This is a genomic window from Limnohabitans radicicola, assembly GCF_014837235.1.
Lineage (GTDB): Bacteria > Pseudomonadota > Gammaproteobacteria > Burkholderiales > Burkholderiaceae_C > Limnohabitans_A > Limnohabitans_A radicicola.
The window spans coordinates 620,735-851,420 of sequence record NZ_JACYFT010000001.1; the positions used below are offsets into that span (position 1 = coordinate 620,735).

At 60.4% G+C, this 230,686-nt stretch carries 203 protein-coding genes and 1 riboswitch (1 of these 204 only partly in view); of the genes, 97 read left to right on the forward strand and 106 right to left on the reverse strand.

The window, feature by feature from the left end; all coding sequences use genetic code 11:
- Positions 1-14 precede the first annotated feature (14 nt).
- From htpX to IC609_RS03190, 10 genes are all read right to left on the reverse strand, one after another.
- Positions 15-884 (reverse strand): protease HtpX, encoded by an 870-nt coding sequence (htpX, locus tag IC609_RS03145; RefSeq protein WP_191817986.1) that lies wholly within the window; start codon positions 882-884, stop codon positions 15-17.
- Positions 885-953: 69 nt separating this feature from the next.
- Complete coding sequence (locus tag IC609_RS03150) at positions 954-1,730, reverse strand: DUF3025 domain-containing protein (RefSeq protein ID WP_191818893.1); 777 nt, start codon at positions 1,728-1,730, stop codon at positions 954-956.
- A 47-nt stretch (positions 1,731-1,777) separates the two neighbouring features.
- Complete coding sequence (pyrC, locus tag IC609_RS03155; RefSeq protein WP_191817987.1) at positions 1,778-2,815, reverse strand: dihydroorotase; 1,038 nt, start codon at positions 2,813-2,815, stop codon at positions 1,778-1,780.
- 59 nt (positions 2,816-2,874) lie between these two features.
- Positions 2,875-3,813, reverse strand: a complete 939-nt coding sequence (locus IC609_RS03160; protein ID WP_191817988.1) for a M14 family metallopeptidase — start codon at positions 3,811-3,813, stop codon at positions 2,875-2,877.
- A gap of 10 nt (positions 3,814-3,823) precedes the next feature.
- Positions 3,824-4,561: an amino acid ABC transporter ATP-binding protein gene (locus IC609_RS03165; RefSeq protein ID WP_191817989.1), complete on the reverse strand. Its 738-nt coding sequence runs from the start codon at positions 4,559-4,561 to the stop codon at positions 3,824-3,826.
- 28 nt (positions 4,562-4,589) lie between these two features.
- A complete protein-coding gene (locus IC609_RS03170; RefSeq protein ID WP_191817990.1) occupies positions 4,590-5,258 on the reverse strand; it encodes an amino acid ABC transporter permease in 669 nt (222 codons plus the stop codon).
- 1 nt (position 5,259) lies between these two features.
- Positions 5,260-5,979: an amino acid ABC transporter permease gene (locus IC609_RS03175; RefSeq protein WP_191817991.1), complete on the reverse strand. Its 720-nt coding sequence runs from the start codon at positions 5,977-5,979 to the stop codon at positions 5,260-5,262.
- 93 nt (positions 5,980-6,072) lie between these two features.
- Complete coding sequence (locus tag IC609_RS03180; protein WP_191817992.1) at positions 6,073-6,963, reverse strand: transporter substrate-binding domain-containing protein; 891 nt, start codon at positions 6,961-6,963, stop codon at positions 6,073-6,075.
- A gap of 202 nt (positions 6,964-7,165) precedes the next feature.
- Entirely contained in the window at positions 7,166-8,101 is a 936-nt protein-coding gene (locus tag IC609_RS03185; protein WP_191817993.1) for a LysR family transcriptional regulator, read from the reverse strand.
- 7 nt (positions 8,102-8,108) lie between these two features.
- Entirely contained in the window at positions 8,109-9,917 is a 1,809-nt protein-coding gene (locus tag IC609_RS03190; RefSeq protein ID WP_191817994.1) for an ABCB family ABC transporter ATP-binding protein/permease, read from the reverse strand.
- Positions 9,918-9,956: 39 nt separating this feature from the next.
- Here IC609_RS03190 and IC609_RS03195 point away from each other — a divergent pair, with 39 nt between their 5' ends.
- Entirely contained in the window at positions 9,957-10,361 is a 405-nt protein-coding gene (locus IC609_RS03195; RefSeq protein ID WP_191817995.1) for an acyl-CoA thioesterase, read from the forward strand.
- Here IC609_RS03195 and IC609_RS03200 read toward each other — a convergent pair whose 3' ends face one another.
- From IC609_RS03200 to IC609_RS03240, 9 genes are all read right to left on the reverse strand, one after another.
- Positions 10,362-10,844, reverse strand: a complete 483-nt coding sequence (locus tag IC609_RS03200; RefSeq protein WP_191817996.1) for a thioesterase family protein — start codon at positions 10,842-10,844, stop codon at positions 10,362-10,364. It lies immediately after the preceding gene.
- A 40-nt stretch (positions 10,845-10,884) separates the two neighbouring features.
- Entirely contained in the window at positions 10,885-11,649 is a 765-nt protein-coding gene (locus tag IC609_RS03205) for an enoyl-CoA hydratase (protein ID WP_191817997.1), read from the reverse strand.
- 20 nt (positions 11,650-11,669) lie between these two features.
- Entirely contained in the window at positions 11,670-12,113 is a 444-nt protein-coding gene (locus IC609_RS03210) for a DUF2147 domain-containing protein (RefSeq protein WP_191817998.1), read from the reverse strand.
- 23 nt (positions 12,114-12,136) lie between these two features.
- Entirely contained in the window at positions 12,137-13,948 is a 1,812-nt protein-coding gene (locus IC609_RS03215) for an acyl-CoA dehydrogenase C-terminal domain-containing protein (RefSeq protein WP_191817999.1), read from the reverse strand.
- Between the two features lie 39 nt (positions 13,949-13,987).
- Complete coding sequence (locus IC609_RS03220; RefSeq protein WP_225224052.1) at positions 13,988-14,602, reverse strand: TetR/AcrR family transcriptional regulator; 615 nt, start codon at positions 14,600-14,602, stop codon at positions 13,988-13,990.
- A 217-nt stretch (positions 14,603-14,819) separates the two neighbouring features.
- Positions 14,820-15,683, reverse strand: coding sequence for a fumarylacetoacetate hydrolase family protein (locus IC609_RS03225; protein ID WP_191818001.1), 864 nt, complete (start codon positions 15,681-15,683; stop codon positions 14,820-14,822).
- A 23-nt stretch (positions 15,684-15,706) separates the two neighbouring features.
- On the reverse strand, positions 15,707-16,465 hold the full coding sequence (locus IC609_RS03230; RefSeq protein WP_191818002.1) for an SDR family NAD(P)-dependent oxidoreductase: 759 nt from the start codon (positions 16,463-16,465) through the stop codon (positions 15,707-15,709).
- Positions 16,466-16,482: 17 nt separating this feature from the next.
- Positions 16,483-17,232, reverse strand: coding sequence for an SDR family oxidoreductase (locus tag IC609_RS03235; RefSeq protein ID WP_191818003.1), 750 nt, complete (start codon positions 17,230-17,232; stop codon positions 16,483-16,485).
- Positions 17,229-18,344 (reverse strand): mandelate racemase/muconate lactonizing enzyme family protein, encoded by a 1,116-nt coding sequence (locus IC609_RS03240; RefSeq protein ID WP_191818004.1) that lies wholly within the window; start codon positions 18,342-18,344, stop codon positions 17,229-17,231. The genes IC609_RS03235 and IC609_RS03240 overlap by 4 nt, the downstream gene beginning before the upstream one ends.
- A 160-nt stretch (positions 18,345-18,504) precedes the next feature.
- Between IC609_RS03240 and IC609_RS03245 the strand changes: the two genes are divergently transcribed.
- The 8 genes from IC609_RS03245 to manD all read left to right on the forward strand — a co-directional run bounded on the left by IC609_RS03245 (position 18,505) and on the right by manD (position 27,618).
- Positions 18,505-19,227 carry a FadR/GntR family transcriptional regulator gene (locus tag IC609_RS03245; RefSeq protein ID WP_191818005.1) on the forward strand — a complete coding sequence of 241 codons (723 nt, stop codon included), beginning with the start codon at positions 18,505-18,507 and terminating at the stop codon, positions 19,225-19,227.
- 64 nt (positions 19,228-19,291) lie between these two features.
- Positions 19,292-20,281, forward strand: a complete 990-nt coding sequence (locus IC609_RS03250) for a sialic acid TRAP transporter substrate-binding protein SiaP (protein WP_191818006.1) — start codon at positions 19,292-19,294, stop codon at positions 20,279-20,281.
- Positions 20,282-20,359: 78 nt separating this feature from the next.
- Positions 20,360-20,935, forward strand: coding sequence for a TRAP transporter small permease (locus tag IC609_RS03255; protein ID WP_191818007.1), 576 nt, complete (start codon positions 20,360-20,362; stop codon positions 20,933-20,935).
- Between the two features lie 22 nt (positions 20,936-20,957).
- Entirely contained in the window at positions 20,958-22,352 is a 1,395-nt protein-coding gene (locus IC609_RS03260) for a TRAP transporter large permease (protein WP_191818008.1), read from the forward strand.
- Between the two features lie 9 nt (positions 22,353-22,361).
- Entirely contained in the window at positions 22,362-23,888 is a 1,527-nt protein-coding gene (locus IC609_RS03265) for a UxaA family hydrolase (protein WP_191818009.1), read from the forward strand.
- 10 nt (positions 23,889-23,898) lie between these two features.
- Positions 23,899-24,951: a malate/lactate/ureidoglycolate dehydrogenase gene (locus tag IC609_RS03270; protein ID WP_191818010.1), complete on the forward strand. Its 1,053-nt coding sequence runs from the start codon at positions 23,899-23,901 to the stop codon at positions 24,949-24,951.
- 25 nt (positions 24,952-24,976) lie between these two features.
- Positions 24,977-26,389, forward strand: coding sequence for a mannitol dehydrogenase family protein (locus IC609_RS03275; protein WP_225223969.1), 1,413 nt, complete (start codon positions 24,977-24,979; stop codon positions 26,387-26,389).
- A gap of 17 nt (positions 26,390-26,406) precedes the next feature.
- Positions 26,407-27,618 (forward strand): D-mannonate dehydratase ManD, encoded by a 1,212-nt coding sequence (gene manD, locus IC609_RS03280; protein ID WP_191818011.1) that lies wholly within the window; start codon positions 26,407-26,409, stop codon positions 27,616-27,618.
- Between the two features lie 286 nt (positions 27,619-27,904).
- Here manD and IC609_RS03285 read toward each other — a convergent pair whose 3' ends face one another.
- Entirely contained in the window at positions 27,905-28,870 is a 966-nt protein-coding gene (locus IC609_RS03285) for a Bug family tripartite tricarboxylate transporter substrate binding protein (protein WP_225223970.1), read from the reverse strand.
- Between the two features lie 203 nt (positions 28,871-29,073).
- Between IC609_RS03285 and IC609_RS03290 the strand changes: the two genes are divergently transcribed.
- Positions 29,074-30,333, forward strand: a complete 1,260-nt coding sequence (locus IC609_RS03290) for a D-alanyl-D-alanine carboxypeptidase family protein (protein WP_191818013.1) — start codon at positions 29,074-29,076, stop codon at positions 30,331-30,333.
- A gap of 39 nt (positions 30,334-30,372) precedes the next feature.
- Here IC609_RS03290 and slmA read toward each other — a convergent pair whose 3' ends face one another.
- The 4 genes from slmA to rfbB are packed head-to-tail and all read right to left on the reverse strand — an operon-like array spanning position 30,373 to position 33,925.
- Positions 30,373-30,999: a nucleoid occlusion factor SlmA gene (slmA, locus tag IC609_RS03295; protein ID WP_191818014.1), complete on the reverse strand. Its 627-nt coding sequence runs from the start codon at positions 30,997-30,999 to the stop codon at positions 30,373-30,375.
- A 30-nt stretch (positions 31,000-31,029) separates the two neighbouring features.
- A complete protein-coding gene (argB, locus tag IC609_RS03300) occupies positions 31,030-31,920 on the reverse strand; it encodes an acetylglutamate kinase (protein ID WP_191818015.1) in 891 nt (296 codons plus the stop codon).
- Positions 31,921-31,967: 47 nt separating this feature from the next.
- On the reverse strand, positions 31,968-32,858 hold the full coding sequence (gene rfbD / locus IC609_RS03305; protein ID WP_191818016.1) for a dTDP-4-dehydrorhamnose reductase: 891 nt from the start codon (positions 32,856-32,858) through the stop codon (positions 31,968-31,970).
- The gene (rfbB, locus tag IC609_RS03310) at positions 32,855-33,925 is read right to left on the reverse strand and encodes a dTDP-glucose 4,6-dehydratase (protein ID WP_191818017.1); all 1,071 of its coding nucleotides are present in this window, start codon (positions 33,923-33,925) and stop codon (positions 32,855-32,857) included. The genes rfbD and rfbB overlap by 4 nt, the downstream gene beginning before the upstream one ends.
- A gap of 111 nt (positions 33,926-34,036) precedes the next feature.
- On the opposite strand from rfbB, the gene IC609_RS03315 reads away from it, so the two are divergent.
- Together IC609_RS03315 and IC609_RS03320 are read left to right on the forward strand one after the other, a co-directional pair.
- On the forward strand, positions 34,037-34,540 hold the full coding sequence (locus IC609_RS03315) for a phasin family protein (protein ID WP_191818018.1): 504 nt from the start codon (positions 34,037-34,039) through the stop codon (positions 34,538-34,540).
- Between the two features lie 25 nt (positions 34,541-34,565).
- Positions 34,566-35,234, forward strand: a complete 669-nt coding sequence (locus IC609_RS03320; RefSeq protein WP_191818019.1) for a TetR/AcrR family transcriptional regulator — start codon at positions 34,566-34,568, stop codon at positions 35,232-35,234.
- Between the two features lie 21 nt (positions 35,235-35,255).
- Here the strand turns inward: IC609_RS03320 and IC609_RS03325 are convergent, their stop codons facing one another.
- Positions 35,256-36,020, reverse strand: a complete 765-nt coding sequence (locus IC609_RS03325) for a type III pantothenate kinase (protein WP_191818020.1) — start codon at positions 36,018-36,020, stop codon at positions 35,256-35,258.
- Positions 36,021-36,041: 21 nt separating this feature from the next.
- On the opposite strand from IC609_RS03325, the gene IC609_RS03330 reads away from it, so the two are divergent.
- Positions 36,042-37,217: a C45 family autoproteolytic acyltransferase/hydolase gene (locus tag IC609_RS03330; protein ID WP_191818021.1), complete on the forward strand. Its 1,176-nt coding sequence runs from the start codon at positions 36,042-36,044 to the stop codon at positions 37,215-37,217.
- Between the two features lie 18 nt (positions 37,218-37,235).
- On the opposite strand, the gene IC609_RS03335 is transcribed toward IC609_RS03330, so the two are convergent.
- Genes IC609_RS03335 through IC609_RS03360 form a run of 6 tightly spaced genes read right to left on the reverse strand, consistent with a single transcriptional unit; the run spans position 37,236 to position 45,268 of the window.
- Entirely contained in the window at positions 37,236-38,651 is a 1,416-nt protein-coding gene (locus IC609_RS03335) for an amidase (RefSeq protein WP_191818022.1), read from the reverse strand.
- A 44-nt stretch (positions 38,652-38,695) separates the two neighbouring features.
- Positions 38,696-40,195 carry a M81 family metallopeptidase gene (locus tag IC609_RS03340; protein WP_191818023.1) on the reverse strand — a complete coding sequence of 500 codons (1,500 nt, stop codon included), beginning with the start codon at positions 40,193-40,195 and terminating at the stop codon, positions 38,696-38,698.
- A 16-nt stretch (positions 40,196-40,211) separates the two neighbouring features.
- A complete protein-coding gene (locus IC609_RS03345) occupies positions 40,212-41,831 on the reverse strand; it encodes a dipeptide ABC transporter ATP-binding protein (protein ID WP_191818024.1) in 1,620 nt (539 codons plus the stop codon).
- Positions 41,828-42,709, reverse strand: a complete 882-nt coding sequence (locus tag IC609_RS03350) for an ABC transporter permease (protein WP_191818025.1) — start codon at positions 42,707-42,709, stop codon at positions 41,828-41,830. Before IC609_RS03350 ends, IC609_RS03345 begins: the two co-directional genes overlap by 4 nt.
- On the reverse strand, positions 42,709-43,662 hold the full coding sequence (locus tag IC609_RS03355) for an ABC transporter permease (protein ID WP_191818026.1): 954 nt from the start codon (positions 43,660-43,662) through the stop codon (positions 42,709-42,711). The genes IC609_RS03350 and IC609_RS03355 overlap by 1 nt, the downstream gene beginning before the upstream one ends.
- Positions 43,663-43,693: 31 nt before the next feature.
- Positions 43,694-45,268: an ABC transporter substrate-binding protein gene (locus tag IC609_RS03360; protein ID WP_191818027.1), complete on the reverse strand. Its 1,575-nt coding sequence runs from the start codon at positions 45,266-45,268 to the stop codon at positions 43,694-43,696.
- 60 nt (positions 45,269-45,328) lie between these two features.
- Here IC609_RS03360 and IC609_RS03365 point away from each other — a divergent pair, with 60 nt between their 5' ends.
- Positions 45,329-46,774 carry an amidase gene (locus IC609_RS03365; protein ID WP_191818028.1) on the forward strand — a complete coding sequence of 482 codons (1,446 nt, stop codon included), beginning with the start codon at positions 45,329-45,331 and terminating at the stop codon, positions 46,772-46,774.
- Positions 46,775-46,804: 30 nt separating this feature from the next.
- On the opposite strand, the gene IC609_RS03370 is transcribed toward IC609_RS03365, so the two are convergent.
- Complete coding sequence (locus IC609_RS03370) at positions 46,805-47,239, reverse strand: rhodanese-like domain-containing protein (protein WP_191818029.1); 435 nt, start codon at positions 47,237-47,239, stop codon at positions 46,805-46,807.
- Positions 47,240-47,390: 151 nt separating this feature from the next.
- Here IC609_RS03370 and icmF point away from each other — a divergent pair, with 151 nt between their 5' ends.
- The 4 genes from icmF to gshB all read left to right on the forward strand — a co-directional run bounded on the left by icmF (position 47,391) and on the right by gshB (position 54,234).
- On the forward strand, positions 47,391-50,681 hold the full coding sequence (gene icmF / locus IC609_RS03375) for a fused isobutyryl-CoA mutase/GTPase IcmF (protein WP_191818030.1): 3,291 nt from the start codon (positions 47,391-47,393) through the stop codon (positions 50,679-50,681).
- A gap of 113 nt (positions 50,682-50,794) precedes the next feature.
- Positions 50,795-52,291: an AMP nucleosidase gene (locus IC609_RS03380; protein WP_191818031.1), complete on the forward strand. Its 1,497-nt coding sequence runs from the start codon at positions 50,795-50,797 to the stop codon at positions 52,289-52,291.
- 2 nt (positions 52,292-52,293) lie between these two features.
- Positions 52,294-53,193: a diacylglycerol/lipid kinase family protein gene (locus tag IC609_RS03385; protein WP_191818032.1), complete on the forward strand. Its 900-nt coding sequence runs from the start codon at positions 52,294-52,296 to the stop codon at positions 53,191-53,193.
- A gap of 84 nt (positions 53,194-53,277) precedes the next feature.
- Complete coding sequence (gene gshB / locus IC609_RS03390; protein ID WP_191818033.1) at positions 53,278-54,234, forward strand: glutathione synthase; 957 nt, start codon at positions 53,278-53,280, stop codon at positions 54,232-54,234.
- A 23-nt stretch (positions 54,235-54,257) separates the two neighbouring features.
- Here gshB and IC609_RS03395 read toward each other — a convergent pair whose 3' ends face one another.
- From IC609_RS03395 to IC609_RS03425, 7 genes are all read right to left on the reverse strand, one after another.
- The gene (locus tag IC609_RS03395; protein ID WP_333473629.1) at positions 54,258-56,204 is read right to left on the reverse strand and encodes a HAMP domain-containing methyl-accepting chemotaxis protein; all 1,947 of its coding nucleotides are present in this window, start codon (positions 56,202-56,204) and stop codon (positions 54,258-54,260) included.
- Between the two features lie 14 nt (positions 56,205-56,218).
- Entirely contained in the window at positions 56,219-57,634 is a 1,416-nt protein-coding gene (locus IC609_RS03400; RefSeq protein WP_191818035.1) for a carbohydrate porin, read from the reverse strand.
- A 164-nt stretch (positions 57,635-57,798) separates the two neighbouring features.
- The gene (locus IC609_RS03405) at positions 57,799-58,566 is read right to left on the reverse strand and encodes a class II glutamine amidotransferase (protein WP_191818036.1); all 768 of its coding nucleotides are present in this window, start codon (positions 58,564-58,566) and stop codon (positions 57,799-57,801) included.
- A gap of 4 nt (positions 58,567-58,570) precedes the next feature.
- Positions 58,571-60,064 (reverse strand): DHA2 family efflux MFS transporter permease subunit, encoded by a 1,494-nt coding sequence (locus tag IC609_RS03410; protein WP_191818037.1) that lies wholly within the window; start codon positions 60,062-60,064, stop codon positions 58,571-58,573.
- Positions 60,065-60,103: 39 nt separating this feature from the next.
- Positions 60,104-61,141 carry a D-cysteate sulfo-lyase gene (cuyA, locus tag IC609_RS03415; protein ID WP_191818038.1) on the reverse strand — a complete coding sequence of 346 codons (1,038 nt, stop codon included), beginning with the start codon at positions 61,139-61,141 and terminating at the stop codon, positions 60,104-60,106.
- A gap of 133 nt (positions 61,142-61,274) precedes the next feature.
- Positions 61,275-63,035, reverse strand: coding sequence for an ABC transporter transmembrane domain-containing protein (locus tag IC609_RS03420; protein WP_191818039.1), 1,761 nt, complete (start codon positions 63,033-63,035; stop codon positions 61,275-61,277).
- 109 nt (positions 63,036-63,144) lie between these two features.
- Positions 63,145-65,376, reverse strand: a complete 2,232-nt coding sequence (locus tag IC609_RS03425) for a malate synthase G (protein WP_191818040.1) — start codon at positions 65,374-65,376, stop codon at positions 63,145-63,147.
- A 179-nt stretch (positions 65,377-65,555) separates the two neighbouring features.
- Here IC609_RS03425 and IC609_RS03430 point away from each other — a divergent pair, with 179 nt between their 5' ends.
- The 11 genes from IC609_RS03430 to IC609_RS03480 all read left to right on the forward strand — a co-directional run bounded on the left by IC609_RS03430 (position 65,556) and on the right by IC609_RS03480 (position 76,112).
- Positions 65,556-66,503, forward strand: coding sequence for a hydroxymethylglutaryl-CoA lyase (locus IC609_RS03430; RefSeq protein ID WP_191818041.1), 948 nt, complete (start codon positions 65,556-65,558; stop codon positions 66,501-66,503).
- A 124-nt stretch (positions 66,504-66,627) separates the two neighbouring features.
- Positions 66,628-67,554 carry a LysR family transcriptional regulator gene (locus IC609_RS03435; RefSeq protein WP_191818042.1) on the forward strand — a complete coding sequence of 309 codons (927 nt, stop codon included), beginning with the start codon at positions 66,628-66,630 and terminating at the stop codon, positions 67,552-67,554.
- 48 nt (positions 67,555-67,602) lie between these two features.
- Complete coding sequence (gene argS, locus IC609_RS03440) at positions 67,603-69,276, forward strand: arginine--tRNA ligase (RefSeq protein WP_191818043.1); 1,674 nt, start codon at positions 67,603-67,605, stop codon at positions 69,274-69,276.
- A gap of 8 nt (positions 69,277-69,284) precedes the next feature.
- Positions 69,285-69,893 carry an SPOR domain-containing protein gene (locus tag IC609_RS03445; protein WP_191818044.1) on the forward strand — a complete coding sequence of 203 codons (609 nt, stop codon included), beginning with the start codon at positions 69,285-69,287 and terminating at the stop codon, positions 69,891-69,893.
- A gap of 24 nt (positions 69,894-69,917) precedes the next feature.
- Positions 69,918-70,559, forward strand: coding sequence for a thiol:disulfide interchange protein DsbA/DsbL (locus IC609_RS03450; RefSeq protein WP_191818045.1), 642 nt, complete (start codon positions 69,918-69,920; stop codon positions 70,557-70,559).
- A 133-nt stretch (positions 70,560-70,692) separates the two neighbouring features.
- A complete protein-coding gene (lptA, locus tag IC609_RS03455) occupies positions 70,693-71,292 on the forward strand; it encodes a lipopolysaccharide transport periplasmic protein LptA (RefSeq protein ID WP_191818046.1) in 600 nt (199 codons plus the stop codon).
- On the forward strand, positions 71,289-72,047 hold the full coding sequence (gene lptB, locus IC609_RS03460) for an LPS export ABC transporter ATP-binding protein (RefSeq protein WP_191818047.1): 759 nt from the start codon (positions 71,289-71,291) through the stop codon (positions 72,045-72,047). The genes lptA and lptB overlap by 4 nt, the downstream gene beginning before the upstream one ends.
- 46 nt (positions 72,048-72,093) lie before the next feature.
- Positions 72,094-73,632, forward strand: a complete 1,539-nt coding sequence (locus tag IC609_RS03465; RefSeq protein ID WP_191818048.1) for an RNA polymerase factor sigma-54 — start codon at positions 72,094-72,096, stop codon at positions 73,630-73,632.
- A 13-nt stretch (positions 73,633-73,645) separates the two neighbouring features.
- Positions 73,646-74,920: a THUMP domain-containing class I SAM-dependent RNA methyltransferase gene (locus tag IC609_RS03470; RefSeq protein WP_191818049.1), complete on the forward strand. Its 1,275-nt coding sequence runs from the start codon at positions 73,646-73,648 to the stop codon at positions 74,918-74,920.
- Positions 74,917-75,351 carry a PIN domain-containing protein gene (locus tag IC609_RS03475; RefSeq protein WP_191818050.1) on the forward strand — a complete coding sequence of 145 codons (435 nt, stop codon included), beginning with the start codon at positions 74,917-74,919 and terminating at the stop codon, positions 75,349-75,351. Before IC609_RS03470 ends, IC609_RS03475 begins: the two co-directional genes overlap by 4 nt.
- Positions 75,348-76,112: a UPF0149 family protein gene (locus IC609_RS03480; RefSeq protein WP_191818051.1), complete on the forward strand. Its 765-nt coding sequence runs from the start codon at positions 75,348-75,350 to the stop codon at positions 76,110-76,112. The genes IC609_RS03475 and IC609_RS03480 overlap by 4 nt, the downstream gene beginning before the upstream one ends.
- Here IC609_RS03480 and IC609_RS03485 read toward each other — a convergent pair whose 3' ends face one another.
- The 6 genes from IC609_RS03485 to IC609_RS03510 all read right to left on the reverse strand — a co-directional run bounded on the left by IC609_RS03485 (position 76,113) and on the right by IC609_RS03510 (position 82,865).
- Positions 76,113-77,078 (reverse strand): alpha/beta fold hydrolase, encoded by a 966-nt coding sequence (locus tag IC609_RS03485; protein WP_191818052.1) that lies wholly within the window; start codon positions 77,076-77,078, stop codon positions 76,113-76,115.
- 3 nt (positions 77,079-77,081) lie between these two features.
- Entirely contained in the window at positions 77,082-78,086 is a 1,005-nt protein-coding gene (locus IC609_RS03490; protein ID WP_191818053.1) for a Bug family tripartite tricarboxylate transporter substrate binding protein, read from the reverse strand.
- A gap of 78 nt (positions 78,087-78,164) precedes the next feature.
- On the reverse strand, positions 78,165-79,721 hold the full coding sequence (locus IC609_RS03495; protein ID WP_191818054.1) for a class I adenylate-forming enzyme family protein: 1,557 nt from the start codon (positions 79,719-79,721) through the stop codon (positions 78,165-78,167).
- A complete protein-coding gene (locus IC609_RS03500) occupies positions 79,721-80,953 on the reverse strand; it encodes an acyl-CoA dehydrogenase family protein (RefSeq protein ID WP_408611010.1) in 1,233 nt (410 codons plus the stop codon). The genes IC609_RS03495 and IC609_RS03500 overlap by 1 nt, the downstream gene beginning before the upstream one ends.
- Before the next feature lie 32 nt (positions 80,954-80,985).
- A complete protein-coding gene (locus IC609_RS03505; RefSeq protein ID WP_191818056.1) occupies positions 80,986-81,783 on the reverse strand; it encodes an alpha/beta fold hydrolase in 798 nt (265 codons plus the stop codon).
- Complete coding sequence (locus IC609_RS03510) at positions 81,780-82,865, reverse strand: M29 family metallopeptidase (protein WP_191818057.1); 1,086 nt, start codon at positions 82,863-82,865, stop codon at positions 81,780-81,782. Before IC609_RS03510 ends, IC609_RS03505 begins: the two co-directional genes overlap by 4 nt.
- A gap of 98 nt (positions 82,866-82,963) precedes the next feature.
- Between IC609_RS03510 and IC609_RS03515 the strand changes: the two genes are divergently transcribed.
- Both IC609_RS03515 and IC609_RS03520 read left to right on the forward strand, forming a co-directional pair.
- Positions 82,964-83,524: a flavin reductase family protein gene (locus IC609_RS03515; RefSeq protein WP_191818058.1), complete on the forward strand. Its 561-nt coding sequence runs from the start codon at positions 82,964-82,966 to the stop codon at positions 83,522-83,524.
- Positions 83,521-83,979, forward strand: a complete 459-nt coding sequence (locus IC609_RS03520; RefSeq protein ID WP_191818059.1) for a MarR family winged helix-turn-helix transcriptional regulator — start codon at positions 83,521-83,523, stop codon at positions 83,977-83,979. The genes IC609_RS03515 and IC609_RS03520 overlap by 4 nt, the downstream gene beginning before the upstream one ends.
- Here IC609_RS03520 and IC609_RS03525 read toward each other — a convergent pair.
- Complete coding sequence (locus IC609_RS03525) at positions 83,972-84,967, reverse strand: AraC family transcriptional regulator (RefSeq protein ID WP_191818060.1); 996 nt, start codon at positions 84,965-84,967, stop codon at positions 83,972-83,974. The genes IC609_RS03520 and IC609_RS03525 overlap by 8 nt on opposite strands.
- Before the next feature lie 277 nt (positions 84,968-85,244).
- Here IC609_RS03525 and IC609_RS03530 point away from each other — a divergent pair, with 277 nt between their 5' ends.
- The 7 genes from IC609_RS03530 to IC609_RS03560 all read left to right on the forward strand — a co-directional run bounded on the left by IC609_RS03530 (position 85,245) and on the right by IC609_RS03560 (position 92,626).
- Positions 85,245-86,060 (forward strand): bile acid:sodium symporter family protein, encoded by an 816-nt coding sequence (locus tag IC609_RS03530; protein WP_232844232.1) that lies wholly within the window; start codon positions 85,245-85,247, stop codon positions 86,058-86,060.
- A gap of 176 nt (positions 86,061-86,236) precedes the next feature.
- Positions 86,237-87,085: a TauD/TfdA dioxygenase family protein gene (locus tag IC609_RS03535; protein ID WP_191818062.1), complete on the forward strand. Its 849-nt coding sequence runs from the start codon at positions 86,237-86,239 to the stop codon at positions 87,083-87,085.
- A gap of 10 nt (positions 87,086-87,095) precedes the next feature.
- The gene (locus IC609_RS03540) at positions 87,096-88,541 is read left to right on the forward strand and encodes an alpha/beta fold hydrolase (RefSeq protein WP_191818063.1); all 1,446 of its coding nucleotides are present in this window, start codon (positions 87,096-87,098) and stop codon (positions 88,539-88,541) included.
- A gap of 72 nt (positions 88,542-88,613) precedes the next feature.
- Complete coding sequence (locus IC609_RS03545; RefSeq protein WP_191818064.1) at positions 88,614-89,603, forward strand: Bug family tripartite tricarboxylate transporter substrate binding protein; 990 nt, start codon at positions 88,614-88,616, stop codon at positions 89,601-89,603.
- A gap of 89 nt (positions 89,604-89,692) precedes the next feature.
- A complete protein-coding gene (locus tag IC609_RS03550; RefSeq protein WP_191818065.1) occupies positions 89,693-90,709 on the forward strand; it encodes a YeiH family protein in 1,017 nt (338 codons plus the stop codon).
- A gap of 29 nt (positions 90,710-90,738) precedes the next feature.
- A complete protein-coding gene (locus IC609_RS03555; protein WP_191818066.1) occupies positions 90,739-91,800 on the forward strand; it encodes a BKACE family enzyme in 1,062 nt (353 codons plus the stop codon).
- The gene (locus IC609_RS03560; protein ID WP_191818067.1) at positions 91,793-92,626 is read left to right on the forward strand and encodes an SDR family NAD(P)-dependent oxidoreductase; all 834 of its coding nucleotides are present in this window, start codon (positions 91,793-91,795) and stop codon (positions 92,624-92,626) included. Before IC609_RS03555 ends, IC609_RS03560 begins: the two co-directional genes overlap by 8 nt.
- 57 nt (positions 92,627-92,683) lie before the next feature.
- Here IC609_RS03560 and IC609_RS03565 read toward each other — a convergent pair whose 3' ends face one another.
- The 8 genes from IC609_RS03565 to IC609_RS03600 all read right to left on the reverse strand — a co-directional run bounded on the left by IC609_RS03565 (position 92,684) and on the right by IC609_RS03600 (position 101,013).
- The gene (locus IC609_RS03565) at positions 92,684-93,079 is read right to left on the reverse strand and encodes a RidA family protein (RefSeq protein WP_191818068.1); all 396 of its coding nucleotides are present in this window, start codon (positions 93,077-93,079) and stop codon (positions 92,684-92,686) included.
- Between the two features lie 10 nt (positions 93,080-93,089).
- Complete coding sequence (locus IC609_RS03570) at positions 93,090-94,760, reverse strand: AMP-binding protein (protein ID WP_408610992.1); 1,671 nt, start codon at positions 94,758-94,760, stop codon at positions 93,090-93,092.
- A 1-nt stretch (position 94,761) separates the two neighbouring features.
- On the reverse strand, positions 94,762-95,946 hold the full coding sequence (locus IC609_RS03575; RefSeq protein ID WP_191818069.1) for an acyl-CoA dehydrogenase family protein: 1,185 nt from the start codon (positions 95,944-95,946) through the stop codon (positions 94,762-94,764).
- Between the two features lie 3 nt (positions 95,947-95,949).
- Entirely contained in the window at positions 95,950-96,810 is an 861-nt protein-coding gene (locus IC609_RS03580) for an enoyl-CoA hydratase family protein (RefSeq protein ID WP_191818070.1), read from the reverse strand.
- Positions 96,807-97,316 carry a MarR family winged helix-turn-helix transcriptional regulator gene (locus IC609_RS03585; protein WP_225223971.1) on the reverse strand — a complete coding sequence of 170 codons (510 nt, stop codon included), beginning with the start codon at positions 97,314-97,316 and terminating at the stop codon, positions 96,807-96,809. Before IC609_RS03585 ends, IC609_RS03580 begins: the two co-directional genes overlap by 4 nt.
- Positions 97,313-98,113, reverse strand: a complete 801-nt coding sequence (locus IC609_RS03590; RefSeq protein ID WP_191818071.1) for an SDR family NAD(P)-dependent oxidoreductase — start codon at positions 98,111-98,113, stop codon at positions 97,313-97,315. The genes IC609_RS03585 and IC609_RS03590 overlap by 4 nt, the downstream gene beginning before the upstream one ends.
- Before the next feature lies 1 nt (position 98,114).
- Positions 98,115-100,448 carry a bifunctional salicylyl-CoA 5-hydroxylase/oxidoreductase gene (locus tag IC609_RS03595; protein ID WP_191818072.1) on the reverse strand — a complete coding sequence of 778 codons (2,334 nt, stop codon included), beginning with the start codon at positions 100,446-100,448 and terminating at the stop codon, positions 98,115-98,117.
- Positions 100,449-100,554: 106 nt separating this feature from the next.
- Positions 100,555-101,013: an SET domain-containing protein gene (locus tag IC609_RS03600; RefSeq protein ID WP_225223972.1), complete on the reverse strand. Its 459-nt coding sequence runs from the start codon at positions 101,011-101,013 to the stop codon at positions 100,555-100,557.
- Positions 101,014-101,153: 140 nt separating this feature from the next.
- Between IC609_RS03600 and IC609_RS03605 the strand changes: the two genes are divergently transcribed.
- Entirely contained in the window at positions 101,154-102,632 is a 1,479-nt protein-coding gene (locus IC609_RS03605; protein WP_191818073.1) for an amidase, read from the forward strand.
- Between the two features lie 66 nt (positions 102,633-102,698).
- Here IC609_RS03605 and IC609_RS03610 read toward each other — a convergent pair whose 3' ends face one another.
- Positions 102,699-103,031: a YciI family protein gene (locus IC609_RS03610; protein ID WP_191818074.1), complete on the reverse strand. Its 333-nt coding sequence runs from the start codon at positions 103,029-103,031 to the stop codon at positions 102,699-102,701.
- 40 nt (positions 103,032-103,071) lie between these two features.
- On the reverse strand, positions 103,072-104,934 hold the full coding sequence (glmS, locus tag IC609_RS03615) for a glutamine--fructose-6-phosphate transaminase (isomerizing) (RefSeq protein ID WP_191818075.1): 1,863 nt from the start codon (positions 104,932-104,934) through the stop codon (positions 103,072-103,074).
- A 138-nt stretch (positions 104,935-105,072) separates the two neighbouring features.
- Here glmS and IC609_RS03620 point away from each other — a divergent pair, with 138 nt between their 5' ends.
- From IC609_RS03620 to IC609_RS03630, 3 genes are all read left to right on the forward strand, one after another.
- Positions 105,073-105,558 carry an Lrp/AsnC family transcriptional regulator gene (locus IC609_RS03620; protein ID WP_191818076.1) on the forward strand — a complete coding sequence of 162 codons (486 nt, stop codon included), beginning with the start codon at positions 105,073-105,075 and terminating at the stop codon, positions 105,556-105,558.
- A 67-nt stretch (positions 105,559-105,625) separates the two neighbouring features.
- Positions 105,626-106,762: a formate-dependent phosphoribosylglycinamide formyltransferase gene (purT, locus tag IC609_RS03625; protein ID WP_191818077.1), complete on the forward strand. Its 1,137-nt coding sequence runs from the start codon at positions 105,626-105,628 to the stop codon at positions 106,760-106,762.
- 23 nt (positions 106,763-106,785) lie between these two features.
- Positions 106,786-107,598 (forward strand): SDR family oxidoreductase, encoded by an 813-nt coding sequence (locus tag IC609_RS03630; RefSeq protein ID WP_191818078.1) that lies wholly within the window; start codon positions 106,786-106,788, stop codon positions 107,596-107,598.
- A 12-nt stretch (positions 107,599-107,610) separates the two neighbouring features.
- Here IC609_RS03630 and glmU read toward each other — a convergent pair whose 3' ends face one another.
- Complete coding sequence (gene glmU / locus IC609_RS03635; protein ID WP_225223973.1) at positions 107,611-109,020, reverse strand: bifunctional UDP-N-acetylglucosamine diphosphorylase/glucosamine-1-phosphate N-acetyltransferase GlmU; 1,410 nt, start codon at positions 109,018-109,020, stop codon at positions 107,611-107,613.
- A gap of 168 nt (positions 109,021-109,188) precedes the next feature.
- Here glmU and IC609_RS03640 point away from each other — a divergent pair, with 168 nt between their 5' ends.
- Positions 109,189-109,674, forward strand: coding sequence for a hypothetical protein (locus IC609_RS03640; protein ID WP_191818079.1), 486 nt, complete (start codon positions 109,189-109,191; stop codon positions 109,672-109,674).
- Positions 109,674-110,522, forward strand: coding sequence for a DUF6279 family lipoprotein (locus IC609_RS03645; RefSeq protein ID WP_225223974.1), 849 nt, complete (start codon positions 109,674-109,676; stop codon positions 110,520-110,522). The genes IC609_RS03640 and IC609_RS03645 overlap by 1 nt, the downstream gene beginning before the upstream one ends.
- Before the next feature lie 61 nt (positions 110,523-110,583).
- On the opposite strand, the gene IC609_RS03650 is transcribed toward IC609_RS03645, so the two are convergent.
- From IC609_RS03650 to IC609_RS03660, 3 genes are all read right to left on the reverse strand, one after another.
- Complete coding sequence (locus IC609_RS03650) at positions 110,584-111,579, reverse strand: MBL fold metallo-hydrolase (protein WP_191818081.1); 996 nt, start codon at positions 111,577-111,579, stop codon at positions 110,584-110,586.
- Positions 111,580-111,659: 80 nt separating this feature from the next.
- A complete protein-coding gene (locus IC609_RS03655) occupies positions 111,660-112,280 on the reverse strand; it encodes a TetR/AcrR family transcriptional regulator (RefSeq protein WP_191818082.1) in 621 nt (206 codons plus the stop codon).
- Between the two features lie 9 nt (positions 112,281-112,289).
- Positions 112,290-112,874, reverse strand: a complete 585-nt coding sequence (locus IC609_RS03660) for a 5-formyltetrahydrofolate cyclo-ligase (protein WP_191818083.1) — start codon at positions 112,872-112,874, stop codon at positions 112,290-112,292.
- An 8-nt stretch (positions 112,875-112,882) separates the two neighbouring features.
- Here IC609_RS03660 and IC609_RS03665 point away from each other — a divergent pair, with 8 nt between their 5' ends.
- Positions 112,883-114,871 (forward strand): lytic transglycosylase domain-containing protein, encoded by a 1,989-nt coding sequence (locus IC609_RS03665; RefSeq protein ID WP_191818084.1) that lies wholly within the window; start codon positions 112,883-112,885, stop codon positions 114,869-114,871.
- Here the strand turns inward: IC609_RS03665 and IC609_RS03670 are convergent, their stop codons facing one another.
- The 4 genes from IC609_RS03670 to IC609_RS03685 form a co-directional block, all read right to left on the reverse strand.
- Positions 114,872-115,165 (reverse strand): polyhydroxyalkanoic acid system family protein, encoded by a 294-nt coding sequence (locus IC609_RS03670; RefSeq protein WP_191818085.1) that lies wholly within the window; start codon positions 115,163-115,165, stop codon positions 114,872-114,874.
- Entirely contained in the window at positions 115,158-117,218 is a 2,061-nt protein-coding gene (locus IC609_RS03675) for a molybdopterin-containing oxidoreductase family protein (RefSeq protein ID WP_191818086.1), read from the reverse strand. Before IC609_RS03675 ends, IC609_RS03670 begins: the two co-directional genes overlap by 8 nt.
- A gap of 123 nt (positions 117,219-117,341) precedes the next feature.
- Complete coding sequence (locus tag IC609_RS03680) at positions 117,342-118,340, reverse strand: CapA family protein (protein ID WP_191818087.1); 999 nt, start codon at positions 118,338-118,340, stop codon at positions 117,342-117,344.
- Positions 118,337-118,756: a hypothetical protein gene (locus tag IC609_RS03685; RefSeq protein WP_225223975.1), complete on the reverse strand. Its 420-nt coding sequence runs from the start codon at positions 118,754-118,756 to the stop codon at positions 118,337-118,339. Before IC609_RS03685 ends, IC609_RS03680 begins: the two co-directional genes overlap by 4 nt.
- A gap of 108 nt (positions 118,757-118,864) precedes the next feature.
- Between IC609_RS03685 and IC609_RS03690 the strand changes: the two genes are divergently transcribed.
- From IC609_RS03690 to IC609_RS03710, 5 genes are all read left to right on the forward strand, one after another.
- Positions 118,865-120,076 carry a M20 aminoacylase family protein gene (locus IC609_RS03690; RefSeq protein ID WP_191818088.1) on the forward strand — a complete coding sequence of 404 codons (1,212 nt, stop codon included), beginning with the start codon at positions 118,865-118,867 and terminating at the stop codon, positions 120,074-120,076.
- Between the two features lie 11 nt (positions 120,077-120,087).
- Positions 120,088-121,173, forward strand: a complete 1,086-nt coding sequence (locus IC609_RS03695) for a M14 family metallopeptidase (RefSeq protein WP_191818089.1) — start codon at positions 120,088-120,090, stop codon at positions 121,171-121,173.
- Positions 121,174-122,133: a complex I NDUFA9 subunit family protein gene (locus tag IC609_RS03700; RefSeq protein ID WP_191818090.1), complete on the forward strand. Its 960-nt coding sequence runs from the start codon at positions 121,174-121,176 to the stop codon at positions 122,131-122,133.
- Positions 122,134-122,202: 69 nt separating this feature from the next.
- Positions 122,203-122,886, forward strand: coding sequence for a glutathione S-transferase family protein (locus IC609_RS03705; RefSeq protein ID WP_191818091.1), 684 nt, complete (start codon positions 122,203-122,205; stop codon positions 122,884-122,886).
- A 14-nt stretch (positions 122,887-122,900) separates the two neighbouring features.
- Positions 122,901-124,151, forward strand: a complete 1,251-nt coding sequence (locus IC609_RS03710; RefSeq protein WP_191818092.1) for a multifunctional CCA addition/repair protein — start codon at positions 122,901-122,903, stop codon at positions 124,149-124,151.
- A 4-nt stretch (positions 124,152-124,155) separates the two neighbouring features.
- Here IC609_RS03710 and trxC read toward each other — a convergent pair whose 3' ends face one another.
- The 5 genes from trxC to IC609_RS03735 form a co-directional block, all read right to left on the reverse strand.
- Positions 124,156-124,602: a thioredoxin TrxC gene (gene trxC / locus IC609_RS03715; protein ID WP_191818093.1), complete on the reverse strand. Its 447-nt coding sequence runs from the start codon at positions 124,600-124,602 to the stop codon at positions 124,156-124,158.
- A gap of 89 nt (positions 124,603-124,691) precedes the next feature.
- Positions 124,692-124,946 carry a translation initiation factor IF-1 gene (gene infA / locus IC609_RS03720; RefSeq protein WP_191818094.1) on the reverse strand — a complete coding sequence of 85 codons (255 nt, stop codon included), beginning with the start codon at positions 124,944-124,946 and terminating at the stop codon, positions 124,692-124,694.
- Positions 124,947-124,961: 15 nt separating this feature from the next.
- Positions 124,962-125,177 carry a hypothetical protein gene (locus tag IC609_RS03725; RefSeq protein ID WP_225223976.1) on the reverse strand — a complete coding sequence of 72 codons (216 nt, stop codon included), beginning with the start codon at positions 125,175-125,177 and terminating at the stop codon, positions 124,962-124,964.
- A gap of 400 nt (positions 125,178-125,577) precedes the next feature.
- The gene (locus IC609_RS03730; protein WP_191818095.1) at positions 125,578-125,772 is read right to left on the reverse strand and encodes a DUF2905 domain-containing protein; all 195 of its coding nucleotides are present in this window, start codon (positions 125,770-125,772) and stop codon (positions 125,578-125,580) included.
- A gap of 11 nt (positions 125,773-125,783) precedes the next feature.
- The gene (locus IC609_RS03735) at positions 125,784-126,884 is read right to left on the reverse strand and encodes a class I SAM-dependent methyltransferase (RefSeq protein ID WP_333473631.1); all 1,101 of its coding nucleotides are present in this window, start codon (positions 126,882-126,884) and stop codon (positions 125,784-125,786) included.
- 103 nt (positions 126,885-126,987) lie between these two features.
- Between IC609_RS03735 and IC609_RS03740 the strand changes: the two genes are divergently transcribed.
- The 6 genes from IC609_RS03740 to IC609_RS03765 are packed head-to-tail and all read left to right on the forward strand — an operon-like array spanning position 126,988 to position 130,731.
- The gene (locus IC609_RS03740; RefSeq protein WP_191818097.1) at positions 126,988-127,761 is read left to right on the forward strand and encodes an SDR family oxidoreductase; all 774 of its coding nucleotides are present in this window, start codon (positions 126,988-126,990) and stop codon (positions 127,759-127,761) included.
- On the forward strand, positions 127,758-128,153 hold the full coding sequence (locus IC609_RS03745; protein ID WP_191818098.1) for a dihydroneopterin aldolase: 396 nt from the start codon (positions 127,758-127,760) through the stop codon (positions 128,151-128,153). Before IC609_RS03740 ends, IC609_RS03745 begins: the two co-directional genes overlap by 4 nt.
- Positions 128,150-128,521: a dihydroneopterin aldolase gene (locus IC609_RS03750; protein ID WP_191818099.1), complete on the forward strand. Its 372-nt coding sequence runs from the start codon at positions 128,150-128,152 to the stop codon at positions 128,519-128,521. Before IC609_RS03745 ends, IC609_RS03750 begins: the two co-directional genes overlap by 4 nt.
- Before the next feature lie 5 nt (positions 128,522-128,526).
- Positions 128,527-129,459: a tRNA 2-thiocytidine(32) synthetase TtcA gene (ttcA, locus tag IC609_RS03755; RefSeq protein WP_191818100.1), complete on the forward strand. Its 933-nt coding sequence runs from the start codon at positions 128,527-128,529 to the stop codon at positions 129,457-129,459.
- 17 nt (positions 129,460-129,476) lie between these two features.
- A complete protein-coding gene (locus IC609_RS03760) occupies positions 129,477-130,082 on the forward strand; it encodes a DUF4136 domain-containing protein (protein WP_191818101.1) in 606 nt (201 codons plus the stop codon).
- A 4-nt stretch (positions 130,083-130,086) separates the two neighbouring features.
- Positions 130,087-130,731 carry a histidine phosphatase family protein gene (locus IC609_RS03765; protein WP_191818102.1) on the forward strand — a complete coding sequence of 215 codons (645 nt, stop codon included), beginning with the start codon at positions 130,087-130,089 and terminating at the stop codon, positions 130,729-130,731.
- Positions 130,732-130,783: 52 nt separating this feature from the next.
- Here the strand turns inward: IC609_RS03765 and ruvB are convergent, their stop codons facing one another.
- Positions 130,784-131,845 (reverse strand): Holliday junction branch migration DNA helicase RuvB, encoded by a 1,062-nt coding sequence (gene ruvB / locus IC609_RS03770; protein ID WP_191818103.1) that lies wholly within the window; start codon positions 131,843-131,845, stop codon positions 130,784-130,786.
- A 14-nt stretch (positions 131,846-131,859) separates the two neighbouring features.
- Entirely contained in the window at positions 131,860-132,435 is a 576-nt protein-coding gene (gene ruvA, locus IC609_RS03775) for a Holliday junction branch migration protein RuvA (RefSeq protein ID WP_191818104.1), read from the reverse strand.
- A gap of 94 nt (positions 132,436-132,529) precedes the next feature.
- Between ruvA and IC609_RS03780 the strand changes: the two genes are divergently transcribed.
- Both IC609_RS03780 and ybeY read left to right on the forward strand, forming a co-directional pair.
- Entirely contained in the window at positions 132,530-133,486 is a 957-nt protein-coding gene (locus IC609_RS03780) for a PhoH family protein (protein WP_191818105.1), read from the forward strand.
- A gap of 2 nt (positions 133,487-133,488) precedes the next feature.
- Positions 133,489-133,944 (forward strand): rRNA maturation RNase YbeY, encoded by a 456-nt coding sequence (gene ybeY, locus IC609_RS03785; RefSeq protein WP_191818106.1) that lies wholly within the window; start codon positions 133,489-133,491, stop codon positions 133,942-133,944.
- Position 133,945: 1 nt separating this feature from the next.
- Here ybeY and dbpA read toward each other — a convergent pair whose 3' ends face one another.
- From dbpA to tyrS, 4 genes are read right to left on the reverse strand one after another with little or no spacing between them, the layout of a single operon-like run.
- Complete coding sequence (gene dbpA / locus IC609_RS03790; RefSeq protein WP_191818107.1) at positions 133,946-135,331, reverse strand: ATP-dependent RNA helicase DbpA; 1,386 nt, start codon at positions 135,329-135,331, stop codon at positions 133,946-133,948.
- A gap of 24 nt (positions 135,332-135,355) precedes the next feature.
- Positions 135,356-135,799 (reverse strand): D-aminoacyl-tRNA deacylase, encoded by a 444-nt coding sequence (dtd, locus tag IC609_RS03795; protein WP_191818108.1) that lies wholly within the window; start codon positions 135,797-135,799, stop codon positions 135,356-135,358.
- Entirely contained in the window at positions 135,796-136,722 is a 927-nt protein-coding gene (locus IC609_RS03800; RefSeq protein WP_191818109.1) for a cation diffusion facilitator family transporter, read from the reverse strand. Before IC609_RS03800 ends, dtd begins: the two co-directional genes overlap by 4 nt.
- A gap of 43 nt (positions 136,723-136,765) precedes the next feature.
- Positions 136,766-137,998: a tyrosine--tRNA ligase gene (gene tyrS / locus IC609_RS03805; RefSeq protein ID WP_191818110.1), complete on the reverse strand. Its 1,233-nt coding sequence runs from the start codon at positions 137,996-137,998 to the stop codon at positions 136,766-136,768.
- 140 nt (positions 137,999-138,138) lie between these two features.
- Here tyrS and IC609_RS03810 point away from each other — a divergent pair, with 140 nt between their 5' ends.
- Both IC609_RS03810 and IC609_RS03815 read left to right on the forward strand, forming a co-directional pair.
- The gene (locus tag IC609_RS03810) at positions 138,139-139,602 is read left to right on the forward strand and encodes a M23 family metallopeptidase (protein WP_191818111.1); all 1,464 of its coding nucleotides are present in this window, start codon (positions 138,139-138,141) and stop codon (positions 139,600-139,602) included.
- 60 nt (positions 139,603-139,662) lie between these two features.
- Positions 139,663-140,799 (forward strand): anhydro-N-acetylmuramic acid kinase, encoded by a 1,137-nt coding sequence (locus IC609_RS03815; protein WP_191818112.1) that lies wholly within the window; start codon positions 139,663-139,665, stop codon positions 140,797-140,799.
- Between the two features lie 39 nt (positions 140,800-140,838).
- Here IC609_RS03815 and erpA read toward each other — a convergent pair whose 3' ends face one another.
- The 3 genes from erpA to rplM all read right to left on the reverse strand — a co-directional run bounded on the left by erpA (position 140,839) and on the right by rplM (position 142,192).
- Positions 140,839-141,204 carry an iron-sulfur cluster insertion protein ErpA gene (gene erpA, locus IC609_RS03820; protein WP_191818113.1) on the reverse strand — a complete coding sequence of 122 codons (366 nt, stop codon included), beginning with the start codon at positions 141,202-141,204 and terminating at the stop codon, positions 140,839-140,841.
- A 152-nt stretch (positions 141,205-141,356) separates the two neighbouring features.
- Positions 141,357-141,749, reverse strand: a complete 393-nt coding sequence (gene rpsI / locus IC609_RS03825; RefSeq protein WP_191818114.1) for a 30S ribosomal protein S9 — start codon at positions 141,747-141,749, stop codon at positions 141,357-141,359.
- Between the two features lie 11 nt (positions 141,750-141,760).
- Positions 141,761-142,192 carry a 50S ribosomal protein L13 gene (gene rplM, locus IC609_RS03830; protein WP_191818115.1) on the reverse strand — a complete coding sequence of 144 codons (432 nt, stop codon included), beginning with the start codon at positions 142,190-142,192 and terminating at the stop codon, positions 141,761-141,763.
- Positions 142,193-142,388: 196 nt separating this feature from the next.
- Between rplM and IC609_RS03835 the strand changes: the two genes are divergently transcribed.
- The 6 genes from IC609_RS03835 (at position 142,389) to paaE (ending at position 147,153) form a co-directional block, all read left to right on the forward strand.
- A complete protein-coding gene (locus IC609_RS03835) occupies positions 142,389-143,279 on the forward strand; it encodes a 23S rRNA (adenine(2030)-N(6))-methyltransferase RlmJ (protein WP_191818116.1) in 891 nt (296 codons plus the stop codon).
- A 128-nt stretch (positions 143,280-143,407) separates the two neighbouring features.
- A complete protein-coding gene (gene paaA, locus IC609_RS03840; RefSeq protein WP_191818117.1) occupies positions 143,408-144,436 on the forward strand; it encodes a 1,2-phenylacetyl-CoA epoxidase subunit PaaA in 1,029 nt (342 codons plus the stop codon).
- The gene (paaB, locus tag IC609_RS03845) at positions 144,433-144,729 is read left to right on the forward strand and encodes a 1,2-phenylacetyl-CoA epoxidase subunit PaaB (protein ID WP_191818118.1); all 297 of its coding nucleotides are present in this window, start codon (positions 144,433-144,435) and stop codon (positions 144,727-144,729) included. The genes paaA and paaB overlap by 4 nt, the downstream gene beginning before the upstream one ends.
- Positions 144,730-144,737: 8 nt before the next feature.
- Entirely contained in the window at positions 144,738-145,520 is a 783-nt protein-coding gene (gene paaC, locus IC609_RS03850) for a 1,2-phenylacetyl-CoA epoxidase subunit PaaC (protein WP_191818119.1), read from the forward strand.
- A gap of 6 nt (positions 145,521-145,526) precedes the next feature.
- A complete protein-coding gene (gene paaD, locus IC609_RS03855; RefSeq protein WP_191818120.1) occupies positions 145,527-146,048 on the forward strand; it encodes a 1,2-phenylacetyl-CoA epoxidase subunit PaaD in 522 nt (173 codons plus the stop codon).
- Between the two features lie 13 nt (positions 146,049-146,061).
- Complete coding sequence (gene paaE, locus IC609_RS03860) at positions 146,062-147,153, forward strand: 1,2-phenylacetyl-CoA epoxidase subunit PaaE (protein ID WP_191818121.1); 1,092 nt, start codon at positions 146,062-146,064, stop codon at positions 147,151-147,153.
- 119 nt (positions 147,154-147,272) lie between these two features.
- On the opposite strand, the gene IC609_RS03865 is transcribed toward paaE, so the two are convergent.
- The 6 genes from IC609_RS03865 to IC609_RS03890 all read right to left on the reverse strand — a co-directional run bounded on the left by IC609_RS03865 (position 147,273) and on the right by IC609_RS03890 (position 152,009).
- Positions 147,273-147,872, reverse strand: coding sequence for an OmpW/AlkL family protein (locus tag IC609_RS03865; protein WP_191818122.1), 600 nt, complete (start codon positions 147,870-147,872; stop codon positions 147,273-147,275).
- A 170-nt stretch (positions 147,873-148,042) separates the two neighbouring features.
- Complete coding sequence (gene metF / locus IC609_RS03870) at positions 148,043-148,864, reverse strand: methylenetetrahydrofolate reductase [NAD(P)H] (RefSeq protein WP_191818123.1); 822 nt, start codon at positions 148,862-148,864, stop codon at positions 148,043-148,045.
- An 11-nt stretch (positions 148,865-148,875) separates the two neighbouring features.
- Positions 148,876-149,643 carry a TlyA family RNA methyltransferase gene (locus tag IC609_RS03875; protein ID WP_191818124.1) on the reverse strand — a complete coding sequence of 256 codons (768 nt, stop codon included), beginning with the start codon at positions 149,641-149,643 and terminating at the stop codon, positions 148,876-148,878.
- An 87-nt stretch (positions 149,644-149,730) separates the two neighbouring features.
- Positions 149,731-151,164, reverse strand: coding sequence for an adenosylhomocysteinase (gene ahcY / locus IC609_RS03880; protein WP_191818125.1), 1,434 nt, complete (start codon positions 151,162-151,164; stop codon positions 149,731-149,733).
- Positions 151,165-151,245: 81 nt separating this feature from the next.
- Positions 151,246-151,337, reverse strand: a riboswitch (S-adenosyl-L-homocysteine riboswitch).
- Between the two features lie 31 nt (positions 151,338-151,368).
- Entirely contained in the window at positions 151,369-151,713 is a 345-nt protein-coding gene (locus IC609_RS03885; RefSeq protein ID WP_191818126.1) for a HepT-like ribonuclease domain-containing protein, read from the reverse strand.
- Entirely contained in the window at positions 151,710-152,009 is a 300-nt protein-coding gene (locus tag IC609_RS03890) for a nucleotidyltransferase family protein (RefSeq protein WP_191818127.1), read from the reverse strand. Before IC609_RS03890 ends, IC609_RS03885 begins: the two co-directional genes overlap by 4 nt.
- A 179-nt stretch (positions 152,010-152,188) precedes the next feature.
- On the opposite strand from IC609_RS03890, the gene IC609_RS03895 reads away from it, so the two are divergent.
- From IC609_RS03895 to IC609_RS03920, 6 genes are all read left to right on the forward strand, one after another.
- Positions 152,189-153,817, forward strand: a complete 1,629-nt coding sequence (locus tag IC609_RS03895) for a peptide chain release factor 3 (protein WP_191818128.1) — start codon at positions 152,189-152,191, stop codon at positions 153,815-153,817.
- Positions 153,818-153,822: 5 nt separating this feature from the next.
- Entirely contained in the window at positions 153,823-154,611 is a 789-nt protein-coding gene (locus tag IC609_RS03900) for an HAD family hydrolase (RefSeq protein WP_191818129.1), read from the forward strand.
- Positions 154,612-154,686: 75 nt separating this feature from the next.
- Positions 154,687-155,646: a glycosyltransferase family 2 protein gene (locus tag IC609_RS03905; protein WP_191818130.1), complete on the forward strand. Its 960-nt coding sequence runs from the start codon at positions 154,687-154,689 to the stop codon at positions 155,644-155,646.
- A complete protein-coding gene (locus tag IC609_RS03910; RefSeq protein ID WP_191818131.1) occupies positions 155,646-155,984 on the forward strand; it encodes an EamA family transporter in 339 nt (112 codons plus the stop codon). The genes IC609_RS03905 and IC609_RS03910 overlap by 1 nt, the downstream gene beginning before the upstream one ends.
- A gap of 21 nt (positions 155,985-156,005) precedes the next feature.
- On the forward strand, positions 156,006-157,862 hold the full coding sequence (locus tag IC609_RS03915) for a hypothetical protein (protein WP_191818132.1): 1,857 nt from the start codon (positions 156,006-156,008) through the stop codon (positions 157,860-157,862).
- Between the two features lie 55 nt (positions 157,863-157,917).
- On the forward strand, positions 157,918-158,313 hold the full coding sequence (locus IC609_RS03920; RefSeq protein WP_191818133.1) for a hypothetical protein: 396 nt from the start codon (positions 157,918-157,920) through the stop codon (positions 158,311-158,313).
- 54 nt (positions 158,314-158,367) lie between these two features.
- Here the strand turns inward: IC609_RS03920 and IC609_RS03925 are convergent, their stop codons facing one another.
- The 6 genes from IC609_RS03925 to IC609_RS03950 form a co-directional block, all read right to left on the reverse strand.
- Positions 158,368-159,705, reverse strand: a complete 1,338-nt coding sequence (locus tag IC609_RS03925; RefSeq protein WP_191818134.1) for a TolC family outer membrane protein — start codon at positions 159,703-159,705, stop codon at positions 158,368-158,370.
- Positions 159,705-161,069 carry an HlyD family type I secretion periplasmic adaptor subunit gene (locus IC609_RS03930; RefSeq protein WP_225223977.1) on the reverse strand — a complete coding sequence of 455 codons (1,365 nt, stop codon included), beginning with the start codon at positions 161,067-161,069 and terminating at the stop codon, positions 159,705-159,707. The genes IC609_RS03925 and IC609_RS03930 overlap by 1 nt, the downstream gene beginning before the upstream one ends.
- A gap of 56 nt (positions 161,070-161,125) precedes the next feature.
- On the reverse strand, positions 161,126-162,850 hold the full coding sequence (locus IC609_RS03935; protein WP_333473632.1) for a type I secretion system permease/ATPase: 1,725 nt from the start codon (positions 162,848-162,850) through the stop codon (positions 161,126-161,128).
- 9 nt (positions 162,851-162,859) lie between these two features.
- Complete coding sequence (locus IC609_RS03940) at positions 162,860-164,587, reverse strand: type I secretion system permease/ATPase (protein ID WP_191818136.1); 1,728 nt, start codon at positions 164,585-164,587, stop codon at positions 162,860-162,862.
- Positions 164,584-165,219 carry a hypothetical protein gene (locus IC609_RS03945; protein WP_191818137.1) on the reverse strand — a complete coding sequence of 212 codons (636 nt, stop codon included), beginning with the start codon at positions 165,217-165,219 and terminating at the stop codon, positions 164,584-164,586. The genes IC609_RS03940 and IC609_RS03945 overlap by 4 nt, the downstream gene beginning before the upstream one ends.
- Before the next feature lie 72 nt (positions 165,220-165,291).
- Positions 165,292-167,250: a calcium-binding protein gene (locus IC609_RS03950; RefSeq protein ID WP_191818138.1), complete on the reverse strand. Its 1,959-nt coding sequence runs from the start codon at positions 167,248-167,250 to the stop codon at positions 165,292-165,294.
- Positions 167,251-167,455: 205 nt separating this feature from the next.
- Here IC609_RS03950 and IC609_RS03955 point away from each other — a divergent pair, with 205 nt between their 5' ends.
- Positions 167,456-170,047, forward strand: coding sequence for a hypothetical protein (locus tag IC609_RS03955; protein WP_191818139.1), 2,592 nt, complete (start codon positions 167,456-167,458; stop codon positions 170,045-170,047).
- Between the two features lie 12 nt (positions 170,048-170,059).
- On the opposite strand, the gene IC609_RS03960 is transcribed toward IC609_RS03955, so the two are convergent.
- A complete protein-coding gene (locus IC609_RS03960; RefSeq protein ID WP_191818140.1) occupies positions 170,060-172,954 on the reverse strand; it encodes an FG-GAP-like repeat-containing protein in 2,895 nt (964 codons plus the stop codon).
- Positions 172,955-173,033: 79 nt separating this feature from the next.
- Positions 173,034-174,848 (reverse strand): M10 family metallopeptidase, encoded by a 1,815-nt coding sequence (locus IC609_RS16205; RefSeq protein ID WP_191818141.1) that lies wholly within the window; start codon positions 174,846-174,848, stop codon positions 173,034-173,036.
- 152 nt (positions 174,849-175,000) lie between these two features.
- Between IC609_RS16205 and IC609_RS03970 the strand changes: the two genes are divergently transcribed.
- The 10 genes from IC609_RS03970 to IC609_RS04015 all read left to right on the forward strand — a co-directional run bounded on the left by IC609_RS03970 (position 175,001) and on the right by IC609_RS04015 (position 187,303).
- The gene (locus tag IC609_RS03970; protein WP_191818142.1) at positions 175,001-175,390 is read left to right on the forward strand and encodes a hypothetical protein; all 390 of its coding nucleotides are present in this window, start codon (positions 175,001-175,003) and stop codon (positions 175,388-175,390) included.
- The gene (locus tag IC609_RS03975) at positions 175,381-177,522 is read left to right on the forward strand and encodes a PKD domain-containing protein (RefSeq protein WP_191818143.1); all 2,142 of its coding nucleotides are present in this window, start codon (positions 175,381-175,383) and stop codon (positions 177,520-177,522) included. Before IC609_RS03970 ends, IC609_RS03975 begins: the two co-directional genes overlap by 10 nt.
- A gap of 189 nt (positions 177,523-177,711) precedes the next feature.
- Positions 177,712-178,839 carry a hypothetical protein gene (locus IC609_RS03980; protein ID WP_191818144.1) on the forward strand — a complete coding sequence of 376 codons (1,128 nt, stop codon included), beginning with the start codon at positions 177,712-177,714 and terminating at the stop codon, positions 178,837-178,839.
- Positions 178,840-178,862: 23 nt separating this feature from the next.
- Positions 178,863-180,497, forward strand: coding sequence for a DUF1800 domain-containing protein (locus IC609_RS03985; protein WP_191818145.1), 1,635 nt, complete (start codon positions 178,863-178,865; stop codon positions 180,495-180,497).
- Positions 180,494-181,861: a DUF1501 domain-containing protein gene (locus tag IC609_RS03990; RefSeq protein ID WP_191818146.1), complete on the forward strand. Its 1,368-nt coding sequence runs from the start codon at positions 180,494-180,496 to the stop codon at positions 181,859-181,861. The genes IC609_RS03985 and IC609_RS03990 overlap by 4 nt, the downstream gene beginning before the upstream one ends.
- The gene (locus IC609_RS03995; RefSeq protein ID WP_191818147.1) at positions 181,858-184,476 is read left to right on the forward strand and encodes an Ig-like domain-containing protein; all 2,619 of its coding nucleotides are present in this window, start codon (positions 181,858-181,860) and stop codon (positions 184,474-184,476) included. Before IC609_RS03990 ends, IC609_RS03995 begins: the two co-directional genes overlap by 4 nt.
- 35 nt (positions 184,477-184,511) lie before the next feature.
- Positions 184,512-185,048, forward strand: a complete 537-nt coding sequence (locus IC609_RS04000; protein ID WP_191818902.1) for a TlpA disulfide reductase family protein — start codon at positions 184,512-184,514, stop codon at positions 185,046-185,048.
- A gap of 128 nt (positions 185,049-185,176) precedes the next feature.
- Positions 185,177-185,290, forward strand: a complete 114-nt coding sequence (locus tag IC609_RS04005; protein ID WP_232844233.1) for a DUF4266 domain-containing protein — start codon at positions 185,177-185,179, stop codon at positions 185,288-185,290.
- Positions 185,281-186,408, forward strand: a complete 1,128-nt coding sequence (locus IC609_RS04010) for a DUF3570 domain-containing protein (protein ID WP_191818148.1) — start codon at positions 185,281-185,283, stop codon at positions 186,406-186,408. Before IC609_RS04005 ends, IC609_RS04010 begins: the two co-directional genes overlap by 10 nt.
- Before the next feature lie 7 nt (positions 186,409-186,415).
- Positions 186,416-187,303, forward strand: coding sequence for an FAD:protein FMN transferase (locus IC609_RS04015; protein WP_191818149.1), 888 nt, complete (start codon positions 186,416-186,418; stop codon positions 187,301-187,303).
- Between the two features lie 15 nt (positions 187,304-187,318).
- Here the strand turns inward: IC609_RS04015 and IC609_RS04020 are convergent, their stop codons facing one another.
- The gene (locus IC609_RS04020; protein WP_191818150.1) at positions 187,319-188,473 is read right to left on the reverse strand and encodes a site-specific integrase; all 1,155 of its coding nucleotides are present in this window, start codon (positions 188,471-188,473) and stop codon (positions 187,319-187,321) included.
- 347 nt (positions 188,474-188,820) lie between these two features.
- On the opposite strand from IC609_RS04020, the gene IC609_RS04025 reads away from it, so the two are divergent.
- The 5 genes from IC609_RS04025 to IC609_RS04045 all read left to right on the forward strand — a co-directional run bounded on the left by IC609_RS04025 (position 188,821) and on the right by IC609_RS04045 (position 198,248).
- On the forward strand, positions 188,821-191,571 hold the full coding sequence (locus IC609_RS04025) for a beta strand repeat-containing protein (RefSeq protein ID WP_191818151.1): 2,751 nt from the start codon (positions 188,821-188,823) through the stop codon (positions 191,569-191,571).
- A gap of 131 nt (positions 191,572-191,702) precedes the next feature.
- Positions 191,703-193,238, forward strand: a complete 1,536-nt coding sequence (locus IC609_RS04030) for a class I SAM-dependent methyltransferase (protein ID WP_191818152.1) — start codon at positions 191,703-191,705, stop codon at positions 193,236-193,238.
- Between the two features lie 66 nt (positions 193,239-193,304).
- Positions 193,305-194,021 carry a tetratricopeptide repeat protein gene (locus IC609_RS04035; RefSeq protein ID WP_191818153.1) on the forward strand — a complete coding sequence of 239 codons (717 nt, stop codon included), beginning with the start codon at positions 193,305-193,307 and terminating at the stop codon, positions 194,019-194,021.
- 257 nt (positions 194,022-194,278) lie between these two features.
- Positions 194,279-196,264: a hypothetical protein gene (locus IC609_RS04040; protein WP_191818154.1), complete on the forward strand. Its 1,986-nt coding sequence runs from the start codon at positions 194,279-194,281 to the stop codon at positions 196,262-196,264.
- 22 nt (positions 196,265-196,286) lie between these two features.
- A complete protein-coding gene (locus tag IC609_RS04045; RefSeq protein WP_225223979.1) occupies positions 196,287-198,248 on the forward strand; it encodes a Calx-beta domain-containing protein in 1,962 nt (653 codons plus the stop codon).
- A gap of 16 nt (positions 198,249-198,264) precedes the next feature.
- Here the strand turns inward: IC609_RS04045 and IC609_RS04050 are convergent, their stop codons facing one another.
- The 8 genes from IC609_RS04050 to IC609_RS16210 all read right to left on the reverse strand — a co-directional run bounded on the left by IC609_RS04050 (position 198,265) and on the right by IC609_RS16210 (position 215,416).
- The gene (locus IC609_RS04050) at positions 198,265-203,973 is read right to left on the reverse strand and encodes a beta strand repeat-containing protein (protein WP_191818156.1); all 5,709 of its coding nucleotides are present in this window, start codon (positions 203,971-203,973) and stop codon (positions 198,265-198,267) included.
- A 104-nt stretch (positions 203,974-204,077) separates the two neighbouring features.
- Positions 204,078-204,281: a hypothetical protein gene (locus IC609_RS04055; RefSeq protein WP_191818157.1), complete on the reverse strand. Its 204-nt coding sequence runs from the start codon at positions 204,279-204,281 to the stop codon at positions 204,078-204,080.
- Positions 204,278-205,075, reverse strand: coding sequence for a peptidylprolyl isomerase (locus IC609_RS04060; protein WP_225223980.1), 798 nt, complete (start codon positions 205,073-205,075; stop codon positions 204,278-204,280). Before IC609_RS04060 ends, IC609_RS04055 begins: the two co-directional genes overlap by 4 nt.
- 115 nt (positions 205,076-205,190) lie before the next feature.
- Positions 205,191-206,726: a class I SAM-dependent methyltransferase gene (locus IC609_RS04065; RefSeq protein WP_191818158.1), complete on the reverse strand. Its 1,536-nt coding sequence runs from the start codon at positions 206,724-206,726 to the stop codon at positions 205,191-205,193.
- A 136-nt stretch (positions 206,727-206,862) separates the two neighbouring features.
- On the reverse strand, positions 206,863-210,555 hold the full coding sequence (locus IC609_RS04070; protein ID WP_191818159.1) for a beta strand repeat-containing protein: 3,693 nt from the start codon (positions 210,553-210,555) through the stop codon (positions 206,863-206,865).
- Between the two features lie 106 nt (positions 210,556-210,661).
- Positions 210,662-211,975, reverse strand: coding sequence for a tetratricopeptide repeat protein (locus IC609_RS04075; protein ID WP_191818160.1), 1,314 nt, complete (start codon positions 211,973-211,975; stop codon positions 210,662-210,664).
- Positions 211,976-212,018: 43 nt separating this feature from the next.
- Positions 212,019-213,959 (reverse strand): CHASE2 domain-containing protein, encoded by a 1,941-nt coding sequence (locus IC609_RS04080; RefSeq protein WP_191818161.1) that lies wholly within the window; start codon positions 213,957-213,959, stop codon positions 212,019-212,021.
- Positions 213,947-215,416 carry a FecR family protein gene (locus IC609_RS16210; RefSeq protein WP_269902665.1) on the reverse strand — a complete coding sequence of 490 codons (1,470 nt, stop codon included), beginning with the start codon at positions 215,414-215,416 and terminating at the stop codon, positions 213,947-213,949. Before IC609_RS16210 ends, IC609_RS04080 begins: the two co-directional genes overlap by 13 nt.
- 75 nt (positions 215,417-215,491) lie before the next feature.
- Between IC609_RS16210 and IC609_RS04090 the strand changes: the two genes are divergently transcribed.
- Together IC609_RS04090 and IC609_RS04095 are read left to right on the forward strand one after the other, a co-directional pair.
- Positions 215,492-216,169, forward strand: coding sequence for a Crp/Fnr family transcriptional regulator (locus tag IC609_RS04090; protein WP_191818162.1), 678 nt, complete (start codon positions 215,492-215,494; stop codon positions 216,167-216,169).
- The gene (locus IC609_RS04095) at positions 216,169-217,257 is read left to right on the forward strand and encodes an acyltransferase family protein (protein WP_191818163.1); all 1,089 of its coding nucleotides are present in this window, start codon (positions 216,169-216,171) and stop codon (positions 217,255-217,257) included. Before IC609_RS04090 ends, IC609_RS04095 begins: the two co-directional genes overlap by 1 nt.
- Positions 217,258-217,263: 6 nt before the next feature.
- Here IC609_RS04095 and IC609_RS04100 read toward each other — a convergent pair whose 3' ends face one another.
- Together IC609_RS04100 and IC609_RS04105 are read right to left on the reverse strand one after the other, a co-directional pair.
- Positions 217,264-218,268: a GNAT family N-acetyltransferase gene (locus IC609_RS04100; protein ID WP_333473633.1), complete on the reverse strand. Its 1,005-nt coding sequence runs from the start codon at positions 218,266-218,268 to the stop codon at positions 217,264-217,266.
- Positions 218,223-220,379, reverse strand: a complete 2,157-nt coding sequence (locus tag IC609_RS04105) for a PIG-L family deacetylase (protein ID WP_191818165.1) — start codon at positions 220,377-220,379, stop codon at positions 218,223-218,225. The genes IC609_RS04100 and IC609_RS04105 overlap by 46 nt, the downstream gene beginning before the upstream one ends.
- Positions 220,380-220,513: 134 nt before the next feature.
- On the opposite strand from IC609_RS04105, the gene IC609_RS04110 reads away from it, so the two are divergent.
- The 7 genes from IC609_RS04110 (at position 220,514) to IC609_RS04140 (ending at position 226,916) form a co-directional block, all read left to right on the forward strand.
- Positions 220,514-221,296: an ABC transporter permease gene (locus tag IC609_RS04110; protein ID WP_191818166.1), complete on the forward strand. Its 783-nt coding sequence runs from the start codon at positions 220,514-220,516 to the stop codon at positions 221,294-221,296.
- Complete coding sequence (locus IC609_RS04115) at positions 221,286-222,581, forward strand: ABC transporter ATP-binding protein (protein WP_191818167.1); 1,296 nt, start codon at positions 221,286-221,288, stop codon at positions 222,579-222,581. Before IC609_RS04110 ends, IC609_RS04115 begins: the two co-directional genes overlap by 11 nt.
- Complete coding sequence (locus tag IC609_RS04120) at positions 222,578-223,318, forward strand: class I SAM-dependent methyltransferase (protein ID WP_191818168.1); 741 nt, start codon at positions 222,578-222,580, stop codon at positions 223,316-223,318. Before IC609_RS04115 ends, IC609_RS04120 begins: the two co-directional genes overlap by 4 nt.
- A gap of 75 nt (positions 223,319-223,393) precedes the next feature.
- Positions 223,394-223,801, forward strand: a complete 408-nt coding sequence (locus IC609_RS04125; protein ID WP_191818169.1) for an SxtJ family membrane protein — start codon at positions 223,394-223,396, stop codon at positions 223,799-223,801.
- Between the two features lie 9 nt (positions 223,802-223,810).
- Positions 223,811-223,960 (forward strand): DUF5989 family protein, encoded by a 150-nt coding sequence (locus IC609_RS04130; protein WP_191818170.1) that lies wholly within the window; start codon positions 223,811-223,813, stop codon positions 223,958-223,960.
- Between the two features lie 12 nt (positions 223,961-223,972).
- Positions 223,973-225,811: a carbamoyltransferase family protein gene (locus IC609_RS04135; protein WP_191818171.1), complete on the forward strand. Its 1,839-nt coding sequence runs from the start codon at positions 223,973-223,975 to the stop codon at positions 225,809-225,811.
- Positions 225,798-226,916 (forward strand): SGNH/GDSL hydrolase family protein, encoded by a 1,119-nt coding sequence (locus IC609_RS04140; protein WP_191818172.1) that lies wholly within the window; start codon positions 225,798-225,800, stop codon positions 226,914-226,916. The genes IC609_RS04135 and IC609_RS04140 overlap by 14 nt, the downstream gene beginning before the upstream one ends.
- A gap of 14 nt (positions 226,917-226,930) precedes the next feature.
- Here IC609_RS04140 and IC609_RS04145 read toward each other — a convergent pair whose 3' ends face one another.
- The 3 genes in view from IC609_RS04145 to IC609_RS04155 are tightly spaced (at most 2 nt apart) and all read right to left on the reverse strand, a layout consistent with a single transcriptional unit that may run on beyond the window.
- Positions 226,931-228,097, reverse strand: coding sequence for a glycosyltransferase family protein (locus IC609_RS04145; RefSeq protein WP_191818173.1), 1,167 nt, complete (start codon positions 228,095-228,097; stop codon positions 226,931-226,933).
- Positions 228,097-229,203 (reverse strand): non-hydrolyzing UDP-N-acetylglucosamine 2-epimerase, encoded by a 1,107-nt coding sequence (wecB, locus tag IC609_RS04150; RefSeq protein ID WP_191818174.1) that lies wholly within the window; start codon positions 229,201-229,203, stop codon positions 228,097-228,099. Before wecB ends, IC609_RS04145 begins: the two co-directional genes overlap by 1 nt.
- Positions 229,204-229,205: 2 nt before the next feature.
- Positions 229,206-230,686: the 3' portion of a glycosyltransferase gene (locus IC609_RS04155; RefSeq protein ID WP_191818175.1), read on the reverse strand. 628 nt of this gene lie beyond the right edge of the window; 1,481 of the gene's 2,109 nt are visible here — the last part of the coding sequence; the start codon falls outside the window, past its right edge; its stop codon occupies positions 229,206-229,208.

A 230,686-nucleotide genomic window follows, 5' to 3' on the forward strand; every position in this document is an offset into this window, starting at 1 on the left:
GGATGCCAAAGGCATCAGCTGTTTTGCAAAGCCGCGATGCGCTCTTCGATCGGCGGGTGGGTGCTGAACAGCTGGCCAATGCCTCCGGCGATGCCCATGGCTGCCACACTCTTGGGTAACTCGGCGGTGTGCAAGCCCCCCAGGCGGGCCAGCGCATTGATCATGGGCTGCTTGCGCCCCATGAGCTGGGCCGCACCCGCATCGGCGCGGAACTCGCGCTGGCGGCTGAACCAGGCCACGATGATGGCGGCGGCAAAACCGAGCACGATGTCCAGCACGATGGTGGTCACCATGTAGCCGATGCCAGGACCGCTGTTTTCTTCGTCATTGCGGCGCAGAAAGCTGTCGACGGCATAGCCAATCACCCGTGAGAGGAACACCACAAAGGTGTTCATCACACCCTGAATCAAGGTCATGGTGACCATGTCGCCGTTGGCAATGTGCGCCACCTCATGGCCGATCACGGCCTCGACTTCTTCGCGCGTCATGTTGTAGAGCAAGCCAGTGGACACCGCCACCAGGGCCGAGTCACGGAACGCGCCGGTGGCAAAGGCATTGGGGTCACCTTCAAAAATACCGACTTCGGGCATACCGATGCCGGCCTTGTCGGCGAACTTGCGCACGGTGTCCACGATCCAGGCTTCGTCGGCGTTCTGGGGCTGCTCGATCACACGCACGCCCGAAGACCACTTGGCCATGGGCTTGCTGATGAGCAAGGAAATGATGGCACCGCCAAAACCCATGACCAGGGCATAGCCCAGGAGTGCGCCCAGGTTCAGGCCATTGGCGGTCAGGTAGCGGTTGACACCCAGCAAGCTGGCCACAATGCCCAGCACCACCACCACCGCGATGTTGGTCAAGACAAACAGAAAAATGCGTTTCATGAGGTTTTCACTTTCAGTCCGGAACACGCGGACACGTGGATTCGAATGGTAGGGGCTCGGAGGCCAAAATCAAGCGGCAGAGCCGATTTCCGGATTGGCGTACGGTTTTTGGGTTCGGGCCCGTATGCGCCAGGGCCGGAAGACCTCGACATCGTCGTAAAAACCGGGCACCGCATTGTCAGGCCACCAACCCGGCACACCCAGCACAGGCAAGGGGCTGAACGGCTTGGTTGCCAACTTGTCGGCCGTGAGGTCCTGCGCCAACCAGGCATCGATGCCATGCTCAGGCACATCCTGCGGCACGCGCCACAGGTGCACCGTGATCGACTTGTAGGGCTGCACCAGCTTTTCCAGGGCCGCATGGCCAAAAACCCACAGGCGGGTGTGCGGCCACTCGTGGCGCAAGCCGACCAGCGCGTCATGCCAGCGGTGTTCGGTCAAGGCCGACCACAAGGCCTCAGAAGGTTGGATCAGCAGCGCGTTTTCATCGAACACCGTGGCCGCATCGCGCACCGGCCCGCGCACCTGGCCCACGCCCTGGCGGGCGATCTCGGCCGCCTGAAGGCGGTTGAGCTGTCGCTTGGCCAAGGGGAAATGCATCCAGCACAAGGCGTTGAAGAAATCGTGCAACCCTTCGCGGGTCGGTACCTGGCCTTGGGCAAAGATGAAATCTTCGTACGCCTGGCCTTCGGGCAAATCGGCTTGCGGCACAAAGCCCACCGGGGCCAAGGCGGCCTCGGTCAGGGCCTGCGGCTGTGGGCAACCGGCCACCACACGCCGCGCGACGGGTTCGCCCACGGCGCGCCAGTCGGCCAGCCAGGGGGCCGCCCAGTCGATGTCGGCCACGCCCAGGGCGGACGCGGCTTCGCACCGGTGCCCGGGGCGGTTGGGGCTCAGGCCGGGATCAGACGCCACGGCAAGCTCTCGCCCGAGCGCAGGGGCTTGAGTTCGGCCTCGCCAAAGGCAAAGGACTCCGCTGGTGTCCAGCTTTCGCGGCGCAGCGTGATGGTGCCGTTGTTGCGCGGCAAACCGTAAAAGTCCGCACCATTGAAGCTCGCAAAGGCTTCGAGCCGGTCCAGCGCCCCGGCCTGGTCAAAGGCCTCGGCATACATCTCGATGGCCGCGTGCGCGGTGTAGCAACCGGCGCAACCGGTGGCGTGTTCCTTGAGGTGCGCCGGGTGCGGCGCGCTGTCGGTGCCCAGGAAGAAACGGGCGTTGCCGCTGGTGGCCGCCTCCACCAGCGCCACGCGGTGCGTCTCGCGCTTGAGCACGGGCAGGCAGTAGTAGTGCGGGCGGATGCCGCCGGTGAAGATGGCGTTGCGGTTGTAGAGCAGGTGGTGCGCGGTGATGGTGGCGCCCAGGTTGGCGTCACCTGCGGCCACGTACTGGGCAGCTTCTTTCGTGGTGATGTGCTCCATCACGATCTTGAGGCCCGGAAAATCCCGGCGCAGCGGGATCAGTTGCTGCTCGATGAAGACCGCCTCGCGATCGAACAGGTCAATGTCACTCGACGTGACTTCGCCATGCACCAGCAGCAGCACGCCTTCTCTTTGCATGGCTTCGAGCACAGGGTAGATTTTGCGCAGATCGGTCACGCCCGCATCGCTGTTGGTGGTGGCACCCGCCGGGTAGAGCTTGCAGGCCACCACACCCACTGCCTTGGCACGGGCAATTTCTGCCGGAGCCAGATTGTCGGTGAGGTAGAGCGTCATCAACGGCTCAAACGCCATGCCTTGGGGCACGGCGGCCTGGATGCGGGCCTTGTAGGCCAGCGCCTGCACCGCCGTCGTGACCGGCGGCTTGAGGTTGGGCATGATGATGGCGCGGGCAAACTGCACGGCCGTGTGCGGCACAACCACATTCAGGGCGGCGCCATCGCGCACATGCAGGTGCCAGTCGTCAGGGCGTGTGAGGGTGATTTCTTGGGTCATGGGGCGTATTGTCTCAAACGTCCGCTGTCCCCTGCCTCAGCCCGCCAAGAGCGGGGCCATCAACCGGCCAGAGGGCGGGTCAGGTAAACCCCTTCGCGCCCCACCACGGGCTCGCGCGTGGGCATGAACAGCGTGCAGTCGTCACAGGGCGCATGGATCAGCTGGTCACCGTCCATGGCAATCAACTCGCCCTGGGCAAAGGTTTCAAAGCCAATCACCGGCCGGGTGAAGCGGAAATCCGCATGGGCCACCACATGGGTTCGGAGCAACTCGAAGCGGCGTGGCGCTGCGACTGCGCGCGCAGGCCGTTCGATGAGTCCCCAATGGCCCAGAAAGTCCAAGGTGACAGTCAGGGCCAGATCGGCCGAGCTTTGCTTGAAATGCTGTCCACATTCGGCCACCAGTGCCGCCCCTGCGGTGCTGTCGGCCCGCCCATGGCGGCCATGCTGGATGACCGGCGTGCCCGAACCCAAGCCCTGCGGCATCACCAGATGCACCGCCGGAGCGGCCAAGGCACTGGCCACACGGGCATTGCGGGCAAAGTCGGGATAGACCCAGAAAGGCTCCACATCCTGGCTGGTCGAATGGATGTCCAGAATGTGGTCGGCGTCGGCCACCACCCCGCGCATGGCCCGCGCACGGCGCAACTCGACACTGTCCTGGTCGCCATCGAGCCATTCTTCAGACCAGATGCGGTTGAAGTTGTGCGTGATCTGGCGGCTTTCGAAGGGCCTGGCCGGGTCAAACGTCTCGTAGGCCGCCACATTGGCAAAGCTCACAGTGAGGGTGCCACGTGCCGGACGCACGCCCGTGTCCAGCAGGTGGCAGGCCGCGACCATGCCGCAGAACTCGTTGCCATGCGTCAGGGCATTGACCAGCACATGCGGTCCGGGCACACCGGACTCGAAACGGTGCACGTAATCCACGCCCACATTGCCCTGCCGGTAGGCAGACAAGTCGCGGGGCATGACTTCAATGGCAGGCAGCGTCGGGTGCATGGCGCGCGCCTCAGTGCTGCAGGATCTTGTTCAGGAAATCCTTGGTGCGGGGCTGGCGGTTTTCAGGGTGGTTGAAGAACTCGTCCTTGGAACAGTCTTCGAGGATGCGGCCACCCACGTCGATGAAGATCACGCGGTTGGCCACCTTGCGGGCAAAGCCCATCTCGTGTGTGACGACCATCATGGTCATGCCCTCGTTGGCCAATTGCACCATCACGTCCAGCACCTCGCCCACCATCTCGGGGTCGAGCGCCGAGGTCGGCTCGTCGAACAGCATCACGATCGGGTCCATCGACAGGGCGCGGGCAATCGCCACGCGCTGCTGCTGGCCGCCCGAGAGTTGACCGGGAAACTTGTCCTTGTGTGCCAAAAGACCCACGCGGTCGAGCATCTTGAGACCCCGCTCGCGGGCTTCGTCTTCGGTGCGGCCCAACACCTTGACCTGGGCAATCGTCAGGTTCTCGGTCACCGACAGGTGCGGAAAGAGCTCAAAACTCTGGAACACCATGCCCACGCGTGATCGCAATTGGGGCAGGTCGGTGTTCGGGTCCATCAGCGACACACCGTCCACATGGATGCTGCCTTGCTGCACCGGCTCCAGACCATTGACGGTTTTGATGAGGGTGGACTTGCCCGAGCCCGATGGGCCGCACACGACCACCACATCGCCCTTGTTGATGCTCACCGAGCAGTCATTGAGCACCTGCACCGGGCCATACCACTTGGACACGTTCTTGATTTCAATCATTTTCTTTTCCCCAAATTCAGCACGTGCATCAGCGCACGATGGCGATCCTGGCCTGCAGGCGTTTGACGCTCCAGGACAGTGCAAAACAGATCACGAAATAAACCGCTGCGGCCATGATGTAGGCCTCTTCCGGGCGGCCATAAATCTTGCCCGCATTGGTGAAGCCCTTGAGCAGGTCATAGGCACCAATGGCATACACCAGCGAGGTGTCCTGGAACAGGATGATGGTCTGCGTGAGCAGCACGGGCAGCATGTTGCGAAACGCCTGCGGCAGGATCACCAGACGCATGTTCTGGCCATAGGTCATGCCCAGGGCCTGCCCGGCAAACACCTGACCACGCGGAATCGACTGGATGCCGGCGCGCATGATCTCACTGAAATAGGCCGCTTCGAAAGCCACAAAGGTGATGATGGCCGACCACTCGGCCCCGATCGGGCGACCGATCAGGAAAGGCATGAGCAGGTAGAACCACAGGATCACCATGACCAGCGGAACCGAACGCATGCCGTTGACATAGAAGGTGGCCGGTGCTGCCAGCCACCGAGAGCCCGACAGGCGCATGAGCGCCAGCAAGGTACCAAAGAACACGCCGCCGATGGTGGCTGTGATGGTCAGCTGCACACTGAAGATGAAACCGCTGAGCACAAACTTGCGCAGCATCTCCAGATCAAAAAAGGACAGGTCGAGTCCGAACATCTCAGTGCCCTCCCGTTCCGCCAGACACAATGAAGCCGGGCACACGCATCTTTTTCTCGATCAGCGCAAACACGCGGTTCACCGCAAACGCAGACAAAGCGTACAAGCCCGTGACAGCCAGGTACACCTCGATGCCGCGCGAGGTTTCTTCCTGCACCTGCATGGCGTACATGGTCAGCTCGGCAATCGACACGGCAAACGCCACCGAAGAGTTCTTCAAGAGGTTCATCGACTCGCTGGTCAGCGGCGGCAAGATGATGCGAAACGCCATCGGCAAGATCACATAGCGGTAGGACTGTGCGGTGGTGAAGCCCATGGCCATGGCCGCATAGCGCTGGCCTTTGGGCAAGGCCTGGATGCCCGCACGCACTTGCTCGGCAATGCGCGCCGAAGTGAAAAAGCCCAGCGCAAACACCACCAGCACAAAGCCGGGCACTTGCTGAAAGGCCGGGAACATCTTGGGCACCACGAAGTACCACAGGAAGATTTGCACCAAGAGCGGGATGTTGCGAAACAGCTCCACCCAGGCGTTGGCCAGCGCCGTCACCACGGGGCGCCCGGGCAAGGTGCGCAAGGTACCCACCACCGCACCCACGGCCATCGCCACCAGCCAGGAGCTGCCCGCCACGGCCAGCGTCCAGCGCCAGGCTTCGAGCATCCACTCCAGGTACGTGCGGCCACTGCCGTCATCTTGCAGAAAAACCTGCCAATCCCATGTCATTTTTCAAACTCCCATCCACAGGCAAGCGAATTGCCCAAAAAGAAACCCCGCCCAAGTCATCTCCGGCGGGGTTTGCTCAGCGCTCAAGAAGCATCACTTCTTGGCGTATTCCTCTGCAGGCTTGTCGTTCAGGTTGGCCCAGGCCGCTTTGGTCGCGTCGCTGGCAGGCAGGCCCACACGGGTGTTCTTGGGTGGGATGGGCTGCACGAACCACTTGTCGTATGTCTTGGCCATGTCACCACTCTTGACCATGTCACGCACGGTGTCGTCGGCCAGTTTCTTGAACGCAGGGTCGTCCTTGCGGATCATGATGGCGATGGGCTCGACGTTGAGCACTTCACCCACGATCTTGAAGTCGGCAGGGTTCTTGGCGGTGGCGATATTGCCCGCCAGGATCTGGCCGTCCATCACGAAAGCGTCTGCACGGCCGGATTCGAGCAGCAGGAAGCTGTCGGCGTGGTCCTTGCCAAAGACTTCCTTGAAGTCGATGCCGTTGGCACGTTCGTGCTTGCGCAGCAACTGCACAGAAGTGGTGCCTGTGGTAGTGGCCACATTGCGGTCTTTCAGTTGTGCGATCGAGGTGATGCCCGAATTGGCCTTGACGGCGATGCGCACTTCTTCCACATAGGTGGTCACCACAAAAGCCACGTCTTTCTGGCGAGCGGTGTTGTTGGTGGTCGAGCCGCATTCGATGTCCACAGTGCCGTTTTGCACCAAAGGAATGCGGTTTTGCGAGGTCACCGACTGGAACTTCACGTCCAGCTTCTTGCCCACGGCTTTTTCAACGTTGGCGATGATGCGCTGGCAGATTTCATAGTGGAACCCGGCGTACTTGCCGTCACCCAGCGTGTAGGACAGAGCGCCCGAAGAATCACGCACACCCATGGTGATCGCACCAGCGCTTTTGACTTTGTCCAGCGTGTCCGCCTGCACAGCGCCCATGGACAAGGCCATCACGGCCAGAGCGAGCAAATGTTTTTTCATATCCATCTCCAAAAAAAGTCCGCCATGGGCGGGTTCACATCATTGAACTGCAGATTCTGATGCACCAGAATGGCTCAGCGCCTTCCAATGCCCACAACAACAGCAGAAAACATGCCTGTTTTCGACATCATTGACTATAGTCAGTGGCGGGTCGTGCCAGCATCAGGGTGTACCCGAAGAATCATGCGAAAAATGCATGTGCTTATTCACCCGCAGTCCGCACAGGCTGCAGGTAGTGCCACAAATCCTGCACGATCCGCTTGTGCACCTGCCGGTGGCCTGATTTGGCCCGGTAGGCACGCACCTCCATGTTCAGCTCCAGGGACAGGGACGGGTCCACCGTGGCGGGCACCAACTGCCCCGACTGCAGCTCTTTCTTGACCGCGCTGCTGGGCAAAAACGCGATGCCGTGCCCCTCGACCGCCATGACCTTCAAGCCTTCGGCCATGTCTGTTTCATAAACCCGGTCCAGGTGGATTGGCGTGCGGGCCTGCTTGAGGATCCAGTCCGTCACCGCCCCCAGATAAGCGCCAGGGGCGTAGCCCAGGTACGGCAATGCCCGTTGCACATGGCCAGGCAGCGTGTAGCTCGGCGTGCCATCGGGGCTGGGTTTGACATAAGGCGCGATCACCTCATGCCCCAAGACGACCATGTCGTAACGCTCGGTGTCCAATTGCAGAGGCTGCGAGGGGTGGTGGTATGCGATCAGCACATCACAGCCGCCCTCCACCAGGCGCATGGCCGCATCGTGCACGTTCAAGGCCTTGAGGCGGCTCTTGATCGGGCCAAAGCCTTCGCGCAAGCCCGCGATCCAGGAAGGGAAAAAAGTGAAGGCCAAGGTGTGCGGCACGGCAAACTCGATGAAGTCCTGCCCCGCCGTGTCGTGCCCGCGCAGCATGGCCCGGGTGTTTTGCAGCGACTGCAGCAACTCCAGCGCCTGCCCGTAAAGGGTTTCGCCCGCCGGGGTCAAGGTGGTCGGGTAGGAGCTGCGGTCCACCAGATCGGCCCCCGCCCAGGCCTCCAGCGACTGGATGCGCCTGGAGAAGGCCGGCTGCGTCACATGGCGCAGCTGCGCCGAGCGGCTGAAACTGCGGGTTTCGGCCAGACTCACGAAGTCTTCAAGCCATTTGGTTTCCATGGACCGATTATGAAGTCTCGCCGCTTTGCTGCAGCGCCCACATCTGCGCATACCGCCCTTGGCTGGCCAGCAACTGCGCGTGCGTGCCCCGCTCCAAAATCTGACCGGCCTCCATGACCAGGATCTCGTGGGCATCGACCACGGTGGACAGGCGGTGGGCGATCACCAGCGTGGTCTTGTTTTGCGCCACACTCGCCAGCTCAGCCTGAATGGCGCGCTCGTTGGCCGAGTCCAGCGCCGAGGTGGCTTCGTCAAACACCAGGATCGGCGGGTCTTTGAGCAAAGTGCGGGCGATCGCCACACGTTGCTTCTCGCCTCCTGACAATTTGAGGCCCCGCTCGCCCACCGACGTCTGGTAGCCCTGGGGTGTGGAGGCGATGAAGTCATGGATGCGTGCGGCGCGGGCAGCCTCTTCGATCTCAGCCTGACTCGCACCCGGGCGGCCGTAGGCGATGTTGTAAGCCACCGTGTCGTTGAACAACACCGTGTCCTGCGGCACGATGCCCAGGGCGCGGCGCACACTGGCCTGGGTCACAGCCCGGATGTCTTGGCCCGCCATGCGGATGGCGCCTTGCTGCACGTCATAAAAACGGAACATCAGGCGCGCCAGGGTGGACTTGCCCGAGCCCGATGGGCCGACCACGGCCACCGTCTTACCGGCCGGAATCTCGAAGCTGATGTCCTTCAGGATCGGGCGATTGGCCTCGTAAGCGAATGACACATGGTCAAACACCACCGAAGGTGCCCCCTGCAAGGCCAGCGGCTGCGCACCCGGCGTATCGGCCACTTCGCGCTCGCGGTCCATCAGCACGAACATCTTGTCCAGATCGGTCAGGCTTTGCTTGATTTCGCGGTACAGCACGCCCAGAAAGTTCAGCGGGATGTACAACTGGATCATGAAGGCGTTGATCATGACCAGATCGCCCAGCGTCATGCGGCCATCGACCACCCCCTGGGTAGCGCGCCAGAGCATGGCGACCAGCGCCGTGGCGATGATGAGCTGCTGTCCGGTGTTGAGCAGGCTGAGCGAGGTTTGCGCTTTCAGGCGCGAGCGGCGCAGGCGTTCCAGGCTCTCGTCGTAGCGCCGGGCCTCGAACACTTCGTTGCCGAAATACTTGACGGTCTCGTAGTTAAGGAGCGAGTCCACCGCCTTGGTGTGCGCCGCTGAATCGAATTCGTTGGCCTCGCGGCGAAAGCGGGTACGCCACTCGGTGATGCGCACGGTGAAAAAGATGTAGATGCCCAGCGCGGCGATGGTGATCCAGGCGAACATCGCATCGAACTTGACGCCCAGAATGGACAGCACCAGCCCCACCTCGACCAGCGTGGGCACGATGGAGTACAGCGAATAGGAAATCAGCGACTCGATGCCGCGCACGCCGCGCTCGATGTCGCGCGTCATGCCCCCCGTCTGGCGCGCCAAATGGAACCTCAGGCTGAGCGCGTGCAGGTGCTCAAAGGTTTGCAGCGCAATGGCGCGAGCCGCACCTTGCGTGGCCTTGGCGAACACCAGCTCGCGCAGCTCGGTGAAGGCCGATGTGGACAGGCGCAACGCGCCATAGGTCAGCAGCAAGCCTACCGGCACCACCAAGGCCACCCGACCATCCCCGGGCTGCAGGTTCATGGTGTCCACCAGTTGCTTGAGCAACAGCGGCACACTCACGTTGGCCAGTTTCGCCCCCACCATGAACAGCAAGGCGAAAACCACCCGCCATTTGTATTGCCAAAGGTAAGGGAAAAGACGTGACAGCGTGTGCCAGTCGCCACTGCGGGCGCTGGCGCTGGGTTGGGAGGAGGTTTCGCCATGGTGGCGCATGAGGGACAATCCTGTGAAAACTACTGCCCGATTGTGCCCATGTCCGAAACCATCCGCCCCAGCGTTGATTTACCCACCGACCAGGATCTGGTCCTGAAAGTCATCCCCATGCCCGCCGACTGCAACGCCAATGGCGACATTTTTGGTGGCTGGGTCATGGCCCAGGTGGACTTGGCCGGGTCTGTCTTGCCCGCGCGGCAGGTGCGCGGACGCATGGCCACCGTGGCCGTGAACGAGTTCATTTTCAAGCAACCCGTACGGGTCGGCGACATCCTTTCGTTCTTTGCCAAGATCGTCAAAGTCGGCCGCACCTCGATCACCGTGAAGGTCGAAGTGTTTGCCGAGCGCTTTCGCTCGCAAGGGGATTACATCAAGGTGACCGAGGCCTCGCTGACCTATGTGGCCATCGACGAGAACGGCAAACCCCGGCCGATCGCAGCCTGATCAGGAGACGATGTAGGCGGCAGCGCCCGCCGACATCAGTGTGCCGTCCGGGCCACGGAACTCCATGCGGGACGTGCCCACTCGGGAGCCCACGCGCAGCGCCTCGGCGTGGATGGTGAAAAACTCGCCAATGCCGGGACGCAAGTAGTCGATACGCAAATCGATGGTGCCCAGCTTGGCAAAGCGCTCCAAGCGCTTGGCCGGAGGCTCGTCCATGTGTTTGGCCGCCAGCGCCGCCATCACGGCCGCACTGCCGATGGCGTCGAGCGCCGCACTGATCACACCGCCGTGGATGCGGTTGTAGGCAAAGTGCCCCACCAGCTCGGGGCGCATGTCGATGCGGGCCTCGATGCCCTCGGGCGTGACTTTGACCAGCTTCAGACCGATCGTCTGGTTGAAAACGATTTTCTCTTCGTAGATCTGCCGAAAGCCCTCAATGTATTCGGGCTCAAGGACAACGGGGGTATGGGGGCGGTGGGGCATGCTGGGGATTCTATTGAAGGATCAGCAATGCCCCGCCAGCTCACAGTTTGGAAAAGTCGGGTTTGCGTTTTTCCATGAATGCCCCGAAAGCCTCTTTGGCGGCGGGCTCACGCAGCATGCGGCCAAAGCTCTGACCTTCTTCGTCCATCTTTTGCAACACGGCTTGCTGGTCGCCACCTTTCATCAAACGCTTGGTCTCGATCAGCGAGGACAGCGGTTTGGCCGCGAGTTTGCGCGCCTGCGCCTGCGCCACCGCATTGACTTCGGTGGGCGGCACCACGCGGTTGACCAGCCCCACCTCTTGCGCGGCCTCGGCAAAGAAAGGCTCGCCCAGCAACAGGGCTTCGGCGGCCCGGTGGTAGCCGAACATGCGCGGCGCCAGCAGGCTCGATGCGGCCTCGGGGCACAGGCCCAGGTTGACAAAGGGCATGGAAAACGCCGCGTTGTCACCGGCGTACACCAGGTCGCAATGGAACAGCATGGTGGTGCCGATGCCCACAGCAGGCCCGGCCACCGCGGCCAGCAGCGGTTTTTCGAAACCCGCAATGCCCCGCAGGAAACGGAACACGGGCGACTCTTTCGTGGACGGCGGCTTGTTCAGGAAGTCGCCGATGTCGTTGCCGGCACTGAAAATGGTTTCATGCCCCTGGAACACCACCACGCGCACACTGGCGTCGGCGCTGGCCTGGGCCACCGCATCGGCCATGGCCGCGTACATGTCGGAGGTGATGGAGTTTTTCTTGTCCAGGCGGTTGAAGGTGATGGTCATCACCCCGGCGTCGATGTGGGTCAGGATGTCGGACATGGTTTTCCTTGTTGAAATGGTTACTGAACCCGAATCCAGGTCTGTGTGCGCCCCAGGAGCGGCGCGCCGATGTAGCCCCGGACTTCCAGCTTCTTGCCGCCCTCGATGGGGGTCAGGCGCAGGCTGTAGTTCTTGCCGTTCTCGGGATCGAGGATTTTCCCACCTTCCCACACGGTCTTGCCGTCACTTTGTTGACCGCCCCGAATGATCTCCAGGCCGATCTTGGGCTTGCCCTTGCGGTCATCGGTACACAGATTGCAGTTGGGCTCTGCGCTGGGCGTGCTCAGCAAGGAACGCTCCACCACACCCGACAGCACCCCCGAAGCGTTCAGGCTGATGCGAATTTCCGCTTTCGGCTGGTTCGTTTCATCGTCAATCGTGCGCCACAAACCCAAAGGGCTCATCTGCGCGTGCGCGGCGAAAGTCAAACAGCCCGCCAGCGCCAGCCATGCTTTTTTGCTCATCTTGTCTCCTGGGGTCAAAGTCATCACGCCAGTGCGGCGTCGGTGTCCATCAGCACTTCACTGCCGGCACGGATGCGGCGCATCAGGCTGGCGGTTTCGGGCATGAGGCGGGTGAAGTAAAAACGTGCCGTCTGCAGCTTGGCCTGGTAGAACGGATCGGGGCGTTGGGCTTCTTCTTCGGCCTCGGCCAGTTTTTTCAGGGCGATCTGCGCCGAGCGGGCCCAGAAGTAGCCCAGCACCAGGTGCCCCACCACACGCAGGTAATCCACAGCTGCAGCGCCCACTTCGTCGGCATTGCTCATGGCCTTCATGCCCACCTCGCCCGTGAGTTGGGTCAGCTTTTGGCCCAGGTCGGCCAAGGGCTTGATGAACTCGCCCATGGCTTCGTTGGCCATCTCGGCCTTGACCAGTTGTTCGATCTGTTTGCCGAATTTTTGCAGCGACGCGCCCTGGTTGCCCAACACCTTGCGGCCCAGCAAGTCGAGTGACTGGATGGTGTTGGTGCCTTCATAAATCATGTTGATGCGGGCATCCCGCACGAACTGCTCCATGCCCCACTCCTTGATGTAGCCGTGGCCGCCAAACACCTGCTGGCAGGCCGAGGTGGCCTCCCAGGCGTTGTCGGTGGTGAAGGCTTTGACGATGGGGGTGAGCAAAGCCACCAGCTCGGCCGCTTCGGCACGCACCGCTTCGTCGGGATGGTTCACTTCCTTGTCGAGCAGCAGGGCACAGTAGCAAGCGAGAGCCCGACCGCCTTCGGCATAGGCCTTGGCCGTCATCAGCATGCGGCGCACATCAGGGTGCACGATGATCGGGTCGGCCGGTTTGCCAGGCGCCTTCACGCCGGTGAGCGAGCGCATTTGAACGCGGTCCTTGGCATAAGCGAGCGCATTCTGGTAAGCCACTTCGGTCAGGCCCAGCGACTGGTTGCCCACGCCCAGACGGGCGGCGTTCATCATCACGAACATCGCCGCCAGCCCCTTGTTGGGTTGCCCCACCATCGTGCCCACGGCTTCGTCGAGCACCATCTGGCAAGTGGCGTTGCCGTGGATGCCCATCTTGTGCTCCAGGCCACCGCAATAAATGCCGTTGCGCTCGCCGATGCTGCCGTCGGCGGCCACCTTGAACTTGGGCACCAGAAAGAGGCTGATGCCCTTGCTGCCGGGCGGCGCATCGGGCAAACGGGCCAGCACCAGGTGCACGATGTTGGCAGCCATGTCATGCTCGCCCGCGCTGATGAAAATCTTTTGACCGCTCAGGCGGTAGGTGCCGTCGGCCTGCGGCTCGGCCTTGGTGCGCAAGAGGCCCAGATCGGTGCCGCAGTGCGGCTCGGTCAGGCACATGGTACCCGTCCACTCCCCGCTGGTCAGCTTGGGCAGGTAGAGGGCTTTTTGCTCGGGCGTGCCATGCGCGTGCAGAGCCTCATAAGCGCCGTGCGACAGACCGGGGTACATGGTCCAGGCCTGGTTGGACGAGTTGAGCATCTCGTAAAAACACTGGTTCACCACAAAGGGCAGGCCCTGACCACCGAACGCGGGATCGCAGCTGAGCGATGGCCAGCCGCCGGCCACGTACTGCGCGTAAGCGGCCTTGAAACCATCGGGGGCCTTGACCTCGTGCGTGTCACGGTTGAGTGTGCAGCCCTGGGTATCGCCAGAAATGTTCAGCGGAAAGACCACCTCGGCAGCGAACTTGCCCCCTTCTTCGAGCACCGCATTGATGGTGTCGGCATCGGTCTCGGCGTGTGGAGGCAAGGCTTTGAATTCGTCGGTGACGTTGAGCAGCTCGTGCAAGACAAACTGCATGTCACGCAAAGGTGGGTTGTAGACGGGCATGGTTGCTCCTTGAGTCTGAAGAAAGGATTGAAAAAGAAATCAGCGTTTGCGGGGCGGAAGGTCCAGCGTTGAACGGTAGCGCTCCAGAATGCGGACAAAGCCTTGGCGCGCACGGTCTGCTGCGCCAGGCACCTTGAGGAAACGTGCTTCGTAGTGCAACGCGAGAATCAGGCCATGGACTTCGAAGGCCACCTGCAAGGGGTCGACTTCGCGCGTGAGGTGTCCCTCCTCCTGCGCCTGCTCTACGGCGCGACGAACAGCCGCCTGCCAACTGGTCACCGAAGACGCCAGGGCATCGCGCACGGGTCCGGTACGGTCATCGAACTCCACCGCGCCACTGATGTAGATGCAGCCCGAATCGATCTCGTTGGAAGTCTGCACCATCCAGTTGTCAAACATCGCCTGCAGGCGCGGCACGCCCCGCGCGTGTTGCATCGCGGGGTAAAACACTTCCGACTCGAAGCGGTCGTGGTATTCACGGATCACCGAGATCTGCAATTCTTCGCGCGAACCGAAGTGGGCAAAGACGCCCGACTTGCTCATGCCCGTGACTTCGGCCAGCGCACCGATGGACAAACCTTCAAGCCCGATCTGCGAAGCCAGACCCAGCGCGGCATCGATGATGGCGGCTTTGGTCTGCTGGCCCTTGAGCATGACGCGCTTGCCAGAGTCGGCGCTGTCCGAGGTGCGTTTGGGCAGTGGGGTGATTTTTCGGAGGTTCATGGGGCAAAAATAGAACGGTCGTGCTATTTTGCACGAATTCCGATCTTGCGCACCATGACCTTGCCAGTTTGAGGGTAAATCCCGAGCCCTACCCTGGGCCATCGGCCGCCAGCCAGCCCCTGAGGCGCTGGCGGCATGGGATGCACGGTCAGGCCTTGAAGGCGACCACTTTCTGGGTTTGTGTGCCCAGGCCATCGATGCCCAGGTGCATCACGTCGCCGCGCTTGAGGTAGACCGGCGCGGGCTTGCCGTCCTTCTTCACCCCCATGCCCACACCGGGAGGCGTGCCCGTCGTGATGATGTCACCGGGCTCGAGCGTCATGAACTGGCTCACGTAGCTGACCAGCTTGGCCACGCCAAAAATCATGGTCTTGGTGTTGCCGGTTTGGTAGCGCACGCCGTTCACATCCAGCCACATGCCCAGGGCTTGCGGGTTGGGCACTTCGTCGCGGGTGACCAGCCAGGGGCCAACGGGCCCGAAGGTATCGCAGCCCTTGCCCTTGTCCCAGGTGCCACCCAGCTCCAGTTGGTATTCGCGCTCACTCACATCATTGACCAGGCAATAGCCGGCCACATGGCTGATCGCGTCTTTTTGCGAGACGTAGCGTGCACGGGTGCCGATCACGATGCCCAATTCCACTTCCCAGTCGGTCTTCTTGGAGCCTTTGGGCAGCATGACATCGTCGTCCGCGCCTTGGATGCAGGAAATCGCCTTGGTGAAAACGATGGGCTCTTTGGGGATCGGCATGCCCGACTCGGCCGCATGGTCGGCGTAGTTCAGACCGATGGCGATGAACTTGCTGGTCGACGAAATGGGGGTTCCAAAACGTTTTTTGCCGCGCACCAAAGGCAGTTTGTCAGTCTTGACCTTGGCCAACTTGGCCAGCGCCTTGTCGTTCAACAGGTCGGGTGTGATGTCCTTGACCACAGCACTCAGGTCACGCAAGCGGCCATCGGTGTCGATCAGACCTGGTTTTTCTTTGCCGGGTTGGCCATAGCGAACGAGTTTCATAAAACCTCTCAGTGTGAAAAAAATCAATACGTGGAACGGCCTCCGGACAGGTCAAAGACCGCGCCGGTGGAGAAGGAACATTCTTCGGTGCTCAGCCAGGTCACCATGGCGGCGACTTCTTCAGGCTCGCCAAAGCGGTCCATCGGAATTTTGGACAACATGAACTGGATGTGCTCAGGCGTCATTTGATCAAAAATCGCCGTCTTCACAGCCGCCGGGGTGACACAGTTCACGCGCACACCTGTGCCGGCCAGCTCTTTGCCCAGCGATTTGGTGAGCCCAATCACCGCCGCCTTGCTTGCACTGTAGGCGCTGGCGTTCGGATTACCGTCTTTACCCGCTACCGAAGCGATGTTGACGATGCGGCCGTAGTTGCGCGCTTTCATGTGCGCACTGAGCTCGCGGCAGCAATGGAACAGGCCATGCACATTCACATCGAAAACCTGCTTCCAGGCCTCCACCGGGTAGTCCCAGACCTGGGTGTTCGGGCCCGTGATGCCTGCGCTGTTGACCAGCACATCAACCTCCGCCAGAGCAATGGTGTGTGCTGTGGCCCGCACCACCGACGCGTGATCGGTCACATCGAGCGGCACCGTGTGAACCACGGCTCCGGGCTGCGCGGCTCTCAGCTGCTCAGCAGCAGCGTCCAGACCCGCCGCATCACGGTCCCAGACGGTGACGCGTGCACCAGAAGCCAGCATGCGCTGAGCAATGGCAAAACCCAGACCGGTGGCACCACCGGTGATGACCGCATGGCGGCCTTTCATGTCGAGCAAGTTCATGTGTTCTTTCCGGGCCGTCAAATGGTCATGCCACCATCGACCATGTAGGCGTTGCCCGTGGCGAAGATGGACTCGTCCGATGCAAGGAAGGTGACGATGGGCGCGATCTCCGAGGCCTGCGCCAGCCGACCCATGGGCTGGCGGTTGATGAAGTCCTTGCGCGCCTGCACCGGGTCGGCATAGCTGTTGATGCGGTCCTGCAGCGAAGGCGTGTCCACGGTGCCGGGGCAAATCGCGTTGCAGCGGATGCCTTGACGCACAAAGTCGGCCGCCACGCTCTTGGTCAGCCCAATCACAGCCGCCTTGCTGGTGCCATAGATGAAACGGTTGGGCAAGCCTTTGACGCTGGAGCAGACGCTGGCCATGTTGATGATGCTGCCGCCGCGCCCGTCTGTCTCGAATTGCGCCACCATTTTGGGAATGACCGCCTGGATCATCCAGAACTGCGAGCGCACGTTCAGGTTGAAAGCGAAGTCCCATTCTTCGTCTTTGGCCTCCACGATGGAGCCGTTGTGCACAAAGCCTGCGCAGTTGAAGACCACATCAATGCGGTCCATGCGGGCCACCTGCGCAGCGATCGCGTTTTTGTCGAGCACGTTCAGCACCGCAGTGTGCACATTGGCCACACCCTGATACGACTGGAGCAAGTCGGCGTTCACATCGGTGGCATAAACGGTCGCGCCTTCAGCGGCCATGGCCAGCGCCGCGGCCTGACCGATGCCTTGACCAGCGGCAGTGACCAGTGCGGTTTTTCCTTTGAGTCTCATGGGGCTTGGATCTCCAGATGGGTGATTTGTCTATGCGTGATGGCAGCCCAGTCCCAGGCAATGCCCAAACCGGGCGTTTCTGGCGGATGGGCATAGCCCCCCTCCACTTTCATGCGTGAGGTGGTGATGTCGTCCAGCTGCGGGATGTACTCGACCCAGGTGGCGTTGGGTACGGCCGCGCACAGACTCACATGCAGCTCCATCAAAAAGTGCGGGCACACCGCCACGTCAAATGTTTCGGCCAGATGCGCCGTCTTGATCCAGGGCGTGATGCCACCGATGCGCGCTACATCGGGTTGCACAATGGAGCAGGCACCTTGCTCCAAGTACTCTCGGAACTGCATGGGGTGGTACATCGACTCACCCACCGCCACGGGGATGGTGGTGTGCTCGCGCAGCTGGCGGTGCCCAGACACATCTTCTACGGGCAAGGGCTCTTCGATCCAGGCCAGGCCCAGGCCATCGAATGCCCGGGCCCGTCGCACAGCTTCGGCCCGGTTGAAGCCCTGGTTGGCATCGGTCATCAGTTCAAAACCCGGGCCCACCGCCTCACGCACAGCAGCAAGGCGAGCCACATCTTCGCTCACATGCGGGCGACCGATTTTGATCTTGGCACCTTTGAAGCCATGCGCCTGGGCTTCCAGGGTCTGGTCCACCAAGGCCTCGGGCGACAAATGCAGCCAGCCGCCTTCGGTGGTGTACAGCGGTACCCGCGCTTGTGCGCCGCCCAGCAACTTCCACAAGGGCAGCCCCTGGCTTTGCGCCCGCCAATCCCACAAAGCGGTGTCCACACAGGCCAGCGCCAAGCTGGTCATGGCACCGACAGCGGTGGCGTGGGTGTGGAAAAACAGGTCCTTCCAGATGGCCTCCACCCTGACCGGGTCGCGCCCGATCAAGCGCGATGCCAGGTGGTCCTTGAGCAAGGCGATGACCGAAGACCCGCCCGTGCCAATGGTGTAGGCATAACCCGTGGCCTCGATGCCGTCGCTGCAGTGCAGCGTGAGCAAAAGGGTTTCCTGCGTTACGAAAGACTGGATGGCGTCGGTGCGCAAGACCTTGGGCGGCAAATTCACCTGCCGCAGGCTGATGCGCTCGATGGTGACGGTGGACATGGCGTGCGGATCTTGGCAAACATGAGGACACCCATGTGGGCGGCAGGCATGCGGGTTTGTGCGGGGGAGAAATGGCTTGACCGGCCAATTCTTAACGTGTGATGATTGTGCAACTGGTCTGACCAATTGTCCAATTCACGTTATCCCTGATTCGCGTCGCATGCCCATCCCAACCGCCGAGCCCCAGCGCCTGTACCGCCAGATTGCCGAGCAACTGCGGCAGCTGATGGCGTCTGGCGAGTTCGCGGTGGGGTCACGACTGCCCGCCGAGCGGGACCTGGCTGTGCAACTCGGTGTGAGCCGCCCCTCGGTGCGCGAGGCCCTGATCGCGCTCGAAGTCGAAGGCATGATCGAAGTGCGCACAGGTTCGGGCATTTATGTGCAAAGCGCCAAAGCACTCAAGCCCGCTCTCCCCAAAAAGGTGGGCGATACCCCTGCCGAATGGGGCCCACTCGAAGTGATGAGCGCACGCATCCTGGTCGAGTCAGAAGTCGCTGCACTGGCGGCACAAAACGCCCAAAAAAAAGACCTTCAGGCCATCCGCACTGCACTGCAAAAAATGAAGCAGGAAGCGGCCCGGGACGAGGTGCCGCGCCAGGGGGATGAAGCGTTTCACGAAGCGATTGCACAGGCCTGCGGCAACAGCGTTTTGCTCGACACCGTGCAACGCTTTTGGGAAGCCCGCAACGGACCCCTGTTTGCGCGCCTGGGCGACTACTTTGAACACCCCGCGTCCTGGCAAGCGGCGATTACCGAACACCAGGCGGTGCTGGATGCCATCGAGGTCAGCAACGCCAACGCTGCCCGCAAAGCCATGCAAAAGCACCTGAAGCAGGCCCACAAAAGATACAGCGCGAGCTGGCGCCGCGCTCCCGCCCGTTAGCTGCTGGCTACGGGGTATGCAGTTTTTCTGCGTCAGCCATTTTCAAAACCACAAGGAGACAACGATGAGCAAACGATTCACCCTGAAAACCCTGGCCGCACTGGGCGCTGTTGCGATCGGCTCGATGCTGATCAGCACCGGCGCACAGGCTCAGCAAAAACTCAAATGGGCCCACGTGTACGAGACGTCCGAGCCCTACCACATCGACTCGGTCTGGGCCGCTGAAGAAATCAAAAAACGCAGCAACGGCAAGTTCGACATCCAGGTCTTCCCCGCCTCCACCCTGGGCAAGGAAACCGACATCAACCAGGGCCTGACCCTGGGCACGGTGGACATGATCATCAGCGGCACATCGTTTGCTGCCCGCACCTACCCACGCTTTGGCATCGCTTACTACCCCTTCATCTTCCGTGACGCCGACCACCTGATCGCCTATTCCAAGAGCCCCATCTTCCAGGAGATGGTGAACGACTACCGCGCCAAAACCGGCATCCAGGTCACCGCATACACCTACTACGGCGCACGCCACACCACCGCACAAAAGCCCTTCACCACCTGCGAAGGCATGAAAGGCCTGAAGATCCGCGTGCCCGATGTGCCCGCCTACACCGCCACCCCCAAGTCCTGCGGCGCCAATCCCACTCCCATCGCTTTTGCCGAGGTGTACCTGGCCTTGCAAAACGGCACCGTGGATGCACAAGAGAACCCTTTGACCACCATCGAAGCCAAAAAGTTCTACGAGGTGCAAAAAGCCATCATGCTCACCGGCCACATCGTGGACGGCCTGACGACCCAGATTGCACCGCACCTGTGGAACAAACTGAGCGACGCCGAGAAGAAGATGTTCACCGAAGTGACGCAGGAAGCGGCCAACCGCTCGACCGCCAAGATCAAGAAGCGTGAAGCCGAACTGGTCGACGAGTTCAAGAAGAAAGGCCTGCAGATCGTGCAGGTGGACCGCAAGACCTTCCAGGATGCCGTGCTGAAAAACGCCCCTCTGGAATCGATGGGTTACACCAAGGCCGACTACGACAAGATCCAGGCCGCTAAATAAGCCTGTGCCACCCTGCCAGTCAGGCGCATGCCTGACTGGCCCTTTTGCCTGATTTCTTCCTGAATCCAAGGATTCCCCATGAGCGACCTTCCCGATCTGGATGCCATGCCCAAAGTCATGGGCGACGATGGCCAGTTCCATGCCACCGACGACGAAGTCGACCTGTCGGGCACCCCCGTCGAAGCCTGGGTGGCACTGGGTTTTTTCTGGCTGCTGGGTGCCACGGTCTTTTACCAGTTCATCACGCGTTACGTGATGAACAACTCGGCCTCATGGACCGAAGAAATTGCCCGCTACATGCTGATCGCCACCGTATTCACTGGCGCGACGATCGGTGTGGCCAAGAACAACCACATCCAGGTGGACTTCTTTTACCGCTTCATGCCCACCTGGCTGTCCCGCTTCATGGGCACACTGGTCGATGTTTTGCGGCTGGCCTTTTTTGCTGCCGCCACCGTATTGACGGGCCAGATGATGGACAAGCTGGGCAGCTACAAGATGACCATCATCGACTTGCCCATGAACCTGGTCTACGGCGTGGTCATGGCCGGTTTCGCGGCCATGACACTGCGCGCCATTTGGGTGGCCCGCGTGCACTGGCAACGAGGCTACACCGTGCTCGAACGACCCGAGTCTGAAATGACCGACCGTTGAATCGCCCTTAGAAAGTTATCCCATGTTGAAGATTCTTTTTCTCTTTCTGATGAGCGGCGGCATTCCGGTGGCCATTGCCATGGCGGGCGCGTCCTTGCTGTATTTGTTTTTCGTCGAAAGCTCGCCGCCTTTTGTGGTCATCCACCGCATGGTCTCGGGCATCGACAGCTTTCCACTGCTGGCCGTGCCGTTTTTCATCTTGGCCGGCAACCTGATGAACAACGCGGGCATCACCAACCGCATCTACAACTACGCGCTGGCCCTGGTGGGCTGGCTCAAGGGTGGTTTGGGCCACGTCAATGTGGTCGGCTCGGTCGTTTTTGCCGGCATGAGTGGCACCGCCATTGCCGACGCAGCAGGCCTGGGCACCATCGAGATCAAGGCCATGAAAGACCACGGTTACAGCACCGAATTTGCCGTCGGTGTGACGGCGGCTTCGGCCACGCTCGGGCCCATCATCCCGCCCAGCTTGCCTTTTGTGATCTACGGCATGATGGCCAATGTGTCCGTGGGTGCGCTGTTCCTCGCGGGTATCCTGCCCGGCGTGCTCATGGCCATTTTGATGATGCTCACAGTGGCCTTCTTCGCCCACAAGAATGGCTGGGGCGCCGATGTGAAATTCGACTGGGCCAAAGTCATCAAGGCTCTGGTCGAAACCGCTGTGGTCATCGGCTGGCCCCTGTCCATCTGGTGGTTGGTCACCCAAATGAACACACCGCCGCAGATCACGGTCTTTGCAGCCTTGTTCGCCCTGTTCGTCGCTGACAAACTGTTCAACTTCCAGGCTGTGCTGCCCATCATGACGCCTGTGCTGCTGATCGGCGGCATGACCACGGGCGTGTTCACCCCGACCGAAGGTGCGATTGCCGCCTGCGTCTGGGCCATTGCGCTGGGTTTCTTCTGGTACCGCACACTCAACTTCAAGATGTTCGTGAAGATCTGCTTGGACACGGTGGAGACCACGGCCACTGTGCTGTTCATCGTGGCAGCGGCCAGCATTTTTGGCTGGATGCTCACCGCCACCGGCGTGACCTCGGCCATCAGCGAATGGGTTTTGGGTTTCACCCAAACACCCTGGATGTTCTTGTTGCTGGCCAACTTGCTGATGCTGTTTGTCGGCTGCTTCCTCGAACCCACAGCGGCCATCACCATCCTCGTGCCGATCCTGGTGCCGATTTGCCAGAAGCTGGGCATTGACCTGGTGCACTTCGGCCTGGTCATGGTGCTCAACCTGATGATCGGCTTGCTGCACCCGCCCATGGGCATGGTGCTGTTTGTGCTGGCCCGTGTGGCCCGCCTGAGTGTGGAGGCCACCACCCGCGCCATCTTGCCTTGGTTGTTCCCTTTGCTGGGTAGCCTGGCCATCATCACCTACTTTCCCAGCTTGGTGCTGTGGTTGCCCAAGCAGTTTTATTGAGGCCTTGCCATGAGTTCTTTCATTCGCTTGCACCCTGCCGATGACGTGGTCATCGCCCGCGCTCAACTCATGAGCGGCAGCAGCGTCGACGCCATTCCCGTACGCGGCCTGATTCCGCCCGGTCACAAGATCGCCACCCGCGCCATCGCGGCTGGTGAGCCCGTGCGCCGCTACAACCAGATCATTGGCTTTGCTTCACAGGCCATTGCGCCGGGTGAGCATGTGCACACGCACAACCTGAACATGGGCGCTGAAAAAGGCAACTTCGAGCGCGACTACGCCATTGGCCAAGACGTCAAGCCCGAACCAGCACGCAAGCAAGCGACTTTCATGGGCTACAAACGCAGCGATGGCCGCGTGGCCACACGCAACTACATCGGCGTGCTCTCCAGCGTGAACTGCTCGGCCACCGCTGCACGCGCCATTGCCGACCATTTTTCCAAACGCAACAACCCCGCGGCACTCGCCAACTTCCCGAATGTGGACGGCGTGGTGGCTTTGACCCACGGCACGGGTTGCGGCATGGACACCGAAGGGCTGGGCATCCAGTTGCTGGAGCGCACACTGGCCGGTTACGCCACCCACGCCAACTTCTGGGGTGTGGTGGTGGTGGGTCTGGGCTGCGAGGCGAACCAACTGGGCACCTGGCTGGCGCACAGCAGCCTGCGCGAAGGCGACACGCTCAAGGTCTTCAACATCCAGGACACGGGTGGCACACGCCTCACGGTCGAAAAAGGCATTGCCTTGATCGAAGAGATGCTGCCCCGTGCCAACGCCATCGCCCGTGAGCCTTGCAGTGCCGAACACATCACCGTCGGTTTGCAGTGTGGTGGCTCGGATGGTTATTCGGGCATCAGCGCCAACCCGGCTTTGGGCGCGGCGGTGGACCTGCTGGTGCAGCACGGTGGCACCGCCATCCTGAGCGAAACGCCCGAGATTTATGGGGCCGAGCATTTGCTCACGCGCCGCGCCGTCAAGCCCGAGGTGGCGCACAAACTGATCGAGCGCATCCGCTGGTGGGAAAACTACACCGCGATCAACGGCGGCGAGATGAACAACAACCCCTCGCCCGGCAACAAGGCGGGTGGCCTGACCACCATCCTGGAAAAATCATTGGGTGCGGTGGCCAAAGGCGGCACCAGCAACCTGCAAGCGGTGTACGAATACGCCGAACCGGTCACCGCCAAAGGCTTTGTCTACATGGATACGCCCGGCTACGACCCTGTGAGCGCCACGGGCCAGGTGGCCGGTGGTGCCAACCTGATCTGCTTCACCACCGGTCGCGGCAGCGCCTACGGCTGTGCGCCATCGCCCAGCCTCAAGTTGTCGACCAACACCGCGCTTTGGAAAAAGCAGGAAGAAGACATGGACCTCAACTGCGGCGAGATCGTGGACGGCGGCGTGAGCATCGCCGAGATGGGGCAGCGCATTTTCGAAATGATCCTGGCTGCGGCCTCGGGCGAACCCACCAAGAGCGAGCGCCACGGCTACGGCCAAAACGAATTCGTGCCGTGGCAAGTCGGCGCGGTCATGTGAGGAAAGCGGCATGAGCCACACCATTTCTGCCCAGGACCTGCGCATCAAAGTCGCCCGCATCATTGAACAAGCGGGCAGCGCCCCAGCGGAGGCCGCACAGGTGGCCGACAACCTGGTCATGGCCAACCTGAGCGGGCACGACTCGCATGGCGTGGGCATGGTGCCGCGCTATGTGGACGCGGTGCTCGAAGGGGGGCTGTCACCCAACACCGGCGTGAAGGTCCTGCTCGACACCGGCCCCTTGCTCAACCTGGATGGCCAGCGCGGTTACGGCCAGATCACGGGCGTGCAGGCCATGCAGATGGGCATCGAGCGCGCCAAGCAACACGGTGTGTGCACGGTGGCGCTCAGCCGCTCGCACCACCTGGGCCGCATCGGCCACTTTGCCGAAATGGCCGTGGCACAGGGTCTGGTGTCGGTGCATTTTGTGAATGTGCTCTCGCGCCCCGTGGTCGCGCCTTTTGGCGGTGGCGACGGTCGCTTTGGCACCAACCCTTGCTGCATCGGCGTGCCCATGGGCGACAGATCCCCGTTTGTGCTGGACTTTGCCACCAGCCGCGTGGCCCAAGGCAAGATGCGCGTGGCCCACAACAAAGGCGAGCAAGTGCCGCCCGGCTACCTGATCGACGAACACGGCCACCCCACCACCGACCCCGGCGTGGTGGTGGTGCCGCAGTCCAACGGGCTGTTCGGTGCACTCATGACCTTTGGCGACCACAAGGGCTTTGGCATGGCCATGGCCTGCGAACTGCTGGGCGGCGCGCTCACCGGCAGCGGCACCTGGCATCGCGAGGCCGACCAGCAACGGGCTGTGTTGAACGGCATGCTGACGATGCTGATCGACCCGGTGCGTCTGGGCACACAAACGATGTTCGAACAAGAAGCCCTGGCCTTTGCCGACTGGCTGCGCCAAAGCCCCGATGCCCCGGGCAGCGAAGGCGTGCGCATCGCGGGTGAGCCCGAACGCACTGCGCGTGCCCAGCGGCAAGAAAGCGGCATCTGGATCGACGACGCCACCTGGGCCGAGATCGAGGCGTCTGAACACAAACTCTTACAGCGCTGAGCGCCTCGCGCCCGACGTATTCTCCATGCGCACCATGCACCTGACTGCCGCCTCACTGGGCACTTTGCCATCCTCCATCCAGACACCAAGGTACGACCGCACAGCCCACGCCCCCGGTGTGGTGCATCTGGGTCTGGGGGCTTTTCATCGGGCCCATCAGGCCATGGTGTTTGACCAGCTTTTGGCCACAGGCGACACGCGCTGGGGCATCCACGGTGTGGGCATGACGCGGCCCGATCTGGTGAACCAGCTGCGCGCGCAAGACGGGCTGTACGCGGTGCGCGTGGCCGACGGGCAAGGCGTGAGGTGGCAAGTGCCCGGTGCGCTTTGGCGCATGAGCGTGGCCACCACCGAACGCGAAGCGGTGGTGCAGGCCATGGCCGCGACCAACACCCGCTGGGTCACCCTCACCGTGACCGAAAAGGGCTACACCCCAGCCCTCGCTCAGCTGCTGCTGGACGGCTTGCGCCTGCGCCAACAAACAGGCCTGCCCGGCATCACCGTGGCCTCGTGTGACAACCTGCAAGGCAATGGACACAAGTTGTTGGCTTTGGTCAAAGCCGCTGCCACCGCGCAAGACACCGAGCTGCTGCGCTGGCTGGATGTGCAATGCGCTTTCCCGTGCAGCATGGTCGACCGCATCGTGCCCGCTGCCACACCCGAAGTGAGGGCCGCCGCGCAAGAGGCATTGGGCATGCAGGACCACTGCGCCCTGAGCACCGAAGGCTTTTGGGAATGGGTGATCGAAGACCGTTTTGCCGATCCGAAAGATGCCGCCCTGCTGCAAAGCGCGGGAGTGCGCGTGACGAACGATGTGCACAGCTACGAAGAAGCCAAGCTGCGCATGCTCAACGGCAGCCACTCTGCCATGGCACTCATGGGCGCGGTCACGGGCAGGCCATTCATTGCCAGCTGCATTGGTGTGCCGCATATCCGTGAATTTGTTCACCGCTTGATGAGCCGCGAAGTCGCGCCACACCTGAGCCGCAGCGACTGGGCCGACTACCGCGACGCGCTGATCGCACGCTTTGGCAACCCCTACCTCAAGCACAGCGTGCACCAGATCGCCACCGACAGCTCACAAAAAATCCCGCAGCGCTGGCCACCCTCGGTGCTGGGACAGATCACGCAGGGCGCTTCGTTTGAACACCACGCGCTGGCCGCAGCCGTGTTCGTGCGTTACACCCTGGGGACAGACGAACTAGGCCAGACCTACTCCCTGAGCGACCCGCAAGCCGACAGCCTGATGGCCCTGGGCTCCGCCCAACGCAGCGAGCCCGAGACCTGTGTGCGCGCCCTGCTGGCCCGCGAAGACCTGTGGGGCAACGCCCTGCCGAGCAACGCCGCATGGACCGCCCGTGTGATCCACTGGCACCAACAAGTCTTGCAGCGCGGTGTGGACGCGGCCATCCAGCAACTGCTGGCCCAGGAAGCCTGAACACGGAGGCCCACGCCATGAAAATCACCGCCGCCCGCGTCATCGTCTGCAGCCCCGGTCGCAACTTCGTCACCCTCAAGATCGAAACCGATCAAGGCGTGTACGGCATCGGCGACGCCACGCTCAATGGCCGCGAGCTGGCCGTGGTCAGCTACCTGGAAGACCATGTCATCCCCTGCCTGATCGGGCGCGACCCGCAGCAGATCGAGGACATCTGGCAATACCTTTACAAGGGTGCCTACTGGCGGCGCGGTCCGGTGACCATGAGCGCGATTGCCGCCGTGGACACCGCGCTGTGGGACATCAAAGCCAAGATGGCGGGCATGCCGCTGTACCAGCTGCTGGGTGGACGCAGCCGCACTGGGGTGATGGTCTACGGCCACGCCAATGGCCGCGACAGCGCCGAGACGGTCGACGAAGTGCTGCGCCACAAGGAAGAAGGTTACCTCGCCATCCGCGCCCAGAGCGGCGTGCCGGGCCTGAACAAGGTCTATGGCGTGAGCGGTGCAAACCGCCTGTACGAGCCTGCCGACGGCAACCTGCCCGGCGAGCACGACTGGAGCACCGAAAAGTATTTGCGCCACACGCCCGGCCTGTTTGAAGCCGTGCGCGAAGCTGTGGGCCCCGACATCCACCTGCTGCACGATGTGCACCACCGGCTGACCCCCATCGAAGCGGGCCAGCTGGGCAAAGCGCTGGAGCCGGTGCGGATGTTCTGGATGGAAGACCCGACCCCGGCCGAAAACCAGGATGCCTTCCAGTGGATACGCCACCACACCACCACACCCATTGCGGTGGGCGAGATTTTCAACAGCATCTGGGACTGCAAGACGCTGATCGAGAAACAGCTGATCGACTACATCCGCACCACCGTGGTCCACGCAGGCGGCATCACGCACCTGCGGCGCATCGCCGATCTGGCCAGCCTGTATCAGGTGCGCACCGGCTGCCACGGCGCAACCGACCTGTCCCCAGTGTGCATGGGCGCGGCCTTGCACTTTGACACCTGGGTGCCCAACTTTGGCGTGCAGGAGTACATGCCGCACAGCGAAGACATGCTGTCGGTTTTCCCGCATGACTGGCGCTTTGAGCGCGGCATGATGCACTGCGGCGAGTCACCCGGCCACGGCGTGGACATCGACGAGAAGCTGGCCGCCAAGTACCCGTACCAACGGGCCTATTTGCCGGTGAACCGGCTGCAGCATGATGGAACGCTTTGGAATTGGTAAATCGGGCTGACCTCAGAAGGTCTGCTTTACCGCGAGACCGGTCAGCGTCCACCGCGCGATGCCCTGTTTCGGTCAGGCGCCGTCTTGGCCATTGCACCCGGTTGACAAGCACGGCAGGTCAACCACTTGCCAAGCTGGTGCGAGATGATTGGCTAGGACATAAGCCCCAGCAGATCGCCTGAACCGGACAGTGCCATCAGAGCCACTGTGGCATTGACCATCGCATTCACAGAGAAAGAACCCGTTGGAATGGACACGGCCCTGTTTGGGCCGCTTGCATTGGGGCTCAATCGAGCGCGGCCTTGGACTTCTGGATCACGCCCGCCAGTCGTGCGGACTCGGCCTGAATGTATTGAACAAACTGTTCACGTGTGGGCGTGAAGGGCTCGTAGCCGAACGAGACAAACTTCTCGCGCACATCGGGCTCGGCCAGGGCCTTGGCGATGTCAGCGTTGATCTTTTCAGCCACGGCTTTGGGCAGGCCTTTGGGGGCAGCGATCGCAGTCCAGCCGCTGACTTCAAAGTCCTTGGGTCCACCGGATTCCACCACCGTGGGCACATCCTTGAAGGCTGGCAGGCGCTTGGGTGCAGCAATTGCCAGAAACTTGAGCTTGCCCGCACGGTACAGCGGACCTGCCGTGGCACTGGTGCCCAGCGCAAACGCCAGCTCGCCTGTGGCCACGCCCGTGTAGAGCTGCGTGGTTTCCTTGTAGATGACGTGCTGCATCTCGGTGCCAGTCACGGTCTCAAACAGGGCCGAACCCAGGTGCACCGGATTGCCCACCGACCAGGAGCCGTAGTTGAGCTTGCCGGGATTGGCTTTGGCGTCCGCCACGATGTCAGCCACGTTTTTGTACTTGCTGTCGGTAGCTGCGGTGACAAAGAAATAGGTCTTGAACAGCGGCAGCAGCACATCGAAGTCATTGGCTGCGTTGTAGGGCAGCTTCTTGAACAGGTGCGGGTAGGCGGTCAGGTGAACGTTGTCCAGCTGGATGAGGTCGGTGCCGTCGGTGGCCCCGCGTTTGAAGGCATCGATGGCGATGAAACCGTTGCCGCCAGGGCGGTTTTCCACTGTGACGGGCTGGCCCCAGCTTTTGGACAGCTTGTCGGCCACCAGACGCGCCACGCCCTCAGGACCACTGCCAACCGGAAAGGGGGTGATGATGCGCACAGGCTTGGAGGGGAAGGTCTGAGCTTGGGCAGCCAGGGTCAGGCCGACAGTGAGGAGTGCGAGAAATCGTTTGATAAACATGAGGGACATTTGGCAGAGAGCGCATGATGGTGGATGCCAATGGTCCTGGAAATTCCCAAAAGAATAAACGGGGTTAGCGCTTCTATCTGATATAGAAGATTTGCATATCCCATTGCACGGCCCTTGGTTGGGCCTTTTCGCAGATTGCGCTCGTCAAATCTCGGCACGAATCCGCGACAATCGGGGTTCTACCGATGAACACCATGCACACCCCCACTTTCTCCAAACTCTCGCTTGCCCTCGCCATTGCCGTGGGTGCCCTGATTTCCGGCTCCAGCGCCTTCGCGGCCAAGCACCCCAAAGCCAAGGCAACCGCCTCCAAGCCTGCTGCCACCAAAAAAACGGCCATGGCCACAAACGCCCTGCCACCGCTGGAAGCGCAGGTTGCCCTGGCGGCCAACCCACCTGCGCTGCCGGCCAAAGCCTGGCTGCTGATGGACTTTGACTCTGGCGAGGTGCTGGCCGCGGCCAATGCCGATGAAGCCTTGCCCCCGGCATCGCTCACCAAGATGATGACCAGCTACATCGTCGAGCAGGCGCTGCGCTCGGGCAAGCTCAAACCCACCGACCTGGTCACCGTGAGTGAAAACGCCTGGTGCCGTGGCACCAGCGCCGAGTCGTGCATGTACCTGCCGCTGAACAGCCAGGCCACGGTCATCGACATCCTGCGCGGCATCATCATCCAGTCGGGCAACGATGCCTCCAAGGCGATTGCCGAGCACTTGGCTGGCTCCGAAGCGGGCTTTGCCAAGCTGATGAATGCCGAGGCCCAGCGCCTGGGCATGACGCACACGACCTTCGTCAACCCCACGGGCCTGCCCGATCCGGCGCACAAGTCGTCGGCACGTGATCTGGCCATCCTGGCGCGGGCCATCATCAAGGACGGTGCCGAGTACTACCCGATCTACGCCGAGCGCGAGTTCAAGTACAACGGCATCAAGCAAGGCAACCGCAACGCCCTGCTCTACACCGACCCCACCGTGGATGGCCTCAAGACCGGCCACACAGCCGAAGCGGGCTTCTGCCTGGTCACGTCTTCCAAGCGCAACGACATGCGCCTGATCTCGGTCATCCTCAACACCCACAGCGCTCAGGCCCGGGCCGATCAGACGCGCACGCTGCTCGGCTGGGGCTTTGGCAGCTTTGAAAAGGCCACACCGATCGCCGCCAACGCGGTAGTCGCCACCGCCAAGGTCAGCTTTGGCAAGGCCGACACCGTGGCTGCCGGTCTGGGCAGCCCCTGGATGCTGACCGTGCCCCGTGGCACGGCAGTGCAAACCGCCGTGCAGCTCAACCCCGGTCTGGAAGCCCCGGTGGCCAAAGGTACCGTGATCGGCAAAGTGGTGGCCACATCGAACGGCAAGCCGGTGGGCGAAGCCCCGCTGGTGGCGCAGGCCGAGGTGGAGCGCTCGGGTCTGTTGCTGCGCGGCTGGCAGCACCTGCTCAAGTTGTTCGGAAAATAAGCACCCTCAAAGCGGTGCAGGGCCAAGCGCTCTGCCCGCTCAAAGCATTCGGGCCAAGGCCGCCTGCAAATGCTCGGAGGGCTCGCGCTTGAAGCCCGAACGCACAAAGCGCTGCAGACGCCCCTGCATGAAGGCCACCAGCACCGAGGCCTGCACCTGAGTGTCCACCGTGGGGGTGCTGGACGCGGCATTCGCTTCGCGCAGCGACTGGCGCAACTGCGCTTCGATCTTGTCGAACAACAGGTTGATGCGCTCTTGCAGGCGCTCGTGCTCCAGCACCAGCGCGTCACCGGTCATGACGCGGCACATGCCGGGGTTCTTTTCGGCAAACTGCAAGAGCAGGGCCACGATGCGTGCCGCCTGGTTGGGCCCCACGGGTTCGCGATCGGTGACCTGCCGGATCAGGCCAATGACCGACTGGTCCACGAAGTCGATCAGCCCCTCAAACATCTGTGCCTTGCTGGCGAAGTGCCGGTACAGCGCCGCTTCGCTCACGCCAATCTTGGCGGCCAGCGACGCCGTGGTCACACGCTCAGCACCAGGCTGCTCCAGCATCGACGCCAGGGTCTGCAAAATTTGCTGGCGGCGCTCGCCCGGGCGGGGGCGTTTGCGCACAGGGGCCGCATCTTCGGCTGCACTCAGGCTGGATTCATCCATCTCGGACATGTGGTTTCCCCTGTGGTCGGCTGTGGGCGTTCAGCGGCTCTTGATCATGGTGCCGAAGGCCTGCTCGGACAGGACTTCGAGCAGCATCGCGTGCGGCACGCGGCCATCGATGATGTGCACGGCATTGACGCCGCTCTTGGCCGCATCCAGCGCACCGGCTATTTTTGGGATCATGCCGCCGCTGATGGTGCCGTCAGCGCACAACTCGTCGATGCGGTTCGGGGTCAGCTCGGTGAGCAACTGGCCTTCTTTGTCGAGCACGCCACGGATGTTGGTCAACATCAAGAGCTTCTCGGCCTGCAGCACGGTGGCCAGTTTGGCAGCGACCACGTCGGCATTGATGTTGTAGCTCTCGTTGTTCTCGCCAAAGCCGATGGGACTGACCACCGGGATGAAGGCGTCGTCCTGCAAGGCTTTGAGGATGGACGGGTCGATGCTGACGATGTCGCCCACCTGGCCGACATCCAGCTCCTTGCTGGGGTCTTGTGCGTCGATCAGGCGCAGCTTCTGGGCGCGAATCATGGCGCCGTCACGGCCCGTCAGGCCCACGGCCTTGCCGCCAGCGCGGTTGATCATGCCCACGATGTCCTGCTGCACTTCGCCGCCCAGCACCCATTCGACCACTTCCATGGTCTCGGCGTCGGTCACGCGCATGCCCTGCACGAACTCGCCTTTTTTGCCCAGACGGCTCAAAGCGTTTTCAATTTGCGGGCCGCCGCCATGCACCACCACCGGGTTCATGCCCACCAGCTTGAGCAGTACGACGTCTTCGGCAAAGGCTTGCTGCAGCGCCGGGTCGGTCATGGCGTTGCCGCCGTATTTGATGACCAGCGTCTTGCCGTGGAACTTGCGGATGTAGGGCATGGCCTGCGCCAGGATCTGGGCCTGGTCGCGGGGGGAAACGGCAGCGGTCTCGGTCATGGTGGTGTGTGTGAAGAACAGGTTTCGGAGATTGTGCCGCAATCGGCTCAGAGGATTTCGCTCAGCAGTCGGTCCACGCCTTGCTGCCAGTGCGGCAGGGTCAGCGCGAACTGCGACTGCAGTTTGCGGGTGTTCAGGCGCGAGTTGGACGGGCGCTTGGCCGGCGTCGGAAAGGCGGTGGTGGGCACTGGCGCGATCTCTTTCACCGCCCAGTTCAGTTCGGGGCGCAGCTTCTGCGCCTGTGCGATCACATGGCTGGCGTAACCGTGCCAGCTGGTCTCGCCACCGGCGACCAAGTGGTACACACCGGACACAGAGGCGTCGCGCAGGGCCTGGCGCATCGCATGCGCAGTCACGTCGGCAATCAGGTCCGCCCCGGTGGGCGCGCCCCATTGGTCGTCGATCACGGTCAGGCGTTCGCGCTCCTGCGCAAGACGCAGCATGGTCTTGGCAAAGTTGCCACCGCGTGCGGCGTACACCCAACTCGTGCGAAAAATCAGGTGCTGGCATCCGCTGGCGGCAATGGCCTGCTCGCCTTCGAGCTTGGTCTGGCCATACACGCCCAGCGGGCCGGTGGCATCGCCCTCCAGCCAGGGCTCTTGACCGCTGCCGTCGAACACGTAGTCGGTCGAGTAATGCACCAGCCACGCCCCGGTGCGCGCTGCAGCCTGCGCCAACGCGGCCGGGGCCTCGGCGTTGATGCGGCGGGCCAGCTCGGGCTCGCTCTCGGCTTTGTCCACCGCCGTGTGGGCTGCGGCATTGACGATCACGTCGGGGCGGCAATCGGCCACGGTCTGGGCCAGGCGCTCGGGCTGGCCAAGGTCACCGCAGAAATCGCTGCTGTGGCGGTCCAGCGCGATCACTTCACCCAGCGGGGCCAGGCTGCGCTGCAGCTCCCAGCCGACCTGGCCGTTCTTGCCCAGCAACAGGATCTTCATGCTTGGCGGCCTGCGTAGTTCTTGCTGACCCAGTCGCGGTAGGCACCAGACTGCACGTGCTGCACCCACTCTGGGTTGTCGAGATACCACTGGACCGTCTTGCGGATGCCGGTCTCAAAGGTCTCGGCCGGTTTCCAGCCCAGTTCGGCTTCGAGCTTGCGCGCATCGATCGCGTAGCGCCTGTCGTGGCCCGGGCGGTCGGTGACGTAGGTGATCTGCGTGGCGTAGCTGGTGCCATCTGCCTTGGGGCGCAGCTCGTCGAGCAACTGGCACACGGTGTTCACGATCTCGATGTTGGGCTTTTCGTTCCAGCCGCCTACGTTGTAGGTCTCGCCCAGGCGTCCGACTTCGAGCACACGGCGAATCGCGCTGCAGTGGTCCTTGACGTAGAGCCAGTCACGGATCTGCATGCCGTCGCCGTACACGGGCAACGGCTTACCTGCCAGGGCGTTGACAATCATCAGCGGGATGAGCTTTTCCGGAAAGTGGTAGGGCCCGTAGTTGTTGGAGCAGTTGGTGGTGAGCACCGGCAGACCGTAGGTGTGGTGCCAGGCCCGCACCAGGTGGTCGCTGGCGGCCTTGCTCGCAGAGTAGGGGCTGTTGGGCTCGTAGCGGTTCGTCTCGGCAAAGGCCGGATCATCCTTGGCCAGCGAGCCATACACCTCGTCGGTGGACACATGCAGGAAGCGAAAGGCCGATTTGGCTTGCTCAGGCAGCGTCGACCAATAGCCGCGCACCGACTCCAGCAGCCGGAAGGTGCCCACGATGTTGGTCTCGATGAAGTCGCCCGGGCCATGGATGGAGCGGTCCACATGGCTCTCGGCCGCGAAGTTGATCACGGCTCGGGGCTGGTGCTCGGCCAGCAAGCGCGTGACCAGCGCGACGTCGCCAATGTCGCCCTGCACAAACACGTGGCGGGGGTTGCCTTGCAGGCTGGCCAGGGTTTCGGGGTTGCCCGCGTAGGTGAGCTTGTCGAGGTTGACAAGGGTCTCGTCATGGGCAGCGAGCCAGTCGAGGACGAAATTGGCGCCGATGAAGCCGGCGCCGCCTGTGACAAGAAGGGTCATGGATCAGGATCAGAATCAGAAAATGCGGATGAACCCATCCGTGCACAGATTTTAGGAGCAAAGGCCTGCCTTGCAGGTTACAGTGAAGGCTATCTAACAGGAGTTGCACCCATGGCCAAATCGCCCCACAAACCCTCTGAAACTGCAGACACGCCACAGACCCCGTCCAACGAAGTCTGGCTGGCGGGGCTGGGCGCACTGGCCCAGGTGCAGGCCCAAGGCAGCAAAGCCTTTGAAAAGCTGGTGGGCGAAGGGCTCGCGTTTCAACGCAAGAGCCAGGAGCAAGCCCAGCAGCGCCTGCAGGAAGCCACCGCCCGTCTGACCGATTTGGCGCAGGACTTTGGCCAGCAGGCCTCGGTGCGTGTGGACAAGCTGGAACACCTGTTTGAAGAACGCGTAGCCAAGGCCCTGCACCGCCTGGGCATGCCCACCCTGCAGGACCTGCAGGTGCTGCAGGCCCGCATCCATGCACTCGAAGAGCAACTGAGCCAAACACGTGCGGCCCAGCCTGCCGCCGCCAAAACAGCCCCAGCCAAAACTGCCGCCTCAAAAACCGCGCGCAAGGCTCCCGCCAAAAAGGCCGCCAGCCCGGTGCGCAAAAAGGCCCGCGGCTGAACCCGGGCACGCCCTGAACTGAGCCATGGCCAAAAAAGCGCCCCGCCGCACCGCCGAGCGCATTGCCGCTGTCACGCTGGAGCTGTTCAACCGCTTCGGCGAGCCCAACGTCTCGACGACCATGATTTCGTCGGAGCTGAGTATCAGCCCCGGCAACCTGTACTACCACTTCCCTTCCAAAGACGCCTTGGTCAACCACCTGTTCGACCAATACGAAGGTGCCATGCTGGGCCTGCTGGACGCTGCAGGTGATGTGCAGGACATCGAAGACGCCTGGTTCTTTTTGCACTCACTCTTTGAACAAGTCTGGAACCACCGTTTTCTGTACCGCGACCTGAACAACCTGCTCTCCGGCAACCGGCATCTGGAAAAGCATTTCCATGAAGTGCTCGAGCGCAAAACGCATGCGCTGCGCATGATGCTCGAATCGCTGGCCGCTGCAGGCTTGATGGCCATCGACCCAGACAGTGTGGAAACCCTGTCGGCCAGCATGGCGGTGATGGTCACGTATTGGCTCAGCTACGAATACGTGCGCGATCCACGCCGTGCCATGGAGCCCGAAAGCGCTGGCGTGGCCCTGAGCCGGGGTGCACGCCATGTGCTGGCCTTGTTGTCGCCGTATCTGAGCAGTGCCGAATTGCGCGCCCACCTGAACGCATTGAGCGCCGCTTACAGCGAAACAGCAGCGAGCTGACCGCTCACAGGCTTGAGGGCATCAGGCGAAACGCCCCTGCGCCATGCTGAGCAACCCGTCAAAAATCAGGTTGTCGACCAGCTCGAACTGGATCGACATGCTGGGCGCCATCTTCCAGCCCGCACCACCCGTCATGACGCACAGGGGCTCCATGCCGGTGTGCTCGCGCAGGTGCTGCACCATGCGCTCGCAAGCGCCAGCAATCGCATAAGTGCCACCGCTGGTCAGGGCGTCGCTGGTGTTGGTCGGGAAAGGCCGCACCTCGCCCGTGGGCACATGCAAACCCGCTGTACCCGACTCCAGGGCGCGCAGCATGATGCCGTGGCCAGGCAAAATCAAACCACCCAAAAAGCGGCCATTCTCGTCGATCGCTTCCACCGTCACGGCCGTACCCACCATGACCACGACCAAAGGGCGCTTTTGCCCCTGGGCCAACATCCGTTGGCGGGCGCCGACCATGGCCACCCAGCGGTCTGAGCCTAAGCGTGCCGGATGGTCATAACCGTTGACCATGCCCGCCTCTGCGGCGCTGGCCACCACCCACTGGGGGGTGAAGTCCCACAGCTCCATCTGCTCCTGCACGCGGCGCTTGACCGCGTCACCCGCCACGATGCAGCCCAGCATCTTCTCGGGCGCAGGCAGCTCGGCCCACGGCCCTTCAGAAAGGGTTTCGATGTTCTCCAGGAACTCCGCGCCATGCGCCAGCAAAGCCGCATCCGGATGAGGGCGGTCGTACAACGCCCATTTCAAACGGGTGTTGCCAACATCAATGGCCAAAAGGTTCATGCTCGCATCATAATGAAATCCATGTTCCCATCCATCCTGGTGCCCTCAAATCTGTCTGCCCACAACCGTGGCTTGTTTTATGGCCAAGCAGCCCGCGCACAGACCCTGCACAGCCGCAACACCTATGCCCGGCTGTTTGCCAGTTGCGGCATCTCCTGGGCACAGGCTTGCGACAAGGCCATGGCCTACCGCGAGGTGATCGAACAACTCGATCCCGCCTTGCTGCATGAAATGCAGGGCATCGCCCACGGCAGCGGTCTGACACTGGCGGACATCATGGCGCTGAACTGCCGCACCGAGATCCTGCCTGCCAACTTTTTGAGCGATGCCACCCACCAGGCCGACGCGGCATTGCAAGCCAACCGCGATGCAGGTTTGCCTGACTGGCTGGGCGACGCACCCATCGATCCGGCTGCGGCAGAAGGCGAATGCACCGCCATGGCCGTGGCCCCTGCGGCCAGCCGCGAAGGCAACACCTGGCTGGCGCAAAACTGGGACTGGCTGGGACGCCAGCGCGAGGCCCTGGTGTTGCTGCACAGCGGCAATGAAGCCGGTCAGCGCTTCACCACCCTGACCGAAGGCGGCATGCTGGCCAAGATCGGCATGAACACACAGGGTTTTGCCCTGGGCCTGAACATCCTGCGCTCGCTGGAGGATGGCGTACGCCCTGGTGTGCCCGTGCATGTGCTGCTGCGCCACCTGCTGGGCTGCGCATCGCTCGGTGCAGCCCGCGCTGCATTGGCGCGCATTGGCCAGAGCCTGGGTTTTGGCGCGGCGTCGAATGTGCCTTGTGCCGATGCGCAAGGCGAGGTGGCCTGCTTTGAAGTCGCCCCTGCAGGCTGGGGCGAGGTGCCGCCCGCGCAGGGCGTGGTGGTGCACACCAACCACTTTGTGTGTGCATCGCTCTTGAGCACACAAGCGCCCATGGGGGTCACGCTGTCAAGCCAGCCCCGCTTGGCCACCGCGCAGCAATACGCGGCGCAAAGCGACATCGATCAGGCCGCGCTTGAAAACTTCCTGCGCGACGAGACGGATGGCCATTTGTCCATTTGCCGTTCACCCGACATGGCACTGCCGCCCGAAGGCCGGGTCGAGAGCGTGGCCGGGGTGATCATGAACACCAGCACACGCCAGATGTGGATCGCACCCGACGTGCCCAGCCGCTGCGCTTTCGAGCCGGTCATCCTGCCCCACTGAAAGGGCTTGCGCCCGCTTTCAGCCGATGTTCGGGCGCGCCACCGGCTGCACCGATTCATACGCACGCGCCGCGCGCAAGACCAGCGCATCGCCAAACATCGGACCCACGATCTGCAGGCCCATGGGCAAACCCGCTTTCGTCAAACCGCAGGGCACGGTGATGGCCGGTTGCTGGGTCAGGTTGAAGGGGTAGCTGAAAGGCGTCCAGCCCAGCATGCTGACCGGGTCCATCGGCACCGCCCCGGCAGGGCGCGCTTCAAACGCAGGCACCGCCACCGAAGGCGTGACCAGCAGGTCGTAGCGCTGCATGAACTGGCGCATGTGCGAGCCCAGCGCCCCCCGGCGCAGGTTGAGCTGCTGCACCTGGTGTGCGGTGAGCTGCTCACCCAGCGCGGCTTCGGCACGGAAATCGGGATCGGCCAGGGCTTGCTGCTCGGCACTCAAACCCGACCAGACCGAATAAGCGCCCAGGAACCACAGCCCGGTGGTGATCTCAAGAGGGTCGTCGAAACCGGGATCGACCTGTTCCACATGCGCGCCCAGCGCCTGCAGTTGCTTGACAGCCTGATCGACCGCGGCCGCGATGTCGGGATGCACGTTCCTGGCGTAACCCAGCGTAGGCGAATAGGCGATGCGCAGGCCGCGGATGCCGTCTTCCAGGCCCACGGTGTAGTCGGTGGCGTCGGGCGGCAGCGAAGTCCAGTCGCGGGCATCGGGCTGCTTGAGCACATTCATCATCATCGCGGCGTCGCGCACGCTCAGGGTGTGCGGGCCCAGGTGCGCCACCGAGCCAAAAGGTGACAAGGGGTAAGCCGGCACGCGGCCAAAACTGGGCTTCAAGCCCACGTTGCCGCAAAACGCGGCCGGGATGCGCACACTGCCCGCACCGTCGGTGCCCACGGCCAGCGGGCCCAGGCCGGCGGCCACGGCCGCGGCAGCGCCGCCGGACGACCCGCCCGGTGTGCAATCCAGATTCCAGGGGTTGCGGGTGATGCCGGTGGCGGGCGAGTTGGTCTCGCCCTTGCAGCCGAACTCGGGTGTGGTGGTCTTGCCCAGCAACACCGCACCCGCTTCACGCAGGCGCGCTGTGGCGGGGGCGTCGACCTCCCAGGGCTGCTGGGGGTCAACGGTGCGGCTGCCACGCAAGGTGGGCCAGCCCTGGGTGAGGATCAGGTCCTTGATGCTGGTGGGCACGCCATCAAGCTCGCCCACCGGTGCGCCCGTGCTGCGATGGGCCTGCCAACGCGCTTCACTGGCGCGGGCGCTGGCCAGGGCGCGGTCGGCATCGACCAAGCAAAAGGCATTGATCTTCGGGTTGAGCCGTTCGATGCGCGCGAGCACCGCCTGCGTGGCCTCCACCGGGCTGGCCTGCCCGGTGCGGTACAGCTGCAGCAATTCGTGGGCCGTGCGCTGGGTCAGGTCGGTGGTGCTCATGTGTGTCTCCTGTCTGTTCGGTGATGAAGTCACGCACAAGTGCTTCAAGGTCTTGTACGGGTTTGGGGGCTGAGTTTTTTCCAGGGCAAATCACCCGGGTCGGCGGCCATGGGTCCGGCGGCTTTGGCCACCAACACCCGGCTGGCAATGGGCGTGAAGTCGGCGCGGAAATGGTTGGAGCTTTTGACCACCAGCAGCTTCATCTGCTCGGGGTGGATGCCCACGGCGCGGAACAGTTCACGATCCAGCATCTGCATCTTGCCGCTGGCCACCGCCACCAGCACACCGTCAATTTCAAGGCACGCACAGGGGCCGATGCGGACCTTCACGCCCGTCATCATCGGGCCCTTGAGTTCGCAGTCATCCATCCCCAGGGCACGCACCACAAAGCGACCCTGCACGGGTGGATCACTGTCCTGCCCGGTGAAAGTGAGCACGGCCTTGCCCAGCGCCAGATCAAGGCTGGCGCCCACACCCACCTCGTGGGCCTTGCGGGCCACCACCGGGTCGTAGAGCAGACCCAACGCCACCTGACCGGGCCAGCGCTTGCCCGCGCCTTGCTGCAAGAGGGCGTGCAGCATGCCGGTGGTGTTGCTGTCGCCGCCTGCACCGGGGTTGTCCTGCGTGTCGGCCAGCACCACCGGGGCCTTGGCCGACTCGGCCACCGACAGGGCTTGCGCCACGGCTTCGCGGGCGGGCAAGACATCGGGCCGCCATTGCCCCGGCTCACTCACCAGTTCGTAGAGGCGTTGCACGGCCGAGTCGACCGAGCCGCCGTGGCCCCAGACCACCGGACCACACTCGGCAAAGTCCGAGGCCGGAAAACCCATGCAAAAACTGAGCATGCAGCCCGTCTCGGCTTCGATGCGGGCCAGCGTGTCGTAAAGACCCTGGGCCGGTGGCATCCAGGTGCTTTGGGCGTTGAGTGGGATCAAAAACGGCAAGCGCTTGGCCTGCACCGGGCGCTTGGCCCCGGCGCGCAGGTGCTCGCGCATCAGCACGGCGGCACGCTCGCCGGTGTCGGCCATGTCGATGTGCGGGTAGGTGCGGTAGGCCACCAGGCCGTCGGCCAGGCGCAGCATGCGCTCGGTCACATTGGCATGCAAATCAAGGCTGGCCACGATGGGTACCTGCGGGCCGACCACGGCGCGGATGCGGGCGATCAGCTCGCCCTCGCTGTCATCGGCGTGTTCGGCCACGGCCGCGCCGTGCAGATCGAGGTACACGCCATCAAGGCCTTGTGCCATGGCAGCGCGAACGTCTTCAAGGATGGCCTCGCTGATGCGCTCAAAGGCGTCGCGCGTCACATACGACGAGGGCGTGGCCCCGGCCCAGGCCGAGGGCACGAGCTGCCAGCCTTCGCGCTTGGCCGCGTCGATGAAGCCGCCCACCGGGATGTTGATGCCTGTGAGCTGCGCCTGCATGGCCTGCCCGCGCACAAAGGCCGGAAAGTTTTCACCCGTGTTGAAGGCGGCCCAGTCGGCGAGGCTGGGCGCAAAGGTGTTGGTTTCGTGCTGGTAGCCAGCGATCAGGATGCGGGTCATGCAGCGTCCGTGGTATTCAGTCCAGAGGTGGCAAGGCCGCTGGCGCAGCGTCAAACAGGCGCCGCGTGTAGTCCTGCTGCGGGTTGGCGTAGAGGTCGCCGGTCGCGCCCTGCTCCACGATGCGGCCCTGGTGCATGACGATCACGCGGTCGCACAACTGGGCGGCCACGCGCAGGTCGTGCGTGATGAACAGCAGCCCCAGGCCCAGGCGTGACTGCACCTCGCGCAACAGATTCAGGATCTGGGCCTGCACACTCACATCGAGCGCGCTCACGGCCTCGTCGGCCACCAGCACCTGCGGGCGGCAGGCCAGTGCACGGGCAATCGCCAGGCGCTGGCGCTGACCACCGCTGAACTGGCTGGGGTAGCGCTTCAAGGCCTCCACTGGCAAACGCACCTGCGCCATCAACTCCACCGCCAGTGCTTCGGCTTGTTCACGCGACTGGCCAAAGTTCATCGCACCCTCGACCATGGACTGGCCCACGGTGCGGCGCGGATTCAACGAGCGGTTCGGGTCTTGGAACACCACCTGCACGCGGTGGCGCAGGGGCCGCAACTGGCCTTCGGGCATGCGGGCCACGTCGTCGGCGTCCCACCAAATCTGGCCCTCGGTCGGGTCGATCAGGCGGATCAGGCAACGTGCAAAGGTCGACTTGCCGGAACCCGACTCGCCCACAATGCCCACCGTCTCGCCAGCACGCACGGCCACGGCGGCATCCATGAGGGCGGCCGTGGGGCGGCTGCGGCCCAGCCAGTCGTGGCTGATGTAGGTCTTGCCCACGCCTTGGCCCGACAACAGCGTAGGGCCCTGGGGCTCGGGCTTGGCGGGCGGCGGCGTCATGCCGGGCACGGCGGCCAGCAGCTGGCGCGTGTAGTCGGCGCGGGGGCGGCGCAGCACCTGTTCGCAGTCGCCGCTCTCCACCGCCTGGCCCTGGTTCATGACCAGCACCTGGTCGGCGATTTCGGCCACCACGCCCATGTCGTGGGTGATGAAGAGCACCGCACTGCCCTGCTCGCGCTGCAGGTCGGCGATCAAACGCAGAATTTCTTTTTGCGTGGTCACGTCGAGCGCCGTGGTCGGCTCGTCGCAAATCAACAGCGCGGGCTTCAAGATCACGGCCATCGCGATCACGATGCGCTGACGCTGCCCACCACTGAGCTGGTGCGGATAACTGCGCAACATGCGCTGCGGGTCGGGCAGCTTGACACGCTCGAACACCCGCAAAATTTCGGAACGGCGCTGCTCGGCGGGCCAGTCGGTGTGGGTGGACAGCAACTCGTCCACCTGATCGCCGCAGCTCATGACCGGGTTCAAGGCCGTCATGGGCTCCTGGAACACCATGCCCATGGCTTTGCCACGCAACTGGCGCAGCCGCAACTTGGACGCCTGCAGCAAGGACTCGCCTTGCAGGACGATGTCACCCGCCACGGGCTGCAGATCTTTGGGCAGCAAGCCCATCACGGTGGTGGCCATGACGGACTTGCCCGAGCCCGACTCGCCCACCACACACAAGGTCTGGCCGGGCAGAATGTCCAGCGACACCCCGGTGATGGCGTTCGCCCGGTCGCCACCGGCAGGCAAAGCGACCGAGAGGCCACGAATCGACAGGACAGCTTCAGAAGCGGTGTGCGTCATGCGCCGCTCCGTTTCGCGAATTTGGGGTCCAGCACATCGCGCAGGCCATCGCCCAGCAAATTGATGGCCAGCACCGTGGGCACCAGAAACAACGCAGGAAACAGCACATTGCCCGGGTACTGGGTGAACTGCACCCGGCCCTCGGCCATGATGTTGCCCCAAGTCGGGATGTCGGCGGGCAAGCCCAGCCCCAGAAAGCTGAGGATCGCTTCGGTCAGCACGGCACTCGCCGCAATGAAGGTGCCCTGCACGATCAGCGGAGCCATCGCGTTGGGCAGGATGTGGCGCACCAGAATGACCGGCGTGGGCGTGGCCAGGGCCTTGGCGGCCTCCACAAAAGGCTCCTCGCGCAAGGTCAGCACGAGTGAACGCACCAGGCGGGTGACGCGGGGGATCTCGGGGATGGCGATGGCCACCACCACGGTCCAGAGCTGCGCGCCCAGCGCCGCCACCAGGGCGATGGCCAGCAGGATGGCGGGGATGGCCATCAAACCGTCCATGAAGCGCATGAGCACCATATCGAGTGCACGGAAGTACCCTGCCAGCATGCCCAAAGCGCCGCCCACCAACAGCGCCACCAGCGCGGTGAACAGGCCCACCAGCAAGGACACGCGGGTGCCGAACAGCACACGGCTGTAGATGTCGCGGCCAAAGTTGTCTGAACCCATCCAGAAGGTGTGGGCCACGCTGGTGCCGTCCAACAAGCCGAACTGCCCCACCACGCCAGCCTGGGTGTTGATGTTGCCCGAGTCCATGGCGGCCGGGTCCACCGTGCCCAGCCAGGGCGCGGTCAAGGCGATCAGGATCAAGAGGCCCAGCACCCCCAATCCCAAACGGACCGTGGTGTGCGCGAGAAGTTTTCGGAAGATGGCGTTCATCAGTAACGGATCCGGGGGTCCAGCCAGAGGTAACTCAAGTCCACCAGCAGGTTGATCAACACGTACAACACGCTGAAGAACAGCACCACGCCCTGGATGACCGGGAAGTCGCGGTTGAGCACCGCGTCCACCGTGAGCGAACCCAGGCCGGGGATGGCATACACCGTTTCGGTCACCACCACGCCACCAATCAGCAAAGCGATGCCGATGCCGATCACCGTGACGATGGGCACCGCCGCGTTGGCCAGCGCGTGGCGCAGCAGCACCACCTGCTCGCTCACGCCCTTGGCGCGTGCCGTGCGGATGTAGTCTTCGGTCAGTGCCTCGGACACACTGGCGCGGGTCACGCGGGCGATCAGCGCCACATAGATGGTGGCAAGAGACAGCCAGGGCAGCACCAGCTGGTAAGCCCAGGCCCCGATGCCTTGCGAGAATTCGCCAAACAGGCGGCGGTAGCCTTGCACCGGCAACCACTGCAGCTGGATGGCAAAGAGGTAGATCAGCACGTAACCGATCACAAACACCGGCACCGAGAACCCGGCCACCGCAAAGCCTGACAACAAACGGTCCAGCCACCCGCCCATGCGCCAGGCAGCCAGCGTGCCCAGAGGCACCGCCACCAGCACGGCCAGCACCATGGTGCCTGCCGCCAGCGACAAGGTGGGCTCGATGCGCTGGGCAATCAGCTCGGTCACCGGCTTGCCCAGGTAAAAGGAGTAGCCCAGATCACCCTGCAACACCCCACCCAGCCAGATCATGAACTGCGTGAACAAGGGCTTGGTCAGCCCCAGCTGCTCGCGGATGCGGTCGATGTCTTCGTTGGTGGCGTTGTTGCCCGCGATCACCGCGGCCGGATCCCCCGGCGTGAGCCGCAGGATCAGGAACACGATCACCGCCACCGTGAACAGCACAGGGACCAGCGCCAACAGGCGCTGCAGCAGGAATCTCAGCATGGAACTTCAGCCGATCAAGGGTTCTGAACCATCAGTTTTTCTGGATGTTCCAGTACACCTGCGCGCCCCCGGGCACCAAGCCTGAAATGTTCTTGCGCAGGGCAGCGGGGTTGAAGTACTGGCCCAGCGGCACATGCGAAGCGGTTTCCATGGCGCGCAACTGGATCTGCTCGGCGATCTGTTTCTTCTGAGCGTCGGTGCTGGCCTGGGCGAACTTGACCTTCAGGTCTTCGATCTGCTTGTCGTCCTGCCAGCCGAACCAGCCTTTGTCGCCAGCGGCATTCATCATGGCCATGGTCAGCGGGTTGAGGATGTCGCCCGCCGTCCAGGCGGTCATGAAAGCATTCCAGCCCCCTTGTGCCGGGGCGTCCTTCTTGGCACGGCGTGCGACCAGCGTGGCCCAGTCCATTTGCTGCATGTCGACTTTGAAGCCCGCGGCTTCAAGCTGCTGCTTGGCCACCAGGGGCAGTTTGGCAATCGCGGCCAGGTCGGTCGGGCGCATCAGCACCACGGGCGTGCCGTCGTAGCCCGCATCTTTGAGCATTTGGGCGGCTTTCTTGGGGTCGGCCATGCCGGTGTAGATGCCGGTCTTGTCACTGGCCAAGGGGGTGCCGCAGGGGTACATGCTCTTGCAGAAGGTGTACATGCCGGGCGCGCCCACCTGGGTTTTGAGGTGCGCTTCCTGCCCCAGCGCCACCATGGCCGCCTGGCGGATCTTCACGTTGTTGAACGGGGCATGCAGGTGGTTGAAGCGCAGAATGAACTGCAGGCCCGCAGGCTGGGCATCCACCAGCTGGATGTCTTTTTGCGCCTTGAGCGAAGCGTACTGCTCGAAGGTAGGCTGTTCGACGATGTCGACTTCACCAGCCACCAGCGCATTGAACTGGGTCTGCGGGTCACGGATGATGACCCACTCCACGCGGTCCACATTCACCTGCTTGCCACCGGTGGTGCCATCAGGCGCTTCATTGCGGGCCTTGTATTTGTCGTTCTTCACATAGACCAGGCGCTCGCCGGGTTTGTATTCGCCTGGCACGAACTTGTAGGGACCGGAGCCAATGTGTTCCTTGATCTGCTCGCTGCCCGGTGTGGCTGCGATGCGTGCGGGCATGATGAACAGCACGTTGGACGAGGGCTTACCCAAGGCTTCAAGCATCACGCCAAAGGGTTTGTTGAGCTTGATGACAAAGGTCTTGGCGTCGGGCGTGGCATAGCTGTCCACGCTCTTGGCCAACACACCACCAAAACTGTCACGGCTGGTCCAGCGCTTGATGGAAGCGACCACGTCTTCGCTGGTCACGGCCTTGCCGTCGTGGAACTCCAGGCCATCACGCAGTGTGAAAGTCCAGGTCAGGTTGTCCTTGCTGACGTTCCACTTGTCTACCATCTGGGGCTTGACCTTGCCGGCCAGATCGGTGCCGAACAGGGTGTCGTAAATCATGTAGCCGTGGTTGCGCGTCACAAAGGCCGTGGTCCAGACAGGGTCCAGGATCGTGATGTTGGAGTGCGGCACCACGCGCAGGGTCTTGCCCTGGGCTTGCGCAACAAAGGGGGTCAGCAAGGCGGCCGCCAATGTGGCCACAGCAAAAAGTGAACGACGTTTCATCAGATACTCCAGTCAAGACGGGGACATTGAACAAGGGTCCAGAACACTATAAAGCGAAACATGACGACCGCTCATCAGGACATTACCCAACTCGGCGCGCTGGACTTGTCCCGTGCGATACACAGCAAGCAAGTGTCATGTCGCGAGGTCATGCAGGCCACGCTGGCCCAGGTGGACCGCCTGAACCCACAGAGCAATGCCATCGTCAGCCGCGTGGACAGCGCTTCGTTGCTCACTCAGGCCGATGAACGCGACGCCCAACTGGCCCGTGGCGAATCGATGGGCTGGCTGCACGGCATTCCCCAAGCCATCAAGGACCTGGCCAATGTGCAAGGTTTGCGCACCAGTTTGGGCAGCCCCTTGATGAAAGACTTTGTGGCCACCGAAGACGGCCTGCTGGCGCAGCGCATGAAAGGCGCAGGCGCCATCGTCATCGGCAAAACCAACACCCCCGAATTTGGCTTGGGATCGCACACCTTCAACGAGGTGTTTGGCCCCACACGCAATGCCTGGGACCCGGGCAAATCAGCAGGCGGCAGCAGTGGCGGCGCGGGCGTGGCGCTGGCCCAGCGCATGCTGAGTGTGGCCGATGGTTCGGACTTCATGGGCAGTTTGCGCAACCCCGCCGGCTGGAACCATGTGTTTGGTCTGCGCCCCTCGCAAGGCCGTGTACCCATGCAACCGGCCACCGACGTCTTCATTGCCCAGATGGGCACCGAAGGCCCGATGGGTCGCCATGTGCGCGACCTGGCCATGCTGCTGTCCACCCAGGCTGGTGCGCACCCCCTGTGCCCACTCAGCCTCACGGGTGATCCGCAAGCCTTTGCAGCCCCACTCGATGCCGACATGCGTGGCCAGCGCGTGGGCTGGCTCGGCGATCTGCAAGGCTACCTGCCCATGGAAGATGGCATCCTCGACATCTGCCAATCGGCCCTGGGCTCCTTCGCCGACATGGGTTGCCGCGTGGACGAAGCCCGGCTGGGCATGCCGCCCGAGCAGATCTGGCAAACCTGGCTGGTCTGGCGTCAGGCTCTGGTGGGGCCACGCGTGGCCCCCTTCCTGATCAAGCCGGCCAACCGCGAACACATCAAACCCGAAGCACTTTGGGAGCACGACCAATCGCTGCAGCTCACCGGCGCGCAGCTGATGGCGGCCAGTGCAGCGCGCACGCGCTTTCTGGCGACCATGGTCGAGTTGTTCAAATCTTTTGATGTGTTGGCCATCCCGGTGTCACAGGTCTGGCCTTTCGATGTGGACATGCGTTGGCCACAAACCGTGGCCGGGCGTCCCATGGACACCTACCACCGCTGGATGGAAGTCGTGATTTACGCCACACTGGCTGGCCTGCCTGCCATCAGTGTGCCTGCGGGCTGGGGCGCCAATGGCCTGCCCATGGGCCTGCAACTCATCGGTAAACCGCAGGGCGAACTGGCTTTGCTGCAACTGGCGCACGCCTACGAAATGGCCAACCGCGTCATGCTGGCCCAAACGCCACCAGGGGTGTAACGAAGGCGCCGCCAGGCGCAAGGACGCTGCTCAGCTTTGCTGCCAAGGCAAGCCGCGCAAGCGCCAGCCGCCCTTGTGCCCACGATGCGCGTTGGCATCGAGGTCGCCCTCAAAACCTTCAAGGATGTTGTAAGCCTCCACACCCAGCTCTGTGGCGCGCTGCGCGGCAGCGATCGAGCGCACACCACTGCGGCACAGCAACACCAGCTTTCGCCCGCCCGCACCCAGCGCCTGAATGCCTGCGTCGAATTCGGGGTTCATGGCCATGCCGGGCCACTGCTTCCAGGCCAGCGCCTGTGCGCCTGGCACAAAGCCCACCCAGGTGCGCTCGGCGTCGGTGCGCACATCCACCAGCACGGCCTCGCCCGACTGAACCCAGGACCAGGCCAGTTCGGGGCTGATGTCACCGGCATAACCTGTCGCCGCTTGCACGCCAGGCACGGCAGAGTCTGATTTGGGATGCATGGGATGCTTCAAGACAGCTAAAACGGAATCAGATCATAGCCGTTCAAGGCAGTCCCGCCTCGTCAGTGACAGGAAAGCCTGCAGCGGATAAGATGTGGGTTTTAATTGACGTTAACGTAAACGTCAACTTGCCCGCCCACGGAGACACCGAATGACCGACCTTTCAGCCGAATTCAAAGCGCTGGCGGAATACCGCCCCACGAACAAGGTGCGTTTTGTCACCGCCGCTTCTCTGTTTGACGGTCACGACGCCGCCATCAACATCATGCGACGCATCCTGCAAAGCATGGGTGCCGAAGTCATCCACCTGGGCCACAACCGCTCGGTGGACGAAGTGGTGACTGCGGCCTTGCAAGAAGACGCCCAGGGCATCGCCATCAGCTCTTACCAGGGTGGGCACAACGAGTACTTCAGCTACATGGTCGACCTGCTCAAAGCACGGGGGGGCGAGCACATCAAGGTCTTTGGCGGCGGCGGTGGCGTGATCGTGCCAGCCGAAATCCGCGCCCTGGCCGACAAAGGCGTGCGCATTTTCAGCCCCGAAGATGGTCAGAAGATGGGCCTGGCCGGGATGATCGGCGAGATGGTCATGCGCTGCGACCAGGACGTGAGCCCACTGGCGCCCAAAGACGTGGCAGCCATACAAGGCCACGGCGAGATGAACTGGCGTGCCCTGGCACAGCTGATCACCGCGCTGGAAAACGACAAAGCCGATGCGGGCGTGGTCAAGGCCGTGCGCGAACAAGCTGCGCAAAAGAAAGTGCCCGTTTTGGGCATCACCGGTACGGGCGGTGCGGGCAAGTCGTCACTCACTGACGAGCTGATCCGCCGCCTGCGTCTAGACCAGGACGACAGCCTGCGTGTGGCGGTGATTTCCATCGACCCCTCGCGCCGCAAGAGCGGTGGTGCCCTGCTGGGCGACCGCATCCGCATGAACGCCATTGCGCCATGGTCCAATGGTTCGCGCGTCTTCATGCGCTCGCTGGCCACGCGTGACTTCGGCTCTGAAATCTCGGCCGCCCTGCCCGATGTGGTGGCGGCCTGTAAGGTGGCGGGTTTTGACTTGATCGTGGTCGAAACCTCGGGCATTGGCCAGGGCGATGCGGCCATCGTGCCGCATGTGGATGTGCCGATGTATGTGATGACCCCCGAGTTTGGTGCTGCCAGCCAGCTTGAAAAAATTGACATGCTGGACTTTGCCGAGTTCGTGGCCATCAATAAGTTTGACCGCAAGGGCGCGTCTGACGCCTTGCGCGACGTGGCCAAGCAGGTGCAGCGCAACAAGGAAGCCTGGAGCGCACCCACAGAGGAGATGCCGGTGTTTGGCACCATGGCCGCCCGCTTCAACGACGACGGCGTGACCGCGCTGTATCAAGCGCTCAAAACCCGCTTGGCCGAGCTGGGCATGAAGGCCGCCGAAGGCCGCCTGCCTGTGGTCAACGTGCGCCACAGCACCCACCAGAACCCGGTGGTACCGTCCTCGCGCACCCGCTATTTGGCAGAAATCAGCGACACGGTGCGTGGCTACAAAAAACGCGCCGTGGCCCAGGCCCGTCTGGCCCGCGAAATCCAGCAACTGCGCGCAGCCGCCCGCATGCTCGAAGAAGGCAAGCCCGGTCGTGCCAAGGCCGCCGAAGCGGCCATCGACCTGGCTGTTGCCCGTGAGGAGACACAGGACCCCACCGCCAAAAAGCTGCTGGCCCAGTGGCCTGACATGCAAAAAGCCTACGCCGGTGACGAGTACGTGGTGAAGATCCGCGACAAGGAAATCCGCACCGCGCTCACCACCAAGAGCCTGTCGGGCACCACCATCCGCAAGGTCGCCTTGCCCCAGTACGAAGATCACGGCGAAATCCTCAAGTGGCTGATGCTCGACAACGTGCCCGGCAGCTACCCCTACACCGCCGGCACCTTCGCCTTCAAGCGCGAGGGCGAAGACCCGACCCGCATGTTCGCCGGTGAAGGCGACCCCTTCCGCACCAACCGCCGCTTCAAGCTGGTGAGCGAGGGCATGCCCGCCAAGCGCCTGTCCACCGCATTCGACTCGGTCACGCTGTATGGCAACGACCCTGACCTGCGCCCGGACATCTACGGCAAGATCGGCAACTCGGGTGTGAACGTGGCCACGCTCGACGACATGAAGGTGCTGTACTCGGGCTTTGACCTGTGCAACCCCACCACCTCAGTGTCGATGACGATCAACGGCCCCGCGCCAAGCATCCTGGCCATGTTCATGAACACGGCCATCGACCAGAACATCGACAAGTTCAAGGCCGAGAACGGCCGCGAGCCCACCGAGACCGAGACCGCCAAGATCAAGGAATGGGTACTGGCCAATGTGCGCGGCACCGTGCAGGCGGATATTTTGAAAGAAGACCAGGGTCAGAACACCTGCATCTTCTCGACCGAGTTTTCGCTCAAAGTGATGGGCGACATCGCGCAGTACTTTGTGCACCACGACGTGCGCAACTTCTACTCGGTGTCCATTTCGGGTTACCACATCGCCGAAGCCGGGGCCAACCCGATCAGCCAGCTGGCCTTCACGCTGTCCAACGGCTTCACGTTCGTGGAAGCGTACCTGGCGCGCGGCATGCACATCGACGACTTCGCGCCCAACCTGTCCTTCTTCTTCAGCAACGGCATGGACCCGGAATACACGGTGCTCGGCCGCGTGGCGCGCCGCATCTGGGCCGTGGCCATGAAAGAGAAGTACGGCGCGAACGAACGCAGCCAGAAGCTCAAGTACCACATCCAGACCAGTGGCCGCAGCCTGCACGCGCAAGAGATCCAGTTCAACGACATCCGCACCACGCTACAAGCGCTGATCGCGATCTACGACAACTGCAACAGCCTGCACACCAATGCGTTCGATGAAGCCATCACCACGCCCACCGAAGACTCGGTACGCCGCGCCATGGCGATCCAGCTCATCATCAACCGCGAATGGGGCCTGGCCAAAAACGAGAACCCCAACCAGGGGGCCTTCATCATCGACGAGCTCACCGAGCTGGTCGAAGAAGCGGTGCTGGCCGAGTTTGAAAAAATCGCCGAGCGTGGCGGCGTGCTGGGCGCGATGGAAACCGGCTACCAGCGCGGCAAGATTCAAGACGAGTCCATGCACTACGAGATGCTCAAGCACACCGGCGAGCTGCCCATCATCGGCGTCAACACCTTCCGCAACCCCAAGGGCGACGAAGTGCTCGAAAGCCTGGAGCTGGCACGCTCGACCGAGGAAGAAAAGCAGTCACAACTGAAGCGCCTGCAAGACTTCCACACCCGCCACGCCGCACAGGCCCCGGCCATGCTCAAACGCCTGCAACAAGCCGTGATCGACAACGGCAACGTGTTCGAGGTGCTGATGGACGCGGTGCGTGTTTGCTCACTGGGCCAGATCACCAATGCCCTGTTTGAGGTGGGCGGACAGTACCGTCGGAACATGTAAGCCTCCAGGCTTCACGCCCCTGACCCGCCCCTGAGCGCACCGCAAGGTGCCCCAGGGTTTTTTTCATGCCTGCATGCCTGAAAAATGTCATGCCAGGTGTGCACAATGGGGCCATGCAAAGACCGATCCCCTTCATCGCCCCCGAGGTGTTCGACAGCGCCGATGCCGCCCTGGCACGGGTGCAAGCCATCTACGAGCAAAGCCTGAACCACCTGCGCGAAGCCATGCGCCGCTATGTCGCTGGCGAGCCCATGGTCGACAAAGTACGCGCCTGCTACCCCTTTGTGCGGCTGCAGACCACCACCGGCTGGGTGCCGCCCAAGAGCCTGGAGTCCGAGTGGCTGAGCTATGGCTTTGTGGCCACTGCCGGGCGCTACGAAACCACCTTGACGCGCCCTGACCTGTTTGCCGTCTACCTGCGCCAGCAGTTTGCATTGCTGCTGGCCAACCACGGGGTGGCGCTCGAGGTGGGCACCAGCCAGTTGCCGATCCCGGTGCATTTTTCATTTGCGGAAAACGACCACATCGAAGGCGAGATGAGCGCCGAGCGCCGCGCCCAGATGCGCGAGGTGTTTGACCTGCCCGATCTGAACGCCATGGACGACGGGATTGCCAACGGCACCTACGAGCCTGCCGCTGGCCAGCCCGCGCCCCTGTCACTGTTCACCGCGCCGCGCATCGACTACTCGCTGCACCGCTTGCGCCACTACTGCGGCACCAACCCCGTGCACTTCCAGAACTTTGTGCTGTTCACCAACTACCAGTTCTACATCGACGAATTCATCGCGCTGGGCCATGCCGAGATGGCCAAACCCGACAGCCCTTATGTGGCCTTTGTGGAGCCGGGGAATGTGGTCACACGCCGCGTGGGGCTGAGCGCCCAGCCTGAAGACGCTTTAGGCGCGGCTCCGCCACGCCTGCCGCAAATGCCGGGCTACCACCTGGTGCGCGAAGACCACAGCGGCATCACCATGGTCAACATCGGCGTCGGTCCGGCCAATGCCAAGACCATCACCGACCACATTGCGGTGCTGCGCCCGCACAGCTGGCTGATGCTGGGCCACTGCGCAGGTCTGCGGACCACGCAGCAGCTGGGCGACTATGTGCTGGCCCACGCCTATGTGCGCGAGGACCATGTGCTGGACGAAGAGCTGCCGCTGTGGGTGCCGATTCCTGCGCTGGCCGAGGTACAGGTGGCGCTGGAACGGGCGGTGTCCGAGGTCACGGGCTGCCATGGGGCAGAACTCAAACGCCTCATGCGCACCGGCACCGTGGCCAGCACCGACAACCGCAACTGGGAACTGCTGCCCGACAACACACCGCAGCGCCGCTTCAGCCAAAGCCGCGCCGTGGCGCTGGACATGGAAAGTGCCACCATTGCCGCCAACGGCTTTCGCTTTCGGGTGCCCTACGGCACCTTGCTGTGCGTGAGCGACAAGCCGCTGCACGGCGAAATCAAGCTGCCGGGCATGGCCAACCACTTCTATCGTGAGCGGGTGAACCAGCACCTGCAGATCGGCATCCGCGCACTCGAGTTGCTGCGCGCCGCAGGCCCCGCCCAGTTGCACAGCCGCAAGCTGCGCAGCTTTGCCGAAGTCGCTTTTCAGTAAACATGACACTGGTCTTGCTCAACCCCCACGCCCAAGGCGGCCGCGCTGCGCGCCGCGTCCCGGCCTTGCGCGCCTGGCTGGCTGCGCATGCGCCGGATGCACAACTGGCTGCACCTGAAGCCCTTTCGGACAGCGTGGCCCTGCTGCAGTCGCTGCCCGAAGGCAGCCGTGTGGTGGTGGTGGGCGGCGACGGCACGCTGAACTGTTGGCTGCCCACGCTGCTGGCACGTCGGCTCACCGTGGGTCTGGTGCCCATGGGCAGCGGCAACGACAGTGCCCGCGCCTGGGGCGTCCATGGCCTGCCCTGGGCGCAAGCCCTGGCGCTGGCACTGCAAGGCCCCGCGCAAGCCATCGACACCGGGCTGGCCCGCTGGTGCGACCTGCAAGGCCAGACGCACGAGACCCCTTTTCTGTCGAGCCTGACCGCAGGCTTTGACTCGGCCGTCGGGCTTCGCGCCCTGAATGGCCCGCGCTGGCTGCGCGGTTTGCCGCGTTACCTGTGGGCCACGCTGCACGAGTTGATCCACCTGCGCCACTGGACCCTGACGCTGCACAGCGATGGGCACTTGAAACACCAAGGCATCAGCCTCTTTGCCTCCAGCCTGAACACACCGACCTTCGGCTCGGGCATGCCGGCCGTGCCGCACGCGCAATTGACCGATGGCCAGCTCGATGCCCTGCTGGCGGGATCGTTTGGCCGGCTCGGAGCCTTGCTCATGCTGCCCCGGCTGCTGGTCGGTCGACACCTGGGTCATCCGCGCATCGCCAGTTGGCCCTACCGACAGCTGGACATCGCTTGCGTGCAAGGCGTGCCCCTGGCCGCTGATGGAGAATACCTGGGTGAAGCCCAACAGGTGAGCATCCACTGCCAGGCCGCCAGCTTGCAAGTGGTGCGCCGGTGATGGCTAGCCCCTTGCAATCCGCTTCGCACCCGTTTTGGCGTTCTGTGTCACAGTGCGCCCATTGACTTTGGACCCTGCCCGTTTATGAAACTGCTGTTTGTTGCCGACCCGCTGGAATCGTTCAAGATTTACAAGGACACGACCTTTGCCATGATGCGCGAGGCCCACAAGCGCGGCCACCAGGTCTCGGCCTGCGAGATGACCGGTGTGCGCTGGCAACGCGGAGAAGCCGTCTCGGCCCAGGTGCGCGATATCACGCTCACCGGTCTGTCCGATGCCTGGTTCACCGAGACCGGCACGCGACGCGTCGCCCTCAAAGACTTCGACGCCGTGGTCATGCGCAAGGACCCGCCCTTTGACAGCGAATACTTCTACGCCACGCACTTGTTGGGTCAGGCCGAGCGCGAAGGCGCCAAAGTGTTCAACAGCCCGGCTGCCTTGCGCGACCACCCCGAAAAACTGGCGATCATGGAGTTCCCGCAATTCATCGCGCCCACCCTGGTCACCAAGAACGAGGCCGACATCCGCGAGTTCCACGCCACGCACGGCGACATCATCTTGAAGCCCCTGGACGGCATGGGCGGCACCGGCATCTTCAAGGTCGGCGCCGACGGCCTGAACCTGGGTGCGATCATCGAAACCCTCAACCAGGGTGGCAAGCAAACCGTGATGGTGCAAAAGTACTTGCCCGGCATCGCCCAGGGTGACAAGCGCGTGCTGCTGATCGGTGGCCAACCTGTCCCTTTTTGCCTGGCTCGCATCCCGCAGGGTGGCGAGGTGCGTGGCAACCTGGCCGCGGGTGGCAAAGGCGTGGCCCAGCCCATTTCAGCGCGGGACCGCGAGATCGCAGAGGCCCTCGGCCCCATTTTGTTTGCACGCGGCCTGATGCTGGTGGGCCTGGACATCATTGGCGACAGCCTGACCGAGATCAATGTGACCAGCCCCACCTGCTTTCAGGAAATCACCGACCAGATGGGCTGCGATGTAGCGGCGCTGTTCATCGACGCGCTGCAAGCGGCTTGCGCAGTCCCTAAGCTGTGAGCAAGACCGTGCCTGAGCGAAGCTCAGATGCGGAAGCGGTCAAGCTCCTTGCGGGTGGCTTCCGCAATTTGTGACAACCCCATCACGGTGGCAGTCATTTCTTCGGAAGCAGCGGCGTTGCTGCGTGCGATGTTTTCAAGACTGCCCAGATTCGCATTGATTTCTTCGATCGCACTGGTTTGCTGGGACAGAGCGGAAGAGATGCGCTGCAACATGCCATCGGCCTCTTGTGCACCCAATTCAATCTGAGCCATGCCCTGTTTGACCTGGCGCACCGTCTCGACTGCGCGTGCGGTTTCAGTCACAGCCTGCTGAACGAGTCGAGCGATCTCCTGGGAGCTTTCGGCGCTGTTGGCAGCCAATTTACCCACTTCTTCAGCGACCACCGAGAAGCCCTTGCCATGCTCGCCCGCACGAGCGGCTTCAATGGCCGCATTGAGCGACAGCAGATTGGTCTTGTTGGCAATGCCTTCGATCACCTCCGTGATCTTGTTGATCTGGGCTGAATTGGTGGCAATGCTGTTGACCACCTCCACCATTTGTTCCATCTGCTGCATGCCCTGGCGCATGATGGTCATGGAATCCTGCGACTTCTGGCTGGCCACCATGGTGTTGCGCGAGACATCGGTCACCGACGTCGACGTCTGACGCGCAGCCGTAGCCAATTGGGCGATGGCATGGGTCTGGTTTTGGGAACCATCGGAAATCTGTGCGATGGCGTGACTGGTTTCCGACGAGGCTGCAGCGACCTGGCGGGCATTGGCGTGGATGGCCGTCATGGCAACACCCAGTGCAGTCAGCGATTGGTTGATGTTTTCCTTGAGAACGGCCAAATCCCCGCGCCCTTGGGCTTGCACACGGCGGGTCAGATCGCCTTGCGCAACCTGCGCCATCACGGCCCCCACATCCCCGAGCATCACGCGCAGCGCCTGCATGGCTTCTCGCGAGCGGTCCAATGTCTCTTGGTATTGCCCTTGGGCATGGGCATCAATCTGGGCAGAAAAATCGCCATTCTGCAGGTTCTGCATCACCTCGCCCAAGATGGCCATGGTGTTCTGAACCGCATCGGCAGAGGCGTTCACGGCATCCTTCATCTGGGCCAGGTCGCCCCTGAGATCGGCATGGATGCGTGGATTCAAATCACCTTGCGCCATGGCCGTGACCACCCGGTTGACCTCGGAGACGGCCTCCTGCTGGGACTGCAGCATGCGGTTGATGGCCGCGGCCGTTTGCCCCACTTCATCGCGCGCCTGAAAGCCAATGCGCTGACTGAAATCACCTGTGGTTTCAATCTTTTTGACCACCGCCTGCACTTGTCCCAATGGCTTGGTGACCGAGCGAACAATCCACAAGGCAGCAAACAAACCCAAAGCCAGACCGCCTGCAACCACGACAATGGCCAGCCATTTGTTCAGTGTGTAAGCATCGTTGGCACGTTCAAACTCATCGCCGGCAGCGTCCAGTTGCATGTTCATGAACTGGGAGATCTTGTCCCCAATGGGGTCCAGCGTGGGGTAAAGCGTGACGTTGATGAACTTCTCGAGCGCAGCCCGATCTTCGGTTTCAAAAATCTGCTTGAGCCGATCCAGCTCAGGGGCAGCCTTGGCGGTCAGCACTTCGATTTCCTGCGCCAGCACTTTCTCATCACCGGTCATTTCGCTCGGGGGATGGGCATCCCACCGCTCGGCAATCACCTTGCGTGCTTCGTCCAGGCTCTGGCTGGCTTTTGCCCACTCCACACGGCCGTTACGCACTTTGTGCGGCAAATCGACAATGTCATTGGAATATTTGTCTGCAATCAAACCCAAATCACGGACATGCAGCAGTTCGTTGTGACGCACCGAATCAAAGCTGCTGATGGCCGAAGACATGCCAGTGATCCCAATCAGCCCGATGACGCTCGAGACAACGGCACCGAGGATGACCAGAATGAAAAGGCGAAATGAAACCGAAAGATTTTTCATGTCCATGTTCCTGCTGCGGTTCAGAACTCGGCATGCACGCGCAAACCACCCACATGAACGGGGCCGCGCTCGTAGTTGTAGCCCGGCTTGCTCACGCGCTGGTAATTCAGGGCCACAGCCAGCCACTTGCTCAACTGCCACTGGTAATAGGATTCCACAATGCCTTCAGGTGCGTACGGCATGTAGCCCTCACCGATCAAGATGCCCAGACCACCGCGGTCAAAGTAGGCCTGACCGCTCTTGCTCAAGTGGTTGCGCACCACAGCGACGCCGACCGTGTCCTGTGCACGCCCCCAGGGCGCCCCGTTTTGAGACAAGCCCAGCACCAAAGAACGCGTGATCTCTGTGAAGTCAAACGTTTCCTTCTTGCCACTGTTGGCACTGGCACGCACAAACATGCCCAGCGTTGGCGTCAACTCCTGCTCGACAATCAGCGCAGCCCCCGGATTTGACGCCCGCTTGCGCACAGCCTCCACATCCGGCGTCTGCGCGTTCTGAATCCCCCACTGCACGGCATCGGCATAACTGGCCATGTAGCCACGATTGACAAAAGCCAGCACCTTCACGGCACCGGAGCGTTCACCGACCTGATGGCGACGCTCCACTTCCGTGACCAGTTCGAATTGCTTGAAATTGAAGCCAAACTTGGTGCTGCCCGGTACGGTCGACAAGTTGAATACGCCATTGCGCCAAGTCCAATCGCCCTGATTCCATTCGACCGCTGCACCAAAAGTAAAGCCCCAGGCATCGGCGGCATAGTCGAAAGCGCCACTGTCCAGAACAGACCAGTTCAGGAAATCGCCGCGAGGATCGTGTGCGTAGCGGTTGTTGTCAAAAATATCCACCACACTGAATTTGCCCACCGTGAAAACCAGGTTGTCAGCGGTCCGCTTGCCCGAAAGCTGGTTGGCTTCGGAGTCCAGTGCCTGGACCTCACCACCCAGATTCACGGTGTGCCGCACAAAGGCACGTTGCAGCTTGGCGTAGGGCTTGGCCTGCCCCAGTTTGTAGGCGGTTCCGCTGGTGTAGCCCGCGATCCCCATGGCATTGCTCAAACCGAAACCTTGATCGATCTCAGGATTGATGTAGAACTCGGTCTGTGGCGCCAGGCGAAGCCCAATGAAAAAAGTCGCATCGTTGGTGCTCTCGCGCTGAGGCGTAGGCAAAAACGTTTTGGTGTCCTCAATCACCGGACGCGGGCTTCTGAAGCGGCGATTCCATTGGGTCACATTCGTGTATTGACCAAAGAAGTTCCAGTTTTCAGTGACCACGTTGTCAGGGGTCGGCTCCGGGCCTTCGTGCGGCAAAGGGTGCCCTAGCTGATGCTTTTCCACCGGAACTTTGTCATCCGCGTGCGCAAGCGCTGTGGCGGCGCAAGCTGCAGTGGCCAGCACCATCTGCAAAAAAAGCAAAAATGAAGGGGGTTGAAGGCGCATGGCAGACTCTTGGTGAAACACCCAAAAAATATAGGGGTTTTGAAAGTGTAAGCTTGATTTGATGAATTTCAAATTTTTGCCATTTATTTGAGCCGAATCGACAGCGAAACCATTGAATTTCACATTTCGGCAGCCAGGCGTGCTTTCTGTCGCCCTCTGACAGGTCAAACGGCCAAACGCGCACCGTCCACAAACACCGTCAGCTCGCCGGACTGCAAGGGTACCCAGTCTTCATCCAGGGTGAGCGGCGCAGTCACCACCACCGCCACGCGGTCGCTGGGACGGGTGTGCTCGGCAAAGTTCACACTCAGGTCTTCGTCGCTCAGTGTGGCTTGATGGAACGGGTGCTTGCGCAACACGTAGTACAGGTGGGTGTTGGCGTGAGCCCACAGGGCCTCACCGTTCGACAGCAAAAAGTTGAAGGTGCCGTGCTTGGCAATTTGGGGGACCAGCTCTTGCAATGTGCGTGTCAGCTCCAGCACGCTCGGCACCCCGGCATGTGACTTGGCCAGCTCCTGCATCAGCCAGCAGAACGCCCGCTCGCTGTCGGTCTGCCCCACGGGTTTGAAATTGCCGTGCAGACGCGGGGCAAAGTCCACCAGGTTGCCGTTGTGGGCAAACACCCAGTAACGCCCCCAGAGCTCACGCACAAAGGGGTGGCAGTTTTCGAGCGCCACCACGCCCTGCGTGGCCTTGCGGATGTGGGCGATGACGTTTTGGCTCTTGATCGGGTAGCGGCGCACCAACTCGGCCACGGGCGAGGTGCTGGCGCTTTGGTGGTCCACCATGTGGCGCACGCCCTTGCCTTCAAAAAAAGCAATGCCCCAGCCATCGCTGTGGTGGTCGGTCACCCCGCCACGCTGTGCGAACCCGCTGAAACTGAAGGTCACATCGGTCGGGGTGTTGCAATTCATGCCGAGCAATTGGCACATGGTGTCAGTCTTTCCTGTGAACCGGCGAGCGCATCAGCCACGCCGGAATGAGCGCCAGTGCCGTGAGCACCGCCAAAAACCAGAAGGTGTGGTGAAAGGCCTGCAGCCGGGTGTGCAGATCGCCCTCGCCCAGGCGCAACACCCCCACTTCGGCCAGCCGCCACTCCAGCACAATGGCGCACAGGCTCACGCCCACTGCGCCGCCCAGCATGCGCAAAAAGTTGACCACACTCGCCCCTTGCGGGATCAAGGCCGGCGGCATGCCCTGCATCGAGCCCAGGTTGAGCGAAGGCAAGATGAACCCCAGCCCCATGCGCCCCAGGATAGCCCACAACCACAGCATCAGCAGCCCCTTGTCGGGGTCCACCGTGCTCATGAGCGCAAACGAGGCCGACAACAGCACCAAGCCCACCAGCACCAGGCGCCGCTTGTCGGTGCGGTCAGCCCAGCGACCCACCACAGTGATGGTCACGGCCAGCACCAGTCCTGCAGGCAGCAGGGCCGAGCCCACATATGAGGCCGACAGCCCCAGACCGCTTTGCATGAACACCGGCAGCAGGTAAGTGGAGCCAAACAGGGCCGTGCCGTAAATGATGGCCACCAGTGAGCCCATGACAAAACTGCGGTGGGTGAACACCCGCAAGTCCATCAAGGGCGGCTGCGCCCCATGGGCATGGTGCTGGTGGCGCCGCTGCAAACGGCGCTGCCAGCCCACAAACACCGCGCCTGTGAGCAAGGCGGCCAGCAGCAAGGGCAAACCGTGCGAGGCCCCGGTCTCGCGCCAGGCCACCATGCCGTTGAGCAGCAGCACCGTGCCCGCCAAAGCCAGCAGCAAGCCCGGCCAGTCCAGCCGGCCAGAGCCCACATTGGCCGGCACACCACCCGGTGCGGTGGTCGGCACATACCGTCGCGCCAGCCACAGTGCAGCCAGCGCCAGCGGCACCACCATGAAGAAAATCGAACGCCAGCCAAAGGCATCGACCAGCAAGCCACCGATGCTCGGGCCAATCGCCGGCGCCAGCACCACCCCGGTGCCAAACACGCTGCTGGCGCGGCCCCGTTCTTCGGGCGCAAAAGCATTCATGATGATGATCACCGGGATCGGCTGCACCACCCCGGCGGCCACGCCCTCCACGATGCGCGCCACCAGCACCCAGCTGTATTCGTCGGCCAGGCCCCCGCCAATGCCGCCGCACAGCAGCAGCAGCATGCAAATTTCGTAAGTACGCCGGTAACCAAAGCGCGACAGCATCCAGGGCGTGGTGAGCATGGCAGAGGTGGTCGCCACCATGAAACCCGAAGTCACCCACTGCACCCGCGTCTGGCCCAGCGTGAAATGCTGGCTCATGTCGGGAATGGCCACGTTCATGATGGTCGAGGACATGACCGAGGCCATGGTGCCCAGCATCACCGACAGCAGAAGCAGCCAGCGGTGGCGCTCACCGTAGCGCGCCTTGAGGGCGTGCAGGCTGTGGGGGTCGTGCGGTTGGTCAGGCATGAGACAAGGTGGGGGTCAAGCCACCGAGTCTATCGGGTGTCACGTTGCGGGTGCGACGCGACCCAACACCACCCCTTCGTAGGCATGCAAGGACGGCAAGCCCCCTGTGTGCAGGAAGAGCACGTTTTCATCGGGCTTGAAGTAGCCCTGGCGGGCCAGCCCGATCAGGCCCGCCATGATCTTGCCGGTGTAGACCGGATCGAGCAGGATGCCCTCGGTGCGCGCCAGCATCTGCACCGCCTCGACCATGGCCGCGTTGGGGATGGAATACTTAGGCTGCCAGTAGCCGCCCACACTCACCACCGCCTCGCGCGGGATGGTCAGGCCGATGTCCAGCAAGTCGGCCACCGCCTGCGCTTCTTTGTGCACCAGCGGCTCCTGATCGGCCGGGTCGCGGCTCACGCCGATGCCCACGATCGGGATGCGGATGTGGTTGCCCAGGAAGCCGGCCAGCAAGCCGCCGTGCGTGCCCGAACTGCCTGAACCGACGACCACGCGGTCAATGCGCACGCCCTGGTCGAAAAACTGCTGCTGCAACTCCTGCGCGCAGGCCACATAGCCCAGACCACCCACCGCGTTGGAGCCACCACCGGGAATGATGTAGCCCTTGCCACCTTGTGCTGCCACATCGGCTTGCACCTTCAGCATGGCCTCCATCATGTTGGAGCCCCCGGGCACCACGGTGATCGCGTCCACGCCCATCAGCTGGAACATGAAGTTGTTGCCCGAGGCCGTTTCGCTGTAGCTGCCAGGTACACGCTCTTCGATCACGAAGCGGCACTTGAGCCCTTCCTTGACCGCAGCGGCCAACGTGATGCGGCAATGGTTGGATTGGGGCGCACCGCAAGTGATCAGCGTGTCAGCACCCTGCGCCAGCGCATCGGCCGCCAAAAATTCCAGCTTGCGCGTCTTGTTGCCCCCGGGAAACAGGCCCAGCATGTCATCGCGCTTGATCCAGATGCGTGGACCCACGCCCCCCGGGCAACTGGCCGCGAGCGCGGCCGAAAAGCGGGGCGCCAGCTCCAATGGGGTGGCGAACTCGGTGTAGCGGCGGCGAGGGAAGCGGGAGAGGTCCATGGCGGTGTGTCCTTGTCGGTTCAATTCCCCGCTGGTGCTGTGCCACCCGGGGTGTGACACCTCAAGCATAGCGCTACCGCCCCTGACGGGACGACGCCCACACGACAGCGCAGGCGACGGATCAAGCGATGGATCAGGCGCTGGCAGCCGCCGTGAACTGCAAGGCCGCCAGACTGGCGTACAGCCCCCCACGCGCCAGCAGTTGCGCATGCGTGCCCTGCTCCACCAAACGGCCACGGTCCAGCACCCAGATCACATCGGCCCGCTGCACCGTGGCCAAGCGGTGCGCAATCACCAGGGTGGTGCGCCCGCTCATGGCCTGGTCGAGCGCGGCCTGCACCATGTGTTCGCTTTGGGCGTCGAGCGCGCTGGTCGCTTCGTCGAGCAGCAGCAAAGGCGCGTTCTTGAGCATGGCCCGCGCAATCGCAATGCGCTGGCGCTGACCACCCGACAGGCGCACACCCCGGTCGCCCAGGTCGGTGTCGTAGCCCTGCGGCAAGTCCTGGATGAATTCTTCGGCATAGGCAGCCCGGGCGGCGGCCTGGACTTCCTGCAAGCTGGCCTCTGGACGCCCATAGCGGATGTTGTCGATCACTGTGCCCGAAAAAATCACTGGCGCTTGCGGCACCAGCGCGATGTGCTGTCGCAGATCCTCCAGCGCCATCTCGTCAACCGACACCCCGTCGATCAGCAAACGGCCCGACTGGGGTGACTGAAAACGCATCAGCAAATCGAGCAAAGTGGTCTTGCCCGCGCCGCTCGGCCCCACCACCGCCACGGTCTGTCCGGCCTGGATGGTGCCGCTCAGGTGGTCGATCGCGAGGCGCTCGCGACGAGAGGGGTAGTGAAAATTCAGCGCGTCCAAAGTGATCGTCGAGCCTCCGGCTGGCCAGGGCGCGGCCACCGGTTGCGCAGGTGATGTCAGCGCCGAACGGCTGTGCAGCAACTCCATGAGCCGCTCGGTGGCGCCCGCCGCCCGCAGCATGTCGCCATAGACCTCGCCCAGCAACGCAAAGGCACTGGCCAACATGATCACGTAAACCACCGTCTGCCCCAGCTCGCCCGCTGTGCTGGTGCCCGCACGCACCGACAGTGTGCCCATGTACAGGCCCCAGAGCAGCACCGCGCTCGAGGCCATGATGATGAAGGCCACCAAGAAGGCGCGGGCACGGATGCGGCGCAGCGCGGTCATCAGCGCCTGCGCGGTCGAGTCGGTGAAGCGCCGGGCTTCACGCCCTTCGGCGGTGTAGCTTTGCACCACCGGGATGGCATTGAGCACTTCGCTGGCCAGCGCACTGGCGTCGGCCACACGGTCCTGACTGGCACGCGACAGCCGCCGCACGCGACGCCCCAAAAACACGCTGGGCAAGACCACCAGAACCAGCACGGCCATGACCTGCAGCATCAGCATCGGGTTGGTCCAGACCAGCATGGCCACCGCGCCCACACCCATCACCAGGTTGCGCAAACCCATGGACAGAGACGAGCCCACCACCGTCTGCACCAGCGTGGTGTCGTTGGTCAAGCGCGAGAGCACTTCGCCCGACTGGGTGGTTTCAAAAAACGCCGGGCTCTGGTGCAGCACATGGCTGTACACCGCGTTGCGCACATCCGTGGTGATGCGCTCGCCCAACCAACTGACCATGTAATAACGCGCTGCTGAAAACACCGCCAGCGCCGCCGCCACGCCAAACAGTTCGGCAAAGTGCAGTGCCAGGTCTTGCGCAGACGACGCCTGGCTCAGGCCCTGATCGATCAACTGCTTGAGCACCCAGGGGAAGGCCAGCGTGGCCCCCGCCGCCAGCAAAAGGAACACCCCGGCCAGCACCAAGGGCCAGCGGTAAGGCTTGAGAAATGGCAGCAGACCGGACAGGGAGCGAGGGTTGGAAGTCATGCGCTCAAGCATAAGGGCAAGTGCCAAAGCCGACCGTAACGTGGCCATGGCCTATCCCCCCATGAAAAACGGCTCCCGAAGGAGCCGCTTGATTCAAGCCAAGAACCGATCAGGCCGCCTTGACCTTCAGGCGCCAGGCGTGCAGCAGCGGCTCGGTGTAGCCACTCGGTTGCGCCTTGCCCTTGAAGACGAGGTCGCATGCGGCCTTGTAGGCGGCCGACTTGGCGAAGTTGCCCGCCATCTTCTTGTACTCGGGGTCACCGGCGTTCTGGCCGTCCACCACTGCGGCCATGCGCTCCATGGTTTGCTTGACCTGCTTTTCGGTCACGACACCGTGGTGCAGCCAGTTGGCCATGTGCTGGCTGGAGATGCGCAGCGTGGCGCGGTCTTCCATCAGGCCCACGCCGTTGATGTCGGGCACTTTGGAGCAGCCCACGCCTTGGTCCACCCAGCGCACCACATAGCCCAGGATGCCCTGGGCGTTGTTGTCGAGTTCCTTTTGCTTGTCTTCGGCCGACCAGTTGGCGGCGTCTTTGGCGACCACCGGAAACTGCAGCAACTGGTTGAGGGTTTCTTCGCGCAAGGCTTTGGCGTCTTGCTTGGCCACGGCCTTTTCCATCTGCTTTTGCAGCGCAGGCACGTCCACCTGGTGGTAGTGCATGGCGTGCAGTGTGGCGGCGGTGGGGCTGGGCACCCAGGCGGTGTTGGCACCGGCCAGGGGGTGACCGATTTTGGCTTTGAGCATGTCGGCCATCAGGTCGGGCATGGCCCACATGCCTTTGCCGATCTGGGCACGGCCGCGCAGGCCGCAGGCCAGGCCCACATTGACGTTGTTCTTCTCGTAGGCGGCCAGCCAAGTGCTGTTCTTGATGTCGCCCTTGCGCATGACGGGGCCAGCCAGCATACAGGTGTGCATCTCGTCACCGGTGCGGTCCAGGAAGCCGGTGTTGATGAAGGCCACGCGGCTCTTGGCGGCGGCAATGCAGGCCTTGAGGTTGGCGCTGGTGCGGCGCTCTTCGTCCATGATGCCCAGCTTGACGGTGGAGGGCTTGAGGCCCAGCACCTTTTCCACACGGCCGAACAGCTCGTCGGCAAAGGCCACTTCTTTGGGGCCGTGCATTTTGGGCTTGACGATGTAGACGCTGCCGGTGCGGCTGTTGCGCAGCGGGTGGCTCTTTTTCTTTTGCAGGTCCACCAAGGCGCAGGTCACGGTGACCATGGCGTCCAGGATGCCTTCAGGGATCTCTTGGGTGCTGCCATCGGCTGCAGTCCAGGTCACTGCCGGGTTGGTCATCAGGTGGCCGACGTTGCGCACGAACATGAGCGAGCGTCCATGCAGCTTGACGGTGCCCTTGCCTGTCGGCTTGGTGTACTCGCGGTCACCGTTCATGGTGCGCGTGAAGGTCTTGCCGCCTTTTTGCACTTCTTCGCTCAGGGTGCCTTGCAAGATGCCCAGCCAGTTCTTGTAGGCCAGCACTTTGTCGTCGGCGTCCACAGCGGCCACCGAGTCTTCGAGGTCAAGGATGGTGGACAGCGCGCTCTCCGCGATCAGGTCGGACACACCAGCGGGGTCGGTCTTGCCAATCGGCGTGCTCTTGTTGATCTGCAGATCCAGGTGGATGCCGTTGTGCACGAACAGCACGGAGGCCGGGGCCTTGGCATCGCCGGTGTAACCCACAAACTGCTTGGCGTTGGCCAAGGCGGTGCTCTTGCCATTGGCCAGGGTCACCACCAGCTTGCCCGCTTTGACGGCATAGCCCTTGCTGCCCACGTGCGAGCCGGTCTTCAGGGGTACCGTGCGGTCGAGCACGTTGCGGCAGTAGTCGATAACCTTGGCACCGCGCTTGGGGTTGTAGCCCGTGCCTTTTTCGCAGCCATCGGCTTCGCTGATGGCGTCGGTGCCGTACAGCGCATCGTACAAGCTGCCCCAACGGGCGTTGGCCGCGTTCAGGGCGTAGCGGGCGTTCAGGATCGGCACCACCAGCTGGGGACCGGCCAGTTTGGCCAGCTCGTCGTCCACATTGGCCGTGGTGGCCTTGGCGTTTTTGGGTTCCGGCACCAGGTAGCCGATCTGGCTGAGGAACTTGCGGTATTCCTTCATGTCCTTGCCAGCGGCCACAGGGCCGGGGTGGGCGGTGTGCCACTGGTCCATGGCGGTCTGGATGCGGTCACGCTCGGCCAACAAGGCAATGTTCTTGGGCGCCAGGTCGGTCACGATGTCACTGAAACCTTTCCAGAACTTCGCGCTCTGAACGCCGGTCGCGGGCAGCACCTGCTGCTCGATGAAGTCGTACAAAGACGTGGCCACTTGAAGCTGGTGGATCGGGGTGCGTTTTGTCATGAAAAACCTCTGAAACAAGCGTCGAAAAACGGGGGGGCACTCTGCACAGGCGGCAAAAGACCGGAGATTGGGAACGACTGTATTCTAAATTTATAGAGCGATAAACAAGCGAAAAATCCATTAACCCATGACTTTTTCGCAAAAGTAAACAGCCGCATGGCCTGTTGTTTAATCCTGTCATGACAATCCCCGCCACGACAGACATCCTCATCAGCGAAGTGGGCCCACGCGACGGCCTGCAATCGGTCAAGGCCACCATGGCCACCGTCGACAAATGCCGCTGGATCGACAGCCTGGTCGCCGCAGGTCTGCGCGAGATCGAAGTCGCCTCCTTCGTCCCGGCCCACCTCTTGCCCCAAATGGCCGACGCCGCCGAAGTGGTGCGTCACGCCCTGCAGCACAGCGGTGTCACCGTGATGGCGCTGGTGCCCAACCTGCGCGGCGCCGAAGCCGCCCTGCGCGCCGGAGCGCACAAGCTCACCATGCCCGTGTCGGCCAGCGCCGCCCACTCGATGGCCAATGTGCGCAAAAGCCCCGAGGCCATGGTCGAGGAAGTGCGTGCCGTGCTGGCGCTGCGCGACGCCATCGCCCCGGGTGTGCGGGTCGAGGCGGGCGTGTCCACTGCCTTTGGCTGCACCCTGCAAGGCCAAGTGCCCGAAGACGATGTGGTGCGCCTGGCCGAGCTGCTGGCCGAGGCCGGTGCCGACGAAGTGGGCCTCTCGGATACCACCGGCATGGGCAACCCGGCCCAAACCAGCCGCCTGTTCAAGCGCCTCTTCAGCACCATTGGCGAGCGCACGGGCGCGGCCCACATGCACAACACCCGGGGCCTGGGCCTGGCCAACTGCCTGGCCGCTTACGAGGCGGGCGTGCGCACCTTCGACAGCTCCCTGGGCGGTCTGGGCGGCTGCCCCTACGCCCCGGGCGCTTCGGGCAATGTGGTGACCGAAGACCTGGTGTTCATGTTCGAGGCCATGGGCGTGCGCACCGGCATCGACCTGGACCGGCTCATGGCCGCCCGCGCGCCCCTGCAGGCCGGGCTGCCCGGTGAGCCCCTGTACGGCATGACCCCTGAAGCGGGCCTGCCCAAGGGTTGGGCGCCACAGCCCAGTGCGGCACAGGGCTGACGCCCAGCACGGCCCCGCAGCATGGGGCTGTGGCGTTTCACCCAGGCCACACTTTCAACCGAAGAAGGCTGAATTCAACCCGAAACCACCCTGATTCAATCCCTGACATCGCATAATCGAGGTCATGGACAAACTCAAAGCGTTTGAAACCTTTGTTGCCGTCGCCACCAAAGGCAGCCTCACGGCCGCTGCGCGGGCCGAAGGCGTGGCCCCGGCCATCATCGGCCGCAGGCTCGACGCGCTCGAAGAGCACCTGGGCGTGAAGCTGCTGGTGCGCACCACCCGCCGCATCACCCTCACCCACGAAGGCAGTGCCTTTCTCGAAGACTGCCAGCGCCTTCTGTCGGACGTGGCCAATGCCGAGGCCAGCGTCTCGGCAGGCGGTGTCAAGGCCAGCGGCCATCTGCGCATCACCGCCCCGGCCGGTTTCGGTCGCCGCCATGTCGCGCCACTGGTGCCGCCCTTTCGTGAACTGCACCCCGATGTGACGATCTCGCTGAACCTGAGCGACCGGGTGGTGGACTTGGCCGCCGAGGGTTTTGACTGCGCCGTGCGCGTGGGCGACATGCCCGACTCCTCGCTGGTGAGCGTGCGCATGGCTGACAACCGCCGCCTGTGCGTGGCCACCCCGGCATATTTGGCGCGCCGAGGCACGCCACAGCACCCCTCCGAGTTGCTGCAACACACCTGCCTGACCTTGTCGAGCGACGCCTCACAGACCCGGGGCTGGGCTTTTCAAGTGCCCGCAGAAAACGGCACCGAAGTGACCCACCTGCGCCCCGGCGGCCCACTGGATTGCTCGGACGGGCAAGTGCTGCACGACTGGTGCCTGGCCGGTTATGGCATCGCCTGGCGCAGCACCTGGGAGGTGGAAGCTGAAATCCGGGCCGGTCACCTGGTGGCCGTCCTGGAAGACTTTGCCGCGCCACCCAATGGCATTCATGTGGTGTTTCCGCAGCGCAAGCACCTGCCTTTGCGGGTGCGACTGTGGATCGAGCACCTCAAACACCACTACAACGAGCCCACTTTCTGGCAGCGTCCCGCGGCCTGAATGACCCAAGCCGCAGGGCCCAGACCGCCCGGCCCGTAAAATCGGCAGATGCTTTCTGCCAAACAAGATTTGCTCGCGGCCCTGGCCGGTGAGCTTGAAAAACTCCAAACCGGCGCCGGTGCGCGCGCGGCATTTGAATCCCCCAAGGTGGCCGCCCATGGCGACCTGGCCTGCACCGCGGCGATGCAGCTGGCCAAGGCCCTGAAACAAAACCCCCGACAACTGGGTGAGGCGCTGCGCGAAGCGCTGCTGGCCACCCCCGCATTCCAGCGCTGGGTCGACGCCATCGAGCTGGCGGGCCCGGGCTTCATCAACATCCGCCTCAAGGACGCGGCCAAACAAGCCGTGGTGCACGAGGTGCTGCAGGCAGGCGCGGCCTTTGGCTGCCAAGCGGCCAAAGCCGACAAGGTGCTGGTCGAGTTCGTCTCGGCCAACCCCACGGGTCCGCTGCATGTGGGCCATGGCCGCCAGGCCGCCCTGGGCGACGCGATTTGCAACCTGCTCGCCACACAAGGCCAGCAGGTCTACCGCGAGTTCTATTACAACGACGCGGGCGTGCAGATCGGCACCCTGGCCAACTCGACCCAGCTGCGCGCCAAGGGCTTCAAGCCCGGCGACGCCGAGTGGCCTGAAGCCGCCTACAACGGCGACTACATCCAGGACATCGCCAACGACTTTTTGGCCAAGAAAACCGTCAAGTCCGACGACCGCGAGTTCACCGCCAGCGGCGATGTGAATGACCTGGACGGCATGCGCCAGTTTGCGGTGGCCTACCTGCGCCACGAGCAGGACCTGGACCTCAAAGCCTTCGATGTGAAGTTCGACAACTACTACCTGGAGTCCAGCCTCTACACCAGCGGCAAGGTCGACGCCGCCGTGCAAAAGCTCAAGGACGCAGGCAAGACCTACGAACAAGACGGCGCGCTGTGGCTGCAATCCACCGACTACGGTGACGACAAAGACCGCGTCATGCGCAAGGGCGACGGCACCTACACCTACTTTGTGCCCGATGTGGCATACCACATCACCAAGTGGGAGCGCGGCTTCACCCGCGTGGTGAACATCCAGGGCACCGACCACCACGGCACGATTGCGCGCGTGCGCGCGGGCCTGCAGGCCGCTGGCGTGGGCATTCCCGAGGGCTACCCCGACTACGTGCTGCACACCATGGTGCGCGTGATGCGTGGTGGTGAAGAGGTCAAGATCTCCAAGCGTGCGGGCAGCTACGTCACGCTGCGTGACCTGATCGAGTGGACCAGCAAGGACGCCGTGCGCTTCTTCTTGCTGTCGCGTAAGCCCGACACCGAATACATCTTCGACATCGACCTGGCGCTGGCACAGAACAACGACAACCCGGTGTATTACGTTCAGTACGCCCACGCACGCATCTGCTCGGTACTGGCGGCCTGGGGAGGTGACAAGGCCTCGCTGAATGCGGCAGACTTGAGCGCCCTGCAAAGCCCGCAAGCGCAGGCCCTGATGCTGGCCCTGGCCAAATACCCCGACATGCTCACCTCTGCCGCCAACGATTTCGCGCCCCATGACGTGACCTTCTACCTGCGCGACCTGGCCTCGCTGTACCACAGCTATTACGACGCCGAGCGCATTCTGGTCGACGACGAGGCGGTCAAACAAGCCCGTCTGGCCCTGGTCGCCGCCACCGCCCAGGTGCTGCACAATGGCCTGAAGGTGCTGGGTGTTTCCGCACCCACCAAAATGTGAGCATCACCATGACAGCACAAACCCAACGCGGCGGCACCCTACTGGGCTTCATCCTGGGCCTCGTGATCGGTCTTGGCGTGGCTTTGGGCGTGGCCATCTACGTGACCAAGGTGCCGACACCGTTCTCCAACAAGAACCAGACCCGCTCGGCCGACCAGGACGAAGCCGAGAACCAGAAGAACAAGGAATGGAACCCCAACGGCGTGCTGCAACCCAAGGCCCCGGCCTCGGCGCCTGTGGCGCCCGAGGGCACATCCGACAAGGTCCAGAGCGAGCCACTCAAAGGCGAAATCAAACCTGCCGTGACCGCTGACCCCTCGGCCGAACCCAAGTCCAAACCCGGCTTGTCGACCCCTGCGGGCACCGCGTCTGGCGCAGACCCGTTCCAGTACTTCGTGCAGGCGGGCGCTTTCCGCTACCCCACCGACGCCGACACCCAAAAAGCCAAACTGGCCATGCTGGGCCTGGACGCCAAAGTCTCCGAGCGTGAGCAAGGTGGGCGCAGCGTGTTCCGGGTGCGCCTGGGGCCCTTCGAGGACAAGGCCGCTGCCGAGCGCGTTCGCAGCAAGCTCGAAGCCAGCAACATGGAAAACACCATCGTGCGCGTGCAGCGCTGACCACGACACCCATTTGGAGATCACATGAAACGCCGATTCTTCTCGTCCGCCCTCTTGGCCACCAGCGCCTGGCTCAGCGCCCTGCCCGCCAAAGCCCAATGGGCCTTCAAAGCCGGCAAGGACTATGTGGTGCTCGATCGCCCCGTGCCGACCGACGCAGGCCCGGGCAAGGTCGAGCTGCTGGAGTTCTTCTGGTACAGCTGCCCGCACTGCAACAAGTTCGAACCCGCTTTTGCCCAATGGGTCAAGGACGCACCCAAAGACGTGACGGTGCGCCGCGTGCCGATCGCCTTCCGTGAAGACTTTGCGCCTCAGCAGCGCCTGTTCTATACGCTGGAAGCGATGAACCTGCTCGACACCCTGCACGGCAAGGTGTTCCACGCCGTGCACGAAGAGCGCCTGCCCCTGAACACCGAGGCCACCATCCTGGCCTGGGTTGAGAAACAAGGCGTGGACAAAGCCAAGTTCAGCGACATCTTCAAGTCATTCGCAGTGACCAGCAAGATCAAGAAAGCGGTTCAACTGCAAAACGAATTCCGCATCGAAGGCGTGCCTTCGCTGGGTGTGGCCGGACGTTATTACATCGACGGGGGCCTGGCCGGCAGCATGGAGCGCGCCCTGAAGGTGGCCGAATCCCTGATCGCACAAGCCCGCGCTGGCAAATAAGCCCGCGACAGGGCCAACCCGTCCCATGAGCCCGCCACCTGGTGGGCTTTTTTTCGCGGGTACCGGGCGTCGCCATGGGGAAACCGCCCGGCTTGCACCTACAATCGACCAACACCAGCAAGATTCGTGCCCCATGAAGTATTTCCAGCCATTGCTCTGCGCCTTGCTTTGGACCTTCCATTGGGCACCCGCTTGGGCGGAAAAAGCCGATCGCGACAAACCCATGCAGATCGAAGCCGACCGCATGCAGCACGACGAAGCCAAAAAACTCACCCAGTTTTTCGGCAACGTGCAGGCGGTCAAAGGCACGATGGTGATGCGCGCCGCACGCATGGACGTGCAGCAAGACGAACAAGGCAAACAAAAAGCCTGGCTCTGGGCGGCCGATGGCGAACGGGTCTTTTTCCGGCAAAAGCGCGAAGGCCTGGACGAATACACCGAAGGTGAAGCCGAAACCGCCGAGTACGAAGGCGCCACCGACGTGGTGACCCTGGTGACACGTGCCGAGATGCGCATGCTGCGCGGCACGCAACTGGCCGACCAGCTCAATGGGCACAAGATCGTTTTCAACAACACCACCGAAGTCGTCTCGGTGGATGGTCAGCGCAAGGACGCGGGCTCTGACACCCGCCACCAGCGCGTGCGCGCCGTGCTGGTGCCCAAACCAGCGGCCTCGGCCCCTTTGCCGCCGCCGCTGCGCACCAGCCCCGCAATCAAGGACAACAAACGATGAGCGCCAGCAGACCCAGCCAGGGCCTGGAAGCCCGGCAGCTGAAAAAAGCCTACGGCAGCCGCAAAGTCGTGCACGACGTGTCGGTGCATGTGAGCAAGGGCGAAGTGGTCGGCCTGCTCGGCCCCAACGGCGCGGGCAAGACCACCTCGTTTTACATGATCGTGGGCCTGGTGCGGGCCGACGGCGGCCAGATCCTGATCGATGGCCAAGACGTGACCCAGTCGCCCATCCACAAGCGCTCGCGCATGGGCTTGTCTTACCTGCCGCAAGAAGCCTCGATCTTTCGCAAGCTGTCGGTGGCCGACAACGTGCGCGCCATTCTGGAGCTGCAGCACGATGCACAGGGCCTGCCACTGTCGTCCGCCGCCGTCGAAAACAAACTCACCGCCTTGCTGAACGACCTGCGGGTGGACCACCTGCGCGAGTCCCCTGCCATTGCGCTGTCGGGCGGCGAGCGGCGGCGCGTGGAGATTGCCCGCGCACTGGCCACCGATCCGCGCTTCATCCTGCTCGATGAACCCTTCGCGGGCATCGATCCGATCGCGGTGATCGAGATCCAGCGCATCATCGCTTTCCTCAAGCAACGCGGTATCGGCGTACTCATCACCGACCACAACGTGCGCGAGACGCTGGGCATCTGCGACCACGCCTACATCATCAGCGAAGGGCGTGTGCTGGCCGAAGGCACGCCCGACGACATCGTCAACAACGCCGATGTGCGCCGGGTGTACCTGGGCGAACACTTCCGAATGTGATGCCCACTGTGAACATGCCCCCGATCCACGACATGAAAGCGCCAGAATGAAGCCCAGTCTGTCGCTGCGCATGTCCCAGCACCTGGCGCTCACGCCCCAGTTGCAACAATCGATCCGCCTGCTGCAACTGTCCACGCTGGAGTTGTCACAGGAAGTCGATCAGATGCTTGACGAAAACCCTTTCCTCGAACGCGCCAGTGAAGAAGCGCCCATGGAAGACTATGGCCTCTCGCAAGCCGACGCCAAAGTCAGCCTGGGTGACCGCGTGAGCGAAAGTGCCAGCGACAACCACAGCGATGACAACGCCGAACCCCGCGAAGAGGCACTGACCGACATCGCCGAAAGCTGGGAAGGTGACGGCAGCGTCGACATGCAGCCCGACGACAGCGAATGGGGCGGCGATGCCGGCTCGCGCAAAAACAACTCGGACGACGACGTGGCCGACGCCACCGAGCTGGCCCGCAGTGCGGGCTCGCTGACCGACCACCTGCACCGCCAGGCCTTGTCGCTGCGCCTGTCCGACATCGACCGGGCCGCGCTGCGCTTTTTGATCGAATCGGTCAACGAAGACGGCTACCTTGAAGACAGCCTGGCCGAGCTGGCGGCCACGCTGGCCCCAGCCGATGATCTGGAGCAGATCGACGAGCTGGTGCACCGCTTCACGGTGGCGCTGGGCCTGCTGCAGTCACTCGAGCCCGTGGGCGTGGGTGCCCGCACCCTCAACGAATGCCTGCAACTGCAGCTGCGTGCGCAACTGCGCGAGGACCCCGAGGACCCCGTGGCACAAGCGGCACTCAAGGTGTGCGGCCAGGGGCTGGAGCTGACCGCCAAGCGCGACTTCAAGAAACTCGCCCAGCTCTGCGGCGAAGACGAAGCGCAGATCAAGGCCGCGCTGCAACACATCGCCCGGCTGGAGCCCAAACCCGGTCGCCCCTTTGTGCAGGCCGAGCGCAACATCATCATCCCTGACGTGATCGTCACCACGGTCGGGCGCGGCCCCACGCCCAAGTTCCGGGTGCAACTCAACCCCGACGTGATGCCCAAGTTGCGGGTGCACGACATCTATGCCAACGCCCTGCGCGGCGGCAAGGGCGACAACCACGCGGGTCTGCAGCAGCGCCTGCAAGAGGCACGCTGGTTCATCAAAAACATCCAGCAACGCTTTGACACCATCTTGCGCGTGTCCACCGCCATCGTGGAGCGGCAAAAGAACTTCCTCACGCACGGCGAGCTGGCCATGCGCCCGCTGGTGCTGCGCGAGATCGCGGACGAACTGGGCATGCACGAGTCCACCATCAGCCGCGTGACCACGGCCAAGTACATGCACACGCCCCAAGGCACCTTCGAGCTGAAATACTTCTTTGGCTCGGGCCTGGGTACCGACAGCGGCAACGCGGCATCGAGCACGGCCGTGCGGGCGCTGATCAAGCAGTTCGTGGCCGCAGAAAACCCGGTCAAACCATTGTCCGACAACCAGCTCTCCGAAATGCTCAAGGAGCAAGGCATCGACTGCGCACGCCGCACGGTGGCCAAGTACCGCGAAGCCCTGCGCATTGCCCCGGCAAACCTGCGCAAAACCATTTGAGAAAACGCCGTCTGTGAATTCACTGCAACTGTTCATGCCCTGCGCCGCTGGCGTCGAGGGCTTTCTGGCCGACGAGGTCCATGCGATCACGGGCCTCACGGGCCACGACCTGCTCACGGGACGGGGCGGCGTGATGGCCAACGCCTCCTGGCGTGACGCACTGCGCATCAACCTGCACAGCCGCCTGACCCAGCGCGTGCTGGTGCAGCTGTCGGTCACCGACTACCGCAACGAAAACGACCTGTACCACGCGGCCAGCAACGTCGCCTGGGAAATCTGGTTCACGCCCAAGCAAACCTTCAAAATCGACATCACCGCGCAGCACAGCCCGCTGACCAGCCTGAACTTTGCCGCGCTCAAGATCAAGGACGCGGTGGCCGACCGCTTTCGCGCCAAGCGCGGCGAGCGCCCCAGCGTCGACACCACCTGGCCCGACGTGCGCATTTATGCCCACCTCACGCCCGAGACGCTCACGCTCTACATCGACACCTCGGGCGAGCCACTGTTCAAACGCGGCTGGCGCACCGACAAGGGCGACGCGCCTTTGAAGGAGACCCTGGCCGCCGCCATGATCGCGGCCAGCGGCTGGGACGGCACGACACCGCTGTACGACCCCTGCTGCGGCAGCGGCACCCTCCCGATCGAAGCGGCGCAAATCGCCTGCGGCATCGCACCCGGCCTGCACCGCCGCTTTGGCTTTGAAAAACTGCTGCCCTTCCAGAACCATGTCTGGCAAGGCCTGCTCCAAGAAGCCCGTGACGCGCAGCACGCCCCGACCGCACCCATTTTTGGCAGCGATGTGGCGCACCGCATGGTCGACTTTGCAGAACGCAACGCCGAGCGCGCAGGCGTGGCGCACGCCATCGAGTTCCGTGGCGGCGATGCCTTGCAGCGCATGCCGCCCAGCGAAACCCCTGGCGTCATGCTGCTCAACCCGCCCTATGGCGAGCGCATCGCCGCAGCAGGTGTGGCAGGGCGTGGCCGCGACAACTTTGTCCCTGGCGCCCTGGCCAGTGCGCGGTCTTCCGAATCAAGTCACCACCGCGAAACCGCCCAGACCGACGACGGCGGCGACTTCTTCGCTCAACTGGCCAGCCACTGGAAGAAAAACTACAGCGGCTGGAGCGCCTGGATGCTCACGCCCGACCTGAAACTGCCCAGCAAGATGCGCCTGAAAGAATCGCGCCGCGTGCCCATGTGGAACGGCCCCATCGAATGCCGCCTGTTCCGCTTTGACATGGTCAAAGGCAGCCTCAAGCGGGGTGCCAACGAGACCCCAGCCGCATGAGCCAGGGCGACGCAGTCCTGCGCGTGCTGGACACCAACATCGTGCTCGACCTCTGGGTGTTTGACGAACCCAAAGCCCTGTCCCTGAAAAGCAGCCTGGAAGCGGGCACGACCCAGTGGATCGCCACAGCGGCCATGCGCGAAGAGCTGGCCCGCGTGCTGACTTACCCACAAATCGCCAAGCGGCTCACTGCCCGCGCCCTGCCTGCGGACGCGGTGCTGGCGCACTTTGACCGCCACACCCAACTGCGCCCCGACGCGCCCAAAGCCGAATACACCTGCAAAGACGCCGATGACCAGATGTTCATCGACCTGGCCGTGCAGCACGGCGCGGCCCTGCACAGCAAGGACGCTGAAGTACTGTGCATGAAAAAACGACTTGAGCGCTGCGGCGTCACCCTCAACCCTTCTTTGATGGAACACCTGTCATGACTACATACCACGAACTCGCTGCCGAAGACTTTGACAGCCTGGACAACATCCTCGACGACCTGCGTTCGCGGCACGACGAAACCCCGCAGTGGGAATTCTGTGAAGGCTTTTTGGCCGCACTGGCCTGCTGCCGCCGCGCCATCGAGGCCGACGAGTGGCTGCCTGTGCTGCTGGGCACCGACGAAGGCGGCTCGTTTGCAGACGACGCGCAGCGCGAACAGTTCCTGAGTCTGTGGAACCGCCGCTTTGCCGAAGTGCGCCTGGCACTGGACACCGAGATCAAGGCGCTGGACGAAGACAAGGCCTACGCCCCTGAGATCATGGACGTGCGCGGCGCCATCGCCTCGCTGCCCGAAGAAGAACGCGCCGATGTGGACGCCGACGAAATCCCATCCTTCGCGCAAGTGTGGGCCTTGGGCTTCATGTACGCGGTCGAAAGCTGGTCCGAAGAATGGGAAGCACCCAAGGACAAGGACGCCGCCAAATGGCATGACCTGTCGCTGCAGGCCATCGTGGCCATCACCGAAGACGACACCGACGAGCCAACCCTCTCGGCCCTGTCCGAAGACGGCCCACCCAGCGTGAGTGAAAACCGCCTGAACGCCTATGGCGAAGCCCTGTGGGCCGTGTACGACCTGCGCGAGATCTGGCGCAACATCGGCCCTCGCGTGCAGCAAGTCATCAAGGAAGCCACGCCCGGGCGCAACGATGCGTGCTCGTGCGGCAGCGGCAAGAAGTACAAAAAGTGCTGCGGGGCCTGATCAGGCGAAGAAGTCGCGCAACGCCTGCGCCGTCTGCTCGGGCAACTCTTCAGGAATGAAGTGCCCCGCAGGCACGGCCTGACCTGAGACTTGGCCTGCGCACTGTGCCTGCCAAAGATCGAGTGGCTTGAACATGCGGTTGACGACGCCACGCTCGCCCCACAGCACCAGGGTGTCGCATGCGATTTTTTGGTCCCGCTCACGGGCTTCGCGGTCATGCTGCAAGTCGATGCCCGCGCTGGCACGGTAGTCTTCGGCCGCGCTGTGGATGGCCGCTGACCAACCTTTGTCGTTGAGGGCTGGGTTGCAGAAACACCGCTCATACTCGGCCAGGGCCTCGGGCTCGATGTAGCCCAGGCCTTGGCTGCCCCAGCCGCCCAGCTTGGCGTGCAAATAGGCTTTGGGGTTGCCGCCGATCATGAACTCGGGCAGTGGCGCGGGCTGGGTCAAGTGGAACCAGTGGTAGTAAGCCTGCGCAAACGCAAAATACGGATCGTCCACCGGGCCAGCGACTGGAGAGGTTTTGCCCCAGTGGCCGCTGTACATGTCGAGCGTGGGCGCGATGTCGATCACACACAGCTTTTTGACCCGGCTGGCGTGGTCCAGTGCCAAGCGGTGCGCCACGCGCCCGCCCCGGTCGTGACCGCACAAAAAGAAGTCCTGCACACCCAGCGTATCAAGCAGGCTGACCACCTCTTGTGCCATGACCCGCTTGCTGTAGTGCGCGTGTTCGGCGTCCCCCACTTCGTGCGACGAATCTCCGTAGCCGCGCAGGTCGGGCATGACGAGACGGTAGTGCTCACCCAGCCGCTGGGCGACGCGATGCCACATCACATGGGTTTGCGGAAAGCCATGCAGCAAGGCCAGCACAGGCTTGGCACTTTGCCAGTCCAGTGAACGCCTGAAGGTGACGGGCAAACCCTGAACGCTCAAGGTTTGCTTTTCAAAGCCCTCAAACCAGGCCACGCTTCAGTCCACTTTGGCGCCAGAGGCCTTGACCACGGCGGCCCATTTTTTGTGCTCGGCTTCGATCAGCGCCCCGAACTGGGCCGAGGTGTTGCCGCTCGGGATAGCGCCTTGCAACTGCAGTTTTTCCTTGATCGCCGGAGAGTTCAAAGCCTTGGACACTTCTTGCTGGATGCGATTGACGATGTCCATGGGGGTGCCCGCCGGAGCCAGCAAACCGAACCAGCTGCTGGCTTCAAAGCCCTTGAGGCCTGCGGCCTCTTCGATGGTGGGCAAGTCAGGCACAGCGGAAGAACGCTGACCACTGGTCACCGCCAGCGCCTTGATCTTGCCCGCCTTGATGAGCTGCAATGCCGAGGGCAGGTTGTCGAACATGACATCCATGTTGCCTGCAGCCAGGTCCAACAATGCCGGGCCGGAACCACGGTAAGGGATGTGGGCCATGAAGATGCCCGTCTGGCTCTTGAACAGCTCACCCGCCAGGTGAATCGAGGTGCCATTGCCGCTGGACGCCATGTTCAGCTTGCCGGGGTTGGCGCGGGCGTACTTGATGAAGTCGTTGACGTTGTTGATCTTGTGGGTGGCGGCCAGGTCGGCGTTGACCACCATCACATTGGGCACCCCCGCCACCAAGGTGACGGGCACAAAGTCTTTGAAGGGGTCGTAGGGCAGCTTGGCGTACAGCGCGCGGTTGATGCCGTGCGTGCCCACCGTGCCCATAAGCAGGGTGTAGCCGTCACCGGCCGACTTGGCCACCTGCTCGGCCCCCAGGTTGCCACCGGCACCGGCTTTGTTTTCGACCACAAACTGCTGGCCAAAGGCACGTGACAACTCGGGTGCCACAGCGCGGGCCAGGATGTCGGTGGTGCCACCGGGTGCAAAAGGCACCACGATCTTGACGGGCTTGGCGGGCCAGGCGCTCTGAGCCCAGGCGGCAGGCGCTGCCGCCAGCAAGGCTGCAGCAGCCAAACCACCCACGATGTGACGGCGGTGAGAAACAAAGTTCATACAGGTCTCCTGACAATGCCACCATGATGCCACTCGCCTGCGTGAGCGCTGTCACGCAGGCGAAGAAAAGCCCTTGTTTTAAGGGTTTGTCAGGAGCTGCTGCAGCTGCAGCTTGAGCACCTTGCCCAAAGCACTCTTGGGCAGGCTGTCCATGAAGACCACACGGCGCGGCAACTTGAAGCGGGCGATGCGCGACTGCAGGTGGGCCAGCACGGCCTCTGCGCTCAGGGCTTGCCCTGCAGCGTCAGAGCTGCGCACCAGCACTGCCACAGGCACTTCGCCCCAGCGGGCATCGGCCACGCCGACCACCGCGTTGTCGGCCACGCCGGGCAAAGTGACGAGCTGGTTTTCAATTTCGGCCGGGTAGATGTTTTCGCCGCCGGAAATGATCATGTCTTTGCTGCGGCCGACGATGGTGATGCAGCCGTCTTCGGCGCGCTGGCCCAGATCGCCGGAATGGAACCAGCCATCCTGTAGACCCGCGTTGAGTTCGCCGTCGGCACGCCAGTAGCCGCGCATCAGGTTGGCGGCGCGGATGCAGACTTCGCCCGTTTCACCGGGGCCGACTTCCTGCCCTTGGGCGTCGATGAGTTTGACTTGCGCCTCCGGTTGCGGCCAACCCGACGCGCCCACACGGGCCATGGCTTCGGGCAGACGCAGCACGATGGACACGGGGCCAGTTTCGGTGGTGCCATAGACCTGGCCCACGGGCACGCCGCGTGCGTGCAGGGTTTCGAGGTAAGCCACAGGCACGGTGGACGAGCCGGTCATGATGCCGCGCAGGCAGGCGAGCGATGTGTCCGCCCAGCGCGGATGCTCAAACAGGGCGCGCATGGTGGCGGGCACCAAGAGCGACAGCGTGGGGCGGCTGGTGTTCATTTCATCCAGCCAAGCCGTGGGGTCAAAGCGCGGGTGCAGCACCACCTCCACCCCTGCCAGCAGCGCGGGCAAAGTCTGGATGCACAGGCCGCCCACATGGAACATCGGCAGCGTGGACAGCACCTTGTCGCCGGGCACGAAGTCGTGCGCCCAGGCACTGGCACGCGCATTGGCCAGCAACGCCGCCTGGGTATGCACGGCGCCCTTGGGCACGCCCGTGGTGCCCGAGGTGTAGACCAGCAGCAGCGGCAGGTCGTTGTGCACATCCCCGTGCATTTCGGGCAGTGGCAGACCGCGTGGTGAGGCGGTGGCGATCAAGGTGTCGTGATGCGTGTGTTGCAGACCTGCGCCTTGCAACGCATGGGCTGTATCGGCATGGTGGCTGTCGTGCACCAGCAGACGCGGTTGGGCGTCCCCCATGACCTGCTGCAGCTCGGGCACGGCCAGCCGAAAGTTGAGCGGCAAAAACACCGCCCCCAGCCGGGCGCAAGCCACCAGCGTGACCAACTGCAGCTCGTGGTTGAAACCGAGCCAGGCCACGCGGTCGCCCGGCTGCACGCCCCAGGTGGATTGCAGGTGTGCCGTGACGCGTTCAACCCGCCGCCAGAACTTGGCGAAGTCATAGGTGAAGGTGCTGTCACCCGTCTGGGTGGCCTTGCGCTCATCACCCCGGAAGGTCATGGCCGCTTGCGCGCCATGCTCGTGCGCGAGCTGCGCAAAGCGCGCCGCGATCAGGCTGGTTTCTTGGCCCGACATCACTCGTCTTTTTCGCCAGGTTCGTACAGGGCTTCGCGACCGATGCGGTCCATGCACAGCTCGGCCGTCCAGGGCAGCATGAGCGAGCCGCAACGCGCATCGCGGTACAGGCGCTCCAGCGGCAGGCTTTTGAGCATGGACTGACCGCCGCAGGTGCGGATCGCCAGTCGGGCGATGTCTTGCGCGTTTTCCATGATGGTGTACTGAGCGGCGTAGGCCCGCAGTCGGGTGGACTTGCTCGGGTCGACCTTGGCGTCTTCAATGGCGCGCAAGAACAGGTTGCGGGTCTGTTCGAGCTTGATGAACATCTCGGCCACGGCGATCTGTTTGGTCGCGAACTGGCGGCGCTTGATGGGGCCCGTGCCCGGAATCTCGCCACGCAAATAGGCCACGGTGAAGTCATAAGCCGCTTGCGCGATGCCCATGTAGGTCGGCGAGAGTGTCATGAACATGTGTGGCCAGCGGCTGGCGGCTTGAAAATACAGGCCTTGTGGCATGAGCGCCGCGTCGTCGGGCACGAACACATCTTTGAAAATCAAATTCCGCGACACGGTGGCGCGCATGCCCAGCGGGTCCCAATCGCCCTCGACCGTGAGGCCTGGCGCGGTGCGCGGCACAGCCAGATATAAGGTGTCACGGCGCGAGAGGTCGGCGCCCTCTTTCTTCTCGGTGCACAGCACACCAAAGTAATCGGCTGCATCGGACAACGAAGCGAAGATTTTCTTGCCGTTGACTTTCCAGCCGCCCTCGACCTTGACGGCCGTAGTACCAAAGGGCATGGCCCCTGCAGCGGCTGCACCGCCTTCGGAGAACGGCTGTGCATAGATGGCGCCGTCTTTCACCACGCGGGCAAAGTGCGTGGCCTGGTGCGTGCGGTGGATGGCGCGCTGCTCGGGCGTCATCTCCAGGTCTTCCGACAGCAGACCACTCCAGAGCATGGTGCAGACATGCATGTTGAAAGTCAGCGCGGTGGCGCCGCAGTAACGACCAATCTCGGCCGAGACCATGGCATAGGTGGCGTAATCGGCCCCATGCCCGCCATGCGTTTCGGGCACGCACAGCGCCAGCAGGCCCGAGTCGCGCATGTCGTCGTAGTTGGCAAACGGGAACTGCGCGTCGCGGTCGAGCTGCGCCGCACGCGGGGCGAACTTCTCACGCCCCAGCTGTCGCGCCAGCGCCATCAGCTTTTGCTGCTTCTCGGTCAGAGGGTAGTCGTCACCACAGATGGGCATGGTGTGGGGGATCGTATTGACTTGCACGTCGGTCATGGTTTCACGTCCTTCAGAAATTTTTCGAGTTCGGCGTTGAACGCCTCGGGCTGTTCGTAATGCAGCAAATGTCCTGCTCCGGCCAGGCAGGCATAGCGAGCGCCGGGGATTTTTTGCGCCATGCGTTCCATCACCGTGGGCGGTGCGGTGCGGTCATGCTCTGCGGCCAGGCACAGCACGGGCACCGTGAGGGTGGGCAAAGCGGCGCGTTGCTCAAACTGCACCAGCGCATGCAGCGCAGCGCGGTAGGTGTTGGGCGGCACTGCCGACATGCTTTGGTGCGCCGACTTCAGATGGTCAGGGATCGTTTGGGCCGCATCGCCACCGGGTGCGGCCATGGTGGGGATCAACTTGTCGGCGATGTCAGCCATGGTTTTGCCCGCTTCCAGAGGGGCCAGGCGCTGCGCCAAAAACTGCTTTTGAAAATCACCGTCGCTGTTGCCAAAAGCCGGACTGCTGGCGGCCAGCAGCAGGCCACGGATGCGCTCAGGCTTTTGCGTCCAGGCTTGCAGGGCGACCATGGCCCCCATGCTGTGGCCCACCAACACGGCTTGGTCGATGTGCGCCGCGTCCAGCATCTGCCACAGGGCTTGCGCCAAGTGTGCGAAGTCATAAGGGGTGACCATGGCGCTGTCGCCATAACCGGGCATGTCCCAGGCCAAGCTGCGCCAGCCCAAAGCGGCCACATGCGCTTGCTGCGCTGCCCAGCCGTGTCGACCACCGCCTACGCCATGCAAGTACACCACGGCGGGTTGTGTGGGCAAACCCACGTCAGTGAAGGCGGGTGCGCTCATGCCAGCGCCGCGCTCACGACTTGGCCCGCATCGACCACCACCGTGTCGTCCAGCCGGATGGTGCAGCCGCGCATGGGCAGGTCAAAGTGGCCTAGCGTGTGGCGGCCCGCCACCTCGTTGGCCCCGGTCGAATACAAAAAGTTGCCCGCAAAAGCACGCAGCTCGGTGCCGTTGCAGTCGCGCTTGTCGTAAAACGCCATGGCGTCCCAACGCGCCGCCGGGTTCAGGCCAAAGCCCACATGTGAGACGGCATAAGCGGCGCGGTGGCCCTCAAAGTCTTCCCAGGCTTTCCAGTAGCCGCGCATCATGTCCACGTCCACGCCCTGCCCCTCAATGGCGACCACGCCGTCGTTCTCGATGGTCAGACGGATCGTGTCGCGCAAATAGCTTTTGAAGGTCAGGTTCACATCGCCCGGGGCCATGACCAGCGTGCCGTTGACACTGCCTGCAGCCGGGAAAGCCAGCGCCAGCCCGGCGGGCCAGTGCGACACCATGCCCGGCTTGGGGCAAAAGCCCCACACACCGCCTACCACCGCTTGCTTGTCGCCATGTTTGAGGTTCACACGCAGGTCGGTGCCTGCGGCAGACGTGACGTGCATTTGTTGTGCGCCACGCAGCTTCTTCATGGCGGCGCGCACCACGCCTTCCAGCGCCGGATCGGGCACGGTGCGCTCCAGAATTTCAGGGTGCTCGTTGGATACCATCAAGAGGCGCGGCATGTGGCCGTCCACGCCCTTCATGATGGTGGGCAGCTCGGGTGCGTGCAGCAGGCCTTCGACGGTGCAGTCCACCACCATGTCGGCGCGGGCCAATGCAGCCACAACGGGGCCGAGCTGGCCAATCGCGTCGCTGGCGCCTGTGGAGCGCACAGGCGCGGGAGCGGTGAGTGCAGGCGTTGTCAGCGTCACCTCGAACACGCGGGCGCCCATGGCCTCCAGTGCAAGGCGGGCCAAGTCCACATTGATCCGACGTGATTGGGTTTCGGCCAGAATCGCCACCACTTCGCCCGGCTGCACCTTGCACAGTGTGAAGGTGCGGGTAAACGCCGCAAGCCACCTGTTTTCGATTCGTTCCACCAGCATGCTTGTCTCCTTGACGGACAGGTTCTGCGCACGACGCACTCGACCTCATGCCAAACAGTTTATATGAATATTCATGTAAATTCATCCATAATGACCCTATGCGCCCCAACCCACCTCCGACCGTTCAGCCGCTGACCCCTGACTTTGAGGCCCCTCATTTCAGGCAGGCCCTGTCGCGCTTTGCCACAGGCGTGACCGTCATCACCACCTTCGCGCCCGGCGCACAAAAAGGCGACTCGGCCAGCAGCAGCTTTGTGGGCATCACGGCCAGCTCGTTCAATTCGGTGTCGCTCACGCCGCCGCTCGTGCTGTGGAGCTTGGGCCACCGGGCCAGCAGCTTGCCGCTGTTCCATGCGGGCACGCACTATGTGGTCAATGTGCTGGCCGCAGACCAGCTCGACTTGTGCAACCGCTTTGCCTACGGCAAAGGCGACCGCTTTGCAGACACCGCCTACACCCTGGGACAAGCCGGGCTACCCATTTTGAAAGGCACTCTGGCCTGGTTTGAATGCCACAACCGCAGCCGTCACGAAGAAGGCGACCATGTGATTTTTGTGGGCGAGGTGGAACGCTGCGGCTTCAGCGAGGGCTCGGCCCCACTCGTGTACCAGGGCGGTCAGTTCAGCACCACCACGCCTCTGCCCCAACCTCTGCCATGACCCACTCAGCTGGCTTTGTCGACGACTACCTGGCCTATTTGCTGGCCCGCGCCAGCCATTTGATTTCAAGCGAATTTCATGCCGTGGTCGAAGCCAGCGGGCTGAGCCTGATGGAGTGGCGCGTCATGGCCAGCCTATCTGGCAAGGAATCGCTGAGCGTGGGTGAACTGGCCGACATCGTGCTGGCCAAACAACCCACCGTGACCAAGCTGGTGGGTCGCATGGCAGAGGCTGGCTGGGTGCGCCGTGTGAATGCTGCGCACGACAAACGCCAATCGTTAGTGAGCCTGACGCTCGCCGGTCAGCGCAAGGTCAAGCCCCTGCTGGCCCAGGCACGTACGCACGAAGCACAGGTGCTGAAAGAGATCGGCAACTCGGATGTGACCCAACTCAAGCGTGTTCTGGAACACTTGATCGAGGCACGGTCATTGTCCATAAGCCATCCACTCAAGTGAGTGATTTCTGCCCCTCGGATGCAGTCGCATTGAACAGGTTTTTGTGCCATCTTGAAAATGCACTCAACTCTGAAAAGCCCAGCAGCAGCGCAACCTCAGACAAGTTTTTTGAGCCATTCTGACGGTAGCTGACCAGCAGCTCACTGCGCATGCTGTTGACCAGGGTTTTGAAGGTCGTGCCTTCAGCAGCCAGATGGTTGGCAATCGTTCGGCGGTCCACGCCGAGGTGCTGCGCCACCACCTCAACCTTGCAGTGCCCACGCGGCAGCAACAGCACAATCAGGCGCCGAACCCGCTCCGACATCTTGGCATTGACGCCCATCTCCCGCTCCAGCAGGCGCTGGGAATACTGGGCCATGACCGGATCGGCACCGAGGTTGGGCGCAGCCAGATCCTTGGCGTTGCAAACGATGTCGTTGAACTCCTGACCAAAGGCGATGTGGCTGCCAAACATGCGCCGGTGGACCTGTGTGTTGGCTGGTGCTGGATGCCTGAAGGCCACCAGTCGGGGTTCCCACCGTTCACCCAGGAAAATCTGCAGCATGCGGAACAGGGAGCACATGCCCATCTCAATGGCTTGAGGTGTAGGCCCCCCACCTTCCAGCAGGAGCTCTTCACGGATGATGACGAGATCTCCCGACTCCACCAACGAGACAGAAAAAGCCTCAGCGTGGGTGTGCATGTAAGTCACCGAGGTTTCAAGCGCATGCCTGAGCGTCGGTTGATCGCGAAGCAGCAGACCCAGTGGGCCCAAGTTGGACAATCGCCGCGATGCTGCCATGCGCAAACCAAATCCTGGCTCATTGGCGCGACGTGCCGCCAGCTCCAACAGTTCACCGACAGATGTGGCGGGCAACCTGAGGTCAGGCTCGTTCAGACAGCGCGGCGACAGGCCGACTTCATCCACCAAAGCATGGGCATCCAGCCCGCATTCACGGGCCACTTGTTCAAAGTTGGTCAGTGTTGCCGCACGCAAAAAAGCGGTCATAGGGACTTTCATAAGTTTCTCGAAATGTCAAGCGAAATTCCCGTTTTGTCAATAGAAAAAGTCCTCTTGTCTTGAGAATGGTGCTCGCGGTGTTTGGATAAGCCACGCCGATATCAGTAGGTCATGCACATGACCGACACACCCAGCAACAGCACAGGGCTACCTCGCCAAACGATGCGAGAGCCGAGGTCTGGCGCATGTATTCAAAGGAATGGAAATGACGGATTACCTGGTGTTGCTCAATCGTTGGGCGTTGCTTGCGTTTGTGCTGTGCACGATGACAGGCGTGGGTCTGCTGCTGCAGCCAGCTCAGATTTTTCAAGTGCTGCGCGAACGTCGCCAATTGGGGCTGACACTGCTGGCCAACTTTGTGGTGCTGCCCAGCCTGTCTTGGTGGGTGTGTCGTCGCCTGGATCTGGATGTGTCGATACAGGCGGCCATATTGCTCGCGACCACAGCACCCGGCTGTCCGACGCTGCTGCGTCTCAATGCGGCAGCGCGCGGGGACCAGGCACTGGCTGTCAGTCAGTATGTCTTGCTCTCAGTGCTGACGGTGGCATTTCAGCCTTTATTGCTGCCGTGGCTGTTGCAGGGGGTGCAGGTCAGTTCCATCGATATCGTTCGCAGTTTGGGATTGACGGTGTTGGTGCCTCTTGTCATGGGCTTGTCGGTGCGTGCGCGCTGGCCGACATTTGCGGAGCGTGCCAGACTGGTGATCGAAAAAGTCGGATCGCTCAGTGCCTTGCTGGTCTTGATTTTGTTTCCAGTGCTGTATTTCGAAGCCATGCTGAGCGTACTCCGGCAAGGTGCGCTGGCTGCGCTGTTGCTGTACATGCCCTTGGCGCTCGGTGCGGGATGGTTGTTGGGTTCGGCCTCAACACCGTCTTACCGTCGCGTGCTGACGATGTGTTGTGGCCAAGGCAATATGGGAATTGCTTTTGTCAGCGCGGCTGCCAATTTCAAGGACCCGACGGTCGGCATCACTCTGATCGTCATGTTGTTTCTGACCTTGTTGCCCTTGGTCCCCATGGCGCTGTTTTTTGGGCGCAGCGCGGCGACGGCAGACAGAATGAATGAGGCAGTCCAGCGCTAACGACATAGCCCGCTGTTACCGCCTTGATCTGATGGCGGATAGGGACTTCTACCAATTTCCCGAAATGTCAAACAAATTTCCCATTTCGTCAAAGGAAAAACCCCACTTGTCTTGAGAATGGCGCTCTCGGTGTCTTGAAGCAAGACCCCATTTGACCGACCACTGAGGAGCCATTCATGAAAGTCATTCCACTCACCTGCGCTTTGGGTGCCGAGATCCAGGGCGTCCATCTGGCTGAAGCAGGCCGCAATGCCGACATGGCGGGCGAAGTCAAAGCACTGCTGCTCAAGCACAAGGTGCTGTTTGCTCGCGATCAGGACATGACCGATGCCGAGCATGCGGCTTTTGCGCGCATTTTTGGCGACCTGGAAAGCCACCCTCTGGCCCCCAGCACCGATTCGGAGCCAGGCATCATCAACATCTGGAAAACGCCTGACAGCCCACCCGAGCGTTACGAAAACGCTTGGCACCACGATGCCACTTGGCGCGAATTGCCGCCCATGGGCGCTGTGCTGCGTTGCCTCGAATGCCCACCCGTCGGTGGTGACACCATGTGGGCCAATATGGAGCTGGCTTACGAGCGCCTGCCTGACCACATCAAGGAAACCATCGAAGGCTTGAAGGCTCGCCACAGCATGGAAGCCACCTTCATGGCGGCCAAATCAGCCAAGGAACGACTGGCGATGAAAGCGCGCTTCCCGGACCCCGAGCACCCTGTTGTGCGTACCCACCCCGAAACCGGCAACAAGAGCCTGCTCACAGGCGGCTTCATGACGCACTTCACCAACTACCACACCGCACGCAACGTGCGCTTTGGTCAGGACTGGCAGCCCGGCGCCTCGGCCTTGCTGAGCTACCTGATCAGCCAGACCTTCATTCCCGAGTACCAGATGCGTTGGCGCTGGAGCCCGGGTTCGATCGCCATCTGGGACAACCGCTGCACACAGCATTACGCCGTGATGGATTACCCACCGTGTGTGCGTCGCATGAACCGCGCCACCATCAAGGGCGATCGCCCGATTTAAGGAGAACATCATGGAACGCGAATTGGGTTTGAACCTGGAGCTTCGTCACGAATGGGCCAATCTGGGTGATGTGCGCTTGCACTACGTCACCGGTGGTCAGGGACCGACCATCGTGCTGCTGCACGGCTGGCCCCAAACCTGGTACATGTGGCGAGATGTGCTACCGGGTCTGATGCAACGTTACCGGGTGATCGCGGTCGACATGCGTGGCCTGGGTGACTCGTCACGACCCGCGACCGGTTACGACACACGCACCGTGGCACAAGACATCTGGCGTCTGATGACCGAGGTGCTGGACGAGCGGTGCTTCCATGTGGTGGCCCACGATTGGGGCGGGCCAGTGGCTTATGCGCTGGCTGCACTGCACCGTCAGGCAGTGATGTCGATGGCCATCTTCGATGCGCCCGTGCCGGGTGATGGCTCAGCGCTCACCGCCATGGGGCGCTGGCACTTTGGCTTCCACGCCGAAAGCGACTTGCCCGAGGCTCTGATCGAAGGCCGTGAAGACATTTACCTGCGCCACATGTTCAGCAAAGCCGGGGCTCGGCCCGATGCCGTTTCGGAAGAAGCCCAGCGCGAATACATCCGGGCCTACTCGCAGCCTGGAGCCATGCGGGCGGGCTTCAACTACTACCGCGAAATGGCTCGCAACGCACGGGACAACAAAGCCTTCATTGCACAAGGCAAGCTGCAAATGCCCATTCTGGTGTACGGCGGCGGCAACAAGATCGTGGGTCGTTCCATGTATGCGGTGGATTCCTGGCAGCGCGTCGCCTCCGACGTGCGCGGGGGTGTGGCCGAAGGCTGCGGCCACTGGATTCCTGAAGAGCGTCCCGCCTGGGTGGTGGAACGTCTGATGGAGTTTTTCACCGACGTCGATGCAGGCCGTGCAGCCGCAGCCAATGCCCCTCGCCCTGCGCATGCTGCAGCGGTCTCTGCCGCTTCCCAAAATTTACCCGCCCCAACCACTCAAAAGGCAAACGCCATGTTCCACGAAACCATTGACACTGCGCTGATCGACGTTGAAGCGCTTCCCTGGATGCCTTTTTCGCCTTACAGCGAAGAGATCTTCCTCAAACTCATCAAAGTGGACCCCATTCGTGGCGAATGGACCACGCTGCTGAAGTTGCCTCCCTATACCGAGCTGCCGATGCACCACCATTCCGGTACCGTGATGGTGTGGACAGTGACTGGCAGCTGGCGCTACAAAGAACACAACTGGGTCGCCAACGCTGGCAGCTTCGTCTTTGAAACGGCCGCTTCGCGCCACACGCCTGTCACGGTAGGCAATGAAGAGGTCATCACACTGAACATTATTCAGGGCGACTGGAACGTGATGTCACCTGAAGGCGCCGTGTTGGCCATTGAGAACTGGAAATCCATGGTGGACCGCTACGTCAATTTCTGCAAAGCACAGGGCCTTGAAGCGATCGACGTGACCAGCTTCAGCGCATAAAGCGCAGACCATCGCGTCGATCAAGGCTCACCATTGACCTGACTCACTTCAGAAAATAACGAGGAGACAAACATGCGCCAACCCTTTAACCTTCGTCGCCACTGGCTTCAAGCAGCGGGCATCAGTGCCTTGTTGATGGCTGGATGGCCTGTGCAGGCCCAGAACTATCCCGACAAGCCCGTTCGCATCGTCGTCGGCGGCCCGGCCGGTGGCGCGGCCGACGTCACGGCCCGTCTGCTGGCTGAAAAAATGTCACCTATCCTGGGGCAGCCCATTCTGGTCGACAACAAACCCGGTGCAGGGGGCTTGCTCGGTATTCAGGAGTTGCTCAAATCACCGCGAGATGGTTACACCCTGATGGTGAACATCAGCGGGGTGGTTTCCGAAGTTCCACATGCGATCAAGGTTCCTTTCGATCCTTTCAAGGTCTTGCAGCCGCAGGTTGAAATGGCACGTGGCGGTCTGGTGCTCGTCACCAATACTCAAACAGGTGCACAAAACCTGGACGGCTTCATCAAGTATGTCAAGGCCAACAAGGACAAAATCAGTTTTGCCTCCTACAGCGCGGGCACCGTTTCGCACACGCTAGGGCTGGAGTTGAACAAGGTGGCTGGACTCGACATGGTGCATGTCGGCTACAAGGGCTCACCCCCTGCCTTGCAGGATCTCATTGGTGGCAGTGTTCAGGCGATGTTCGATGGGTCCGGCAATGTACTACCGCATGTCCGGTCGGGCAAGCTCAAGGCACTGGCGGTCACATCGCCGCAGCGCATGAGCCTGTTTCCCGATGTGCCCACATTTACCGAATTGGGCTACAAGGATCTGACAGAGATTGTGTCCCTCATGCTGTTCTCCACGCCCGATGTGCCTGCCCCCGTTCAAGCCAAAGTGCGCGAGGCGGCCATGAAGGCCTTGCAGGACCCCAAGCTGCGCGAAACCTTCAACAACCTGGGTCTTGCCATGGGTACAGCCGCCACACCCGACGAGTTGATGGCGGGCCTGCGAGCTGCGTCCGACAAGCAAGGCGCCATGCTCAAGTCGGTCGGTTTCAAAATTGAATGATGATGGCCCGAGCCGGCTGTGCCCGGTTCAGGCTTTCGGTTTATCTGGCTGACGAAATCCGTTGGCCTTTTTTTTGAAAGAGGTTCCTCATGCTGGCCCAGATGATGTCATGGCCATTACAACGGTGGTTGGCACCCCGCTGGCGAGGTTTCTGGGTCTGTGCGGTCGTGGCCATTGCCGCCAGGTTCGTGTCCGAGCACTACGGTGCACCGGTCATGCTCATGGCCCTGCTGCTGGGCATGGCGCTGAACTTTCTCTCGGTTGAAGGGGCGTGCAAACCGGGCATCGACGTTACGGCACGTCAGGTGCTGCGCATCGGCGTGGCCCTGTTGGGTCTGCGCATCACGCTCGACCAAGTCACCGCTTTGGGCTGGCAGCCTGTGCTGATGGTGCTGGGTGCTGTGGCCTTCACCATTGCGCTGGGCGTGGTGCTGGCCCGCTGGATGGGGTATCGCGTGTTCTTTGGCTTGTTGACCGGCGGCGCGGTGGGCATTTGCGGTGCGTCCGCTGCATTGGCGCTGTCGGCCGCTTTGCCCAATCATCCGCTCAAGGAAAAAGCCACGCTGTTCACCGTCATCGGGGTCAGCACTTTGTCGACCCTAGCCATGGTCTTGTACCCCTTGCTCACGCATGGGCTGGCCCTGACGGATGCCCAAGCCGGGTTCTTCATCGGCGCGACCATTCACGACGTGGCGCAGGTGGTAGGTGCGGGCTACAGCATTTCGCGCGAGGCGGGTGATCTGGCCACCTTGGTCAAGCTGCTGCGCGTGGCGATGCTGCTGCCCGTGATTGCGCTGGTGGCCTGGGTCACGGCGCGGCATATGGCCAGCGAAGGCGAGGGCCAAACGCAAACGCAGAAGCCTCCGCTCTTGCCCGGGTTTGCGGTGGCGTTTGCGGTGCTGGTGCTCGTCAACAGCACGGCTTGGTTACCTCAGACAGTGGTTCAGGTGGGACAAGCCACATCGCAGTGGTGCCTGATAGCAGCGATTGTGGCCATCGGCATGAAGACACACCTCAAGGACATGCTGAACGTGGGCTGGAAACCGATCGTGCTGATGGTCAGCGAGACCGTGGCGCTGGCGGCTTTTGTCTATGCCTTGATTTGACTTTGAACTGATTCTTTCACAAGGAAAACATGCACTTTCTTGACGATTCCCTCTTGCCCGAGAACCAGCAAAAGCTGGTGATCCAGGTTGCGCCTTATGGGCCGCAATGGATTCCCGGCGACAGCGACGACATCCCTGTCACCATGGACGAGCAGATCCAGAAAGCCGTGGACTGCTATAACGCGGGGGCCACCGTGCTGCACGTGCATGTGCGCGAAGCCGATGGCAAAGGCAGCAAGCGCCTGTCGATGTTCAACGAGATGCTGGCGCGCCTGCGCGAGGCCGTGCCCAAAATGATTCTGCAGGTGGGCGGCTCGATTTCGTTTGCCCCCGAGGACGAAGGCCAGGCCGCCAAATGGCTGTCGGACGACACGCGTCACATGCTGGCGGACCTGAATCCCAAACCCGACCAAGTGACCGTGGCCGTGAACAGCAGCCAGATGAACATCATGGACCTGATGATGGATGGCGATTTCACAGGCACCTCGTTTGAAAACCCGCAACTGCAGGCTGCCTACGAAGACATGGTGATCCCCTCCAACCCCAGCTGGCACCGAGAACACATTCGTCGACTGGTGGCTGCAGGCATCCAGCCGCACTTCATGCTGGGGCATGTGCACCAGCTCGAATCGGTCGAACGCTTGATTCGCCGTGGCCACTACAACGGCCCTCTGATCCTCAATTACGTGGCCATCGGTGGCAGCCTGGCTGGCCTGAACCCGGTTGACATGCTGGAATTCGTGCGGCGCGTGCCCGACGGTGCGGTGCTGACCCTCGAAACCCTCAACCGCCATGTGTACCCCATGATGGCCATGGCCATCGCTCTGGGCATGCATGTGCGCTGCGGCATCGAAGACACCCTCAATGGCCCCCACCGGGAACGCATGACCTCGGTGCAGCAGGTGGTGCACATGGTCCAGCAGGCCCGTCTGCTCAACCGCGACATTGCCAATGGCGACGATGCCCGAGAGATTTACCAGATCGGCCAGTTCTACAAAGACACCGACGACACCCTGGCTCGCTTGGGCTACACGCCCAACCGCCACCCCGGCGAACGCGGTATACCGGTTCGGGGTTTTCCGAATGTCTGATGTGCAGCTCAAAGACAAAGTCGTTCTGGTCACGGGCGCCGGTCTGGGTTTGGGCGGCACCATCGCGCAGGCCATGGCCCGACAAGGGGCCTCGCTGGTCATTTGCGATATCGACATGGTCGCGCTGCACGCCACGCAGGCAGCGGTGGAAGCGCTCGGTGCCCAGTGCCTGGCGCTGGCATGCGATGTGTCCGACAGCGCTGCGGTCGACCAGATGTTTGACCAGGCCGGGCAGCGTTTTGGCACTGTGGACGTGCTGGTCAACAACGCCGCCCGTGTGCCCAACACACCTGCCGAGGCTGAGCGGCGCAATCGGCATTACGCCTACATGACCACACCCATGCCGCGCCAGGCCCTGGGCATCGTAGCCTCGCTGTCCGACGAGGATTGGCTCAAGTGGTGGGGCGTGAACATGCATGGCGTGTTCTTCTGCACCCGTGCCGCCTTGCGTTTCATGGTGCCCCAAAAATCCGGCCGCATCATCAACATCGCATCCATCGCCGGGCTGGGTGCCAACAGCCTGCACAGCCCGGGCTATTCGGCCACCAAGGCGGGCGTTATCAACCTGACAAAAACCACCGCGCTCGATGTGGCGGGGGCCAATGTTTACGTCAATGCCGTTGCTTGTGGTGGCGTGCTCACGCCGGACTTCGAGGTGTACCTTGAAAGCACAACCGAGGCGCAGGTCAACCGCCTCTACCAGATGGTGCCGAGTGGACGTTTGGGTCGCCCCGAGGAATATGCCAATGTCGCGGTCTTTCTGGCCGCACAAGATCATTACCTCGTAGGACAGGTCATTAGCCCGAATGGAGGCTTTGTGATCTGATGTTTGACCTGCTGAAGCCATTGGACGTGGTGAATTTCCCAGCGTCCGATGACGACTTCAGTCCGGCACCACCGCTGTCACTTCGATCTCCACTTTGGCCCGGTCTTCCACCAGATCGGCCACCTGCACCAAGGTCATGGCCGGGTAGTGCTTGCCCATGACTTCCTGGTAGACCTTGCCCAGTTCGCGCCCTCGCGCCAGGTATTCCTTCTTGTCTTTGACGTACCAGGTCATGCGCGCCATGTGCTGTGGGCCTGCGCCTGCGCACGCGAGTGTGTCGACGATATTTTGCAGGGCCTGTCTGCATTGGGCAACGAAGTCGTCGGTCTCGAACTGGCATTGACCGTTCCAGCCGATCATGCCCGCCACAAACACCATGCGGCCACGCGCTTCGATGCCGTTGGCATAGCCTTTGGCGGGTGCCCAGCCTTCGGGTTGGAGGATGTTGAACATGGTGGGTTCCTCAGGAAGAAATTTGCCGCAGCTTGAAGCGCTGCAGTTTGCCGGTTTCGGTGCGGGGCAAGGCGTCCAAGAAAATCACCTTGCGCGGGTATTTGAATGGGGCGATGGTTTGCTTGACGTGCTCTTGCAAGGCTTTTTCCATGGCCGCATCGCCCGTGTGGCCGGGCTTGAGCACCACATAAGCCTGCACGATGTGGCCGCGGTCTTCGTCGGGCATGCCGACCACGCCGCACTCGGCCACGGCCGGGTGTTGCAGCAGTGCGCTTTCGACCTCGGGTCCGGCGATGTTGTAGCCCGCCGAGATGATCATGTCGTCGTTGCGCGCCTGGTAGCTGAAGTAGCCATCCGCATCCATGACAAAGGTGTCGCCGGGCAGGTTCCAGCCCGCCTTCACATAGTCCTGCTGGCGCGGGTCGTCCAGGTATTTGCAGCCGGTGGGGCCGCGCACCGCCAGGCGGCCCACGGTGCCGGGTGGCACGCTCTGCATGTCTTCGCCCACGATCTGCGCCACATAGCCGGGCACCACCTGACCGATGCTGCCGGGGCGCACTTGCGCGCCCGCGCTCGAGATGTAGATGTGGATCACTTCGGTGCCACCAATGCCGTCGGTCATCTCTATGCCCGTGGCCTGCTTCCACAGCTGGCGGGTGGCGTCGGGCAAGGCCTCGCCCGCCGACACCGGGTGCTTGAGGCTCGACAGGTCAACGCCTTTGGCCAGCGTTGCCATCTGGCGGTACATGGTGGGCGCGGTGTAGCACTGCGTGGCGCGGTACTTGGCAATGGTCTGCATCAAGGTCTCGGGCGTATGCTTTTCGAGCAGCATGGTGCTGGCACCATAGCGCAGCGGGAACGCCAGCAGACCGCCCAAGCCGAAGGTGAAGGCAATGGGCGGCGTGCCGCACACCACATCGTTTTCATTCATTTGCAAGATGTGGCGCGGGAACAAATCGCACATGGCCAGCACATCGCGGTGGAAGTGCATGGTGCCCTTGGGCTTGCCCGTGGTGCCGCTGGTGAACGCGATCAGGCACACGTCGTCGCGGCTGGTGGCGTGAGGCGTGTACGCGCCACTTTGCTGCGCCATGCGCTGCTCGAGGCCATCAGGGGCGTCGCTGCGGAACTGCACCAGCTGCTGCAAGCTGGCCATGTGGCTGGCGTGGCCGGGCGTCATGCAGTGCTGCAGTTCGTCGGCCAACAGGCTGTCGCACAGGGCGGCGCTGACTTGGGCTTTGTCGATGATCTGTGCCAACTCGCCCGCACGCAGCAGCGGCATGGTGGGCACCGCCACCAAGCCCGCCTTGAGCGCGCCCAGCAAGCAAGCGGCCATCATGGGGCTGTTGCCGCCGCGCAGCAAAATGCGGTTGCCGGGCACGAGGCCCATGTCGTGGGTCAGCACCTGGGCGATGCGGTTGCTCTTGTCTTGCAGCTGCGCATAGGTCCAACTGAAGTCACCGCCCTTGTTGAAGTCGCTCACGCCATGCAGCGCAATGCGATCGCCTCGGCCTTCGCGCACATGCCGATCCACCAGTTCCACCGCGCAGTTGATCTGGTCCGGGTAGTCCAGCTCGGGCCGGACGGCGATGAACACAGGCAGTTGATCTTGGGGCGGCAGTCGGTCACGCGCAAAGCTGTCGGTGTGGCTGCTGGGCAGCAGTTGGTTCCAGTCGCTCATATCAGCCTTTCAACACATCCTTGCCAATGATCAGCTGCTGCACTTCGGTGGCACCTTCGTAAATGCGCAGCGCCCGAATCTCGCGGTACAGCGACTCCACCATCACACCTTTTTTGACACCCATGCCGCCGTGCATCTGCACCGCCATGTCGATGATCTGCTGCGCGTTTTCGGTCGCGGTCATCTTGGCCATGGCCGCCTCACGGGTGATGCGCCCGCCTTGGTCGCGCAGCCAAGCGGCGCGGTAGGTCAAGAGCGTGGCCGCGTCCAGCATGGTGGCCATCTGGGCGATCTTGGTCTGGGTGATCTGAAAGTCACCCAAGGTTTGGCCAAACATCTTGCGTGAGCGCGCCCAGCTGATGGACTCGTGCAGCGCACGCCGCCCAAAGCCCAAAGCGGCCGCGGCCACCGAGGTGCGGAACACATCGAGCGTGGCCATGGCGACCTTGAAGCCTTGGCCCGCTTCGCCAATGCGTTGCTTGGCAGCGACCTTGCAGTTGTCAAACTTGAGCGTGGCCAGCGGGTGGGGCGCCACCACGTCGATGCGCTCTTCAATCGACAGACCGGGCGTGTCGGCATCGACAATGAAAGCCGTGATGCCGCGTGCGCCGGGCGCTTCGCCCGTGCGGGCGAACACCACATAAAAGTCGGCGATGCCGCCGTTGCTGATCCAGGTCTTGCGGCCGTTGAGCACATAGCCGTCTGCCGTGGCCGTCGCGCTGCACTGCATGGCGGCCACATCGGAGCCTGCATCGGGCTCGCTTAGGGCAAAGGCGCTCAAGGCCTGACCCGACGCCACACGCGACAGGTAGCGCTGCTTTTGATCGGCTGTGCCCATGAGGCTGATGGCGCCTGTGCCCAAGCCCTGCATGGCAAACGCGAAGTCAGACAAGCCATTATGAAAAGCCAGTGTTTCTCGCAGCAGGCAGAGCTGGCGGGTGTCGATCACATCCGATGCGGCGCCGTAGGCCGTGCCCGAGACCGCGTGTTTGAGCCAGCCGCCGCTGCCCAGCAGGCGCACCAGACGGATGCATTCGGCGTCCACCGCGTCGCGGCTTTCGTCGTGGTGCGCGTGGACAAGGTGCTCTTGGCACCAAGCATCCAGCCGCACTTTGAAGTCGCGGTGGCTGTTGTCAAAGAAAGGCCAGTCGAGTTCTGGCGGGTGATTGGCTGGGTGGTCTGACATGGCTCAGTCCCCTTCAAACACGGGCGTTTGCTTGGCCACAAAGGCGTGATAAGCCCGGTGGAAGTCGTTGGTGGCCATGCAGATGGCTTGGGCCTGGGCTTCGGCCTCAATGGCTTCGTCCACGCCCATGTTCCATTCTTGTTGCAGCATTTTTTTGGTGATGCCGTTGGCAAAGGTGGGGCCTGCCACCAGCTGGGCGGCGATGGCCTGTGCATCGGCCAACACGGTGCCTGCCTCGCACACGCGGTTGTAAAAACCCCAGCGCTCTGCTTCTAGCGCGCCCAGGCCACGCCCGGTGAACAGCAGCTCGCTGGCACGGCCCTGGCCGATGATGCGCGGCAAAAGCGCGCACGCGCCCATGTCACATCCGGCCAAGCCGACCTTGTTGAACAGGAAATAAGTCTTGCTGCGCTCGGTGCCGTAGCGCAGGTCAGACGCCATGGCCAGGATGGCCCCTGCGCCCGCGCACACGCCATCGATGGCCGCGATGATGGGTTGTGGGCAAGCGCGCATGGCCTTGACCAGATCGCCCGTCATGCGGGTGAAGGCCAAGAGGCCGGGCATGTCGAGCTTCGTGAGCGGCCCGATGATTTCGTGTACATCGCCGCCCGAACAGAAGTTGCCGCCCTCGCCCGTGATGACCACCGCATGCACATCGGGCGCGTAAGGCAAGGCGCGGAAAAAGTCGCGCAGTTCGGCGTACGAGTCAAACGACAGCGGGTTCTTGCGCTCGGGGCGGTTCAGGCTCACCGTGGCCACACCGTCTTTGACAGACAGCAAAAAATGCTCGGGCTGGTAGCCCGCCATGGGCTGGTTGTGGCGGGGCAGCTGGTGCGGCTGACCGGGCAGGTAGCGTTGGCTCATTTTGTCTCCTCAGAATTTGTAGGGCTGCCGGACTTCAAGGTGCCCAGCAATTTGTGCAGTTGTTCTTGTTGGCTTGCCACCAGCGGCGACAGCAGCTCGACGACCCAGCCTTCGTGGGCCTGGGCCATGGCCGCAAATGCGCTGCGCCCGGCCTCGGTCAGACTGACGGTGTAGGAGCGGCGGTCGCTGGCCTGCATTTGCCGCTGCACCAGTTGTTCTTTTTCGAGCTGGTCGACGATGCTGGTGACGTTGCCGCCCGTGACCATCATGCGGCGCGACAGCTCGCTCATCGACAAGCCTTGCGGTTCGCGCTCCAGTTGCGCCATCAGGTCAAAGCGCGGCAGCGTGATGCCAAACTGTTCGCGCAAGCGTTGGCGGATGGTGTCTTCTATGCGGGTGGTGGCCGACAACAGACGCAGCCACAGGCGCAGTGAAGCGTGGTGATCGGCGTGCGCGCGCTTTTCCATGTCCACAGAGGCCATGTCAGTGTCTTGTCGTGCGCTCATGACACCAACTCCCCACCATCGATGGCAATCGATTGACCGTTGATCGCTTCGCTGCCTGCCGCGCACAGCCACAGCACGCTTTGCGCCACTTCGTGCGGCTGCACCAAGCGCTGTTGCGGGTTGCTCGCGGCCAAGGCTTGTCTCGCTTCGGCTTCGCTCTTGCCTGTTTTGCTCACGATGTTTTGCACCGCTTCTCGCACGATGTCGGTTTCGGTGTAACCGGGGCAAATCGCGTTCACGGTCACGCCCTTGCGGGCCAACTCCAAGGCCAGCGCTTTGGTCAGGCCCACCACGCCATGCTTGGCGGCCACATAGGCGCTCACATAGGCATAGCCTTTGAGGCCTGCTGTGCTGGCGATGTTGACGATGCGCCCGGGTGTTCCGCTGGCTGCCGCTTCGAGCATGCCCGGCAGCACGGCCTGGATGCAGTGGTAGGTGCCTGTGAGGTTGACGTTCAACATCTGTTGCCACAGCGCGGCATCGGTCTTGGCAAAGGGCGCGCTGTGCGCCTGGCCCGCGTTGTTGACCAGGATGTTCACCGGGCCAAGGCGGGCCTGCGCCTGCTGCACCGCCGCTTGCACGGACTGTTCATCGCCCACGTCCATGGGCGCAATGAACACTGCCACGTCGGGCACTTGCGCACGCAGCGCCTCGGCTTGCGCCTGCAACTTGTCTAGCGAGCGGCCACACAGGGTCAAGCGGCAACCCGCTTGCGCGAGCTGCAGTGCGATGGCCGCGCCAATGCCTGCGCCCGCGCCGGTGATGAGGGCGTGGCAGCCTTGCAGTTCATCGGCCATCTCAGTCCCCCTTGCTCGCAGCCTGCTGGGCACGCTCGCGGGCAAAACCCGCTTCGAGCTGGGGCTTGCCCGACACGTAGGCGCGCGGCCAGGCGATGTCCTTGAAGCCGATGCGTGCGGCTTCGGTCAGCGTCCAGGCCGGATTGGCCAGGTGCGGGCGGGCCACGGCACACAGGTCGGCGCGGCCAGCGGCCAGGATGCTGTTGACGTGGTCGGCCTCAGAGATGGCACCGACTGCGATGGTGGCTATGCCCGCTTCCTGGCGGATGCGGTCGGCAAACGGTGTCTGATACATGCGGCCGTAGGTGGGCTTTTGCTGGGCACTGACCTGACCCGAAGAGCAGTCGATCATGTCGGCGCCTGCGGCCTTGAAGGCGCGGGCAATCTCAACCGCGTCGGTCGGCGTGATGCCGCCTTCGACCCAGTCGTGCGCCGAGATGCGCACCGACATCGGCAAATCCTTGGGCCAGGCCGCACGCACGGCGGCAAAGACTTCCAGCGGGTAACGCAAACGGTTTTCGAGCGAGCCGCCGTACGCGTCGGTTCGTTGGTTGGTGAGCGGGCTGATGAAGCTCGACAACAAATAGCCGTGGGCGCAGTGCAGTTCCAGCCAGTCAAAGCCGGCTTGGGCAGCGCGCTGCGTGCTGGCCACGAAGTCGGCTGTGACGCGATCCATGTCGGCACGCGTCATGGCACGGGGCACATCGCCGTGGGGCAGATACGGGATGGCTGACGCAGCGATCAGGGGCCAGTTGCCTTCTGCGTCGTCTGCGGGCACAGGCTGGTCCATGCCCGCGCCTTGCCAGGGGCGGCAGGTCGAGCCTTTGGGCCCGGCGTGGCCGATCTGCAGGCCGATCTTGGCGTCTGACTTGGCATGTACCCACTCCACCACTCTTGCAAAGTCGGTGGTCTGCTGGTCATTCCACAGGCCTGGACAGCCGTGTGTGATCCGGCCGTCGGCGCTGGGCGCGGTCATCTCGACCATCACCAGCCCTGCGCCGCCCATGGCGCGTGCGCCCAGGTGCACGAGGTGGTCGTCACCCACGCAGCCATCCACCGCCATGTATTGCGCCATGGGCGAAACCACCACACGGTTCTTGAGCGTGACCGAGCGCTGGGTATAGGGCGTGAACATCGGTGGACGCACACCAGGTGTGGCCGTGCGGCCTGCAAACCAGGCCTCATAGCCTTCCAGCCAGGCCTTGTCGCGCAGGCGCAAATTCTCGTGGCTGATGCGCTGGCTGCGGGTGAGCATGGAGTACATGAACTGCTCAGGTTCGAGCTGGTCGCAGTAGCGCTCGCCACAGACCTCGAACCATTCCATCGCATTCCAAGCCGCGTTTTGCAGGCGGATCACATCGATCTCGCGCACGGCTTGGTAATGTTTCAGCACCTCAGGAATGCGGTCTGCCGTGTCGCCCAAGGCCTTGAACTGGCGAACCAGCTCTATCGCGTCTTCGAGCGCGAGCTTGGTGCCCGAACCGATCGCAAAGTGTGCGGTGTGCACCGCGTCGCCCATCAGCACCACATGGCTGTTGCCGTTGAAGTGCGACCAGTTGGCGCACTTCACGCGCTGGAAGTTGAGCCAAGCCGAGCCGCGCAGGTGGCGGGCGTTGGTCATCAGCTTCTCGCCTTGCAGGTTCTTGGCAAAGAGCTTTTCGCAGAAAGCGATGGACGTGTCTTGATCGGCCTTGTCCAGACCGTGTGCCAGCCAGACGTGCTCGGGGCACTCGACGATAAAGGTCGAGGTGAGGTGGTCGAATTTATAGACATGCGCCTGAAACCAGCCGTGCTCGGTCTTTTCAAACAAAAACGTGAAAGCGTCGTATTGGCGGTTGGTGCCCAGCCAGATGTAGCGGTTGGGGCGCGTGACGATGTCGGGCTGGAAGACCTCGGGCAAGCGGCTGCGCACACGCGAGTTGATGCCATCGCTGGCAATGATCAGGTCGGCGTCTGGGAAGTCGAGGTCTGACTGCACATCCTGCTCGAACAGCAGCTTGACACCCAGTTGCTCGCAACGTGCCTGCAGGATGTTGAGCAGTTTCTTGCGGCCAATGCCCACAAAACCGTGGCCACCCGAGCGGATCACGCGGTCCTTGAAATGCAGCTCGATGTCGTCCCAGTGGTTGAAGGCCTGCTGCACCTCGTTGGCGGTCTCGATGTCCCACTGGCGCATGTTCTCCAGCGTCTGGTCCGAAAACACCACGCCCCAGCCAAAGGTGTCGTAGGGCTTGTTGCGCTCGACCACCGTGATGTCGTGGTGGGGGCCGAGTTTTTTCATCAGCAACGCGAAGTACAACCCCGAGGGGCCACCGCCAATGCACACGATTTTCATGTTCGCTCCTGCCAGCGCGGGTCTGGCTTATTTCATTTGAGTCTCAATATTTGAGGTTTGAAGTAATTTTGTGCGGGTTTGAACTTCCAGGAATCGGGGCTAACCCCTATGGTGATGCCAACATCGTGCCACGGCACTTGCGCGCACCACAGCGGCAGGCGTAGCGCGCCCTGAGCGCTTCGCTCATAGGCTCGTCGCTCACCAGCCCATAGTCAAAGGTCAGTTCCTCGCCGCGAAACACGGGCCTGCGCGTCTTGATGAAGATGCGGCCATCGACCTCTTCGGGTTCACAGTTGGGTCGACATGAATGGTTGATCCACTTGGAATCGTTGCCGTCCCGTACCGCATCGATCACCCGTTCATCGTCGAGCTGAAAGTAAAACGTGTGGTTCGGATCCTGGGGATCGTGCGGGTGGCGGGCAATGGCCTCGGCCATGCTGATGAGCTCGCCCACATACTCGATCACTGTCTCGCCTGCGGCCATGTGCCGCGCGGCGAACACGCCTTTGCCGTGCACTTCAGAAAAATGCACATGGATCGGACTCGTGGTGGACGGAGGGCTCAAAACAGACTCAGGCACAGGGCCATGAAAACGGGCGAAGCCTGACTATAAAGACTTTGCACAGCATCACGACAGCGACAAGCGCACGCGTTGGAGTCTGCTTTAATTTATCCAGATTGCAGCAAACACAAAGGCAAACAGCGATGTCACTCATCATGGGTTGGGATGAATGGGCCAGTCACGATGCCGTGGGTCTGGCCGAGCGGATCAGGCAGGGCGATGTGACGCCTGCTGAACTGGCGCAACAAGCAGCCGCAGGCATTGCCAAAGTCAACCCGACGCTCAGTGCCGTGGTCGAAGTGTTTGAAGACCTGCTGACCGAGCCCACACGCGATGGCATGAACCCGGACGGGCCTTTTGCAGGTGTGCCCTACCTGATGAAAGACCTGGGCCCCACGCTCAAGGGCCGCTTGCAGGAAATGGGTTCTCTTTTGATGCGCGGCAACCGGGCCAGCGCCGACAGCTACCTGGCCGCCCGCATCAAACAGGCCGGGCTGAACGTGATCGGCCGCACCACCACCCCCGAGTTTGGTGTGTGCAGCTCGGCCGAAAACCCGGCGGTGTACGTGACCCGCAACCCCTGGGATTTGGCGTACACCACCTGCGGCTCGTCGGCAGGCACGGCGGCGGCCCTGGCGGCGGGTGTGTTGCCGCTGTCGCACGCCACCGATGGCGGTGGCTCGATCCGCATTCCGGCGGGCTTCAACGGGAACATCGGCCTCAAACCCTCACGGGGCGTGTTCTCGATCGCACCCGCCGCGTCCGACATCACCGGCTTTGTGTCGACCCAAGGCTGCCAAAGCCGCACCGTGCGCGACACCGCGGCCTTTGTGGACCATTGCCGTGGCGGCGCACCGGGCGAGTTCATGCCTTACTGGTCTGCGCCCGAGCCCTACAGCACGCTCATCCAGCGCGACCCGGGGCGGCTGCGCATCGCCTTGTCGCATGAGTGGGGCCACTACCGCGCCGTGCCGCACTTTGTCGCCGAACTCGAAAAAGCTGGCCGCTTTCTGCAAAGCCTCGGCCACCACGTCGAATGGGCACTGCCCCAGGTGGACATGGAAGCCGCCTTTGCCGCGCAGACCACCTGCTACATCAGCAACTTTGCACAGACCATCACCAACCTGCTCAAGCCACTGGAGCTGGAGCGCCCGCCGGCTGACTTGGTGGAGCCGATCAACATCAAGATCTGGGAAGAAGGCCTGAAAACCAGCTACGCCGAACGCGCCCGCATGCAGGCCGTGTTCAACACCACCTCACGCGGCTTTGGCGAGTTCTTTGAGCAGTGGGACATCATCCTCACACCCATCACCGCCCTGCCCACGCCCAAGCTGGGCACCACAGAATACCTGACGATCAGCGACAACCCCTCGGTGTACGACTGGTTCGAGAACCTCTGGCAAAACTTCGCCTACACCCCGCTGTCCAACCTGTGCGGCATCCCCGGCATCTCACTGCCCATGGCCACCCAAGAGAACGGCCTGCCCCTGGGCATCCATGCCCAGGCACGCCAAGCCAACGATGGTCTGCTGCTGCAGCTGGCGGCGCAGATCGAGCGGGCGCTGGGGGGGAAGTGGAACGGTGGGCGGCGGCCGGGGGTGCATGTAGCGCAAGGCACATGAGCAAAGGTCAGCGGCCATTGGCCTGTAGGAACTGAAGAGCCAGACCAATCTGTGGCGATTCAGAACTTAGCCCAGCAAGGGCCGCAGTTCCACCTTGCGATTGCAGGCTCTGGATGCCTCGAAGGCCAGCTGGGTGGCCAGCTCGGAGTTTTCAGCTTCGATGAGCCAAAAGCCACTGTAATTCTCTTGGGCAGCAAACAAGGGTTTGCCCGTCGAAAGATGGGCGTCCTGTCGGTTGTCAATGACATTACCGTGGGCAGGCGCTGCGAGCCCGCCTGCAAAAATCCATTGCCCACGGCTTCTCAAGCCATCGTTGAAGCGATCAATCGCTTGCATTTCCTCGAAGGTGCCCGACCCTGTCAAGTCGTCAATGACAAAAATCATGAAGCGTTTTTTCATGGATGCGTCTTCCATATCTGCGTGAGCCGTGCGCACAGAATTATTCGACAGTAACGCTCTTGGCCAGGTTCCTCGGCTTGTCCACATCCGTCCCCCTTGCGCATGCCGTGTGGTAGCTGAGCAGTTGCAGTGGCACCACGTGCAAGATGGGGGAGAGCACACCGTAGTGCTCGGGCATGCGGATGACGTTGATGCCTTCGCTGCTTTCGATCTTCGTGTCGCCATCGGCCAGCACATAGAGCACACCACCACGGGCGCGCACTTCCTGCATATTGCTCTTGAGCTTTTCGAGCAGCTGGTCGTTGGGGGCCACCGTCACCACCGGCATGGCGCTGGTCACCAAGGCCAGCGGGCCGTGTTTGAGTTCACCGGCGGCATAGGCCTCGGCGTGGATGTAGGTGATCTCCTTGAGCTTGAGCGCGCCTTCCAGCGCAATGGGGTAGTGCGTGCCACGACCCAGGAAAAGCGCGTTTTCTTTGCTGGCGAATTCCTGCGCCCAGGCCATCACCTGCGGCTCCAGCGCCAGCACGGCCTGCAGCGCGGCGGGCAGGTGGCGCATGGCTTTGATGTGCGCGGCTTCTTCGGCATCACTCAGTCGGCCTTTGGTCTGCGCCAGGGCCAGCGTGAGCAGGAACAAACCCGCCAACTGCGTGGTGAAGGCCTTGGTCGAGGCCACACCAATCTCAGCCCCGGCGCGGGTCACGTAGGCGTGCTTGCATTCGCGCACCATGGCGCTGGTGGACACGTTGCAGATGGTGAGCGTGTGCGTCATGCCCAGGCTTTGTGCGTGGCGCAGCGCGGCCAGGGTGTCGGCAGTTTCGCCACTTTGGGTGATGGTGACGATCAGCGTGCTCGGGTTGGGTACCGATTCGCGGTAACGGTATTCGCTGGCGATCTCGACCTGGCAGGGCACTTTGGCGATCGCCTCGATCCAGTACTTGGCCACGCAGCCGCTGTAGTAGCTGGTGCCGCAAGCCAAGATCAAGACGTTGTCGATCGCCTTGAAGGTGCTGTAGGCACCGTCGCCAAACAACTCGGGCGTGATGCCTTCGACGCCTTCGAGCGTGTCGGCAATCGCACGCGGTTGCTCGAAGATTTCCTTTTGCATGTAGTGGCGGTAAGGGCCCAGGTCGGCCGCGCCGCTGTGGGCGTGCACGGTCTTGACCACACGTTGCACGGCCTTGTGCTCACGGTCCACCACCCAGTATTTGCCCAGCTGGATGTCGACCACATCGCCCTCTTCCAGGTAGACGATCTGGTCGGTCACGCCCGCCAGCGCCATCGCGTCGCTGGCCAGGAAGGTCTCGCCCTGGCCAACACCCAGGATGAGCGGCGAGCCCGCACGCGCACCGATCACGCGCTGCGGCTCGTCCTTGTGGAACACCGCAATCGCATACGCACCATGCAGTTGGCGGATGGCGGTCTTGACGGCTTCAAACAAGTCGCCGTCGTACACGCTGTCCACCAGGTGGGCGATGACTTCGGTGTCGGTCTGGCTGGTGAACACATAGCCCTTGGCTTGCAGTGCGGCGCGCAGTTCTTCGTGGTTTTCGATGATGCCGTTGTGAACCAGCGCCACGCGCCCTGGCTTGGTGTCTGCCGCGCCCGTGCCGTGGCTGAAGTGCGGGTGCGCGTTGTGCACCGCAGGCGCGCCGTGCGTGGCCCAGCGGGTGTGCGCAATGCCCGTGCCGCCTGCGATGTGGTCGGCGCTGACCTGGTCCATCAGCTCGGCCACACGCGAGGTGCTGCGGGCGCGTTGCAGCCCCCCCGTGCCGCCACTCAGGCTGGCGGCGTGCACGGCCACACCGCAGGAGTCATAGCCCCGGTATTCGAGGCGTTGCAGGCCTTGTACGAGAACGGGAACGATGTTGCGGGAAGAGACTGCGCCGACGATGCCACACATGGAGGAACTCCAAAAAAGAGGGAATGGCTGCGATGGTAGGCACGACTCTAAAAAATATCAGATCAATTTAAATTGATTTATGGTTTTTTATTTCATAAAATACCGATGAAGAAATTTAATTTCATTAAAATTACATTCATGGAATCAATTGAACTCGATGCCATCGACCTGCAGCTGCTCGACAGCCTGCAGCGTGACGCCAGCCTGAGCAATGTGGCGCTGGCCGAGAAGGTCAATGTCTCGCCCCCGACCTGCCTGCGCCGCGTCAAGCGCCTGATCGAAGGCGACTGGGTCGAGCGGCAGGTGGCCGTGCTCAGCACCGACAAACTGGCCGCCACACTGGGCCACGGCCTGACCGCCCTGGTCGAGGTCTCGCTCGACAAACAGGGCAGTGAACACCTGGACGCCTTTGAAGCCCGCGCCGTGGCGCACGATGCGGTGCAGCAGTGCTGGCGCGTGTCGCCCGGGCCCGACTTCATGCTGGTGGTGCAGGCGCGCGACATGCCGCATTACCTCGCGATCAGCCAGACACTGTTCACGCAGGACGCGAATGTGCGCAATGTGAAGGCCTTCTTTTCAACCAAGCGGGCCAAGTTCACCACCACCCTGCCCCTGCCTGTGTAAGTGCAGGCATGGGCCATCGCGCACAATCGAGCCCGGTTTTCAATCTTCCATTTCCAAGGTATTTCTCATGAAAAAAATCCTGCTCCTGGGCTCCGGCGAACTCGGCAAGGAATTCGTCATCAGCGCCAAGCGCCTGGGCTGCCACGTCATCGCTTGCGACAGCTATGCGGGTGCACCCGCCATGCAGGTGGCCGACGAGTTTTGCGTGTTCAGCATGCTGGACGAGGCCCCGCTGCGCGCCGCGATTGCCAAGTACCAACCGGATTTGATCGTGCCCGAGATCGAAGCCATCCGCACCGAGGTGTTGCTCGACGTCGAGAAGCAAGGCTTTGAAGTCATCCCCAGCGCCCGCGCCGCCAACCTGACCATGAACCGCGACCGCATCCGCGATGTGGCGGTGGGCCTGGGCGTGCGCACAGCCAAGTTCAGCTACGCCGACTCGGCCGCCGAGCTGCTGGCCAAAGCCACCGAGATCGGTTTTCCGGTCGTCATCAAACCGGTCATGAGCTCATCGGGCAAAGGCCAGAGCGTGGCCAAGACCGCCGCCGATGTGCAAGCGAGCTGGGACTATGCCTGCGCAGGCATGCGGGGCGACCGCCAGAAGGTCATCGTCGAAGAGTTCATCCACTTCGAGTTTGAAATCACCCTGCTCACCGTGCGCCAGCGCAACGGCCAGACATTGTTCTGCCCGCCAATTGGCCACGTGCAAGAGCGCGGCGACTACCAGTACAGCTGGCAGCCGCAGGGCATGAAGCCCGAGCAAGTCAAAGCCGCGCAAGAGATGGCCGAAAAAGTCACGACCAACCTGGGCGGTGCAGGCCTGTTTGGTGTGGAGTTTTTCGTGACCAAAGACGAAGTGATCTTCAGCGAGTTGAGCCCCCGCCCTCACGACACGGGCATGGTGACAATGATCAGCCAGAGCCTGAGCGAGTTTGACCTGCACGCCCGCGCCGTGTTGGGCCTGCCGATCCCGAACATTGAATGCGTGGAAGGTGCCAGCGCCGTGGTGCTGGCCGACAAGGAAGGGGTCAACCCCACCTTCACGGGCGTGGAAGCGGCGCTCAGCGAGCCAGGCGTGGACGTGCGCATCTTTGGCAAGCCCACGACGCGGCCATACCGCCGCATGGCGGTGGCGCTGGCCAAAGGCCCAGGCGCACTGCAACGCGCACGCGAGGCGGCTGCCAAAATCAATGTGGTGGTCTGAGCCACCCACAACAGGAGCACCGCATGCAAGTGACCGTCATCACCGGGGCCTCTGAAGGCATTGGCGCTGAATTGGCCAGGCAATTGGCCCAAAGCCAAGGCGCCGCCGTGGCGCTGGTGCTGGCGGCCCGCCAAGCCAGCAAGCTGGATTCGGTGGCCGAAGCCTGTCGCCAGCATGGCGCGCAAGTCCTGTGCGTGCCCACCGACGTGAGCGTGCAAGCCGATTGCCAGGCCCTGATCGACCGCGCTGTGCAACAGTTCGGCCGCATCGACACCCTGATCAACAACGCGGGCATGTCGGCCCACACCATGCTGCAGGACGTGGACGCCGCGCACCTGGGCTGGTACGAAGACCTGATGCGCGTGAACCTGTGGGGCACCGTCTGGTGCACGCACGCGGCGCTGCCGCACCTGAAAGCCTCACGCGGTCGGCTGGTGGGCGTTTCTTCGCTGGCGGGCCTGGCGGGGGTGCCGGGCCGCACGGCTTACTGCGCCACCAAGTTTGCAATGAACGGTTTTCTGGAAGCGCTGCGCACCGAGCTGCTGGCCGACGGGGTGTCGGTCACCCTCGCCTACCCGGGCGTGGTGGCCACCGACATCCGCCGCCGAGGCTACAACGCCCAAGGCCAGCCTGCAGGCACCAGCGGCCTGAGCGAAGACAAGGCCATGCCTGTGGATGTGTGTGCCCGCAAGATCTTGCAGGGCGTTGAAGCACGCAAGCGCGATGTGATCATGAGCCCGCTGGGCCATGTGGGCCGCTGGCTCAAGCTGATCGCGCCGTCGCTGGTCGACCGCCTGGCTTGGGCGGCGCAGCAAAAGGCAGCACAAGCCCGTTGAGGGGTTTGCCGTTCAGGCCTTGGGTTGCTTCTGGGGCCGATTCCAGTTGGCGATGCTGACCTGTTTGCCACGGGCCACGCTCAAGGCACCGGGCTCGGTGCTCTTGGTGATGGTCGAGCCGCCGCCCACGGTGCCGCCCGCGCCAATCGTCACCGGGGCCACCAGCACGCAGTTGCTGCCGATGTGCACGTCGGCTTCAATCACGGTGCGGTGCTTGTTGGCCCCGTCGTAATTGGCCGTGATGCTGCCCGCGCCATAGTTGACCCGCTCGCCCACCGTGGCGTCGCCCAAATAAGCCAGGTGGTTGGCTTTGGCGCCTTTGGCCATCGTTGAGTTCTTCACTTCAACAAAGTTGCCGATGTGCACTTCGGCGCCCAGCTGCGCACCAGGGCGCAGGCGGGCAAAGGGGCCGATCAGTGCGCCCTCGCCCACGGTGACGCCGAGTTTTTCGCCGTCGATGTGGGTGAAGGGGTGGATCACGGCACCGGCTTCGATGACGCAGTTGGCAAGCACGCAGTTGGCGCCGACCTTGACGCCTTGGCCCAGCTGCACTCGACCTTCAAAGATGCAGTTCACGTCGATCTGCACATCCTGACCGCAAGTCAATTCGCCCCGCACATCGAAGCGTGCCGGGTCGATGATGCGCACGCCGTCGGCCATCAGGGCCTGGGCCTGGCGCTGCTGGTAGGCACGCTCCAGTTCAGCCAGCTGCGCGGGGCTGTTCACGCCCGCCACCTGGGTGGCGTCGTCGATCTTGTGGGCCACCACGGGCACGCCATCGGCCTCGGCGAACTTGACCACATCGGTCAGGTAGTACTCCTGCTGGGCATTCTGGTTGTCCAGCCGTGCCAGCCAAGGCTTGAGCAACCGAGCGGGCACCGCCATGATGCCGCTGTAGACCTCGTGGATGGCGCGCTGCGCTTCGTTGGCGTCCTTGTGCTCGACGATGGCGTGCACCTGCCCACTGGGGCTGCGCACGATGCGGCCGTAACCCGTGGGGTCGTCAAAGTCGATGGTCAGCAAGGCCAACTGTTGGCCAGCGCACACATCGAGCAAGGCCTGCAAGGTGTCGGTGCGGGTCAGCGGCACATCGCCCGACAGGATCACCACCACGCCGTCGTCCGCCAGCAGAGGCACCGCCTGCTGCACCGCGTGGCCCGTGCCCAGCTGGGGCATCTGGCGGGCAAATTGAAGGCCCTGCACCTGCGCGCGACGCAGCACCTGCTCCACCTGCTCGGCGCCATGGCCCGTGATCACGATGGTGTGGCGCGCCTGCAGGGCACGGGCGGTATCGATCACATGCTGCACCATGGGCTTGCCCGCCAGCGCGTGCAGCACCTTGGGCAAGGCGCTTTTCATGCGGGTGCCTTTGCCAGCGGCCATGACCACCACGTCAATGGGGAGGGAAGGGGTATTCGTCATATGCATTTCTCGATCAAAATCGGCACGTCCGTCACCGAACTGTTGCCAAGGATTATCACTGGCCTTGCCGGAGATATGTGGACAATGGGGCCACCCTTTGACCCGACGCCAGGCATGCTCGTGCCACGGTGCCGACGGTGGCTTTCAAAACAGAGAGACCCTGACTTCATGACCGCCCAACGATTGCTGACCTTTCTGGCCTTTGCCATTGCCCTGTCCGGGTGCGGTGGCGGCTCATCGCCCACGGCAGCCGTGCCGCAAACCTGTGGCTTTCCCATGGTGTACGCCGACGGTGGCACCAGCGGCTACGCGGTGGGCACCACGGCCGCGGTCAGCGTGCCCAAGACCATCACGCCCTGCGGCATCACACAGGTGCAGTCCGTGTCGCTGGGCTTGTGCGTCACTCCGGCCGACGTCTCCGAACTCAAGGTCCAGCTGCTGGGCAGCAGCGGCTCGCCGACCACCGTGAGCCTGGCCTCGGCCGCCCCCTCCGGCAGTTGCCTGCTCACAGGCACGCTGTACAACCTGAGTCTGCCCACCAGCGCCCTGGGCAGCATCACCAACAGCTGGCGGCTGTCGGTGGAAGACACCCGTCCTGGCTACACCAGCAGTTACTTCGTGGGCTGGTCACTCGAAGTCAAAGGCCTCCAATGATGCGGCGCTGGTGGCTGCTGATTGCCCTGCTGGTGCTGCAAGGCTGCAGCGCCATCAAGCTCGGCTACCAGCAACTGCCCACCCTGTCGTACTGGTGGCTCGACAGCTACCTCTCGTTCAGCGACAGCCAGACGGGCAGGATCAAGGAGTCGCTGGAGAACCTGCAGCGTTGGCACCGCCAGCAGGAGCTGCCGCTGTACACCCAGCTGATCCAACGCACCGCAGTGGCCAGCCTAGGCAACATCCAGGCGCAGGACGTCTGCAGCCTCTGGAGCGAGGGCCAGGCCCGGGCTGACCGATTGGTACAGGAGGCCTTGCGGCAAACCGGCCCGGTGATCGCCTCGCTCAGCCCCAGGCAACTGAACCACCTGGCGCGCCACTTCGGCATGAAAAACGAAGACTGGGACAAAGAATGGCTGCGCGGCAGCAGCGAAGAGCGGCTCAAGCGCCGCCTGGGTACCGCCACCGACCGCTACAGCGACTTTTATGGCGACCTGACCGCCAGCCAGACCGCCTTGCTGCAAAGCCAGATGGCCCAGTCGGAGTGGACACCCGAATGGGGCATGCAGCAGCGCAAGCGCCAACAACAAGACCTGCTGGCGACGCTGCAGAAAATCCAGCAACAAAGTCTGTCACAACCCCAACTGGAGGCCGAGCTGTTCGCCGTCTGGCAGCGCTGGTTCATGCCACCCCAGGCCAGCGACTTGGCCTTGGTGCAAAAACTGCGGACGCAAGCCTGCCAGAACCTGGCCGACTTCCACAACAGCACCAGCGCCGAGCAACGCCAGCGCGCCGCCCGCAGGTTGCGCAGTTACGAGCGCGACCTGCTGGAGCTGATGCGCCCTTGAAACAGCCTGGAAACAAAAAACCCGCCAAGGCGGGTTTTTTGTTGTGCAAAGCCAGAAGGCTTCAGCTTTGCAGCGCTTTCCACATCTCCATGTCGCGCTCGGCGGTCCAGATGCGGGGGTTCTTGATGCCGCTGGCTTCGTCGTAGGCACGCGTCACGTCAAACGGCAGGCAGTGTTCGTAGATGAACACGTGGCCGAAGACCGGGTCCATGCTCTTGCGGGTATGGGCCATGGCGGCTTTCAGGTCCATCTTGGCCGCCACGGCTTCCTTGCCGGCTTGGTAGAGGGTCTCGACCCAGCGCTTGGTGTAGTCCAGCGCCTTGTTGACGTTGGCATTGCCCTTCATGGCTTCACCGCGGCCAGGCACGATGAACTCGGCCTTCAGGGCGCGCAGGGCCTCCAGGGTGGCGGGCCACTCTTCGAGCTGGGCGTCGCCCGTGTAGACCCCGGCTTCGTACTCGACCAGATCGCCCGAGAACAGCACTTTTTCTTCTTCCACCCAGGCGATCGTGTCGCCACGGGTGTGGCCGGGACCCGGGTGCCAGATCTGCACCACCACGCCCCCCAGGTTGATGCTGAGCTTGCCGGGCACTTCGCCTTTTGTGGGGTTGCCGCCACCCACCACCATGGTCGGCCAGGTCAGTCCAGGGATGCTGTCGGCACCACGGAACAGGCGCGGGAAGCGCTCCATCTCGCTCTTCATGTCTTGCGCGCCGCGTTCCTTGATCAGGTCCAGGGTGCCTTCGCTGGCGATGATCTCGGTCGCACCCTCGGCGGCGTAGGCGTAAGCGCCCAGCACGCGCACCGCGTGGTAGTGGGTCAGCAGCACGTATTTGATCGGCAAATCGCTGACGGTGCGGATCTTCTTGATCAGGTCCTGCGCCATGGCAGGCGTGGCGGTGGCGTCGCTGACCATGATGTAGCGGTCACCGATGATCACGCCCGAGTTGGGGTCGCCCTCGGCGGTGTAGGCCCAGCAATGCTTGCTGAGCTGCTCGAAAGTGATCTTTTTCTCGGTCAAGTCCGCCTGGCTGGCGAAGGCTTTGGTGGTGGCCATGGGGTCTCCTGAATATGGGGGTCGATCGCGAGAATTTTACCTAAACGAAATGGATTACGGATAGGTAAATTGCAAAATACTCAACCCAAACCCTTTTCGAGCATGCCGATCACCTCTTCGGCAAAGGCGGCGTAGCTCATGGGGCCGCCCGGGCGCAGCCAGGTGAAGGTCCAGTTGATCATGCCCAGCAGCATCATGGTCTGGGCCGTCTGGTTGGTCGGGTTCAGGCGGGTCGGGTAGGCGCGCTTCAAAAAGCGCGTCATGGCCGCCACGATGTCGCGCTGGCGGTTGAGGATCAGTTCGCGCTGCGAACTGCCCAGCGCCTCGTCAGGCTCGGCACTCAGGAACTGGGTGTCGTTGAGCAAGGCCGAGTGGCGGGTGGCCGAGCTTTCATACTCGTGCAAAAAGGCCCGCACCAGCTCGTGCAGGGCAGCGCGCTCGTCCAGGTTCTGGCGCTGGGCCTTGGCCTCGGTCTGGGCGATCAGCGCCAGCAAACGTTGCGTGTGGCGGTCGAGCAGGTCAAACAGGATCGCGTCCTTGCTCTCGTAGTAGTGGTACAGCCGTGCTTTGGAGGTGCCGCAGGCGGCGGCGATTTCGTTCATGCTCGCAGCAGGGTAGCTGCGGTCGGCAAAGCACTGCGCCGCGATGTCCAGGATCGCGTCGCGCTTGATGTCGTGGGTAGCGGATTTGGGGCGTGCCATGTTGTTGACTCAGACAGGCCAGACCACGCCGTTGTCGTTCAGGATGGCGTCCAGCGGCTCGTCATGCGCCTCGGGCTCGAAATCGTCCACATAGCCCTGCGTGTAGCCCAGACCCACCGTGAACGGTTTGGGCTGCAAGGCGGCCAGGGTGCGATCGTAAAAGCCGCCACCGTAGCCGAGCCGGTAACCCCCAGCGCTGTAACCCACGCAAGGCACAAACAGCAGCGTGGGCACGATGATCTCGGTGTCCTTGGGCTTGGGGATGCCATAGGCATCTTCTTCCATAGGGCATCCCGGGTACCAGGCATGGAAGGTGAGCGTTTTGTGCTCTTTGTTGACCACGGGCAGGCCGATGCGGCGGCGCTGCGGTTCGTCCAGCAACTCGCCGTCCTCCTTCCAGCGGTGCAGGGCCGGCAGCGGGTCGAACTCGCCCTTGATCGGCCAATAGGCGCCAATGACCGCATCGGGACGGTCAAACAACCAGATGCGCATGACCCGCTGCAAGGCCTCGGCGCGCGCCAGGCGGTCCGGCAGGTTCAATCTTTCTTCGATCAAGGCCTTTCGCAAGGCTTTTTTGGCTTCTGCTTTGTCCATAATCCGACATGCCTTTTTTCAAGCAACTGCCTTCGATTCTGACACTGGTTGGCACCCTGTCTCTCGCCAGCCTCGCCACCCCTGCCGCTCAGGCCCAAAACCGGGGGGACGACACCTTCCTGGAAATGCACCAGGCCTTCCGCAAAAACGACCGCACACGCCTGACGGCGCTGCTGCCCCAGCTGCAGGGGCACACGCTCGAACCCCTGGCGGCCTATTGGGAGCTGCGTATGCGGCTGGACACGGCGAGCGAAGCCGACATCCTGGGTTTCCTGACCAAATACGCGGGCAGCTACTACGAAGACCGCTTGCGCAACGACTGGCTGCTGCAGCTGGGCAAACGGCGCGACTGGCCCACGGTGGCCGCCCAGCACCGCAGCTACCGCATGAAGGACGACAAGGAGGTCAGCTGCTACGCGCTGGCGGCCGACGCGATCCTGAGCAAGATGGATGTGGCCGCCGAGGCCAAACGGCTGTGGTACGCGCAGCGCGATGCCGACGACGGCTGCACCTACCTGGCCGAGCACCTGCACTCGGGCCGCAAGATCAATGGCCTGGACCTGTGGCGCAAGGCGCGCATCGCCATGGACGCGAACAAGCCCCGGGCGGCCAAAGATGCGGTGGACATCGAGGCGCCACGCCTGTCGGAGCAAGTCACCCTCATCTTCAACGACCCGGCCAAATACCTGGACAAGCGCATCCTGGCCATTACCAAAAGCCGCAAGGAACTGGCGGTGCTGGCCCTGATCCGGCTGGCGGCCACTGACCCGGACAAGGCGGCCAGAGAGCTGGACAAGCGCTGGGGCCTGATGCTCACGCCCGAAGAGCGCCACTGGACCTGGGCCGTGATCGGCAAACAGGCGGCGCAAAAACTGCAGGACAACGCCAGCAGCTATTTCGCCAAAGTCCACAAGGACAGCGACCTGAGCGACGACCTGCTGATGTGGAAAATCCGCGCCGCCTTGCGCATGGGGCAATGGGGCCAGGTGCTCAGCGCCACCGAAGCCCTGAGCGCAGACAGCCGCAACGACCCGGCCTGGGTCTACTGGCGTGCCCGCGCACTGGCCGCCACCGCCACCAGCGACGTGCACAAACAGGAAGCCCAGCAACTGCTGCGCGGCATCGCCAGCGTGAAAGGTTTTTACGAACAGCTCGCGCTCGAAGAGCTGGGCCAGACCATCACGGTGCCGGAACGCCCGGCACCGCTGACCCCCCAGGAAAAAGGCCAGGCCTTGGCCAACCCTGGCCTGCAGCGCGCGCTCTACGCCATCCAGTTGGGCCTGCGCGCCGAGGGCAACCGCGAGTGGAACTACAGCACCAACCTGCACACCCCAGGCGGCATGAACGACCGCGAACTGCTGGCTGCCGCCGACCTGGCCTGCCAGCGCCAGGTGTGGGACCGCTGCATCAACACCAGCGACCGCACCAAGGCCGTGATCGACTTTGAGCAGCGCTTTCCCATGCCGCTGCGCGAGATCGTGCTGCGCCGCTCGCAGGCCATTGGCATGGATCCGGCCTATGTGTACGGCCTGATCCGCCAGGAAAGCCGCTTCATCATGGACGCCCGCTCACACGTCGGCGCATCGGGCCTGATGCAGGTCATGCCCGCCACCGCCAAATGGACCGCCAAGAAAATTGGCCTCACCACCTTCACGCCAGAACAGATCACCGACAAGGAAACCAACGTCGCCATCGGCACGGGCTACCTCAAGCTGGTGCTGGACGACTTTGCGGGCTCCATGCCCATGGCCGCCGCCGCTTACAACGCGGGCCCCAGCCGTCCACGCAACTGGCGCAACGGCCCGGTGCTCGAAGCGGCCATCTGGGCCGAGAACATCCCCTTCCAGGAAACGCGCGACTACGTCAAGAAGGTGCTGTCCAACACCACCAACTATGCGGCCCTCATCACCGGCAAGCCACAGTCGCTCAAAGCCCGCCTGGGCAGCGTGGGGCCGCGCGCCGCGAGCGCGCCCGAAGCCAACGCCGACCTGCCCTGATCAGGCAGGGCCCAGCAGCTCATCCAGGTTCTGGCGGATCTTCTGCTCGATCTTGTCGGCATAAGCCCCCAGCAAAAAACCCAGCTTGAGCTGAAGGTCAAAGCGGTTGGCCGACACCGTGAGGCTGCCGCTGACGCCGCTGCGGGACATGCGCATCACGTCTTCGGTGTCGCCGGGCTCGACCGCGCAGTCCATGCCCCATTCGGCCTCGGCCTGCTCGCGCCAGCGCTCGGCGATTTCACGGGCTTTGGGCAGGCCCAGGTTGTGGGTCCGTTCGATGTTCAGATCAGCCATGGGCATCTTCTTTCTGCAGCAAGGCCACCTCCACCAGACAGTCGTAGAACACAGGCGCACGGCCCATGTCGGTCAGGTGCTGGCTGGTGAGTTCGTTCACATTGGTACCGTTCAGGCCCAGCTTGCGCCACCAGACGCCCAGACCGTTGACCACGCCGGGGCGGGCACGCTGGTTGAGCCGGGCCTTGCAGTGGTAGCTGCCACGGCCATTGAACACGCGCACCACCGCGCCATCGGCAATGCCACGGGCGGCAGCATCCTCGGGGTGCATCTCCAGCACGGGTTCGGCCTCGATGTCGCGCAGGCTTTGCACGTTCACAAAGGTCGAGTTGAGGAAGTTGCGTGCAGGCGGCGAGATCATGGCCAGCGGGTAAGGGCCTTGGCCTGAGGCCAGCTCGTAGTTGGGCACATGGTCGGGCAGACCGTCTTGCCCCATGTCGGCCAAGCGTTGGCTGAAGAATTCGCAGCGACCCGAAGGCGTGGGAAAGCCGCCTTGCGCAAACGGCGCGTCGGGCACAGGCAAAGAAGCAAAGCCGTGCTGCAACAACACCTCAAAGTCTTTCTCGTCACCGATCGCCATGCGGCACAGCTGCTCGTCGGTGTCGGCAAAGCAGGCGTCGTCAAAGCCCATGCGGGCCGCCAAGGCCCGGAAGATGTCGGTGTTGGTGCGCGCCCCGCCCACGGGGGCGATGGCGGGGCGGTTCAGCAGCACATCGGTGTGGCCGTAGGTGGTGTGGATGTCCCAGTGCTCCAGCTGCGTGGTGGCGGGCAGGATGTAGTCGGCCATGTCGGCCGTGTCGGTCTTGAAATGCTCCAGCACCACGGTGAACAGGTCTTCGCGGGCAAAGCCCTGCACCACCTTGCCCGACTCGGGGGCCACGGCCACCGGGTTGCTGTTGTAGACCACCAGCGCTTCGATCTTCGGCCCAAACGCAGCTGAGGCCTCGCGCAGCAGGTCGTCGCCGATCGTGCTCATGTTGATGGTGCGCGGGCGGCGCTCGCCCAGCAGGTCGGGCCGCTGCAGCGCCGTACGGCGCACCGGAAAATGGCCCGAACTGCTCATCAGCAAGCCGCCAGCGCGGTGGCGCCAGGCACCCGTGAGCGCAGGCAGGCAGGCGACCGCACGCACCGCGTTGCCACCACCGCGCACGCGCTGCATGCCGTAGTTCAGGCGAATGGCGGCAGGCTTTGTGGTGCCCCAGTCGCGGGCCAGCTGGCGGATCTGCTCAATGGGCACGCCGCACACCTCGGCGGCACGCTCGGGGGGCCACTGCAGGGCACGTTCGCGCAAGTCCGCCCAGCCCAGGGTGTGTTGGTCGATGTAGTCCTGGTCCAGCCAGCCGTGCGTGATCAACTCGTGCATCACGGCCAGCGCCAGCGCTGCGTCGGTGCCAGGTTTGAGCGCAATGTGTTCGTGGCACTTGTCGGCGGTTTCGGTTTTGCGGGGGTCGATGCACACCAGCCGTGCGCCGTTGCGCTTGGCCTCTTGCGCGATGCGCCAGAAATGCAAGTTGGAGCCGATCGAATTGCTGCCCCAGATGACGATCAGCTTCGACTCGGCAAAGAACTGCACCTTCATGCCGACCTTGTTGCCCAGCGTCTGTGTCAGCCCCTCGGCTCCGGCCGAAGCGCAAATGGTGCGGTCCAGCAGCGACGCGCCCAGTTGGTGGAAAAACCGCGCCGAGATCGACTCGCCCTGCACCAGACCCATGGTGCCCGCATAGCTGTAGGGCAGGATGGCCTGTGGGTCGCGAGCGGCAATGGCCTGCAAACGCTTGGCGATGTCATCGAGTGCCGCGTCCCAGCTCACCGGCTCGAACTGGCCTGAGCCCTTGGGGCCCACGCGTTTGAGCGGCTGCAAGACCCGCTCGGGGTGGTAGGTCCGCTCGGCGTAGCGCGAGACCTTGGTGCACAGCACCCCGTCGGTCATGGGGTGGGCGGGGTTGCCTTGCACCTTGGTGGCACGGCCGTTTTCAACGGTCGTGAGCAAGGCGCAGGTGTCGGGACAATCGTGCGGGCAGGCGCCACGCACCACTTGGATGGCATCGGTCATGCAGCCAATTGTGGCGCATCTCTTGCCTTGCAGGAGCCCCGCCCCCGGGGCGATGGTGGGCGGTCCGCAGGCGTTCATTCGTGGCGAGGGCGCCGCTCCTGCAGGGCCACAGGGTCAAACCACTCAGCGCCGCTGCCCTGCCAGACATGACCCGATGGCCGCCTCGCCCCGCTGCCAGCACGGGCTGGCGGTGGCCGGGTCGCGTTTCGGGATGCCCTGCATGTCGATGCGGGCCACATGGGTGTCCAAAGCACGCACGCCCTGCTTGTCCATTTGCAGCCGCAGCACCCAGCCTTGGCGCTGGTAGTCGTTGTCGGTTTCCTTCATGACGAAATTGCCGACGCTGTAGACAATGGGCTTGCCCTGGTGGTGCTCGATGTCCTGCGTCACATGCGGGTGACCACCGATCACGGCATCGGCCCCGGCCTCGATCATCAGGCGCGCCAGTTGCCGCTGGCGGGTGTTGGCCACGCGTTCGTTTTCCCAGCCCCAGTGCATGAATGGGATCACCAAATCGGCCTTGTGCACCTGACGGGCGCGGCGGATGTCATCCACCACCTGCTCGTCCTCGCTCCAGGCCACGCCTGGCGCATCGTGGCCCGCCTCGAAGCTGCGCGGCAGAAATTCGTTGTAGCTCAGGAGGGCGATGCGCAGGCCGCGCCGCTCCACGATCCAGGGCGCATGGGCTTGGCTCAGATTGAGGCCCCCACCCGCCTGTGCGAGCCCCGCCTTTTGCAGCAGCCCCAGCATCTCGGCAAAGGCCTCGCGGCCAAAGTCGCCCGAGTGGTTGTTGGCCAGGGTCACCCCGTCCAGGTGCCTTTTCAGCACGGGCAAGACCCGCGGGTGGGCCCGGAAGGTGTAGTTCTTGCGCCCGGCCGAACCGCCCGTGGCCACCACGCACTCCAGATTGGCCAGGCGCACATCGGCCTGCGCAAACAGCGGCGCAAAGTCGGCCAGCGGGTCACCGCCGCGCTCAATCAAGGCACCCGCATCGTCATCGAGCGTGGTGTCCCCGGCAAACACCAGGGTCACGGGCTGATCGGGCAGGGCTGGGGGCTGGGCCGTTGCGGCCAGGGCCCAAGCCAGCGCTGCCAATACCAGCCATCTGAACACAGCGGTCATGGCGTGGCCCCCTGCAAGGTGCAGCTGTACATCAGTTCACGCTCCAGCGGCCCGGCATAGAGGTATTGCTGACCCGTCAAAAACTGGGGACTGAGATTGAATGGCGGCAAAAACTTGGCCTGGTGGATGGGCAAGGCCTGCGCACCGTCCACCAGGTAGGCGTAAATCAGCACCCGGTCCACCCTTTGCGCGGTGCCGACCACGATGGGCTTGAAGCGGAATCGCCCGCCAATGTCCACCGAGGGCACGGGGTACGGGTCCAGCACCGGCTCGGCACGTACCGTGTGGGTCGTGCCGGCATACGTCACCTGACACTGCAGCTGCGCCGCCGAAGCCGCACTGGCCGGGCCGGCACAGACCAGCCAGGCGGCGCCCAAGGCGCGCCAGGGGGATGTGAAACGGGGTCGTCCTGTCATGTCAAGCATTGTGCATACCACCGCCTCGGTAGGAACCCTGATGCCCGATGTCCCTCAGGTGCGGCGGGGTGATGGCAAGAATGCGCTGCAAAGGCTAGACTGATCCTTATGAAACTCATTGATTCCATCCTCACCGACGCGGCCAGCATCGCGGCCATTCGCAAAGACATCCACGCCCACCCCGAGCTGTGCTTTGAAGAAGTGCGCACTGCCGATGTGGTGGCCCAGCAGCTGACCGACTGGGGCATCCCCATCCACCGCGGCATGGGCACCACCGGTGTGGTGGGCATCGTGCACGGGCGCGACGGCGGCGCCTGCGGGCGCGCCATTGGCCTGCGCGCCGACATGGATGCCCTGCCCATGCAGGAGTTCAACACCTTCGCCCACGCCAGCAAACACCAGGGCAAGATGCACGCCTGTGGCCACGATGGCCACACCGCCATGCTGCTGGCTGCGGCCAAGCACTTTGCCAAGCACCGCGACTTTGACGGCACGGTGTATTTGATCTTCCAACCTGCAGAAGAAGGCGGCGGTGGTGCCCGCGAGATGATCAAGGACGGCCTGTTCGAGAAGTTCCCGATGCAGGCCGTGTTCGGCATGCACAACTGGCCTGGCGCACCCGTGGGCACCTTTGCCGTGAGCGCTGGCCCCGTGATGGCGTCCAGCAACGAGTTCAAGATCACCATCCGGGGCAAAGGCAGCCATGCGGCGTTGCCGCACAACGGCATCGACCCGGTGCCGATCGCCTGCCAGATGGTGCAGGGCTTTCAGACCATCATCACCCGCAACAAAAAGCCGGTGGACGCGGGCGTGATCTCGGTCACCATGATCCACGCGGGTGAAGCCACCAACGTGGTGCCCGACTCGTGCGAACTGCAAGGCACTGTGCGCACCTTCAGCATCGAGGTGCTCGATTTGATCGAAACCCGCATGAAGCAAGTCGCCGAGTCGATCTGCGCTGCCTTTGACGCGCAATGCGAGTTCGAGTTCGAGCGCAACTACCCGCCCACCATCAACAGCCCGGCCGAGGCCGACTTTGCACGTCAGGTCATGACCGGCATCGTGGGGGCAGACCATGTGGTGACCCAAGAGCCCACCATGGGCGCAGAAGACTTCTCGTACATGCTGCAAGCCAAGCCCGGCGCTTATGTGTTCATCAGCAACGGCGATGGCGCCCATCGCGAAATGGGCCACGGCGGTGGCCCCTGCACGCTGCACAACCCGAGCTACGACTTCAACGACGACCTGATCCCGCTGGGCGGCACCTACTGGGTGGAACTGGCGACGCAGTGGCTGGCCAAGCCCACACAAACTGCCTGACAGGAACACGCATGACCGATATCCAGAGCAGCTTCTCCAAAAGCTACGCAGAAGCCCGCCAGAAGTTCCTGAACGCCGCACAGGCCGCAGGCCTTGTGGTGGACTCGAACATCCATCCTTTGAAGGGCCGTGACGGCGAAGAGCTGGCCATGGACGTGGTGCTCGACGGTGCACCCGATGCACAGCGTTTGCTGATCATCAGCAGCGCCTGCCATGGCGTGGAAGGCTACTGCGGCTCGGGCGTGCAGGTCCACGCCCTGCAAAACAGCGCCTGGCGCGACGCGGCCAGGGCCAACGGGGTGGCCGTGCTCTACATCCATGCGCTCAATCCACATGGGTTCTCGCATGTGCGCCGGGTGACCCACGAAAACGTGGACATCAACCGCAACTTCCAGGACTTTTCCAAACCTTTGCCCGCCAACGAGGCTTACCGGGAAATCCACCCGCTGCTGCTGCCCGAGGTCTGGCCACCGGACGCGGCCAACGCGGCGGCCACGGGCCAGTACATCGCCGAACGGGGCATGAAGGCTTTCCAGGCAGCCATCTCCAAGGGGCAGCACGAGTTCCCCGATGGACTGTTCTTCGGTGGGCAGGCCCCCACCTGGAGCAACCTGACGGTGCGCAAGGTGCTGCAAAAGTACGGGCAGCGCTGCAAGAAATTCGCCTGGATCGACCTGCACACGGGCCTGGGCCCGAGCGGCGTGGGCGAGCGCATTTTTGCCTGCGCCGACGACGCCGCCGCCTATACCCGGGCCAAAGCCTGGTGGGGCCAGGGTATCACCTCGATCTATGACGGCTCATCCACCTCGGCCTTCCTCACAGGCCTGATGTGGATGTCGGCCTACCAGGAGTGCCCGCAGGCCGAGTACACCGGCATCGCCATGGAGTACGGCACCCAGCCCACCGACAAAGTGATGCACGCCCTGCGCGGCGACCACTGGCTGCACCTGCACCACGAAGCCCCTGCGGCCCTGCGCCAGCAGATCAAGCAGGACCTGATGGACGCGTTTTATGTGGACACCGACGAGTGGCGCACCCAGATCGTCGACCAGGCGATGGACGCGATGCACCAGGCCGCCACGGGCCTGAACAGCTGAATGAGTACGCCCCGCGTTCTGGTGCTGGGTGGCAGCGGCTTTGTGGGCCGTCAGGTGTGCGAGCAGCTGGCCCGGCTGGGCTGGCAGATCACTGTGCCCACGCGGCGAGCAGCCAACGCCGCCCGCGTGCAAAACCTGCCCGGCCTCACGGTGATCGAAGCCTCGGTCCACAGCCCGGCCGACCTGGCCCGGCTGATGCCCGGGCACGATGCGGTGGTCAATCTGGTGGCCGTGCTGCACGGCAACGAAGACCGCTTTGAGCAAGTCCACATCACCCTGCCCGGCCGGATCGCCGACGCCATGCGCCAGGCGGGTGTACAGCGGCTGGTGCACGTCAGTGCGCTGGGCGCCGACCCTCAAGGCCCCTCGATGTACCAGCGCAGCAAGGCACGGGGCGAGACGGTGCTGCACAGTGCAGGCCTTCAACTGACGGTGCTGCGCCCCAGCGTGATCTTTGGCGCTGAAGACATATTCCTCAACCTGTTCGCCGATCTGCAAGCCATGGTACCCGTGATGCCGCTGGCGGGCAGCGGCACGCGCTTTGCACCTGTGTGGGTGGGCGACGTGGCGCGCGCCGTGGTGGCCTGCCTGCAAAAGCCGGGCACCATCGGCCAAACCTATGAACTCTGTGGCCCTGACGTCATGACCCTGGGCGAGCTGGTGCAACGGGCTGGTCAGTGGGCCGGCGTCAACCATGGCCGAGGCAGACCGGTGATTGGTTTGCCCATGTGGATGGGTTGGCTGCAGGCCTTGGCCATGGAAATGGCCCCGGGCGAGCCGCTGATGAGCCGGGACAATCTGGCGTCGATGAAAGTGGACAACATCGCCACAGGCCGATACCCGGGTCTGCAGGCTTTGGGCATCACCGCGGCGTCTGCTGCAGGCGTCGCCCCCACCTACCTGGGCCACCGTGGCCCGCGCAGCCGATTGAACGGCTGGCGCGCGGGCGCTGGACGCTGAACCCCATGGCCAGCCGAGCTGGCCCGCCATCTCCCGCTAACATGGCGTCTTCCATCATGGGAGAAAACAATGATCCAGCTCTACATCGCCAACAAGAACTACTCGTCCTGGTCCATGCGCCCCTGGGTGCTGCTGCGGCAGGCGGGCATTGCCTTTGAAGAGGTCTACGTCCGCTTTGACAGCTTTGCGCCCGATTCCCAATTCAAGGCCATGCTCAAGGACGTCAACCCCGTGGGCAAAGTGCCTGTGCTGGTGCACGACGGTCTGGCCGTGTGGGACACACTGGCCATCGCGGAATATGTGGCGGAGCAGTTCCCCGACAAACAGCTGTGGCCGCAAGACCGCACCGCCCGTGCACGCGCCCGCAGCGTCTGCGCCGAAATGCACAGCGGTTTCACGGGCCTGCGCAGCGCCTGCCCCATGAACATCGAGGCGCACCTGCCTGAAATCGGTGCGCTCGCCCTGCGTGACAAACCCGCTGTGCGCGCCGATCTGGAGCGCATCTGCAGCCTGTGGAGCGGGTTACTCCAAGAACACGGTGGCCCCCTGTTGTTTGGCGACTTCACCGTGGCCGACGCCTACTTTGCCCCGGTGGTCATGCGCCTGAAAACCTACGCCCTGCCTGTGCCTGCCGAAGTGGCCGCCTACATGGACCGCGTGTGTGCCTTACCGGGCGTGAAGGCCTGGATCGACGAGGCCCTGGCCGAGCAGGACTTCATCGACTTTGAAGAGCCTTTCCGGGTGGCTCGCTGAGCGAAGCGTTTGACATGAACGTGTTTGTCGTCGGCGGTGCTGTACGCGATGCCTTGATGGGCCGGAGCGTCAACGACCGCGACTGGGTGGTGGTGGGCAGCACGCCCGAGGCCATGACCGCGCAAGGCTATGTGCCCGTGGGCAAGGATTTCCCGGTCTTTTTGCACCCACAGACCCGGGAGGAATACGCCCTGGCCCGCACCGAGCGCAAAACGGCGCGTGGCTACAAAGGCTTTGCGGTGCAGGCAGCGCCCGATGTCACGCTCGAAGAAGACCTGGCTCGGCGTGACCTGACGATCAACGCCATGGCCGTGCCGGAGGGAATGGCACACCAGCCCCCCAGCACCTGGGCAAACAACATCGTCGACCCCTACAACGGCCAGCGCGACCTGCAGGCCAAGGTGCTGCGACACGTGACCGGAGCCTTTGCCGAAGACCCTGTGCGCATCCTGCGGCTGGCGCGTTTTGCGGCGCGCTTTGCCGACTTCGAAGTGGCCGATGAAACGATGGCCTTGATGGGCCAGATGGTGGAAAACGGTGAGGTGGACCACCTGGTGCCCGAGCGCGTCTGGCAGGAGTTGGCCAAAGGCCTGATGGCCGAAAAACCCTCGCGCATGTTCGAGGTGCTGCGCGCATGCGGCGCGCTCAAAGTCTTGCTGCCCGAGCTGGACCGCCTCTGGGGCGTGCCGCAGCGGGCCGAATACCACCCCGAAATCGACACGGGCGTGCACATGATGCTGGTGATGGACATGGCGGCCAGGCTGAACATGCCGCTGCCCGTGCGCGTGGCCTGTCTGTTCCACGACCTCGGCAAAGGCACCACGCCCGCCGATGTGTTGCCCCGCCACATTGGCCATGAAGGGCGCAGCGTCAAACTCTTGCTCAAAGTGTGTGATCGCCTGCGCGTGCCCAGCGACTGCAAGGAACTGGCCGAAGTGGTGGCGCGTGAGCACGGCAACATCCACCGCAGCGCCGAGCTGAACGCCGAGGCCGTGATGCGCCTGCTCGAGCGCTGCGACGCTGTTCGCCAGGCCGAACGCTTTGCGCTGGTGCTGCAAGCCTGCGAATGCGATGCGCGGGGGCGGCTGGGTTTTGAAAAGGCGGCTTACCCGCAGGCTGCGCGTTTGCTGCAAGCCCAGCAGGCCGCCTTGTCGGTCGAGACCGCACCCATAGCCCAGGCTGCGGCAGCGCAAGGCCTCAAGGGTCAGGAGATCGGCGCACAAATCACCCGAGCCCGGGTGCAGGCCATCGCGCAAGTGCTTTAGGCGTTCAGAGGTGCGAGCGCGCCCATTGGGCGATGTCTTGCGCCGAGCGGAAAGCCCCCGCCTGACGGGCAACTTCTTTGCCACCAACGAACAAGGCCAACGTGGGGATGCTCCGGATGTTGAAGCGGGCCGCCAGGGCCTGCGCTTCTTCGGTGTTGAGTTTGGCCAGCCGGATCTGCGGCTCCAGCATGGCCGCGGCCTGCTCGAAAGCCGGCGCCATCATGCGGCACGGCCCGCACCAGGGGGCCCAGAAATCCACCAGCACGGGGATTTGGCTGCGGCCGATGTGGCGGTCAAAAGAGGTGGCGTCCAGCGCCAGCGGCTGCCCCTCAAACAGGGCTTGGTGGCAAGCGCCGCAATCGGGGCGGCTGCGCATATCGGCCACACGCACCCGGTTGGTGGTGTGGCAATGCGGACAAACGATGTGCGAGGACTCGGCGGTGGCGGTCATGAAAACCCTTTGTGGTCTCACCCCAGTTGGGGGCCATGCCCACCGCTTCAAGCCCGATCCTTGGGCAGCTTGCGCTGCCCACCCGGGAATCAGCGGGGTGTACGGGGCGCCATGGGCGGGCGGCCAGCCAGGTGACGGAAGCTGATGCGGCCCTTGCTCAGGTCATAGGGCGACAGCTCCAGTGTCACGCGGTCACCCGCCAGGATGCGGATGTGGTTCTTACGCATCTTGCCTGCGGAGTACGCAATCAATTGGTGGCCGTTGTCCAGCGTCACGCGAAAACGCGTATCGGGCAACACTTCGTTGACCACGCCCATCAATTCAATGAGTTCTTCTTTTGCCATTTAAAAAGGTCTTTCTCAAAACACAATCGGTTTGGATGTCTGGCGCTCTACCCAGAGCACGCCTTCGTCGAGGGCGTACTGGCTGGCGGCGGCAGGCGTCGCAAATTCGGGCACAAACCGCATCACACGGTCGGTGCTGGCGCTGCCGTGGCCACTGGCCACTGACACTTGCGCGCCAAAAGTTCCATTGGGCAAAGCCCTGGAACACGGTTCAATACGGTACTTGCCCATCGCAACGGGCTTGTGAAAACAAGGATGAATCGACATGGATTTTATCTAATGGAGGAGAAGCCACCGATTTCGCCGTTTTCGGCGATGGCGCATGGCTCGGGTTTTGGCATGTCCTCGTGCCAAAAACGCCCCCGATGGACGGCCCCGCAGGCACCGCCGAAGCGCCTCACCGTGCAGAGGTGCGCGCCAAAAGGAAGCAAAAAATCGCCTGTGCCGTCTCTGCAAAGAGCACAGCGAGCGATGGGCACAGTGGAGGACAAGACTGGCATCCCTCTGCCGGGATGCGCTATCGGCTCGTGAAGAGCAAGATGGGCATAAGTCGCCAATGGCGTGCACGCACTGTAACACGTTGGGCCGCAGCCTGCCGAAACCGCTCCAGTTCCGCGCTCAAAACAACGCGTCAGAGCCAGCGCGCGATGGCCGCCGCCAGCAGGCTCAGCAGCAAGGTGCTGGCCAATGGAATGAACCACTCCCGTCCGAACAGCCGAAAGCGGATGTCGCCCGGCAAACGGCCAAACCCCAGCTTTTGCAGCCAGGGCTGCAGGCCACTGAAGATGATCAGGGCCAGGAAGGTGACGATCAGCCAGCGGAACATGGTTTAGCGCCTCAGAGGCGGTGACTGCGGTCGCCCGTGGCAAAGCCTTGGGCAGACCAGTCATCGCCCGTGGCCAAGCCCACCACTTTGAACAGCTCACCCATTTCGTGCTCGTTGACCAGGCGCTGTGCCTGGCTGCGCTCGGCCAGCGTGTTGGCCGCCATGCGTTCGGCCAAACCCAGGTTCAGCAAAAACCTGGCCTGCGAGGTGTAGCCCAGCACCTGCAGCCCGGCGTTTTGCCCGGCCAGGGCCACCCCAGTGAAGTTCACATGGGCGGTGATGTCTTTCTGGCCCACCGCCACCAGCGGGTCGGGGTCGGCCTGGTGCAGCTGGTGGCACATGACGGTGCCCATGTGGCGCTGGGGGTGGAAGTATTCGCGCTCGGGAAAGCCGTAATCCAGAAAAAACGCGGCACCGCCTTGGCCAGCCAGCAAGCGCTCGGCCAGGCTGGCCATGAAGGCCTCGGCCTGTGGATGGATTTCGGTCAGGTAGTCGTGCTCGCCGTCCACATCCAGCGGCGGGCGCAAATCGGTCGGGCGGTCTTCCCAGGCGAAAGCATCGCCCTGCACCACCACACCGCGCTCGTGCCAGACACCCCCCGTGCGCTGCAAGAGCTGTACAGGCATGGCGTCGAGCACCTCGTTGCCGACCACCACGCCGTCCATGGCGTCTGGCCAGGCGTCCAGCCAGCGCACCTTGTGGGCGTGGGCCTGGAGCGTCTGAGCCTGGCGCTCGCGCAGGGTGCCCGACAGGTCGATGATGGTGTAGCGCTCAACGGCGTCACCCAGGCTGTCCAGCAGCTGCAAGGCCAAAGCGCCCGTGCCGGCACCGAACTCCCAGACCTCGGATGTGCCCGTGGCCTGCAGGGCCTGCTGCACCTGCACCGCCAGGGTCTGGCCAAACAGGGGCGTGAGGCCCGGCGCGGTCACAAAATCGCTGCCACTGGCGGGCATGGCCCCGAACTTTTGCAGGCGGTTGGTGTAGTAACCCAGGCCCGGCTCGTACAGCGCCATGGCCATGAAGCGGTCAAAGCCGATCCAGCCGCCCGCTTGGGCGATGGCGTGCTGGATGCGCTGGGTCAGCTCAAAGGAGAGTGGGGATGCGTCGGTCACGCCGCGATTATCCTTGCTCCGCGCTGCAGGGAAGCCCTGCCCCGGCAAGCGAAAAGCCCATCGCCGATAATTGCGCCAACTTTCACCCCACCCGGGCATCACCTTGAAACACGTTCTGATCACTGGCGGCGCGCTGCGTCTGGGCGCGGCCCTGTGCCGGGCCTTTGCGCAGGCAGGCTGGCAGGTCTGGTGTCACTACCAGCGCTCGGCTGAAGCCGCCCGGGCCCTGCAGGCCGAGCTGCAAGCCCAGGGCGCCGATGTGCGGCTGGTGCAGGCCGACCTGGGCCAGAGCGACGACGTGCAGCGGATGATCGACCACATCGGCCAGGCCACCGGGGCGCTGGATTGCCTGGTGAACAACGCCTCGCTGTTCGAGCCCGACACCGGTGCGGCAATGGACCTGAACGGCACCCGCCAGCAGCTCGAAGTCAACCTGATCGCCCCGCTGTCGCTGGCCTCGCTGATGGCCCGGCAAGCCGCCCCTGACGCCACACCCGGCCAGCGCAGCGTGGTCCATGTGCTGGACCAGAAGGTGTTCAACCTGAACCCGGACTATTTCTCGTACACCGTCTCCAAACTGGCGCTGGAGCGTTCGGTGGCCCTGCAGGCGCAGGCCCTGGCCCCATTGCGGGTGTGTGGCGTGGCGCCGGGCCTGATGTTTTTGAGTGGCCCTCAAACCCAAGAAAACTTTGACCGCGCCAGCCGCGTGAACCTGCTGCGCCAGCCGATCGACCCGGCGCAGGTGGCGGCGACTTGCGTGTTCCTGGCGCAAAACCCCTGCATCACTGGCACGACGGTGTGCGTAGACAATGGCCAGCACCTGGTGCCTCTGGAGCGTGATGTGATGTTCCTGGCCGACAAGAAAGACGCCCCATGAGCGATGTGCTGAACCACCTGGCGCTGCATTGCCGCCGCCTGTTCTTGCGCAACCACACGGTGGACGTGCGCATCGGCGCGCACGACTTTGAAAAACACGCCCCCCAGCGCATCGTCTTCAATGTGGAACTGTTCGTGCCCTACAGCGCCTCCACCCCCACGCAAGACGACCTGGCCGAGGTGGTGGACTACGACTTCATCCGCGAAGTGATCGCCCGGCGTGTGGCCCAGGGCCACATCGTGCTGCAAGAGACTTTGTGTGACGACCTGATGCGCGAGTTGATCGCGCACCCGCAGGTGCAGGCGGTGCGCCTGTCCACCTGCAAACCCGATGTGTACCCGGATTGCGAAGGCGTCGGGGTCGAAATCTTCCAGACCAAACTCCCGACATGAAAACCCCTGCCGGACACCAGACCCTGGAGCTGACCGGTTTGCGCTTTGACGCCAACCTGGGCATCCTGGAACACGAAAAAACCGACCCGCAACCCATCCAGGTCGATGCCGAGCTCAACTTGGGCACACAGCCCCTGCTGCCCAGCGACGACGACATCAACGCCGTGCTGGACTACCGCAAGGTGCGCAAAATCATCATCGACGAATGCACGGCCGAGCACATCAACCTGCTGGAAACGCTGATCGGCAAACTCTCGAACCGCCTGATGCAGCTGCCCGGCGTGCTGGGTGTGCGCGTCAAGATCGCCAAACTTGAAATTTTTGAAGACTGCGAAGTGGCCATTCGCATGGAAACCGGACAGTGGTGAAACCCATGAACACAGCAAGCGAGAACACCTGGGTCGATGCCGAAGCGGCCGACGCCGCCAAAGCCGCCAAGATCGAACGCGAAACCCACAAGCTCGAAAAGCGCCTGTGCCGCCAGATGGGCCAAGCCATCAGCGACTTCAACCTGATCGAAGCCGGAGACCGCATCATGGTCTGCATGTCGGGTGGCAAAGACAGCTACGGCATGCTGGACATCCTGCTCAAGATGAAGGCCCGCGCCCCAGTGGACTTCGAGCTGGTGGCGGTCAACCTGGACCAGAAGCAACCGGGCTTTCCGGCCGAAGTGCTGCCCAACTACCTGCAGGGCCTGGGCGTGGAATTCCACATCGAGACGCAGGACACCTACTCCATCGTCAAGGACAAGATCCCCGAAGGCAAGACCATGTGCAGCCTGTGCTCGCGCCTGCGCCGCGGCATCCTGTACCGCGTGGCGCGTGAACTCAAGTGCAACAAGCTCGCGCTGGGCCACCACCGAGACGACATGCTGCAGACCTTCTTCCTGAACATGTTCTTTGGCGGCAAGCTCAAGGGCATGCCCCCCAAACTAGTCAGCGACAACGGCGAGTTCATGGTGATCCGCCCGCTGGCCTACGTGGCCGAGTCCGACCTGATCCGTTGGGCAGAGCACCGACAGTTCCCCATCATCCCGTGCACCCTGTGCGGCAGCCAGGAAAACCTGCAACGCCTGCAGGTGGGCAACATGCTGCGCGAGTGGCAAAAGAAGCACCCTGGGCGCATTGAAAACATGTTTGCCGCCCTGCAAAATGTGGTGCCTTCGCACCTGATGGACGCCGGGCTGCACGACTTCAAGAACCTGCAGATCACGGGCATCGCCTCCGATGACGGCGACAAGGCTTTTGACGAAGAAGAGTTCAAGGAAGCCTCGCTGCCGGGCATTCAGGTGATTTCGATTGGCTGACCTTTCTGGAGAGACGCATGAAACGCATGGCTGCACTGTTCCTGATCGCATCCGCCCTGTTGCTGACGGGCTGCGCCACCACCCGCACGGTCAGCAGCCAGGTCACTGCCGTGGCCACTGTGCCTGCTGGCGCACAGCTGCAAGGCGCCAAGTACCGTTTTGAACGCTTGCCGTTGCAGGCCCACAACCCCGAAGCGGGGCTGGCCGAGCAGCAAGCCGAGCAAGCCCTCGCCGCCGTGGGCCTGGTGCGCGACGATGCACAGGCCCAGCTGAGCGTGCTGGTTGGATTTCAAAGCGCGCAGTACGTCTACGACCCCTCGGGTCGGCTGGGCGCCTACCCCTGGCGGCCGTATGGCGCCTTGGGTTTTGGGCGCGGCGGCCCGTTTGGCTACCACTGGGGCGTGGGCATGAACACCCCGCCGATGACCGACTACCGCCGCGAAGTCAGCCTGATCTTGCGCGACCTGCGCACAGGCCAGGTGGTCTATGAAACACGCGCCAGCCACTACGGCGTCTGGCGTGACAGCGAGGCGATTTTCGCCACCCTGTTCAAAGCGGCATTGGCCAACTTCCCCAACCCGCCTGCCGGCGTGCAGCGGGTGAACATTGACATCCCCAACTGAGCGCATGGACGCCACCCGCATCTTGGCCATCCGCCACGGCGAAACCGCCTGGAACGTGGACACCCGAATCCAGGGCCACATCGACATCCCGCTCAACGACACCGGGCTGCAACAGGCCCGCTGGCTGGCCGAGGCCCTGGCCGAGCGTGACCAGGTCAACGCCGTCTATGCCAGCGATCTGTTGCGGGCCCACGTCACGGCCCAGACCATCGCCCAGGCCGTGGGCCTGGCAGTGACCACGCATCCGGGCCTGCGCGAGCGGCACTTTGGTGATTTTCAGGGCCGCACCTTTGTCGAGATCGAAGCCGAATTGCCCGACCACGCCCACCACTGGCGCAAGCGCACCCCCGACTGGGCACCGCCGGGGGCAGGGGAATCGCTGATCGCCCTGCGCGAGCGGGTGCTGGCCACGGTGGATGAACTGGCGGCACGCCATCTGGGCGAGCAGATCGTGCTGGTGGCGCACGGCGGCGTGTTGGATGCGCTCTACCGCGCCGCCACCCGGCTGGACGTGCAAGCCCCACGCACCTGGCAACTGCCCAACACCGCCGTCAACCGCCTGCTGTGGACGCCCGAAGGCCTGTCACTGGTTGGCTGGGCCGACACCACGCACCTGGACGGGCGCAGCCGGGACGAAACCACGGTCTGATCTGCAGGCCAATCGCCGCGAGGGCGCAGCGCTCACTGGACTGCTGTCCGAATCACTCAGCGCCAAACGACTTGGGCGGCGTGACGCCCAGATGCCGGAAGGCCGCCAGCGTGGCGATGCGCCCGCGCGGCGTGCGCTGCAGATAGCCTTGCTGGATCAGATACGGCTCGATCACATCTTCGATCGTGTCGCGCTCCTCGCCGATGCTGGCCGCGATGTTGTCCAGGCCGACCGGGCCGCCGTCAAAGCGGTGGATCACGGCTTCGAGCAGCTTGCGGTCCATCAGGTCAAAGCCTTCGGGGTCCACGTCGAGCATGGTCAGGGCTTTTTGCGCGATGCCCTTGTGGATGGTGCCGTCACCTTTGACATCGGCGTAGTCACGCACGCGGCGCAGCAGGCGGTTGGCAATGCGGGGCGTGCCGCGTGAGCGGCGGGCGATCTCGAACGAGCCTTCGGCGTCGATAGGCGCCTTGAGCAAGCCGCTGCTGCGGGTGACGATGCGCGAGAGTTCCTCGGGCGTGTAAAACTCCAGCCGCGAGACGATGCCAAAGCGGTCACGCAGCGGGTTGGTGAGCATGCCCGCGCGGGTGGTCGCGCCCACCAGGGTGAAGGGCTGCAAATCGAGCTTGATGCTGCGGGCCGCTGGGCCTTCGCCGATCATGATGTCGATCTGGTAGTCCTCGAGCGCGGGGTACAAGATTTCCTCGACCACGGGCGAGAGGCGGTGGATCTCGTCGATGAAGAGCACATCGTTGCGCTCCAGGTTCGTCAAGAGCGCGGCCAAATCTTTGGGCTTTTCGAGCACCGGGCCGCTGGTCTGGCGCAGGTTCACACCCAGCTCGGCGGCGATGATGTGCGAGAGCGTGGTTTTGCCCAGCCCGGGCGGGCCAAACAACAGCACGTGGTCCAGCGGTTCTTCGCGCATCTTGGCGGCGCTGATGAAAATCTCCAGCTGCTCGCGCACCTTGACCTGGCCGACGTATTCGTCGAGCAGTTTGGGGCGCAGGGCGCGCTCGATGGCCTCTTCGCTGTTGGACACGGGCGCGGCCGACACCACGCGCGAGGCTTCACGCGGGCTGGGCGGGGCTGCAAAGTCGTCGGTCTTGATGCTCATGGCTCAACTCGCCTTCACTTGGTGAGGGACTTGAGCGCGAGCTTGATGCCCTCGCTCACACCCACGTCAGCGGGCAGCAGCTTGAGAGCCGCTGCAGCTTCCTTGTCGTTGTAACCCAGCGCCAGCAACGCCTGCTGGATGTCGCCTTGCGCATCGCCTGCGCCCTGCGCAAACAGGCCACCGATGTCGCCGCCCAGCTTGCCTTTGAGCTCCAGCAGCAGGCGTTCGGCGGTTTTTTTGCCGATGCCCGGCACCTTGACCAGGCGGCCCACCTCTTGTGTGCTGATAGCCTGGGCCAGATCGGCCACGCTCATGCCCGAGAGCACCGACAGCGCGGTGCGGGGGCCCACACCCGAGATTTTGATGAGCTGACGAAAGGCCTCACGCTCGGCCAGCGTGGCAAAGCCGTACAGAATCTGCGCGTCTTCGCGCACCACAAAGTGGGTCACCAGACTGACCTTCTCACCTGCCGCAGGCAGGTTGTAAAACGTGCTCATGGGCACGTTGACTTCGTAGCCCACGCCGTGGCAATCCACGATCACTTCGGGTGGGTTTTTGTCGCTCAGGATGCCGGTGAGTTTGCCAATCATGGAGGGCCTTTGGATTGCAGTGATATGGAGGAGAATCGGGGCTCCTTGGCGAGCAAATCACCCAGCGAAACCACCCACGGACAGGATTATCCCCTTGATCGTCAGACACACCTTCACCCCGCACAACAACACCCGCCTGTCCCACCTCTGCGGCCCGATGGACGCGCACCTGCGCAGCATCGAGGCAGGGCTGCAAGTGAGCATCGCCCACCGCCACGAACAGTTCAAAGTCGACGGCCCCAAGGCCCAGGCCCAACGCGCCATGGAGCTGCTGCAGGCCCTGTACGAGATGGCCGAACGCCCGATCGCCGCCGACACCCTGCAGCTGATGATGGCCGGTGACGGGGAAGATGGCGCCAGCGTGGCCCCCACGCTGCAAACCCGCCGCGCAGACCTGAAAGCCCGCACCCCGGTGCAGGCGGCCTACCTCGACAGCATTGCCACACACGACATCAGCTTTGGCATCGGGCCCGCGGGCACAGGCAAGACCTATCTGGCCGTGGCCAGCGCCGTGGACGCCCTGGAGCGCGCCAGCGTGCAACGCATCGTGCTGACCCGCCCGGCCGTGGAAGCGGGTGAGCGCCTGGGCTTTTTGCCGGGCGACCTGTCGCAAAAGGTGGACCCCTACCTGCGGCCCTTGTACGACGCGCTCTACGACCTGATGGGTTACGACAAGGTGCAAAAGGCCTTTGAGCGCAACGCACTCGAAATCGCCCCGCTGGCCTTCATGCGTGGACGCACCCTCAACAACGCCTTCGTGATCCTCGACGAGGCGCAAAACACCACCTCCGAGCAAATGAAGATGTTCCTCACCCGCATCGGCTTCGGTGCCAAAGCCGTCATCACGGGCGATGTGAGCCAGATCGACCTGCCCAAAGGCCAGTTGAGTGGACTGATCGACGCCGAGCGGGTGCTGCGGCGCGTCAAAGGCATTGCGTTCACCCGTTTCACCAGCGCCGACGTGGTGCGCCACCCGCTGGTGGCCCGGATCGTCGACGCCTACGATGCCCAAGGCAGTGCTGCGCGCCGCCGCACCACCAGCGAGGAATGACCATGGCCCTGAAACAACTCCAGCTGTCGCTGCAATTTGGCGACATCCCCTACGCAGCCCGCCACCGCGCAGCGCTCCCACGCCACGCGGTCGCCCGCGCCATCCGCCACGCACTGGCCGATGACGCCGAGATCACGGTGCGCATCGTGGGCGAAGAAGAAGGCCGAGCGTTGAATCTGGCTTACCGCAAAAAGGACTACGCCACGAATGTGCTGACGTTTGACTATGCGCAGGACCCGGTGGTGATGGCCGACCTGGTGCTGTGCGCCCCGGTCGTGGCCCGCGAGGCCAAAGAGCAAGGCAAGACGCTGGCCGCGCACTACGCGCATTTGCTGGTGCACGGCACCTTGCACGCCCAAGGCTGGGACCACGAGACCAGCACGGCCGATGCCGAGGAGATGGAGGCCTACGAGGTTGAGATTTTGGCGGGCTTGGGGCTCAAAAACCCTTACCTCTGAATCAAATCAAGCGCACCTTGACCGTTTTGCCCTTGATTTTGCCGCGTGAGAGCTGGGCCTCGACCTTTTTGGCCAACTCGGCCTGCACCGCCACATAGGTCGAAAACTCGTTGACATTGATCTTGCCGACCTGCTCGCGGGTCAGACCACACTCGCCCGCCAGCGCGCCCATCACGTCACCCGCGCGGATTTTTTCCTTGCGACCGCCGACGATCTGCAAGGTGCGCATGGGTGGCTGCAGTGACCCGCCAGCGGCGGGCGTCAGCCCCGACAACGGTGCCCACTGGGACTCGCGGCCCTGCATCACCTCGATCTTGCCGACCGCCCCCATCTCGTCCATGCTGGCCAGCGTGATCGCCAGCCCCTCGGCATCGCCCCGGCCCGTGCGGCCGATGCGGTGGATGTGGATTTCGGGGTCGGGTGTCACATCCACGTTGATCACGGCCTCCAGGCCTTCCACATCGAGCCCACGCGAGGCCACATCGGTGGCCACCAGCACCGAACAGCTGCGGTTGGCAAACTGCACCAGCACCTGGTCGCGTTCGCGCTGCTCCAGCTCGCCAAACAACGCCAGCGCGCTGTACCCCTGCGCCTGCAGCACCGCCACCAGATCGCGGCACTGCTGCTTGGTGTTGCAAAACGCGAGCGTGCGCTCGGGGCGGAAATGCGCCAGCAATTGGGGCACCACATCCAGGCGCTGGGTCTCGCTCACTTCATAAAACACCTGACGGATCTTGTGCGCACTGTGTTGCGCCTCGACCTTGACGGTCTGCGGCGCGCGCATGAACTGCGCCGCCAGCTTGGCGATGCCCTCGGGGTAAGTGGCCGAAAACAGCAACGTCTGGCGGTCTTTGGCGCACTGGCGCACCACCTTGGCGATGTCGTCAAAGAAACCCATGTCCAGCATGCGGTCGGCTTCGTCCAACACCAATGTGTTGACCTCGGCCAGGCTCAACGAGCCACGCTCCAGATGGTCCAAGATTCGGCCGGGCGTGCCCACCACCACATCGGCACCGTGCTCCAGGCTCACGGTCTGGCCACGCAGGGCCACACCGCCGCACAGGGTGACGACTTTCACGTTCTGCCGTGCACGGGCCAGGCGTCGGATCTCTTGTGTGACCTGGTCGGCCAGCTCGCGTGTGGGGCACAGCACCACCGCCTGCACCGGGGCGCTGGGCGAACCTGCACTTTGCAGGCGCTCGATCAGGGGCAGGCCAAAGGCGGCGGTCTTGCCGCTGCCCGTGCTGGCCTGGGCGATCAGGTCGTGCCCGGCCAAGGTGATGGGCAGGCTGGCCGCCTGGATGGGCGTCATCTGGGCGTAGCCCAGTTGTTCAAGGTTGTGGAGCGTGGCGGGAGAAAGGGAGAGTTGGGCAAAACGATCGGTCATGCCTCGATTATCCGTTGAGGTGCATCAGGCGGTCATGCGGATCGGGATGGTGATCGGACCGTCGTTGACCAAGGCCACTTTCATGTCGGTGGCAAACCGGCCCGTCTGCACCACCGGGTGTGCGGCCCGCGCCTGGGCCACAAAGTGCTCGTACAGACGCCGGCCTTCATCGGGCCTGGCTGCCTGCGTGAAGCTGGGACGGTTGCCACCCGCCACATCGGCGGCCAGCGTGAACTGACTCACCACCAGCAGGCCCCCGCCCACATCCTGCAGGCTGCGGTTCATCTTGCCTGCTTCGTCGCTGAAGATGCGCAGTTTGAGGATCTTGGCCAGCAGCTTGTCGGCCACCCCATCGCTGTCGCCGTGCTCGGCGCACAGCAGCACCAGCAGGCCATGGCCAATCTGGCCAATGACCTCGCCGTCAACCCGCACGCTCGCTTCGCTCACCCGCTGCAAAACCGTGATCATGCTGCGTCCTTCGGGTCGTCGAAATGCGCTTCCACGTCGTCCGGCAGCAGCTGGATGGTGGCGCGCAAACCGGGCACCGCTTGCATCAGGGCTTTCTCGACCCGACTGCGCAAGTCGGCGGCATGGCCCAGCGACCAATTCGAGGGCATGTGCATGTGCATGTCCACAAAGCGGCGCTGTCCGGCTTTGCGGGTGACCACATGGTCAAAACGCACCACATCGCGTCCATCGATGGCATACACAAACTGCCCCAGCACCTGCTGGATGTCGTGCTGAATTTCGGACTCGACCGCCTCGTCCATCAGCCCCTGCGAGGACTGCCAGACCAAATGCGCACCTTCTTTCAGGATGTTGAGCGCCACGGCCATGGCCACCACCGCATCCAGCCAGAGCCAGCCCGTCACACCCACCAGCACAATGCCCAACACCACGCCGATCGAAGTCCACACATCGGTGACCAGATGCCGTGCATCGGCTTCGAGCGCCAAGGAACGGTGCTCGCGGGCAGCGCGAAACATCACCCAGGCCAGCAAACCGTTGAGCACCGAGCTGCCCACCGACAACGCCAGCCCCAAGCCCACCTGCTCCAGTGGCTGGGGGTCGAACACACGGTGGCTTGCGGCCCAGAGGATGCCCAGACCTGCCACGATGATAAGGATGCCCTCGAAGCCGGAAGAAAAGTATTCGGCCTTGTGGTGTCCGTAAGGGTGGTCTTCATCGGGTGGCGACTCGGCCACAGTGACCATCAGCAGCCCAAACATGGCACTGGCCAGGTTGACCAGTGACTCCATCGCGTCCGACAGCAAGCCGACCGAGTCGGTCAGCCACCAGGCCAGCGTTTTGAGGGCGATGGTGACCAGCGCCACACCCACCGATGCCATGAGCAGGCGCTTGGGGGTCAGCCAGACAGAAATGGAGTTCATGGCAACAGCATACGCCTGGCCGATGGCAGCCGGATGATCCGGGTCAGCTGAGCGTCACTTTGGCAAATTTGCGCTTGCCCACCTGGACCACGTAGGTGCCCGCGTCCAGCTTGAGGCCCTTGTCGCTGACCACACTGGAGTCCACACGCACGCCGCCGCCCTCGATCAGGCGGTTGGCTTCGCTGGTGGACGGGGCCAGGCCCGCCGACTTGAGCAAAGCGCCGATGCCCAACGGTGCGCCAGACAACGCCACTTCGGGGATGTCATCGGGCACGCCGCCCTTGCTGCGGTTGATGAAATCCTGCTCGGCCGCATCGGCCGCCGCTGCGCTGTGGAAACGTGTGGTGATTTCCTTGGCCAGCATGACTTTGGCGTCTTTCGGATTGCGCCCACCCTCGACTTCCTTTTTCAACGCCTCGATCTCGGCCATCGACTTGAACGACAGCAGGGTGTACCAGCGCCACATCAGGGTGTCGGAGATGGAGAGCACCTTGGCGAACATGCTGTTGGCCTCTTCGGTGATGCCGATGTAGTTGTTTTTGGATTTGGACATCTTGTCCACGCCGTCCAGGCCTTCAAGCAGCGGCATGGTCAAAATGCACTGCGGCTCCTGGCCATACTCGGCCTGCAGGTGGCGACCCATCAGCAGGTTGAACTTTTGATCGGTGCCGCCCAACTCCAGATCGCTCTTGAGCGCCACCGAGTCGTAGCCCTGCATCAGCGGGTACAGGAACTCGTGCACACTGATCGGTGTGCCCGCATGGAAGCGGTCATGGAAGTCGTTGCGCTCCATCATGCGGGCCACGGTGTACTTAGCGGCCAGCTGGATCATGCCCATCGAACCCAAGGGTAGCGACCACTCACTGTTGTAGCGAATCTCTGTTTTTGCGGGATCGAGCACCAGGCTGGCCTGTTTGTAGTAGGTCTCGGCGTTGGCTTTGATCTGCTCGGGCGTGAGGGGTGGGCGGGTGCTGTTGCGGCCCGAGGGGTCACCGATCAGGCTGGTGAAGTCTCCAATCAAAAAGATCACCTGGTGCCCCAGATCCTGCAACTGGCGCATCTTGTTGAGCACCACGGTGTGGCCGATGTGGATGTCCGGCGCGGTCGGGTCCAGCCCGAGTTTGATGCGCAGCGGCACGCCTGTGGCCTCGGATTTGGCCAGTTTTTGCAGCCAATCCTCCTTGGGAATCAGCTCCTCACAGCCACGCAGCGTGACGTCCATCGCCTCACGGGTCTTGTCCGTGACCGGGAATTTTGTAACAAGCGCTTGATTCATAAGGGTTTTTTCTAAAGTCGATCAGGTCATTCACGGTAGAATGATTCCTTTGGGCAGATCCTGCATTTTAGTGGTCGCCCTACCCATTTATCCGGCTTGTCGTTTGTCCTCCAAAGACAAGCCCGCCAACAAACAAGTTCATGTCCCTTTTGTCCCATTTGCTCACACATGCCGTGGCCTGGCTGGTCCAGAGCCTGCAGTGGCTGGTGGTGCTGGTCGGCAAGACCCTGCTGGGTGTCCAGCATGTCCTGGCCTGGCTCGACAGTGCGCACCCGCTGGCCACTTTCTCACGCCCCTTCACCCGCTTTGTGCAGCGCTACCCCAAGCGCATCGTCACGGTGCTGACCTCGGCGCTCCTGGCCGCTGGCGGCGGCGCATTTGCCGTGGCCAACCTCGGCCCTGACGCCTCCAAACTGCCCGTCGTCAACCTGACCGAACCGGTCATTGTGAGCGGCCTCGACGCCCAAGCCCAAGCACTGGACCTGCGCGACCTCAAACTGATGCGCAGCGATACCACCCGCAGCGCCGACACCCCCGAAAGCCTGCTGCGCCGACTGGGCTTGTCCGACCCCGAGGCCGCACGCTTCTTGCGCCAAAACGCCCAGGCCCGCGAAGTCCTCTCGCGCGCAGGCCGTTCGGTCTCTGCCGAAGCCGATGCGTCCCAACAGCTGACCGAAATGACCGTGCGCTGGCTGCGCAACGAAACCGACGCCCAGTTTCAGCGCTGGGTGCTGAGCCGCACAGCACAAGGCCTGTCGGCACGCCTCGAAACCGTGCCCATGACCGCCAGCATCCGCATGTCCGGTGGCACGGTGTCCAGCTCGCTGTACGCGGCCAGCGACGAAGTGCGACTGCCCGACACGGTGGTCAGCCAGCTCACCGACATCTTCTCCAGCCAGATCGACTTCCACAAAACCCTGCGCAAAGGCGCCCGCTTTGCGGTCGTCTACGAAGTGCTCGAAGCCGATGGCGAACCCCTGCGTGCCGGCAAGGTGCTGAGCGCCGAGTTCGTCAACGGCAACAAGACCTACGAAGCCGTCTGGTTCCAGGAGCCCGGCAAGAAAGGCAACTACTACGCCTTTGACGGCAGCAGCCTGCGCCGCGCCTACCTGGCATCGCCTGTCCCGTTTTCGCGCAAAACCAGCGGCTTCAGCATGCGCCTGCACCCGATCTTCCAGACCCTGCAGGCCCACCGCGGTGTGGACTACGCCGCACCGTCTGGCACACCGGCCCACTCGGTGGGTGATGGCGTGGTCGACTTTGCAGGTGTGCAGGGCGGCTTTGGCAATGTGGTCATCGTGCGCCATGGCAACAGCCACAGCACGGTCTACGCCCACCTGAGCCGCATCCATGTGCGCAAAGGCCAGACCGTCACTCAAGGCCAAGTCGTCGGTGCCGTGGGCAGCACCGGCTGGTCCACAGGGCCACACCTGCATTTCGAGTTCCGAGTCAATGGCGTCCACGTCGACCCACAGACCATCATTCAGCAAGCGCAAAGCACGCCTATCTCGCCATCCGCACGCATGGCCTTCAAGCAAACCGCGCAAGCCTCGCGTGCGCAACTCATGGCCGCCGCGCAAATGCGCGAAAGCACCGACCAATGACCGGACAACCGGTGACCAAGGGGCTCTGCGGAGCCCCTTTTTTCTGAGCCATTGCGACCCATGTCCACCGATGCCCTCTTCATCGGCCTGATGTCCGGCACCTCGCTCGACGGCGTGGACGGCGTGCTCGCCCGCTTCAGCCCCGACGGCACCATGCAGGTTCAGGCCCACGCATTCAACCCCTTCCCCGACGCCTTCAAGGCGGAGTTGCTGCAGCTCAACCAGAGCGGACCCGACGAGCTTCACCGCGCGGCCCTGGCAGGCAACGGCATCGCCCGCCATTACGCCCAGGTGGTGCAAGCGCTGCTGGCCCAAACCGGCCATGCACCTGAAGCTGTCACCGCCATCGGCGCGCACGGCCAGACCGTGCGCCACCGCCCGCTGGAGTTTGACGGCTTGCCCGACCAACCCGCGGTGGGCTACACCCTGCAGCTGAACAACCCGTCACTGCTTGCCGAGCTGAGCGGCATTGACGTGGTGGCCGACTTCCGCTCGCGCGACCTCGCTGCAGGCGGTCAAGGCGCTCCGCTCGTGCCTGCTTTTCACCAAGGCGTGTTCGGTCAATCGCAAGGCTGCGTGGCGGTGCTCAACATCGGTGGCATCTCCAACCTGAGCGTGCTGCAGCCCGACGGCCATGTGATGGGGTGGGACTGCGGCCCCGGCAACGCCCTGATGGACCACTGGTGTCAGACCCACACCGGCCAAGCCTTTGACCGCAACGGCGACTGGGCCGCCACAGGCCAGACCTCACACACGCTGCTGGAACGTCTGCTGGGCGAAAGCTACCTCAGCAAACAGCCCCCCAAAAGCACGGGGCGAGACCTCTTCAACCCTGCCTGGCTACAGCAGCACCTCAGCAACTTGCCCGATCTGCCTGCGCAAGACATCCAGGCCACGCTCACCGCTTTCACAGCCCAGGCTTGCGTGCGCGACGTACACGCACACGCCCCGGGTGCGCAACGGCTGATCGTGTGTGGAGGAGGCGCATTCAATGGACATTTGATGTCACTGCTGGCACAAGGCCTGCCGGGTGTGCCGGTGGTCAGCAGCGAAGCGCACGGCCTGCCGCCGCTGCAGGTGGAGGCTGCCGCCTTTGCCTGGCTGGCCTTCAAGGCGGTGCGCCGGGAACCGGCCAGCCTGACAAGCGTCACGGGCGCCCGAGGCGCCCGTGTGTTGGGGGCCGTGTATCCACGCTGACCCCCACTGTGTGGTGTGCGGCCTGCAGGCCGCAAAAGCTCAGACCGAGAAAGACGAGCCGCAACCGCAGGTGGTCGTGGCGTTCGGGTTCTTGATCACAAACTGGGCGCCTTGCAAGTCTTCCTTGTAGTCGATCTCGGCACCGATCAGGTACTGGTAGCTCATCGCATCGATCAGCAGCGACACACCGTTCTTGCTCATGGTGGTGTCGTCTTCGTTGGTGATCTCGTCGAACGTGAAGCCGTATTGAAAGCCCGAGCAGCCGCCGCCTTGCACAAACACACGCAGCTTCAAATCCGGATTGCCTTCTTCGGCGATCAGGTCGGCCACCTTGGCCGCCGCGCTGTCTGTGAAGACGATGGGAGCGGGCATGTCGGTCTGGATGTTTTCTGCAACTGCACTCATGGTGTTTCTCCGGTCAATGGCAAATAGTATAGCGCCGCGCTGGGTTATTCCCATCGGCACAGGCCATTAACGCTACTGGCATTGGGGCTTTCGCCCATGAAAAAAGCCGCAACAGCGAACCGTTGCGGCTTTTGGCAAAACAAGAAAGCGGATTAACGCTTCGAGAATTGCTTGCGGCGACGAGCAGAGTGGAAGCCGACTTTTTTACGTTCAACTTCACGGGCGTCGCGAGTGACGAAACCAGCTTGGCTCAGCACGGGCTTGAGCGTTGCATCGTAGTCAATCAGGGCGCGGGTGATGCCGTGACGGGTTGCACCGGCTTGGCCGGATTCACCGCCGCCGTGGACGTTGACCTGGATGTCGAAAGTTTCGGCATGGTTGGTCAGCATCAGGGGCTGCTTGGCGATCATGATCGAAGTCTCGCGGCCGAAGTAGGCTTGGATGTCCTTGCCATTGACCGTGATCTTGCCAGTGCCTTTTTTCAGAAACACGCGGGCGACGCTGGATTTGCGACGGCCTGTGCCATTGTTCCATTCACCAATCATCTCAAGGCTCCTTAGATGTCCAGCACTTTAGGCTGTTGGGCGGTGTGTGGATGCTCAGCGCCGCCATACACCTTGAGTTTCTTGATCATGGCGTAACCGAGTGGGCCCTTGGGCAGCATGCCCTTGACAGCCTTCTCGAGTGCGCGGCCAGGGTGCTTGGCTTGCATGTCGCGGAAGTTGGTTTGTGTGATACCGCCGGGGAAGCCCGAGTGACGGTAGTACATCTTGTCGAGGTTCTTGGTGCCAGTCACTTTGAGCTGGGCAGCATTGATGATGACGATGAAGTCACCGGTGTCGACGTGAGGCGTGTAAATGGCCTTGTGTTTGCCGCGCAAACGGAGAGCAACTTCGCTGGCTACTCGTCCGAGGACCTTGTCGGTCGCGTCAATCACAAACCACTCGTGCACGACCTCAGCGGGTTTGGCGCTGAAAGTTGTAGTCATGAGTTTTCTCTTTAAAGAAAGGTTTGTCGGGTCCTTTTCCACGGTCGGTGCTCCTCTTTTGGGAGCCTCTTAGGTGGGAATATGCCCTGCCTTTACAGGCGCGAGCGTCTTCGCCGCGGGACCACAAAATCGCTGCGAAGCCTGCCATTATACGAAAAATCAAGGACTTGCGGAAGTTATTGGTTACCATCGACGCATGTTCAGTTATCGACACGCCTTCCATGCGGGCAACCATGCAGACGTGCTCAAGCACATCACGCTGCTCGCCACCCTGCGCCACCTCATGCAAAAAGAGGCCGGCATCACCCTGATCGACACCCATTCGGGGGCAGGCCTGTACCGGCTGGACGGTGATTACTCCCAAAAAGGTGCCGAGGCCGAAGACGGCCTGTTCAAGCTGCTCGAAGCGGTGGAAACCGCCGACTCGGTGCCCGAACCCGTGCAGGACTACCTCGACCAGATCGCCAGCTTCAACCCCGGCGGCGTGGCCAAGGTCTACCCCGGCTCCCCCTTCTTGATGCAGCGCCTCATGCGCCACGCGTCGCGCGACCGCCTGCGCCTGTTCGAGCTGCACCCCACCGACAGCAAGTCGCTGGCTTCCAACATCGCCCAGCTCGACGCCGGCCGCACCATCACCGTCAGCCGCGAGGATGGCTTTGAGGCCCTCAAAAAGCTGCTGCCGCCACCCGCCTCGGCCACCGGCTCCAAGCGGGCCATGGTGCTGATCGACCCCAGCTACGAAATCAAATCCGACTACGTCAAAGTGGCCAACGTCATCCAGGAGTACCTCAAACGCTTCTCGACCGGCACTTACCTGGTCTGGTACCCGATCATCCCGCGCCCCGAAGCACACGAGCTGCCCCGGCGCCTGCGCACCCTGGCCAACCAGGCCCAAAAACCCTGGCTCAACGCCACCCTGGCGATTGGCCGCGGCCCTGGCGACGAAGGCGGCCTCACGGCCAGCGGCATGTTCGTCATCAACCCCCCTTTCACCCTCAAAGACCAGGTGCGCAATGCCCTGGACCTGGTCGGCCCGGCGCTCGCACGCGGCAACGGCAAAGAATGGAAAGTCGAAGGCTCCAACTGATCCCCAGCGGCAAGCTCAGGGAAAGTCCTGATCTGCCCCAGAACAATTAACCGACCGATCGGTCGGTTAATTGTTATACTTCTCACCGCGCCACGATCATTCCATCCTGTTCGGCGCAGGAGAAGCCCATGTACACGCAATCCTTCAGCGTTTCCGACCAGGACGACGCCAAATCCGCAGGCCTCAAGGCCGTGCCCAAACAAGCCAGCGCCAGCGAACAAGCGCTGCAAGCCCAATTTGACGAGCGCATCGACGCCAATGGCCGCATCGAGCCCCGCGAGTGGATGCCCGAGGCCTACCGCAAGACCCTGGTGCGCCAGATCAGCCAGCACGCCCACAGCGAAATCGTGGGCATGCTGCCCGAAGGCAACTGGATCAGCCGCGCGCCCAGCCTCAAACGCAAAGCCATCCTGATCGCCAAAGTGCAGGACGAAGGCGGTCACGGCCTTTACCTGTACAGCGCAGCCGAGACCCTGGGCACCAGCCGCGACCAGATGCTCGACGCCCTGCACACCGGCAAGGCCAAATACAGCTCCATCTTCAACTACCCCACGCTCAACTGGGCCGATGTGGGCGTGATCGGCTGGCTGGTCGATGGCGCGGCCATCATGAACCAGATCCCGCTGTGCCGTTGCTCGTATGGGCCCTACGCCCGCGCCATGGTGCGCGTGTGCAAGGAAGAGTCCTTCCACCAGCGCCAGGGCTACGAAGCCCTGCTGGTCATGATGCAAGGCACGGCCGAGCAAAAAGCCATGGTGCAAGACGCCGTTAACCGCTGGTGGTGGAAGTGCCTGGCCATGTTCGGGCCGCCCGACGCCGACAGCCCCAACAGCGCGCAAGGCATGCGCTGGGGCATCAAGCGCATCAGCAATGACGATCTGCGTCAGAAATTTGTCGACGCCACCGTGCCGCAAGCCAAAGTACTGGGCGTGACCCTGCCCGACCCCGACCTGAAGTGGAACGAAGCCCGTCAGGCCCACGACTACGGCCAGATCGACTGGGACGAGTTCTGGTCCACCGTCAACGGCAATGGACCCTGCAACAAAGAGCGCCTGGGTGCCCGCGTCAAGGCCTGGAACGACGGTGCCTGGGTGCGTGATGCCGCCCTGGCTCACGCCAAGAAACAACAAGCGCGTCAACTGAAGGAAGCAGCATGAGCACACCCGCACTCAAGGAATGGCCCCTCTGGGAAGTTTTTGTCCGCAGCAAACAAGGCTTGGAACACAAGCACTGCGGCAGCCTGCACGCCTCCGACGCGCAACACGCCCTGCAAATGGCCCGCGACGTCTACACCCGCCGCCAGGAAGGCGTGAGCATCTGGGTGGTGCCCTCGGCCACCATCTCGGCGAGCGAACCCAACGACAAGAGCGAGTTCTTCGAGCCCGCCAGCGACAAGGTGTACCGCCACCCGACTTTCTATGAAATCCCCGAAGAAGTGGGGCACATGTGAGCGCCACCATGAACGCCCCTGTTGACTACCTGCTGCACCTCGCCGACAACGCGCTGATCCTGGGTCAGCGCAACGCCGAATGGTGCGGCCACGGCCCCATCCTCGAAGAAGACATCGCGCTGTCCAACAACAGCCTGGACCTGATCGGCCAGGCACGCATGCTGTACCAGCACGCCGCTGCGCAAATCGGCAAGGGCGCCACCGAAGACACGCTGGCCTACTTCCGCGACGTACCGGATTTCCGCAACTACACCCTGTGTGAGTTGCCCCACATGCCGCTGATGGCCGCCACCTCAGCGGGCGACCGCGACTTTGCGATGACCATCGTGCGCAACTTCCTCTACAGCAGCCTGATGGTGCTGGTGTGGGACCAGCTGCAAAACTCCAAAGATGCGCAACTGGCCGCCATTGCCGCCAAATCGCTCAAGGAAGCACGCTACCACCTGCGCCACTCCCGCGACTGGCTGGTGCGCCTGGGCGACGGCACCGAGGTCTCGCACGCCAAAGTGCAAGCCGCGCTCGACCAACTGCTGCCCTACACGCAGGAATTCTGGAGCACCAGCCCGCAGGAATCTGCGGCACTGGCCAACGGCACCGGCATCGACATGGCCGCGCTGCAGGCCGACTGGAACCAGATCGTGGACGAAGCCCTGCAAGAGGCCACACTGCAGCGCCCTGCAGCAGGCGGTTTTGTGCCCACCGGCAAGCAAGGCATCCACTCGGAGCACCTGGGCTTCGTGCTGGCCGAAATGCAGAGCCTGGCGCGTCAGCACCCTGGCGCCACCTGGTAAGCCCCGATGACCACCACCCTGACCGCAGCAGAACAGGCCTGGCAATTGCTCGAAGGCCTGAGTGACCCGGAAATCCCGGTCATCACCCTGCGCGAGCTGGGCATCCTGCGCGACGTGCGCGAGGGCGCTGCAGGCCTGGAAGTGGTCATCACCCCCACCTACAGCGGCTGCCCGGCGATGGGTCAGATCGAAGACGACGTGAAGGCCGCACTCGCCACAGCGGGCCTGCAGGCCACGGTGGTCACACAGCTCGCCCCCGCCTGGACCACCGACTGGATGACCGACGCCGCCCGCGAGAAACTGCGCGCCTACGGCATCGCGCCGCCGCATGCCTGCGCCAGCGAAAAACCGGGCGCGGCCAACGTGGTGCAGTTCGCGGCACGCGGGGCCAAACCTGAAGCGGTGCACTGCCCGCAGTGCGGCTCCGCCAACACCACCGAAACCTCCCACTTCGGCTCCACTGCCTGCAAGGCCCTGTACCGGTGCCTCGATTGCATGGAACCGTTCGACTACTTCAAACCCTACTAAAAAGCGACCCATCATGCGCTTTCATGACCTGACCGTTGCCCGCGTGACGCCCGAAGCCGCGGGTGCAGTGGCCATCACCCTGGCCGTGCCTGCTGACCTGCGCACGCAGTTCGACTTCCAGCCCGGCCAGTTCCTCACCGTGCGTGCCGACATTGAGGGTACCGACGTGCGCCGCAGCTACTCGATCAGCTCGGCCCGCAGCCAGCTGCAGCGCGGCGAGCTCGAACTGGGCATCCGCCCCGTCGAAGGCGGCGTGTTCTCCAACTGGGCCGCGTCAACGCTCAAGGCCGGTGACACCCTGCGTGTGATGCCGCCCGATGGCCGCTTCACCGTGCAAAAGCAGCGCGCCATCCACCGCGTGGGCTTTGCCGCAGGCTCGGGCATCACACCCATCCTGTCGATTTTGGCCACCACGCTCGAAGAACAGCCCGACGCCAAATTCACGCTCGTCTACGGCAACCGCCGCATGGACAGCGTGATGTTCAACGAAGCGCTGCAGGACTTGAAGGACCGCTACCCCTCGCGTCTGACGCTGATCCACATCCTCTCGCGCCAGGCCCAGGAAGTGCCCTTACTCGAAGGCCGCATCGACGCCGCCAAAGTGCGCGCCATCATCGACGCCTTCCTGCCTGTGGGCAGCATGGACGAAGTCTTCATCTGCGGCCCCGAAGCCATGATTGAGGAAACCGAAAAGACCTTGCTCGATGCAGGCGTCAAGGCCGACCGCATCCGCACCGAACGCTTCACCTCGCCCACGCTCGAAGCCCTGAGCCCCGAGCAAAAAGCCAAAGCCGTGCTGGGCCACCCCGCCACACGCGATGGCGGCGAAGTCCAGCTCACGGTGGTGCTCGACGGCAAGCCCTACGACATGCCGATGAACAAGAACGAGAAGATCCTCGACATCGCCTTGGCCATGGGCCTGGACCTGCCCTACTCGTGCAAGGGCGGCGTGTGCTGCACCTGCCGCTGCAAGGTCACCGAAGGCACAACCGAGATGGACAAGAACTTCACGCTCGAAAAGCCCGAAGTCGACCAAGGTTTCGTGCTGTCGTGTCAGGCGCGCCCCACCAGCAGCCGTGTGGTGGTGAGCTTCGACGAGCGCTGAAATTTTTCGCAGCGAGAGGATCGCGCATCATATGTAGGAGCCCCGCCCCCGGGGCGTTGGGGCTGTGGCTGAGCACAGGCCCCAATCGCGGCGAGGGCACCGCTCCTACAAGCCCGGCTTCAGAAGCGGTAGCCCACGCCCACCGCCGCAGCCACGGGGTCGAGCTTGAGGGTGCCTGCACTGGTGCCACCCGAGTAAACGTGGCTCTTGATGTAGATCTTCTTCACGTCCAGGTTGATCGACCAGTTCTTGTCCAGCGGAATGTCCACACCCGCCTGCAAAGCGCCGCCCCAGCTGTCGCCATCGAGTTTGGCGGCACCGCCCAGGATGTTGACCTTGCTGATGTCGGTGTAGTTGATGCCCACCCCCACATAAGGCTTGTAACCTGGCAGCCCAGTGAAGTGGTACTGCGCCAGCAAGGTGGGCGGCAAGTGCTTGAACGTGCCGATCTGCGTGCCGTTGCTGTAGACCTTCTGCTCTTGCGGGACTGTCAAAATCAATTCGGCCGCGATATTGGGCGTGAAGAAATAAGTGACATCAACCTCAGGAATGGTCTTGTTGTTGACGGCCAAACCCAGACCTGTGCTGTCCTTGTTGGACATGTCCAAATGAACGGCACGCGCACGCACCAGCCAGGCGCCCTCCGAGGCGGTCTGCGCCATGACAGAAGATGCCACACCAGCGACCAAAACAGCGGCAGCGACGATTTGTTTTTTCATTTCCGATTCCTTTGTTGAAACACGAGAGAACTCCCTCTCCAGTGCATTGGAACCGGACCATCAATCCTGCGGTTTGATCAAACGCAAAGCGGACAGGCGGCTGCGCCCTCAGATGACCAGGTCTTGCGGAACATCAAGAAATGCTGTCAGGCCGCCCCCTTGGGTGCGCCTCACAACCGACGCAATATCTCTGTCGTGGCAGCGCTCTGGTTCATGGTGTAGAAGTGCAGCGCAGGCACACCCGCCGTCACCAACTGGTCGCACAGGTCGGTCACCACGTCCAGGCCAAACGCCTTGATCGAGGCGATGTCATCGCCATAGGCCTGCAGGCGCAAACGGATCCAGCGCGGGATCTCGGCGCCACACGCGTCCGAAAAGCGCAGCAACTGCGACGAACTGGTGATCGGCATGATGCCCGGCACCACCGGCACATCCACCCCCAGCTTGTGTGCATCGTCCACAAAACGGAAATACGCATCGCTGTTGAAGAAGTACTGGGTGATCGCTGAATTTGCACCCGCCCGCGCCTTGGTGGCAAAAGCCTGTAAGTCCGACTCGGGCGACTTGGCCTGGGGATGCACCTCGGGGTAGGCGGCCACTTCGATGTGGAAGTCATCGCCCGTCTCGGCGCGGATGAATGCCACCAAATCGCTCGCGTAGTGAAACTCACCACCCGCACCATAGCCGCTGGGCAAGTCGCCACGCAAAGCCACCAGGCGCTTGACACCCATGGCCTTGAGCGTGGCCAGTTCTTCGCGCACCGACGCTTTGGTCGCGCCAATGCACGAGAAGTGCGAAGCTGCCTGCCCCCCCTCGGCAATGATCTCGCCCACCGTGGCAAAGGTGCCCTCTTGCGTGGAACCACCAGCCCCATAGGTCACCGAGCAGAACTCAGGCTTGAGCGCATACAGCTGCTGGCGCACCGCACGCAGCTTCTCGGCGCCCTCAGGTGTCTTGGGTGGAAAAAATTCAAAACTCACGGGCAAATTCATGGCTCGCCTCTTCATCCATTCACTGCAGGCCGAACAGCCTGCACAAAAAATTCCCGGTTGCCGTCTCCGCCGGCTATCGGGCTGTCCAACCAGGCCACCACCGTCAGACCCAGCTCGGTCAATGCCGTACGCAAGCGCTGCTCGATGAACGGGTAATGGCTCTCATCTTTGACAATCCCGCCCTTGCCCACCTGACCCGGCTGCAACTCGAACTGGGGTTTGACCAGCATCAACAACTGCCCGCCGGGCTTGAGGAAAGGCACCACACCGGGCAAGACCAGCGTGAGCGAGATGAACGACACATCGCCCACCAACAGGTCAAAACCTTCCTCCGCGTCAGGAATGCGTTCATCGCCTGGCACCAGCTCGCGGGCATTCACGCCCTCGATGCACACCACACGCTCGTCGGCCTGGATGCGCGGATGCACCTGCGCATGCCCCACATCGATGCCCACCACCTGCGCCGCTCCTTGCTGCAACAGGCAATCGGTGAACCCACCGGTGCTCTGCCCCACATCCAGACAACGCAGGCCTTCGACCTGAACGCCCGTGGCGCGCAAAGCGCCTTCGAGCTTGAGACCGCCGCGAGACACATAACGCGATTCGGCGTCGTCCAGCAACTGCAACTCGGCACCCGCAGGCACCTCGTCCTTGTTCTTCACGATCGCACGCCACTCGCCATTGGGCTGCAGCCAGCGCACACCCCCGGCAATCAGGCGTTGCGCCTGCGAACGGGAAACCGCCAGGCCACGTTCCACCAGGAGTTGGTCAATGCGCATCAAACAACCATTTCAATTCAAAAATCGCGACGAGGGCGTCGCTCCCACAAGAAACTTGTAGGAGCCCCGCCCCCGGGGCGATTTGGTTCAATAACGGTAAGTGTCGGCTTTGTAAGGACCGTTTTTCGACACACCGATGTAAGCCGCCTGCTCGTCGGTGAGTTCGGTCAGCTGTGCGCCGACTTTCTTCAGGTGCAAACGTGCAACCTTCTCATCGAGGTGCTTGGGCAACACATAGACCTTGCCGGCTTCGTACTGGTCTTGCTTGGTGAACAGCTCGATCTGGGCGATGGTCTGGTTGGCGAACGAAGACGACATCACAAAGCTGGGGTGGCCGGTGGCGCAACCCAGGTTCACCAGGCGACCTTTGGCCAGCAAAGTGATCTTCTTGCCATCGGGGAAGATGACGTGGTCAACCTGGGGCTTGATCTCGTCCCACTGCAGTTTTTCCAGCGATGCGACGTCGATCTCGTTGTCAAAGTGACCGATGTTGCAGACGATGGCTTCGTCCTTCATGGCGGCCATGTGCTCGTAACGGATCACGTTCTTGTTGCCGGTGGCCGACACGAAGATGTCGCACTTGTCGGCGGCGTACTCCATGGTCACGACCTTGAAGCCTTCCATCGCGGCTTGCAGCGCGTTGATCGGGTCGATCTCGGTCACCCAGACTTGGGCAGACAAAGCGCGCAAAGCCTGGGCCGAGCCCTTGCCCACATCACCGTAACCAGCGACCACAGCCACTTTGCCCGCGATCATCACGTCGGTGGCGCGTTTGATCGAATCGACCAAAGATTCGCGGCAGCCATACAGGTTGTCGAACTTGCTCTTGGTCACCGAGTCGTTCACGTTGATGGCGCGGAACATCAGGCTGCCCTTGGCGGCCATCTCGTTCAAGCGCAACACACCGGTCGTGGTTTCTTCGGTCACGCCAATGATCTGAGCGCCCTTGCGGCTGTACCAGGTCGGGTCCACGGCCAGCTTGGCCTTGATGGCGTTGAACAGGCAGGTCTCTTCTTCGCTGGTCGGGTTGGCAATCAGGCTGGCGTCCTTTTCAGCGCGCTTGCCCAGGTGCATGAGCAGCGTGGCGTCGCCGCCATCGTCCAGGATCATGTTGGGGCCTTCGCCAGGCGTGCCTGCGGGACCAAAGTCAAAAATGCGGTGGGTATAGTCCCAGTAATCGGCCAGGGTTTCGCCCTTGATGGCAAACACCGGCGTGCCGCGTGCGGCAATGGCGGCCGCGGCGTGGTCCTGTGTGGAGAAGATGTTGCACGACGCCCAGCGCACATCGGCGCCCAGGGCCTGCAGGGTCTCGATCAGCACGGCGGTCTGGATCGTCATGTGCAGCGAACCGGTGATGCGTGCGCCCTTGAGCGGCTGGCTCTTGGCAAACTCTTCGCGGATGGCCATCAGACCGGGCATTTCGGTCTCGGCGATCTTGATTTCTTTGCGGCCCCAGTCGGCCAGGCCAATGTCGGCGATCACGCAGTCGGCGTTGACAGCGGTTTTCAAAGGTGCATTCATGTGTGCGCTCCAAAGCAATGTGAATGAGCCACACGCGTGGATGAAAGCACTGGATTTGGAAAACAGGCTCACCGCACGTCGAGTGGATGAGCGTCGTTGCTGTATGAAGGTTCCGAGCCTCACGCCCGCTGCCAGCTTGGGGGCTGGTGGGCGCTGCAACGCTCCTCGGAATGTTTGGATTATAGCGAGCCGGGAACTGATCTGCTATTGACCCAAGGATTGCAAAGCTTCGCCCAGGCTCGCATTCACAGCAGGCAGTTCTTGCACTATGGTTTGGTAAAGAATTTCATGGGCGACCTGCTCGTAGCCGTGGGCAAGGATATTGCGCAAACCAATGATGCGACGCCATGGAATCCCCGGATACAGAGAACTGTCAGCCCCCACCCGGACGGCCGCCTCGCCCAGATTGATGAACAGTTTCTCAACGGCGAGACACAAAATTCTTTGACTGACAAATTCGGCGCAACTCAGGCCTGAAGCCAAGGCCTGCAACTCTTGGGTGAAACCCAGCATATCGACCAGGTGGGCTGGCGTGCGATCCATGCTCATTGGAACAACAACTGCAACTGGGGCTCGATGGCTTTGCGTCTGAACGGATTGTGCAGCACCGAAGGGAATGCCAAATCAACCGACTTGCCATCAAACACCGTTGACAGCTCATCTTGCATATCCACCAATGCAAAACCCGTTGGATATTGATCCGGATTGAACTCAACCAGCAAATCCACATCACTGCCAGGACGATCTTGCCCCTGCGAGGCAGAGCCGAACATTTGCATACGGCGCACACCATAGCGCCGACAAATATCGGCAATCTGGGCGTGTTGTTGAGGGGCAATGTGCATATGCAATGATTATGAAGCAGTTCCAGCAAGTGCGAAAGCAGGCCTCATGCCGAGATTGGACGACCTTGGCACACCCCCCCCGGGTAAGCGGTGCCTACAAAGTAAAATCACCCCATCGCGGCCAGTTCCTGGCTGCCTGCCTTGCGCCCCTTGCGGTGCCATTCCGATCAGGACCCCTTGTGACCTACGCCAACGAGACCCGGCGCCGCCGGACTTTTGCCATCATTTCCCACCCCGACGCGGGTAAAACCACGCTGACCGAAAAACTGCTGCTGTTCTCCGGCGCGATCCAGATCGCCGGTTCGGTCAAGGCCCGCAAGGCTTCGCGCCATGCCACCAGCGACTGGATGGAAATCGAAAAGCAGCGCGGCATCTCGGTGGCTTCCTCGGTCATGCAGATGCTGTACCGCGAGCATGTCATCAACCTGCTCGACACGCCCGGCCACAAGGACTTCTCTGAAGACACTTACCGTGTGCTCACCGCCGTGGACTCGGCGCTCATGGTCATTGACGCTGCCAACGGTGTGGAAGCACAAACCCGCCGCCTGATCGAGGTCTGCCGACAGCGCGACACGCCCATCATCACCTTTGTGAACAAGATGGACCGCGAAGTGCGCGACCCACTCGACATCCTCGACGAAGTCGAACGCGAGCTGGGCATGCCCTGCGTGCCCATGACCTGGCCTGTGGGCCAGGGCAAGAGCTTCGGCGGCATCATCAACCTGCGCACGCAGGCCATGACGGTGTTCGAGTCGGGCAGCGAACGCCGCCCGCAGGATTTTGAAACCATCCCCCTGAGCGAGCAGGCCCAACTGGCCGAGCGCTTTGGTTCGGACTGGCAGGCCGCCATGGACAGCATGGAGCTGGCCACGGGCGCGTCCCCCGCGTTTGACGAAGCCGCTTTCCTGGCGGGCAAGCAGACGCCCGTGTTCTTTGGCTCCGGCGTGAACAACTTCGGTGTGATGGAAGTGCTGGACGCCCTGGTCGATCTGGCCCCCGCGCCCAAGCCCCGCACCAGCAACCTGATCGTCAACAAACAGCCCGTGGTCAAAGAAATCCAGCCCGAAGACAGCGCGTTCTCAGGCGTGGTGTTCAAGGTGCAGGCCAACATGGACGCCAACCACCGCGACCGCATTGCGTTCGTGCGCATGGCATCTGGCAAATACACCCCGGGCATGAAGCTCAAGGTGCAACGCACCGGCAAGGAACTGCGCCCCACCAGCGTGGTGACCTTCCTCTCGCAGCGCCGCGAAGCAGTCGATGAAGCCTACGCGGGCGACATCATCGGCTTCACCACCCACGGCGGCGTGCAGCTGGGCGACACCATCACCGACGGGGCCAACCTGCAATTCACCGGCCTGCCCTTCTTTGCGCCCGAACTCTTCATGACCGTGATCCTGAAGAACCCGCTGCGCACCAAACAACTGCAAACTGGACTGGACCAGCTGGGTGAAGAAGGCGCGATCCAGGTCTTCAAACCCGAAATCGGCGGCCCCATGCTGCTGGGCGCGGTCGGTCAGCTGCAATTCGAAGTGGTGCAACACCGCCTCAAGGCCGAGTACGACTGCGACGTGCGCCTGGAAGGCTGCCAGTACACCGGCGCCCGCTGGATCACGGCCGACACCCCGGCCGAGCTGCGCGAATTCACCAACGCCTACCCGCAGCGCCTGGCGCTCGACGCCGCAGGCACGCTGGCGTATCTGTGCACCAGCCCCTACGACGTGCGCCTGGCGCAAGAGCGCTTTCCCAAAATCCATTTCCACCCGCTGCGCGAGCACGCGGGCCTGGCGCTGGGTTCGGCGCACTGACCACCATGCGCCCGCTGGCCCAATGGCAACCCGGCCAGATCATCGGCGTCTTCACCGACATCGATGACACGCTGACCACCGATGGCGCAATCACCCCCGACGCCCTGCAGGCCCTGGCCGACCTGAAAGCCGCAGGCCTGCATGTGGTGCCCATCACCGGGCGGCCCGTGGGCTGGAGCGAACCCTTTGCCCAAAGCTGGCCGGTGGACGCCATCGTCGCCGAAAACGGCGCAGTGGCCCTGGTGCACCAGGGCGGCCAACCCTTGCGCAAGCTCTACCAGCAGGACGCCGCCACACGCAGCGCCCACTTTGCGCGCATGCAGCAGGTGCTGGCACAGATCGAGCAAAGCATCCCCGGTGCCCAGCGCTCACAAGACAGCGCAGGCCGCGAAACCGACATCGCCATCGACCACAGCGAATTCACCCAGCTGCCGCAAGCCGACATCGACGCAGTAGTGCGCGCCATGCAGGCCGCAGGCATGACCGCCACCGTCAGCAGCATCCACATCAACGGCTGGTACGGCGAGCACAACAAACTCTCGGGCGCCCGCTGGATCTTGCAGCAGCTTTGGGGCCGCGACCTGGATGCCGAAATGCACCGCTGGGTCTATGTGGGCGACTCCACCAACGACCAGGTCATGTTTGAGCATTTCGCGCACAGCGTGGGCGTGGCCAACATCCAGCGCTTTGCCACGCAACTCACGCACCCGCCACGCTACGTCACGCCCAGCGCGCGGGGGGCGGGGTTTGCCGAAGTCGCGCATAGATTATTAATTCGAAGCAATTTAAATTAATGCGCATCACTGCACTGCATCCATCTAAAATATCGTTTTAAGAATCCACATCAGTGGCTTGTCAAGTGCTCACACATGAAAACCGCTGTCGTCATCCCGGCCTACAAGGTCACAAAACAAATTCTGAGTGTGCTTGAGGCCATTGGCCCGGAGGTGAGCGCCATCTACGTTGTAGACGACTGCTGTCCGGATGCCTCTGGCTCATTTGTCAAAACCCATGCTCACGACCCTCGGATTCAAGTACTGAGCAACCTCGAAAACAAAGGAGTGGGGGGCGCAGTCATCACCGGCTATTTGGCTGCACTGAACGACGGCTCGGACATCATGGTCAAAATTGACGGTGATGGTCAAATGGATCCGTCCTTGCTACCTCAATTCATTGCACCGATCTTGCAAGGGCAAGCAGACTACACCAAAGGCAATCGTTTTTTTGACTTGGAGCAAATTCATCAGATGCCAACAATAAGACTGATTGGCAATGCTGTGTTGTCTTTCATGTCAAAGTTATCCACGGGCTACTGGGATCTTTTTGACCCCACCAACGGTTACACCGCAATCCATCGCTCAGTTGCTCTGCGTTTGCCTTACGCAAAAATCAGTCAGCGTTATTTTTTCGAAACAGATATGTTGTTCAGACTCAATACACTGGGCGCTGTGGTTGTAGATATTCCCATGGATGCAAAGTATGGCGATGAGGAAAGCAGTCTAAAGATCGGGAAAATTCTGCCGGAGTTTCTGATGAAACACACAAGGAATCTACTGAAACGTATTTTTTACAACTATTACCTGCGCGATATGTCCATCGCTTCAGTTGAATTGCCAATCGGCCTGCTACTGCTGCTTTTCGGACTCATCTTTGGTTCAATTGCATGGATCACATCCATTCGCACAGGCGTTGCCACAAGTGCCGGAACCGTCATGCTTTCTGCACTCCCTCTTATTCTGGGTCTACAGTTCATTCTGGCTTTTTTGGCTAACGACATGTCCCGTATACCTAAACGTCCACTTCAGCACATCTGGAAAAAGTCATCATAATGACCACTCTGATCGCATTGCTGTGTGTTGTTGGGATTGCTTGCGGCCAAATTCTCTTCAAATTGTGCGCAAAGGCCTATCAAACCCATGGATTGTTGACCTCTCAAACGATAACCCTTTTTATTGCCGCCATGGTGCTTTATGGGTTTACTACGCTGGTCTGGATTTGGGTTCTTTCACGAAGTGAACTCGGAAAAGTTTATCCATTGATGGCCTTGGCTTTCGTCTTGGTCCCTGTGGCAACTTATTTTTTCTTTGGCGAACGTTTCAGCACCTCTTACATGACTGGAATAGGTTTGATCGTAGCCGGCATCGTATTGACCTCTCAAGGTCAATAACTCAGTCATCAGCACAGCAAAATGCTCAACGCTCCAACCCACTTGACAGGCCTGACTGAATTTTTTTGGGGCCTGATGTTCTGCGTTTATTGCGCGACATTGGGCTTGGCAGTATTAAAAACACCTAGGTTATTTAATTTCTCAAGAAAATTTGAATCAGTAGTCAGCCCTCTAGAAATTAATTTTTCTCTGATTATCTTTATCGCAACATGCACGGGACTGGCGGTGGTCAGTCAGATGCTGTTTCTGCTGGGACTTTTCAAAGTATTAAGCCCCTCAGTCATGATCATCTCGCTGCTGAGCCTGTGGTTACTCGCATGCATGCAGCTATGGACGACACGCACGAAATCGGCCCTCATACCTAATTGGATGTCTCTTTTACAAGGGAGCTCAACCGGAATTATTTTCTTGTGCATTGGCTTAACGCTGACTTGGCTATGCATCAAACCGCCAGGCTTGTGGGACGACACCAGTTATCACCTGCCTTACGCCAGACACTATCTGCAAGAACATCAGCTGAGCGTCACCCCTTGGTTGCGCTTCCCATTGTTTCCGCACAATGGAAATTTGTTGTTCACCTTCGCACTAACATGGGGAAGCGAAGTTCGCGCACAAGTGATCGCGACGGCTATCCCTCTCACAGTGACAGCCATAGGGATTTATGGCGCTTGCCAGGAATTTCTCAAATCCAAGTGGAGTGGATGGCTCGCCATTGGACTGTTCTGGAGTCTCAGCCCCCTACAAGAAACACTTGGCTACGCATACATTGACAATTTGCTGATGATGTTCAGTTGGGCTGCAATGGTAGCGATGACTATGGCATTACGCGAACAGTCATCACCTGGAACTGGCTGGGTTGTGATTTGCGGATTATTGGCTGGCACCGCAGCTGGCACAAAGCTTTTTGGTGCGGTGATTGTCATCATGATCGGCATTACCTTGCTATTCAACAAAGGATGGCGCAGGCAATCTGTATGGCTCTATTCTGCCTCTGCTGGCTTATTTGGTTTAGGGTGGTACATCAGAAGCTACATCATTTCAGGAGACCCTATACATCCTGCAGGGGGAAACTTTTTTGGTCATTACCTTTGGAATTCGGCTGATTTACTCTCACAGCAACAAGAACAAGCAACACACGGCACAAGTAAAAATCCTCTTTTGCTGTTCTCGTCATTACAGAAAGCTGGAATTCTCTGTCTATTACCCGGCCTTCTGTCACTGTTGCAGCCACGTCTTTGGCATGTATCCACGCGAGCACTTGCCTTAATCGTACTCACGTATATTTTGGCTTGGCAAACCACCTCCCAAGTCGCTCGGTATACGACTCCCATACTGCCAGCAGGTGTTTTTCTCACAACAGCTTGGTTGTTTTATGCCGGCCCCGAACAGCTTCAAAAAAAATTGCGTAAATTTAGCCCTGCTCTGAGTTGGATTGGGCTAATTATCTTGACTGCGCTCGCCTTATCTTGGCCATACAACAAGCGGGGTATCGTAAGCGCAGAGTCAAAGACGTGGTCGCAGAGTCTTGAGAGCCGATCAGGCTTCAAGGTGATGCAGGCAGCCAATGATTTAAGGCATAAGCTTGGCAATAAAATCATCCAAATTGGTTATGAAAATGCCGTCTATTTCTTTGAAGGTCAGGTCATTGGTGATTGGTTCGGCCCGGGGAGATACAGTCAAATGCTGAACTGCACGACAGACTGTCATGTTGCAGATGCAGAAAAATTGAAGCGACTGCTTGATCAACATGGTGCGAACATGCTGGCCGTTAACGCTGCACGGTTTAAATTCATACCCTCTGAGTACATCACTTTGTTTGACGTGCAGACCATTAGCCCCGGCAACTACTTGCTCATACTCAAAAGCATGCAACACTGAATGTCCTTAAGGATGCTCTCAGTCAAAAAAACTCAACCCTAAACGGACCCTGATGATGAAAAAAATCAACACTATTCTCTGTATGGCCATCGCCAGTTTATTGCTCGCTTGCAGCGATGACGTCAAAACTCCAGCTTCAACAGAAAACAAAGTAGAAGTTTCAATTTTGAAGTGGGGGCCGCAGGGGACCAAAGCCGGAAAGGGCTTTGCTATTCAAGCCAACGGCAATTCGGCATTGTGGTTCGAACAACGCGGGGTTCACAGCGCAGAATCCGCGCAAGTGTGGTTTGACAACACTCAACTCACAGGCATGGCCATTACCCCTAACGTTGGCGGCAGCGCAGAAATTCCTCCTGCCCTGATCGCCAAGCCTGGCAAGTACCCCGTTTATCTGATCCTCAAGCCGCAAAACCAACGCGTGGAGTTAGGCACTTTCGAAGTCTTGCCTTGACCATGAAACATGGCCCGCAGCAAGCGGGCCAGAAGTTCTCAGGACTGGTTTCGTTCAAGGCTCAAAAGCTTGAGCCACCTCCGTCAACACCTCCAGCGGAGGCTTGCCGACCAGTGAAGACAAGCGCAATCTGGACATCAAATACAAATAACGACCTTGCACCAGGTCTCGTGACACTTGTGCCAATTGCTGTTCAGCATTCAGAATGTCGAGCGTCGTCCTCACCCCGGCCTGCTTGGACTTGATCGTGGACTGCAACAACTGCTCAGCAGAGCGTTGAGCTTGCTCCAAAGCGCGGACTTTGAGCGCCCCTTCGGTCACACCTCGGTACTCTTTATGGATGCGCAAATTCAAATCGCGTCGGGTTGCCTCTAGCGCCTCCTCCATGCGTGTTCGTTCAGCCACTGCTTGGCGAACCTGAGACGTCACATACCCCCCCTGGAAAATGGGAACAACCAATTGAACACCCACGGACTTGGTCACAAACCGAGAGTTCAGTCGTGTTACGTTCTCATTGCCACTGTCATTCCACTGAACCACCCCATCGATAACTGGCGCATGTCCTGACTTCGCTTTCGAGATTTCTTTTTCAGCAGCCGCCAGTCTGGCTGTCAAAGACAAAATTTCGGGACTGGTGTTTTGCGCCATTTCAATCCATGACTCAAGTGAAGGCAGCTCAGCGGGCAAAGCGGCCAGGCCCGGCAAGCTGAGTAAAGACAACTTGTCGACCGGTTGATTCACAAGGATTTCCAGCTGGCGATGTGTGTAATCCTTGTTCTGACGCGCCTCAAGCTCCGAGGCCAAGGCCATGTCCAGACGGGCCTGAGCATCGTCCACATCGGTGCGCGTTCCAGAACCCGCCTTCAAAGCCTTCTTGGCAGCATCTACCATGGCGGTGTATTGCTGCTTTTGAGCCAAAACCAACTTGAGTTGGTCATCTGTCAGCAACGCCTCCATGTAGGCCCCACCCACACGCACAATCAACTCTTGCAGATCTCGCTGGTGTATTGCCTCTGCATCGGCAACTTGGTCTTTGGCCTGTTGGTACTGAAAATACCGTTGCGGACTGAAAAGCGGTTGACGCAAAGAAACCGTTTTTCCAAAGCTGTAATAAGTGCTGTTGGTGGTTGTCTCTTGCCCGAGGAAATTCGGTGAGGTGGTGTTCAAATCGCTGTAGGTACGCCCCACATTCGCTTGAACAGAAGGCAACAACTGGGCCCGTGCTTGCGGCAAACGTTCACGCCCAGATTCCAATGCAGCGCGGGATGCGCGAATTGTCGCATCCTGCTCCAACGCCAGTCGGTAAGTCTCCAGCAAATTCATGCCACTGGCTGATGCAGCACAAAGATAAACCGCCAGAGCAATGCAATTTTTGGGGAAGTGGAATGTCATCACTCTTCCTTCATGGCGCCAGCCAGTCGCTTGGTCAACGGACTGAGCAAGTACTTCAACATGGAGCGTTCGCCAGTTTTGATCACCACCTCAGCGGGCATGCCTGGCTGCATTTGACGAGCCCCCAGCACCTTCATGCCATCGGGCGTCACTTCCAATCGTGCCAGATAGTAAGCCGCCTGGGGATTTTGTGGATCAGAGAGCAAATCACCGGACACAGAAAGCACTTTGCCTTGAACCACCAATTGTGGCGAATGTGCAAAGGAATTGAAGCGCACATCGGCCGACAATCCCGCTTGCACTTTGTCAATCAAATGCGGCGCAATGTGCGTCTCCAGAACCAGTGGCTGATGATCCGGCACAACATCCATGAGCCTCTGCCCTGGCTGCACTACTGCACCCACCGTTTGCACAGTCAGTCCTACAACTTGTCCTGCTGCAGGTGAGCGGATTTCCACACGCTGCAAGTCAGCTTTTTGAGCCGCGTATTTTTCTGCGTCGGCCTGCACTTCACGTGCCACATCGGCCATTTGGGACTCAACCTCCTTGCGGTATTCGGACTGGCGAGCCAAAGACCGCTGACTGGCCTCGGCGATAGCGCGTGTGATACGAATCGTGTTGCCATTCAAGTCTGCCAGGCTGGCCTGCACATCCGCAACCATGCGCTCCAATTCCATTTGACGATTGCGAGGCGCATACCCATCTTTCACCAACTCACGGGTATTGCTCAACTCCTCCTTGAGCAACGCCAATTGCTGCTGACGCTGAACCAACATGGCCTGGACCGCCTCACGCTGAGCTTTCAAGCCTTCAATGGACTCCAAGAAGACCTGCAAATCAGCCTGCAAAGCCGTGCGCCGAGAATCAAACAACTGCCGCTGATTGTTCACTTGCTGCGCCACATAGACATCAGACGCTGCCGCATCGAGCACATCCCGCTCAAAACTCACACGGCCAGCCCCAGACTGCTCAGCCTTGAGGCGACTCTGCATGGCGCTGAGTCCCAGATAACGCTGACGCACCGATTCATAGTTGGCTTTGCTGATGGCTTCATCCAAACGCATCAGTACCTGCCCTTCCTTGACCATATCTCCTTCGCGAACCAGAACCTCTTTGACGATGCCACCCGTCAAGTGCTGGACCGACTTGCGCTTAGTGTCGATGGTCACCATGCCAGGTGTTGGCACACCCTCATCCAAAGGCGCCAGCGCAGCCCAAACCAGAAAGCCGCCAAAACCTAAGCCCAAAACCCACATGGCTTTGCGCGCAATGCTGCGCGTATCAGACGAGGCACGCAAAGCTTCTTCGTCGCCTGCGGCTTTGACCTTGACATCGTCGACGATTGACTTACTCAGTGAAGACATTTTTTGATTCAACATCACCAGACCTCAATAAAATTCTGAAACAAATGCTTGCACACTCAAGCAGTAGGGAGCGCTGCTGCAGCAGCACTTTCACGTTGTTGCTGTATGGCCGCCAAAACGCCATCCCGAGGACCGCTGGCCACCAGCTTGCCATCCTGCAAAAGCACCAGGCGATCGGCCACCTGAATCACACCGGGTCGGTGACTGATCAGCACAACCGTTTTGCCCTGATCTTTCATCAGCTGCACCGCTTTGAGCAAAGCGTTTTCGCCCTCGTCGTCCAAGTTGGCATTGGGTTCATCCAGTACCACCAAAGAGGGATCGCCATAGAGTGCGCGGGCCAGACCAATGCGTTGACGCTGACCACCAGACAAGAAAGAACCGCCCTGACCGACACGGGTGTCATAACCGTTCGGGAACCGCAAGATCATTTGATGCAGGCCCGCAGCTTCAGCAGCTGAGATCACTTTGACTGGGTCGACCTCACCAATGCGGGCAATATTTTCCGCAATCGTGCCATCAAAGAGCTCAATGTCTTGTGGCAAATAACCCAAGTACCCCCCCAAACTTTCACGGGTCAATCGCTCAACAGGCTGATCGTCCAGCAGGATTCGGCCCTCAAACTCAGGCCAAATACCCAGCATGGCCCTCGCCAATGTGGACTTTCCCGAACCTGACGGGCCCAAAACCACGGTCACAGTGCCAGGTAGCGCAGAGAAACTGACATGATCAAGCAGAGGTTTGTCTCGTCCAGGCACCCGAACAGTGAGCGCTTCAATTTGCAAATTTCCTATCGGCGCTTGGGTGATCACCTGATCCCGGCCAGCATGCTGAAAGCCCAAGAGAGCATGCAATCGGGCATAGCCTTCTTTGGCTGTCAAAAATTGAGGCCAGGTTGCGACCAACAAATCAATGGGCGCCAAAGCCCGCGTCATCATGACGTTGGCCGCAATCATGGCCCCCGGGCTCAGCTCCCCACGAATCACCAACCATGCGCCAATGCCCAGACTGAGCGATTGCTGAACATAACGTACAAACTTGCTGACAGCAGACACTACACCCAGTTTTTGCTGCGCCTCGCCCGTCGACACCAAGGCATGATGCTGCTTGCCCAACCAACGCCGATACAAACTGCTGAGCATACCCATGGAGCTGAGCACCTCTACATTGCGCAGTTTGGACTGCAAGAAGTTCTGCGCCTCGCCTTGCACCTTGGTGGAAACGGATTGCGCATCTTTGGTCATTCGGTGTCCCAGAACCGCAATCACGGCCTGGATCAATGCAAACAAAATAGCGGCGATACCCAACCAAGGATGAAGCAAAAACAGCACCCCCAAATAAATAGGAATCCAGGGCACATCAAAGAACGCGAAGACACCATTACCAGTCATGAATTGGCGTAACACAGTCAGGTCGGTGAAGGCCTTTGCCGGAGCTGTCTCACTGGGATTCAAATATGAAAGAAAACTGGCCTTGAAGACGCGCTGGCTGAGTGCCTGGTCCAACTTGACTCCAGTACGCACCAGCATGATGGAACGAGCCCACTCAGCGAACGCCATCACCCCAAACAAAAACAAGGTCAGCAACGACACCACGACCAATGTCAAATAACTCTGGCTCATCATCACGCGGTCAAAAACCTGCAGCATGTAGACCGTTGGCGTCAACATCAGCAAGTTGACCACCATGCTGAACAATCCAACCACCAAAAATTCGCGCCGGAATGACCACAGAACTTCCGACAAACCACTGCGTGAAACCGGATTATTGTTTTTCATCATGTTCAATCCTCAAGCGCCTTGGGCAACAACGGGCGCAGCCTGAGTGGGCACTTGTGCAGGCATGAGCTTTTGCATGACTTCCGCAGTTGGCCCATACATTTGCTGTGTGCCATCCCGGAGCAACAACAACCGATCAGTCACTGACAGTACACTGGTTCTGTGGGTGATCACGACAAACGTGGTTCCACGGGACTTCATTACCTGGATCGCTTGAGACAAAGCAGCATCACCCGCCTCATCCAAGCTGGAATTGGGCTCATCCAGAACAACCAATACAGGATTTCCAAACAAGGCACGCGCCAAGGCCACACGTTGTCGCTGACCGCCAGACAACAAACCGCCATCACGACCCACAGCCGTTTCATATCCATCAGGCAACGACAAAATGAACTCGTGCAAGCCGACCAGCCTTGCCGCATCTTGTACACGGCCCATATCGACATCACCAAAACGGGCAATGTTTTCGGCCAAGGTTCCTTCCATCAACTCCACACCCTGCGGAAGGTATCCCAAATAGGGCCCAAGTTCCTCCTTATCCCAAATATGGACATCGGCACCATCCAGGCGTACTTTGCCGGCCATGGGCACCCAAATACCCATCAGCAATCGTGCCAAAGAAGTTTTGCCAGAAGCGGATGGACCAATCACACCCAAGACGCACCCTGGAGGCAATCCAAATTGCACGCCTCGCAAGACGGGCTGAGCCTGACCGGGAGGCGCAGCCGTCAAAGCCTCGACGATCAACTCCCCTTTTGGCGCGGGCAAAGCCATGTTGCTGGCTCGCGCTGGCACCAAGGCCAGCAATTGCTCAAGACGAGTCCACGATGCCGTCACACTGACCAGCGCACTCCATTGCTGAACCACTTGCGTCAAAGGCGTCAACAGCCGACCAGCCAGTACCGAGCTGATGATCATCATCGACGAGCCACCATTCAAACTGTGCTCGAGCAACATCCAGGCAGCCAAACCCAGCATAACTGAGCCCATCAATTGCTGCAGCAACTTGGACACGGCATTCAATCCGCCAGCAGACTCAGATGCTCTGGCTTGAAATGCCAAAAACGCTTGCTGCTTTTTTTGCCACTGGGCCATCACGGCGGGCATCATGCCCATAGACTCCATCACTTGCGTGTTACGTAAAGACGCCTCTGCATAAATCTGCGCCTCTTGTGAACGGCGCTGCGCCTCCAACAAGGGCTTGCGCGATGCACGCTGCAACAACCACGCCACAAAGGTTTGCATCAGCGCCCCCACAAAGGCAGCCCAACCCAACAATGGGTTGATGAAGAAAATCAACACCACAGCAACCAATGCCATGGGGACTTCAAATACCGCACTCAGGGCAGGATTATTGAAAAACTCGCGCACCGTACGCAAATCGTTTTGCACTGTCAGCGCGCCACCCATTTGTTTTTTCAACAACCCATCGAACATGGCGTTGTAAACACGATCCACCAACTTAAGCTCAAACTGAATACCCACACTCCACAACATTCTTGACCGGATTTTTTCAAGAACCTCCATCACCGCATAGGCACCAAAAGCCACCACAGTCAACATCAGCAAAGTGGTCACACTGCGACTGGTCACCACACGGTCATAGACTTCCAACATATAGACTGTTGACGTGAAGCCAAGCAAGCCAATGATCAGGCTGATGACAATCACCGAACGCCAGACAGATTTAAAGCCCAGCAACGCCAGGCGCAATTCGGATAACGATGAATCAGGCTTCATGGTGCAATCTCTACAGATACATATTCGGGAATGGAAGGGCTCGAACCGCTCACTGCGTCAGAAGCCTCTTCAGACAAGTCGCTGTCTGCCACAGACTCAGACGCATCCAGCGAAGACAAATGAAAGGACAATTCAAACGTGTGATCCAGTCGCTCATTGAGCACGACCTCTCGCAGCTTTGTTTGCGAAAACAGCGCCAATTTGTCAGCATCAAGTGACAACTCAAAACGCATGCGCCCATCCATCGTGAACAAAGACAATTGCCCGCCTTTGATGCTCAGGGTATGGCGATCAAAGTAGACAGGGCAACTGTCGGCAAACTTTAGCAGCGGCAAAGGCTGCCCTGGACGGCGGGCCAAACTGTAAGGACTGGCGGGGTGCTGGTAAATCAGCCGCGCCATCTTGGACACAGCATAAATGGCGTTGCAAACCATCTGCGAGCCCAAAGTGGGGAACTTCTCGCGCAGACCACGGTAGTGCAAATGGTGTAAGGCAACGCGGTTCCACACCTTCGACTGCTGCACTTGCGGCGCCAACTCATTGCAGACCCGCGCAAACACCCCTCGCAGCTCACACAGACGTGCATGCTGCTCAGGCGAAGTGTTTAAAGGAACGCGGATCAGAAAATTCATATAGGAGTTGATTATACACAACTCCTATATGAAGATTTACACCCTCTTCCGCCGAGGATGTTTGTCCAAACTTCAAACCATAAAGAAACCTGGCTGGGACGAATCCAGCTGCGCAGTCGAGACGCCTGTCAACACGACCAACGGCGTCAGCTCATCGGCCACGATTTTGGCGTTGGCACCGGTGTCATCGGTGAACAGATATACGCCCATGCCCACATTGGCGATGTCGAAAACAAAATAATGCTTGGTTGACTTGCTATAGCTGGCGTTGTTGCCGTAAGGGTCAAGGAACGCAGCCACCGAGACCAGATCAGCAGCAGGTGCCTGTGCACCTTTGATGACAAAAATGCCCTTGCCTGAAGAGTCCACGCCTGACCCGGTGGCAGTCAGCCAAGGGGTGGATGGACTGCTGACCGTTTGAACATGGTTTTTGTAAACGGTCTTTCCATCGTAACTCATGGATTGCGACATGTAGCTGTAGGAGTAATAGCTTTGTCCATAAAAGTAGAACAGATCAACATTCAGCACATCATTTCCAAGTGAAAAGCCATTGACGACTACAGGATTGAGTGGCTGTTTGTTGTCATATGTGTTCCACAGGACTTCCAATGTGTCTTTGCTTTGCACGGTCTCGGTCAAATCCAACGATACCTGCGCATCGGTCGACATAAGGAGACTGATGCTGTCCGCGCCGTCTCCTGCTGTGATGGCCGCTTTCAACCCGTCGCGCTCGGTGTACAACTGGATCGTGTCGTTGCCTGCGCCGCCGCTCATGACCCCGGTCACACCAGGCGACATTTGTGACATCGACATTCGATCATCGCCATTGCCACCCAGCAACGTGTCGCTGCCCGTTCCCCCATCCAACGAATCATTGCCATCACCACCGTCGATGTAGTCATTGCCCGTGCCGCCACTGACCGTGTCATTGCCCTCATCACCGTACACAACATCGTTGCCAAACTGCGCATAAATTTGATCATCCCCAGCGCCACCGCGGATGGTGTCCATGTACATGTGACTCAATGCGTCCTTGCTCACACCAGGGGCTTCTGTGTACTCCGAGTAGTAGCCTTGCCCATCGCCGTAAATAAAATCAGCCCCTTCCCCGCCATTGATCAAATCAGTTCCCAACCCGCCAAGGATGGTGTCTGCACCATCCCCGCCGTCGGCGAATTCAAACGAAGCATCAAAGGTGTATTTGTCATACCCAGACACATAGACATTGCCTTTGTAATAACCAGAGACGTAAACACTGTCTGCATAACTGCCCAAGTCAATCCAGTCAGCACCACTCCCCCCCTCGATGTAGTCCTGCCCCCGCTCACCAGACAATGAGTCAGCACCACTGCCACCAATCAGGACATCATTGCCATCTCCACCTTTTAGGGTGTCATTGCCAATACCACCGTCCACCGCATCGTTGCCCGCAGTGCCAACATAGTTGTCTGAACTGCTCGTCTGTGGCGTCAAGCCGCCCAGGTTCACCCCTGCGGCAGCCACCACAGCCTTGATCGCATCGGCTGATGAAACATCAGTGTCTTTGGTCACCGTTTTGAGTGCATTCTGCAAGGTAGGCAGGTCAGTGGTCGTCAACGGGCGGTACTCGCTGACGTACTTGGCCACCTCCACTTTGTTACTCATCAGTTTTGCCGTCCCGGCCCAATCTGGGTCATCGGCAGTCTTGGCTGCCAAGTTGGTAAACAGCTGGTAGACGATGTCGCCACGAGTCCAATTCGCATCCAGCGCATCGACTACCTGTTTTTTGGCATCCGACTTGGCTGCGTTAGAGGCGGAGTCACCTACAACATTCTCAACAATCAAGTTGGCAAAGGTCTGGTTAGACAGACTGCTGGGATAAATCCCAAGGAATTGAGACTTTTCAGCGAATGCATTCACCACGGCCTTGGAAGACATCCCTGCGGCATAGGCCTGCTCAAGCTGGGCGTAGTAGTCGGAGCCTGGCACTGCACCAAAAGCAATAGAAAAAAACCGGTACGCATCATTGCGCTGTTCAATGGTCATGGGCATGAAGATTCTCCTGTTCGGTCAAGTGATGGGGTTGAGTGGACGTAATTAGAGAAGTCAAAGAAGCAATTTATTGAAATATATAGTTTTAATTTAAGACTGGAAATTATTCGTCAAAATTTTTTAGGCGCCATCGGCTCAGATCTCGACTTTGCAATTTCAAATTTGTTAAATTGATAAATGTTTCAAATTCAACAAATCAAATCACATGCCCACACAGATTTATCTGGTCAACAGCCCCAGTAATACCCAAAAAACACTGTTGGGAACCAACGCCAAAGACGACTACATCAAACTCGACCGCAGTGCAGTCACCAGTACTTTTTCATTGCAAGTGCTGAGCGGAATTCATTTCACTGTGGACTGGCAGCCTGTTTATTTGGTGAGCGATGTTCTATACAAAACAAGTACGCTACTTTCCCTGCCAGCGCTCAATTCAGCCAATGCCATTGAGGCCATTGCGCTGATTGGCAGCACAACCCAAGTTTTTGATGGCCTGTACAAAATCGCAAAACCGGGTGACTACTCTTTGAGTGCTGAGCCTTACTTGATGATTGGCACAAATGACGAAGCCAGCACGCTCAGTGGTCAAAACAACACCAACAGCGTAGCCATCATCGTGGGTGGGGCTGGCAATGATCAGATCACAGGGTCAGCAGGCTCCAGCGTTCTTTACGGGATGGAGGGCAACAACACCTTGATCAGCAGAGGAGCCGGCTTTGATTACATCCGGGGTTTCGCATCCATGAATGCCAACGACACCATTCGCGTTGAAAGCACTCTGGGCAGTCACATGTTGCAAATTTACATGGGCGACCCGAGTCCAAAACTTGTTTATCTTGAAAAGGTTGGCGCAGATCTTGTGGGGAAAATCACCAATTCATCCGGTGAGTCTTATTCCTTCAGAGTCATCGACCAATATGCCGGAAAGCCTCTCCAAAATCTGAATATTTACGCAGCCCCAACATCTACGGCCAGCATCACTGCGAGCACCACCGGAATCTATCTTGGTGGCGATCTCACGGAGGCCAAAATCACGCCGACAGCCAGAGCACTGGCCATCGGCGACTCACAAAGCAATGTGTTTGACTACCGCCTGTCGGATCGCGCAGGTGCCAACGTCTTCGGCAACGACGGCAATGACATTGTTTATTCCAAAGTCGGCTTCCACGCTTACTTTTATGGCGGCGGCGGCACAGACACCATGGTCTACGCCAACAATTACGCTGACTACACACTCAAACTGCAGACAGCCACATACGCCAAAGTCACAGCAGCAGGAGAGACCATCCAGGATTGGCTGTACAACGCCGAGATTCTCCAATTCAAAGACCAGTCCATCTACCTCATGGCAGACGGCACCACACGAACAAGCCTGGATGCAAGCAAAGGCCAGCAGGTCTATTTTGGTGGGGATGGACAGCTGATCACCGGCACAGGCACCAGCAGCAACACCATCAATTACGAATTGCCCAGCAGTAACATGACTGTCTTGGCCAACACGGCAGACAAGAAAACCTTGCTCATCAAGACAAGTACAGGCATGGACCTGGTGACCAACGCCACTGACTTTGTGTTCACTGATGGATCAAAGACACTGGCATCTTTACTCGCAGCACAAACAAACATCGCTCTCATCAGCACAGCCACCCTGAATTCAAGTGACACATTGCCGACATGGGCTGTGACGGGCGTTTCTGCTGCAACTGCCGTCAGATTGGCCCAAGAATCACAAATCACGGCCATACAAGTGACAGATTCAACAGCCAACGTGACACTTGCGCTGGACAATCTGAACATGGTGGCCAGCAAACTGACTGGGATCGCACTTTCAGACAGCCAACCGATGGGCATCACTGGTGCGCAACTGCTCAAAGATCAAACGGTGCTTGCCAAGATCAGCGGCTCTTACACAACCAACCTGCCTTCCTACAACATCGTCAATGGCTCACCTAACAACGACAGTATTTTGGGAACATTCGGCAACGATTACCTCAAAGGTGGCGCAGGAACCGATCAGATAGCCGGATTCTCAGGCAATGACCTGGTCGATGGAGGTGATGGTAATGACACATTGGTGCTGGGCAGCAGTGCATCCAAATACAAGTTGGATATGGATGCAAGCGGAACGGTGTCTGTGCAAAATAAAACGACTGGCGATACCGTATCGGCCATCAACATCGAAAACATCAAATTCCAAGATAAAACCATCTCGATAGAGCGACAAACCCACTCCAGTTATGCAGATGTACCTGAGTCTTTGTGGCACTTTTTCATTGTGGCCTTCAACGCGGCTCCTGGTGTGACCTATATGGATCAACTGGCAGCGGCCTATCGCTATGGCCTGACCATCAAGCAGATCGTAGACATTTTCACGACCAAACCCCAATTCACCAATACTTATCCAACCACGCTTTCGACACAAGAATTGGCCATCAACCTGGTTAACAACATCGTCAAAGACAGCGCATCTGCTGCTGTCAAACAACAGGCCGTTAACGACATCATGGATGCCATGAACCTGGTCCATTGGACAGTGGGCGATGTGATCTACCAAGTGTTCGGAAATCTGGCCACCTTGCCACAGACAGATGCCAGCTGGGGGCGAACAGCCAAGCAGTTTGCCAATGAGATTGCGGTGGCCAAGACCTACACCGACACCTTGAACCAAAGCACGGTCAATCTGGGAACACTGAAATCCATTCTGGCGCCGATCAGCGCAGACACCGACGTCAGCTCATACAACGTGGTTGTCAACCTGATTGGGATGGCGTTGATTGACAGCACCACACTGGGCTGAACATTCCCCAAATCAACCCAGCAAAGCCTGCCCTATCAGGCTAATCTGAAGCTCAGGTGTGGACACATCGCTCAGGTGTGACACAGGCGCCATCACGCTCCTGAGCGTGGCCAAGTCGGTCGTGCTCTGGCTCAGCGTGTCGGTGTAGGTCTTGGCCACCGCAATCTCGTTGGCAAACTGCTTGGCCGTGTTGCCCCAGGTGGCGTCGCTATAAGCAAAATTGGCCAAGTTGCCAAACACCTGATAAATCACTCTACCAACAGTCCAGCCAGGCGAATCCAAGGCATCGGTGATGTCCTTGACCGCTTGTTGCTTGGTGACGTCACTGGCGCTCGTCTTGACGATGTTGTTCACCAACGCCTGCGCCAACTGGCCGTGGCTCAAACTGGTGGGGTACACATCGGTGAACTGCGACTTGGTCGTGAACACATCCACGATTTGCTTGACCGACATGCCTGCCCGGTACGCTGCAGCGAGCTGGTCCATGTAGGTCACGCCCGGCGCTGCGTTGAAGGCGGTGATGAAGAACTGGTACAAGCCCACGGGCAGGTCGGCATAGCTGCCGTGGGGCTTTGATTCGATGATGACCGAACGGTCCAAGAACTGGATCTTTTCAACATGCCTGAGGGCATCGTCAAACACATTGCTTTTGACATGCCACAGGTGATTGCCATCTACTGCCAGCGTGAAGTTCGAACTCTTGGAAGCATACTGCACCGTATCGAATCCAGACCCCAAATCAATCTGGTTACTGCCTTGATGTATGTTGACGCCAGCCACGGTGTCGTCACCAGCCCAGGTCTTGATCAATGGACTTTCAAATCGATCCGCAATCGCAATACTTTCTTTGTAGGCATCGTTCGAAAGCGTTGAAGTGGCTTCAAACAGTTCCCAATTGGTATCAGGAATGTACTGAGCTTCAGCATAAGCCGGGTAGTACAACAAGTCATAAATGCCATCACCATTGGCATCCAGGAACTGACTCATCCCAGGCTTGTTCCAATAATCGGGAGCTTTGGGAAAGAGTGAAGGGTCCAGATGCACAAAGACACCAGCCCCAGTGTTGAGGTAGACATTGGGCGCCCCCCCCGTTTGAGTCACATGATTCCAACCTTGCTGGGCAATGTCAGTCAATCCATCATTGTTGATGTCCAGATACGAATAGGCCCAAGAATAAACGTCCTCCTGCATGCCCACGATCTTGATGGGCAATCGGGCAATCTGATCTTGCTTGGCACTGTAAAAATCCATCTTTACGGCATCGTTGCCCGTGGCGGTCAATGCCCCAGATGTGGCGTCTTTGCTCAAAGCCAGCATCGTCCTGGTTGCCATGACCACTTGACCAGAACCAGGAAAAATTTCCAGCGAGCCGGGTCTGAAAAAGTACTCTACAAGTGCAAAAGTATCTTCACCATCAAAGCCTACCTGGCCAGTCACTGTCTGAGAGTTGAGTTTGAACTGCTTCGGCACATAGTTGAATGGGTTGCTGCTCGAACTCACACGCCATTGGCCCGTTGCGTCCTGATCCATCAATGCTGCGTAAACGCTCAGATAAGCAAGACCAGGTGCGCTGGTTGACATATCCACAGCTTTAGAGCTGTCCGCGAGCATGGTGAAAATCCGATTTACCTTGCCGTTGCTCACAAACTCCGGAAGCACGTTGAATGACGAACTGATCGGGGGCTGCGAAGAAATCGTCCAATTTTTAGTGACGACATCGTATTGGTATGCGGGCACGCCATCTACCCAACCACCAGGATAAGTACCGTAGTTGATGGTGGAGTTGATATGACCTATCTGACTGAACCAGGCTTGGTAGTTGCCGTTAACGTTGATCAGTTGCGTAAAGTAATTCCAGACTGGCGCACCAATGTTCTGTATTTCATACGTCCCATCGGGCTTGGACATGATGGCCGTGGGATAACTGTTGCCCGATGTCAAGGTGCCGGCGCGCCCGTCATCACGATTGAGCGCAAAGATGAAGTCAATTTGTCCGTCTTTGTTGATATCACCGGAGTCAGCAATACCCACACCTCCGAGCTGTCCGCCCAAGACGACAGCCGATGTGGTGTTAAAGCGTGTGGCCGTCGTGTCTTTATAAGTCCCGTCGGATTGCGACTCCAAAATGACCAGGCGATTGGGCGTTGCCAATTCAGTGGCCATGCCCCCTTCTGGCACACGCTGCCAAAGCTGGGCAACGATGTCCATCTTGCCGTCGTGATTGATGTCAGGAGTCAAGATCGAGTTGACAGCCACTGATGCCGTGTTCCAGCCACCCCAGTGATAGAGGTTGTACAAATCAGGAACTGCACCTCTTTTGAATTGATAGCTACTGGTGTTGGACATTTCAGGAAACAATTCCCGAACTGGAACAGACTTCCCGGCAAATCGGATTTTTTCAACACTGACCAGCGTTTTCAATCCCGCGTCTGAAGCATTGACATCCTTATTGGCAACGGTGAGTTGACCGTTTTTGTACTGGATATCGTAATTATCAATCGCGTAAAACATGTTCAATTGATCAATGCCAGCGCCTCCATCCAGATGATCGTCACCTCTGTTCAATGAAAAACTGTCATTTGAATCACTGCCAACGATGACATCATTGAAGTTCGAACCTTGCAACTCATGCACATTGATCAGGATGTCGGTGGTGCCATAACCATCAGCGACACGGCCTGTAGTCAGATCGGCTCGAATTCCCATTGGCGACGCGAAATAATCAACAATGCTGGCACCCGTCAGATCTGTGATCAAGTCATTACCCGCGTCACCTTGCACAAAGGCATAACTCACAGTGACCTTGTCATCCCCAGAACCGGGGTAAATACGAACATAGTTCGCCAGTCTCAATGTGTTCTGGTCTATCGTGTCATCACCATCTGTGCCGTTGTAGATATCAGCCATGATTTTTGTTCCTTTGGCGCTCTTTTTTCGTCATTAAGTTGACGATGCCGGATCGGCTAAGCGCGTATTTTGTCGAAATTCAAGCCAGCAAAGCTTGTCCAATCAGCGTAATCTGCAGCTCATAAGTAGACGCATCGGTCAAATGGGATACGGGGGTTATCACACTCTTGAGCGTACTCATCTCCGTTGAATTTTGACCCAATGTATCTGTATACATCTTTGCGATCGCAATCTCGTTGGCAAACTGCTTGGCCGTGTTGCCCCATTCGGGGTCGCTGTACGAGAAATTGGCCAGGTTGCCAAACACCTGATAAATCACTCTACCAACAGTCCAGCCAGGCGAATCCAAGGCATCGGTGATGTCCTTGACCGCTTGTTGCTTGGTGACGTCACTGGCGCTCGTCTTGACGATGTTGTTCACCAACGCCTGCGCCAACTGGCCGTGGCTCAAACTGGTGGGGTACACATCGGTGAACTGCGACTTGGTCGTGAACACATCCACGATTTGCTTGACCGACATGCCTGCCCGGTACGCTGCAGCGAGCTGGTCCATGTAGGTCACGCCCGGCGCTGCGTTGAAGGCGGTGATGAAGAACTGGTACAAGCCCACGGGCAGGTCGGCATAGCTGCCGTGAGCTTGAGACTCAATGGAGACGGTCTTGTCTGTGAACCTTAGTCGCTCAACACTGACAAGGATGTCTGTACCCTCTGCGCCCGTTTTGTCCTTGACAGACCACCCACCTACAATTTTGCTCAACTGGTAATTGGCAGCTTTCGCTCCCCAGACAGCGGTATCAACACCATCCCCTCCATCCAGAGCATCATTGCCTCCACCACCAGTGAGCTTGTTATTGACACCATTGCCAACCAAGACATCATCACCAGCCCCTCCCACGGCATTTTCAATGATGCAGTCATATGCAATGCTCAAGGCATCGGTTCCATCATAAGTGGGTACCAGTGGAGGCGTATTCCACTTGTAGCCTGCGGTCGAATCCGATTCAATCGTGATTTTTGAAAAATGACCCGGATTCAAGTCAATGTGGCACCCCTTTTTAAAGTTCGCCACAGAAATGGTGTCATCCCCCCCACCATCCCAAAGAGTTTTGAAAAACGGTACTGCCGGGTCAAATTCATAAGTGGTGTCACTGGCGTTGTAGCTGTTATTTTTTCCATAAATGAACTGCAGGGCCTGAATGTCCAGCAGCATGGGCGTTTCAGGTCTGACATAAACATAAGAGAGTGAAGCCCCGCCATCTGCAGTCTTGGTGACCTTGACAAAAAGGTCATGCTCCGGGTCGGTGTAGGACATGACCGTGTAAATACGGCTGTCCAGTCCTGCAGGCAATACTGGTGTATCGGAAAAAGGGTGTTTAAGACCCAGAGAATGGCCAATTTCGTGAAGAAGTGCCTCGTAGTTGTAAGAGCCGTAAGACCAATTTGTCAAATTGGCATTGTCCGCATTGATCCATACATCCCCTGCTGACGGCCAGTAAGAATTAGGGTGATAAGCGTACCCCCAACTATTCGCCAAACTGCTGGCCGAAGAAAAAGCAAAGCGAATATCACCCACATTGGTGGCTGTATCCGCCACTTGCGTGAACTGAAGATTGGCAACCGATGCCCAAGCCTGCAATGCAGCAATTGCAGCTAGTTGCTGCGTGGCATTGAGCCCGAAATGCGAGCTTGCCGTTGCCTCGCCATTGGAAGAATAACTGGCCCCGTCATAACCACTGAAAACCGCAACAGCACCATTGATCCAGGGAAAGCTGTAACTTAACTGAGTCGCCGACCCGTTAGAGCTCCACTTATACCCACTCAGCAAAGCATCTATGGCCAAAGTTCCGGTTACATCGACCGGACTGGTTGAGCGGGATAAAGAAGGCGAAGTCATTGACAGCGTGTGAATAAAAGCAGCGCCATTATGTAGTCCTCGAAATCAAACAGCACGAATTCCCCAAAAATGCGCTCAAGTTAAGCGTCCCCGTGCCGAATCCCAAGAATGCTGCTGATCCTGGTGGATTTTGTCAGTCATCCGGAGAGGTTATGAAAAAGGTTTCTGTACTAGCGGCTGCACTCATCCTGCTGACAGGATGCGCTACCGTGCTCGACAGCGAGGTCCAAACCATCCGTGTGATCGCCACATGCAACGGCAAAGCCGTTCCCGCCCAATGCAGCCTTGAAAACGACAAAGGCCTGTGGGAAATGAATGCACCTGGCAATGTAACCGTTCAAAAGGACAGCAGCAGCTTGCGCGTGCAATGTCAATCACCGTATTTCAAAGGCGGGAAAACCCAACTCAATGCAAACATCAACAGCTTCCTGGTCGGCAATGCTCTGATAGGCGGATTCGTTGGTGTGGGTGTTGACGCTGTCACAGGCAAGGGCTTCAGTTACCAATCGGTTGTCAAAGTGACTTACGCTGAATGCCGCTGAAAGTGAATGCCATGCGCCGATTTAATCAAAACATTGCCATCTGCATCACCGCACTCTTGACCGCTTGCGGAGGTGGCTCAAGCTCATGCTCTTCCGCATACGGCAATCTCATCGGCAATTCCAGCAGCTGCAACAAGACATCAGCACAGCAGACCCCCACTGCAGATGCTGGCGGTAATCAATATGTCGCACTCAACGCCACTGTGACACTGGATGCCAGCAAAAGCACCGGTCAATCATTGACTTACCACTGGTCACTCACATCAGCCCCCACAGGCAGCAACGCCAAACTGCAACTCACCAATGTCATACAACCGACATTTGTGGCAGACCAATCTGGCACTTATGTCATCACCTTGATCGTCAACGACGGCAAATCCGACAGCACACCTGCCATCATCACGGTCACGGCATCTACCACCAACGTGCCACCAACAGCCAACGCTGGTGCCAACCAAAACATCATTACCGGCTCATCTGTAACGCTCGACGGCAGCGCCAGCAGTGACCCCAATCGAGATACGCTCACGTACAACTGGCAACTCGTATCTCGCCCCTCAGGGAGCACCGCGACTCTGACAAAATCCAACGACGTCAAACCCACATTTATTGCAGACAAAGCGGGCGCTTATGTCGCGAACCTGCAAGTCAGTGATGGCAAAGCACTCAGTGAGCTGAGCTACGTAACAGTCAATGCACAGACGACCAACTCTGCACCCGTTGCAGTGGTGGGCCCCAACCAATCTGTCACTGTTGGCACGTCAGTCACACTTGACGGCACCGCCAGCAGCGATGCCAACCGCGACCCACTCACCTACCTGTGGTCGATCACAGCGAGCCCACAAGGCAGCAGCGCCCGATTGACAGGCGCCACGACAGCCAAACCCAGCCTGGTACCAGACCAAGCAGGAACTTACCTGATCAGCTTGCGTGTCAACGATGGTCAAATCGACAGCGATTACGCATTTGCAACCATCTACGCCTCGACAGCCAACGTGGCACCTGTGGCTTCTGCTGGCAGCAATCAAAATGTACTCACTGGAACCACTGTCACTCTGGACGCCAGCGCAAGCAGTGACGCCAACCGCGACTTGCTCACCTACAGCTGGACTTTTGTCTCCAAACCTTCACTCAGCAACGCCAGATTGTCGGACTCGACCTCAGCAAAACCCACCTTCCAGGCTGACATCGGTGGCAGCTATGTGGCCAGCCTGATTGTGAGCGATGGCAGGCTCAACAGCTCTACAGCCTACACCACAGTGACTGCTGCCAACGCCAATTTGGCCCCAACAGCCAAGCCTGGCAACTCTCAATTCGTGATCACAGGCGCTCAGGTCACACTGGACGGGAGCACCAGCAGCGATCCCAACAGAAACCCGCTCACCTACAAATGGACGACAGTATCCAAGCCCACCAATAGCAACGCATCGCTGATAAACGACACCACTCCACAACCTCGCTTCACAGCAGATCAATCAGGCTTGTATGTCTTCAGTCTGATCGTCAACAACGGCGTATTGCCAAGCGCAGTGGCTTACGTTTCAGTCAATGCCTCAACGACACTCCAGCCTCCAGTGGCCAATGCGGGCTCCAATCTCAATGTCACGACCCTCGATGCCCTGACACTCGATGGCTCTGGCAGCACCGATGCGAACAATGCTCCGCTCAGCTACCAGTGGACACTGGTTTCCCGTCCCCCCGCAAGTACCGCTGCCGCGCTGCTACTCCCCAATACGGTTAACCCCAGATTCAAACCAGACGTCACCGGAACATACGTTCTGAGTTTGACCGTCAACAATGGGCAGGCAAGCAGCCAACCCGCGGTCATGACCATCACCGCCAGCAGTGGAAATTTGCCTCCGACAGCGAATGCCGGTACAGATTTTTCTGCGGCCTTGGGTACCAGCATCGCACTGGACGGCACACGCAGCACCGATCCGAATGGCGATAGACTCACATACAACTGGGCTTTGGCTTACAAACCAGCCACCAGCACGGCGGGGTTGCTGGGCACAAGTGGATCCAAAACCGCGTTTGTGGCCGACGTTGTGGGTGTCTATGTGTTCAGCCTGGTGGTCAATGATGGGCAATACAGCAGCGAACCTGCCTACATTTCCATCACCGTCAAATAAAGTAGCCGGGTAAATGGATGGCTGGAAATTCGCCATCCCCCTAAAGCTCATGCCCCTGCTTCTGCCAGCAAGGGTAAAACATGATTGCAATTTTCCCGTACAAATTCTAGAATTTGACACCGAATAGTTACAAAATCGGTGTGCAATTGCGGACAGATCGACTGTCTCAAACCCATTCCAGAATTAATCATGCCGAACATCTATGGCACACCCAATAACAAATCCTTCGAACTGATCAAGGGCTCCGACCAGGACGACTGGATATTTCCACTGGGCGGCTGGGATTATGTCGATGGCGGCTCAGGCATGGACACGGTAGTGGTGGTCGGACTGTCAAGCCAATTTCGACTGATTCAAGACAGCAGCGCCACATACATCGATGCAGTCTCCTCTGCGAGCGCCTATGCCGACCGCGTGCAACTCATCAATGTCGAAAAAGTTCAATTCAGCGACAAGCTGATATCGTTGGACACGCCTCGTTTGTACCCCACACAGCCTGGAGACGACGAATACCTGGGTGGAGCAGGAATTGATTGGTTGAGCTGCGATGGTCCTCACACCCAGTACGAATTGCAACCCATAGGCAGCGCCTTGCGCATCACGGACAAATTAGGCACCACGGGATCCGACATGCTCCGCTCAATCGAACGCATCCGTTTCAATGATGGTGTCTGGTTGGTGACCGAAAACGCGTGGCTAAGTCAAACAACCCACGCTTCTTATAAAAACCTCCCCGCATCGCTGTACCAATTTTTCGCTGTGGCTTTTGCAGCTGCACCTGGCGTGACTTACATGAATCAATTGGCCGAAGCCTTCAATCACGGCTTATCGATCCAAAACATCGTCAACATATTCACCACTAAATCTCAATTTACGGATGTATACGCCCTCCACCTGGAGCACGGCGAACTGGCCAGAACATTGGTCAACAACATCGTTCAAGGCAGTGCAACCAATGAAGCAAAAGCCCGTGCCACACAAGACATCCAGACCGCTCTCGACAATGGCATGAGTGTGGGCGATGTGATATTCAACGTCTTCGGTAACCTGGCCCAATTCAGTCCAGCAGACACCGAATGGGGTGGAACGGCTCGACTGATGGGCAACCAAGTCAATGCTGCGCGCTACATCACGGAAACATTGAACCTGGACACGACAGATGTGGGTGTTTTGCGATCTCTGCTAGAGCACATCACGGCCGAGAGTGACACATCAACGACGCAAAGCACTGCTCAACTGATCGGCATTGCATTACACGCCCAAAGTTTGACTGACGAGTTTGCGGGTCACGCACCATGGTTGGTGATTCCAGGTTGAAATCACAGAAAGACAAACCCAAAATGCACACCTGCCTCACAGCAATAAAACCATGGCTCTGGATGCTCTTCCTGGTTCTTTCCGCTTGCGGAGGCCCCACATCAGACAATCCTGGCGCATCCTTTGCACCTTCAAGCGGACAAGTACATGCCCCGGACAGTGCCCCTCTCAACACCAGCGTCTATGCAGCGGCACGGTTTTTGGAACAAGCCAGCTGGGGGCCAACACCCACAGAGATTCAACGCGTAAGGCAAACAGGACCGGAAGCATGGATCAACCAACAACTGGCACAACCGATCTCCATACTCAACGCACCCAACTACGTCATTGACTACGACAACAACAATGCAGCGGCTCAGCAACAGGCCAACAATTGGTTCCCACGCCGCTTTTACGACTTGAGCATAAGCGGCAACGACCAACTGAGACAAAGAGTCAGCTGGGCTCTATTCAATTACATCCCCGTCAACTCTGGCCCCTACCCCACAACGGAATACTTCAATACATTCCAGCGGCAATCGCTTGGCAACTACAAAGACCTGCTGCGCGCGGTCACACTCCACCCGGTCATGGGGGTGTTCCTTAACAACGAACAAAACGAAGCCAGCAAACCCAATGAAAACTACGCACGCGAATTGATGCAACTGTTCAGTGTCGGTTTGGTCAAACTCAACATGGACGGCTCGACTCAAAGATCGCCAAACGGCACCCCTATTGAGACCTACACCCAAATCGATGTCGTCAATGCGACCAAGGCTTTATCAGGATGGTCACTGGCATGGGAGCCCAATCTGCCTTCAACCAACTGGATGAATGCGGGCAAAACCATGATCGCCAAGAAATGGCCCACGAATGCGCATGACGCTGGGGCCAAAACCATCATGGGCTCTAACATTCCAGCCGGACAAACCCTGCAGCAAGATCTCGAAAGCCTACTGGGCATACTGGTCAACCACCCCAACACAGCCCCTTTTGTCAGTCGCCGACTCATTCAAAGTCTGGTGAGCAGCGATCCAACTCCCGCCTATATTGAACGCATAGCCAAAGTATTCAAACAGACACAAGGCGACTTGGGACAAGTTGTCAAAGCCATTTTGCTGGATCCCGAAGCACGCACAGCCGATGATCCCGCCAAATCGACACCTCGAGTCGGAAAATTGAAAGAGCCACTCCTGCAACACATCAACACGCTGAGAGGTTTAGGCTGCAAAACAGCCGTGATGCACTGGGATCAGCCAACAGTCGCTATCAGGGCATGGGAACAGGATCCATTTCGGGCCCCCAATGTATTTGGCTACACCTCTCCCAACTACAAAACACCCGAATCATTGATTCCATCACCAGAACAAAAACTACTGACCACCAACGAAATCAACCGCAGACTCGGTGCACTGAGCTGGTGGCAAGAAAAAGAAGTTCAGCCTTACAGGGATGCTGGTTGTGATGTCCAGGACTTTCTGACTGCAGCCCAAACCTCAGACGACGCCCTGCTCAATCTGATCAATGCCAGATTCTTCAAAGGTGCCATGTCACCTACATTGCGCAATGGTGCGCTCAACGTCATGAAAACCAACATGAACGGCAATCCAGCCTGGCAAAAAACCAGCCGAACCTTGCAACTGCTATTGAGCAGCCCGGCATACGGAGTGATTCGATGAAGCGCCGAAATTTTCTCAAAAGCACATTGGCTGGATCAGCCATCACGCTTGGCGCTGGCCTGAGCCTGACCGAGTTGGCCAACTCGCAAAGTCAACCCAGCGGCTACAAGGCCGTCGTCATGATCTTCCTGAACGGCGGCAACGATGGCAACGACATCATCGTACCTACAGACGGAGCCTTTAAGGACTACCAAAAGGCACGACCCAGCATCGCATTAGGAAGTGGTGACCTGACTGCATTCGCCGGCTCCTACATGGGTCACAGCATGGGGATCAACAATGCACTGTCACCCCTCATGCCTCTGTTTCAGCAAAAGCGCCTGGCATTTCTGATCAATGCCGGCACACTGGTGCAGCCTACAAGCGTATCGGATGTCCTCAACGGGCGAGCCAAACTTCCCCCATTTTTGTTCTCGCACCCAGAACAGGTCCAAACCGTGATGGGCTGGACAGGCGATGAAGACCAAAGTGGCTGGGGTGGTCGGGGTATCGAGGCCATGGCCGGATACAAATCATTCAAGGCACCATTGATGGCGCTTGACAGCAGCGGCTCGACCCTGGTCACCGGACAAAAGTCCAGGTTCGTGGCGGCCAACTCCAATTTTTCAAGGAATTTGGGAGAAGCCAACCTGCTCGACAACACCAACCCATGGACCAGAACCATCGAATCATTGACTCGTTTGCAATCCGAAAATCAGGCTCAGGCAGAGTACGCTCGCACCTTCAGGGCATCCTTCCTGGACGGTGTTGAGTTGGCCAAAGTGGATCAAGTCACACCTCAACCGTCTGGCAATTTTGCCAACACAGACATTGGGAAAAAATTGAAGTTTTTGGCCCGCACCATGCACTACTTTCGAACCGCTGGTGCCAGTCGCCAAGTGTTCTCTGTGCAATGGGGAGGTTTTGATACCCACACCAACCAACGCGGTGCCACAACCAACAGCGGCAGCCAAACCCAAGATACGCAACTTGCGGAATTGGCTGCTGCATTGACAGCATTTGACGACTCTATCAAAGCCGCAGGCATGGACCAGGAGGTCGTCGTTTTGGTTGCCAGCGAATTTGGCCGCACACTCGACCCGGCTTCAGGCGGCGGTTCAGACCACGCCTGGGGCAGTCATTGGTGGGTCATTGGCGGACCTGTGCAGGGCGGCCAAATGCTGGGCCAGCACTTTCCGTCACTTGTATTGCGCGGGGTGGACGACGGTGACCCGGGCGGACGGGGTTACTGGGTTCCGCAGATTTCCAGCGACCAAGTCGCAGGCGAACTGCTCACATGGCTCGGAGTGCCACAAGAAAAACTGCTGACCGTTCTGCCCAACTTGGCCAACTTCAGCACACGCAAAGTCGGGTTCATCGCATGAGCAAAGATCTCACGCTCACCAAATCCAACGACAAACTGACCATCACCGACGACGGTGATTATCAATGGTTCACCGTCTTTGCCCAGGAGGGCGATGACGAAATCATCCTGCAAAAATCGAATGTCAGCGTCAACCCTGGCCAAGGTAACGACCGCATCGTCAACGAAACCAATCAGCCTTGGCCAACTGTTGTTTATTGGGACTCACCCAATGGCATACAAGCTGACCTTCAAACAGGTGTGGTTCAAGATGGCTGGGGGACAACAGACACGCTGGTCAACATCCACAACCTCCACACATCCGGCAGAAATGGCGATGTGATTCTGGGCAGCAGCACCGAAGATTACATCTGGCTCAACGGCTTTTGGCAAAAAGGCACATCACTCATAGATGGCCGGGGTGGCAACGACACCGTCACATCCAATGCCCCACTCAGCAGCTATGAACTGCAGGTCTCTGCCGATGCGAAAGAAATCCGTCTCACCAAGAACGGCTACACCGCCACCCTGCTGAACATAGAGGCAATCAACCTCTGGGATGGCCAGGCTGGCATCACCACGCATTACCAGGCTGTGGACCTGATAGACCAGTCCAAAGTAGGCCCCGCCGTTTTGCTGACATCCGGGCAAAAAGGATGGGCCAACCAAGTGGGGCAACCCGTCTCGCTGAGCTACAGCTTCATGAGTGGCCTCCCCAGCTACGGCGGCGGACAAGGTGGCACAGGTTTTGAACCACCAACAGAAAGCTACAAACAAGCGGTCCGTGCCATTCTGCAAGAACTCCAGACCCAAACAGGACTTCAATTCACAGAAGTTGCAGACAACGGCGACAGCTATGGTCAATTGCGTTTTGGCACCAACCAGCAATCAGCCACCAAAGGATATTCCTACACACCAGGCAGCAGCATCACAGACGAGCGACTGGGCGATGTCTGGATGGACAAAGACACCCTCAGCAGCATCGCACCAGGCCAGGAAGGATGGCAAGCCTTGCTGCACGAAATTGCCCACGCGCTGGGTCTTTCACACCCACGGCAAGCTGGCGATGGCACCACGGGCCCTGTGCTGATCGACGCCTGGAACAACAACGCCTACACCGTGATGTCTTCCGCCAACGCTTCGCCAGACCTTTGGCAAAGTTGGTATGCGCCCTATGACATGCAAGCCTTGCAATACCTGTACGGCGTTGGTTCCGGGACCTTGCCTGTACAAGACAATTTTTATCAGCTGCGAAACGCAGATGGCAAGTTCCTGCAGACCCTCACAGACGCTGGAGGCAATGACACGCTCGACGCTTCGGCACTTTCGCTCGGCGCAATCCTTGACTTGCGGCCCGGTCATTTCATGTCCGCTGGCATCGACAGCTCAGGCGCAGCCTCATGGAACAACATTTTTACAGGCTACAACACGTTGATCGAGAGGCTCTACGACACGCCCCACGACGATGTGATCTGGGGCAATACCCTGGACAACACCATCCACTGGAGTGGCGGCAACGATGTGATCGACGGCCAAGCTGGTATTGACACGCTGGTGATCGATGGTCCACGCAGTCAATTCGACCTGGGGTATTCCGACTACACCAATCAATTTCAGCTCAGCGACCTGCAAGGCCAGTTGGGCAGCGTCAGCCTCAACAGCATCGAAAAAATCATCTTTCGCGATTCAGCCGTGACCTTGGGCGCCACCTCGGCCAACGCCATCTCCGAAAGCACAACCAGCACACCGCCAGCCCTCTTTTTTGACCGCACTGTGCCTTTCTTGCAAAGCATAGGCACAGCCACCAGCAACAACCGAATCCTGCCCGAAGCCCAGCTGACGCTCTTGTTGAACGAAGCGATTCAACCAGGCAATGGACAAATCAAGCTGACGAACGTGGGCAAAGGCACAACAGAAACATTCTCGGGCACGAGCAAGAACCTGATCATCCAAGGTAACAAACTGAGCCTGTCGGGAGAGCGCCCGCTGCAAATCAACACCACCTACAAAATTGAGTTTGACAGCACCGCGATCACGGACATGGCAGGCAACCCCCTGACCACGACACCTGCTCAAACATTTCGGGTAGGCAATCCGGACGGCTTGTATCAATTTTTTGTAGTGGCTTTTGGAGCTGCACCCGGTGGCGTCTACATGGACCAACTGTCAGAAGCCTACAACTATGGGCTGTCCATCAAAACCATTGTCAACATCTTCACCACCAAAACCCAATTCACCGACACCTACGCTACCAGCTTGACCCATGCGCAACTGGCCAACAAACTGGTCAACAACATCGTCAAGACAAGCGCCTCTGCACAGGACAAAACCAACGCCATCAAGGACATCACCGATGCACTTGACTACGGTATGACTGTGGGCGATGTGATTTACACCGTTTTCGGCAACCTTGCCAACCAATCCATCTCTGACCCGCACTGGGGCGGAACCGCTTTGCAATTTCAAAAACAAACTTCTGTTGCCAAATACCTCACCGAAGTGATGGACTACAGAACATCTGAGTTGCCCATCCTGCAAAGTGTGCTCTCGGGTATCACACCCCAGACCGATGTTTCCACATCCGACAACATCGTCAATCTGATTGGCATCGCACTTTACGGAAGTGGGCACACATGACCCCCTTTGAGCAGCGCCTTACTCGACGCTCCATCATGACATGGGCTTGCGCTGGCGCGAGCGGTCTTGCGCACACGCAAAGCATTCCTCCTCGAGAACCCAGGCAAGCGCCAGATTTCAAGCTGCCATACCTGCAATCGCCACCACCCCACTCCGCAGGTAATTGTGAGGAAAATCAGGGTAACCGCATGCCAAACAGCTGCAGTCAATCACTGCGCGGACAATGGCTCTACTTGGACTTCTGGGCCTCATGGTGCGCTCCCTGCCGTCAATCTTTTCCCTGGATGAACCAGCTTCAGTCGCAATGGGGAGCGCAAGGCTTGCGCATCATGGCCATCAACCTGGACAACCAACGCGAGAAGGCATTGCAATTCTTGCTGCGTCACCCCGCCCACTTCCCCATCCTTTGGGATGCCACAGGACAAACAGCCCAAGCCTACGATGTACAAGCCATGCCCATGAGCTATCTGATTGACCCACAAGGCCACATCGTCGCTTCTCACCGCGGATTCACACAGGCTTCAGCACGCCAAACCGAGATCGACATTCACCGCGCTCTGGGGACTTCATGAGCCAAACGCCACCACACCAAAGTCACCTGGCCATGCTTGGGTTGCTGACCATCGCCTGCTCACTTTGTGGATGCACACTCATGCAAGAAGTCCGGCCTTGGCAAAAAGAGCTTCTGGCGCAACCCGACATGGCTCTCACACCCGACCCGCTCCAAAGTGCACACCACGAACATGTGTATTTCAGCCGTGAAGCTGGCACGGGTGGACATGCCGTCGGCGCTGGGGGGTGCGGATGCAACTGACTCCTTGGGTTCAACGCCTAACCCTGGCAGCCAGCAACACCTTGGCCTGCCTGACCGTGCAAGCACAAACTGCACCTTTGGAAGGCAGCATCGGCCTCAAATGGATGAATTACCAGGAAACCCAAGGACCGCTCGAACGCATCCGCGTCCAAGCACGCAGCGCGTTTGTGACACTCCCCTTGCCTCAAAACCTGGCAGTGGACGCCACACAAACCGTAGACGTCATCTCAGGTGCGTCCCCAGCCTATTACACCGAATCCCGCACATTCACGCCCGTGCACGATGTGCGCAGAGCGCACGATTTGCGCCTGTCCTGGTTCAACAACCTGCAAAAGTGGACTTTGGGGCAAACGCGCTCAGCCGAAAACGACTACCTCTCCCAAGGCGCATCCCTGGCCTTCTTGCAATCCACGCCTGACCGCAACATCAGCATCGAAGTCGGCCTGTCGCAAAACCAAGACACGATCAACCCGGTCAACCGACTGGTCACGGACAAACACAAAACCACCCAAGACATTCTGCTGAGCACCACACTGGTCATCTCGCCCCGTGACATTGTGCAAATGAGTTGGACCGCCAATACAGCCCGAGGCTACCTGAGCGATCCCTACAAATTTTTTGACGTGCGTCCCGATTGGCGCCGCTCCAATTCGCTTGCCCTGCGATGGAACCACCACTTTGCAAGCACAGGCTCAACACTCCGCCTTTCCACGCGCCTGCACCAAGACAGCTTTGCCATCCGATCCATCATGCTCCAAGGCGAATACAGCCAGTCTCTCGACAACGGTTGGTTCATCACCCCGCTGCTGCGCCATTACAGTCAGACCCAGGCCTCTTTTTTCTCTGCGCCTGATCCATCGCAACCATCGCAACCACAAATTCCGGCGGGCACGCAGCTGGGCATCAGCCCGCTGAGTTTTGACCAACGGCTCTCCGCTTTTGGCGCAATCACGGCAGGGATAAAAATCGAAAAGCGACTGGCCTCTCAAACCACGCTCGACCTGCGCTTTGACCAATACGAACAACGCAACCACTGGGGGCTGCTGCAATCTGCCACGCCAGGACTTGCAAACTTCAAAGCCCGAATTCTTCAGCTGGGCATCCGCCAGAAATTCTGATCCCCCGATGCACATCACAACACATCGATTCAAGGCCATGGGTGGGCCAGCGCAAGTCCTACTGCCCGACACGCCTCAAGCTCCTGCTGCGATGCGTGCGGTGCACACTGAACTTCAACGCCTGGAGGCCAAATACTCACGCTACAAGACAGACAGCCTGCTCTCAAAAATCAATGCACATGCAGGCCAAGGTTTCACGCCTTGCGACAATGAAACCTGGGCGCTGCTCGACTATGCTGAACAATTGCATGAACGAAGCGGCGGCCTGTTTGACATCACCAGTGGCGTCTACCGTCAAGTCTGGAATTTTGAACTCGCCAACATCCCCAACCAGGACAGCCTGCAATCCATCCGCACGCTCGTGGGCTGGTCTGACGTGGTACGCCAAAACCACCAAATCGCTCTGCCACGCAAAGGCATGGAAATCGACCTGGGCGGACTTGTCAAAGAATACGCGGTTGACCGCGCCTGCATGGTGCTGCAGTCACATGGGATCGACTCGGCGCTGGTCAGCTTGGCTGGCGATATGCGAACCCTGGGCACCAAACCAGATGGTCAGCCCTGGCAAGCAGGCATCGCTCACCCGCGCCAGCCGGGTCAATTGTTTGCCAGCATCGAACTGCACAACATGGCTCTTGCCACATCAGGTGACTACGAACGAGCGATTGTGCTCAACGGCCAACGCTATGCACACATCATCCATCCTGGCACAGGCTGGCCCGTCAGCCACTGGCAGTCGGTCAGCGTACAAGCCGACAACTGCCTGATGGCTGGCAGCCTGTGCACCATGGCCATGCTCATGCAAGAACAAGGTCTTGAGTTACTCCAACAAAGCGGCTTGAGTTTTCTCGCCATCGGACCAACTGGTGAAATTTTTCGCAACACACCCCGTTGAAAGCGCTGACATCCATCACTCCAGCCGAATCACCTGCACAGCCTCCATCAGCCGGTCGCGCTTGAGGTGTGCGTAGCGGCTGGTCGTACGAATGTCCGCATGGCCCAGTAACTCCTGCACCTCATAAAGGCTGCGGCCCGCATTGACCAAAAAGCTGGCAAAACTGTGGCGCAGATCATGGATGCGCAACTCGGGCACCCCCGCCTGCTTGCGGGCCGTGTCCCAGCTGTAATAGATCGACACAAACGGCAAACCTGTGCGCGGATTGGGAAACAACAAGTCTGAGCCCGGCGCCTTCAAGCCGGACCAGGCACGCATGCGCCCCAGCAACTCCAGCGCCCCAGTGGACAAAGGCACATGCCTGATCTTGCCCGACTTGGTTTTGGGAATCTTCCAGGAGGACTGCTGCCAGTCAATGTCTGCCCAGCGGGCATCCAGCGCCTCTCGCTTGCGGGCCCCGGTGTAGATCAGAAAAGGCACAATGTTTTGCAGCGCCGGGTTCTCGCTTTCGCGCACTGCGGCCATCAAGGCCACCGTCTGCTCAGGCGTCAAATACCGCTCTATCTTGTTGTCGTTCTTGATGTTTTTCAGATCCTGAGCCGGATTGACCTCCAAACCCTCGACCTTCCACCGCAGGGCCAACTTGTAGCCATAGCGCAGCAAAACCAGCATCCGATTGATGGTGCCCGGCGCGAAATCCTTTTCCTTCATCGACTGCACCATGCGGGCAATGTCTGGCGCCCGCACAGCCGCCATGGCCTGCGCCCCGAGCTGCGGCAAGATGTGGTTACGGATCATGCTCTCGTCCGTCCCCCAGCTGCGCTTGTAGGTTTTGACATAAGGCAGATACTGGTCCACAAAAAACTCTTCTACCGACAAGGCGTTCACGTCAAGCAAATTTCTTTCAGGATCACTGCTTGCTCGTAATTGACGCAATCGAGCCCGGGCCTCCTGACGCGCCTCATCCAAAGTGATCAGTCGCGCATCGCCCAACGTCATGTGCCGTTTGACCCCATCTTGGCTGTAGCGTAATCGGTAGGCCATGCGCCCACTGCGCTGCACATCGACGTACAGACCACGAATCTGCAAGTCATAGACCTCAAAATGGCTGCGCTGCGGTGGGCAAATCAATTGTTGAACAACAGCTTCGCTCAAGCGTACGACGCTCATACAGTACTTCCGTCATTCTTGAATCTTGGCGTTAGCGCAATTGTTATCTGCCACGTAAATAGCGTCTGTTTGCCAGAACTCATTCAAGCCTTTGAATTTCTTATCTACTGAATTTTTCAGCATTATCAATACAGCAATGAATTAACGAATTCTGTACGATGAATAGTCGTTAGAACACCGTTTATAATTTTAAAAACCCAAATTACTTATTTAAATCAACGTTATAAGTAGCCCAGACTTTCACACTCACTACTGGTGTGGATGCTGTAACAGGCGGCGCTGGTAACGACACCTTTACCGGTGCTCTTAATTCAACCAAGAGCTCTACCAATGCGACGCTGACAGCGTTGGACACAATCGACGGCGGCACAGGTACAGCGGACGTTTTGAATATCTCGGACGTTGGCGACAACAGCGGTACGACTGGTTTGCCTACCGGGCTGACAATCAAGAATATTGAAACCATCAACTTCGCAGCAGCTGCTGGCGCAACCATCGACACTACTGCTACAGGCGTAACTGTCACAGGGTTGAACAATCTGAACGTGACACAAGGCACCTCTGCGACTGTGACAACTGGTGCAACAACTGCTGTTGCTGTGGCTGTGGCTGGCGCAGCAACTGTGACCGGCGGTTCTACTCAGACTGTGACGGCAGTAGGTGGCGTTACCCTGAGCAAAGCTGCAGGTGCAATCACCGCCACCGATACAAAACAAGGTGTTAACAACCACGCTATTGATGGCGGCACATCCGTCACCGACACAGTGACAGTGGCCTTGGCTACAGGAACGGCTAACGGTACAGCATCCAAAATCACCGTGGGCGGCACAACAGCCCCAACCGGCGCTGTGAGCATCACACAAAACACTACGGGTGACACTGCAGGTAATACCAAGGGTGGTGCTGTGGCCATCACTGGGGGCACAACGGTTACAACAACATCGAACGTTGCATCCAAGATTGCAGCTGCTGATGGCTCGACCAACTACACCGTAACTCAATCTGCTGTCTCCGTGACTGGCGGTACTGCTACAACTGCAGTCACAGTTAACCAAGCTGCTGCAGTGACTGCAGCGACCACCAAAGTTGCTGTGGCTGGTTCTACAGAAACTGATGCCGTGCAATTCGGTGTGCTGAAATCAGGCGATACGCTCGCCGTTGCTGGCGTGACTCTGACGGCTGCGGCCGACATGACGGCCAAGCAAGTGGCTGCAGCTTTTGCCAACTTGGCATCTGGTCAATTGACTGGTTGGACTTCTGGCGCCGTGAGTGGTACAGGTTCTGATACCGTTCTTTTCACATCGACCACCGCCAACAGCAACGTGACTGATTTGTCCATTACGCTGACAAATACTTCGAATGCTAGCGTCGCTCCTACAGAAACCATAACTCAGGGTGTTACGACCGTCAAGGCAGCTGGTGCCATTGGCGTAGCTTCGGGTGCTGTGACAATTGCTGATCCCAACCAGGGCACCACAGCTGCCAACACCATTGCTACCGTGACGCTCTCCAACTATGGCGCCACGACCATTGCATCTGATGCGCTCACCACTCTGAGCCTGACCAACACCAGTGCAGCCAGTGCAACTGGTACAGTTGGCATCACCAATGCCAAAGCTACAACGCTGGATCTGACCGTCAACGGCGGCACCAAAGGTCTGGGTGCAGTAACTGCTGGCAGTACTTACACTGCGCTGAACGTGCACACAGCCAGCACTGATACAGCTGTGGCCATTACTGCCGGTGGCGTCACTGCTCTGAAAGTTGATGGCACGAATGCATTGGATCTGTCCAGCAGCTCCTTCGGAGCCTTGAAGACTGTGACTGTTTCCGGCGCTGCCGCCGTCAAGGGTGACTTCAGCGGCTCTACCGTGACTGGTGTGGATGCTTCTAGCTCCACTGGTAACAATACAGTGATCGTTGACAGCACCAAGGCCACTTTTACCGGTGGTTCGGGTAATGATGTAGTGACCATCGCTGCTGTGCCCACCAAGGCAATTGCTGGTGGTGCTGGCACCGACACCTTGGTTTTGAATGTGGCCGCTTCTACCTTCTCTAACCCGTCTGCCAACACCTTCATCACCGGCTTCGAAACGCTTGGCTTGGGTGCTTCGGCGACCGGTTCGTACGATGCAACGGGATTCACCGCATTGACACAAGGTTCAGTGACAGGTGCTGTGACGTACACCAACGTCGCTGCAGGTGCAGGTCTTACGATCACGGCTTCTCCAGGACAAGCTACAACCTACACATTGAAAGATGCTTCGGGTACCTCAGATAGCCTTGCACTGACCTTGAAAGCTTCGGCTGCGGGTGTTGCTGCTGGCTCCATTACGGCTGCCGGTATCGAGTCGATTTCGATCAACGCAACCGATTCATCCGCTACAGCCAAAGCAGGTGCTACAGCTGACAGCTTGACACTGGTTGCTACTTCTGCAGCAACTGTGACTGTGACAGGCAACACCACATTGACCTTGACCAGTGACTCGACCAACGCCAAGCTGGCAACGGTGGATGCTTCTGGCATGACTGGTGGTTTGAGCTATACGGCTGTCGGTGCTCTGGCGCAGACTGTCAAGGGTGGTGCCAGTGCAAACACACTTGCTGCGCACTCGAGCTCTACTTTGGCTGATACGCTGATCGGTGGTGCGGGCAATGACCAGATTACCGCCAACGCTGGTTTGAATACTTTGACTGGTAACGGTGGTAACGATACTTTTGTGGTTCAACTGCCTGGTGCCAGCCTCAACGTTTACTCCACGATCACGGATGCAAACGCTGGTGACACACTGCAATTGAAAGACAAAGGTGCCGAAACCTTTACCGCTACCAAAGTCACGCTGGCTGCCACTGCAGTGTTCCAGGACTACGCTAACGCAGTTGTGAATGCAGGTGGCAACGCCTCCAGTAACGGTGCAATTGGCTGGTTCCAGTACAACGGTGATACGTACGTTGTGCAGAGCATGCACAATGCAACAACCGCACCCAACTTCAGCAATGGAACTGACTTGGTCGTCAAGCTGACGGGCCTGGTCGATCTGTCTACAGCAACACTGGCTAACATCGGTGGTGCGGCTCCTCTGCTGCTTATCCACTAAGCAACGATTCCCTCTCGAATGCGAGAGGGTTATTGATTCACCCCGGCTCTCAAAAGGAGCCGGGGTTTTTTCTGTGCGCACTGCCCCCAGTGCGTCCAGAAAAGATACATCAAAAATACTAAGGATCTCGCATGACTGATTGGACTTCGGGTTATGTCTCTGACATAGGCTACACATTTGGCTATTACACAGAACTCAATCCTTTGCGCGTCAAGCTGGCTTTTCTGAATGCGGGCCTGGTTTGCCCAGAGTTTGGTACAGCTTGTGAGTTGGGGTTTGGTCAGGGCGTTTCCACCGCACTACACGCGGCGGCCAGTGTGGTGCAATGGCATGGCACCGACTTCAACCCCAGTCAGGCGGCTTATGCACAGGAACTGGCTACGGCATCTGGCACGGGTGCCGGCCTTTACGACGAAGCCTTCAATGAATTTGCCCAACGCGCAGATTTACCGCAGTTTGACTACATCGGCTTGCACGGCATCTGGAGCTGGATCAGTGACGAGAACCGAGCGGTCATCGTGAACTTCATCCGCAAAAAGCTCAAAGTGGGTGGGGTCGTCTACATCAGTTACAACACCTTACCTGGCTGGGGCGCTTTTGCGCCCATGCGTCACTTGATGACTCAGCACGCCGAAGTGCTTGGTACAGAAGGGCGTGGCATTGTGAGCCGGATCGATGGCGCGGTTGATTTTGCCGAAAAACTGCTGGCCACCAATCCGCTGTTCCTGAGGGCCAATCCGCTGGTGGCTGACCGCATCAAAACCCTCAAAGACCAGAACCGCCACTATTTGGCACACGAATACTTTAATCGCGACTGGCACCCCATGCATTTCTCAACCATGGTTCAATGGCTGGAGGGTGCCAAACTGCAATACGCCTGCTCTGCTCATTACCTCGACCACGTGGATGCCATCAACCTGTCTGCTGAGCAACAGGCTTTCCTGAAAGAGATTCCAGACGTCATGTTTCGCGAAAGCGTCCGTGACTTCATGGTTAATCAGCAGTTCCGTCGCGACTACTGGATCAAAGGAGTCCGCAAGATGCCGGCACTGGCGCAGGCCGAAGCACTGCGACAGGTGCGCGTGTTGCTGACAGCACACCGCCCAGACGTCAGCCTTAAAGTTACCGGCGCACTGGGCCAGGCCGACATGAGCGAGGCCATTTACGCTCCCTTGTTGGACGCACTGGCTGATCACAAAGTCAAAACGCTGGGGCAACTGGAGCAAGCCGTTGCGGGGCACGGGATCGCGTTTTCACAAATTATCCAGGCCATACTGATCCTAGCTGGAGCTGGCCATGTGAGCTTGGTGCAAGACGAAGTGGTCATGACCAAGGCGCGCAAGCATTGCGACAAGATCAATGCCCACTTGCTCAATAACGCCCGTGGGTCTGGGGAGGTGAATTATTTAGCCAGCCCCGTCACGGGTGGCGGTGTTGTTGTGGGTCGATTCCAACAGCTGTTCATCTTGGCGATGCAGCAAGGTAAGAAACAAAGCACTGAATGGGCACAGTTCACCTGGAACGTCCTGGCTTCTCAAGGTCAGAAGCTAGTCAAAGAGGGCAAGACGCTTGAGACGGCAGAAGAATGTTTGGCCGAACTTACGGTTCAAGCCCAAACCTTTGCGGAAAAGCAAATTCCGATTCTCAAGGCTTTGCAAATCATTTGAGCCAATCAATACATCAGTGCTGATTAATCAACCCCGTCCCTCACAAGGGGGAGGGGTTTTTTATTGATGGCATCTTCCGTACTTCAGCACACCCTGTATCTAGCCGAGCACCACTGGCGTTCGCGCCGCTTAACTGCCGCAGCCAAGCTGTACCAGCAGGTCCTGCGCTCCTTGCCCATGCACGCGCTGGCCCACAGCCGACTGGCCAGCCTGCAGCTGCAAGCGGGCCACCCCCACTTGGCCGTGCCCCATCTGGAAAAGGTTTTGCAGGGTCAGCCCGCCTTGCCCCAGCACTGGGTGCGACTTGTGCGTGCCTTGCAGCAAGCCGGTGATCTGGAGCGTGCCAGGGCCTGTCTGGACCAAAGCCAGCAGTTTGGGCTGCCTGAGCACGCCATCGCGCAGTTGGCGCACAGCCTGAGCCAGCCGCCAGACGAGCGGCAACACGCCCTGTTGGCCACCTACCAAAAGGGCCATCACCTCACCACCGAGATCGCTGCACGCCTGTTCATGGACGACTTCCCGGACCACCCTCTGGGCTGGCAGGTCTTGGGCGCGGTGCTGCACGATGCGGGCAGGCTCGAAGACGCCTTGGCCGTGAAGCTGCAAACGGTGGAGCAGCTGCCCCAAGACGCCAACGCGCACAACAATCTGGCCTGCACGCAACTGGCGCTCAAGGACTACGCAGGGGCCTTGAAGAGCGCCCAAGCAGCATTGGCCATAGACCCGGCACATGCGAGCGCCAAGCTGCATGAGGCTCAGGCCCTCAAGGGGATGAAGGCATGAGCAAGCACGGCAGCGGGCCAATTGTCGTTTTGATTGGGGTGCAGCTCGCCGTGCTGGCGGGGCTGCTGGCGATGGTGCTGCGTTTGTTAGGGGTGATCTGACGGCCTTGCGCATCAGCTGAGTAGACCTGCGGCGCAAACCCTGCACGATCAAGCCTCAAAGTCCTGCTTGAACGGTCATCGTTCTAGCTGAAAAACTATCAAAAATTGTAAAATCAATAAATCTAAAGAAAATCAAACTCGCTCCGAAAGCTGCCCATGACCACAAGCAACAAGACCACCCTGTTCGATACGGCCATTTCGAGCTATTCGAACACCAACGTCGCCGCACCAACGTATACCGCTCTTGCAGCCTGGAACAACTATCTGCGCTTGATCTCGAGCACGATCACTTCAGTGTCCAACGGCACACTGAAGGAGTCGTATGTCAACCCGGACAAAAGCACGGTTCAAATGGTCACAAGCACCGGATCAGTGGTGCTGTCTGGGATTTCGGTTTCAGGCACCATCGTGACGGCCAACAGCCTGGTGGTTCAAGACTCGGGCAAAACAGTCAGCATCGAGGCGCAGGGGCTGATCACGGTCGACATACAGACCCTTCGCGTCAGCGGTGAATTCACCAAGCTGGTCTATACCGGCATGGCCAACTCAACGACACCATTCAGCTACGCTTTCAAAGGCAAATTGACCGACGCCAATGGTTTAGTGGCAGGCACGACCAGCTCGGTGGAGTACAGCGGGATTGGAACCAATGGCATCGCCACCACCACCACCTATGGGCTGACCGATTCGGTTGTGGGTTGGGACTATGTCAACAGCGCCTATGTGCTGTCAGCGAGCACGAAGGTCGCCAATTACACATCGATCGGGAAATTCGCCATCAACAACGCCCCTGCCTCGTCGCTGGTGCTCGAAGGCAATCCCGTCGTTTCAGCCAATACACCCAATGTCATCTGGGGCATGATGGCAGGCAACGACACCATCATCCTCAGTGGCAATGGCGATGGCATGGCGCCTTCGGGCTTTGCGGGCAATGACCTCGTCATTGGCGATGCGGGTGACAACTATTTCAACAACCGCGTTGAAGCCTTGAACAATGAGTTTTCTGGCAAGGGCAATGACACCATCGATGGGGGTGCCGGTTACGACACCGTGTTCATGGGGTCCAACAAAAAATTCAGCGATTACAGCGTAACTGAGCATGACCCCAGCGCTAATAGCATTGTTTTCGTCGACAACTCGGCCACGGACAACACGGGAACAGACAAATTCACCAACATCGAGGAAATCCGCTTTTCCGATGTGAACCTGAAATATGCTCAGCTCAGGTCATTCCTCTTTGCCGTGGACGGTGCCAGTGGCGGCATGCTCAAGTACGGTGCCAGCACCGCCGAAACGATCACCGGCACCGCCCGCAGCGATGCCATCAACGCCTTAGGTGGAAACGATCTCATCGCTGCGGGCGATGGCAACGATTTGATTTATGGCGGCTCGGGCAATGACACCGCTGACGGCGGCACGGGCGTGGACACCTTCGGGCTTGAAGGCAAAGCTGCCAACTACACCCTCACGCTGTCGGCGGACGGCATCACGGTGACGGACAAGCTGGGGGTTGAAGGTGCCGACAATCTGAAAAATTTTGAAAAGGTCATTTTTTCAGACAAAACGGTGATGGTCGAATCAAAGCCCCACGGCAGCTATGCCGACCTGCCCGTGGGCTTGTACCAGTTCTTCATCACCGCCTTCAACGCAGCGCCGGGCGTGACCTACATGGACCAGCTCGCTGCAGCGTACCGGGCAGGCATGTCGGTCAAGCAAATCGTGGATGTGTTCACGACCAAGTCGCAGTTCACCGATGTGTACCCCACCAGTTTGAGCCACGGCCAGCTGGCGCAGGCGTTGGTGAACAACATCGTCAAGACGAGCGCCAGTGACGCCACGAAGCAACAAGCGGTCAAGGACATCACTGACGCGATGGATCAGGCAAACTGGACAGTGGGGCAAGTGATCTACCAGGTGTTCGGCAACTTGGCTAATTTTGCTTATAGCGACGCCACCTGGGGCAACACGGCCAAGCAGTTTGCCAACGAGATTGCGGTGGCCAAGACCTACACCGACACGCTGAGTCAGAGCACGACCGACTTGGCCACGCTCAGAAGCGTGATGGCACCTGTGTCACACCTGAGCGATGTGTCCACACCCGATCTGCAGATCACGCTGATTGGGCAGGCCTTGTTGAGTTAACGTTTTTCAAACAAAGATCCATATGCCCAGCGTAGGTTTTTCAAGCAATTTCGCCCGAGTGCGGGAAGGCGACAGTGGCCGTTCACAGGTGACGCTGACGTTGGTGCTGTCGGATGCCAGCACCAACCCCGTGACCGTCACCTACACCACCATGCTCAAGACCTATGGCGATGCCACACCGGGCCTGGACTACGTTGAGCTGGCCCCGACGGAGGTGACTTTTGCCCCCGGAGAGTTGACCCAACAAATCACTTTAGAGGTGATGGGGGACCAGCTGTATGAAGCCGATGAAATCTTCTATGTCGACCTGATATCGGCCTCGGGGGCTACCCTGGTTTTGACTGGTGCGGAAGGCTTCAGATCGCCCTGGCAGGCGGTTTACATCACAAACGATGACCAGTCGCTCATGCCCACTGTGGGGTTCAGCAGCAATTTCTCGCGCGTGGCAGAGGGCAACAGCGGTCGTACGCAAGCCACACTGACGCTGTCGCTGTCTGCAGCCAGCACCAGTCCGGTGACCGTGACCTACAGCACGATGCTGAAAACTTATGGCGATGCCACGCCAGGTGTGGACTATCTTGCTCTGGCACCAACAGATGTGACCTTTGCACCCGGCGAGTTAACCAAGCAGATCACGGTGGAGGTGATCGGGGACACCTTGTATGAAGCCGATGAAATTTTTTATGTCGACCTCTTGTCCGCCACAGGGGCAAGCCTGGTGCTCAGTGGTGCAGAAGGTTTCCGGTCATCCTGGCAGGCGGTCTACATCACGAATGATGATGCGTCTGTCTTGCCCACCGTGGGTTTCAACAGCAACTTCACACGTGTGACAGAGGGCAACAGTGGTCGCACGCAAGCCACACTGACGCTGTTGCTGTCCGCGGCCAGCACGGCTCCCGTGACCGTGAAATACACCACATTGCTCAAGACGTATGGCGATGCCACGCCGGGTGTGGACTATGTCGCACAAGCCCCAACAGAGGTGACTTTTGCCCCCGGCGAGTTGACCAAGCAGATCACGGTGGAAGTGCTTGGGGACAGCTTGTACGAAGCCGATGAGAATTTTTATGTCGACTTGCTGTCGCCCACAGGGGCGACGCTGGTGATCAGTGGTGCAGAAGGTTTCCGATCGCCCTGGCAGGCGGTCTACATCACCAACGATGACCCGGCATCCTCCGTTCCTAATCAGATCAAAGGCTCGGCGGCAAATGAGCGCTGGTACAGCACTGCCCAGAATGACCAAATCGATGGCGGCGCAGGCTCAGACACGGTCATCTGGGGCAAGAATGCCCAAAGCTACGCATTGAGCCTGAGCAATGGGCAAGTGATCGTGAAAGACATCACGGGACAGGAAGGTACGGACACGCTCACTTCGATTGAGAAGCTGCAGTTTGCCGACAAAACCGTCGTGGTCGAGTCACAGCCCCACGGCAGCTATGCCGACCTGCCCGTGGGCTTGTACCAGTTCTTCATCACCGCCTTCAACGCAGCGCCGGGCGTGACCTACATGGACCAGCTCGCTGCAGCGTACCGGGCAGGCATGTCGGTCAAGCAAATCGTGGATGTGTTCACGACCAAGTCGCAGTTCACCGATGTGTACCCCACCAGTTTGAGCCACGGCCAGCTGGCGCAGGCGTTGGTGAACAACATCGTCAAGACGAGCGCCAGTGACGTCACCAAGCAACAAGCGGTCAAGGACATCACCGACGCGATGGATCAGGCGAACTGGACGGTGGGGCAAGTGATTTACCAAGTGTTTGGCAACCTGGCCAGTTTTGCCTACACCGATGCCACCTGGGGCAACACGGCCAAGCAGTTTGCCAACGAGATTGCGGTGGCCAAGACCTACACCGACACGCTGAGCCAGAGCACGACCGACTTGGCCACGCTCAGGAGCGTGATGGCGCCTGTGTCACACCTGAGCGATGTGTCCACACCCGATCTGCAGATCACGCTGATCGGGCAGGCGCTCATGCAAGCATGAGCGGGTCTCAGGCAGGTCAGTAGCTGATTTTCAGGGACGTTGTGCCATCTGCAGCCACGCTGGAAACGCCCACCAGTGTGACGGTCTGTGAAGCGCTGCCGTTCCAATAGGTCAGCGTGCCTGTGCTGGAGGCAAACGCCCACTCGCCTGAAGCGTCTACAGTGGCATTGCTGCCTGTGTTGCCACTGCCTGCGGTGCTGGTGGTCGCGGTACGCAAGAAGCTGAGCAGCGCGGCGTTCGAATCCAGCACCTGAACCAGATCCACCCCTTTGACCCCATTGGCGCCGCTGAGTGCAGTGACGTTGGTGTCTGTATTCGCCAGCTTGAGTGTCACAACACCGGCTTTGGTCAGGTTGCCCACTGTGCCTGTGGCACCCACTTTGGTCTTGGCCAGCTGGTCCACCCCCAGCGTGTAGTCGCGGCTGGCGGTCAGATAGATGTTGTCCAAAGCGGTGACGGCAATGCCATAGAGGTCTTCACCCTGGGCACTGGCCCAAAGGTTGACCACGCCGGCTGTGGACAAACTGCTGTCGGCTTTTTTCACCTGCATAGATGTCAAGTCGTAGTCGGCTGCGCCCAGTGTCAGAGTGTCGTTGGTGTCCAGCACCAGCTTGGTCAGGTTTTGCTTGGTGCCTGCGGCCACGCCCGTGTCGTCCACCGTGATGACACCCGTGCTGGTCAGTGCGCCTGCGGTGACTGCGGTGCCCGTGCCGATTTTGGCGATCAAGGCTTGTGCGGCAGACAGGGTATAGCTTTTGGCATCGGTCAGCGTGATGACGTCGATGCCGTTGATGCCTATCAATTTGGACTTGAGTGAGGCGTCCCCATCTGCGCTGGCCATGATGTTCACAATCCCAGCCTTGCTCAAGTCCGCATTGTTGTATCGCACACCTGAAATGGTGATCTGGTAATCAAAGGTGTTGGTCGCATTGGCCGCACTGAACCAGTTGCCTTCAATGCCAAAAATGTATTTATCAGAGGCAGACCCTGGAAATTGGTAGGACAGGTTGGTCGTGGTGCCGGGAGCTTTGTCATAGGCTCCAGCCAGAGAATTCAATGGGCGGTTGTTGCTGCCAATCGTGATGCTATTTTTGAACAGATCGTAAGAGCCTGCACTTGTGCCATTGCCCAGGGTCACCCGCATGCTGATCGTGCCACCGGCCAGGTAGCCCGTGGTATCGATCTGTACTTGGGTCGTGTAGTTTTGAGTACCCACCGGGGTCGCGTAAAGGGTGCCTGTGCCAGTCAGGGTTTGGGTGCTGTTTTGCGTGACCAAGGCATCACCCAGGGTCGCGATACGGGCCTGCTCCGGGGTCAGTATGTAGTTGCGGCCCACCGTCAACTGGATCAGATCAATCGCACCCGTGTTGACGCCAGACAAGTCTTCGCCCAGGTTGTTCGCCTTGAGCGTGAACTGGCCCGGCACGTTGCCGACAGATGCAACGGCTTGACCGTCATAGGAAATGCGAGGCACTTGCGCCGAATTCAGCACATAGTTATTGCCTGTTGCCAGCCAGATCAAATCATTGCCATCAGTCAGGATGCCGGAAAGATTGGCATCCTGGTCATTGGATTTCAGGGTGATGATCTCGACGCCTCGAAGGTCCTGGACTTTGCCTGACCCCAGTTGAGCAATGGCGGCTTGCTCATCGGTCAGCGTGGTATTGACACCGTTTTTGAGCTGGATTTTGTCCACACCAGCTACCGAGGCCACCGCAGAGAGGTCTTCGGTGCTGCCGCTGGGTTGGCTCTTGAGCGTGATGACACCGGCAGAGGTCAGGTCGCCCAGAGCGCCGTTGCCCACTTGAGCGATGGCCAGTTGGTCTTTGGTCAGCGTGTAGTTTTTGGCACGCGCCAGAGCGATGCGGTCTTGCCCATCCAAACCCGTGACGTTGGCCAGGGTCACGCTCAGATCTTCACCCACGGGGTTGGCCACCAGCGTCAGGTTGCCTGCGGTGCCCAATTGCCCCAGCAAACCCGCCCCCCCGACCTTGGCAATGGCCGCTTGGCTGGATGTGAGGCTGTAGTTTTGTCCTGCATCGAGCTGCAGGACATCGGCAGCTGTGGGCAAACCACCCGCGTCCAGGCTCAAGGCCGTCAGGTCGGCCTGTGCCCCGGCTTTGACGGTGATCACGCCTGCCCCAGCCAGCTTGCCTTTGACGCCAGCGGCCCCGATCATGGCATTGACCGCTTGTGCTGCCGTGATGGTGTAGTTGACGCCAGCGGTCAGCTGCAGAGTGTCATTGGCACCCAGCGCAAGAGATGACAAGTCCTCGCCCATGGCCGAGGCCACAATGCGCACAGACCCGGCATAAGCAAAATTACCAGCCAAAGTGTAGATGTCATTGTCGTCCACCCAGGCCACCGAGGCCTGGGCGGATGTCAAGGTGTAGCGTTGGTTGACACCCAGAATCAGGATGTCGTTGGCGTCCAGCTGAAGTTTGGTCAGGTCTGCACCACGCGGTGCCAGCACCGTGATGCGCGAATTGGCATCTGTGCTGTTGGACAGCACGCCAGGCGCTCCGCTCAAGCCGATCTGACTGATCAGCGCCAGGTCCTGGTTCAACAGGTAGGACTTGCCCGGTTGCAGGATGACTTTATCGTTGGCGTCGAGCTGCAGGTCAGTCAAAGAAGAAGTGTCTCCGGTGACCACCGTCAAAATGCCTTTGGGCGATTTGCTCACCAGGTCTTTGGCCTGTCCGTATTTGCCATAGGCTGCGATGCGAGCCTGCGCATCGGTGAGTGTGTAAGCACCTTCTGGGTCGAGTTCAATGCGGTCAATGCCCTGAATGTTGGCCAATTGCGTGGTCAAGTCTGCAACAGCGGCCGCAGGGCGGATGGTGATCGTGCCTGCCGTGCCAAGGTCGCCGCGGGCACTGGTGTTGGCACCGGAGACCACTGTGGCCATCGCCGCCTGCTTGGGGGTCAGGACATAGCTGGAACCAGCCACAAGCTGCAAGGTGTCACTGTCTTTCAGGACCAGCGATGTCAGGTCTAGGGGCGTTACCGTGGCCGCATCGACACGCAGCGTGACGCTGCCTGTCACCAGCGACAGATCGCCCAACGCCCCGGCAGTGCCAACGCGTGCCACGGCTGCTTGGTCTGCACGCAGCAGATAGTCAGAAGTGGTCGTGAGCTGGAGCACATCGATGCCTGGCCAATTGATACCGGTCAAGTCACCGTCTTGTGAATTGACGACGACAGTCACCTGGCCAGCCTTGGTCAGTGAATTGACACCCGCCATACGAACCATGGGCAACTGAGACGAGCTCAAGGTGTAGTTTTGCCCCGCTGTCAGCTCGATGCGGTCCGCGCTGTCCAGCACCAGCTTGGACAGGTCGGTGTTGTTGGTGTCGGCCACCACGGTGATGGTGCCAGCGCCGACCAGTTGTCCCAGGGTGCCGTCTGCCCCGATCTTGGCCGTTGCGGCTTGCGCAGCAGAGAGGCGATAACTGTTGGCGCCAGCCAGCACCAACACATCGTTGGAGTCGGTTTTAAGCCGGGTGAAGTCGAAGTTATCGGCTGCACCAACGAGGGTGATGACACCGGTTTTGCCTGCTGTCGTCGGTGTGCCTGTCGTGCCACCCGTGCCTGCAGTTGTGCCCGTACCCGTGGTTGTGCCTGTGGTTGTGCCTGTGGTTGTGCCTGTGGTTGTGCCTGTGGTTGTACCCGTGGTTGTGCCCGTGGTGCTTACCGCCCCCACCAAGTCGCCCGCGACACCAGTCGAGCCAAGCCTGGCAATCAATGCTTGATCCGCAGTCAGTGTGTAGTCCTTGCCACCGGTCAACTGCACCGCCTTGACGCCTGGGATCACCAGGCCAGAGAGGTCTTCACCCAAAGCGTTGGCCATGATCGTGGATTGACCCGTTGCGCTCAGATCACGCAAGGCAGACAGGGTATTGCTGCCAACACCAGGGATCAACACCTTGCTCAACTTCGCCTGGTCGGATGTCAGACTGTATTTGCCCCCTGCAGTGAGCACGATCGCGTCATAACCGGTTGCAGTAGCGAGTGAGACCGACAGGTCTTCCCCCTTGGGGCTGGCGGCGATGGTGACTGTGCCCGCTTTGGCCAACGCCCCTGCTGCGCCGTCATCGATTTTGGCAATCGAAGCCTGCAGTGGCGTGAGGGTGTAATCCACCCCCGCCGTCAAGGCGATGGCATCGTTGCTGTCCACCACGATGGGGGTGAGGTTGCTTTGCGTTCCGGCCACAACCGTGGTTTTGGTGAGCGAGACATCGCCATACGCACCCAACACGCCATTGTTACTCACCCGGGACTTGAGCGCCTGGTCCGCAGAAAGTATGTAGTTCAGGCCAGTCGTCAGACGGTACTCATCGACACCTGTGATGGTGCTTTGCATCAGATTCTCGCCCGTCAAGGCCAGGAGCGTGATGTTGCCTGCAGCCGTCAGGTTGCCAAATGCGCCTGTGCCAATTTTGGCGACTTTAGCTTGTTGCGAGGTGAGCACAAAGTCAGCGCCTGGTGCCAGCTCGTAGAAGTCCACCCCCTTGAGGGCAAAACCAGACAGGTCTTCAGCCCGGGCAGATGCGGTGTTGGTGGCGGTCAGACCGGCCACCAGTGTGACTTGGCCCGCAGCAGACAGATCACCCGCTTTGGCTGTGGCGGCAGTACCCACTTTGGCCACCCGGGCCTGTTCGGAGGTCAGCCGGTAGTCGACGTTGGGGTCCAGAATGATCACGTCCGATTTGGTGACATCCGCAACGCCCTTGGCGTCAGTCACGATCTTGGTTGGCAGCCGCGTCAGGTCACTGACAGCACCGGCCTTGATGGTCAGCTGACCTGAGCCTGTGATGTTGCCCAAAGTGCCTGTAGCACCCACCCGCGCAAGGGACAGCTGGTCTGCCGTCAGGGTGTAAGCCTTGGCGGCGGTCAGCTCGTACACATCAATGCCACTGGCTTTGATGGCAGAAAGGTCTTCGCCGTTGGCAGAGGCCCGAACTGTGACCGCTCCGGCTGTGCCCAACACGCCCAGCGTTCCATTGACACCCACCCGCGCGCTGGCCACTTGGCCGCTGGTGAGCACATAGTCCTTGGCTGTGCCCAACTCGATCACATCGGTCGCATCGAGCTTGAGCGATGACAAGTCCAGGCTGAGTGGTGCCTTGATCAACACATTGCTGCAACCTGTCAGGTCAGCCGTGCTGCCTGCACCCACTTTGGCCACCAGAGCTTGGTCTCCAGTGAGGGTGTAGGCTTGGCTGCTGGTCAGGGTGACCGTGTCGTTCTTATCGATCTGGATGGCGGTGAGGTCAGTGCCCGCAGCGGCCACCAGATTGATTTTGCTGTTGCTGTTGGTGCTGCGCAAATCCCCCAACGCGCCCGACGATCCAATTTGCGCTGTTTGGGCCTGGGCTGCTGTCAGGGTGTAGGTGGCGCCGTCCGCCAACTGAATGCGGTCGGTGAACAGGCTGTAGCCCGACAGGTCTTCGCCAATGGACTTGGCTCGTGCCACCGCATCACCCGTGCCAAACATCGCCTTACCGTTGGCCAGCGAAGCATCGAGGTTGAGCACCACCCCGGTGGGCACCGAGAAACCCGCATAGGAGCTGATCACCAATTCGCTGGTGACCGCAGCGCCTGAGGAAGGCGTCAAGGTAAAAACCAGTTTCCCTGCAGGATTGCTGACCGAAATGGTGGCGCCACTTGGGGCATCGATGAAGCTGATGACCTTACGGCTGTCGATGGATGCGGAAAACGGCATGGCAGTCTCACAGAAAAAAGATGGGGACTGTATGCGTATCGGCTGGGCAAATCTTTTCTTTAATGACGTGTAAAAAAGTCAACACCTCAGGTGGTGTGTCGCCCTTAGACCACCCACAGCACGTTGGCCCCCGCCATGCCGGGGGTGGCCTGCCCTACCACGTCGATGACCAGTTGGACAGAGCCAATGTGCAGGTAGCAGCGGTCGTCAAGCGCGATCCAGCCCATCGATTCCGCCTCGATTTCGGCCAATTCACGCCAGAAGTCCGCTTCGATTTGGGCGGTTGATGGCCCAGTGATCGGCTTCATTTGATCTGCTGCGCCGCAGTGATGGTCACATCGGTCAAGGGCACGTTGGCGTGCAGGCCAACATTGCCTGTGGGCTGCGCGGCCATGCTGTCGGCCACATCCATGCCCTGGACGACGGTGGCAAAAACGGCATAACCCGGTGCCCCAGCACTTTTGTAGTCCAAAAATGTGTTGTCCACCAGGTTGATGAAGAACTCGGAGGTGGCGGAATCGTAATCAGGATCCCCCCTGCGGGCCATGGCCACGGTGCCGCGCAGATTGGATAAGCCGTTGTTGCTTTGCAGCACGATGGGGGTGGTTTGCCCGGGCTTGGCCACCATGCCGCTGGTGTAGCCCCCCGCTTGCACCACAAAACCGGGCATCACCCGGTGGAACAGGGTGTTGGTGTAGTAACCGCTGTAGACGTACTTGAGGAAGTTGTTGACCGTGCTTTCGGCTGCTGCGGGGTTGAGCTCCAGCGTGATGTTGCCGATGCTGGTGCTCAGCTGAACCTGAGGCTTGGGCACGGTGACGGTGGTTTGATAGACCAGATCACCATTGGCGTTTTTGAGGATGAGAGGGAAGTCGCCCACGGCCACAACGCTGCAGTTGATCACCAACAAGGTGGTGGAGCTGTTGGTGGCCAGCGCCGGGTTGGTGCAGGCGCTGCTGGTTTCCACCGTCATGCTGCTGCGCAGGTCATTGCCGCCCACATACAGAGTGGCCTGGCGACCATATTGCACGGTCTGGGCCTTGAAGCCCGTCACCACGGGCGGAAAACCGCTGGCACCGCCACCGCCGCAGGCAGTGACCAAACTAGCAAACCCTGTCGTCAGCAGAATTCTGAGCCGAAAAGATGAAGACCAACGTTCCATGGCGATGTATCACCAAAAAGTACAAACCCATGGACTTTACTGCATGGCCCGAAACTCAGATGATCTCCAGTGCTGTGAGTATGGGAATCTGTTTTTTTGCAAACGCACTGGCTTGGGAAGTCAACTCCCGCAGATTTCCATCGTCGCTCTCGATGGTTTTGCCTTCTTTGATGATGCGTTGCTTTTGGCTTCTGAGGATGTCCCATGTGAAGCGGGCCCAAGCTTCTGGGGTCTTTTGACCCTGCTGCCGAGCCAGCAAGAAAAGTTGCTGAATGCGATTGATGGAGTAGCCACCGCCAGTCACTGGGCTGGCAAGGTAGCTGACATCGTTGTTACCGCATGCTTTGTGCGTAAGGTGCGCATTGAGACGGTCAGTTTGCTTGCGCGCCTTGTTGATGACGGCTTCATCTTGAACGAGTGACAAATGCCCAGCACCTGCCAGCAGCAGTATGGCTTGTAACAGTTGCCCATAAGCAATCCCAGTACCTTCGAGTTCTTTTTCCAGCTGTTCGATCGTTCGCACCTTGTGATCTGCCAACAGATCAAGAATCGGGGCATAGATGGCCACATTCATGTCAGCCTCGCCAAGCGTACCTGCGATTTTGAGGCTGATGTCGGGTCTGTGTGCGGTCAACAACACACGTTGCGAGCGCAACGCTTGCGTTTGCTGCACAGCATCCATTTTTCGGGCACCTTTGACCCAATAGTCACGTCGGAATTGTTGATTGACCATGAAGTCCCGTACCGTTTCACGAAACATCAGGTCAGGTACTTCAGCCAAAAAGGTCTGTTGCGCTGCTGTGAGGTTGACACTGTCAATGTGATCAATGTAGTGGGCTGAACATGCGAACTGCAATTTGGCAGACTCCAACCAATCGGCCATGGTGGCGAAGTGCATGGGGTGCCAGTCCTTGTTGAAGTACTCGTGCGCCAGGTAGTGGCGGTTGTGCCCCTTCATTTTTTTCAATCTGTCACCAACGAGTGGATTGGCGCGGCTGAACAATGGATTGGTTGCGATCAATTTTTCAGCAAAATCCAGGGCGCCATCAATGCGACTGACAATGCCTCGGCCTTCGGAGCCCAGCACTTCAGCGTGTTCGGTCATCAAATGGCGCATAGGCGCAAATGCGGCCCAACCCGGCTGTGTGTTGTAACTGATGTACAGGACGCCACCAACCTTGAGTTTCTTACGGATAAAGTCAACGATGACGTGGCGGTTTTCGTCAGAAATCCAGCTCCAGATGCCATGAAGTGCTATGAAGTCAAAGTCAGGCAAATCAAGCCGTTTGGCAAAGTCAGCAAACGCATCATCACGCAGATGAGCAGACGCCCCGGAAGCAGCAGCCAACTCCTGCGCAAAGCCCGCCTGCGATGGGTTGAAGTCGGTACCGTGCCATTCTGTGATGGAGGCGGCCGCATGGAAGTTGGTCGACAGTCCTTGACCGAAGCCCAATTCGCAAGCAGCGCCGACTTCCGGGAAGTGCAGTCCTTGGTGCAAAAATGCCAAACGAATGCGCTGCGGATTGAGTTCTGAGTAGTAGCCGTAGGTATAGCCGATGTCTGCCACGTATCCGGCGGTCCAGTCGCTCATAGCTTGTCCTTTCATGATGATTTTTTCTTAAATCACTGCTTTCAATGCCCTAAGAAAAAACCCCAACCCTCGCGAAAGGGATGGGGCGGCAAGGCTTCGAAGCACCCACCGAAGTGGGTGCTTTGTCTGCGCAAGATCAGGCCTGTGAGCCGATGTTGGCAGTCGTGAAGGCGTCCAGACCAGCCTGTGTCGTGATGTTGGTCAGCTGACCAATCAGCACGGCAGTGCCGGAACCGTCCACACCAGCGTCCGCGTCATAGATGACGTGAGCAGTGTTGTCGGTGGTGTTGAAGTACACGGCCACGATATCCAGACCGTCAGTAGTGATACGGCCAGCAATCGCTGTTTCTGCAGCTTCATCGGTTGCATAGCCAGCACCGGTCAACACCAGGATTTCTTCACTGCTGTCGACAGCAACGCTACCGATTGCACCAACATACTCTGTACCACCGGCCAGGCCGAGATCTGAAATGTCAAAGCGCAGTTCGTCGCCACCTGCACCGCCAGTGAAGTCGGTGATGATGTCGCGGTTGGCGGTCAACACCTGGTTCATGATCACGATGTCAGCACCTGCACCTGTGGTGATGGTGTCAATGCCTGTACCAGCTGTGATGGTGTCGGCACCAGCACCTGCGCTGATGGTGTCAGCGCCAGCGTTGCCGTTCAGTGTGTCGGCACCGCCCAGACCCATGATGACATCCGCACCAGACGAACCTGTGATGGTCGAACCAGCAGCCAGAGCCAAGCCAACGAAGTCGGACTGGGCCAGGTCGGTGATGCCATCGAGCTTGATGGTGATGTCGTTTGTGTCCAGAACGTTGTCGCTGTTCAGGTTGATGTACAGGGTGCTGGTGGATGTGTCGAGCACAGCTTCAGGTGTAGAACCTGTCAGCGATGTCAGAACAGCACCGTAACCATTGGCTTCACCCAGATAGGTGATCGAAGTGCCATCCAGACCGATCTTGTCGGTACCAGCCACGAAGTCTGTGATGGTGTCCTGGTTCACACCGTTGGAGTTCGTAGGGCTGGCCACGATGTAACCGAACACGTCAGCGCCTGTACCGCCGGTCAGGTTGTCAGCGCCACCCAAACCATAGGCGATGTCGTCACCGGTACCACCGTTGATGATGTCGCCCTTGGAGCCACCTGTCAGTGTGTCGTTGCCATCGTTGCCGTTCAAAGTGACGGCTGCGGTTGCAGCGCTAGAGGCATTGATGGAGTCGTTGCCAGCACCACCAGACAATGTGGCTGCAGCCGCCAGGTTGGCTGTTGCAAATGTCACAGCACCTTTGGTCACGCCGGAAGCGTCAAAGGATGTCAATGCTGTACCAGCGAAAGTGCCGATGGTCAGGCCAGCATCACCTGCCACAGTGATGGCCTTGGCGTTGGCGTCGGTCAGCGTGGTCACGATGTGGGCAATACCTGTGGCTGTGGTGGCCGAGTCATCGGTGGCGAAGTTGACGGTTTCGAAGCCTGTCAGTGTCAAGCCAGTCACTGTCTTGGCAGTGGAGGCGCTGACGCTGACGTTGGCCACGTCAGAGCTGCTGCCCACGGCCAGCGAAGCCAGCAAGGTGCCAGCGGTGCCGCTGTTGGCCACCAGAGTTACACCAGAAGCCACGTTGGTCAGCGACAGTGTGTTACCAGTGTCGACACCTGCCACTTTGATGTAGTTCAGGTTGTCCAGGTTGGCCAGATCAACGGTCTGGTCTGCATCGGCAGTGCCTGTCAGGCTCAGGCGCTCGAAGTTGCTGATCAGACCAGCAAATGTTGTGGATGAGCTCACAGTGACGGCAACAGTGTCGGCCAACACCAGGGTGTCGGTACCGGCTGCACCAGCATCCACAGAACCGCCAGCAGCGAATGCGCCACCGATGGTCACGGTGTCGTCGCCAGTGCCTGTTGTCACAGCTGCGGCGTGCGAGGCGGCCAGAGTGATGACGTCGTTGCCTGTACCACCTGTGTAGGCTGTAGCAGTACCCAGCGCAGAACCCAGAGTCAGGTTACCAGTGCTGGTGTTGGTGATCTGGGTTGCGGCAGTCAGTGTCTGGCCTGTCAAGGTCAGGTTGGCATTGCCAGAAACGTTCACTGCGGTTGCACCAGCAGCCACCAAGCTGTTGATGGTAGAAGCTGCAGTGCTGGAATTGACATTCAAGGTGGTGATGTCGGTGTCCAAGGTCACAGTGCCGGTGGTCGTCAAACCATTGACGTTCAGGGCTTGTGTGGTAGTAGTGGCCGTTGTCAAAGCACCTTGAGTGGCGGTCAGCGAAGTGCCGGTACCAGTCAGGTTGATGGTTGCCAGTGCGCCCGAGTTCAGGGTGGCGTTGCCAAAGCTGTTCAGCGTCACGGCAGTGATGGTGCCAGCTTTGGTGGCAGACGATGCATTCACATCGGTCACACCCACGTCACCGTTGGCCACACCGATAACGCCAATACCTGTGGTGTCGTCATCGACTTCAGTCACAGCTGCGTCTTGGGTCACGGTCACTGCAGTAGTCGCAGATGTACCGGTGATTGTCACTGCGCTCTGAGTCAGCGTGAAGTTGGAAGCATCATCAACAGCTGCTTTTGATTCAGCCGCCGTGATGCCACTGGCTTGCGTCACAGAGATGGTGGTGCCGCCCTTGACAGTGATGGCACCCAAAGTGACGTTGGCACCGTCTGTATAGTTGCCTGTGGAAGTCACGGTCACTGCGCCGCTGGGTGCAGTGGTGGTGCCGATGGTCACGGTACCGGTCGTCACATCGTTGCCAGTGAACGCGACAGTGGTGCCACCGTTCACGGTAGCGTTGTTGCCAGCTTGGGCGTTCGAAGTAGCCACCACAGCACCAGCCGAACCGCTGGCTGTCAGAGCGCCACCTTTGGTGGTCACAGTTTGAGAGAGGCCGTGCGAGACTGTCAAACCGCCGCCAGCATTGGAAGCTGTCAAAGCGGTTGTATCGGCCACAGTCAGGGTTTGCACAGCGCCCTTCACGCTGAAGTTTGCAGCAGTCAAACCTGCCCAGGTAGAAACATCTGCCGCGTTACCGCTCAGTGTGTTTGTGGTTTGCACGTTGACGGTTTCAATGCTTTTAACGGAAGTCGGAAGCGAAACATCAACGGTACCACCGGCGGAGTCGGTGATGTTCAAAGTGTCGTTGCCTGCACCACCATCCAGCGCATCAAGCCCCGACAGAGTGTGAGCTGTGTTGATGACGTCGTAGTTGGAGCTGAATGTGTCATTGCCTGCACCACCGGTAACTTGGTCGACGCCGATTGTGAGTGTGAAAGTCTGGTTAGCTGGAGCTGGAGCTGGGTTCAGCACGGCAGCGATGTCAGCTGCAGCAGCGCTGGAAGCGGCTGTCACGTTAGCCAGAACAGCTTTCAGAGCAGCCAGGCTAGGCGTAGCTTCTGCGCCACCCAGCATGGTTTCTGTGTAGTACTTGGCGTAAGCCACTTTGTTGGCCAACAGGGTGGCTGTGCCGCCCCATGTGGCGTCGCCTGTCAGGCTGGCCAGGTTGTTGAAGATGTTGTACACAACATCGCCGCGGCTCAGACCAGCGGTCAATGCAGCTTCAACTTGTGTCTTGGCAGCAGTTTTGGCAGCGTCAGTGGCAGATGCGCCAACAACGTTGTCGATCAGGTTGGAGGCGAACTGAGCGTTCGTCAGGAAAGCAGGGTAAGTGCTGGTGAATTCGGTCTTGGTGGTGAACGCGTTCACGATGTCCTTGACGGACATGCCGGACTCAGAAGCTGCGTACAGCTGGTTCATGTACGTCACGCCAGGGGCGGCGTTGAATGCGATTGCAAAGAAGCGATACAGATCGGTCTGTGTCGAAAGTGTCAAAGCCATGAAAGCTCTCCTGTTGATAAAAAGAATGCCCTTTTACGGGGACGAAGCGATTCTAAACACAGTCTGGGCATAAAACGTGTGATTTGCATCACATGTTTTCCCAGATCTAACGCCAGTTTTGCACGATGCTCAACTGCGCGCCAAGCTCATTGTAGTTAAAAAGTTCAAGGTTACTTCGCCTTTCGCCGCTAAATACGCGCCAAATAAGGACTTTTTCACTTTTTAAAGTAACCTGTTGCTCGAATGCGACATAAGCAGTTGTCAAATGACGTTTGGCACCGTTTTGCAACAGGGTGCTGTACGAATAGGTGTCTTGCTGGTGCGTGAGTTGTGCCAAAAGTTTGCGTCCATCACCCAAGCCATGCTCGGCACTGAGTCCAGCACGCCAGTAGCCTTGTGGCCCCACTGTGCTGTTGCTGTGCTCAAGGGCTGCTTGCCAGTCAGTGCCCCACAGGCGCGGCTGGTTGTGCTCAGCGCGGACCACAACGCCGCGGTCGTTGGTGCTGTACTCCTCGTAGTGCGACAGGCTCAGTCGCTGCGCACCCCACACCGTGGTCAGGCCAGCCATGGCGCGGTGCTGGCCGTCCAGACCGCGTTGGGCTTGGGCATAGGCCAACACGGGGGTGAGTTGGGCAGGCTGGAGGGCATCGGGCAGCCATTGGACCAAGGGCAGCCGCCCCCACAGCACGGCGCGGGCTGCCGTGGTGGTGCCTGACACGTCTGCGTGCTGCACCGCCAGTTCAGCGCCATGGGTTTCGGTGGTGCGTGACAGTGTGACCCCAGCCAGGGCGCCCGACTGGGCGGTCTGGTTCAGTGGCAGGCTCAACGGGCCGTCCGGCAAGGTGATGGTGATGGCCCCAGACGATGTGCGCGCCAGTGGGTTGCTGGAAGCCGTGAGACTGGCTTCGCCGCGCCAGGTGGCAGCAGCAAGCGCATCACCGGGAACTTGCGCAGTCGTGCCCAGCGCAGCCGCCGCCAGACGGGCTGCCGCATCGCGGGTGTCGATCGCGTAAGGGTTGGCCACAGTGGGAGGGCCTTTTTTAATCTGCGCTTTGAGCTCACGCAAGGCTCGTGCGTGCTCAGGCTCGATGCGAGGATCATCAAGCAGGCTTTGCACCAATGCTTGCGCGCCGTCAGTGTGCCCGCGCCTGGCCATGAGCAGGGCCAGCTCAATGCGCGCTTCTGCTTGTTCAGGGTGGAGCATGAGCACGCGCTCAAGCAATATTTCTGCACGGTCGTAGCGGCGGCTGCTGATTTCAGTCCGCGCTTGCTCAAAAGCCTGTAGCGCTTCGAGTTCGGGTTGCAACTGTGCGGCGTGACCGTCATTGACGATCGATGCACCCAAAATGCAAGCCAGGCCCAACAGCCATGCCGCAAGGCCATGGCGTGGGTGTGCAGACAGTAGTCGGTGGAGCCGCATGTGCCAAACGTGGGGGGGGATGTGCGCTGTCAGGTGGGCCAGCTCAGGGCTCGACCCTGAAAATGGTTTGCGGCGTGCGGCTTTCGGGCAGCAAAAACTGCCCCATGGGGTGCATGGAGATGCGCGGCGCAGATTGCGCTGCGCGCTGCCCCATGAGGATAGGACTGGCCAGCTCTTCGCACATGGGCAGCATGGCCAGTACGCTGTCGACAGCAGCGCCGAGCATGAGTGAGCGGCGGCTGGTGCGCGAACCTGCCACGGCCAGCAAAAAGTCACCGTGGTCGATGGCCATGCGCAGTCCAAGAGGCGATGTTTCTGTTTCGTTGGCAGAAAGCAGGTCGCCCAGCTCTGCCAGCAGGCCGCGCGCAGCCTGCACAGAAGATTGCACGGCGTCGTGGGCGCTTGCGGATGCATGCGCGCCATCGGCCGGTGAAGTGGACCAGCTCAGTAGCAGGGTGTCGCCCTGGACGTGTTCGAGCATGCCGCCTTGCCGGCGGGCATGGGTTTCAGCGAGCGAGGTGATGGCGTGCACCAGCGCCAGCGCCTTGAGGCTGCCCACGCCAGCGCTCCAGCGCTGCAGGCCACTCACGCGCACGGCCATGATGGTGCCCGCATCAGTGCGGCCAAGGCTTTCGCCACTGGGGTCCTGGCGCGCGATTTCACGGGCCAGATGGCTGGGCAGGAAACTTTCAAGGTGGTGGGTCAGTTGGTGTGTCCGGCGGCGCTGGGCATCCATGTGTAGAGCCGCCAACAAAACGGCCAGGCCTGCCAGACCCAGCGTGGGCGAGGCCACAGGCAGGATGTGACCCAGGCTGCCAGCGCTGCGGGCCAGCACGGCCAGACCCAGCGGGAGCAGCAAGACGAACAGCCCGCCAACCACCAGCACGGTGCGGCGCGGGGCCCAGCGCTGGCAGGCCAGCAGGGTCAAGCCCAGCAGCAAGGTGAGCAAGCTCACGTAGGGCCAAGCGCTGGGAGGCACAACACTCCAGCGGGAACCCAGCGCAGCCGACATGACTTCGGCATGCACACTCACGCCTGGAGCGTTGGGGTGGTAGGGGGTGCTGGCGGTGTCGACCAAGCCAAGTGCCGTGGCCCCCACGACGACCACTTTGCCCTGGATGAGTTGGGGGTCCACCGAGCCGTCAAGCAGCTTCAGAGCGCTGATGGCGGTCCATTGGTGGTGAGGGCGGCTGTAGGGCACGACGATGCGCGAATGCGCATCCAGCGCAAAGCGCATGGGGCCGCGCTGCAACCATTGGGCCGGCCCAAACAGGCTGTTGCCGGGGGTCAGTTGCCAAGCTTGGTCAGGGTAGAGGGTTTGGGCCGCCACCAATGTGAGCTGAGGATAGCGGGCTGCGCCCTGGCAAAACACGGCAGGCAGGCTGCGCAGGCCGCCGTCGGCGTCAGGGGTGGCGCTGAGGTGGCCTGTGCGGGCTGCAGGCAGGCTGTCGGCCACACCAAAGAAGCCTGTGATGGGCAAACTGGGGGTGCACAGGTCAGGAAAGTCGGGCGTACCGCGCAGTTGGCCCACCTGGGGTGGCGCATGGACTTGAGGGTCGGCGATGAGGACTTGGCCCAACACCACATCGGTGCGCTGGCCGGATTTTTGTGGTGCGGCCAGCTCGGCGTTGAGGGCTTCATCGCCCGGGGCGGACTCCGGGAAGTACAGGTCCCAAGCTTGAACGGTAGCGCCGCGTTCACGCAGGCGCTTGGCCATGTCAGCCAGCACGGTACGTGGCCAGGGCCATGGGCCAATTTGCGCCAAACTGGGTTCATCGATGTCGATGATGACCACATCTTGCGCACTGGGTGCCGCAGGGGTCAGCCTGCGGGTCATGAAGTCGTGGAGTTGGGCGTCTACCGCCGATGCTCCACCCCAGCCGCTAGCGGCCAGGCTTGCAAGCACCGCCAGCATGAGGGCACACGCCTGCAGCAGCAAGGGGCGCAGGGCGTGCCAGCGCCCACGGGGGATCAGCGCTTCCAAAGCGTGATGCCTCTGAAGGTTCCGGCTGCCACGTCCTTGTTGAACAGGTAGCCGGCTTCAGTGCCGTCACGGCTGAGGGCACCGGCTACGCGGTCGGTCGCGTTGGTGCCCACAAATACGCCTTCGTTGTTGATTTTGCCGCTGACATTGATCGCAGCAGCACCAGCGGCGGCGTGTTGCACACCCACGGTGGCTTTGAACAGTGCGTTGTCAAAGTCCACACCCAACGTGGCCGAGGTGACTTTGGCTGTGCTAATGCCACTGGTTTGAACCAGCACGGCTTCGGCACCTGCCAGACGGAAGTCGGCCTGGCCTTTGAGCGTGTCAGACATGGTGCCCGAGGGGTTGGCGCGCCACAGGGCGTATTCGAACATTTCGCCCACCGTCACGTGGCGACCTTGGCTGGCTTCGGCATAGGACGCCAACAGCTGCTGCGGCAGCGCGCTGGCGGTGCTGAAACGGCCCCAGACGAGTTGCTTGGGCAGCTCGGCCACGATGATGCTGGGCTCAGGGGCAGGCGTCACGGGATTGACGGGCGCAATGGGCGCAACTGGAACGACCGGATTGACGGGCGCAATAGGCTCTGCAGGGGGCACTGGGGCCACAGGAGAGACTGGCGTGACTGGGATTGAAGGCTCAGGTTTGGAGTTGTGAGCCAGCAGCTGGGCTTCGGCCTTGGTGTAGGCCGCGAAAATGGTGCTGGTGACCAAGCGGGTGCCTTCGGGCAGCTGGGCTTCGGTACTTTCGATCAGACGCGCAGGCGCATTGGCCAGTGCATTGCTGCGGTTGGCGGGTGTGGTGGCGCGAGCGATGTCGATGCCGAAGATGCGTTCGAGTTCGCCCTGGCGGAATTCGCGCTGTTCAACATGGCCATCGGTGCTCAAGCGCACGTATTTGAGGTTGGTGTCGGACGATGCCATGGCCACGGGCGCACAGTTGTTTTGTGCGCAACGATCGGCCGCAGGGGTCAGGACGATTTTGCCTTCGTGCACAAAAGCCTCGACGGCATCGCCTGCAGTTTTGGCCAGGAAGTCGGTACCGCGCACGCCAATGACAGCCACGGGAGTGTTGAGGCGGTAGCGCTCGGGCTGGGCACGTGAACCATTACCGGAAATTTGACGCACAGTGCCTTTGACCAGTTCAAGTTCGATGCGGGTTTTGACGCCTGTGGGATCAATTTCGTAGTGGCGGATCAGCAGTTCAGAGTCGGCACGCAAGGAAATGCGCCCCTCGTCTGTGAAAACCAGGATGGCCACGCCGTCTGCGCCAGTGCGGATGCGGTCGCCCGCCATCAGGGCGGAGCCCACCAGCAGCTGTTCGGCCTGACCGGCTGGGCTGAGTTTTTTGGCTTCGCCAACAGACACGGCCACACGGGCGACCGGCGCAGTTTGCGCCCAGGCGTTGCCCAGAATCAGCGATGTCAGAAATGCGATTTTGAATATTATTTTGCCGACCATGATTTACTCCAGCAGGGTTGTATATTATGCATTTTCTGTGCCACAAATCAATTCAATTCGCTGAAGGCTGGATAGATGCCCGTTTCCGAGTTGGTCCTGCGGGGCTGCGATCTGTTTGCGAGTGCGCCCGACGCCCTCGTGAGCAGCGCTTCGGGCGACATGGACATCATTCACCTCAAGCGCCGCGAGGTGCTGGAGCCTTGGGGACGCAGTTTCAGGGGGCTCGGCGTGGTGGTGCAAGGCCGCATCCAGTCAATTGACCAGACACTGGACGGACGCGAGGTGGCTTTGCAGACGGTGGATCCGGGCGAAGCTTTTGGCCAAGTGGCGCTGCTGGCTACGCAACCAGTGCACAGTGTTTGGGTGGCCACGACCCCCTCTGCGGTGGCAGTCCTGCCAGAAGACAAGGCGCTTGCCCTGTTCGAGTCAGCGCCCATGGCCTTGTTGGCAGCTCGCGGCTTGGCCGATCAGGTGAGCGAGTTTTTGGGTTGGCAAAAAATCATGTCGGTTACGCCGATCAGCTCGCGGGTGTGCGCCTGGATTTGTTGGGCTGCAGGCCCTAAGGATCGCCTGGAGGTACCCAAGCAGGCCGAGTTGGCCTGGCGGCTGAACACCACGCGGGAATCGATCACCCGCACGTTTCAGCGTTTGCAGGCCGATGGTTTGATTCAACGCGACGAAGGGGAGTGGACCTTGCTCAAGCGCCCTGCCCTGGAGCTTTTGGCACTGGGTGAAAACAAGGACAGGGATTGATGTTGGCCAGCAGTCAAGAAACCCATGTGGGCGTGGAAGCTTGGCGAGGTCTGGCTGCCTGGATGGTGGTGTATGTGCATTACTGGGGTTTCAGCGGGCATGATTGGCCGCCTATGCGGTTTGCCCATACAGGGGTAGACCTGTTTTTTGTACTGAGCGGCTTCGTCTTTGCGCCCTATCTGTGGGGCAAGCCCTTGTCACCTACCGCTTTTGCCTTGCGTCGGTTTTTCAGGATTTATCCGGCATATTTGCTGGCACTGGCCGTTTATGTGGGCCTGAAGTTGCAGGCAGGTCATCCGCCGTTGTATTTGTGGGAGCACTTGTCATTTTTTCAGGTGCAGTCGCGTGAGATGGCGTTTTATTACAACCCGCCTTTCTGGAGTTTGCCAGCAGAGGTGGAGTTTTATGTGGTGCTGCCTTGGCTTGCATGGTCTTTGCGGCAGGCACGCTGGGCATGGGCCGGATGGCTGTTGGCGGCATTGGGTTTGCGTGTGGTGCTCGGGTACTTTGGAGACCCCTCCAGCCAGGACGCGTCTTACATCATGAACTTTCACTTGCCCGGGGTTGGGGTGGAGTTTTTACTGGGCGCGCTGGCTTGGCGAGTGGCACAAATTCAACTGCATCTGTGCTGGCGAACCCTGTTGGTGCTGGTGGGCTTTGCCGGATGGTGTGCGCTGGCGGTCTGGTTTGGGCAGGTGGGCGATGCGGGGGTCAACAATTCGGTGCTCAAAGGACAAATGGGCGCATTGGCAGCCTTGTGTTTTGCACCGATGGTGGCGGGTATGCTGGGCAGCCCCACAGCAAGGCCCCCGCGTGACACGACCATTGGCCCACCCGAGAGCCGCGCATGGCATGTGGCTGCCTTGTGGGCAGGTCGGCTGAGCTATGGGGTGTATTTGTTTCACATGGCAGCGCTTCAAATGGTTCAGCCTTGGCGCGAAACGCTGGCCGAGCATTGGCCACTGGGGCTTCAGTCGCTGGCCGTGCTGCTGACCGTGCTGATGGCCCTGCTCAGTTACTGGCTGTGGGAGGAGCCCTGGCGCCAGTTTGGACGACGCCAAGCGGCCAGCATGGAAGCCGCAAACTGACGTTGTTCAGAAGACGTCTGTGTCGCCGGGCACAAATACAGGGGGCTGCAGCAGGGTGTGCCATTGGCCTACCCGAAACTCCACACCAATGATGGGCTCCAGTTGCTGGGATTCGGGTGTTTGAATGTTCCAGGCGCTCAGAGTGACGGGGTCTTGTGGTTGACGCGCTTGCAGTACTCGACCCACGGCCGACAATGCCCTGCGGGTACTGGCCTGTGCCATTGAACCAGGCTGCGCGGGCAAGAGGTCAATGACGGTGTGCTGCCCGGAGGGCATGCAACGGGTCACGACCCAGCCCTGGGTTTGCCCCCAAGAACGAATAACCCAAAGCTGGTACGTGTGCTGCGGATGCTGTGCATAGCGCCAGCGCATGTAGTCGCTGTTCCGCACCAGCGTAGGCCGTTCAATGCGTGGTGCGGATGATTGCCAAACGCGTTCGAACAACTTGCTTTCGAAGGCCTCTGGCCAGTCGATGGCTTGCGCAGTGCAAAACCAGTCTCGCCAGCCTGCTGGTTGCCCGGCAGCCATGAGTCCGGCCCGGCATTCGTGCTGGCTTTTGTAGAGCCCCATGCGTGAGCCCAGTCGATAAGGGCGTATGCCAACGAAACCATAGGCAAAGACGCCAGGAAATTGTGCTTGCAGGGTCTGCTCCATGCTGCGCATGAGCTGGGCATAAACCCCCTGGCTGTCAAAACTGCCGCGTGCAGAGGGTGCGACCATGACATCCGACAGTTGGGCCATCGGCAATCTGCGGCCTTGTGTTTGACCGGCAAAAACACTGGCCCCGACATGGCCAACAAGTTGTCCCTCGGTGTTGCGGATGATCAGGTTCAAGCCAGCAAGTCTGGGGCCTTGTTGGTATTTCCAAATCCAATGCGCCGGTACTGTGCTGTGCCCGAAGACCTCTGCAAAGAGGTCGCAGGCTTGAGGGATATCGGCGGGACTCAGAGGTTCGCAGTGCAGCTTCATGCCTGTTGACGCCCCAGGATGCGCCGCATGGCCTGGCCCCATCGCCACCAGCGCGAGGCATGGATGGCTGTCAGTGCTTCTTGCAGTTGCTGGCGTTGTAACAGTTCGCGCTGGAATTGGTACTCTTTGTAGCTCAGGTCTTGTTGGTATTGGGCTGTGTTTCGCGCCAGCTGTGCGTCTTTGGCCGTCAGTGCCTGCTGGGCTTCAAGAGCATAGCGCTGAAGCTGCGTTTCTTTGTCTGCTAGGGCTTGCTGGCTTTGAACTGCGAATCGCTGAAGCTCAGCCTCTTTCTCAGTCAACGCGTTCTGGCTTTGGATGGCAAATTGCTGCAGCTCGGCCTCTTTGCTGGCCAGGTTCTGCAAGTGCTGGTGCGCTTGCGCTTGTAGTTGCTGCTCTTTGTCGGACAGTGCTGCCGTGGCCTGAGCCGCATAGGCGTGCAATTTGGCCTCTTGAGTGGAGAGCTCGGCCCGCATTTGCAGGGAAAAACGCTCCAGTTCTTGCTGCAGCTGGTCTCGGGCTTGCTGGTGTTGTCTGGCCAATTGCTGTTGCAGCTGCAACTCGACCTGGTTTTGCACGAGTTGCTGCTGCGCAACTTTTTCCTGTTGACTCAATTGATCGAATTGGGCTGCGAGCTTGTCGAGTTCAATCGCGTGCCAGGCCAGCACTTGTGCAGCGTCTTGTGTTGATATTTGCCCCAGATAGCGCTCTAGCAGTTGCTGGTGCCAAGCTTTCCAGTGGTTGGCATGCGCCGGGTCGCTGAGGCCTGACAGCCCCAAGCCTTGGCGGTATACCGCGGTGACGCCCGGGCAATGCACCAATTCACGGTCACGGCTGATTTGACGCCAGAAGTCCCAGTCCTCCAAGACGGGCAGAGTCGTATCAAAGCGCAGGTGGTTGTCACGCACCACCCGAAGGCTGAACAGCACCGCGTGTATGGGCAAAAAGTTGATGCCCTCCAATCGATGGCGCGACCAAGGGATGTCGTATTCACGCAGCACTTGTCCGTCACCATTGACCACTTGTACGCCGCTGTAGGCGCCCGCTGCGTCGGGCCGGTCGTGCATGGCCTGAACAAGCCGCTGCAGGTGCTCGGGGGCGATGAGGTCGTCGTCGTCCAGGAACAACGCATGGTTGCCCCGGGCTTGGTCAAGTGCGAGGTTGGCGGCCTCGGAGCGGCCCAGCGCGATCCGGTTTTCGGGGTCGATCAGCCGCACGTGCAAATGCCCAGGCACGTAACTGAGCGGGGTGTGGGGCCGGCCCGTGGCATTGACCACAATGACTTCGATATGGGAATAAGTTTGCTGAGCCACACTGGCCAGGGTTTCCGGCAGGCTGGCGCGGTCCATGCTGCGGATGAGCACGCTCACAAGCGGCAGATCTTGTGGGCCGTTGGCCAGCTGCAGACGTGACCGCACCCAAGGCCATTGGGGCAACGCAGCCAAGGGGCCTGAGCGCTTGACACTGCCCAGGTCAACTTCGAAGAAGGCTTCTGCCGCCTCGCAACTTCCCCCCAGGCCAAACGCACGCAGACTGGCAAAGGCCCGGGCGTGTGGTTCGTACCGCTCCAGCCCCAGCTGGGATTCAAATTGGGCAACGGCCTGCCACTTGGTGTCGGCCACTGCCGTGATGTCAAGGTAGGTATTGGGGTGCAGAGGCGCCCCCACTTCATAGAAGAGCACGCGCAATGGCCCCGTCCAGGCCAGGGCTGCCGCCAGTCCAGCCAATGCCACCGCCTGGTGGTCGGGGTGCGGCTCAGACAAGGAGGGCAAGAGCAACAAGCCAAGGTCGTCTTGCCTGAAATGGCTTTGCATGGCCCCACCCAGGGCTGCCAACAACTCGGGCGAGTAGCCCAGCGTGCGGTCATCAAAAGCCAAAAATTCAGGTGGCTGGCAACCCAGGATGCGGGCAGCACGGCGGGATTCGTCTTGACGCTGGGCGGCATGGTCTGCGCTGGAGGCACCCAGTGCTTTGTCGCCTTGCGTGACCACAATGCTTTTGACCTGTGCGCCCTGCCGAGCCAGCAGAGTCAGTGTGCCCGCGCAGCCGAAGACCTCGTCGTCCGGATGGGGGGCAATGCAAAGAACGTGCGAGACCCCCTGAAGCGACAACATGGTTTTGGGGTAGTAGTGCAGCTCGGTTTCTCGATCTCGCATGAAAGGCTTCCACTGAAAACGGGCCATGGCAGCGGTTGCGCCTGTGCCCATTGCTTGGGGATTTTATGTGCTTTGTCGAATGACGCTGTATGGTGGCCTACTTATAATCTGCACATGTTTTTGCCCTGCCCCCCATGAACCGCTGGCTGTTTTTGTTCGTTCAGTGGTTCAAGCGCGATTTGGCGGGGCGTTACCGCGGATCATGGCTGGGCTGGCTGTGGCCAGTGCTGCAGCCTGCAGCGCAAATTGCGGTGTTCACCTTGATTCTTCATGGGTTCATGCAGGTCCGATGGCCTGCTGCGAGCGAAGGCCCTGGCGATGCTTGGCACTATGCATTGAATGTGCTCGCGGGCTTGACCGTCTTCAACTTTTTTGCCGAAGTGCTGGGGCGCGCGCCAACCGCGATTTTGTCGCAACCCAATCTGGTGACCAAGGTAAAGTTCCCTCTGCTGCTGTTACCCACGGTGACGGTTGGCGTGGCACTGGTGCATGTGGGCATCGGGGCTGCGGTTTTGATGCTGGCTTCGGTGGCCACTGGCTCATGGTCTTGGCATGTGGCATGGCTGCCGCTGTGGCTTGTACCGGTGGTCTTGTACGGCACGTCGCTGGCTTTCATTTTGGCAAGCTTGGGTGTGTATATACGCGACATCGGTCAGGCCACACCCGCCATCACCAGCTTGCTGATGTTTTTGACACCGATTTTCTATCCCATGGCGGCTATTCCCGCCAATTTGCGAGACCTGTTTGAACTCAATCCGGTAGGCTGGGCCGCCGAATCGCTTCGCGGTTTCTTGCTGGAGGCGCACGCGCTGGATCTGACGACCTGGAGCTGGCATCTGGTGGTGTCGAGCGTGGCTTTTTTGATCGCGATGGGGGTTTTCCGTCAACTGCAGGAGGGATTTGCAGATGTCCTCTGAGTTGAGCACGACCCATTCTCGCGACCCGGTGATTCGGGTGACCAATGCGGGCAAAACTTACCGCATGTACCGCCAGCCTGCCGACCGACTGTGGCAGTACCTGTGGCCAGGCCGCAAGCCTTGGTTTCAGGACTTTGTAGCGCTGGAGGGCGTTAACCTGGAGTTACGGCGCGGTGAGGTTTTGGGTATTGTGGGTGTCAATGGCGCGGGCAAATCGACGCTGCTGCAATTGGTGACGGGAACCATCCGCCCCTCGCATGGCGAAATTGAAACTCATGGCAGGGTGGCTGCCATTCTGGAACTGGGGTCGGGCTTCAACCCCGAGTTTTCTGGCCGTGAAAACATTTATCTGAATGCGGCCACGTTGGGCTTGAGCCGAGCCGAAATTGAAAGCCGGATCGATTCAATCATTGAATTTGCAGGCATCGGCCTGCACATCGACCAGCCTGTGAAGACTTATTCAAGCGGCATGGTGGTGCGTTTGGCGTTTTCAATCGCCACCAGCGTCGACGCAGACATCCTGATCATCGACGAAGCTTTGTCGGTGGGCGACGGCGCGTTCAGACGCCGCTCGTTTGATCGCATCATGCAGATCAAGCAAAGTGGCACGACGATTTTGTTTTGTTCACATGTGGTGTTCCATGTTGAGGCTTTTTGCGACCGGGCTTTGTGGCTGCACCGCGGAAAAGTCCAAAAACTGGGTGGAGTTTCCGAGGTGTTGCGCCCCTATGAAGAGTTCATCGATGCGTACGAAAACGATGTAAACGCACTGCCCTTTGGCCAAAACAGTGCCGCCGGCTTGGCCGACGACTCGTCCCCAGCAATGGCTGCCCCCCCACTGGGTGATGCACGCATTCTGTCCGTGCGGGTCTGGCTAGACGGTCAGTTGGGCGATGAGCTGCATGGTCACTCACAGGCTTCGTGCCTCGAGGTGGAAGTCGCATTTGCAAGCGACCCCAAGATCCCGGCCCCCACCGCAGCACTGGTTTTTTCCAGCGAAAACGGGAAGATTTTAGGCTCCAGCATTTCGCACACACAAGGGCTGGTTTTTGAGCGCGCAGCATCTGGCGAAGGCATTGCACGCATCACGGTGAACCGGATCCCGTTGAACAAAGGACGTTACAGAGTGGGGGTTTATCTGTTTTGCGAAAACGGACTGCACGGTTACGCCATGGCCGATCCTGTGGCGCACATCCAGCTGTCTCACCCTGGGGTTGAGCAGGGCGTCTTATTGCTGCCAGGCACATGGGCCAATGGCACGGACACGGCAAAGACTGCAGCATGAGTGCAACGGCTTTCAGACCCCCGTCCATTTGGCATAAAGCCCTGTTTGCATTTTGTTTATGGCTTTGCAAGCGACTGGGCGCTAGGCAGGCAGGTCTGCTTTTCGAGAGATTGCAAATTTCCTTGGCTGGGCATGACCCTCGGGTGGGCGCATATGCGCTGGAGTTCAACAACCCACAGGCACTGTGCTTCCTGATCGACGCCTATCCGACTCTGCAGCACATTTTCTCGACCTATCCACGCATGGGCACGCTGACGCTGCTCGACATCGGTCCGGCTTTTGGCGCAGCAGGCGGCTTGCTTTCACAGATGCACCGATCGCACTTTCTGGGACCCAAGGTGGAGGTCAATGCACTGGACATTGTGGGCTCCCGCCGCGAATTCATTGAGCTAACTTACCCGCTGGTGGACTTCTTGCATGCCCGCATCGAAGATTTGCCCGAAGATGCGATGTGGGATGTGGTCTATTGCTCGAACACGATTGAGCACATCGATGATCCACGCGAGTTCATCAGGACTGTGTTGAAGCATACGAGAGGGTTTGCCGTTTTTCTCGCACCCTACCGGGAAGCTTTGCCCTTGTCACTGGACCATAGGCTTCAGATTGATGAACGAACTTTTGAAGGGTTCAATGTTGAGCGCATGCGTGTGATCCGCTCAGCGGCATGGCCGGCCACGGCCGATGGCGTGGAACGGGAACAAATCCTGGCGGTGTTGAAGGCCGATGTTCTGCAATGATTTTCGGTTTGACCACTGAAAAACGGCCAATGTTCTGAGGCATGAATTGCGAACGTATCACCTAAAATGGGCTCAATGACCCACAATCACCCCTTATCAGACCGGCCCAGCAATCAGAAGTTTGGATGGGTATTTGCAGCTCTGTGCACAGGTATTGGCATTTTTATGCAATGGAAGTCCGGTCACACTTTCAGTTTGGGTTGGTTTGCTTTGGCAATCCTTTTTGGAGTTTCGGCAGCCTTTGCCCCCAGGGTGCTTCAGCCTCTCAATGAACTCTGGTTCCAAGTCGGGGTTTTTCTGGGACGCTTTGTCAGCCCCGTGGTCTTGGGCCTGATCTTTTTTTTGCTCATCACGCCCATAGCGGTGTGTATGCGGCTTGCGGGTCGTGATGCTTTGCGAATGAAAAAACGCAAGGTCTCCACGTACTGGCTTGATCGAGAACCCTCCGGTCCAGCGCCAGACTCTTACAAACAACAATTTTGAGTACGCCCCATGGGATTCATCAAAGAACTTTGGGCATTCTTGCGAACCAGGAAAAAACTTTGGTTGCTGCCCATCATTGTGGTGATGGTGCTCTTGGGCGGATTGTTGATCCTTGCACAAGGATCGGTATTGGCTCCCTTCATTTACACCCTGTTTTGAAGTGGGTTGTTGATGCACATTCTGGGCATATCTGCTTATTACCATGACGCAGCAGCGTGCCTTGTGCGTGATGGCGAAATTGTCGCCGCCGCACAGGAGGAGCGTTTCACGCGGAAGAAGCACGATGCTCAGTTTCCGCTCAATGCCATCGATTACTGCCTGGCCGAAGCTCAAATTCATCCCACGCAAATCGATCACATTGTTTTTTATGACAAGCCGTTTTTGAAGTTTGAGCGCCTGCTCGAAACATACCTCGCTTTTGCGCCCAAAGGCTTTGCAAGTTTTTCGAGGTCCTTACCTGTCTGGCTGAAAGACAAGCTTTTTCAGAAAACCATGATCGCCAAGGCCTTGACCATGCACTTTGGCAAGGATGTTGATTGGGCCTCCCGGCTTCTATTTTCCGAGCATCATCTGAGCCATGCAGCCAGTGCATTTTTCCCGTCGCCATTTGAGACAGCCGCCGTCCTGACCATGGACGGCGTGGGCGAATGGACCACAACATCGCTGGCCATTGGTGAGAAAAATTTACTTACTGTTCAGAAGGAAATCCATTTCCCTCACTCGCTGGGCCTGCTTTACTCCGCTTTCACTTACTACACTGGCTTCAAAGTCAATTCTGGCGAGTACAAGGTCATGGGTCTGGCGCCCTATGGCAACCCTATTTACGCTGATTTGATCAAGGATCATCTGATTGACATCCAGGAGGATGGCTCATTTGCATTGGACATGAGCTACTTCAACTACTGTACCGGGATGACGATGACCAGTGATAAGTTTCACTCACTGTTTGGCGGCGCGCCTCGGCAACCCGAATCGCCTTTGTCGCAGCGGATCATGGACCTGGCCGCCTCCATACAAGCGGTCACAGAAGAAGTTGTAATCAGGCTGGCGAGGGGAGTTGCCAAGTCAACGGGGAAAAGGAATTTATGCTTGGCAGGCGGTGTGGCTTTGAACTGTGTTGCCAACGGGAAGTTGGTGCGCGAGAACATTTTTGAAAGCATCTGGATTCAGCCTGCTTCGGGTGATGCGGGGGGAGCGTTGGGAGCGGCCTTGGGGGCGTACCACATCATGCTCAATCAGCCTCGCCAAAGACTGGCCGCAGTCGATGGCATGAAGGGGGCTTATCTGGGCCCGCAATACGAAGACAGTGACACAGCTGAAAGGCTTACCCGTTGTGGCGCGGTATTCACCGCCCATGACGAACAAACCGTCATTGAATTGACTGCTCAGGCCCTTGCCGAAGGCAAGGCTGTGGGCTGGCACCAGGGGCGCATGGAGTTTGGCCCCAGGTCCCTGGGCTGCCGAAGCATTCTGGCCGATCCTCGATCACCCGAAATGCAAAAAAACCTGAATCTGAAAGTGAAATTCCGCGAGTCATTTCGCCCTTTTGCCCCCAGTGTGCTGAGCGAGCACGCTCACGAATGGTTCGACATGTCCCACGACAGCCCTTACATGCTGCATGTGGCTCAGGTCACAGAAGACCAGCGAAAGATCATGACGAATGAGGAAAATGCCCTTTTCGGTATTGAGAAACTCAACGTGCAGCGTTCAGGCATTCCTGCAGTTACCCATGTAGATTACTCGGCACGCGTGCAGACGGTTCACCACGATACCAATCCTCGTTATCACCGTCTGATCGCGCGTTTTGGAGAGTTGACGGGTTGTCCTGTCCTGGTCAACACCTCGTTCAATGTTCGTGGCGAGCCCATCGTTGCGTCTCCGGAAGACGCCTTCAGATGCTTCATGAGTACAGGACTGGATGTTTTGGTGGTGGGCTCCGCAGTGCTGTACAAGGCCGACCAGCATCCCGAATTGCTGTCAGATTACCAATCAGAATATGAACTCGACTAAAAAGGCCTTGTTCATTGTGATTGGCATGAGCATGTCTTTGCTTGCCGGACTGGTTTTGCTGGAGATCATCTTTGGCCAATGGTTCCGTCCAGACCCATGGGTGGCCACTCGTCAGCTGAACATCATTCGCCAGCAATCAATCACTTACAACGTCCAAAATATTCAGGGTCACAGCAGCCCGACAGTGTTTTACTCCAGGGATGCATTTGGTTTGCGTGGCACTTGTGCTAGACCGCAAGACATTGACATCTTGACCATTGGAGGATCAACCACAGACCAGCGGCTGATCAGCGATGGGCAAACCTGGCAGGACATTCTTCAGGCCGAAATCAAGCAGCAGTTGAAGAAATCTGTTTGCGTCTCCAATGCAGGGGTGGATGGCCACAGCACCTTCGGACATCTTCAGGCATTTCGTCAATGGTTTCCTCTGATCGAGGGGTTGAATCCCAAGCTCTATGTGTTGTACATCGGGATCAACGATGCAGGCATTCGTTTGACCCCCAGAGATGCTTTTGACACGTTCAACCCCGATGACAGATCGATACCGTCAAAGTCTTTGTGGGACAAGTCGGCCATTCACCAAGTTTTTCTGCTGTTACGCAGCATGAAGACATCTCATTCGGGCAGCAGTATCGCCGCCTATGCAGGACACGCCAAGCGTCCTCCCCTTTTGTCTGAATATACGGCTACTCGGTATTCAAGCGACATTGATGCATTGATCGAGAAAAATACAGCTCTTTTTTCTCGCAGACTGAATGCACTCATAGATGAAGTTGTCTTGCGAAAAGGCACCGTGGTCTGCGTCTCACAACCGCATTTATTCACGAAGATGGTGCAAGGTCAGTTGCGCGGTGTCGAGAATGCGTTTGACTTTGAAGGGAGAATCTACAACGGCCTGGATTATGAAAAGTCCATCCACCACTTGAATCAAGCCATGCGCGAGGTGTGCTCCAGGCGGCAAGGTTTTTTTGTGGACATGGCGTCAAATGATTTCTTGACTGCCGATTTTTATGATTTTGTTCACAACACACCTGAAGGTGCAGTGCGATTGGGCAAATACTTTTTCAGAGAATTCAATCGCATTCACCTCTTCGATGCGCTTTGACCCCGCCCCCAGAATCAGGACTCCGGGGTGCTTGGAAAGCACAGGGTGTCTGCCACGGAATTGAATCGACATGTCCAGCTGTTTCGCTCGCAGAATGACAGCCTGGCCTGCTCACTCGCTTGACTGGCCAGAAGTGCAGGAAGATCCAGCTTTCCAAGAATCAGTTGATCCCAAAAAACCACGCCGTCTGATGCATTGCGGCGACTCATCTCCCCAAAACGCGTACTGAGTACAGGCAGCCCCAGTGCTCGGTATTCATAGTACTTGACGGGGTCAACGTAGGCCGTGACGTCGTTGCTGGCAAAGGGGATCAAGCCAACATCAAACCTTTCCATGGCTTGGTAAACCTGATGTTGGGGCACTGCCGGCAAGCAGTGGACATTGGATGGCAGCGGTCCAGGAGCCGGCACATGGATGGGACCAACAAGCTCAACGCAGGCGTCTGGAAAAGCTTTGGCCAATGCAGTGATGAGACCCCAATCAAACCAGCGATCAATGACACCGAGATAGCCGAACACCAGCCCGGTCCGATCAGGCTGCTTTCGGGCAAGAGGAGGTTGTGTGAGCGCGTTGAGAACCAGGCTCACTTTATCGGCATGGTCACTGTGGTGCTCTACCAATGCATGCGCGGAAGCCCAAATGGCATCGGCTTGCTGCGCCAACCCGCGTTCGGCCTGCACCATCCAGCGCCGCGAGACTCCCGTCAAAAAGCCTGGCATGTGGTCCATGGCGTCAAAGATGCAGCGTTGTTGCGGATAACGCTGGATCAGTGCCAAAGACAAGGCGCAAGGTTTGCCAAGAACAAGCACTGTTTCCGGGTTCACAAAGTCATCGGTTTGCTTGAGCAAATCTTGCCAGAGGACACGGTTGACCCATCGCCCCCAGGCGAAGGGCTCAAACGGCAAAACTTTGGCGATTACATGCTGCAGCCAGGGCGCGTCACGCCAATCTGGCCCCAGCGTGGGGCTGCTTGACTGGAAGTACTTGGCCAGTCGCGGCCAGTCCGAGCGGCGAGGCAATCGCGAGGGGCCAGGATCTATCCAGAGAACATCACCGCCATAGCGCTGGTGAAACCAGTGGACAAAATGGTGCGGACGCTGCGCGAAACTGCCCAGTGGCACAGGTGACAGATAGATCAAGCGCAGAGGGTCGCGACGAAACATGGCGCGCAACCCGCTCATCAAGTGATCAAAGTCTGGCGCAGCACTTCGAGGATGCGCTGGCTGGCTTGGCCGTCTCCGTAAGGAGATCCTGCATGCGCCATGCGATCGTAGACTGTTCTGTCGAGCAACAGGGTCTGGGCGGCGTCGACAATGCGGCTTGTATCGGTGCCCACCAGGAGGTTGCATCCCAAAGCGACCGCCTCTGGTCGTTCGGTTTCTTCGCGCAGAACAAGCACAGGTTTACCGAGGGCTGGAGCTTCTTCTTGCACGCCCCCCGAGTCGCTGAGGATAAGGCGCGCCCGACTCATGAGTTGGCAAAACACCGGGTAGTCGCAGGGCTCGACCAACAACACATTGCTCTGGCCCTGCAAAGCCCGGTGGACAATTTGACGCACCCCCGGGTTGGGATGCACAGGGTAAATGAAGTCCATCCCGGGATGAAGCTGTGCCAACTGCAGAATGGCAGCACAGATGTGCTGCATGGGTTCGCCCAAATTTTCACGGCGATGAGCGGTGATCAGCACAAATGGGCGACCCGGTCTGGAGGGCAAGGCCACATCGGACTGCGAGAGCATCATGTGCAAAGCATCGATCACGGTGTTGCCGGTGACCCAAATGCTTGCGGGGTCAAAACCCTCACGAAGCAAATTGTCTTGCGCCATGCCCGTGGGCGCAAAATGCCACCGGGTCATGCGGCTGGTCAGCACGCGGTTGAGCTCTTCTGGAAATGGCAAATCGATGTTTCCAGTGCGCAAACCCGCTTCCACATGCGCAAATGGAATGCGTCTGAAAAAACTCGCCATGCTGCCAGCCAAAACACTGGCCGTGTCCCCTTGACCAATTACAGCTGCTGGCTGGCTTTGAACCAGCAAGTCATCCATGCTTTGGAGTATGCGCGCTGTGACGTGTGAGAGCGTCTGGTTCTCACGCATGACGTTGAGGTTGTGGTCGACTTGCAAACCAAACCGTTCAATCAAGGGAAGCAACAGCTCTTTATGTTGCCCGGTGAGGACCAGCTCACACTCAGCCCAGTCGCTGCGGCGAATGGCATCAACCACCGGGGCCAGTTTGATGGCCTCCGGGCGCGTGCCAATGACAACCATCAGTTTTTGTTTGCTTGACATGCTCAGTGCAGGCTTTCAGCTCGATAGACGTGAGGCTTCCATGTCCCCCATTTTTGTTCAAACAAGGCTTTGTTGCGCTCAAAAACTGCCTGCCTCCGGGTCACGCTGAGCTTGTCAAACGATGCCGAAAGCTCGTGATAGACGAAGACATCTTCAGCGCAACCAATGGTCAAGCCCAATGCCTTGACCCGCAGGCAGTAGTCATCGTCTTCAAAGAAGCCCGGAACAAACTGCTCATCCAGGCCACCAACCCTTGAATAAACGTGGCGCGGCATCATCACACAGAAGAAAGCGGCGATGGTCAAAGGCAGTAACTTGCCTGCACGTCCCAAGTTGTAGTGTCGAGCTGACTCAAAAACTTCAGCGGGGTTACTGCCAAGCAATGCCACCTGAGCCTCGTTACCAATGTTGTTAGTGACTGGACACAGCAGTCCCAGCTCGGGGCGAACCTCAAGGTGACGACGCAGGCCACGAAGCCAGCCAGGGCCGACAATGATGTCATTGTTGAGGATGACCAGGTATTCCCCTTGGGACAAGGCAAGGCCTTGGTTGACCGCCGGGCCGAAGCCTCGATTGTCGCTGTTGAGGACGATTTTTCGATGCGCGGGGTCCTGATCGGCCCAGATTTGCAAGCGCTGCGGGGTTTCATCTGCAGAAGCGTTATCGATCACGATGACTTCCAGCGATTCAGTATCAGAGTGGTCGGCTATGCTTTGCAGGCAGCGTTCGGTCAGGTGCCATTGGTTGTAGCTGATGACCACCACGCTGGTCAGCGGCTCCAGGCAAGCGTCTTCAGTGGCGGCCAGCAAGGCTTGCGCCCTTTGGTTCCAGGTTTGTCCACGCGCAAAGTCAATCCGACGGGCGTGCAACGCTTTGGCGTCTTCTCTAGATTCTGACAGTGCTTGATCCACCGCACGCACAAATCCGTCCACATCACTGGCGCGGTACACCAGATCACCGAATTGCGCTAGCTCGGGCAGGTCAGAGCCGACGACCGGTTTTCCCGCACTCAGATATTCGTAGACCTTCACCGGGTTGGTGGCCAAGGTGAGTTGGTTGATTTTGAACGGAATCAAGCAGACATCAAATCGCGCCAACCAACCGGGCAGTTCTGTGTATTTTTTTTCACCATGAAAACGAACATTGGCACAATGCTGCAACTGCGCTTGAATTTTCGCACTGTCATCACCGATGAGTTCGATTTTTGCTTGAGGAAATTTGCGGGAAATGGCTTCAATCAGCGCGGGATCAAACCACTCGGCTATGGCTCCGTAATAACCGATCACGGGTGCTTGGGCTTTGCGGATCTGGTCGGTTGCAGCTTGATGAAAATGGTCAAACTCACCCGCGTTGCGGATCAAGGCCACTTTTTTGGCGCCGGCCTTGCGAGCGAAGTCCACCAAAAAGTCAGAGGTCACAATGGTCAGGTCAGCCAGCTTGAGCAACTGCAACTCGACCGACTCATGGCTTGCGCCTGTGTTGG

Bases quoted from the DNA above. Each gene is read 5' to 3' on its own strand.
- IC609_RS03350 (WP_191818025.1), bottom strand. From the start codon at position 42,709: ATGAACGCCATCTTCCGAAAACTTCTCGCGCACACCACGGTCCGTTTG.
- IC609_RS04075 (WP_191818160.1), bottom strand. From the start codon at position 211,975: ATGCGGCTCCACCGACTACTGTCTGCACACCCACGCCATGGCCTTGCG.
- IC609_RS03970 (WP_191818142.1), top strand. From the start codon at position 175,001: ATGAAAAAGGTTTCTGTACTAGCGGCTGCACTCATCCTGCTGACAGGA.
- dtd (WP_191818108.1), bottom strand. From the start codon at position 135,799: ATGATCACGGTTTTGCAGCGGGTGAGCGAAGCGAGCGTGCGGGTTGAC.
- IC609_RS04135 (WP_191818171.1), top strand. From the start codon at position 223,973: ATGCACATTCTGGGCATATCTGCTTATTACCATGACGCAGCAGCGTGC.
- pyrC (WP_191817987.1), bottom strand. From the start codon at position 2,815: ATGACCCAAGAAATCACCCTCACACGCCCTGACGACTGGCACCTGCAT.
- IC609_RS04000 (WP_191818902.1), top strand. From the start codon at position 184,512: ATGACATGGGCTTGCGCTGGCGCGAGCGGTCTTGCGCACACGCAAAGC.
- ybeY (WP_191818106.1), top strand. From the start codon at position 133,489: ATGGCCCTGAAACAACTCCAGCTGTCGCTGCAATTTGGCGACATCCCC.
- IC609_RS03560 (WP_191818067.1), top strand. From the start codon at position 91,793: ATGTCTGATGTGCAGCTCAAAGACAAAGTCGTTCTGGTCACGGGCGCC.
- IC609_RS03360 (WP_191818027.1), bottom strand. From the start codon at position 45,268: ATGAAACGTCGTTCACTTTTTGCTGTGGCCACATTGGCGGCCGCCTTG.
- IC609_RS04100 (WP_333473633.1), bottom strand. From the start codon at position 218,268: ATGGGGCCAGGCCATGCGGCGCATCCTGGGGCGTCAACAGGCATGAAG.
- IC609_RS03500 (WP_408611010.1), bottom strand. From the start codon at position 80,953: ATGCCCATCTGTGGTGACGACTACCCTCTGACCGAGAAGCAGCAAAAG.
- paaA (WP_191818117.1), top strand. From the start codon at position 143,408: ATGTACACGCAATCCTTCAGCGTTTCCGACCAGGACGACGCCAAATCC.
- IC609_RS03165 (WP_191817989.1), bottom strand. From the start codon at position 4,561: ATGATTGAAATCAAGAACGTGTCCAAGTGGTATGGCCCGGTGCAGGTG.
- IC609_RS03900 (WP_191818129.1), top strand. From the start codon at position 153,823: ATGCGCCCGCTGGCCCAATGGCAACCCGGCCAGATCATCGGCGTCTTC.
- IC609_RS03930 (WP_225223977.1), bottom strand. From the start codon at position 161,069: ATGTCTTCACTGAGTAAGTCAATCGTCGACGATGTCAAGGTCAAAGCC.
- IC609_RS04020 (WP_191818150.1), bottom strand. From the start codon at position 188,473: ATGAGCGTCGTACGCTTGAGCGAAGCTGTTGTTCAACAATTGATTTGC.
- IC609_RS04070 (WP_191818159.1), bottom strand. From the start codon at position 210,555: ATGGCTTTGACACTTTCGACACAGACCGATCTGTATCGCTTCTTTGCA.
- IC609_RS03285 (WP_225223970.1), bottom strand. From the start codon at position 28,870: ATGTTTATCAAACGATTTCTCGCACTCCTCACTGTCGGCCTGACCCTG.
- IC609_RS03745 (WP_191818098.1), top strand. From the start codon at position 127,758: ATGAGCGATGTGCTGAACCACCTGGCGCTGCATTGCCGCCGCCTGTTC.
- IC609_RS03540 (WP_191818063.1), top strand. From the start codon at position 87,096: ATGGAACGCGAATTGGGTTTGAACCTGGAGCTTCGTCACGAATGGGCC.
- IC609_RS04115 (WP_191818167.1), top strand. From the start codon at position 221,286: ATGTCCTCTGAGTTGAGCACGACCCATTCTCGCGACCCGGTGATTCGG.
- IC609_RS03335 (WP_191818022.1), bottom strand. From the start codon at position 38,651: ATGAGCACCACCGACCTGACCCAGCGCACGGCCCACGAATTGCTGCAG.
- argB (WP_191818015.1), bottom strand. From the start codon at position 31,920: ATGACCGAGACCGCTGCCGTTTCCCCCCGCGACCAGGCCCAGATCCTG.
- IC609_RS03655 (WP_191818082.1), bottom strand. From the start codon at position 112,280: ATGGCACGCCCCAAATCCGCTACCCACGACATCAAGCGCGACGCGATC.
- IC609_RS03420 (WP_191818039.1), bottom strand. From the start codon at position 63,035: ATGACTTCCAACCCTCGCTCCCTGTCCGGTCTGCTGCCATTTCTCAAG.
- IC609_RS03750 (WP_191818099.1), top strand. From the start codon at position 128,150: ATGAAAACCCCTGCCGGACACCAGACCCTGGAGCTGACCGGTTTGCGC.
- IC609_RS03550 (WP_191818065.1), top strand. From the start codon at position 89,693: ATGCTGGCCCAGATGATGTCATGGCCATTACAACGGTGGTTGGCACCC.
- IC609_RS03200 (WP_191817996.1), bottom strand. From the start codon at position 10,844: ATGCCCCACCGCCCCCATACCCCCGTTGTCCTTGAGCCCGAATACATT.
- IC609_RS03925 (WP_191818134.1), bottom strand. From the start codon at position 159,705: ATGACATTCCACTTCCCCAAAAATTGCATTGCTCTGGCGGTTTATCTT.
- IC609_RS03265 (WP_191818009.1), top strand. From the start codon at position 22,362: ATGAGTTCTTTCATTCGCTTGCACCCTGCCGATGACGTGGTCATCGCC.
- IC609_RS03430 (WP_191818041.1), top strand. From the start codon at position 65,556: ATGACAATCCCCGCCACGACAGACATCCTCATCAGCGAAGTGGGCCCA.
- IC609_RS03435 (WP_191818042.1), top strand. From the start codon at position 66,628: ATGGACAAACTCAAAGCGTTTGAAACCTTTGTTGCCGTCGCCACCAAA.
- IC609_RS03410 (WP_191818037.1), bottom strand. From the start codon at position 60,064: ATGCCTGACCAACCGCACGACCCCCACAGCCTGCACGCCCTCAAGGCG.
- IC609_RS03255 (WP_191818007.1), top strand. From the start codon at position 20,360: ATGAGCGACCTTCCCGATCTGGATGCCATGCCCAAAGTCATGGGCGAC.
- IC609_RS03220 (WP_225224052.1), bottom strand. From the start codon at position 14,602: ATGCTCAAGGGCCAGCAGACCAAAGCCGCCATCATCGATGCCGCGCTG.
- IC609_RS03945 (WP_191818137.1), bottom strand. From the start codon at position 165,219: ATGAATTTTCTGATCCGCGTTCCTTTAAACACTTCGCCTGAGCAGCAT.
- IC609_RS03955 (WP_191818139.1), top strand. From the start codon at position 167,456: ATGCCCACACAGATTTATCTGGTCAACAGCCCCAGTAATACCCAAAAA.
- IC609_RS03215 (WP_191817999.1), bottom strand. From the start codon at position 13,948: ATGCCCGTCTACAACCCACCTTTGCGTGACATGCAGTTTGTCTTGCAC.
- IC609_RS03205 (WP_191817997.1), bottom strand. From the start codon at position 11,649: ATGTCCGACATCCTGACCCACATCGACGCCGGGGTGATGACCATCACC.
- IC609_RS03385 (WP_191818032.1), top strand. From the start codon at position 52,294: ATGACACTGGTCTTGCTCAACCCCCACGCCCAAGGCGGCCGCGCTGCG.
- IC609_RS04105 (WP_191818165.1), bottom strand. From the start codon at position 220,379: ATGCGAGATCGAGAAACCGAGCTGCACTACTACCCCAAAACCATGTTG.
- IC609_RS03235 (WP_191818003.1), bottom strand. From the start codon at position 17,232: ATGAGACTCAAAGGAAAAACCGCACTGGTCACTGCCGCTGGTCAAGGC.
- IC609_RS03605 (WP_191818073.1), top strand. From the start codon at position 101,154: ATGTCACTCATCATGGGTTGGGATGAATGGGCCAGTCACGATGCCGTG.
- IC609_RS03400 (WP_191818035.1), bottom strand. From the start codon at position 57,634: ATGCGCCTTCAACCCCCTTCATTTTTGCTTTTTTTGCAGATGGTGCTG.
- IC609_RS03675 (WP_191818086.1), bottom strand. From the start codon at position 117,218: ATGACCGATGCCATCCAAGTGGTGCGTGGCGCCTGCCCGCACGATTGT.
- trxC (WP_191818093.1), bottom strand. From the start codon at position 124,602: ATGACCGCCACCGCCGAGTCCTCGCACATCGTTTGTCCGCATTGCCAC.
- IC609_RS03890 (WP_191818127.1), bottom strand. From the start codon at position 152,009: ATGCACATTGCCCCTCAACAACACGCCCAGATTGCCGATATTTGTCGG.
- IC609_RS03670 (WP_191818085.1), bottom strand. From the start codon at position 115,165: ATGGCTGATCTGAACATCGAACGGACCCACAACCTGGGCCTGCCCAAA.
- IC609_RS04035 (WP_191818153.1), top strand. From the start codon at position 193,305: ATGGCATCTTCCGTACTTCAGCACACCCTGTATCTAGCCGAGCACCAC.
- IC609_RS03555 (WP_191818066.1), top strand. From the start codon at position 90,739: ATGCACTTTCTTGACGATTCCCTCTTGCCCGAGAACCAGCAAAAGCTG.
- IC609_RS04125 (WP_191818169.1), top strand. From the start codon at position 223,394: ATGACCCACAATCACCCCTTATCAGACCGGCCCAGCAATCAGAAGTTT.
- IC609_RS03595 (WP_191818072.1), bottom strand. From the start codon at position 100,448: ATGAAAATCGTGTGCATTGGCGGTGGCCCCTCGGGGTTGTACTTCGCG.
- glmS (WP_191818075.1), bottom strand. From the start codon at position 104,934: ATGTGTGGCATCGTCGGCGCAGTCTCTTCCCGCAACATCGTTCCCGTT.
- IC609_RS04050 (WP_191818156.1), bottom strand. From the start codon at position 203,973: ATGCCGTTTTCCGCATCCATCGACAGCCGTAAGGTCATCAGCTTCATC.
- wecB (WP_191818174.1), bottom strand. From the start codon at position 229,203: ATGTCAAGCAAACAAAAACTGATGGTTGTCATTGGCACGCGCCCGGAG.
- IC609_RS03760 (WP_191818101.1), top strand. From the start codon at position 129,477: ATGAAACGCATGGCTGCACTGTTCCTGATCGCATCCGCCCTGTTGCTG.
- IC609_RS03275 (WP_225223969.1), top strand. From the start codon at position 24,977: ATGCGCACCATGCACCTGACTGCCGCCTCACTGGGCACTTTGCCATCC.
- IC609_RS04130 (WP_191818170.1), top strand. From the start codon at position 223,811: ATGGGATTCATCAAAGAACTTTGGGCATTCTTGCGAACCAGGAAAAAA.
- IC609_RS03290 (WP_191818013.1), top strand. From the start codon at position 29,074: ATGCACACCCCCACTTTCTCCAAACTCTCGCTTGCCCTCGCCATTGCC.
- IC609_RS03810 (WP_191818111.1), top strand. From the start codon at position 138,139: ATGTCCCTTTTGTCCCATTTGCTCACACATGCCGTGGCCTGGCTGGTC.
- IC609_RS03345 (WP_191818024.1), bottom strand. From the start codon at position 41,831: ATGACGCACACCGCTTCTGAAGCTGTCCTGTCGATTCGTGGCCTCTCG.
- IC609_RS04015 (WP_191818149.1), top strand. From the start codon at position 186,416: ATGCACATCACAACACATCGATTCAAGGCCATGGGTGGGCCAGCGCAA.
- IC609_RS03370 (WP_191818029.1), bottom strand. From the start codon at position 47,239: ATGCATCCCAAATCAGACTCTGCCGTGCCTGGCGTGCAAGCGGCGACA.
- IC609_RS03185 (WP_191817993.1), bottom strand. From the start codon at position 8,101: ATGGAAACCAAATGGCTTGAAGACTTCGTGAGTCTGGCCGAAACCCGC.
- ruvB (WP_191818103.1), bottom strand. From the start codon at position 131,845: ATGAGCATCAAGACCGACGACTTTGCAGCCCCGCCCAGCCCGCGTGAA.
- IC609_RS04140 (WP_191818172.1), top strand. From the start codon at position 225,798: ATGAACTCGACTAAAAAGGCCTTGTTCATTGTGATTGGCATGAGCATG.
- lptB (WP_191818047.1), top strand. From the start codon at position 71,289: ATGAGCGCCAGCAGACCCAGCCAGGGCCTGGAAGCCCGGCAGCTGAAA.
- IC609_RS03530 (WP_232844232.1), top strand. From the start codon at position 85,245: ATGACAGGCGTGGGTCTGCTGCTGCAGCCAGCTCAGATTTTTCAAGTG.
- IC609_RS03640 (WP_191818079.1), top strand. From the start codon at position 109,189: ATGACCGCCCAACGATTGCTGACCTTTCTGGCCTTTGCCATTGCCCTG.
- paaB (WP_191818118.1), top strand. From the start codon at position 144,433: ATGAGCACACCCGCACTCAAGGAATGGCCCCTCTGGGAAGTTTTTGTC.
- IC609_RS03245 (WP_191818005.1), top strand. From the start codon at position 18,505: ATGCCCATCCCAACCGCCGAGCCCCAGCGCCTGTACCGCCAGATTGCC.
- IC609_RS03695 (WP_191818089.1), top strand. From the start codon at position 120,088: ATGACCGATATCCAGAGCAGCTTCTCCAAAAGCTACGCAGAAGCCCGC.
- IC609_RS03450 (WP_191818045.1), top strand. From the start codon at position 69,918: ATGAAACGCCGATTCTTCTCGTCCGCCCTCTTGGCCACCAGCGCCTGG.
- cuyA (WP_191818038.1), bottom strand. From the start codon at position 61,141: ATGGACCTCTCCCGCTTCCCTCGCCGCCGCTACACCGAGTTCGCCACC.
- IC609_RS03730 (WP_191818095.1), bottom strand. From the start codon at position 125,772: ATGTTCCGCTGGCTGATCGTCACCTTCCTGGCCCTGATCATCTTCAGT.
- IC609_RS03405 (WP_191818036.1), bottom strand. From the start codon at position 58,566: ATGTGCCAATTGCTCGGCATGAATTGCAACACCCCGACCGATGTGACC.
- IC609_RS03495 (WP_191818054.1), bottom strand. From the start codon at position 79,721: ATGTCGGGCCAAGAAACCAGCCTGATCGCGGCGCGCTTTGCGCAGCTC.
- infA (WP_191818094.1), bottom strand. From the start codon at position 124,946: ATGGCAAAAGAAGAACTCATTGAATTGATGGGCGTGGTCAACGAAGTG.
- rfbB (WP_191818017.1), bottom strand. From the start codon at position 33,925: ATGACCCTTCTTGTCACAGGCGGCGCCGGCTTCATCGGCGCCAATTTC.
- IC609_RS03935 (WP_333473632.1), bottom strand. From the start codon at position 162,850: ATGATGAAAAACAATAATCCGGTTTCACGCAGTGGTTTGTCGGAAGTT.
- IC609_RS03160 (WP_191817988.1), bottom strand. From the start codon at position 3,813: ATGCACCCGACGCTGCCTGCCATTGAAGTCATGCCCCGCGACTTGTCT.
- IC609_RS03975 (WP_191818143.1), top strand. From the start codon at position 175,381: ATGCCGCTGAAAGTGAATGCCATGCGCCGATTTAATCAAAACATTGCC.
- IC609_RS03765 (WP_191818102.1), top strand. From the start codon at position 130,087: ATGGACGCCACCCGCATCTTGGCCATCCGCCACGGCGAAACCGCCTGG.
- IC609_RS03875 (WP_191818124.1), bottom strand. From the start codon at position 149,643: ATGCGCATTGACCAACTCCTGGTGGAACGTGGCCTGGCGGTTTCCCGT.
- IC609_RS03525 (WP_191818060.1), bottom strand. From the start codon at position 84,967: ATGACCGCTTTTTTGCGTGCGGCAACACTGACCAACTTTGAACAAGTG.
- IC609_RS16210 (WP_269902665.1), bottom strand. From the start codon at position 215,416: ATGGTCGGCAAAATAATATTCAAAATCGCATTTCTGACATCGCTGATT.
- IC609_RS03865 (WP_191818122.1), bottom strand. From the start codon at position 147,872: ATGAAAAAACAAATCGTCGCTGCCGCTGTTTTGGTCGCTGGTGTGGCA.
- paaC (WP_191818119.1), top strand. From the start codon at position 144,738: ATGAACGCCCCTGTTGACTACCTGCTGCACCTCGCCGACAACGCGCTG.
- IC609_RS03250 (WP_191818006.1), top strand. From the start codon at position 19,292: ATGAGCAAACGATTCACCCTGAAAACCCTGGCCGCACTGGGCGCTGTT.
- IC609_RS04095 (WP_191818163.1), top strand. From the start codon at position 216,169: ATGTTGGCCAGCAGTCAAGAAACCCATGTGGGCGTGGAAGCTTGGCGA.
- IC609_RS03910 (WP_191818131.1), top strand. From the start codon at position 155,646: ATGACCACTCTGATCGCATTGCTGTGTGTTGTTGGGATTGCTTGCGGC.
- IC609_RS03710 (WP_191818092.1), top strand. From the start codon at position 122,901: ATGAACGTGTTTGTCGTCGGCGGTGCTGTACGCGATGCCTTGATGGGC.
- IC609_RS03630 (WP_191818078.1), top strand. From the start codon at position 106,786: ATGCAAGTGACCGTCATCACCGGGGCCTCTGAAGGCATTGGCGCTGAA.
- IC609_RS03515 (WP_191818058.1), top strand. From the start codon at position 82,964: ATGCGCCCCAACCCACCTCCGACCGTTCAGCCGCTGACCCCTGACTTT.
- htpX (WP_191817986.1), bottom strand. From the start codon at position 884: ATGAAACGCATTTTTCTGTTTGTCTTGACCAACATCGCGGTGGTGGTG.
- rpsI (WP_191818114.1), bottom strand. From the start codon at position 141,749: ATGATTGGTGAATGGAACAATGGCACAGGCCGTCGCAAATCCAGCGTC.
- paaE (WP_191818121.1), top strand. From the start codon at position 146,062: ATGCGCTTTCATGACCTGACCGTTGCCCGCGTGACGCCCGAAGCCGCG.
- ahcY (WP_191818125.1), bottom strand. From the start codon at position 151,164: ATGAATGCACCTTTGAAAACCGCTGTCAACGCCGACTGCGTGATCGCC.
- IC609_RS04010 (WP_191818148.1), top strand. From the start codon at position 185,281: ATGCAACTGACTCCTTGGGTTCAACGCCTAACCCTGGCAGCCAGCAAC.
- IC609_RS03325 (WP_191818020.1), bottom strand. From the start codon at position 36,020: ATGAACCTTTTGGCCATTGATGTTGGCAACACCCGTTTGAAATGGGCG.
- IC609_RS03570 (WP_408610992.1), bottom strand. From the start codon at position 94,760: ATGAGCGACTGGAACCAACTGCTGCCCAGCAGCCACACCGACAGCTTT.
- IC609_RS03590 (WP_191818071.1), bottom strand. From the start codon at position 98,113: ATGGCCGATGAACTGCAAGGCTGCCACGCCCTCATCACCGGCGCGGGC.
- IC609_RS03320 (WP_191818019.1), top strand. From the start codon at position 34,566: ATGGCCAAAAAAGCGCCCCGCCGCACCGCCGAGCGCATTGCCGCTGTC.
- IC609_RS03680 (WP_191818087.1), bottom strand. From the start codon at position 118,340: ATGACCGCTGTGTTCAGATGGCTGGTATTGGCAGCGCTGGCTTGGGCC.
- IC609_RS03660 (WP_191818083.1), bottom strand. From the start codon at position 112,874: ATGGACAAAGCAGAAGCCAAAAAAGCCTTGCGAAAGGCCTTGATCGAA.
- IC609_RS03380 (WP_191818031.1), top strand. From the start codon at position 50,795: ATGCAAAGACCGATCCCCTTCATCGCCCCCGAGGTGTTCGACAGCGCC.
- IC609_RS03650 (WP_191818081.1), bottom strand. From the start codon at position 111,579: ATGGCCACCACCAAAGCCTTCGCCAGCCAGGCGGACTTGACCGAGAAA.
- IC609_RS03490 (WP_191818053.1), bottom strand. From the start codon at position 78,086: ATGAACTTTGTTTCTCACCGCCGTCACATCGTGGGTGGTTTGGCTGCT.
- rfbD (WP_191818016.1), bottom strand. From the start codon at position 32,858: ATGAAGATCCTGTTGCTGGGCAAGAACGGCCAGGTCGGCTGGGAGCTG.
- ruvA (WP_191818104.1), bottom strand. From the start codon at position 132,435: ATGATTGGCAAACTCACCGGCATCCTGAGCGACAAAAACCCACCCGAA.
- IC609_RS03580 (WP_191818070.1), bottom strand. From the start codon at position 96,810: ATGAGCCAACGCTACCTGCCCGGTCAGCCGCACCAGCTGCCCCGCCAC.
- IC609_RS03980 (WP_191818144.1), top strand. From the start codon at position 177,712: ATGCCGAACATCTATGGCACACCCAATAACAAATCCTTCGAACTGATC.
- IC609_RS03905 (WP_191818130.1), top strand. From the start codon at position 154,687: ATGAAAACCGCTGTCGTCATCCCGGCCTACAAGGTCACAAAACAAATT.
- IC609_RS03195 (WP_191817995.1), top strand. From the start codon at position 9,957: ATGTCCGAAACCATCCGCCCCAGCGTTGATTTACCCACCGACCAGGAT.
- purT (WP_191818077.1), top strand. From the start codon at position 105,626: ATGAAAAAAATCCTGCTCCTGGGCTCCGGCGAACTCGGCAAGGAATTC.
- IC609_RS03915 (WP_191818132.1), top strand. From the start codon at position 156,006: ATGCTCAACGCTCCAACCCACTTGACAGGCCTGACTGAATTTTTTTGG.
- manD (WP_191818011.1), top strand. From the start codon at position 26,407: ATGAAAATCACCGCCGCCCGCGTCATCGTCTGCAGCCCCGGTCGCAAC.
- IC609_RS03170 (WP_191817990.1), bottom strand. From the start codon at position 5,258: ATGTTCGGACTCGACCTGTCCTTTTTTGATCTGGAGATGCTGCGCAAG.
- IC609_RS03985 (WP_191818145.1), top strand. From the start codon at position 178,863: ATGCACACCTGCCTCACAGCAATAAAACCATGGCTCTGGATGCTCTTC.
- IC609_RS03465 (WP_191818048.1), top strand. From the start codon at position 72,094: ATGAAGCCCAGTCTGTCGCTGCGCATGTCCCAGCACCTGGCGCTCACG.
- metF (WP_191818123.1), bottom strand. From the start codon at position 148,864: ATGAATTTGCCCGTGAGTTTTGAATTTTTTCCACCCAAGACACCTGAG.
- IC609_RS03340 (WP_191818023.1), bottom strand. From the start codon at position 40,195: ATGACCCGCATCCTGATCGCTGGCTACCAGCACGAAACCAACACCTTT.
- IC609_RS03180 (WP_191817992.1), bottom strand. From the start codon at position 6,963: ATGAAAAAACATTTGCTCGCTCTGGCCGTGATGGCCTTGTCCATGGGC.
- IC609_RS04055 (WP_191818157.1), bottom strand. From the start codon at position 204,281: ATGAAGCCGATCACTGGGCCATCAACCGCCCAAATCGAAGCGGACTTC.
- IC609_RS03480 (WP_191818051.1), top strand. From the start codon at position 75,348: ATGACTACATACCACGAACTCGCTGCCGAAGACTTTGACAGCCTGGAC.
- IC609_RS03520 (WP_191818059.1), top strand. From the start codon at position 83,521: ATGACCCACTCAGCTGGCTTTGTCGACGACTACCTGGCCTATTTGCTG.
- IC609_RS03585 (WP_225223971.1), bottom strand. From the start codon at position 97,316: ATGAGCGCACGACAAGACACTGACATGGCCTCTGTGGACATGGAAAAG.
- IC609_RS03700 (WP_191818090.1), top strand. From the start codon at position 121,174: ATGAGTACGCCCCGCGTTCTGGTGCTGGGTGGCAGCGGCTTTGTGGGC.
- IC609_RS03355 (WP_191818026.1), bottom strand. From the start codon at position 43,662: ATGCTGAGATTCCTGCTGCAGCGCCTGTTGGCGCTGGTCCCTGTGCTG.
- IC609_RS03885 (WP_191818126.1), bottom strand. From the start codon at position 151,713: ATGAGCATGGATCGCACGCCAGCCCACCTGGTCGATATGCTGGGTTTC.
- dbpA (WP_191818107.1), bottom strand. From the start codon at position 135,331: ATGACCGATCGTTTTGCCCAACTCTCCCTTTCTCCCGCCACGCTCCAC.
- IC609_RS03950 (WP_191818138.1), bottom strand. From the start codon at position 167,250: ATGCCCATGACCATTGAACAGCGCAATGATGCGTACCGGTTTTTTTCT.
- IC609_RS03545 (WP_191818064.1), top strand. From the start codon at position 88,614: ATGCGCCAACCCTTTAACCTTCGTCGCCACTGGCTTCAAGCAGCGGGC.
- IC609_RS03610 (WP_191818074.1), bottom strand. From the start codon at position 103,031: ATGAAAAAACGCTTCATGATTTTTGTCATTGACGACTTGACAGGGTCG.
- IC609_RS03645 (WP_225223974.1), top strand. From the start codon at position 109,674: ATGCGGCGCTGGTGGCTGCTGATTGCCCTGCTGGTGCTGCAAGGCTGC.
- glmU (WP_225223973.1), bottom strand. From the start codon at position 109,020: ATGACGAATACCCCTTCCCTCCCCATTGACGTGGTGGTCATGGCCGCT.
- IC609_RS03960 (WP_191818140.1), bottom strand. From the start codon at position 172,954: ATGGCTGATATCTACAACGGCACAGATGGTGATGACACGATAGACCAG.
- argS (WP_191818043.1), top strand. From the start codon at position 67,603: ATGCTTTCTGCCAAACAAGATTTGCTCGCGGCCCTGGCCGGTGAGCTT.
- IC609_RS03940 (WP_191818136.1), bottom strand. From the start codon at position 164,587: ATGAAGCCTGATTCATCGTTATCCGAATTGCGCCTGGCGTTGCTGGGC.
- IC609_RS03990 (WP_191818146.1), top strand. From the start codon at position 180,494: ATGAAGCGCCGAAATTTTCTCAAAAGCACATTGGCTGGATCAGCCATC.
- IC609_RS03620 (WP_191818076.1), top strand. From the start codon at position 105,073: ATGGAATCAATTGAACTCGATGCCATCGACCTGCAGCTGCTCGACAGC.
- rplM (WP_191818115.1), bottom strand. From the start codon at position 142,192: ATGACTACAACTTTCAGCGCCAAACCCGCTGAGGTCGTGCACGAGTGG.
- icmF (WP_191818030.1), top strand. From the start codon at position 47,391: ATGACCGACCTTTCAGCCGAATTCAAAGCGCTGGCGGAATACCGCCCC.
- IC609_RS03315 (WP_191818018.1), top strand. From the start codon at position 34,037: ATGGCCAAATCGCCCCACAAACCCTCTGAAACTGCAGACACGCCACAG.
- IC609_RS03725 (WP_225223976.1), bottom strand. From the start codon at position 125,177: ATGGGCAAGTACCGTATTGAACCGTGTTCCAGGGCTTTGCCCAATGGA.
- IC609_RS03920 (WP_191818133.1), top strand. From the start codon at position 157,918: ATGAAAAAAATCAACACTATTCTCTGTATGGCCATCGCCAGTTTATTG.
- slmA (WP_191818014.1), bottom strand. From the start codon at position 30,999: ATGTCCGAGATGGATGAATCCAGCCTGAGTGCAGCCGAAGATGCGGCC.
- IC609_RS04040 (WP_191818154.1), top strand. From the start codon at position 194,279: ATGACCACAAGCAACAAGACCACCCTGTTCGATACGGCCATTTCGAGC.
- IC609_RS03800 (WP_191818109.1), bottom strand. From the start codon at position 136,722: ATGAACTCCATTTCTGTCTGGCTGACCCCCAAGCGCCTGCTCATGGCA.
- IC609_RS03175 (WP_191817991.1), bottom strand. From the start codon at position 5,979: ATGACATGGGATTGGCAGGTTTTTCTGCAAGATGACGGCAGTGGCCGC.
- IC609_RS03565 (WP_191818068.1), bottom strand. From the start codon at position 93,079: ATGTTCAACATCCTCCAACCCGAAGGCTGGGCACCCGCCAAAGGCTAT.
- IC609_RS04145 (WP_191818173.1), bottom strand. From the start codon at position 228,097: ATGAGCGGGTTGCGCGCCATGTTTCGTCGCGACCCTCTGCGCTTGATC.
- IC609_RS03270 (WP_191818010.1), top strand. From the start codon at position 23,899: ATGAGCCACACCATTTCTGCCCAGGACCTGCGCATCAAAGTCGCCCGC.
- IC609_RS03835 (WP_191818116.1), top strand. From the start codon at position 142,389: ATGTTCAGTTATCGACACGCCTTCCATGCGGGCAACCATGCAGACGTG.
- IC609_RS04045 (WP_225223979.1), top strand. From the start codon at position 196,287: ATGCCCAGCGTAGGTTTTTCAAGCAATTTCGCCCGAGTGCGGGAAGGC.
- IC609_RS03425 (WP_191818040.1), bottom strand. From the start codon at position 65,376: ATGACAAAACGCACCCCGATCCACCAGCTTCAAGTGGCCACGTCTTTG.
- IC609_RS03705 (WP_191818091.1), top strand. From the start codon at position 122,203: ATGATCCAGCTCTACATCGCCAACAAGAACTACTCGTCCTGGTCCATG.
- IC609_RS03190 (WP_191817994.1), bottom strand. From the start codon at position 9,917: ATGCGCCACCATGGCGAAACCTCCTCCCAACCCAGCGCCAGCGCCCGC.
- erpA (WP_191818113.1), bottom strand. From the start codon at position 141,204: ATGAGTGCAGTTGCAGAAAACATCCAGACCGACATGCCCGCTCCCATC.
- IC609_RS03445 (WP_191818044.1), top strand. From the start codon at position 69,285: ATGACAGCACAAACCCAACGCGGCGGCACCCTACTGGGCTTCATCCTG.
- IC609_RS03230 (WP_191818002.1), bottom strand. From the start codon at position 16,465: ATGAACTTGCTCGACATGAAAGGCCGCCATGCGGTCATCACCGGTGGT.
- IC609_RS04065 (WP_191818158.1), bottom strand. From the start codon at position 206,726: ATGAGCGACTGGACCGCCGGATACGTGGCAGACATCGGCTATACCTAC.
- gshB (WP_191818033.1), top strand. From the start codon at position 53,278: ATGAAACTGCTGTTTGTTGCCGACCCGCTGGAATCGTTCAAGATTTAC.
- IC609_RS03240 (WP_191818004.1), bottom strand. From the start codon at position 18,344: ATGTCCACCGTCACCATCGAGCGCATCAGCCTGCGGCAGGTGAATTTG.
- IC609_RS03225 (WP_191818001.1), bottom strand. From the start codon at position 15,683: ATGAAACTCGTTCGCTATGGCCAACCCGGCAAAGAAAAACCAGGTCTG.
- tyrS (WP_191818110.1), bottom strand. From the start codon at position 137,998: ATGAATCAAGCGCTTGTTACAAAATTCCCGGTCACGGACAAGACCCGT.
- paaD (WP_191818120.1), top strand. From the start codon at position 145,527: ATGACCACCACCCTGACCGCAGCAGAACAGGCCTGGCAATTGCTCGAA.
- IC609_RS03665 (WP_191818084.1), top strand. From the start codon at position 112,883: ATGCCTTTTTTCAAGCAACTGCCTTCGATTCTGACACTGGTTGGCACC.
- IC609_RS03505 (WP_191818056.1), bottom strand. From the start codon at position 81,783: ATGAGCGCACCCGCCTTCACTGACGTGGGTTTGCCCACACAACCCGCC.
- lptA (WP_191818046.1), top strand. From the start codon at position 70,693: ATGAAGTATTTCCAGCCATTGCTCTGCGCCTTGCTTTGGACCTTCCAT.
- IC609_RS03535 (WP_191818062.1), top strand. From the start codon at position 86,237: ATGAAAGTCATTCCACTCACCTGCGCTTTGGGTGCCGAGATCCAGGGC.
- IC609_RS03330 (WP_191818021.1), top strand. From the start codon at position 36,042: ATGTTCCCATCCATCCTGGTGCCCTCAAATCTGTCTGCCCACAACCGT.
- ttcA (WP_191818100.1), top strand. From the start codon at position 128,527: ATGAACACAGCAAGCGAGAACACCTGGGTCGATGCCGAAGCGGCCGAC.
- IC609_RS03510 (WP_191818057.1), bottom strand. From the start codon at position 82,865: ATGCTGGTGGAACGAATCGAAAACAGGTGGCTTGCGGCGTTTACCCGC.
- IC609_RS03260 (WP_191818008.1), top strand. From the start codon at position 20,958: ATGTTGAAGATTCTTTTTCTCTTTCTGATGAGCGGCGGCATTCCGGTG.
- IC609_RS03475 (WP_191818050.1), top strand. From the start codon at position 74,917: ATGAGCCAGGGCGACGCAGTCCTGCGCGTGCTGGACACCAACATCGTG.
- IC609_RS04090 (WP_191818162.1), top strand. From the start codon at position 215,492: ATGCCCGTTTCCGAGTTGGTCCTGCGGGGCTGCGATCTGTTTGCGAGT.
- IC609_RS04005 (WP_232844233.1), top strand. From the start codon at position 185,177: ATGGCTCTCACACCCGACCCGCTCCAAAGTGCACACCACGAACATGTG.
- IC609_RS04120 (WP_191818168.1), top strand. From the start codon at position 222,578: ATGAGTGCAACGGCTTTCAGACCCCCGTCCATTTGGCATAAAGCCCTG.
- IC609_RS03395 (WP_333473629.1), bottom strand. From the start codon at position 56,204: ATGGACATGAAAAATCTTTCGGTTTCATTTCGCCTTTTCATTCTGGTC.
- IC609_RS03210 (WP_191817998.1), bottom strand. From the start codon at position 12,113: ATGAGCAAAAAAGCATGGCTGGCGCTGGCGGGCTGTTTGACTTTCGCC.
- IC609_RS03575 (WP_191818069.1), bottom strand. From the start codon at position 95,946: ATGTCAGACCACCCAGCCAATCACCCGCCAGAACTCGACTGGCCTTTC.
- IC609_RS03365 (WP_191818028.1), top strand. From the start codon at position 45,329: ATGACGACCGCTCATCAGGACATTACCCAACTCGGCGCGCTGGACTTG.
- IC609_RS03815 (WP_191818112.1), top strand. From the start codon at position 139,663: ATGTCCACCGATGCCCTCTTCATCGGCCTGATGTCCGGCACCTCGCTC.
- IC609_RS03995 (WP_191818147.1), top strand. From the start codon at position 181,858: ATGAGCAAAGATCTCACGCTCACCAAATCCAACGACAAACTGACCATC.
- IC609_RS16205 (WP_191818141.1), bottom strand. From the start codon at position 174,848: ATGACTTCGCCTTCTTTATCCCGCTCAACCAGTCCGGTCGATGTAACC.
- IC609_RS04030 (WP_191818152.1), top strand. From the start codon at position 191,703: ATGACTGATTGGACTTCGGGTTATGTCTCTGACATAGGCTACACATTT.
- IC609_RS03685 (WP_225223975.1), bottom strand. From the start codon at position 118,756: ATGACAGGACGACCCCGTTTCACATCCCCCTGGCGCGCCTTGGGCGCC.
- IC609_RS04110 (WP_191818166.1), top strand. From the start codon at position 220,514: ATGAACCGCTGGCTGTTTTTGTTCGTTCAGTGGTTCAAGCGCGATTTG.
- IC609_RS03690 (WP_191818088.1), top strand. From the start codon at position 118,865: ATGAAACTCATTGATTCCATCCTCACCGACGCGGCCAGCATCGCGGCC.